The following is a 225,486-nucleotide window of genomic DNA, read 5'->3' on the forward strand; positions in this document are numbered from 1 at the left end:
AGAGCTCGCCTTCCACGGAGCCGGGCACTATTTGCACACGATATTTTGGTACGCGATGCATCCAAAAGGAAAAAGGCGGCCGACAGGCGAATTGCTGGAAATGATTAACCGTTCTTTCGGCAGCTATTCGGCCTTTAAAGAACAATTTTCCGAAGCGGCGAAAAAGGTGGAAGGCGTGGGCTGGGCGATCCTTGTCTGGGCGCCTCGCTCACACCGCTTGGAAATTCTGATCGCAGAAAAACATCAGCTGATGAGCCAATGGGATGTGATCCCCCTTCTCCCGCTCGACGTATGGGAACACGCATACTACCTTCAATATAAAAATGAAAGGGCAAAATACGTCGATAATTGGTGGAATGTCGTTGACTGGAGAGAACCTGAAAGGCGGTTTGCGACAGCAAAGCGCGTTCTATGGGAGCCCTTCTGATTCAAATTCAATGGCGGGACTTCAACTATTGAAGTCCTCTTTTGTTTCGGTAGTTGCGCCGGACATCGGCCTCCCCGTCAAAGCCTTGCCTCAAAAAGCGGACGAGTCTTTCCTCTCGCACCTTTCTCTTCTCTGCACCAGGCAGCCGTCGACACTAGCCGAATCGAGCGAAAGTGCCGATACCTTATCACTCTCAATACCGTATCTATATCCCTTAAACCCTCTATCGTCTGTAATAAGATAACAAATAAAAGTTTAAATATCCCAGTTTCTCTTGAGGATTGTTAAGACCGCTACACGAAGATTGGCGAGGCGGAGTCGGAAGAGAATCCCCACAACCATACATCCTTCTGAATCTGCTATTTTGATCATCCCTTTATGAAATACTGAATCTCAACAGTCTATCAATATATCCCAAATTTGTGCCTTAAGTATGGAATGTGAACATTTTTTGATTTATTTGGAAAATAGTCGTTTTTTCTCATTCTTCTAATTCCAAAAATCGTTAAGCTATTCTACAAGAAGGGAGGGAATAAATGAACAAACTGTCGATGTTTGTCTGATTCAGCCGGTCAGTTTTTCGAAAATGGCAAATTTATTTTAGGAGGGTAAATCATGAAAAAAATGTTTGCTTTCTTTACAGCCTTAATGCTCGGTTTGACTTGTTTGCCGTACTTATCAGAAGCGAAAGAATCAAAGCATACGGACAGTTCTGTTACAACCTTGCCTTCTATGTCTATACCCACATCTCTCAATCAGTCATTGGACCAGGAAAAACAACAGTTTAAAACTTCCGCTATTAATCTCAACATCAACCTCGATCTTTTAGGAATCGGAAACTCGATTAGAGATGCTATCGTTCAAAGCTCCAACCGCAGCGGTTTCGTCAAAAACTGCATGGAAACCGCTTTTTATTCTGCTGGGCAAAGATACAATGTCATGGTATTTAACTTAAGTCAAGGCTATCAAAATGGTTTAAGAGGAGTAAAATTTTATGGATCTGCCAACTATCATGGCGTGATTTACGGCATTTGGGTATTTGAAAGCGGACAATTTACAAACCAGGGAGACGGCGGCTGGATTAACTGGGCCTTTAAAGGCTGGTTTGATCGAAACGGCCAAACTGTAACATTCCGCATGCCTTAATCAAAGTCAAAGTATCCCCCTCTTCTGCCTGCCGGTAAAATCGTCAAAAACGAATTCACCGGCAGGCCTTTTTAATATGTCTGCGCAGAAAAAAGCCGATTAATCAAACACTTCCCTTGCCGGTCATACCGCTGCCATTTCACAGAGAGAAAAGAAAGTACCGTTGACAAACTGTCTGCATGAAAAAAAGGCCGGACAAATCCGGCCTTATAAACAATTCAATTTTAAAATACGCCAATGACGTCCAAAAAGACGACAATAATAACGATCGGAGCGGCGTAGCGGATCAGCAAAAGCCATGCTGCAAACCATTTTCTGCTGATTTTAGAGCCCTCCCTCAATTCGGCAAAAAGCTCTTCTTTCGGGATTTTGAGCGGCACAAAAACGGCGATGAGCAAAGCGCCGAGCGGCATTAAAATATTGCTGACAAGGTAATCCGCCGCATCAAAAATAGATAGATTAAAAATCGATACATCCTGAAGCACGCCATATGATAATGCTGAAGGAATTCCGAATAGGAAAATCGCAATTCCCCCGGCCCAAGCGAAAGCCTGTCTTTTTTTAGGATCCCCTTTTGATAAGGAAGAAACAAGGATCTCAAGCATTGAAAATGCGGACGTCAGTGTAGCAAATAAAAATAAGAGCAGAAACGCCAATAAAAAGACGATTCCCAAAGGCATCTTGTGAAAGACTGACGGCAGCACATTAAATAACAGCATCGGGCCGGCATCAGGAGATAATCCGAATGAAAAAACGGCCGGAAAAATCGCAAACCCGGCAAGAATCGCTACAGATACATTGAGCAATGTCACTGAAACGGCCGACTGTACAAGGTTTTCTTTTTTCGATAAATAAGAGCTGTACGTTACCATAACGGAAACACCGACACTCAGCGAGAAAAAGGATTGTCCAAGCGCAAACAGCACCGTTTTGGCTGTGATATGGGAAAGATCAGGTTTTAAGAAAAATTCCAAGCCTTCCATTGAACCGGGAAGTGTAAGCGAACGGATGATCAAAAGCAGAAAAATAACGAACAGAGCAGGCATCATAAACTTGCTCGCTTTTTCAATTCCGCTTCTGACCCCTTTTGCAACAACAAGAATCGTGATCATGATAAATGCAAACTGGCTCGCAAGAACGAGATACGGATTTGCAATTGTCTCTCCGAAAAGACCTGCATAATCCGTGCTTCTTGACAGTTCGCCGGTCAGTCCTTTGATAATATAAATGATGATCCAGCCGCCGACAACACTATAGAAAGACAGCAGAATAAAACACGTGATAATGCCGAGCCGGCCGATCCAATGCCAAAGCGAGCCGGGCGCCAGCTCCTTATAGGATTCAACGGCATCTTTTTGAGTCTTTCTGCCGATAATGAACTCCGCCATTAATAACGGAAGCCCAATCAATAAAGTAAAAAGAATAAACATAAGTAAAAATGCTCCGCCGCCGCTTGTTCCGGCGACATAAGGAAACTTCCATATCGCGCCGAGCCCGATTGCCGAGCCGGCCGAAGCTAAGATAAATCCAAGCTTTGATGACCATATATTTTGTTGATTTTCCACTTAAGCACCTCTTCTTCTCGGTCTAATTGCATATGGCTACAAACTATCATTTTAAAAAGCATAAATGAATTCGTCAAGGTTTTCAAACATTTCTTTCAGTTTACATAATAATATTATTTAAAACAAATTCGAATTTTACAAGTATTGAATTATTCAGAATATTAATTATAATAAGAGGATGTTATATTTTCTACAGATGTGAGGAGCTGGACTTATGAGTTATTTGATCAAAATCAGTCAATTTGCAGGAAAAACGTTCGCCATTTGGGTGATTCTGTTTGCGGTTCTCGGCTTTGCCTTTCCGACGCAATTCACCTGGATCACCCCTTATATTACCATCCTGCTTGGCGTGATTATGTTTGGCATGGGATTGACATTGTCAGCGGACGATTTTAAAGAGCTGCTGAGACGTCCCCTGCATGTGCTGATCGGTGTGCTGGTTCAATATACGGTCATGCCGCTGCTCGCTTTTGGACTGGCCTATGGACTCGGGCTTCCCTCCGAAATAGCGGTTGGGGTCATTTTAGTGGGATGCTGTCCCGGGGGAACGGCATCAAACGTCATGACATTTTTGGCGAAGGGGAATATCGCCCTGTCAGTGGCGATTACAACGGTTTCCACATTGCTTGCCCCTTTTTTAACGCCGTTTCTCATTTTATTTTTCGCAAAAGAATGGCTTCCGGTATCTCCGGGCTCACTGTTCTTGTCGATTTTACAGGCGGTGCTGCTCCCGATTATCGCCGGGCTGATCGTTCAATTTTTCTTTACAAAACAAGTGAAAAAAGCGGTGCAGGTGCTTCCGCTCGTCTCTGTTCTCGGCATCGTCGCCATCGTCACCGCGGTCGTCGGAGGCAACCGGGAAAACATTATTCAATCAGGGCTGTTGATTTTTGCGGTCGTCGTTCTTCATAATGGCCTCGGCCTTTTCCTTGGCTTTGTTTTGGCAAAGTGCTTTAAAATGGATTATGCATCACAAAAAGCCGTGTCCATTGAGGTCGGCATGCAGAATTCGGGTCTCGGTGCAGCATTGGCAACGGCGCACTTCTCTCCTCTTTCCGCTGTCCCGAGCGCTGTTTTCAGCGTCTGGCATAACCTTTCAGGCTCATGGCTTGCGACATACTGGAGCAAGAAAGCAAATAAGCAGAAGAATAACAATTATTCTCCTGCCCCGCAGATGATAAACAAAAAGCTTTGACCGTACATGCGGCCAAAGCTTTTTTCTTGATTTAACCTTCCAACAGAAGCTGTTCAGGATCTTCAAGCAGATTTTTAATCGTAACCAGGAAGCCGACTGCCTCTTTACCGTCGACGATCCGGTGGTCATACGATAATGCAATGTACATCATCGGGCGGTTTTCGAAACGCTCTTCATCAATTGCCACAGGGCGCAGCTGGATCTTATGCATGCCCAAAATACCAACTTGCGGACTGTTCAAAATCGGAGTCGACAACAGTGATCCGAACGTTCCTCCGTTTGTGATCGTAAAGGAGCCTCCTTGAAGCTCGTTGAGCGACAATTTGTTGTTTCTCGCTTTCTTCGCAAGCTCTCCGATATCCTTTTCAATATCAGCAAAGGTTTTGCGGTCTGCATCCCGAACGACCGGTACGACGAGGCCATCCGGCGCAGCAACAGCGATTCCGATGTCATAGAATTGTTTGATCACAAGCTCGTCGCCTTGAATTTCCGCGTTGAGGAGCGGATATTTTTTCAGCGCGGCGACCACAGCTTTTGTAAAGAATGACATGAATCCGAGCTTTACATCATGCTGCTCAAGGAATTGATCTTTTCGGCGTTTCCTTAGGTTCATGACCGCCGTCATGTCCACTTCGTTGAATGTCGTCAGCATAGCGGCGGTGTGCTGAACTTCAACGAGGCGTTTGGCGATCGTCTGTCTCCGGCGGGACATTCTTTGACGCTCAACCGGTTTACCTGCATTTTCGGTTTGTTTAGCAGCCGGCGCCTGTGTTTCGCGTTTTGGTTCAGGCTGAGCTTTTGGCGGCTGCTCGTTCTTCTGATAAGATTCAACATCTTGCTTTCTGACCCTTCCGAGCGGATCACCGGTAGGAATCTCCGATAAATCGATGCCTTTTTCACGGGCGAGCTTTCGGGCAGCCGGAGAAGCGATTGTCCTTGTTTTGGTTGTATCCGCCTCATCGTTCGCGCTTTCGCGAGGTTCGGCTGTCTTTTCAGACGTGGCTGGCTTCTCTTCCGAAGCGCCGGCGCTTTCTTGAGCGTCAGCTTGAGGAGCCGTTGATTGGCCTCCTTCTCCTTCGCCTTCTGAAATCGTTCCGATTATTTCGCCGACCTGAACCGTGTCACCGGAATCTTTCAGCACTTCCTGAAGAACGCCGGACTGTTCTGCCGTCAATTCAACGTTGACTTTATCAGTCTCCAGCTCAAGCAGGAATTCCCCTTGTTCTACATAATCTCCCGGTTGTTTCAGCCATTGGGCTATCGTTCCTTCTGAAATTGATTCCGCTAATTCAGGTACTTTAATTTCCGCCATTTTTTAGTTCCCCCTTAATTTTTGCGAGTCAAGCTATCAGATACAATGCGTTCCTGTTCCTTTTTATGAACCGTCGGATCCCCTTCTGCCGGACTTGAACGTCTTCTTCTGCCAATATAGCGGACCTTCACGTCCTTTGGAGCAATCTCTCTTAAATAAGGCTCGATATAGTTCCATGCACCCATATTTTGCGGTTCTTCCTGTACCCAGACAATCTCCTCCAAATTCGGGAGTTTGCTGAAGATCGCTTTAATATGCTTTGCAGGGAAAGGATACAGCTCTTCAACCCTTGCAATGTGCAGCCAATCTTTTTCACCTTCCATTTTATTGAAATGGCTGCTGATGTCAATCGAAACTTTACCGCTTGAAAGGACGAGGCGCGTCACTTTGTCATACTGATGGGAAAGTCCTGACATTTCATAGACCGGCTTAAAGTTGCTGTCGCTGAGCTCCTGCACTTCTGATACGGTATTCGGATTTCTCAGCAGGCTTTTCGGCGTCATGATGATCAGCGGGCGGATCTCCTCGCGAAGGAGCATCTTCGCCTGCCTTCTTAAAATATGGAAGTACTGGGCAGCGCTCGTCAAGTTGGCGACAGTCCAGTTGTTTTCCGCCGCCAGCTGAAGGAAGCGTTCCGTTCTTCCGCTTGAATGCTCAGGTCCCTGCCCTTCATAGCCGTGCGGCAAGAGAACAACGAGCCCTGATTTTTGTCCCCATTTCGCTCTTCCTGCAGAAATGAACTGATCAAAGTACACTTGCGCCGCGTTTGCAAAGTCTCCAAACTGCGCTTCCCAGATCACCATCGTTTCCGGCGAAGACACGTTATATCCATATTCAAAGCCAAGGACGGATCCTTCAGAAAGCGGGCTGTTGTGAACCGCAAATGACGCTTTCGTATCTGCAAGGTGATGCAGTGCGATGAATTCGTCCCCTGTCTTGCTGTCGTGAAGGACAAGGTTGCGGTGTGCGAATGTGCCACGTTCTGAATCCTGCCCGGTCAGCCTTAGAGGTGTGCCGTCTTTCAAAATGGATGCAAAAGCCATCGCCTCTGCAAGCGACCAGTCGACTTTTCGGTCATCGTCGAACGCTTTGGCGCGCCTTTCGAGGATTCGCTTTAGCTTATCGAAAACGTTGAAGTTTTCAGGCCATGAAACAAGCTCCTGATTAATTTTCCGCAAAGTTTCAACATCAACCGACGTGTCAACATCAGGAAAACCGTTGGAAACAGGTTCCGGAAGAACGATTTCATGCGTCATATCTTCCTTTTTGGCCGGCACTTTGCGATACGCTTCTTCTAAACGCTTCATGACAGCGTCCCCGATTTTGTCGACGGTTTCATTATCGACGATCCCGTTATGAATCAGCTTTTCAGCAAAGATGTTCTTGACGGTCGGGTGCTTTCTGACCGCATCATACAGCATCGGTTGCGTTGCAGACGGCTCATCCATTTCATTGTGGCCGAAACGGCGGTAGCCGATCAGATCGATCAAAAAGTCTTTGTTGAAAGTCATGCGGTATTCAACAGCGAGCTGAACCGCTGAAAGGCATGCTTCAGGATCATCCGCATTGACGTGGACGATCGGAATCTCAAAACCTTTTGCAAGGTCGCTTGCATATTTCGTTGATCTTGACTCATTGCTTTCCGTCGTAAAGCCGATCATGTTATTGGCGATAATGTGAATCGCTCCGCCCACCTGATAGCCTTTAAGCTGACTTAAATTCAGCGTTTCCGCGACAATGCCTTCCCCTGGGAATGCCGCATCGCCGTGAATCAGAATCGCCAGCGATTTTTTAACGTCTTGAAGCGGATAGCCGCTCTCCGTTCTCGTTTCCTGGGCGGCTCTTGTCGATCCCTCAACGATCGGATCGATGAACTCCAGGTGGCTCGGATTGTTCGCGAGCGCAATGCGCGCCGTTTTCGTATGCTCATCCTGAATCTGACGGTTGGCGCCGAGGTGATATTTTACGTCACCCGTCCAGCCGTAATTGATCCCTGTCGAACCTTCCGACGGAACGAGATCTTTGTTCGGCGCATGCTGGAATTCAGAAAAAATGATTTCATAAGGTTTTCCGAGCACATGCGCAAGAACGTTCAGGCGGCCCCTGTGCGCCATTCCGATATTAACGTTTGTCGTACCTGCCGAAACGGACTTGGCGATAATATCATCCAGCATGGGCACAAGCGCATCAAGTCCTTCTATTGAAAAGCGTTTTTGCCCGACAAAGGTTTTGTGGAGAAACTGTTCAAGGCTTTCAACTTCTGTCAGCCTTCTTAAAACTTCCACCAGCTTTTCTTTCGATTTCGGGGCGAATAATTCCCCGGATTCGATCTTTTTCATCAGCCAGTTGCGCTCTTCAAAAATGTGCACATGGTCAAATTCAAAAGAAATCGATTTTTTGTATGTGTTTTTCAAGTACTGGATGGCTTCTAAACCGTTCGTTACTTCTTGAGGGGCATCTTTGCATATGACAGACGCCGGAATTTTTTTTACATCCTGCTCAGTTAACCCGTACTCAGCAAGAGGAAAAAGCTCCTGTTTCTCTTGTGTTTTTCTCAGTGGATTGACGGAAGCGTTTAAATGGCCATAGGTTCTAATATCTTCTGCGAGTTTTATCACTGATGCGATTTTTTGAATAGATCCAGCCGTGAAATCTGCCTCTTCGTTTTTTAGAGAGGCGGCCCTTATATCGCCCGGGGGAGCTCCAAGTTCGTCAAACATCTCTTTTAAATCAGCATCCAAGCTTTCTGGATCCTTGACGTATTGATCGTAAAGCTCCAGCACATAGCCGAGGTTCGGACCGTGAAATTCTTCCCAAGTCATTCTTTGTTTCATACTATTTTGAAACATTTGAACATTACCCCCAACCTAATAATCAAGTGAATGATTCACTATCTTAATATATCTTCTGAACCTTACGCCCAGAAATATGTAATAAAAACGCTTCCACGTACATTTTACCACTGTTTCTCATTTGTTTCTACACAGATTGTTCAAATAAAATTAAAAAATCATCTTGAAAAATAAAAAATTTTATAATTTTGAACTTTCAGACCGAATTCTTTTAAACCGGCTCATTATTTATTCACATATTTCCCCTGACCGTCTATTTTTTAACATCCCGATGTGCTCCGCAAAAAATTAAGTTGATAAAAATAATAAAAATTTCAATATTTCACTGTGTTTCTACGATTAAAAACAGATGGCCGCGAGTATTGCTGCCATCTGTCATATCTAGCCTATACTTTTGTTCAACAGCTTTTTTAAAAGCGGGTACAGAACATCGGGAAGCTGATCGACGTCCGGGACGAAAAGGCTGTACTTTCCGTACATGTCCTGTATCGTCTTGATTTGCGATTCTTCGATTTCGCTGTTTGATAAAAATACATTGATGACTTCGATATTTCGTTTCCGCGCTTCCATAACGGCTTCATGTGTATCGACAATCCCGTTTTGTTCATAATCGAATGCGGCCGGCTCCCCATCTGAGAAGACAATCAGGAACTTCTGAACTTCGCTTCTTTGAACAAGCATCTTTGTCATCTGTCTGATCGCATATCCATCCCGGTTGTCTTCCTCCGGTTCAAGCTGCATGACATGCGGTCCGGCGCCTGCTTTTAAGGAATCCGCAAAAGAGACGACCGTATGAAAGTAATTGGGCTGGCTCGTCTCTGTCGCATCGTTCGTATCTTCCCAAAAACCGACGATTTGGTGAGGGACAGCAACAGATTTAAGCGCTTCGTGAAACAGGACAATGCCCCGTTTCGTCTCGGCCATTTTGTCATGCATGCTTGCTGAACAGTCGACGAGCAATGTAAAAACGGCGTCGATCTCTGTTGACGGTTCTTGCTTTTTATAGAAGAGGCGCGGATTGCGCTCTGTAAAGTAACGGAGCAGTTTATTGTTCAATCTGCCTGCATGCAAATCGGTTCTCGGGAGCGTTTTTTTATGCTCGAGCGTTTTTTGAATCATCTGCTTGAGCCGTTTTTGATACGATTCGATTGTTTTTGCTTGAGCCTGGTAGTCTAATATGTCTTCGTTAGAAGGTTTTTCCGGAGGCTTCATCACCGAAAACGCATAGCGGTTTTCTTTGCCGGCTGGTGCGGCGCCGCCGTTTGGCTCATCTTGAACAGATTCAAGCGATTCAAGTTTTGAATAGTCTTTTCTTTTCGTCTGCTTCGCCGTTCCCTGAACTGACCCGAGCGCTTGGTCGCCGTCTTCGCCTTCTCTTAAAGCCCCGCCGGAAATATCGGTTTTTGCACCGTGCTCCAAATCAAACTGGAGAAAGCTTTTCGCCGGAGCTTCCGTTTCTCTGTGCCAAGTCGGCATTTCTTCTTCATGAACTTCCTCATCACCCGCACTTTTCTCTTCAAGCGTCAGATCCTCGCTCAGCTTCGGTTTTGCTTTCAAATCTTGAAAAAGCGCTTCTTCGTCAACTTGTTCGTATTCCAATTCCGGAAAAAAGAAGTACGTATTAAGCATATCTTTTTCGAGCACCTCTTCAAAACCTTCCATCAGCCCGCTTACAATCGAGACGATGTCAGCAGTTGAACGCGCTTCGAATACTCGGGCGAGCTCGGCTTCTATAAATCCCTTCATCGGATCGACCGATTCATGGATAGCCGGTATCTCATCAAGCGGCGACTCCGCGGTCAGCTTAAGATATACAGCGCAAAACAAAGCATCTGTAAAAATGCTCCGCTCCAGATTCAGCGTCAACTGGGTCGCAAAATGTTTCCGGTACATTGATTTCCGGCTCGAAAATACCGGTTTTGTACCGGGCCGCTCCCTCTTGATGAACTCTTCGATTCTGATATCTTCAAAAAGCATAAACAACTGTTTTGCCAAACTCTTAAAATGATATTTCCGAGTCGCGTCAAGCATGCGGGAAAAGTCTTTCATCGAGCTGTAACGGGAGCCGATTGACCGCAAGTATACATCGCTTTTCAAACCGTCTACCATATCCCGGTGGTTCCGGTCTTTCCAAAAATGGCTCATGTAGATCTTTTTCTCAAAAGGATTGTAGTAAGACTGAACCCCGTACTCCACTTCAACCTGATCGCTTTTCGCGAGCGTTTTCGCGAGATCTGTCAGCTCCATAAAAAGCAGAGAGTCAATCTTGCTGTCATTGAATTTAATAAACTTCATAAAAAAACCCTCATTCGAACAAAGTCTGGGCAATATTTCGGACCGCCGCTTTTTCGCGTTCATCATCAAGCTTTTCAACGATGCCGCGTTCGATCGCTCGCAGCGGCGGAATATATGTCGACAGGTCGCAAGTATCGAGAAGCGCTCTGATGGAAGCGGCCTCTTCAGAAACCTGTCCATTATGAGCCTGCGTCATTAAGTCCGATGACAGGGTAACAAACCGGTTCAGCAGCTTCTGATTTTTTAGTTCGGATTGTGTTTCAAGCACCCGCTTCAGCAGGTCACCTTTAATGTAGGGCACGTCGATAATGACAAACCGGTTTTTCAGCGCTTCGTTCAACGGGACCGTTCCGACATAGCCTTCGTTTATCGCTGCAATCACGCCGAATCCCTCTTTCGCTTTGATGACGTCCCCCGTAAACGGATTGGTCATCATTTTCCGGTAATCGAGCACCCCGTTTAAGATCGGCAGCGTTTCCGGTTTCGCCATGTTGATTTCGTCAATATATAGGAAATGGCCGTTGTTCATCGCTTTTGTCACAGGACCTTCGATAAATTCAATAGAGGCGTTCCCGTTGGTGTTTTCAATCGTTTTGTAACCGACAAGCGCCTCTGCATCAAGATCCACAGAACAGTTGACACTGTGCATAGGTTTTTGAAAATAAGCGGAGAGCGTTTCGGCAAGTTTTGTTTTTCCGGAGCCTGTCGGGCCTTTTAACAAAACGTTTTTTCCGAGTGACAGCGCGATCATCGCGTCATAGAGAATGGCGCTGTCTTCCGCTTCATAACCGGGCGTTCCAATCAATGATTGGTATTCCGCGGCAACAGGTTTAGCGGCAGACTGAATCAGCCGCTCTTTTATTTTTTCAGGCAGCTCTAGTTCATGCAGATCATATTTCATGTGTTGTAAAATTCCTTTCTCAAAGCGTCTTCTGTATGTAAGTATACTAGAAAAGATGCACTGCCCTCAATATAAACGGCTTCCATGCGCCGATTCACTTTTTTCCGGTGTTCGTCAGCGCTCCGCAAACCATCCGGGCTCCGGAGTTTCCGGATGGATTTGTCAGATCATCATCCTGATGCTCATGAATGACGAAAGCACTTCCGTCATGATCAAGCAGACTGAACTTGCTTTTCTGATCGAGGGTGACGTCCGGCGCATTTACGATAACGTCGACTTTGCCGTCGGCTCCGACTTCAATATTCGGCAAATCACCGGCATGCGGTCCTTTCGGATTGTGAAAGCCGTGCTCCTTTTGGTCAGGATTGAAATGAGCACCCGCACTTTCAAAATCAGGCTTTTTACACACGCCCGTTTCATGAATATGAAAAGCAAGCATTCCCGGCGGCAGATTATGGGCGCTGACTCTGATATCAAGGCCTTCTGCAGCAGATTCAGACACTTCTATAAAACCGGTTTCCGTACCGTCGCGTTTGATCAGCGGTACTTTTAACGGCTGTGTCATCGCTTCAAAGGTTACTCTATGTTCCTGTTCGACATTTTTTTGCTGAATTTCTTTCTGCTGTGTACATGCAGCTGCCAAACAAACGGCCATACATGTGAGCAATATGTAATGTAATGTTCTCAAACGGCTCCCCCCTTCGCTTTTCTTTTCAGTTTAGACAACGAAGAGGGGCATTAAACCTGTCCTTCCTATCCTGAAAACACGCAAAAAAAAAGCCATATAAAATGGCTTTTTTAGAATGAATACCGTTTTGCACCGAGATAGCGCTGTTTCCAGTAGGAATTGTTCATGTCGCTGACAGTGACACCGGAATCGTTGGCATTGATAAACTTGTTGTTTCCTAAATAAATCCCGACGTGTGAAGGGCCCGCTTTATATGTTTGGAAGAAAACGAAGTCTCCTCTTGAAGGTTGGCTGACTGGTGACATGACGCTCCAGTATCCGGCTGCGCTCAGCCTTGAGACAGATGTGACTTTGTTCAACGTGTAATAGATGAATCCGCTGCAGTCAAAGCCTGAAGGGTTGTTGCCTCCCCATCTGTAAGGCACGCCGATATGCTTTTCTGCTTCTGCAATCATCCGTTCGACCTTTGCACTTGTCGAAGTGCCGGTTGAAACTGAAGAGTTCGGCGAGCTGGAAGACGGGCTGCCAGATGATCCGGAAGTCGATGCACCGGAGATTTTAAGCTTCTGGCCGACTTGCAGGACATCTGTTTTTAATCGATTAGCTTCTCTGATGCTTTGTACTGTCACATTCATCGAATTTGCAATTTTCCACAGAGAATCGCCTGGTTTAACCGTGTAAGTGGTCGTTTTTGAACTGCTGCTTGTGTTCGTTTTACTTGATGAAGAATTTGAAGACGAACCAGAAGATGTTTTGCTTCCGCTGGAAACCGTTCCTTTCACTTTAAGAACCTGGTTCGGGTAGATCGTGTCCGACTTCAAGTTGTTCAGCGTTTTAATTTCGGCGATTGTCATATTCAAATTATTGGCAATTTTCCATAAAGAATCGCCCAATTTGACTTTGTATGTGCTGCTTGAACTTTGCGAGCTTGAGGATGAGCTGGATGATTTCGAACTGGAACTCGAACTTGAGCCAGAGCTGGAACCGGTGTTTTTCGCGCTTCCTTTAATAACCAGCTTTTGTCCCGGGTAAATCATATCGCTGCTCAGACCGTTTAAGTTTTTAATCTCTTTTACGGTTGTTTTGTAGTCTTTGGCAATCAGCCACAAGGAATCTCCTAATTTCACTGTGTAAGTTGACTTTGCAGTGCTTGAGCTTGAGCTGGAACTTGCGGATTTTGTCTGTGAGCTGCTTTTTGACTTGCCGTCCGGTACTTTTAAAGTTTGTCCGACATAAATAACTGTAGATGAAAGATTGTTGGCTGATTGAAGTGCCGAAACACTGGTATTGTACTCAGCTGAAAGCTTCCACAGTGAGTCTCCGCTTTTCACCTTGATGGTTTGGGCTTCTACCGGTGACGCCGCCAATGAAGTTCCAACTACCGCAGAGGCCGCCAAACCTACTGCTATCTTCTTCTTCATAACCTCTTAACCTCCCGTTTCATTTTCGTTCTCTCTATGTATGCCATTACATTTGCCATTGCTTAAGACTTTATCCAGCCGGTCAGGCAGGTGATCTGATCACCGTATGGATGGCCTTTGGCTGAAAGCCCCCTTTTATATTCTTAAGCAAAAAATGCAATTCACGATTTGTATCGGTCTAATTTATATTTTTTTAATAGTCTTTTTGCCTTTTTACAAATTTCTTATTAAAAATACAGACTGATAGGCACATTGACAAAAATCAACACTTTTTTCAATGCTCGAGATATCGGGTGCTTTTTTTGCAAAGGTTTGAGTTTTAAGTTTTCGGAAATACGATGATCAGTTGTTTTAAAATCAGAGGTTCATGGTGAAAAACAGCGAGAAGGAGTTAACTGGATATGCTGCATGTGCCGAAACAGCCCGAATAGACGCCGTAACATGCGGATTTCTGTGCCGTTTTACAGCCGATTTTCTTTTTCGGATCAAACGGTCAAGCCCAGCGTTCAAGTTGAGGGTGTAAAAACTGCGTATTCTTATTCATTAGTTTACCGTAAATCGCCGATCAATCCTCATCTATTGCCTAATCGAAAAGCAAAGATCAGGATCACTTATACATTTCTACATTTCAGCACAAATTCCTCCACGAAACCATAAATTGACTATATCATACATTTTTTTTGCCAACATCCGGAATTGGGAGTATCTTTTTTTTAGATCGAACGGCGTTTTACTATTTCATCTATAGATTCTTATTTCCTATCTTAATATAAAGATAAATGTAAAATTAACACTTAATACTCATTCATTTTTGTATATCAATAGTCGTTATTTACTATTAGAAAACACATAAAAAAACTTCCGGTTTATTACCGCCGCTTTCATGCATGTTTCCTCCTTTTATGACGCATTTTAAGATATGGAGGTGAATCTTCTTGACCATTCAAAAAATATGTCAATATTTATGTACGTGTTTAGGAATTCTTTCTCTTTCCTTTATTTATGTGCAAATGTTTAAAAAAGCAAAACAGGCGAAAAAAGATTGAACAGACATTTATTGCATTTTATACATAACGTGTTATAATTTCTCTCGTTATCCAAAAGAAACGGGGAACTGATATGAGGGAAACAAAGGATTTGCGGGAGAAAACAAGGCAGTTTTTAACGATTTTAATTCCGATTTTGATTACGCAAGCGGGACTGTCGCTCATTACGGTTCTCGACACGGTGATGTCAGGCAAAGTCAGTGCCGCCGACCTCGCCGGCGTCGCAATCGGCTCGAGTTTGTGGACCCCGGTTTATACAGGGCTTGCCGGCATTTTGACGGCTGTAACACCGATGGTCGCCCAACTGATGGGGGCCAAGCGGCAAAAGGATGTCCCTTATACTGTTATTCAATCGATTTATGTGGCCGGAATCATCAGCATTGCCGTGATCGTCTCCGGGTACTTACTGATTGATCCGGTGCTTGAGAATCTCGATCTTGAACAGAAGGTAGCGGTCATCGCAAAGCAATATTTAATCTGCATCGGGCTCGGCATATTGCCGTTGTTTGTTTACAATGTGATGCGCTGCTTTATTGATTCACTCGGAAAAACGCGGGTGACGATGCTGGTTACGCTCTGTTCTCTGCCCATTAATTTTGTTTTGAATTATTTGTTCATTTTCGGGAACTTCGGCTTTCCAAAGCTTGGAGGAGCAGGAGCCGGTATGGCTTCCGCCATCACATATTGGTGCATTTGTCTGATCTCTTTATACATCGTCCACAAAAAGACGCCGTTTCACCAGTTTAGGATTTTTGGAACATTCTATTCATTTTCTTTTGCTGAAAGTATGAAACTGCTGAAAATCGGCATTCCGATCGGTTTCGCCATCTTCTTTGAGACGAGTATATTCGCAGCTGTCACTTTGCTGATGAGCCATTTTGACACGGTCACGATCGCTTCCCATCAGGCGGCAATGAATTTCGCTTCGCTTCTTTACATGCTTCCATTGAGCGTATCGATGACGCTGACAATTGTCGTCGGCTTTGAGGCCGGAGCAAAACGGTTTAAAGACTCGAGAACCTACAGCTATCTCGGCATTTCAATAGCGGTCGGTTTTTCATTATTCACCGCACTCATCATTTTACTGTTCAGAGAGCAAATTGCCGGTTTGTATGCGGCTGACCGGGATGTGCTGCTTCTGACAAAGGACTTCTTGCTGTTTGCGTTGTTTTTTCAGCTGTCAGATGCCATCGCGGCTCCGATTCAAGGAGCGCTCAGAGGATATAAAGATGTTAACTACACGCTTGTCACAGCTCTCGTCTCGTATTGGATTATCGGGCTTCCGGTCGGTTTTGTGATCGGAACGTATACTTCATTCGGAGCTTTCGGGTACTGGATCGGACTGATCACGGGGCTCGCAGCCGGTGCAGTCGGGCTGTTTTTCAGGCTCAAACGCATTCAAAACCGCTATATTCACACTCAAAGCGTGTAAAAAGGTGCCGGGCTCATATGCCCGACACCTTTTTTGATCATTTTAATCATTCCATTGATAGGTCCAAAATGTTTCTTTTTCAAACCATGTCTCAACAACCGGCTCGCCATTGGCGAGTTTTTTCTCTATTTCTTTCATAAAGCCGCCTGTTTGAGACTTATGCGCTTTGAGCGCGTTCATTTTAATATCTGCGGCTTCTTTGATATCAAGAACGACGTCAGGTTTGCCAAGAACCTCTTCCCTGTGGTGGGTGATGGCCATGCATAAGACGCGCGGCCGGTCTTCTTTCTTTTTCCGCGATAATGCCCTGATGACCGCAGCACCGCACGCATCATGGTCAGGATGAACGCCGTGTCCCGGATAAAACGTCACAACAAGGCTCGGGTTTACATCATCAATGACAGCCTCTATTCGATCGGCCAGTTTTTCTTCATCCTCGAATTCGAGCGTTTTATCGCGGTATCCGAGCATGCGCAAGTCCTGTACATCCATTTCCCTGCAGGCGTCGATCAGCTCTTGCTTTCTGAGCAGCGGAAGGGTTTCCCTGTTGGCAAAAAGCGGGTCTCCCATATTTCTTCCCATCTCGCCCAGCGTCAGGCACGCGTATGTTACAGGTATATCTTCTTTTCGGTTTAAGGCGATCAAGCCGGCGACTCCGAAAGATTCATCGTCAGGATGCGGCAAGATCACGAGTAAATGTTTTTTCATCTATAACACCTTCTTTTTAGACTGCAAATGGCTTTTTGCTGATTTGAAGCGAAATGGCGAGTTTGCCGCCCGGCAAATAGCCGGCGAGAAGCAACCTTCCTTCATCATCAACCGTATAATCCGTCAGGCCTTCGGCGTAGATCCAGCCGTCTTCGATTTTCAAACCGGCGCGAAATGGCCCCTCGCCCGTGATTTTGGCGCGGGAGCATGTCACCTTCGCGTTTCTGATATACGCCACCACGGTCATGTTCTGCTCATCTTTATGCGCGGAATACGATCCGGTTGTCGTCTCCAAATGAATGTAAACAGGCTGGTTTAAAAATGTTTCCAAAGAAGCCTGCACATCTTCTTTTATTATTGCTTTCATGTTACTCCCTGCTTTCTTCGTTTGTTAATAACTCCAATCGTTCCGTATGCCATTCAATCAGCTTGAGCTTCATATCTGGTTCCAATTGTGAATTCACAATGCGCCGGATTGATTGATAGTATTTTTCGTGCTTCGTCTTTCTGAGCCTTGGATGGGTGCGGAGGTCGTTCAACTCATCATCAATCGCCCGATGAAGCGCCTGCCTGCCTTCTCCGTCCATCGTCCGGTTTTTCCAAAGGGTTTTATACGCCCGGAAAAGCTCTAGTTCGTCTGCCATGACGGAATAACCTCCGAATTGCTTCAATAATGTTTAATTATACATAATCAGTGCTTATTGAAAAGAAAAAGGGCTTACGGATGAAAGGAATTTTTTCTTTTTAAAAATACCTTCTCCGGTTTCTTCCATTGAAATTGCGAAAGTGTAAACAAAATCAGCGCCGCCCATATGCAGGTAAACGTAAAGACCTTACTGCTGCTGAACGGTTCATGGTAGACGAACACGCCTAAGCATAATGTAATGGTCGGAGCGATATATTGCAAAATGCCGACTTGATAAAGCGGAAGTTTTTTCGCACCTTCCGCAAATAAAAGCAGCGGAATCGCAGTTAACACTCCTGCCAAAAACAGCAGTACCATCATGCCGATGCTCCCTGAAGCGGCTTGAGCCTTTTCCGGATGGCTGAAGAACAACAGATAGATCACTGCAACCGGAGCGATCATCATCGTTTCCAGGGTAAGTCCTATGGCGCTTGAGAGCGATGTCCGCTTTTTCGCCAGTCCGTAGAGCCCGAAACTGAATGCAAGTATCAGGGCGATGTACGGCACGGAACCGTACTGGAAGGCGGAAATAAGCACGCCGAAGGCAGCGAGAAGAACTGCCGCTCCCTGCATCCGCGTCAGCTTTTCCTTTAAAAAGACAATTCCGAGCACGATCGATACGAGCGGATTGATGTAATAGCCCAGGCTCGCTTCAAGAATATAACCGTTGCTGACAGCCCATATGTAGACATACCAATTGATCGAAATCAGAACGGACGACAAAATGAGCGGTACAAATTCCTTACGGTTTCCCGAAAGCGCGCGAAATGCTTTGACTCCGTTTTTCCACTGCCGCAAAACGAGAAGCACGCCGCACATGAAAACAAATGACCAGATAATCCGGTGCGCCAGTATATCGAGCGCAGCCGTCTGATCGAGCACTTTCCAATATAAAGGAAGGAGCCCCCACAGCAGATAAGAAAGCGCTGTGTAAATGATTCCTTTCGTTTGAGATGAATGATTCATGTCTGTTTCTTTCCTTTCTTCTCATCACTTTCCGCACTTTTTTGCATATACTGTACCGTCTATGTGAAAGGAAGTGTGATCGTGTTTGATTGGCAACGCTTTTTTCCATTTCAGCAGTTTTCCAAGGACGGATTAAAAAACGCTGACCCGAAAGATGTGGAGCAGTATATCCACCACATGATGAAAAGCGTTTTCGGCCCGGGGTATGCAGTTCAATTTCCTTTTCGTGACCCTCTCTCAAAAGAAACACAGGCGGCAGATGAATCTGATCCGATTGATATTTTTGAAACGACAAGCCATGTATTTGTTAAAATACCGCTCACCCAAGAACAGCTTAACCTTCTGAAAATTAAACATACTTCACAAACCCTGATCATAGAAAACTACCCTGAAAAAGGGCGGCAGGAAAAAGTCGTTCTCCCCTCTCTAGTGCGCAGAAAGGGTACGAAAGCAATATTTAAAGACGGCATTTTAGAAGTGATGTTCTTAAAAAATGAGGACTTTAACCTGTCTGAAATCGACATCACGTTTTGAAAACGGCCAGCTTGGCAAAGCAGGCTGTTTTTTTTCTTCCTGTACCATTTTAACACTAGTCCTCAAGGGTGATCACCTCATTTGCCTGACATGCGGCTGAACTTTTACATTTCAACGGTGGTAGTCATTATTCCTTAAAAAATCTCTGTAACTATTTGCTCTTTCGGCTGTTGTCAGTTAGTCCTTATAATGATAATGGTTCTCAATTTATAAAACAGGAGGATGGATATGAAAAAGAAAATCAGCTTATTGATCACAGCAATGTTTTTGACGATCCTTTGTTTTTCACCTCAAGCTTCTGCAGCATACAACTCACTGCATAAGGGCTACGCCACTTACACGGGGTCGGGTTACTCCGGCGGTGCATTGCTTTTGGATCCTATTCCGTCCAATATGAAGATCACCGCTTTAAATCCGACAGATATGAATTACCGCGGAGTGAAAGCAGCTCTTGCCGGCGCCTATCTGCGGGTTGAAGGGCCGAAAGGAAAAACGACCGTCTATGTGACCGATCTGTATCCTGAAGGCGCGCCGGGAGCTCTTGACCTTTCACCGAACGCTTTTCGCCAGATCGGCGATATGAAAGACGGCAAAATCAACATTAAATGGCGTGTAGTCAAAGCGCCGATTACCGGCAATTTCACTTACCGGATCAAAGAAGGCAGCAGCCAGTGGTGGGCGGCAATCCAAGTCAGAAATCACAAATATCCCGTCATGAAAATGGAATATTACAAAGGCGGAAAGTGGATCAACATGGAGAAAACGGACTACAACCATTTCGTCAGCACCAATCTTGGGACAAGTCCGCTTAAAGTCAGAATTACAGATATCCGAGGAAAAGTCGTAAAAGACACGATCAAAAAACTGCCGGAAAACGGGACGTCAAGCGCATATACCGTACCTGGAAAAGTACAGTTCCCTGACTGATCGATCCGGAAAGAATGAGACGGCGGCCAAAGGCGAAAAGATTCGCAAGCTTTGGCCGCCGCTTCATATTGGACATCCGGCATTTAGATGCCAGCAACAATTGGCTTATTGATCAATAGCCCGGTCCCGCCCCTCTGAATGGAGCTGCGCCCGGAACACCTCCGTACGGAACGGCCCCAGGAGCTGACCCGTAGCCGTAATAAGGCGTGCCGCCGTAAGGTCCCGGGTATGGCGGCGGGTAAGCGTAAGGTCTTGGGTAGTTAAAAATCGCACTTCCGAGAAATCCGCCCAGCAATCCGCCGACAAGCGGCGCTCCAAAACCCCAGAATAACGGGAATCTGGCCGGGTATCCGGCAGGACCTGATCTCGAATAAAGCATATGAGGGTTCATTGGCTTTTATCCTCCTTTATGTCTGCCTATAGTAAAGGTATTCATAAAGTCGGGAAACGTTTGGGCTATTCTTCATAAATCATTTTTTTTGTCATTCCGCTGTCCACCGTCAAGTTTGTACCGGTGACAAAGCGATTGTCCGGATCGGTCAAGTAAAAGCATGCTTTGACGATATCCTGAGGGCGGCCGACCCTGTTTGACAAATGCTGTTCGTGGTCAATAGGCCGCAGGGCAGTATCATCACCGGTTTCGATCCATCCCGGGGAAATGCTGTTGACGACGATTGAATCTTTGCTTAAAGACGCGGCCAATGCGTGAGTCAAAGCGATTAAGCCCCCTTTTGACGCGGCATAGGCTTCCGAGTCAGGCTCGGACATAAACGCCCTTGTCGAAGCGATATTGACGATGGCTCCGCCTGTTTTCGCTTCTTTCATTTTTTTGGCGGCTTCTTTTGCGCAAAGAAACGCGCCTTTCAAATTGGTATTCAGAACATCGTCCCATTCTTCCGCCGTCAAATCATAAGGGGACTTCCAAACTGATCTGCCCGCGTTATTAATGAGCGCAGATATCGAACGGCCGTTTCGGGAAGCTTCCTGCATCAGCTGTTTCACATCTTCTTCAGATCCCACATCACAAGCTGCAAACTGAACCCGCGCTCCGGAAGCGGTCAGCTCTTTTTCAAGCTGTTCACCCTCTTCCTTCAGTACATCGGCGAATACGACGATAAAACCTTTTTGAGCATAGGCGGTCACAAGGTCTCTTCCGATGCCTTTGGCCCCGCCTGTAATGACGACTGTTTCTTTACTAGTCAATCCGGTCAGCTCCCTTCCGGATCGCAATGATGCTCGGCCCAGGTTTGTATCTCTCTGAGGACAGGCTCTAGCGCCGTTCCCTTGTCTGTCAATTGATAGATGACTTTTACCGGCGTTTCCGGCAGCACTTGGCGCTCGATTATTTTGCAGTGTTCGAGCTCTTTTAAACGTTCAGCCAGCATTTTTTGGCTAATCATCGGTATCATTTCGGTCAAGTCTTTAAACCGTTTAGGTCCATCCAACAATACATGGATGATCAATCCATTCCATCGTTTGCCGAGTAAAGAAAAGGCGGCTTCCATTCTAGGACACATTGTAAACCCCAATTCTCTCACCCCTCCATATCCAGTTGACAAATATAATGTGTGCCATTAAAATACTCAATAAAGTTACAAAAAGTAAGTTTCTAACTTTTTGTCTGACTCTATCATAACATGTTTAGCCCAAAGGAGGAAGTCACATGTCTTCACAAGAAAACACCGCTCTCAACATTCTGGAAGAGCGTACTTCGATTAAAGAATATGACACAAGCGTTTCCATTTCCAAAGAGGAGCTGACAAAGCTGCTGAGCGTCACAACAAAGGCTCCGTCAGCCTGGAATCTGCAGCACTGGCATTTTACAGTCTTCCACAGCCAAGAATCAAAAGATAAACTCCTTCCGATCGCGTTCAACCAAAAACAAGTCAGCCAGGCATCTGCGGTTGTAGCCGTGCTTGGAGACTTACAAGCGAACCTGAACGGTGAAGCCGTATACGGCCCTCTGACAGAAGCAGGTTATATGACCGAAGACATTAAAAACACGCTGCTCGGACAAATCAACGGCGCTTATCAAAACAGCGGATTTGCAAGAGACGCCGCCTTTACTAACGCATCGCTCGCGGCCATGCAGCTGATGATTGCGGCTAAAGCTATGGGCTATGACACATGCGCGATGGGCGGCTTTGACAAGCAAGCGTTCGTTAAAGAATTCAACATCAATGAACGTTATGTACCGGTCATGCTGATTTCGATCGGAAAACCGGTCAAACCTGCGCACAAAAGCAATCGTTTTGATGTGTCTGACGTATCTACATGGCTGTAAACACGCTAAAAACCTTAGTCCCCAAAAAGGACTAAGGTTTATTTTTATGCTTTTATATGCTTTTCATACCAGATTTTCGCCTGGTCGATCTCGCTGTGTGTCAGCTGATGACCGCCGCTTTCCCAGTGAAGGAGCACTTGGGCGCCGGCGTTTGTGAAATAGCCGGCAAGCTCGCTTGATTCCTGCGGCGGGCAGAGGGGGTCTGTTTTGCCGGCTCCAATGAACACGGGCAGGCCTGTCATATCAGGGAGCTTGCGATTTCTAAACGGAACCATCGGATGATGCAAAATCGCCCCTTTCAGTACACGTTCATGACGGAACAGCAGACTTCCAGCGATATTGGCGCCGTTTGAATAACCGATTGCGACCACCCGGCTCCTGTCAAAGTGAAATTCATTTGCTGCCTCATCTAAAAACGCTTTTAATTCATCCGTCCGGTCGATCAAATCTTTCTCGTCAAACACCCCTTCTCTCAAGCGCCTGAAAAACCGGGGCATTCCGTTTTCCAGCACATTTCCCCTGACTCCGAGTAAATTTGCATCGGAATCAATCATCCTGCCGATCGGCAGAAGATCGTGTTCGTTTCCCCCTGTTCCATGCAATAACAACAGGGTGGTATCAGAATTCCCTTTCTCATATATATGATTCATTTCCTTTCACTCCTTTTCCCATTTTGTTTCAGCGATGTCATTGCGCCGGTGCTTTCCAGCGGTTCATCAATCAAAAAGCCCCCGTTCGCCCGTCTCTTTCCCATTCTTTTACTCAGCAGTCTCCTGCATGGTGATCCTCTTCATTCTGTTTTATCTCGAATTCAAGATATTAATTATTGTAAAGTTATACTTTCGAATATGCAAGCCAGAACGCCTGTTTAAATAATTTAAAAAATCACTTTTTTCTAATAATTATCTTGTGATTAAATCTGACAACTGCTATGATTATGAACATTAAAATCGCTAAAGGAGGAAAAAAGGTGAATCAACAGCTTTTTAAATGGGTTTTGTTCATCATCCCTTTTATCGGGCAGCTTGCCTTGCTACCATTTGTAAACCGGATTGATCCGATCGTTTTCGGACTTCCATTTTTTCATTTTTGGCTGGTGCTGTGGATTGTGCTGACACCGATGATCACATTTGCGATTTACAGATTTGAGAAAAGAAACGGAGGTTATGAGTGATGCAGGGAAATTTAACAGCGCTCCTCATCACCGCCGGCATTATTTTGACCGTGGTCTGTATCGGGTTTATCGCCGGTAGCAATAAGCAGTCGCGGAAATCGGTTGAAGAGTGGTCTGTCGGCGGAAGGCGGTTCGGAGGGCTGCTCGTCTGGTTTCTTGTGGGTGCCGACTTGTATACGGCCTACACGTTTTTAGGATTGACAAGCACCGCTTTTACAAGCGGAAGCGTCGCTTTTTTCGCGATTCCTTATTCGGTTTTGGCCTATTTCATCGCCTATTTTTTTCTGCCGAAGATTTGGAAGGTTGCGAAAGTGCACCAGCTCACAACGCTGGCCGATTATGCAAGGGAGCGCTTCAGCAGCAAGCTCCTGTCTTCGCTTGTTGCGATTGTCGGCGTCTTAATGCTGATCCCGTATATCTGCCTGCAGCTCAGCGGAATTCAGGATACGCTTCAAGTCGCGGGTACAGGGTTTATTAACGTCAATGTCGTCGTAATCATTTCGTTCGTCCTTGTCGCGCTTTATACGTTTTTCAGCGGCATCAAAGGTCCTACATACACTGCCATTATTAAAGACATTTTAGTTTGGGTGATGATGCTGTTTATGGTCGTTTCGTTGCCGCTCATCCATTTTAACGGCTGGACGCCGATGATTGACAAGCTGGCAAATGAAGCGCCGCATATGCTGACAATCCCTTCTGACGGACCTCGCGGAATCGCCTGGTTCATCACGGCATCGATCGTTTCCGCGTTTGCTCTGTTCATGTGGGCCCATGCGGCGACAGGCGTTTTCACGGCGAACAGCGCGGATGCACTCAGAAAGAACAGTATGTTTCTGCCGTTGTACAATATTGTATTGATTTTAGTCATTTTCTTAGGCTTTATCGCATTTCTCGTACTTCCTGATGACATTAACCCGAGATTTGCATTGCTGTATTTAATTCAAAGTTCCTACGGCGGCGTCACGCAAGGATTCGCCTATTCAACGATTGCCCTGGCAAGTCTGATCCCGTGTTCGATTATGGCGATAGGGGCATCCAACCTATTCGCTAACAATTTATACCGCGATTTGATCAACCCCCGCGTTTCGGGACAAAAGCTGACGATCATCACCCGCTCGATGGTATTCGTCGTCATCGGTCTGGCCCTTTTATTCGGAATGCTGTTCCCGGCAGCGCTTGTAACGCTTCAGCTGCTCGGTGTATCAGGCATGGTGCAGATATTCCCTGCCATCGTCATCAGCCTGTTCTGGAAAAACCAGACGAAGGAAGCGACGATCATCGGTCTTCTCATCGGCCTGGCCGTTACATTTACCGTTTATTTAACAGGTGCCACTTTCGGCATTTACGAAGGATTCTGGGGGCTTACCGCCAACCTTTTGACCGTTGTCTTGTTGAATCCGTTTTTTGTGAAAAATGTAAAACACAATTCTGTGATCAGCTTTTTGTTCCATGCTAAGAAGGATGTGCAAAAAAGCGCTTGATCACTAAAAAACCCTTGCGCTTCGTGTGAGCGCAAGGGTTTCTTTTATTTTTCTTTTTTTAAGATCTCAATCGCTTTATCCAGCTGCGTATCATTGTCAGCAAGCTTAGCCTGCAGCTTACTTGTCATGCTGATCGTCGTCTCGCCCGTTAGGATGCCTGTCGTTTTCAGCTTTTGGTCTTTTTGAAAAGCCTTAACGGCAGCCTCTGTCTGTGCGTCGAATGCCCCCGTCGCATTCAGCTTATAGCCGAGCGCTTGGAGCATTTGCTGGGCAGCTTTCACTTCGTCTCCGGTGCTGCCTGCCTTATACTCTTTTTTGGAATCCAGGTACGGCAGTTTAGCATAGCTTGGGAGCTCCGCTTTATATTGAGGTTTGATTCCTTTTTCGTGAATCCAGTCACCATTTGGCGTCAGCCACTTGGCAATCGTCAGCTTGACGGTCGATCCGTCAGAGAAGCTCTCCGCATTTTGAACCGTTCCTTTTCCAAACGTATTTTCACCCACAATCGGGATGCCTGAAGACTGGTGAAGTGCTGCGGCCATGATCTCAGCGGCGCTTGCCGTTCCTCCGTTGACGAGAACGACGGTCGGCTTGTTCACTTTTCGCTCCTTCTCAGCTTTGTACACTTCTTTTTTCCCGTTTTTGGATTCAACCTGCATAATGGTTTTGCCTTTATCGACAAACATGTTGCTCATCATAATCGCTTGGTCCATCAGGCCGCCGGGATTTCCTCTGAGGTCAAGCACGAATCGTTCCGCACCTTTTTCAGACAAGTCATCAATGGCTTTCGTCAGTTCCTTAGCGGTATTTTCAGAGAAAGACGTAATTTGGATTTCACCGATGTTGCCGCCGATCATTTTAGAGTACACCGTTTCGATTGGAATCGTATCGCGCTTAATCGTAACATCGATTTGGCCGACGCCTCCCCTGTTGAGAACAAGCTTGACATTCGTGCCTTTTTTGCCGCGGATCATTGCTGTCGCTTCGTTGACGGTCTTGCCTTTTACGCTTTTGCCGTCCACTTTCTGAATTTCATCATGCGGCTTTAAGCCGGCTTTTTCTGCGGGAGATCCTTTAATAGGCGCGACGATTAGAATTTGTCCATTTTTTTCTTCTACTTGGGCGCCGATTCCTTCAAAAGAAGAGGTAATGCTTTCTTCAAAGCTTTTAGCTTCTTTCTTATCCATGTATGTTGAATATGGATCGTCCAAAGCTCCAAGCATCCCTTTAATTGCCCCGTCAGTCAGCTTTTCATCGTCTGCATTTTGATAATAGTCGCTCTTGATTTTGTCGTACGCCGCCATCAGCTTTTCGAATTTCTCGGAGTCTGAAGCGGAATATACTGAACCGCCGCTGCCTTTGCCCACCAGATAAAGCGTCAGTGCGGAGGCGGCGACAGCCGTAATCAATACAGCCAAAAAGAGTTTTAACTGCTGTTTCAAACGAACACCACCTTTTCTTCTTACCATATTATCATGGACGAATCTTTATTCGTCAACTCGAATTACTCAGGATCCGATTTTCCGGTCTGCTGGGATTCGATCGTTTTTCAACCATTATTCCTTTTTTGCATATGCATACAAAAAAGGAGGGATCTCAATTTGAGCGATTATTTAGACATGCTTGCCAGCTTCGGCGTCTCATCCGCTCATCCTGGCGGGATGTCCCTGTCAAAGGCAGTGCTCGCCAAAGCCGGCATCGACCCTGAGCAGCCGATTCTTGATGCAGGCTGCGGAACTGGCCAGACCGCCGCTTATTTGGGGCAGATGCTGTTTCCTGTCACTGCCCTTGATGCCGACCCGGTCATGATCGATAAAGCCCGACAGCGTTTCAAAAAAGAACAGCTATCCATTCCGATTGTCCACTCTCCACTCGAGGAAATGCCGTTTCAGTCTGAAAGCTTTGCCTGTGTATTATCTGAATCTGTACTGAGCTTCACAGATATCCGGTCCGCTTTACAGGAAATCCGGCGGATTTTAAAACCCGGAGGGATGTTAATCGCGATCGAAGTGTGCCTTAAGGAAGGCAACGCTCTGACAGACGAAGCAAAAAAGGAAATCACGGACTTTTACGGATTCACCGCTTTATATACTGAGGATGAGTGGGTCAATGTCCTTCGAGAAGAAGAATTTCCAAAGATTGACATCATCCCTGTCGTATTGGAAGATGCAGCAGCCCCTGATGACGCCGTTGAAATGGATCTGTCGCCTGCGATTTCCGACAAAGACTATGAAACGATGGAAAAACACCTGCATTACCTGGAAAAATACCGGGATTCTCTTGATCATATTATTTTTATATCACATCTATAAACCATCATTTGTCCTCCTTCTTTCGTCCAACCTTTTCTATTGAAACTATCATAAGCTGACTAGGAATAGATTAGATGATGGAAGGAGCATTCAAGTGGACCGATATTATAGGTTTTGCCACCAAAATGTTGGCAGAGTTGCGAGAATCACCGACAAAGGAGGCCGCGTCCATGTCGGAAGAATCGTCCGTGTATCACCAAGCAAAGTGTATATCGCCCCGATGATCAGACGGGGAGGCCGCGGGTTCGCCTACGGATATTACGGCGGCGGATGGGGTTGGGGCCCTGTATACGGACTTGGCCTCGGTTTAATTGCAGGTGTGGCCCTTGCAGGTTTGTTTTTTTGGTAACATGAAAAGGCCGATATCTATCGGCCTTTCCCTTTTATATCTTTTTCACCTGTTTAAAATACTCTTCAAGCGTCAAGCCGCGCTCTTGGATGACTTTAGCCGCTTTTTTGCCTACATAGCGCAGGTGCCATGGTTCATACTTATATTTCGTAATGTCTTCTTTGTTTTTCGGATAACGGATGATATAGCCGTATTTGTAGGCGTTCTTCTCGACCCATTGTCCGTCTTTCGTATTGCCGAAGTCCTCTGATAAGGCGAAGCCGTTGCTTTTGCTGGAAATATCCATCGCAAGTCCTGTCTGATGCTCGCTTTGACCCGGATATGCCACAGCTTCTTTCGCCTTTTCTTCTCCCTTTTGGCTCACTTCGTTGTTATAGATCGCTTTTTGTCTGTCATAGGATCTGTAGCCGGACACCGCAGCCAGTTCATAGCCTTCTTTTTTCGCGGCACTGAACATCTCTTCAAGCGCTTTGGCGGCTTCTTTTCTGATATACCGCTTGTCGATATCCTCGGTAAAAGAAAACGCGACATCAGGCACTGTCAAGTCGCTCGGTGCATAGTTGCCGGGAAGCGCGTACTCTTTATTGACAAGCGCCAGTATGTTTTCCGGATTTTGAATCGTCGGCAGCCCGTCTACATCTTTAATTTGATTAAAATACTTGCTCTCAAGTATGAACTCCTGATCTTCCAGGCTGCTGTCGTCCTTTTGGTCTTTCGCATCTTTGCTTGCATTTGCAGTGTTCTGTGTTTTAGCCGTGTCATTTTGCTTCTGTTCAGTCATGGTACATCCTGTGCCAAGCAGAACCGCTGCACTCAGCAATGAAGCAATCGTCACGTATTTGTACTTTCCGTTCATTCGAATCCATCCTTTTTCAGTGCATGTATCTGGTTACAATGCGGTATCCAGAGCCAGCAGAATCATATCATTAAAGGTCGTCTGTCTTTCTTCTGCTGTTGTTTCCTCGCCGGTAATAACGTGATCGCTGACCGTTAAAATGGAGAGGGCTTTTCGGCCGAATTTCGCAGCTAATGTATAAAGCGCCGTCGTTTCCATCTCGACCGCAAGCACTCCATGTTTGGCAAGCTTCTCAATTTGGCTGTCGTCATTATAGAATTGATCCGCCGTAAACACGTTCCCTGCCGTAACCGGGATGTTCCGCTCACTTGCAGCGTCATAAGCAGCTTTTAACAGGCCGAAGTCTGCGCAGGGCGCAAAGTCGATCGATCCGAATGCCACTCTGTTGATTTGCGAATCGGTTGATGAAGTCATTGCCAGAATGACATCTCTTACATTGACGTCTTTTCTGATCGCACCGCACGATCCGACGCGGATCAGGTTTTTCACATCATAGCTTCTGATCAGTTCATTGACATAAATTGAAATAGACGGCACACCCATGCCTGTCCCCTGTACGGAAACGCGCTTTCCTTTATAAGTGCCCGTAAAGCCGTACATTCCCCGTACTTCGTTATAACATTCAACGTTTTCCAAATATGTATCAGCGATATATTTTGCACGCAGCGGGTCTCCCGGCAGCAGCACCGTTTCTGCAATTTGTCCTTTTTCTGCGCCAATATGTACGCTCATGAATATTCCTCCTGCCTTTTTAAAGCTGATTGGTGATGATGATTGCAGCATCCACTCGCATATGTATTATAAACCAACATCGCGGAAAAAGAAAATAAAGCCCTGCAACGCTTCGGCATCATTCTTTTGTTGTCATGTTTAAAAAAGGACAGGCATACCTTTAAAAAAGAATCATTACGATTAGCTATTTCAGGATGGAGGAAAAGTGATGTTTCGTTCACTTAATAGTTATTTAATCGACTTTACCGGGCTTGTTGTCATCGGTGTTTTGCTATGCCTTGTGTCAGCCGGCGGATCGCTCGCCGCAGGCCTCCCCTTCCAGATTCCGGCTTCCGTTCAGCAGCTGAATACGATTTTCATCAGCATTTTAATCGAAGCTCTTCCCTTTGTATTAATCGGGGTATTGATCGCCGGTTTCATCCAGATTTTTGTAACTGAAGAGCACATCCGCTCGCTTTTTCCAAAAAACAGGTTTTCAGGAGTAATTGTCAGCTGTTTGCTCGGCGCTTGTTTTCCGGCTTGCGAATGCGGAATTGTCCCGATCGTGAGAAGGCTCGTCTCAAAAGGCGTTCCCATCTACGCCGGCGTCGGCTTTCTGTTGACAGGTCCGCTGATCAATCCGATTGTCATCTTATCCACTTTTATGGCATTTGGCAATGATTTGCGAATGGCCGTTTTAAGGGTTGCTGTCGGTTTTGCCGCAGCGGTCATCATCGCTTTTGCGATCAGCATGATGTTCCGCTCCAGCCAGCTGAAAACGGAAAGCAGCATAACAGCTGCACACTGCGCCCATTCCGGCAGACAATCCCCTTTTTCGGAAAAGCTATTTGATATGCTGAAACACGCTGTTGACGAATTCTTTGATATGGGAAGGTTTCTGATTATCGGCGCTTTAATTGCCGCACTTGTGCAAACCTACCTCCCGTTAAAATCGCTGTTTTTGTTCGGAGGGGGCATGCTCGACTCGGCATTGGTCATGATGGGACTGGCTTACTTTTTATCACTGTGCTCTGAAGCGGATGCATTTATCGGCGCCTCCTTCTCCAATTTGTTTCCTTCTTCGTCCATCCTTGCTTTTCTCGTATACGGACCAATGCTCGATTTAAAAAATACGGTCATGATGCTGCATGCGTTTAAGCCGAAGTTCGTCATTTGTTTGTCTATTCTGATCACATTTGTTGTCTATGTTTGTATCAAATTTGTCAGTTTGCTTTAGAAAGGAGGTTTCACCAATGGTTTTTCAGCCTCGGCAATTTTTGCGCGCACTCGTGTTGGCGGCTTTTTCCGTCTTTATTTTCAAGCTCCATTACACAGGGGAAATTAATAAGCTGATCAATCCGAAATACGATTACACAAGCCTCATCGCCGCAGGTGTGTTTGCGTTTCTGTTTATCATTCAGCTGACAAGGGTCTGGACGGTGAAGGATGACCACTCTGGAGATTGCGGCTGCGGACATGATCATGACGAATCAAAGCCTTTTTTCATCAGGCTGATGCATTATGGCGTAATCACGCTTCCCCTTATCACCGGATTCACCCTTTCCCCGGCTGTACTGAATTCGTCTGTCGCCGCCAATAAAGGGACGATGCTCACCAAAACGGAGATCGCCCCTCAAACCGAAGGCGAAAAGGAACATGTCATGACACCGGAGATTCAGCAGGGGCTCGCCGATTCAGCGATGCCGAAGTCGGCGTATGACCGGAAGATGGAGCAATTTAAGCATGAAAAGCGAATTGTCATGAATGACGATATGTTTGCAGACTATTATGATGAAGTGACAAGCCGTCTTGATCATTACATTGGAAAAGAAATCACGGTCAAAGGCTTCGTCCATAAGGAAGCGGGGCTGAGCGCACGCCAGCTCGTGCTGTCCCGATTTATGATCACACACTGCATCGCAGACGCCAGCCTGATCGGGTTTCTCGCCGAATGGAGCGGCGCTGAGCAATTGCAGCCTGATACATGGATTGAATTGGAAGGAACGCTCGGCAAAGCATCTTATAACGGCGCTGTCATCCCGATCATCCGCACGAAGCGATGGAAGGAGATCAGCGAGCCGAAGCAGCCGTATGTCTACCCGGCCGCGATCAATATGACAGAATAAAGACGACTTTCTCTTGGATAAATAGCGGGGCGTTTAGTCATCCTATTTTTTAGGAAGGAGGTCATAAATGATGGGCAAAAAACAGCGAAACAGAGTCACCGGTCAGAAAAAGAACAACCACATCCCGACAAAGGACGTCATCGCGGCAGAGGATGCACACGAAAAGGAATTCAGCGCCAGAAAACGAAAGAATACAACATAAAAAAACTGCGGACAGCGCTTCCGCAGTTTTTTCAGCTTTACGATGACTGCAGCAAAATGCGGTTGATTTTGCTCCATCCCGTAGACAGCAGTTTATAATAGGTTTTTCCCTTTCTTCCTTCATCGATTAAAACGATGTCGCCTGTTGCAAGGAATCTCGCCTTATAATCATTCGGCACCGTGTCATAAACATTGAAAGTGGAAAATGTCCGTTCCAGCACATCTTCATGGGTTCTGCCGTTTATTTCCGTTCTGTAAACCATTTCATATCCCTTATCTTCACCAAAGCAAGGCGTTTGAAAAATCGTCACATCATAAGGTGTCAGCTTCTTTTTAAACAGTTGAAACATTAACGGCAATACAGATCCCTCCTTTTTTTATACAATTGGCGCTTCGCGGCTCAATCCCTTTGACTACTTTTGTCGAACAAGCGGGTACTTTTCGCCAATTTTTTTGAAGATGAAAAACAGCGCCAGACCGAGAGAAAATCCTGAGATGACATCTGTCATATAATGAACGCCGAGATACATGCGGCTGATGCCGATAAGTCCGACGATAAGGCCTGTCCACATGTAAAGTGCGCGGCTGCGTTGTTGAAAAAAAGGAATGCAGAGCAAAAAGAGATATGCGATAAACGGATATATGCTCGCCGCATTCATTGAATGGCCGCTCGGAAAGCTGTGTGACGGTTCGTGCACGAGCGGGTTTATCGAAGGGCGCTCTCTGGCAACCCAGCCTTTTAAAGCTTCATTGGCCGTTCTTTCAACAAAAAACAGCAAATAAAGATACAGTGATGCCGCTGCTTTTTTATAGACGGCAAGTACCAAGGTTAAAGCAAGCATCAGCGGCAGCATGAAGCCGCTTGACCCAAGCTCTGTCACCGCTTTAAAAAACGCTGTGAGAACCGGGTGTCTGACAGATTCGAGAGCCTGTATCACGCTCACATCAAACGATTGAACCGCCGGGATGCGGATAAGAATGGCCATCATTGCAAAGACAGCGGCTGAAAATAGTGCTTTATACATTGAAAAAATCAGTGCCTCCTTGTCATTGTTTTTAAACATTTTACACCCGGCTCCCCCGCCGGGCAAATTTATAAGAAAAACCGGAGCAGGTGCGCCCCGGTCCCTTTTTTCAATCCTCTATATGCTCATCTATCATACATTTTGCAATCAGATAATCAAAGGTGATATCGGCAATTTCGAATAGTTCGTCCTCGCTCGGTATGTAGCCTCTTCTTGTCAGCTCTAGATAAAAAAAATCAGCGATTTCTTCTGTATCTATCATCAGTTCAATTTCTTTCATTGTGATCGCCTCCTTATTCTGATGTATGAGCTGGCATCCGGTTTTATAACCGGTTTGTCATAATGTTTGTCCTCTGTCATATACATGTCGTAACAAGACAAAAGCCGGAAGGGGAAAAGAAAATGATCCAAAAAACGCTTGAAGCACTTGACGGAGAAGGGTTTGACCTGGTATTGGGGAAGGTCTTGAAAGCCATGTTCGGCCTGATTGTGTTCGGCTGTTTTCCTTACTTTTTATATTTGTTGTTTATCATTTGAAATATTCCTTCAGGCTGCTTAACACAAACTCCATCATTTCTTTATATTCCGCATCCTGAAACATTTCATACAATACTTTATAGTCATTGTAAATATCAAGCAGCTCATCCACGACAGCAACAGCCATGTTGCGCTCATGCTCATGCTCCTCGGGATCCCCCGCGAATGGCAGAAACACCTTTTCAGATATCGGTTCATCAAGCTCTTGTCCGGCTTCGCCGACATAATGAACAAACAGAAGCTGATGGACGAACTGGTCCATTTCGTAAGTTCTGAGAACGAGCGTTAAATCTTCTTCTTCGGTTTCAAGCCATTCCCCGTCTTTCAAACGGGTCAGCTCGTAAATGATGTCTTCCCAGCCATCCTCCACATATCTCCAAATTTCCGTTCTGTGCCCGGTGATTTTAAACAATTCTTTGCCGTAATCTTTTACATAGACGACATCCCCGATTAAAAATTCATATTCGATATCAAGCTTTTCCGTATCGACAATGACCCCGTCATAATCTTTGTAGAGCTGAAGAGAAGTTTCAAAATAAAGCACTTCATTATGATTGACTTCATACAAAAAATGCTTATCGATTTTATGAACTTTTGTAATCGTTCCGACCGTCCCGTACATCACGACAACGACAACATCCCCGACTTTGAATTTAGGCGCGTTTGACTTCATATTTGGATTCCCCCTTGCCTTGAAGCTTCCGTGTTACGCTTATCGTATGCTGAGTGCTGTTAATTCGCATGGGCTAAGGTTACAAAGCCCGATGAGTTTTCCGAAAAGCCCAGCCGGCTTTAGGCGAACGTAAAAAATCCGCAGTTATTCAGAACTGCGGATTTTTTATCGCTTTGTTTCCGAAATATATTGCTCCCAAGCCTCATCAAATGTCGTCATTGACGATAAATAATCCCCATTAAGCTCAAGGTAAGAGCTGATTTCATCGTAATGAGTTGATGTCTTGGGAAATCCGTGATCAAGATAAGCGTGGTTCGCAAATTCGCTGATCGCGTCCTTCGGTTTCGGATGGCGGTATTTCATTAAATAATGGTAAAAAGACTTCACGGTCTCCCCTCCTGTCCTCTTTTGATGTTCTATTATACAGGGCGTCTGAAAAAATACAAACAAAAAAAACCGGCAAAAAGCCGGCTTCATGAAGAAAAATCAAAGTAATTGCGCTTCAATATGCGCTCTGTTTTCATCAGCGCATCATACGAAACGGACGAAGGCAGTTTTTTTGTATCGATCAAGAGCAGCTGATTTTCAATTTCCCAAGTGACATTGTCCTCCTGATAGACCATGCCGCAGCCTTCGCATTCCACCGCAGGTGTATCGGTGATTTCGATCGCTTTCGTCCCGTCAGGAAGCTCCCAATAAACCGCCGTGCGGGCTTCCCCGGCTTTTTCTTCACTGCACCATTCACACCTCTTCATTGCACACGCCCCTCAGCTTCGCCTTCTTTTTTTTGCTGAGCAAGGAATTTCTTTTCTTTCAATTCATCGCGCTTTGCCCGGCGGCTTTTCAATGTTTCATGATCGGGCCTTGTGGAATAGCTCTCCCTTCTTTCAAGCCGTTTTAAGCCGTCCGGTGTGTATGAAAGAGCTTGATCCGCATAGATTGCCGATATGCCGATCTCCTCTTTTTCCTTCATTACATCAGGGAAAATTTTGGCAAAATAGTCGTCCGCTCTTCCCGGAATATAGTTCTCAGGCTCAGGATAAGACGTAATGACGCCTTCAAAATTGCGGAGCACGACTTTATCGGGGCTTTGCGAAATCAAGTAATTCGGCTGTATGGCGATTTTTCCGCCCCCGCCCGGCGCGTCAACGACAAAGGTAGGGACTGCATAACCGCTTGTGTGTCCGCGCAAGCCTTCAATGATTTCAAGACCTTTGGAGACAGGCGCTCTGAAATGGCCGATTCCTTCAGACAAATCGCATTGATAGATATAATACGGACGGACTCTGATTTTTACTAAATCATGCATCAGCTTTTTCATAATGGAAACGCTGTCATTTATCCCCGCCAAAATAACGGCCTGATTGCCGACCGGCACCCCGGCATTGACCAGCTTTTCACAGGCTTCCTTCGCTTCCTTCGTGATTTCGATGCTCGTGTTGAAATGCGTATTCAGCCAGACGGGATGATACTTTTTCAAAATGCTGCAAAGCTTGTCGGTGATCCGCTGCGGGAAGACGACCGGGGCTCTCGTGCCGATCCGGATGATTTCCACGTGCGGGATCGCACGGAGGTTTTTCAAAATATATTCAAGAATTTGATCGTTAATGAGAAGGCCGTCCCCTCCTGAAATCAGGACATCCCTGACATCGGGCGTATCCCGGATATATGCGATCGCCTGATCGAGCTGCTTTTTCGGCACGCCCATGCCGATTTGTCCGGAAAAACGCCGCCTTGTACAGTATCTGCAGTACATCGAGCATTGATTAGTGACGAGAAACAAAACCCGGTCCGGATAGCGGTGGGTTAAGCCGGGGACAGGCGAATCTTCATCCTCATGAAGGGGATCTTCAAGGTCGTATTTTGTTTTGTGCATTTCTTCTGCCAGGGGCACCGACTGCATTCTGATCGGACAGCGCGGATCATCCGGATCCATCAGTGAAGCGTAATACGGCGTAATATTTAAAGGGATCGTCTTTGTGGAGATTCTCACCCCTTCTTCTTCCTCTTTCGTAAGATTGACGACTTTTTTCAAATCGTCAAGCGTTCTGACGGTGTTGGTCAGCTGCCAGATCCAGTCGTTCCATTTTTCCTCGGGAACATCTTTCCAAAGCTCAATATCCTTCCAGTGCCTTTTCGGCTGAAACAGACCGTTTTCCATCTTTCATCCCCCTATCAGCATTTTCCCTATACTTTTCAGGTTATGTGACCGGTGTGAAAAGTGTCTCTTCAAATATAAAACCCGCGGAAGACCGCTTTTTAAGACCGGCTTAAATTTTTGCACCAGATGTTCATGTTCTCGATGGTTTTATAAATGAGGCAGTTGTTCAAAAGCCGGCCCCTATATGAGTATGATAAATGATAAAGACTGGCGTTCATCCCGAAAGAAGCTGCTCTTGCGATTGAATAAACGTAAAAGATACCCGCTTGTTTCAAATCGGTTTCGAGTGCGGCAATCAGCCGCCTCGTCAATGAAAAGCCCCTGTATTCCGGCAGGACGGCGCAGTCTGTTATTTCCGCATTCCCCAAAACGGGATTCACGTCTGCACCTGCTGATGCAATCACTTTTTCCCCGTCAAAAGCGAGGTAGTAAACAGCCCCTTTCCCCATCGCTTCCTTAAGATATGCCGGATCTGAAACAGGCGCGGGGTATACAGGAAAGACGCAGTTGTAGAGATCGGCGAGACCAGGCGCATCACTGGAGGCGGCCCGCCTGATTTGAAAGGAAGCGTTTTGGGCCTCCGCGATGCGGGGAGTGCTGAACAGCTCTGTCAGCATTTGATCCTGCGCAAGCCAGTCAGCGGTTTTTCGCCTGTCTTCTTTCACATATTTTACGAACACGTCAGCATCATGCCCGTTAAAGTATCCGTCAATTTTCCCTTCCGGTTCAAACGTCCGCTCAAGCAAAGCGTTTCTGTCATTCGTTTTGGTGAAAACGATCATTTTCCCTATGCCGTGTTTTTTTGCTTCTTTCAATATGGTGGGAAAAAATGAACACACATCGCCTTCATAATTGATGATTCTGATTCTTTTACTGAACAAGTCGACATCCGCTTCAAGCGTACAGCTGTCATTGCTCCATTTTTCCACCATATTTAACCTCCAAAACAGCTGATCTTTTCACCGTTCATAATCACACCAATTCATAATAAACAGGCTGATGATTTTGGCTGACTGAATCAGGGCGTCTTTTTCAATGTATTCATTTGCCTGGTGAGCCATTTTCGTTTCTCCCGGACCGAAGACGATGACAGGGGTGCCTCCGGCGTGCGACAATATTCCGCCGTCTGTCGCCCACGGGGAAGCTTCGATTAGGGGATCGTTTGCCGTGATGGTTTGATAGGCGGATTTCAGCACTTTCGTCAGTTCATGGTCTTCAGCCAAATCGTTTGGGAGCCACATGGCGCCGAACCATTCTATGTCAACAGGGTAGTGTTTAAACCATTCATCATGGTATTGAAGATCATTGAGCCAGTTTTCAAACTCGGACTGGACGGCTTCAGGAGATTCGTTCGGAGCGATTCCGCACCTTCCTTCCAGTGTCACCGTGTCAGCGACCGATGAAGGCCATGCGCCTCCTTTGATCGTGCCGATGTTAATCGGAACCGGAATCGGGATATTGTCATACAAAGAATCTGTTATTCTCTTATTCCTGACCTGTTCAAGCTGGCGAAGCGACTGGATGACAAGCATGCTTTTTTCAATGGCGCTGACACCTTCATATCTTGTGCCGCCGTGTGCAGAAAGCCCTTTGACCGTGATTCTGAACCACATCGACCCCTGCTGCTTAATAAACATTTTCATATTTGTCGGCTCGGGAATCAAAGCGCCGTCCGCCTTGTAGCCCCTCATGACGGCCGCCAGCGTCCCGGCTCCGCCACACTCCTCGTCTACGACACTTTGAAAAATCAGGTCTCCTTTTAAGTGAACCCCGCATTGCTCCAGCGCTTCCATCGCCATTAAAAGAGCCGTATTGCCGCCTTTCATGTCAGTTGTGCCCCGGCCGTATATCCGTCCTTGCTTCATGACCGGCTGAAAAGGCTCCGTCTCCCAGTCTTTTCTGTTTCCTTCAGGCACGACATCGATGTGTCCGTTTAAGATCAGCGATTTCCCGCCGCCCTTTCCTCTTTTGACAGCCGTAATATTCGGGCTTTCTTTAAAGCTTGTTCTGTCTGATTTAAACAGCGGGTGCTGTTCCAATTGCTTCATGCTCGGCTCCCAGACATCGATTTCAGCTTCGAATTGCCTCAGTTTCTCCAGGACGACAGCTTGGGCGGTAAATTCACTGCCCATTGTGCTTTTTTCTCCGACGAGTTTTTTCAAAAGGCGAACCGCTTTTTTCTCGTGCGAATCGATCCAATCGCACACCTTTCTCTCTATGTTCTCCATCCAATTCCTCCTCTTACGAAAGCGGCAGTTCGATCCGGACCTTTCCATCCGTCAGCCGCAGCACATCATCAAGATCCTCTTCATTCATCAGCTCTTTTAATACAAAGCCGCCGCTGTCAATGGTGATCACGGCTTTTTCTGTAATCACCATGTCAACGCAGCCTTTTGCAGTCAGTGGCAGAGTGCAGTCGGCGACAAGTTTGGGGGCGCCGTTTTTATCGGTATGGCTCATCACGACAATGACTTTTTTCGCCTTTTGGGCAAGCTCCATCGCCCCTCCCATTCCAGGAACCTTTTTGCCGGGGACGATCCAGTTGGCCAGATCCCCTGACTGGCTGACCTGCAGAGAACCAAGAATCGTGACATCAATCGCGCCCTTTCTGATCATGCCGAACGACAGAGCCGAATCAAAATAAGAAGCGCCTTTTACTACGGTGACAGGCCAGCCTGCCGCATTGCAAAGATTCTCATCTTCCCTTCCTTTTTCAGGCGACTCGCCGATGCCGAGAAGCCCGTTTTCAGATTGGATCATAACGGAAGTGCCCGGATCTAAAAAATTGGGAACTAAAGACGGAATGCCGATGCCCAGATTGACAATCATTCCGCTTTTGATTTCGCGGGCCGCCCGTTTTGCAATTCTCTCCCGCTCTATGACTCCCAAACCCATTTCCAGTTCACCCCTTCCGTTTCAGCGACACCTTCGACAAAAACACCGGGTGTTACAATTTCTTCTTCATCCAGCTCTCCCAGGGGAACGATCCGCTCCACTTCGGCAAATGTCCGATCAGCAGCCATCGCCATAAGCGGGTTCATGTTACGCGCCGTTTTGTCGTAGATGATATTGCCGAATTCATCGGCGGTTTTCCCATAAATAAAAGCGTATTCCGCACTCAGCGCTTCTTCGGCAAGGTATGCACGACCATTCAAAGAAACGATCTTCTTTCCTTGACGCACCATGTCATTATCGATCCCAATATCGGTCAAAATGCCGCCAAGACCTGTGCCGCCCGCACGGATTCTTTCCGCGAGCGTCCCTTGCGGTGAAAATTCAACGGCGAGAAAACCGTCAGTCATTTGTTTTCCCGCAACGGGATTTGATCCGATATGGGAAGCGATCAGCCGCCTTACGCGGTTATTGACGATTAATGGCCCGATGCCGATGCCGGGAAAGCCTGCGTCATTGCATATGACCGTTAAATTTTTTACGCCTTTTTTCAAAATCGCACTGATGAAAGAAGGCGGTGAACCGACTCCCCCAAATCCGCCAAACATGACGGTCGCTTCGTCTTTCAAATCGGCAATCGCATCTTCAACAGCAATTCGTTTGTTCAGGACCGTCATCTTTCGCGTATCACCTTTTCTGCTTGTTTTTCAATCTCGTGTACGGCATGTTTAAATATATGAATAAGTTCTTCCAGCTCTTGATCCGATATCGTAAGGGGCGGCGCAATGATGACCGCATCTCCCCCGCCGCCGTCAATGCCCGCCTGGGACGGATAAAGAAGCAGGCCTCTTTTTTTCGCTTCGGAAATGACGAGAGCCGACACCGGCATTGATGAAGGAAATGTCTTTTTGCTTTTTCGATCGGCGACAAATTCAATCCCGATAAGAAGCCCCTTGCCCCGAACGTCGCCAATGATGCTCGACTGTTTCATGATTTCTTTCAGCATCTTTTTCAGCTTTTCCCCTTTTATCCTGGCTTGTTTGACAAGATCGTGCTTCAGAATGTAGCGGAGAACGGCGAGCGCCGCACGGGTTGAAAAAGGGTTTGCGCTGTACGTATGTCCGCTCATGATGACTCCTGAGCCGTTTTTGACCGTTTCCATGATGTCATCGGATATGACAGCTGCGGCAATCGGTGAATACCCTGCGCTCATCCCCTTGCCGAGTACGGCAATATCCGGGGTCACACCCCAATGTTCAATCGCCAGCAACCGGCCGGTTCTTCCCATCCCACTCATGACTTCATCCGCAATAAAAAGAATTTCATTTTCTTCGCAAATCTTTTTTACTTTTTTGTAATAACCATCGGGCGCTGTTATGGCTGCTCCAGCAGCCCCGATGACGGGTTCGGCCACGAAGCCCGCGATAAATTGCTTGCCGATCCTTTTAATGGCGAGCTCGATTTCTTTCACGCACGCTTCCTGGCAGTCGGGATGAGAAAGCCGGCATCTGTAGCAGTTTGGCGCGGAAGCGGCGGGATACTTGTGCAGCATGTGCGTAAACCTGTAGCGGCGCTCATAAAATCCCGACAGCGACAGGGCTCCGTTTGTAATTCCGTGATAGCTGTTCCATCTTGAAAGGAAAATCGTTTTGTCGTTTTGTCCTTTTTCCTGCCAGTATTGAACGGCGATTTTCATGGCGGTTTCAACAGCTTCCGACCCGCTGTTGACAAAAAAAGACCAATTCAGATCACCCGGCAGCCATTCAGCAAGGAGTTCGGCAAGCTGTTCAGCTGGTTCACTCGTAAACTGTGAACGGTAGACAAATGAAACGAAATCAAGCTGCTCTTTGAGAGAATCAATCACTTCTTGTACACCGTGCCCGAGATTGCAGGTAACAGCCCCCGAACAGCCGTCAAGGTACCGTTTTCCGGAATTGTCGACAATCCAGCTTCCTTTTGCATACTGAACGACCGGATAGCTTGCGTGCAAATCCGGCTTAATCAAAAATGACATGAAAACATCCCCCCTTCCCCAATGAGAGGTTTTTCTTTACATTATATGAATGGGGAAAAGGCGGCATTCTCTTTTCAAGTGAAATGGTTGATTTCGGAGCGATCGCCGTTAGTGTAAACAAAAAAATAAAAGGACATGTCCTTTTATTTTTCCAAGCGCGCTTATTCACATTGACGTTTTGTCCTGCAAAGCAACGGTTTCCTTCGTCTGTTTTTCCCATAAATAAAATGATCTCATCATCGAAAACGCAGCAAACGGCGCGGGCAGTGCGACGATGAGGAATAAATATTCGGGACTGACAGCATCCGACAACATTCCCGCGGCCGCATAGCCGAGCGGCATAAAAGCGCTGTTGACCGCAAAAAAAGCGCCCAGCGATCTGCCTCTGTTTTCACCTTCCGTTACCCTTTGCAAGTAACCTTCAATATAGATGTTGACTACGCCGCTGATCATTCCGATGACGATCAAAATCGCGGCGCCGAGCACGACATGATTAATCCAGCCTAGAGGCGACAAAAGCAGGCCGAAAATCAGCATTAAAGCGGGCACAGCAGCTTTTGCGTGCTCCGGTTTTGCGATAAAAGACAAGAAAAGCGCCGCAGACAGCGTCCCGCACGCCCAAAATGATTGAAAAGCGCCGCCCAGCCAAGCCTGATCTTTTAATAATAGCGAGGTCCAAATGACGATATATATTGGAAAACCGCTGAATACAAGCTGCTGTATGCTCGTCCCATACAACAAATACTTGAGCGGCTTATTTTGAAGCAAGCTTGTAAAACCGCTGAACAATTGTTTGTTTGTAAAAGGAATACGCTTTTGGCTGCCCCTTTTATCTTTGATTCTCCACTCCAAAAAGATGGATAGGAAGGAGAGGCTTCCGCACAGCACCCATAACCAGCCGAAATGCAGAAAGGAAAACAGAACCCCTGTGACAAGCGGAACGATCACTTGGATAAGCTGTGTGATCACTTCTTGAAATGCGATTCCTTTTTCAATTTGTTCTTTCCTCAGTGTATCCGGCAAGAGCGATCTTGCAGCAGGTTCGATTGCGGTCAAACATGCCGATACAATCACCCTTGCAACCGCCAGTAACATAACTGAACTCATGCCTGACAGCGCCAAAAATCCGATTATTAAAAATACAGTTGAAATGATCATATCTGAAGCCGCAATCAATTTCCCCCTGTGAAACCTGTCGGAAAGCCAGCCTGTAAACGGCGATATCAAAATCGAGACAGTCAGCCCGATGCCGATCACGACGCTTCCCGAAAGGGCGCTTCCGGTTTCAGCTAAAGACCACCATACCAATGAATAATAGAAAAGAACCGAACTAAAGAGCGATAAAAACGTTCCAGACCACAGTCTGAAAAAGTCCCCTTTAATGACCCAAGCATATTTCAAAGTTTCTCCCCCGTTTGTCCGATATTTTCACCTTATGATTATATTACATATATATGTAAAATTTTACAACAAAAACAAAAAAACCTTCCGGATGGAAGGCTTTGTGAGCATGTCAAGCGACCGGGCGTTGGGCTTTTAGCTAGCAAATGAAAGCCGCACCGACAATGATGAGCAAAATAAAGAGGACAACGATGAGCACAAATGTGTTTCTGCCGTGAAACCCGTAGCCGTATCCTCCAGTAGGACAGCAATAATGGGAGTAATGCACAGGCTTATCATCCTTTCGTATAAAGTCTACACCCCAGCCTATGCAGGCCAAGTCCCAATTGGTATGTGCACCTGCCTACTTTATTCAAACAAATATTTAAATATCGTCGTAAGCTTTCCCTTCTGCTGAAAACCCAGCTTTTCATAAAACGTTTTCACCTGATCGCTTCCCGAAGTCACAAGATAGCACGATTCCATGCCCGATTGTTTGGCAGCGACGAGCATCTGCTTGATAAGGCCCGATCCATAGCCTTTCCGCTGATAAGGCTCCAAAATGGCGACTTCCTCGATTTTAGCAACGTTTTCGTCCTGATCGAGATAAAGCTCGGCACATCCAATCGGTTCTCCTTCTTCCGAGTAGCAGACACACAGCTGAATGATGCCTTCCTCGTAAAAACGATACTTGCGCAGCAGCTTTTCCTTCGCAAACGCTTCATTGATCGACAACGAATCATAAGCCTGCATGATGCGGCAGCCGTCAATGAGAGATTTCTTCGTCCCCCATTCTGCCCGCACAGGGGAAACTCCTTTCCAATCTGCAAGCCGGATCGAATAAAACAATTCTTCATCAAGAATGTATCCAAGATCAAAGAGCGACTTTTTCATTGTGAAAGGGAGATCGCGGTTAAAAGAGCTTTTCACATGAATATAATTTCGGTTTAAAATATCGGGTACCCGAACGAGCAGGGAGTACAGCTCTCTCAGCGGAAATTCGTCCTGCAGCTGCAGAAAATGAGATGAAAACATTTGCGGGATCTGGTCATCTGTGTATATATGATAATGCGACTCAACTTTTTTGCTGCATGTCAGCATTAAATAACGGTCTTCTGTGTTTGAAATGGATGTCACAACGGCTGCCTCTTTTCTAAGATGTTCTATTATATTGTTTTTCGCTTTCAGAGCAGAAAATCCTCTAAAAAAGATGGCCCTTTTGAAAAAAGTCATCTGAACATGCCGTTTTTCTCAGCTTTCTTCGTTTGTATTTCGTGGGATGTTAACAGATTTTTCTATATGCTGGGTATCCTCACGGCAGTCTTAATGCCGCTTTACTTTAGCAATAGAGAAACTACTCGACTTTCTAGCTCGGAGTATTCAATTCCAAATTCGGAGATGAAAAAGCCCTCTCTGCTTTGTGAGAGCAAAGAGGGCAAACCATTGGTTATTTATCATACTAAGGTACACGACGAGCGCCTTTAAGATCTATTTTTCCCCTTCAAACAGCTTGGCATATTCGCCGTACCCTTCTTTCTCAAGGTCATCCTTCGGCACGAAACGGAGGGCTGCTGAATTGATGCAATACCGCAGGCCGTCCGGTCCGGGGCCGTCCGGGAACACGTGTCCAAGATGGGAATCGGCAGACTTGCTTCTCACCTCAGTCCGAACCATGCCGTGTGAAGTGTCAAGTTTTTCTTCGATCTCCCCGGTATCGACCGGTTTTGTGAAGCTTGGCCAGCCGCAGTGTGCGTCAAATTTGTCAAGCGATGAAAACAGCGGTTTTCCCGACACGATATCGACATAGATTCCGTCTTCGTGCAGATCCCAGTATTCGTTTTGGAATGGAGGCTCCGTCCCGTTTTTCTGCGTCACTTCATACTGCATCCGGGTCAGCTGCTTCAGCCGTTCTTCTTTATTGTTCGCCATGCTTACGCCCCCAATGTTGTTGTATAAATCCTTCTCTTCCGCTTCCGATCCGATACTGTGTGTAGCGTTCAGGATGCTTTTTATGATAATCCTGATGATATTCTTCAGCCGGATAAAATGGCGCGGCTTCCAGAATGTCGGTCGCGATTGGATCTTTAAAGATGCCGCTTTCTTCAAGCTTTTTCTTCGATTCCTCAGCGAGTTTCCGCTGCTTGTTATTATGGAAAAAAATCGCTGTCCGGTAAGACTCGCCGCGGTCTGCGAATTGTCCTCCGCTGTCAGTAGGATCGATTTGCTGCCAGTAGAGTTCCAGCAGTTTTTCGTATGGAAAGACATCGGGATCAAACGTGATTTGCACCGCTTCCCTATGTCCCGTTGTATTGCTGCAAACCTCTTCATAGGTCGGATTTTCCGTATGGCCGCCGGTATAGCCGGATTCGACTTTGATAATGCCCGGCTGTTCGTCAAAAGGCTTGACCATACACCAAAAGCAGCCTCCGGCAAATGTGGCGAGTTCTCGTTTTTCAGCCATCTGTTCTGCCTCCTTCTTTTCAACATTTGTTGGGAACCATTATATCACAGCATGCTCATTTTTAAGCCTGCTCCCGCTCATCGCAAAATCAGCCGCTGCCTAAAAAGAAAAAATGACAATAATATGTCATTGCCATCGCCAAATTCTAAGAAACAGCAGTATTCATCTATCATTGTCATGGATCGTTGTTCAATTGATGGTCAAATGAACTAAAAATCTTCTGAAACATACACTTGAAAAACGAAAATTATGGTATCATAGTGATATCATGTTCATGAAAAATAATATTCATGCTGATTCGGTCATTCCTTTTTAAAAAAAGCTGAAATTTGCTACTTATATGGAGGGGCGAAATTTTGAAAGTTAGAGAACAAATGATGTATGATATGGAAGCACTGCTTCGCACAGTATTTAAACAGATACGTGATGAGATAAATGAGCTGCTCGAAAAAGAGATGTCCCGCAATGAATTCATGATTCTCCGCCTGCTGAGTGAGCAAGGTCCGAAGAAAGTCACGGAGTTTGCAACGATTTTAGGCGTTTCTGCGAGCCATATCACAGCTGTAACCGATGCGTTGGTTGAAAAAGGATGGATCACGAGAGTCCGGTCAAAAGAAGACAGACGGATCATCAAAATCCATCTGACAGACGCGGGAAAAGAAATTATCAGATATTTTGAAGAAAAGAAAACGGAATATTATTTCAAGCGGTTCAGCAGCTTCAGTGATGAAGAGCTGAAAACGCTGATTGAACTGTTCAGCAAATTGGACAAAAAACGGGAACAGCGCTAATCGGGTTTTCATAAATTGGCCCGAATCTGTGCACCTTAATTAAAAAAGAGGTGTATTGACATATGACAGCTCCTTATCTTTGTCCAAACTGCAAAACAAACCGAACACGGTTCAACTTAATCGAACAGTCTCCGACATCCGTTAAGATTGATCCGGCAACAGGGGAGATCATGGAAACGTATTCAGATGACGAGCTTTCTCCATTTCACCTGCCCTACAGCGGTCCCGCCATAAAAGTGCAGTGCGGCGCGTGCGGATTAATTGAAGACGAAAAGACTTTCATCAAACTTGCGGAATTCGATAAACGAACATAATAAAGACAGGATAGATGGACATCGTTTCATCTATCCTTTTTCGTGCAGCTTAACGTGAATTCAAACGGAGGCGCACACCCGGTTTCTCCCAAGGTGCTTAGCCCTGTACAAACATTGGTCGGCTTTTTCAATCAACTCGTCCGTACTGCGAATGACCTCCGGAAATGCCGCAACCCCAATCGAAACGGTAATATGAATCTTTTTAGAATGAGAAATTGAAAAAGTGTGTGTCTCCACTTCCTTGCGTATCCTTTCAGCAATCTCTGCAGCCTGCGAATGAGAACTGTTCGGCAATATGACCGAAAACTCTTCTCCGCCGTTTCTTGATACGATACCTTCCGCACGTGTTGACTTTTTTAAAATCGTTCCCAGTTCTTTTAAAATCACGTCTCCATTTGAATGTCCGTATGTATCATTAATCGTTTTGAAATAATCGATATCGATCATAAGCAAAGACAGTTTCTCGTTCTTCTCCCTTGCGTTTGAAATATGAGCATTCCATATCGCATCAAAATGGCGGACATTATTCAATCCCGTTAAATAATCAAGCGACGATTCCTCTTCATACTTTTTCAACAGAAAATGAGATTTTTTTAAATATGAGACGACATATACTGACGTAAAGCCGCCGATAGTAGATAAAATCCAGAACCATATCATTAAAATTTTCACTAAATGGAAATCATGGAGGAGCATCAAGATCACAATTGAAATCGCCACATTAGCAAAAATAACCAAAGCAAATGTCTTTCGATAAGTGTCAGCGTCTTTATCCATGACCCTGAGGATGAGATAATATCCTATGAATATAACGATCATTCCTGTAAGCGCTGCAATCGAAGATATATTCCCCCCGTAAACAAATCTTCCTCCTATAATCAGCAGAGAACAAATAAAGGCCGGAAAGACGCCCGTAAATAGAAACAAAATCATAACGGGCACATAACGCAAATCAACGATCGTTTCATCGGTTGCCTGGATCGAAAAGAACATGAGCACATTCCCGAGCAATCCTCCCATGACGCCGTCAATCCAATTAAGTTGTTTGTTTGTAGCTTTTCGGGAAAAAATATTCCACTTTAGCTGAGTGTAGATAAAGAGTGAAGTAATTAAAATGCACAAATTCAAAAATAAATCGATTAAAAACATGACAAGCCCCCAACACCAAACTCATTTTATATTGTATATATCGTCAATTATTAAGACGTTAACAGCAATTTTGTTTCTTTGCTTCAGATGCCCGGCGGGAATCGCTTCCGGGGCTTGCCGCAGGAGCTTGTTCTTTCATTTTTCAAATAAAACGAGGTCCTTCCACTTCCCGTAGCGGTAATATAAAAACGCGGTCAGGCTGCTCAGCATAAAGCTCATTCCAATGCCAAGTGCTATGCCGTTTTCGCCAAGCCACTTTGAAAATAAGTATGTAAACGGATAGCGCAAAACCCAAAAAGAAATCACGTTCAGCACCAAAATTTGAAACATCGCGCCCGCTGCCCTTACAACACCGTTTAACACAAAGTTAATCCCGATAAACGGATAGAAAAAAGCAATCGTTTTTAAATATTCTTCCCCGAATGCAGCTGAATCGGCTTCCGAAATAAACAGCCTGACCGCATGATAGCCTGTCAGAAATATCGCGGTGCTGACGGCAGCCATAAACAGCAGAACATAAATGACGCCGTAGTGAGCAATTTTTTTCGTACGCTCCATATCGCCGCTGCCGACGGTTTGGCCAGCCATACTGTTGACAGCCGTGCCGATGGCCATCGCCGGGAGTATCAGCAGGCTGTCAAGCCTCTGTACCGCGCCAAACCCTGACACGACACGTTCTCCAAATGAATTGACAACGCTCATAATCGCCATCGAGCCGCCTGAAATCACCATCATTTGCAAGCCGGCAGGCACTCCGAGCTTCAAAATGACGGACGTCTCTTCCAGAGACGGAAGCGCGGGCTTTGAAAATGGAACAAGCCGCTTTCTCACCGTATAGACCACACCGTAAATGAAAGCAATCCCTTGGGAAACGACGGTTGCATAGGCCGCTCCGGCAATTCCGAGGTTGAATACCGAGATAAACAGCGGATCCATGAACAGGTTCAGGATGACGGCCAAGAGGACGAAACGCAAAGGTGTTTGACTGTCGCCGACCGCCCTTAACACTGTACTGATGAAATTATAGCCGAATAAGAATATAATCCCGATAAAATGAATGCTTAAATAGCTTGCAGCCAAATCCATCATATTGCCGGGCGTTTGAAGAAGCGAAAGCAGAGGCTCTGTGAAAAAATAGCCGATAACCCCGAGCAATACGCTCATCGCTGTCATCAGAACAACAAACGCGTTGACATATGAAGCAAGTCCCTTCTTATCCCCTTTTCCTTTCTGCTGCGCAAGAATCGTCAGCGCCGCATTGTTGACGCCCAATACGAACGACAGCACCGTAAAGAAAACCGTCCCTGAGACGGCCGCAGCACCGAGTGCTTTTGCTCCGAGCAGATTTCCGACCCACAAGCTATCGACGAATTGAAATGAAATCTGCAAAAGATTGGCTAAAATGATCGGGCCGGAAAAAAAGACCAGCTGTTTAAACACATTTCCGTATGTAAAATCCGTTTTCATTGTTTACTCCTTTTCATCTGTCGTCTTGATCGCGATGTGACCGATGGCTTCGCAGCCTCATATAATGTCAGAAAGCATGCAAAGGGGCGTGACAAAATGTTCTCTACAGATCATGATGCCCGTCAAATGGCGGAGGGTTTTCGGAGGAACTGCTACCATCTTCCGCCTGTAGAGGCGCCCTTTTATTTTCGAAACGGCGGAAAAGCAGCGATGATCAGACTGCTCCACGCGGCTCCTCACACCGACAATCTCGACGTATTCGTAAACGGCATATCCGTTTTTCAAAACATCTCCTATACAGATTTATCTTCTTATGTCCGGTTTCCTGCCGGCCGTATTCAAATCGATGTTTTCCAAAGAGGCAGGGCGCACGGTCCCTTGCTGTCGGTACAGTATCACCTGATCCACGGCGGGTACTGCACGGTTGCCGTTACAGGCACAGCTGCAAAGCTCATTCCCGTCGGAATGTATGACCGGCCTGCGGCTGATCCGGAAAGCCGCAGCATCCGTTTCGTTCATTTATCACCGGACTCTCCGGCTCTTGACTTTGCAGTGCAAAACGGACCTGTCCTGTTTTCAGGTGTCCCCTTTCAAACGGTCACGCGGTACATCCAGGTGCGTTCACAGAAAATCGACATGGAGGTAAAGGCCGCCGGTTCAACAGCGGTCCTGCTGAAGGTTCCGAAAATCACGCTTCACGCCGGGGAATCCACAACTTTGTATGGCCTCGGTTTCGTCAACGGCTCCCCTTCTCTCACAATAAAAGCGGCGCCGTTTCCTGCCAAAGCTCCGCCTTCATAGCGAAAAAAAAGAGACCTGATGTCTCTTTTACAGTCTGCTGAAGCATGGACAACAAAATCCTAAAACGGTCTCATGTTTTAGGATTTTGCCGGCAATTATTGATTGTGATGGTCAGTTTTTTTATGTTTTTTCGCATCTAGGGTAAAGATCATAATGCTTAAAAACAACGCACAATACCCGATGTTCAAATACATCTTGTCCATGTTTTCATCGATGAAACTGAAGGCGGCGAGGCCGCCGAAGTACAGTGAAAACAACATAGACAGCAAGCTGAAATATGTGTAGATACGTTCCATATGTTCACCCCTGTAAATCCCGCCGCACGATCTATGAATCTGTTTGTGCAGGCTGATAATAAACAAATTCGATTTGATCTTTTTCTAAATCAATGTCTTTTGCTTTCACATACATTCCGTTTTTAAGCGGCATCTCTGACAGACGGACTTGAATTTCTTTAGCATCCGAACGAACGTGTACAAAATCAGGAAGATCATAAAATTGATCCATGTAGTTCAGCACCATCGATATCGGAACATTTAACTTGCCGATCGAAAATCTCGTCACGTCAAGAACCACATCTCCGTTTTTTTCCACTGTCGGCCGAAAGGACACCCTCGCATCGACTGTCGAGGAAAAGGCGCGGATCGCACCGACGATGTGGAATTCATCGTCGATTTCGATTTGATAGTCAAGATCCGGCGAAGACTCCTTCTCCAAATATGTGTTGATGAATGCGGCCAATGATTCTTTCGTGCTCGTCACGTTCAATTGGTATTCGCTCGGAGTCGGCCGCGACGGTTCCTTTTGACCGCCGGGCATGAATACGAGAATGAAAATCCCGGCAAGTATGATGACGTTGACTGCTGCTAAAATTAAAAATAAGTTCTTCCATTTCTTCATTTTTTCACCTTATTCTGCTTGGGGGTCTTCGTTTTTAATTTGTTCGTAAACGCGTTTCGCTATTAAAAAATATCCGTATTGATTAGGATGAAACTCATCTTTTGCAATCTTCTTTTCATCGCTGTATTCCTCAAAAATATCAGCGATATTCGCTATTTTCGTGTTGGAGACCTTTTTCAGGCTTTTTTCTGCTCCTTCATTCCATTCGTCTACGACTTGGTCAATTTCCCTCAGTTCAGACAGCGTAAACTTAAACGGATTATACATGCTGACATAAATCAACTCAGCGCTGGCGTTTTGCTCTCTAATTTCCGCTAAAATATTCGAAAACCGCTTTTCAAACAGTTTTTGTTCAACGCGGAAAGGTGTAAGCGTTAAGTGCGCGAAGTTTTGGCGGACGACTTTCATCAGGTCGTTACCCCCGATTGTAAACAAAATGTAGTCTGCATCTTTCAGGCCCTCTTGTACTTCTTTTTCTTTTAATCTTTCAAGCAGCTGATCAGTCCGGGAGCCTTTAACGGCATAATTTTTGACCGTTACGGACTTCACATCGCTCCGGCTTTCAAGCTCGTCGGCCACCATGCCGACATAGCCTTTCTTCTCTTGATCGCCTACCCCCTCTGTCAGAGAATCGCCCACTGCTGCAATCACGATATCGCGCTTAGGGGAGACCGATGTTTTTTCAACGCCCGCATTCCATTCCGTACAGGCTGAAAGCAGACAGACGAGGGCCATCATGACTGTTATAAACCGTATGTTCAAAAATGATGCCCCTTCCTTCTAGATACCTAAAAAAAAGTGTACCATGTTTTGATTCTTTTGAAAATGATTTGACAGGTGTAAAAAAAAGCCTGTTTCCGGTGGTCAGGAAGCAGGCTTCAGCGGCAGGCGCCCGTTTTTATCAACGGTTTTCCAGCGTCTTAATATCGGCGATGATTTCATCGTACGGCGTATTTTTTGCACCGTCATAATCCTTGACGACTTTGCCGTTTTGATCGACTAGATAAAATGACGATTGGTGAATCACCTGATCCTCATCTTCAGGTTTTTTCACGATTGCTTTAAAGCTTTTCAGCGCAAATTTTTCAATTTCCTCCTGCGAGTATCCAGTTAAAAAATCCCAGTTTTGAAAATTGAGCGGATAGTTGGCCGCAAATTTTTTCAACTTTTCCGGCGTGTCATTTTCGGGGTCAACGCTGAAAGAGACGATGCGGGCCTGCAGGTTTTCCTCTTCCATTTGTTTTTGCAGTTCAGCCATATGTGAAGTCATCGGCGGACAGATCGTTTTACAGTTCGTAAATATAAAGTCGGCCACCCACACCTGGCCTTTTAAACTTTCAAGAGACACGGTTTTCCCGTCTTGATTTTGAAAAGAAAAAGATTGTACGTCATAGTTTAAAGAATTTTCAATCTTGCTAGTTCCGCAGGACGAAAGAAACACTGTGAGAATCCCTGCAAGGAAAATGCCAAAAACGTTTTTCAATCCTTCCATCCCCTTTTTCAATCGGTGTAAAAAGTAAAACCGATCGCTCCTTTTCCGGTATGAACAGAGATAATCGGCGTTGTGTACGCAATATCAATATCGATTCCCGGGATATGTTCAAGCAAAGAGTCTTTCAGCCTATGAGCAAGGTCGAGTGCATCGGCATGGGCGATTCCGATCGCTTGCACCGTCCTTCCCTTCACCGCGGAAAGAAATTGACCCGTTAAATAACGGATAAGCTGACTGGTGCTCCTGACATTTTTTTCAGGCGTATAGATTCCGTCCTCAAGCCTCGCGATCGGCTTAACCTTGAGCAATGAGCCGATCAGCGCTTTTCCTTTCCCGATGCGGCCGCCTTTGATCAAGTTATCAAAATGATCAATTGTCACATAGAGGGATGTCCGGTCGCGCAAGTTCTCCAGGTCTTTTACAATCGCTTCGGCCGTCATTCCCTCTTCGGCCAGCAAGGCGGCTCGTACGACCTGAAAGCCGAGGCCTTTTGAAATATACATGGAATCAATCACCGTAATATTCCCGTCGACCATGTTTGAAGCGCTTACAGCCGTCTGGTATGTCCCGCTCAATTGGCTTGAGAGATGGATGCTGATCACTTCGCTTCCGTCAGCGGTCAGCTCTTCGTACAGTTTGATAAAAGCGCCTAAAGGCGGCTGTGAACTTTTCGGGAGTTCTGCGGCGCTCTCCATTTTCTCAATAAATTCGTCCGGCTGAATATCGAACCTGTCTCTGTAAACAATGCCGTCGATTGATATCGAGAGCGGGAGAACGGAAATATGATATTCTCTGAGCAGTTCTTCGCTCAAGTCAGCTGTTGAGTCCGTTACAATTTTAATGCTTGGCAATTCCCTTCACATCCTGTCGGTTCAAATGGTGAATTTCCTAGTGAGGCCAAATTCGGCATGAAAAATTCTTTGCCGGCCGAATGCCGTCTTCCGCCCTTTTCCAAGCGGATTTGGCTGTCTTCATGGGCCGGCAAAGAATGCTATCAATTCTTATGCATTATGCTTCAATTCTTCCTCTTGATAAATGGCGAGGTAATCCTGCCATTTCAATGCTCTCTTTAAGTAGTCCCTAAAGGAGTAGACGTTTTTTTTCCGCTTTGAGCAATAGAGTGTCTTTAAAAAGATTTCGAGCCTCAGACTGGCCATAAAAAAATGCGGGTCGTCCTCCTTCAGCAGGGGTATTTCCGTCACCTTCACCTTCTGTCCATCCGAACGTTTGAACTCCAGGCTTTTAAGTAACAAGCTATCAATCCTCATTTATGAGATATTTTCTTTATTATACATAATCTCAGGAGCCGTTGTCTTTGATTTATGCGTGTTTTCAAAAAAATTTCTTAAATCAGCAAATGAAAGAGGCCTTCATCTTTATTCACTTCGACATAGCGGAAGCCTTTGCGGTCCATTCTCGCAATCAGCGGCTCGTAGTCTTCGCGCTGCTTCAATTCGATGCCGACGAGCGCAGGGCCGCTGCTTTTATTATTTTTCTTCGTATATTCAAACCGGGTGATATCATCGGTCGGCCCGAGCACTTCATCTAGAAATTCGCGCAAAGCTCCCGCCCTTTGCGGGAAGTTCACGATGAAATAATGCTGGAGTCCTTCATACATCATCGATCTGTCTTTGATTTCCTGCATTCTGCCGATATCGTTGTTTCCTCCGCTCACAATGCATACGACATTCTTTCCTTTGATTTCATCCCTGTAAAGTTCTAAAGCGGCGATCGGCAGCGCTCCCGCAGGCTCGGCGACAATCGCGCATTGGTTGTACAGCTCAAGAATCGCGGTGCATACCTTTCCTTCGGGAACGAGCAAAATATCATCTACAACGGTTTCAAGCGTTTTAAATGTCTCTTCGCCGATTTTTTGCACGGCGGCTCCGTCTACAAATTTATCGATTTTCTCGAGGGTCACGACTTCGCCTTTTTTGTTTGATTCAAATAGAGCCGGCGCGCCTTTGGGCTCAACCGCGATCAGCTTTGTATCCGGGGACACGTTTTTCATGTAGGTTCCCACTCCTGAAAGCAGGCCGCCGCCGCCTACACTTGCAAATAAATAATGGGGTTCTGTTTCGATATCGTTTAAGATTTCGACCGCAACCGTTCCCTGTCCGGCCATGACGGCAGGATCGTCAAACGGGTGGATAAATGCCCGTTTTTCTTCCTCGCAGCAAGCGACTGCGCTTTGATATGCATCATCGAACGTGTCGCCTGTCAGGATGATCTCGATGTATTCCTTGCCGAACAATTCGACTTGAGAAATTTTTTGCCTCGGAGTCGTCGACGGCATAAAAATCTTTCCGTGAATACCGAGATGTTTACAGGAAAAAGCGACCCCCTGCGCATGGTTTCCTGCACTGGCGCAGACGACCCCGTTTTTCGTCGTTTCTTTTGAAAGCTGCTTCATTTTATAATAGGCGCCTCTCAGTTTAAAAGAGCGGACAACCTGCAGGTCTTCTCTTTTTAAATATACGTTGCAATCGTACCTCTCGGAGAGCCTCTCATTTTTTTGGAGGGGGGTATGAATGACAACATCTTTTACATTTTGATGGGCTTTTAAAATGTCTTTGACTTGGATGAGAGAGTTTTCTTTAAGCAACGGTTTCATGTATAAGATCCTTTCTGTATAAAGCTTTATTTAATACGCCATTATATCATGAATATTCAAAATTTAAAGGGCAATTCTTTGTTATTTACAGAATATTATACACTTTCTCAATATATACGGAGTTCTTTTCGATTCTTAATGTGCAGCCAAATATACTTTTTTTCAAAAAACTCTTTATTTGTTCTAATTGGGTGTTATAATAGAACCAATTAGAACCAAAAGGAGATCCGCCATGATTAAACACACGTACCCATCCATAGGGTTCTCCGAGCTGATCGGGGAATGCGATTCCTTTTTGCAAACGAAAAACAGAGCGATACAATTTGCAGCCTCTTCCCATCCGATTCTGATTCATGGAGAAACAGGCACAGGCAAAGAGCTGTTCGCCAAAGCCATTCATTCCGGATCATCTTTCAACCATGATCCCTTCACACACGTAAGCTGCAGCACGCTGAATGAAGATGAAGCGGCTGAAGACTTTTTTCTTTCAGAGATGAATGAATCCGGAACCTTGTTTCTCGACGAAGTGTGGGGGCTTTCCTTGCCTCTCCAGGGCAAGCTTTTGGCAGCCATTGAAAAAGGGATGCCAAAAAGACTGATTGTCACCTCAAGCGTGCCGCTCGGTGAACGGATTGAAAGCAGCGAATTCCGCAAGGATTTGTACTACAGGCTCAATGTGCTCGACCTTCCGCTTCCCCCCCTTGCTGAACGGCGAAGCGACATCCCCCTTCTCGTGCATCATTTTTTAAAAAGCGGGGATCATGACATATATGTCGAACCGGTCGTTTGGAAGGCTTTAGAGCAGCATGAGTTTGAGGGGAACGTCAGAGAACTCAAAAACATGACGGATTATATGAAAACCGTCTCGGACGGGAAAACGATTCAGCTTTACGACACTCCGCCGGCGTTAAGAGAACAAATCGAAAAGAAGAAGCCAAAAGATAAAAAAACGGCTTCAACATCACTGACTTTAATGGAAAAAGAGGAGTTTGCGTTTTTGCTCGATGCAGTCAAGCAATTAAATGAAAAAGGAGAGCCTGCCAGCCGCAGAGTTCTGTCTGAACTGAGCAAAAACGGCAAGTCGGAGCTTACCCCCCAGCAAGTGCGCAGCAGATTGGATTATTTGGAAAAAAGAGAGTTTATTACAAAGGGCCGCGGAAGAGCCGGGACAAAAATCACGCTTGAAGGCCTCCGCTTTTTAAGCTCTTTAAAGCATCACATTATTCAAGAATAGAAAGGGTGTCTTGGTATGTACACGATTAAAGAAGAAATTGCGAATGCAATTACCCATGGGCTCGGCGTTCTCCTCTCCATACCCGCCATCGTATTTTTGGTGATATTTGCGATTCGCTACGGAAGTCCGGTGGATGTTGTCAGCTTTTCGATTTTCGGCGCTTCCATGCTGTTCCTGTATTTAAGTTCGACCCTTCTGCACAGCATTCAGCACCAAAAAACAAAAGATATTCTTGAGATCATCGATCACTCAGCCATCTACGTACTGATTGCGGGTACATACACACCGCTGCTCCTCGGACCTTTGAAAGGCACGCTCGGCTATACAATGCTTGCGGTCGTCTGGGGACTTGCGATTGGCGGAGTTGTATTTAAAATCTTTTTTGTGAAACGATTTATCGTGGTCAGCACGCTGGTGTATCTTGTGATGGGCTGGATGGCGATTATTGCGATCAAGCCGCTTTATACGGCCTTGACCGGAGAAGGATTCGCCCTGCTGCTCTTAGGGGGAATATTGTATTCTGTCGGAACGATCTTTTATTTATGGAGAAAGATCCCGTATCATCATGCGATTTGGCACACCTTCGTACTCGGCGGCAGCGCCTCCATGTTTTTCTGCGTGCTTTTCTACGTGGCAAAGGTGCCGTTTATATCATAAACGGCGAAAACCAGGCTCCCATAAAGGAAGCCTGGTTTTTTTATGCCCGAAGCTGTTTGTTTTCGGTCAGGACGTATGCCGGGTGGATCGTCAAGTCGATATCAGCAGGTCTCAGCCTCTTGAACAACTTGCCTTTCTTCATGTCTTCCGTACCGGCTGTTTCGACTGCAACGATCGGAATGCCGAGCTTTTTGGATAAAGATTTGTAATCGAGCCCGTCATCTTCAGACAGAATAAAGCTTTGGCCTTTCCTGACGATCTCTTCCACTTTTTCAAGTGATGCTTCCTTGTCGGCGCTTTTTTTGACCGCGGCCATTTTATTGAGCCAGCCGCTGAGCAGCGGATAACGAAAGGCGCGCGGATCAGCAAAAAACGAAGCCGTTTTATCAAGGTGTCCGAGCAGCACGGCGAGCTCTGACAGGCCGAGCTTTGGATGCACGTAAAGGACGGGGCCAGCCGGGGATCTTCCATTCTGATGGATGGAAACGGTCGAACCGGTTAAGCCGATGCACCCCCGTAAAAAAGCTTTCGGCTTATCAAAGACAGCTTCCATCTGATTGGCGTACGAAAGGCGCGGGTCAAGTGTCTGTAGCGCCTGCAGGAGCTTGATATGCTTGATGAACATATAGGCCGAATACATCCATAAAAAACAATAGCGAAACATGAAAATCCTCTCCTCTATCCTTTTCTTTGATAAACGAGGAATTCGTAGTCATATGGATTTTTGTCATCTTTCAGGCCTTTCCGCCTCGAAACGATTTCCCACTCAGCTTCGCTGAATTCAGGAAAATACCGGTCCCCTTCAAAGGTTTCATCGATTTTTGTCACATACAGCTTGTCCGCAAAAGGCAGAATCTCCGCGTACAGTGTTGAACCGCCGATGACAAAACATTCTTCGTTTTTGTTTTTCGCAAACCGCACCGCTTCTTCTGCCGAGTGCATCACCTGACAATTCGGAATATCCAGTTCTTTATTGGATGTAACGATGATGTTCTCCCGGTGAGGCAAAGGTTTGCCGATGGATTCAAACGTCTTTCTCCCCATGATCACGGCGTGTCCTTTCGTCACCTCTTTAAAATACTTCAAATCCTGCGGCAGATGCCATGGCAGATCATTATCTTTGCCGATCAGGCGGTTTCTGTCCATGGCGGTAATCAATGAAATCATTAATTTAAAGCCCCCTTATGATGTTTGTAGCGAAATAATGCCGGATGATGCTCATCTCTTTGTGTGATCATCTGTGAACATGATGCATGAAGATGGAGGTTAAAGCTGTGATGAGAGGAAACCTTTCTTCGAGGTTTTCATTCTGATCAGGCCGCCCGAATGCATTGGTGTCATTCCCCGTTTTGTTCAATTCCGGTTCTCTAACATATGACGGCATATATCCGCATGATGTTTCATTTTTTTCATCCTTTTGTAGTGTATCTTGTTTAACCTTTCGAAAACAAGACATTTTTCGGGAAAAGACATAAAATATCGGCATAAAAAAACCCCGCCTGATGGCGGGAAGGGCGAGGTCTTTCAACGGCTTTTCGCAACGCTCTGTCCGTCTGTTCTCTCTTCATCCTCAAGATCCTGATGCGAATGGGCAATTCGGCTTGCAGCAGCTGCCGCCAAGGCAGCGACGATATCATCAAGGAACGTGTGAACCTCATCGTCCGGACAGTCGTCCAGTTCTTTAATGATGCCGAACTTTTCTTTATCCAGATAGCCGAAGTTCGTCAAGCCGATCGAACCGTAGACGTTTACGATGGAAAGCGGAATAATCTCGTCGATCCCGTAAAGGGGTTCATCCGTTTCGACCAAATATTGAAGCGGTTCAGGCAATAGCTTTTTCTCGGCAAGCTGGTCAAGCGCTATCCCCGTTAACACGGCATGAACGATTTCCCTTTTGTTTAAGACCTTTTCGACATTCTCAACGCATACAGCAAGCGACAGATCAGGATGGTATTTTTCCTGCAGCTTTTGTACGATCAGTGCAATATCCTCAATCGTAACCCCGCGCTCATTCAGCATATTTTTCGTTAAGTGCACCATTTCATTCATCGTATACTTCTTCATCTGCATCAATCTCCTTTAGTGGCTCATCCAGTTAGGCGGTGTATTGCGGTCCCAGTATATGCTTCCGAGATCGTGATGTTTTTGAAAGCCGTCTTCGGCAGTATGATAATGAAAGTTAAACCAGTACCCTTTATGCGGCGGCTTGTCCCTGCGCACATGGAACCTCAGCACATCCTCCCCCGTTTTCCGGTTGTAAACGTGGAAGATTCTCTCCGACTTCCCCGCCGTCGGCGTTTTGGAAATGACAAGATCCTGGTAAGCGTCATTGTCCTGCATTGTCATGAGATGGCTGACGATGATCTCCTCGACCTTTGGAAGCACTTCTTCCCTGTACTCGTCTTCGATGACCGGCGATATCCTGCTGCCGAATTTTACGAATGACAGATCTTCTGCTTCATTGAGCAGTTCATCCTTGTAGCTGTCAAATGAAGATTTGGATTCGCCGTCTTCTTCAAGTTCGGGCTCTTCCTGCTTTTGATAAACAGCTGTATACCCGGATTCTTTCATGCTCTGATGCTCCTGCGGCTTGTCCGCCATTAATGCCGCAGGAGGAGATACAAGGCCGAACGTTGCAATTGTAAATAATGTGACAAGCGCTTTTCTCATCCACATCTTCATGACTGGTTAGTCCCCTTTTGGATCGCTTTCTCGTTTTCTCTTATTCTATCATAGGTTGAATTTTCAGTCATTCATAAAGTGACGGTGCAAATAAACAAAACGCCTTTTCTTTTGGCGATAAAACGTTTACAATCAAAGATGAAAATTCCAAAATTGGGAGTGATCGTTCATGATTGAAGGTCTTTTTATAACCGCTTCATTGATTACCCTCGCTTATTTTATCGTCATGGAAATCGCAGATTAAAAAATCCCAAGGTATATGCCTTGGGATTTCATTTTTCGAGAACACCGTAATGAAACAGGGCCGTTTTGCGTTTTTTTACGCGAAATCCGTATTTTTCGAAGCGCGGACTTTTCCAGTGGTCTTTCAGGACCACTCTTTTTCTGGCGACCCGAAGGGCTTCATTTAAAGCACCGTCAAGCGTAAACTCGGAATGCGCCCACTTTCTTAAAGGGGCGATGCCGTTTGATTCTTCGATTCCATCATCAAACATCGGGTCAAAGTAGACGATATCTGCTGAATCATCATCAAGCTCCAGCAGATATTCAAAGCTGTCGCCGGAATGAACCCGAATCCTTTTCATCGCCTGATCCAAAGCGTCAAGGCCTGTCTCCCACGATTGAAGCCCCGCCTCGACAAGAAAAGCGAGGAGCGGGCTTTTTTCAATTCCGCACACCTCGCCTTGTTCGCCAGCGGCAAGGCTTGCAATGATGGCGTCTGATCCAAGGCCGAGCGTACAATCGAGCAGCTTGTCTCCCGGTTCAACTTGTGCAGCTTCGACAAAAGGATCCGGTTCGCCTCTTAACATGCGCTTCGCCCGGAACATCGCAGAGTTCGGGTGGAAAAAGAACTTTTCGCCTTCTGAATGATACAGCTCGAAGCGCTCTTTTCCAACCACGAGAACATCTTCCTGCTCTGTCTCCCGGATTTGGCGAATCGGCCGTTTTCTCCGTTCGGAAAAGCGGGCGCCGAGCGTCCAGCTGATTTTTTCCGCCGTTAAAACCGTGTTTTCAGTCGGTCTGTAGCTTGTTGTGACAATCATGTTCTTCTCCGTAAAAAATGCCCTTCAAAGGGCATTTTAGCAATGTTTTTCAAAAGCGTCCGTGATGTTTTTCATAATCTCCGTCATTTCACGGCCTTCAATCTGTTCACGAGGAATTAAATGAACGACTTTTTTGCCTTTCAGCAGTGCCATTGAAGGTGAAGACGGTTCATATCCTTCGAAGTATTCCCTCATTTTCGCCGTTGCTTCGCGGTCCTGTCCGGCAAAGACTGTAACGGTCTCATCAGGCCCGTTTTCGCTTCCGGAGACGGCCTGAACGGCTGCCGGTCTCGCCAGCCCTGCGGCACATCCGCAGACTGAATTGACGACGACGAAAGTCGTGCCTTCTGCACCTTCCATGAATGTCTCAACTTCTTCCGCGGTCGATAACTCTTTAAAGCCGGCCTGCACCAATTCCTGACGCATCGGAAGAACGAGCTGGCGCATGTATTCTTCATAAGCTGTTGACATATTAAAAAGCCCCCTCTATAAACCTTGCTACTGATGTCAAGGATACTACAGCGGGGGCTGAATTTCAAACACCGGGCGAAAAAACCGCTAGATTTTCATAATGCCGCCGGTATTGGCAGATGTCACCAGCTTTGAATACCGGGCGAGATAGCCCGTTTTCACTTTCGGTTCAAATCCGGGCCAGTTTGCTTTTCTTTTTTCCCACTCTTCATCGGAGATTTCGATGTTTAAAATCCGCTTTTCGATATCAACAATGATATGGTCGCCGTTTTCTACGAAAGCAAGCGGGCCGCCTTCGGCTGCTTCTGGCGAAACGTGGCCGATCGAAAGACCGCGGGAGGCTCCGGAAAAGCGGCCGTCGGTAATTAAAGCAACTTTCGGACCGAGGCCCATTCCGACGATCTGCGAAGTCGGTGCAAGCATTTCAGGCATTCCCGGTCCGCCTTTAGGACCTTCATAGCGGATGATGACGACATCTCCCGCTTTTACTTTACGGTTGATGATGCCGTCAAGCGCTTCTTCCTGTGAGTCAAAGACAACCGCAGGTCCTTCATGGCGGGTAATCCCGTCTTGGACGCCGCCGGTTTTAATGATCGCACCGTCAGGCGCCAGGTTGCCGAACAGGACGGCGAGTCCGCCTTGCTCTGAAAACGGCTGATCGATCGGATGAATGACCTCGTAATCTTTCACTTCGCGCCCGGCAATATTTTCGCCAAGCGTTTTTCCCGTTACGGTCAGCGTATCCAAGTGAAGCGCGCCTTCTTTTTTCGACAGCTCGTTTAAGACTGCTGATACGCCTCCAGCTTCATGCAAATCTTCAATAAACACATCGGAAGCCGGCGCAAGCTTTGATAAATGCGGAACCCTTGCCGCTACCTCATTGATCCGTTCAAGCGAGTAGTCGACCCCCGCTTCATTGGCGATCGCAAGCGTATGAAGGATCGTATTCGTTGATCCACCGAGCGCCATGTCTAAAGCGAACGCGTTGTCGATCGCTTTTTCGGTCACGATGTCGCGCGGTTTAATATCCGACTTGATCAACTCCATCAGCTGGCGGGCCGACTGTTTGGCAAATTCCCTGCGGTCGGGCGATGTCGCCAAAATGGTGCCGTTGCCCGGCATGGCGATGCCAAGAGCTTCAGAAAGGCAGTTCATCGAGTTGGCCGTGAACATGCCCGAGCATGATCCGCATGTCGGACAGCCGAACTGTTCAAGCTCCTCAAGCCCTTTCTCATCGATTTTGCCTGATTGATAAGCGCCAACGCCTTCAAATACAGAGGAAAGCGAGATTTTCCGTCCGTCGCTCGTTCTTCCCGCTTCCATCGGCCCCCCGCTGACAAACACGGTCGGAATATTGATCCGCATTGCTGCCATGATCATACCCGGCGTGATTTTATCGCAGTTTGGAATACATACCATTCCGTCAAACCAGTGCGCTGATACAACCGTTTCCACTGAATCGGCGATGATTTCGCGGCTCGGAAGAGAATATCTCATTCCGATGTGCCCCATCGCAATTCCGTCGTCGACCCCGATTGTATTAAATTCAAACGGAACACCGCCGGCCTCTCTGATCGCCTCTTTGACGATTTTTCCAAACTCCTGCAAATGGACATGACCCGGTACGATATCGATATATGAGTTGCAAACGGCAATAAACGGTTTGCCGAAGTCCTCTTCTTTTACCCCAGCCGCGCGCAGCAAACTGCGGTGCGGCGCTCTGTCGATCCCTTTTGTAATCATGTCACTGCGTAAACCTGTCATCGTGATCCTCCTAAACATCTTCGTATTTACATTCTATATTTTCTGAATATTCAGTTTTAAAAAACTGTCTGCTAACCGCTTGCCGGACTGATCCGCAAGATGACGGCTGTTTTGATCTTCATCTGTAAATCATTCCCCATGAATCAGAACCTCCACATTCCATATGATTGCTAACTACTATATATATTTTCAGCGTGTTTTTCAACAATATTCGAAATATTTTTATAGAAAAAGTGATATTTTATAACAAGACGCGTGACTTTTTTCAAAATTCCCGGATGGATCGCCGCTTCAGAGCGAAGAGCTTAAGGCATAAAAAAAGACGCTGTTTCCAGCGTCCTTGTCAGCCGTCTTTTTTGCGGCTTTCCGTCATTTGCTTCCATACGGAGCCTTTCGCTTCTTCACCGTATTCGATCCGTTCGACCGCCATTTTGACTTGAAGGCTGACTTCAAATTCGGGATCGTTTTCAGCTTCTTTTAAAGCGGGAAGCGCGCTCTCATCGCCGACTTCGTACAGAAACATGGCGGCTCTCCAGCGCACAAGCTTGCTCGGGTCCTTGAGCGCTTTGATCATTGCCGGAATCGCTTCCGGGTTTCCGATGTCTGACAGACAATCACCGGCTGTTCTTCTGACCGTGATCGTTTTGTCTTCGAGTGCTTGATATAAAAGAGGAAGCACCGCAGGCGTTTCGATCATGCCCAAATAAACGACAGCAAGTCTTCTGATCGATGTTTTCGGGTCATTGAGCGCTTTTTCGAGTACTGGAATGTCCTTTTCATCCGGATCCATTTGTTCAAGATGGGCATAGCGTTTTTGCCAATCTTCCTCATCCATCATTTCAAGCGTTACCCGGTAAGACTTTCGCTGCACAGCCGCGCGTTTATCCTCAGCATCGCTTGATGCGGCTGATTCCGTCAGCTTCCGCAGGCGCTCCTCATCGTAAGCCGCCTCAAGCTCTTCCGTTACTTCACGGCCGATTTCTGAAAAATCGCCGAATCTGACGCCTTGCTCTTTCCAAGACCGTTCGAGCACGACGTTGGAAGACGCGGTTTTAAGCTTCAAGATCGCTTCTTGGAAACGTTCCGGAAGGCCGAAGCGCTCCTCGCGCTCGCCGTCGGTCAATTTCACCTGCATCGGTATCCCGCTGAACATTTGCACGAAGACTTTAACTTCGCCAAACGATTCTTTTTCTTCGGAACGGCCCCCCGCCTCTTCGGCTTCGTCCATTCCGAAAGCAGCACGCACGGCAGGGAGGATGTCTTTCCAGTCAAATCTCGCATTGCGCTCGACAGCGATAAAATCGGCCACATGGTAGACGCCTTTTACTCCCTCTATGTTTAAAACCTCTTGGATGACGGGAGGCGCGCCTTCCGCATGGTCCTTTTTATAATTATTGCTTTTTCCGCCCGGCAGTTCTTCGGTCAAAATCACCTTCATTGTATTCGGGCTCGGTGTCGGTTCTATCGATTTAATTTTCATCATTGTCCCCCTCTGTTAAAAGATCCGGTCTTATTCTACCATAACCCCCGGTCCTGATCTATCAAGGCGGCTTTCTCCGGAGAAGGCGCATTCATTTTCCAGTTCGCCGAGAAATTCGAGCATCAGCTGATGCCTTTTTTCCGCGAGCATCCGTCCCGTCTTTGTATTCATCAAATCTTTTAAAAGGAGAAGCTTCTCGTAAAAGTGGCCGACAGCAGTAGGCGCATTGGCGCTCCCGTAGAGGAGATGACCCTTTGCCCCTGCAAACATCAAAGCCCTGGCGATCCCGACGGCGCCGATCGCATCAAGCCGATCGGCATCCTGAACTGCCATACCTTCTTTTGAAAGGCGTTCGTCTTTATATTTTTCTCTGTCTCTGAATGACATTCTTGTGATGATGGCAAGAATCCCGTCAACCGTTCCAGGATCGACCTTCCAGTCTTCTGACAGGCGCCTTTTCAACTCATCTAGCGGAACCCGGTGTTCATCGTCCAGCTTTACATCAATCATATCGTGGAGAAGGGCGGAAGCTTCGGTCACAAACAGGTCTGCACCCTCTTCTTTTGCAATCTGAAGGCTTATGTTCCGAACCCTTTCGATATGCAGCCAGTCATGTCCTGTCCCTTCGGCTGCGAGCTTTTTTCTTACCCATTCGGACATCAAGCGGATCTGTTCTGTTTGTTCCTGATTCAGCCCAGCCATTTCTGAATGGCCTCCTCCATCTCCTTTGGATTGGTTTGCGGTGAAAAACGCTCAACGTTCTCCCCGGTTTGATCAACGAGAAATTTTGTAAAATTCCATTTGACCGCTTTTGTTCCAAGCATGCCCTTCGCCTTGTTCGTCAAGTGGCGGAACAGCGGGTGGATTTGATCTCCTTTTACATTCACCTTCGAAAACATCGGAAACGTGACCCCGTAGTTTACGCTGCAAAATTCTTCTATGCTTTTTTCATCGCCAGGCTCCTGATTCATGAATTGGTTGCTGGGAAAGCCCAGAATCTCCAGCCCCCGGTCTTTATATGTTTCATACAAGCCTTGAAGCTGTTGATATTGGGGTGTAAATCCGCACTTTGAGGCCGTGTTGACGATGAGAAGCACTTTGCCTTTATACGGCCGCAGTGTCGTGTCCTCGCCTTTAATCGTCTTGACGCTGATATCGTAAATGGACATGACGGTCCCTCCTTTTTAGAATAAACCTTTGGCCCTGCCGTCTTCACCGACATCCATTTTAAGTGCAGCAGGATGTTTCGGCAGCCCGGGCATTGTTAAAATGCTGCCAGTTAAAGCGACGATAAATCCCGCGCCCCTCGATGGTTTTAATTCACGGACGGTGATGCTGAAACCTTTCGGCCTGCCAATTTTCCCCGGATCATCTGATAAAGAATACTGAGTTTTGGCCACGCATACTGGCAGCCCGTCCAATCCGTTCTTTTTCAATTCCAGCAGCTGCTTTTTCGCCTTTTCGGTAAACTCTACCCCCTCGGCTCCATAAACGGTGCGGGAAATTTTGGCTAATTTGTCTTCGATCGAGTCGGTTAATTCGTATAAATAGGAAAAATGATTGTCCTTTTGCTCCATAACATGAATGACTTCACTTGCCAGGTCAATCCCGCCTTTTCCGCCTTCTTCCCAAACATTGCACAGTGCAGCCGGATGCCCGTTGTCCCTGCACCAGCCAAGAACCGTCTCAAGCTCATCCTCCGCATCGTGTACGAACCTGTTGACGGCCACAACGTACGGAAGACCGAAGGCGTCTATCGTTTCGATATGCTTGGTAAGGTTTGCGATTCCGCTTTTTAATGCGTTTACGTCTTTTTGCTTCAAATCGGCGAGAGGCATTCCGCCGTGCATTTTCAGCGCTCTTACGGTGGCGACGATCACGACCGCTCCTGGGGTGAACCCGCCGGCTCTCGTTTTGATGTGCATGAATTTTTCCGCACCCAAATCCGCGCCAAATCCCGCTTCAGTCACGACATAATCAGCCAGTTTCGCCGCCGTTTTAGTCGCGATCAAACTGTTCGCCCCGTGTGCGATGTTTGCAAACGGGCCTCCGTGGACGAGCGCCGGTGTTCCTTCAACAGTCTGAACAAGGTTTGGTTTGATGGCATCTTTTAATAGGAGAGCGAGCGCTCCTTGAACACCGAGCATGCCGGCCGTCACCGGCTGTCCGTCAACAGTGTAGGCAACGATCATTGCTGCCAGACGTCTTTTTAAATCGGCCAAGTCTCCGGCCAGGCATAAAACGGCCATGATTTCCGATGCGACAGTAATGTCAAAGCCGTCTTCCCGGGGAAATCCGTTCGCTTTTCCGCCTAAGCCGACAACGGTTTCGCGCAGCGCCCTGTCATTGAGGTCAAGCGTCCTTTTCCAGACGATTTTTCTAATATCGATGTTTAATTCGTTTCCCTGATGAATATGATTGTCTATAAAAGCCGCCAAAGCGTTGTTCGCAGCTGTGATCGCATGCATATCTCCTGTAAAGTGAAGATTGATATCCTCCATCGGAAGAACCTGGGAATATCCTCCTCCGGCAGCCCCGCCTTTCAGTCCCATTGTCGGACCGAGTGAAGGTTCCCTCAGTGCAACGATCGATTTTTTGCCAATCTGCCAGAGCGCCTGGCTCAATCCGACGGTGACAGTCGACTTCCCTTCGCCGGCCGGGGTCGGGTTGATGGAGGTTACCAAAATCACCTGTCCATCGTTTTTTTCTTTTAAACGCTCAAAAATTTTTAAAGAAATTTTCGCTTTTGTGCAACCAAAACACTCTATTTCATCGTCATTTATATTGAGCTTCCGTGCAATTTCGGCAATCGGTTTTAATTCCGTACTTTGGGCGATTTCTATGTCTGATAGATGGGATTTCATTTGCAAGAGGATCCTCCTTTTGGTTCATCACACGATGATTTTCCATATTTTTCACACACTTCTTTCATTGTAACACAATTCACACATTGAAATATCGCCAAAAAGTTCCTATAATGAAGAAAAATCAGCGGAGAAAACCGGAGGTGGCGTGTTGCCTATCAACATACCTATCAATTTGCCAGCGAAGCAGATTCTTGAAAGTGAAAATATTTTTGTCATGGATGAAAAACGGGCTTTTCATCAGGACATCAGACCTTTAAATATTGTGATTCTTAATCTGATGCCGCAGAAAATCAGGACCGAGACACAGCTGCTCAGAATGCTCGGAAATTCTCCTTTACAGGTATATTTCACTTTTTTAATACCGTCTACACACACGCCAAAACATACACCAAGGCAGCATTTGGAACAGTTTTATACAACTTTTTCTTCGATCAGGGACAGAAAATTTGACGGCATGATCATTACCGGCGCGCCGATCGAGCACCTGGAGTATGAGGAAGTGTCCTATTGGAAAGAACTTCAGGAGATTTTAGAGTGGAGCAAAACGCATGTCACATCAACGCTTCACATCTGCTGGGGAGCGCAGGCGGGGCTTTATCATCATTACGGAATTCGCAAAGTCAAACTGCCGAAAAAAACATTTGGCGTTTTCGAACACAGAATAATGGAGAAAAATGAAAGACTGGTCAGAGGCTTTGAAGAGTTCTACTATGTCCCGCATTCAAGGCATACAGATATAAATATGGATGACCTAAAAGCCGTTTCTCATTTAAAAGTGCTCAGCGTATCCGATGAAGCGGGCGTCTGTTTAATTGCTTCAAAAGATGAAAAACAAGTTTTTTTAACTGGACATCCTGAGTATGATACAGATACTCTTAAAGAAGAGTATGAAAGGGATTTGGCCGGAAACATGGACATTGATCCGCCGGTGAATTATTTTAAAGATGGGCCGGACGGTGCGGCGCCTGTAAACCGTTGGAAAGCCCACGCGACTCTTTTGTTCATGAACTGGCTGAATTATTACGTTTACCAGGAAACACCGTACGAGTGGAAATGAAATTCTCATGCCCTGGTCTGATGCAAGACATTCAAAATGTGTTAAAATACAGTTGGGTTAGTCTTCCATAAGGGGGTTCGGCTTGGCCGCGAAAGCAGGAATAATAAGGAACCCAGTGCTTTCCTGCCGATCCATACTTTAAAAATACCTTAATTTTTGTTCTTCATTTATAATTAAAATAATATTTATGGTATGGTATGTGTGGACATTGACTCCTGTTTTTTTACCATTTTAGCTCTTGCTGTTTGAATTAATTGAGGTGAATATGCTTGAATACCAATAAAAATATATTAATTTTGACTGCAAATTACGGAAATGGCCATGTTCAAGTAGCCAAAACGCTCTACCAAGAGTGCGAACGGCTCGGTTTTAAGAATGTAACTGTTTCGAATTTGTATCAAGAATCAAACCCGATTGTGTCAGAGATCACACAGTATCTCTACCTGAAAAGCTTTTCAATCGGTAAACAGTTTTATCGCCTTTTCTACTATGGGGTCGATAAAATTTACAATAAAAGAAAGTTTAATATTTATTTCAAAATGGGAAATAAACGGCTGGACCAACTGGTTAAAAAACATCAGCCAGACATCATTATCAATACGTTTCCAATGATTGTCGTACCCGAATACAGACGGAGAATGGGAAAAGTCATTCCGACCTTTAACGTCATGACGGATTTCTGCCTTCACAAAATTTGGGTCCACGAACACATTGACAAATATTACGTAGCCACTGATTATGTGAAGGAAAAACTGCTCGAAATCGGCACTCACCCGAGCAATGTCAAGATCACGGGTATTCCGATCCGCAGGCAGTTTGAAGAAGAAATGGACAAAGATAAAATCTACGAGAAGTATCAGCTGTCTCCCGACAAGAAGATATTGCTGATCATGGCAGGCGCACACGGGGTTCTTAAAAACGTAAAGGAACTGTGTGAATCTCTGGTGACGAAAGAGGATGTTCAAGTCGTCGTCGTGTGCGGAAAAAATACGATGCTGAAATCTTCACTGGAAGACATTGAAGCCCTTTATCCAAACAAGCTGAAATCACTCGGTTATATCGAAAGAATTGACGAGCTGTTCAGGGTGGCTGACTGCATGATCACAAAGCCGGGCGGAATTACCCTGACGGAGGCCACGGCAATCGGCGTTCCCGTCATCCTTTACAAGCCTGTTCCCGGGCAGGAAAAGGAAAATGCCCTGTTCTTCGAAGACAGAGGAGCTGCCATCGTCGTCAACAGGCATGAGGAAATTCTTGAATCAGTCTCCTCCCTTTTGGCTGATGAGAAAAAGTTAAACGAAATGAAGAAAAACATTAAAAACTTGCATTTATCCAATTCATCAGAAGTCATCCTGACGGACATTATCGAGCAGTCTGAAATCATCATGAACAAAAAACAGACTGTCCGGGCGCTGTCCTAAAAAAGCCTGAGTCAAAAAAACACTTGCCCTGCAAGTGTTTTTTTCGTTTAATATTAAGATTCCGAGTAATAAACTTCTTCAAACGGCTGCACAACGACAAACCCGTTCCCTGAAAACTTCATTTGGATCGATTCCCCGCTTCCCCTGCCGATGAACGTCTTAAAAGATACATCTGTCACAAATTCAGGCTGAAGGCTTCCAGACCAGGCAACCGTTGCGTTTGGATCGGTATAGACTGGGCTTTCCGGGGTTACGATTAAAGTGAGCGGTTCGTAATGGCTTGTGATTGCAGCCATTCCAGTTCCCTCAAGCTTAATGTTAAACAATCCGCCGGCCAGCATGCCGGAAATTCTTTTCATCAGTTTGATGTCCCAGTGGATCGACGGCTCAAATGCGAGCAGATCGTGCCCGTTCACAAATATGGAGTCCCCCTTCAAGTTTAAGATGGAGATCTTCTTTCCTTGATCAGCGAGGTACACCTTTCCGTTTCCTTCCGCTTTCATCAGTGCAGCCCCTTCTCCGCTGAACACTTTTTTCACCATCCGTCCAATTCCGTGTTCAAATACCCCTTCACGCTTAAATTTGACTCTTCCCCTGTAGGAAACCATCGAACCGGCCTTTGCCCACACTTTTCCATCGAGATTAACTTCCAAGAGACGGGGTGTTTCCATTTCAAACAGCCCCTCCCCTTTGTCTTCCTGCTGGGTTTTGGATACAAACTCATCAACCGAATAACGGTTCATCTATAAACACTCCTCTTCGCATTCCTGATATTGGTTTTATTATATACGGGCTGACGCTTAAAATGTTTCGTCCACTTTGCGAAAAATAATGATCAATAACCAGAAACTGAAAACGATTTCAAAGAAATTCCTTAAAAAAGCATTAAAGTTCATTTTTTTCTCTTGACAGCTTGACGAAGCCTCCATAGATAGTGTATAGTGAAACCATCATTTAGCAGAACACCGTTAGATGATGAAAATTTTTTTTAGCACATTGTGCTACAGTACTAGGAGGATTAAGCAATATGCAAAACGGTAAAGTAAAATGGTTTAACAATGAAAAAGGCTTCGGCTTCATCGAAGTTGAAGGCGGAGACGATGTATTCGTCCATTTCACTGCAATCGAAGGTGACGGATACAAATCTCTAGAAGAAGGACAAGAAGTTTCTTTCGAGATTGTTGAAGGTAATCGTGGACCTCAAGCATCTAACGTTGTAAAGCTTTAACAAAATCAAGACAATTGAGACTTCAAATAAGAGGAGAGGCATTTTTTGCCTCTCCTATTTAATTTTCAGCTGAATTTCGATTGCCAGTATATTTTGCTTCAACCTTTGCTCGATTTCCTCAATGTTCTTCTCGAGAGATGGACGCCCCTTTTTCGCGATATCAACGAGCTGTTCAAGATCTTTATATACCTCCACAAATGTCTTGTGAAGAACGGTTTGCAGTTCATTGCTTTCCACTGTTCCTCAGACTCCTTTTTTTCATGATTACCTAAATTAGTAATAAAGACTTATATTTTTTAGGTTCAATAGTTATATCGGATTAATTTTACTTTATTTTTTCTATTTCACACATAAAAATGCCTTTTTTAGAAAAAATACTTGTCGGAGGTGTATGATCATGAACTCAGAACATCGCGATGATCTTGTAACGGGATTTAATCAGCGCAAGCAGCTTGAAATAGCCGTAGAAACCGCCCAAAAGACGACGGGAATGGCGACGAGGCAAAAGAGCTCCACTTTGCTGAAATCGGCGTATCAATCCATCGAAGACGCCAGACAGCTGTCACAGGCTGAGGAACTATCCGCACTGGATGAAGACTTCTTAAACGAACAGCTCAACATCTTAAATGATTGCCAGCACCAGCTTGACGAATCACAGCATTAAAAAAACCGCGTTCAGCGGTTTTTTTAGCGCGGCCCAAGGATGATGGTTTATTGGGGGGATCAATTTTTGTTTGTCAGCACGTCTCCATAGGTTCGGAGCTTTTCTCCGACCGTGCATTTTGAAATGCAAAATGCGTGGGCATACGTTTTTCCGTATTCTTTTCTGAAGTGTTTTTTAATGAAGCACCCTTCACAGTAGGTGTCCTGCAAATGTGTGAGTTCCTTAAAGATCTCTTTCTTATCCAAAACGTTCATCTCCGTTATTCATCTAGTTTGATTTGGCTTTCCACAATGGTATGCTCAAGCATTTTTTTTGCGAGCTGATCCGCTTCCTTGTTGTCTTTACGGCTGATTTGAATATAGGTGGGCGTTAGCTTTAATTTTTGAAGCTGGCTCTCGATTCTGTCCAGCCATTTCGAATGAACGGGGTCATAGCATGGCCAGTTACCTTCAAGCTGGTTCAGCACGACGAGCGAATCCCCTTTAATGACGATGGAGTTCCTGCTTGCCCCAAGGTCTCTAAGCTCTTTAACGGCTTCGGAGAGAGCCGCATATTCCGCCTCGTTATTCGTTGTCAGCCGAAAGCTCTTGTTCTTTCTCAATCGGTACCGGTCCCCGCCGAGGGAGTAATATATCACAATGCCTAAACCAGCGAGCTGACTTTCTTTATCATAGCTGCCGTCAAAATAGACGGTGATCTCATCCGGTTCAGCCGCAAGTTCTTCTTTCAGCTTTTCCAGCTCTTTCAGAGTCCAAAAGCTGCCCTTCTCATCTTCAAACTCAAGTTCAGTGACATACGGACTTTGAGAAAGCTGACGCCCGGCCGCCACTGCCTCTTTCATCTCGATCCATTCATCAGCTGTAAAAGGAATGGGTGAAGACCCTTTAATCTTGATTTTCATACCTGCTCTCAGTTTCACAAAATCACCTTTATTCAAATTATGGCTTGTTATGCTATAATCAAAACAGTTTATTCAGAAAGGAAGTACCCGTTCTTGTTTAACGAAATATTATGGATTAGTTTTGCGATCATTAATTTTATCATTGTTCTCTTCTTTTTTAAACGATTTGGCAAAACCGGTTTATTTGTCTGGATCGGTTTTGCGACAGCCGCCGCCAATATCGAGGTGGTCAAAACGGTCGAGCTGTTCGGGTTGACCGCGACACTCGGCAACATCCTGTACGGAAGCGTATTTTTTGCGACCGACGTCATCAATGAAAGATACGGAAAGGAAGAAGCGAAAAAAGCCGTTTCAATCGGTTTTTTCATTCTGATTGCTTTGACGCTCGTCATGCAGGGAGCGCTTCTGTTCAAGCCGCATCCGGAAGACATTGCACAGCCTGCGCTGGAGACGATATTCGGCTTCTTGCCCCGTGTGGCGCTCGGCAGCCTGCTCGCCTATATCATCAGCCAAACGCTTGATGTTTATGTATATTCGGGAATCAGAAGGTTATTTCCTTCCGATCGGGCACTGTGGCTTCGCAACAGCGGCAGCACAGCCCTAAGCCAGCTGCTCGATACATTGATTTTTACAAGCGTCGCATTTATGGGCGCTTATCCGCTGAATGTCTGGATTCAGATTTTCATCACGACATATGTCTTGAAATTCGTTGTCGCCGTTTTCGCAGCGCCGTACGCTTATGCCGCTAAAAGAATCACCCCTTTGGATGAAAGGAGCGGAAACAATGCCGATTGAGGTCTATATCGACGGAGCAAGCGCGGGTGATCCCGGACCGTCCGGACTTGGCATTTTCATCAAAGACGGTCAGAAGACCGAGTCCTTCTCCCTTCCCGCCGGCTTACTGAGCAATCATGAAGCGGAATTCAAGGCGCTGATCGAAGGAATGAAGCTGTGCGCCGAACGAAACTACCGGATCGTTTCGTTTCGGACCGATTCGCAGATCGTCGAGCGCACGGCGGATTTGGAGTTTGTCAAAAATCAGGCATTTAAGCCTTATCTGGATGAAATCATCCGCTTAAAAAACGATTTTGATTTATTTTTTATCAAGTGGATTCCTTCGAAGTCTAACCAGGCGGCTGACAAGCTTGCGAAAAAGGCGATATTGCTGAATCACCCCGAGTAAAATCCATTCCCGCTGCACATCATAACGAGTGAGGTGGTTCATGTGGAAAAACAGCATTCAGCAGGAAGAGGCCGCCTGACAGGCGGTGTCACGCCCCAGGGAGATATTGTATTAAACCGGGATAACCGGCATACAGACCCAAAAACCGAGCTTGAAAACCGGGCGAAAAAAAGCAATACAAAACATTAGAGAGATCGGTTATCCGATCTCTCTTTTTTCGAATTTTACCAGCAGCGGTTCGATTCCCCGTATTTGATGAAGTCTCAGCATCGCTTTCGCCCTGTCATGCATCAAGGTGAAGTCTGCGTCGTCCAATGAGCAGGAAAGCGGTACATCGCATTTGATTTCTGCAAGGATTCTGGACAGCTTCAGGTCTTCAAGACATTCGGTTATTTTCGTCTGCTGACCCTTTGTCAGCTGTCCGATGTTTTCCAGCAGCCGGTCAACAGTCGAATATTCCTTAATCAGTTTGTAGGCCGTCTTTTCGCCGATGCCTTTTACACCCGGGTAGTTATCGCTTGTATCACCCATCAGCGCTTTGATGTCAATCAAAGCCTTCGGCTCGACACCGGTCTCTTCACTGAATGATTCTTCCGTGTATACTTTATAATTGCCGATTCCCTTTTGTAGCAGGGCGACTTTAACATTGACTGTTAAAAGCTGAAGCAAATCTTTATCACCGGTGACGATCGTGATCTCCGCTTCTTCGCTGAACATCGCTGACAGCGTGCCGATGCAGTCATCGGCTTCATAGCCCGCAATGCCGATATTTAAAATCCCGAGCTCTTCCGCCGCTTCCTTTGCCATGTCAAATTGCGGTATCAATTCTAGAGGCGGCTCGCCGCGATTCGCTTTATAGTCCTTAAATAAATCGTTGCGGTACGTTTTGCTTCCCATGTCCCAGCAGCAGACGACATGACTCGGTTCAAACGCAGACACCGCGGTTAACAGATGCTTTAAAAAGCCGTGAACCCCGTTTGTCGGCACCCCTTTGTCATTCAGCATAAAATTGCGGTGCACCGCAGTCGCAAAAAAAGACCGGAATAATAAAGCCATCCCGTCTACAAGCAGCAGCTTCTTGTTCATTATGGAAACTTCCTTTCATCATACAATGCACTTATTGTACCACAGGAGCAAAAATGATGAAAACAGCGTCAATCGACGCTGTTTCTATTTTTGGTGCTGTTTTTTGCTAGAAATTAATTTGGCGGCTTCCATTTGCGAATAGGATTCAGTCGCAAATTCAGTATTAAAGCCGTTCTTCTTTTTAGCGTTGTTGTTTCGCTGTGCATTCGCGTTGCCAAGCTTTGTTCTTCCCATTACACTTCACCTCCAGCGGGCGTGACATGATTTATGTTTTGCAAAAAAACATGACGCCACACGCGGAAGGATTCACCAGCTAGGCCTGCGGATATTTTCGGCTGACGTATTCGGCGACCATTTCTTTCGAGACGAGCCGTCTCGTGGGAACGATGCCTTTTTTGGCCAATTCGTTCATTTGCATGGTAATTTGGTTGATGAGGCCGGTTGAAAATGCTTCATTTCGCCGGCACTTATCAACCGCTTCATCGATCGCTTTTTCCCTCTCCTGTTCGAGACGCACGAACTGCTTGATGTGCTGGTGCTGTTTTTTGGAATGTGCTGTAATGGCTTCATGAACGTTTGTCATCATCTAATTCCCTTCTTTTTTTATTCAGTCTATCATGTCTGCCGGCCAGATATCCATACCAATATCAATCTGATTCAACTTGAGCGGAGCCATTCGCCTGCCAAGTTATGCGCTTTTTCAATGTTTTCACGCTCTGCGCTTTCCAACGGCTCATGAAAGTACGCTTCTTTTTGTTCTTCGAGTTGAGCTTTTGCGGACAGAACAGCCGCTTTCTGTAATTGTCCGGCGCTCGTTTTGCAGCGCTTTAAACATGTCCGCTTTTCACGTTGAATCCATTCGTCCGTGATAGCCGAAAGCTTTGCAGTAAACGCCTCGACAAGCCGGGCTTTGCCATTTTGCTGAAAAAACGCTTTAGGCGTTTTGAACATTTTCAGTTCATCTGCAAATTCCCCTTCATCCGCTGACGCTGCAGCTGTTTCCCAGCTGCCGGTCTCAGGGCGGTCAGCTGTGATATGAACCGCAAAATAAGGATTATCGGCAAGCCGCTCTTTTACGGCATTTGCCCACTGTTCGCCGGCATACTTGAGCATGATGTTTTCCATTCTGATATCAAGCGCTTTTAGTTCCTGCAAAAATTCGAATTCATACTCCTTTAAGCAGCTTTTCAAAGCGGTTTGCAGATTGGCGCGCCAATCTCCGTTCTGAAGCCCTGGATGGATTGCAGCTTTAAATAAATCGTGTGCATAAAAGGCCAGGCGCTGCCTCATGTGGTAAAATTGCTCTTCCACATCCTTTTCGGTCATTTGAAGGATTGATGATCCCTTTTCTGCTTCTTCAATGACAGCTAAAGCCGCTTGATAAGCTTTGGCGATCCGCTTTTGCTCCGCTTCCTTTTCTTCAGCGGAACGGTGCAGTGAACGGCGGAGCTGAAAGACGGTTTCACACAGTTTTTTGCCTTCATCAAGCAGCTCTTCGACAGCTGTTCTGGCTAGACCATTTTCGATAAAATCGTCGAGCTCCCGCTTTAATCTGCTGAAATCGTTATTCGGCGAAGCTTTTTTGCTGAGCTCCTGTTTGCTCGATACGTGATACAGATGCGGGTTTTGAATGCCTTCTTTCAAGAGCTCTCCCCTAACATAGTCTTCAACCGTCTGTAATTCGGCCGGGTTTTCCGCGAGGTCTGCCGCATTTAAAATAAAAAACATTTTATCCATGCTGAAAGCGTCTTTAATGAGTCCGAGCTTGCGCAAAAACGACCGGTCCGCTTTGGAAAATGCATGCTGGTAGTATGTTAAGTAAAGCAGAGCATCGGCATCTTTCATGTATTGAAACGCAAGCTCAGTATGCCGCTTATTCATGCTGCTGGCACCCGGTGTATCGACGATCGTAATTCCTTTCTCCGTGACCGGTGTGCTCAAATAAACGGTGACTTCACGGACGGCGCAGGCCGTTTGTTCTTCAGCGACATACGGATGCAGATCTTCAGCGGAAATCGTCAGGATTTCCCGATCGTTGATATATGAACCATAACGCTCATAAGCTTTGAGGAAGTTCTTGATCAGCAGCCGTTCATCATCATCCAGGTCTCCTTTTTTCAAAAGGTTTCCAAGTTTTTCGCCAAAAGCGGAGCCTTTTGCCGCAGCCATTTTCCCCTCCAATAGCTGATCCAGTTCCGCTCTGATTTCCTCTTCCGTTTTAAAAACGACTTCAGCCGTCCCGTTCCTTTTGGTTCCCGACGGTTTTGTTATTTTATTAATCGTTGCCGTTGTCGGCGTCGGAGATGACGGCAGCACTTTCCGCCCGCAGAGCGCATTTGCAAAAGACGATTTGCCGGAACTGAATGCGCCGAAGAGCGCCAGGGTAAACTGCTTTGTATGAAGGCGTTCCGTTTTGTCCAAGAATGCTTTTCGCTGCTTTTCCAAAGCAGGAATATCCGCCAAAAACCGGGCCAAGTCGAAAAAGTGCTCAATGTACTCAGAAACGCCCTTTTTCGGATGGAGCACATCGTCTTTACGGCTGCTGTTTTCCCCTTGCACACGGACCGGTTCCGCTCGTCGGGCATCAAGCGGTTTTTCAAGGGGCTTTTTTTCTTCGGCATACCAATTCGCTGGCAGCTCGCTCTGATCGCCGTGTTCCCATTGATCCCAGAGACGGTTTGCTTTTTCATATGACTTCTGCTGTTCGATCAACCGGCTTTCGAGCTCGGCGAGCTTCGCCTGTTCCGCTTCATATTCGACTTTCATCGCTTCCGCCTGCAGGCCGCTTCTTTCTTTGATGAATGTTTTGAGCTGATCGATAAGCGGCTGCGCTTGTCTTTTTGCCTTTCTTCTGATGTTTTCAGCCAGTTCTTTCGTATAGTTCAGCACGTATTCCGGTGTAAGCTCAGCCCCTTTTTTCTGGGAACGAAGCAGTTCATTTTCATCTACCTCTGTCCGAAATTGAAGAACGTCCCGAAGCAGTTCATCACTCTGGACGTTAAAGCGGTTCATGAAAGCCTTGATTGCTTCAATGACATGCCAGTCGATTTCGGCTTGAACCCTTTTTTGAACGTCGGCAAGAAACACTTCTTTTCGTTTTTGTTTTTCTTCAAGCGTTTTGGCCTTGCTGAAAAGAAAGCCTTTTTTAAAGCCTTTTTCGATAGATTCCAAATACGATTTGGCCAGTTCTCTCATCTCAAACGGCGTTAAGTTTGCGTTTTGGGCAATTGTATGAATGTCTTTTTTGATTTGTTCCTCCGCCCGTTTTTCCTGTTCTATCAAATCGGCAAGCCGTGCTTTTACAGACTCGACTTTTTCTCTTAAGGAAGCGGTTTCTTCAGACAGAGCTATGTCTTCGTCACTGATCAGCATTTTGATATGTTCATGAATCAGGCTGCTGATTTTTTGCTCCGTATATGCCTTTAGCTGCTGTTCGGATTGATGCTGCAACCTTTCCAGCACAGCGTGAAGCCGGGTGAATTCGTTCAGTGGATGACCGGCTTCGGTGACCGATGTAAAAAAGAGATGATCTTCATCGATCCCTTCTTTCTGCAGCATATCAAGCACTTGCTTTTTATAGGCATGGAAGCCTGTTTCTGCTTCGTCATGACGGTCAATCTGGTTCACGATGAAAAAAATATTGGGTATCTGATCTTTTATTGATCGAAGAAATTTCACATTTTCTTCGGAATGGACATGATTGTAATGCACGACATAAAACAAGGCATCCGCCTGGTGAAGTATCGAAGACGCCGATAAAAAATGGGCATCGTCCGTCGAATCAATTCCGGGCGTGTCAATTAAGACGGCCTGAGGCGCGATTCCTGAAAATGGCCCCTCGATTTCCACCATTTCAATCTGGCTGCCGTCCCTGCAGTACGCCTGCACTTTTTCTTTATCATAAGAGCCATCCATCCGGGCGTATCTTCCATCGATCGTATGGAGTGTTGTTTTCATTTCCCCCCGGCGGACCAGCACAAGATTGGCGCTCGTCGGTATCGGACTTGTCGGCAGGACGTCTTCCTGAAGCAGCGCGTTCAATAGCGATGATTTTCCTGCTGAATAATGTCCGGTTAACGCAATGTACACTTCTTTTCTTAGCCATTTTCGGATGATTCCCGCAAGCTGCGCAGACCGCTTGTCATCCCCGTTCTTCCTGAGCTCCCCGAAAACCGCTCCGGCTCTTTTCAACAGGTCGTCTTTCGTGTTTATTTGTGCCATGTTTCCTACCCCTTTTTGCGTTGTTGTTTGCCATCTTAGCCCTTTCTCCCATTTTACACAACCTTGCTGTATTTTTCTTCACAATCTGAAAGAAAAAACGAGAAAAAGCTGCCTGTTTCGGCAGCTTCAGCACGTGTATTTATTTATTTTTGCGGATTCGCTCCTGCGATACCTTTTAAGACATAACCAATCAATAAACTGTATGTACTGACCGCCGCCAGCAAAAAAAACATCGTCATACGCGACTCACCATCCTATAATGAGAATGTTTATCATCATTATAAATAAAATGATAATCATTTTCAATGGTGTAATTTTTCTAATGCCTGTTCTTCCGTGCGGATGCGGATGTACATGACAGCAGCGTTGAGCACCGTAAATAAAAGTGCGGTGGCGTATGCCTGGAAAAGCAGGGGCAAAAGCAGAAATTCAAGAGCCACCGCCACATAGTTCGGGTGTTTGAACCATTGATAAGGCCCTTTTCGGACAAGGTTCGTTCCAGGGATGACAAGGATTTTCGTGTTCCAGCATCTCCCCAGAGAAAAGAGCGCCCAATACCGGAGGGCCTGAGTGAAGATGAGGCCTGTTAATACGACAAGCGCCATCGGAAGAGGTCCGCGTTGAAAAGCGATCGTTTCCCAAATCAAAGATATGAAAAACAAAACATGCATCGCGACGATATAAGGGTAATGACGTCTCCCGTATTCGACCGCTCCCTCTTTCAGAGCGTTTTTTTCATTGAACTTCGCGACTGCCAGCTCAAGCAGGCGCTGGGCGGCAAAAATGCTTAAAATTGTCCAAAACATGTGTCAGTCACTCTCTTTTTGTCCATTTCAAAAGCAGCAGCTCCGATGAAAAGCCCGGGCCGAGCGCCCCTAAGAGACCATATTTTCCCGGTATGGGACTGCCATGCAGGCAATATTCTTTTAAAACATGCATCACAGTGGCTGATGACATATTGCCGTGCCTGGCCAAAATTTTTCGTGAACAGTCGATGTGCGCTTCGGAAAAGCCGAGGCTTGCTATATAAGCGTCGAGAACTTTTTTTCCGCCAGGATGGGCAAGAAATACTTGAATGTTCTCCAAAGCGAGTTGTTCCCTATTGAGAAATGCTTCGACATCATTCTTTAAATGTGTTTTGATCAATGTCGGAATGTCCCTGGAAAAAACGACACGGAAACCGTTGTCATTGATTTCCCAGCCCATGACATCTTCCGAATCTTCCAAGGTGGCTGATTGTGAGCTCACTACTTCCGGAAGAACCTCCAATCCGGCTGATGAGATATCCGCTTCCTTGCCGCACATTAAGAGTGCGGCGATTCCATCGCCAAATAAAGATGTGCCGATAAGGTTGCTTTTCGATTGATCATCCTTTTGAAACGTTAAGCTGCACAGCTCCGCCGCAATCACAAGGACATGGGCTTTTGGAAACGCTTTGCAGTATTCGAATGCCCGCGCTATACCTGATGCTCCTCCTGCACAGCCGAGCCCCCAAATCGGAATCCGCTTCGTCTGTTTTGAAAAAGGCAGAATGTTCATGAGCTTCGCTTCAATGCCGGGAGTCGAGATGCCTGTAGAAGATATAAAAAAAATCGCTTCAATTTTTTCGAAAGGGATTTCTTTTTTCAAAAACCGTTCGTCTGACAGGCAATTCGAAACGGCTTCTGCACTGTGTCTGACAGCCATTTCAATGTACGCCTGATTTTTTTCCTTGAAGCTCCTGGATTCTTTATACCAATCCAAAGGCATGACAAATTGTCTTGAAGCGATTTCTCCATTTTGAAAAGCTGACAGCAGCCGGTCAATGTCTTTAAATGAATCTTTGAACATCTCCCTCGCAAAAACGGCCGCTTCCTTCTGGTCAACATGGCAGCGGGGAAGGCTTGTCCCCGCCGAAATGACGTAGGCCATAACACCACCTCTATTTACAGCGTCTCCCGAATCGCCAGGCCTTATGTGGACCTCTCGAAAAAATAGGCCATCAGCACTTCATTTTCATATTTCCCGTCCGCAAAAACCTGCTCCTTTTGAACCCCTTCAATGATAAAGCCGCTTTTCTCATAGAGCGACAGCGCTGCTTTATTTGCAGAAAATACGGTCAGGCAGAGCTTATGCAGACGATGCAACCTGCACCAGTTGAGGGTGTAGGACATGATTTCCCTGCCGATTCCAAGCCCTTGCGCTTTGCTGTGAAGCCATGTTCTGAACAGCCCCGTGTGCCGCTTCATTTTGAGGTCGCCGCGAATGACCCGGGCAATTCCGTACACCGCACCATCGATTTCAACCGCCGCATACATGTTATCCTTTTCCATCATATCGCTGATGAATGCCCGCTCTTCCTCAAGTGTGCGCGGCCGTTCTTTTTGGATGTACACACCGGTTTGAATCACATCTTTTACTGCTTCAATGATGTCGGGGGCATCCGCCATTTTGACGGGACGGATGACAGCTTCACCGCCGTCTTTCGTGCTGATTCGTTCGACAAGCTCATTCACAGTTTCCATTCGTTACGCCTCCTCTTCATACCGGTAGTATGGCTTATCCGCAATGCAAAAAAACCTCACAATCTGTGAGGTTTTAAACGGCTGATTTTTCAGTTGGAACTGCTTCAGGCTGTTCAGCATGACGAGAAAACGGATGGATATGAAAGATCGCATTCAAGAGAATGGCTGTAAAGCTTCCCGCGACAATTCCGTTCTCTGTCAAAAGCTTGACGGCATCAGGAAGGTTTTGAAACATTTGCGGTACAACCGTCACGCCTAGGCCGAGTCCGATGGAACACGCTACGATCAATAAGTTCTCCTGCTTTCCGAAATCAACCCGGCTCAGCATTTTGATCCCGTAGGCGATCACCATGCCGAACATCGCGACCATAGCGCCGCCGAGCACAGGTTTAGGAATGATCGTCGTTAAAGCAGCGGCTTTCGGAAACAGCCCCAACAGAATAAGAAAAGCTCCAGCGAGCGCAATCACGCTGTTTTTCTTAACTCCTGTCAGCTGGACGAGACCGACGTTTTGCGAATAGGCCGTATAAGGGAAGGCGTTGAAAACCCCGCCCAGCAGCACGGCAATCCCTTCGGCACGGTAGCCTTTTGCTAAATCTTTTTCTGTCAGCCGGCGGTCCGTCAAATCACCCAATGCAAAGTAGACGCCTGTAGACTCGACAAGGCTGACGATCAGCACGAGGGACATCGTCAAGATCGGTGTGATCTCAAAAACGGGAGTGCCGAAGTAAAACGGATGGATCATCTGCACCCAGCCTGCGTTTGCCACTTCTGTAAAATCAACTTTTCCTATCAGAGCGGCGCCGGCTGTTCCTGCAATTAAACCGATTAAAATGGAAATGGATTTGATAAATCCTGTTGTAAAACGATATAAAAGGACGATGACCAGTAAAACGGAAAAAGCTAAAGCAAGATTGGACAGCTCGCCGAAATCGCTGCTGCCTTCACCGCCGGCCATGTTGTTCATCGCAACGGGAATCAAGGTGATACCGATCACCGTGACGACCGATCCTGTGACCACGGGAGGGAAAAACTTAACAAGCTTTCCGAAGAAAAAAGAAACGATAACGACAATCACACCGCCTGCTATGATGCTTCCATAGATCGCTGGAATACCGTATTTTGAAGCGATCGCAATCATCGGTGAAACGGCTGTGAACGTACACCCCAATACAACAGGCAAACCGATTCCGAAAAAGCGGTTTTTCCAAACTTGCAGTAGTGTCGCCACACCGCACATCAAAATGTCGGCAGACACAAGGTATGTCAGTTCAGCCGGCGTCAAGCCGAGAGCGCCGCCGACGATCAGCGGCACGACAACGGCTCCTGCATACATGGCCAGGACGTGCTGAATGCTTAATGAAACGGTTTTACCGGCCGTAAGTTTCATGACCCAACCTCCTGTAAAAAGGTAACTTTTCCATCGGCAAGAGATGCAATACGCGCAAGGGATTCGACTCTGATTCCAAGATTGTCAAGCTCCTCCCTGCCCGTCTGGAATGATTTTTCGATGACAATCCCGATTCCGCACACCTTTGCGCCGGCCTGTTCAATGATGGAAACGAGCCCTTTCGCCGCTTGTCCGTTTGCCAAAAAATCGTCGATGATCAGAACTTTGTCATCCTTTGAAAGATGGCTGGCTGATACGGCAATCGTACTTTCCGTTTTTTTTGTAAATGAATAGACAGAAGCCGTCAACAGATTTTCCGTTAAGGTAAGCGATTGACGCTTTCTTGCAAATACTACCGGCACGCCCAGTTTCAAGCCTGCCATCACGGCAGGTGCGATGCCTGAGGATTCGATCGTCACAATCTTCGTGACGCCTTCCTCCCGGAAAAGCGAGGCAAACTCTTCGCCCACAGCAAGCATTAATTCCGGATCGATTTGATGATTTAAAAATGAATCAACTTTCAGCACTTCGTCAGACAACACCGTGCCATGCTCTGCAATTTTTCGTTTTAGCTTTTCCATTAAACCCCTCCGTTCATCAATTGCCCTTCATAAAAAAAAGCATTGTCCGCTCGGATTTTGAATGCGAGCGGGCAATGCTTAAAAAGACGAATTCCGTCTGTTTCACTAAAAGACGTTCGTTTTCTTAGCGCCCACTCATAGTCGGACATTTACGGTGTCCGGTAGAAACTTGCGTGCCATATCCACGCGATTATATGAGTGATATAATGTATCAAATTATATCAACTTTCGATCCGGTTGAAAAGGGATAAAACAAAAAAGACGAACCTGCACACATTTTTTTCAGTTTAATGTTCGTATTTAACAGAAAATTCTGATCCAAAAATCCCTCCCGGGCTCACGGGAGGGATTTCTTTTTTACAAATAGAGTGTTGTATATTTTTCTTTCAGGTAGCGGATTAAATGACGGACGTTTAATTCTTCGCCTGTCGCAGACTTGATGATGTCCAACGGTTTTTTTCTTTTGCCGTGGATGTGAACGTGCTCTGTCAGCCACTTTCTGATCGGTTCAAATTCGCCGTTTTCAATCATGCGGTCAAACTCCGGAAAATCTTTCAGCATGCTTGATTTCAGTTGAGCCGCATACATATATCCGAGCGCATATGAAGGGAAATAACCGAAATCGCCGCCGGACCAATGGACATCCTGCAGAATTCCTTTAGCATCGTCAGGAGGCGTAATGCCCAGATATGCTTCATATTTGTCATTCCATAGTTTCGGAAGGTCTCCGACCGATACTTCGCCGCTGAAAATCGCTTTTTCAATTTCGTAGCGAATCATAATATGCAGCGGATATGTCAGCTCATCAGCCTCAATCCGAATCAGCGACGGCTTTGATTCATTAACGGCCCTGTAGAACCCTTCGGCAGTAACGCCTGCAAACTGGTCAGGACTTGCTTCTTTTATTTTCTCAAAATACCGCTTCCAAAAACCTTGATGTCTGCCGATAAAGTTCTCATAGAAAAGGGATTGGGATTCATGTATCCCCATTGATGCGCCGTCTGCTAAATTGGTTCCGCCCAGCGCTTCATCAATGTTCTGTTCATAAATGGCATGGCCGCATTCATGAATCGTTCCGAAAACGGCCGAGCGAAAATCGTTTTCATTATATGCTGTGGTCACCCGGGCATCCCCTTGACTGATCGTCACCTGGAAAGGATGAACCGTCTCATCCAGGCGCCCCGCCTCAAAATCATAGCCCAGTTCTTTTAAGAAAAAGTGGCATACATCGCGCTGCCGCTCTTTTGGAAAACGTTCGTGCACAAAGCCCGTATCAGGCTTTTGATCACTGGCGGCAATCTTTTGTACAAGCGGAACGATCGCCTCCCGCAATTCAGAAAAAAGGCCGTCGAGCTTTTCGACTGTAACGCCTGGTTCGTATTGGTCCAGAAGGGTGTTATAGGGGTGGCCTTCATATCCCCAGTACGAGATAAACCGTTTTTTATAGTCGATGATTTTTTCTAAATACGGAGCAAAGAGAGAAAAATCGGACGCCTTTTTCGCTTTTTCCCAGACGGATTCCGCTTTGGATGTCAGCGTCGTATATTCTTTGAACTCCTCTTCCGGAATCTTGCTGTTTAAATCGTATTCTTTTTTCGCTTCCTCAACCGCTTTCTGTGTATCGGCAGGCAGATCCTGTTTTTGCTCGGCAAGGGCATCCAAAAGCTCCTTCATCCGCGGGGACGTTCTCATTTGAAAGACGTCTGCCGACAATTGTCCGATCGCTTCGGCGCGGCTTTCTTCGCCTTTTCTCGGCGCGCCCGTCCTCATATCCCAATACATCACGTTAATCGCCTGCTCATACCGGCTGATTTTCTTTAATGTTTCTAAAAACTCTTTTTCATATGTATTGATCGACATCATTCATCCTCCTCTTCCCTTATATGATGCGAATTGTAATCAGACTAATGGAAATATTTACGAAAGTCAACTTTTATGCAACCAAAAAAAAGAAAAGCGGGATGTCCGCTTTTCTTTATACATAAACCGGCTGAACAGGAAGCACAGATTCGACTTCTTTTATCACATTCCATTCTTGTTCATCGCCCGCAAAAATGCTGATCGTGCCGCGGTCGCTGTTTGATCTGATCAGACGGCCGATGCCTTGGCGCAGCCTTAGCAGCATGTAAGGAAGGTCTACTTCGCGAAAGGCGTTTTCCAAACCGCTCCGCTTCGCTTCAAACACAGGATCATGCGGCGGAAAAGGAAGCGACCAGATGATGACATGTTGCAGCGGATCTCCGGGAATATCGAGCCCTTCCCATAGATGCACAGAGCACAAAACGGATTCTTCAACCGTTTGAAACTTTTCAACAATTGTACTGATTTCTTCATCCCCCTCAAAGTAAACAGGAAACGAAAATGATTCCTGTGCAGTCCGGCGCTTGAAGGACAGAAGCTCCTCAAAAGACGGAAACAGAATCAGCGTTTTCCCGCCGGATTCTTTGATTGCACGGATTGCCGCTTTTTCTTTTGCTTCTTTTTCCTCAATTCGATGGATGTACACTTTCATCTGCTCTTCATAGTCGTACGGCGAATCAACGGTAAATGATAAGTAGTCGCGGATCCCAAGGCTTGTCGCTAAATAATCGAACGATCCGTTTTCCGATAATGTCGCCGATGAGAAAATAAATGGAATCTGCTTGGAGAACACTTTTTCTCCGAGAACTTCGGAGACGGTTCTCGGCATGACGACGAATGTTGACTCAAGCTCTTTTTGCTCAAGCCAGCTGATCGCATTTTTCCTGTAGAGCGAAAGGGAGTAAGCCATCTGTTCGAGATACTCTTCAACAACGGTTAAAGCGTATTGGTCGATCGTGTACAGCTCGCCTTCAAAAACGAGCGCCTCCCCGATCTTTTCAAGCAAATCATACAGCTCGGCGGCCGCTTTTTTCAGATTGGCATGATCTTTGATGCGCATGCGCTCAGAGCCTTCTGCTTTTTCGGCGTTTTCTGAAAGCAAACCGAAAAATTCGTCGTTGGCGCGAAGCGCTTCTTCGACAAGCTCTGCAAATTCTTCTCTGATGTCATTGCCGAGCAGGCGCTCGAGAAACATTTCGAGCGTCGATTGCTTCACCCTGTACGTCAGCGCCTTTTGCGCCGCAAACTCGAGCAGATGCCCTTCATCGAAAACCACAGCGCTGTGTTCCGGCAAAAGCGGAAGCTGGCCTTCCCGTTTTCTCGCCTCTTCTGTCCAAACGTGCTCCATATAGAAATCATGGGAACAGATGATGAAATCGGTTGATTTTCGATAATGGTCTCTTGACAGTGTAAGTCCGCATCGGTGCCTCATGTCGCACGTGAGACAGTCTTGAAAAGAATCGTAACCGATTTCAGACCATTCATCATTTGATAAAGACGAATACTCTTTGCGGTCGCCGTACGGATAAAAAGACTGCATGCCCTGCGATTCATGAACGAAAGACGGCAGACTTTCGTAGAGGTCAAGCCATTTCTCATCATCAGATCGCTGCATCGTTTTCTCCAGTTTTTTCAAACATAAATATTGATCATGCGATTTGCTGAGCCTTGCGTCAATCGTCAAGCCCAAATGCTCGGAAATTTTGTAAATATCGCCTTCTTTTTTGACGAGCTGTTCGATCAGCGTCTCATCCGCACAAGCGATGACCGCCGGCTTGCCCGTATACCTAGCATAGCTCAAGGCAAACAGAAGATAGACGAGCGTTTTTCCGGTTCCGACTCCGGCTTCTGCAAACATGACCTTCTTTTCCTTAAATGCCCGTTCTAATTGAAAAGCCATGAATATTTGCTCATCGCGCAAATCAAAGCCTTTTTCAGGAAGAATATCGTAAAATACATCACCGATCCAATTGTTCAGTTCTTCATAAAAGTTTTTTGTTTTTGTTAATGAAAAAGGCAGACGAGATGCTGTCACCCTGCTCCAACCCCCAACTATCGAGTTTTCAGAACTTCTATCCTATCACTATGATTCGGGAAATTCAACAAGAAAGATTTGAGAAAAGGAGCAGGAAGCCTCTCTTAACTATTTCCGGTAAATCGAATGCGTCAAAAACGGATGATCCGTCGATTCCATATGGCTGATCGCGTTTTTCAATTCTTCCTTCGCATATGTAAGGCGCTCTTCGCCAATGTCCTCGAGCTGGTTTTCTGACGTCTCCAGCGCTTTTTGAATCATATGAATGTGATCGCTGTTCAACATGAAATCACCCCTTTTCAAAATCAATAATCCCGAGTATATGCAGGATGAATCGTTTTTATACAGGCTGATTTTATGTTTTTTCTTTGCTCTTGATAAATACGCAAAAATAAAGGGAATCCATAGTATATATGGTTTCCTTCAATCTTGTTATGTAACTCACCCAATTCCGGAACAATTAAAAACTTTAAGAACCGTCTTATATAAGACGGTTCTCCAAAGATTCGATTGCCAGTTTTAGTGCAGTCAAGCGACGCTCATTTAATGTTTTTTGAGGACTGCCTTCTTTTGCTTTGGCTATTTGTTTTTCAATAGATGGAATGATACCTTGTAAAACTTCTTTAGAAGTCAATATGATTTCTTCGTTATAGCCAAAATCTTCTCCATTCCAAATACCTTTTAGGCTTTCTAAACCAATTTTTACTGCGTTTAGTCTCTTTTTGACAAGAGTTGTGTTTGAACCTTTTTCTTTCGTGCTTTTATAAGCATTTGTTAGTTTATTAAAAGTTGACTCCAACGATTGAATGGACAAATCTTGGATTTCTTGGCTGACAGAATTCATATACAAACCTCATTTTTCTTTTTTAATGATTCAACATTTTTTAACAATCTGCTTAATGGTTGAATTAGGACTGCACATTCATTTTTGCGAGTCGTAAACTGTCATTTCGACTATCGACAAATAAAAATCAAGATATTTCGCAGCGACACCTTGATTAATCGACCACCCACAGTGGAAGAAGGTTCAACATAGCGTTTAACCCATCTTGTTCTTTTTGGGTGTGTGGTAATCTGCTGATATCCTTTAACAAGTTGCTAAACGCTTTGCTCACCTTGATAACTTACCATCGAATATTTATTCTGATTTTGATTGTATCAAAATTTCGGGGAAGTTATCAAATATCAACATTTACGTTTAACCGTTTTCACAGCGGTCAAACACCCTTTTTCCAGTCAAACAACAGCTTAACATCAGATAGTAAGGACTGTGTTAGACAATGTGCGCTTTATCCACAATAAAAACCCAGTCTATTCTGTTTTTCTATCATATCCTGTAGGGACTTAAAAATTTATAGACTAAAGGTGGAGAGTTTATGTACTATTATGAACCGGCAAAGAAAGATTATTGGGATTATGATTATGATCCTTACAAGAAAGATCACGATTATTGCAAAAAGGACTACTACTACCATGAGCCTTGCAAAAAAGACTTCTATTACCATGAACCTTGCAAGAAGGATTACGACTATTGCAAAAAGGATTATTACTACCATGAGGATTACAAAAAAGACTACGATTACCACAAGCCTTGCAAGAAGGATTACGATTATTGCAAAAAGGATTATTACTACCATGAGGATTACAAAAAAGACTACGATTACCATAAGCCTTGCAAGAAGGATTACGATTATTGCAAAAAGGATTATTACTACCATGAGCCTTGTAAAAAAGACTACGATTACCACAAACCTTGCAAGAAAGACTGCTACTATGAGCCGCGCAAAAAATGCTATGATTCGTCTTATAAAAAGAAAAATGATTCATGGATTTACTAGTGAATCGATGTTTTGCCATGCGCTTTTAAGGGGATAATCCCGCGGGCGCGCAAATTTAAAAACGCCGTTCGGCGGCTTTCCAGCTATGGAAAGAAAAAAGGCTGCCGTTTCATGGCAGCCTTTTAGCTTCACTTCTCTTTATTCGGTTTTGGCGGCCTTTTCCCCCAATACTGGTAATAGTCCGTCTTAATAAAACCGTTAAAGAGTTTCCGTTTTTTTGTCGCTTTTTTCCCGTAGCACTCTTCAAAACGCTCGTTTGATGTCAGCATGTAAACAGACCACGTATCAAGTCCGGCAAATGCTTCGCCCATATCTTTATACATGGCTTCGACTGCTTTCTTTTCACCGAGGCGTTCCCCGTACGGCGGATTTCCGACAATCACGCCGTATTCCTCTTTCGTCCGAAAATCCTTTACCTGCATTTGCTTAAATTCGATGAAATCGGCGAGTCCCGCTTCCTCGGCATTCGCTTTGGCGATCTCGATCATACGATGATCCAGGTCATACCCCGAAATTGACAGCGGCTGATCATAATTCGCTTTGTCTTCGACTTCAAGCCTTGCTTGATCCCACACTTCTTTGCCGATCCATTCCCATCTTTCGGATGCAAAATCCCTGTTGAAACCCGGCGCAATATTTTGGCCGATCAAAGCCGCTTCGATCGGTATCGTGCCCGAACCGCAAAACGGATCGACGAAAGGTCTGTCAGGCGTCCAATTTGTCAATTGAATCAATGCTGCAGCGAGGGTTTCTTTCAGCGGCGCTTCCCCTTGACCGGTTCGGTATCCCCGTTTATGAAGCCCGGCTCCGGATGAATCAAGCGTAATGACCGCTTTGTCTTTTAAAAGGGAGACTTCGATTTTATATTCCGGGCCTGTTTCCTCAAGCCACCCGCCTTGTGTCTGATACGCTGATTTCAGCTTCTCGGCGATCGCCTTTTTGACGATGCGCTGGCAGTCCGGCACGCTTGCAAGCACTGATTTAACAGACTTTCCCGTCACGGGGAATGAGGCGTGTTCAGGAAGATAGGCGCTCCAGTCGATCGCTTTTGTCTTCTCGAATAACTCGTCAAAGGTCTTGGCCGTAAATTCGGCAACCTGCACTTTCACCCTGTCAGCAGTTCTCAGCCACAGATTGGCTCTGCAGATGGCGAGGGCATCACCTTCAAACACGACTTTGCCGTTGTCAACCGTACAATCATATCCTAGATCTCGCACCTCTTTGGCAACGATCGCTTCAATTCCCATAGGCGCTGTTGCAATTAATGTATAGGTTTTCATCATATCACCTGTTTTTATGTATGTTTTTTACATGATAAAAGCTCTCCTACCTGCGGAGAGCTTATACATTGTCATCATCATAATAGTGTGTAACGTTCTGTAAGCCATGTTTTGTTCCGTCGTACTGCTGTCGGCTGCTAAGCCTCGTACTCGGGTGGTAATCATCTATCTACAGAGTCAACTCTGTCCTTCTTTCCGTTCATTTCCGTCCAGAAGGTTCCCCTACCAAAATTTGGGTTTCTCGCTCGAGGGGTTTACCGCGTTCCACTCTCACCATTTCTAGTGAGACTTCGTCACTGTGGCACTTTCAAGGATACTCAGCCATATCCATAAAGGACGTAGGCTTTTTTCCTGCCGTCAGCCTTCTGCAAGGCTGCCCTAGCTTATGACTTCGCTAGGCACGAACACTACGGGCATCTCAGCACCGTGCGAGCATGGACTTTCCTCTACAGATGTAAAATCTGCAGCGATTACCCGAACGTTAAGACATCAACTATTATAGCTTAGTTTGTTCTAAAGGGCAAGCGGTTTTCATCAATCGTATAATTTGCTTCCAAACACATGTTTTTCCAAATTGGAAAGCCGTTTTAGAATATCAAAATTGGTCGTATTTGATTGAGCCGGCTGTCTCTTGTTCGCTTCTTCAAGCTGTTTTTTCAACTGCAGGTTTTCCTGCTGCAATTCTTCGATTTCCTGATGGAAGGCTTCATAGTCTTTAATGACCATGTCTAAGAATTTGTCAACATCTTCCTGCTTGTAGCCTCTGACTCCTGTTTTGAATTCTTTTTCCAAAATTTCTTTAGCAGAAAGCTTCACTTTATCAGCAAGCATCTTTTTCACCTCATATCGTGAATCATCATCTTATATTTTTTCAGAAAACGTGTGCAATGTCAAATTTTCTCTTGCACTTTTTACTCTTCGTAAAAGCTGCTTTCTTCAACGGTGACTCTCAGGTCATCCATCGTAATCGTGTAAATCGGAAAATCGCGTTTTTCTTGAGCTTTTTTTGCTTCATTCAGCATATACACAGGCGAGCCTTCTCTTTCCTCGTCGTACAGAATCAATAAGCCATCCGCCTTTTCGATGAAAAACCGGTTTTTTTGTTTAAATTGGACCGGGCTTTCGTACGGCCTGTGTGTCAAGCTTTCAGTGAAATCGCTGGCTGCGAGCACAGCTTCATACTGCTCTTGATTTTTCTCGTTCCACTTCTTTTCCTGTTCCAAAAACGGAGTGATAACCGCCACTTTCAAGTCGGGATATTCTTCCTGCAGCGAAAACGCAACTTCCGCCGCCCATAGTTCCGTGCCGAGCTGGCCTGAGATAAGGATCCATTCCAGCCCTTCCTCAAGCAGGGCGGTCAATCGGTTTTCAAGCGCTTTTTTTATGTAGAACAGGGCCTTGTCATCCTGTTTGAAAATCCCCAGTTCAAACGGCTTGTACCCTGTAACGGCCAATACTTTCATTATGATCACCTGCTAAAAAATGGGGCCGTATTCCGCCCCATTTTTTTAAAAGATATTCTGTTGCTCACGTTCAATCCGGCGCTCGTTCATCCTGACAAAACTTCCGAAAATCCTTTTTAGTAAGGACCCATACCCATTCCAGGTCCTGGCATCGCTCCAGGCCCGGGCATCATTCCTGCGCCAGGGCTCACGAAGTGCTGATGTGATGCCTGGTTGACAGCTGATTGAGTTTGCGGGAAGTAATGAACATGCTGAAAATGCTGATGGTTGACATTCGTTGTGTGCTGCGGGTGAATGTGCGGTACGACGGTTTTGCTTTGCGTATGGTTGTAGCAGCATTGAGTAGGATGAACAATCGGCGCCATTACATGCGGTTTACAGTGCATGAAAATTCCCCTTTCTTTAAGCTTCTATATACACTATTAAACTATGAAGCAAGGGGTAAACATGTACTAATATAAAAACCTATTTTAAAAGTAAGCCATAAAGCTTTCCTTGAAATTCGTCATGATTAATACGATAAACAGTACGACGACAAAAAACAGATAAAACAGCCCCTTATACATATCGACGCTCCCTTCAAACCATTCTAACGCTATTTTACAAGAAGCGATCGGTTTCTACAATTCATAACATGCTTGAAATGTTTGGCTTTCGAAGATCGTCGTTTTCTGCGCTTGCCCGGGGAATATTTCGTCCGAATTTCCTTTCCAGCCGCTCGCGCCGTTTCAAAAGGCCGGCTACTTCTTTTTCGGTCAGCTCAAACTTTTGTGAACCGTGCTGCAGCATCAGGTTATCCGTTACCTCGAGGGCGGCCCGAATGTCCCGCTTTCGATGTTCAAAGTATTTGGCGAGTTCGATGCCTGCGCGCCAGGCGGTTTTTCCGTCTGTTCCATTTTGGAGCTTCAGCCAAAGGGATGCGGCTTCTTTTAGCATGCCCTGCTTTTTATACTGCATGGATAAATCGAATGATGCGCGTTCAGACTGCTCGAAAGGCTTTTTTTCAAGCTCCTGCAATTGCGCTGTCGCAAGCTCTGTCTCCCGGTTGGCGAGAAGCCATTTGGCCATCGCGTACTTTTCGTTTGCTTCCGCTGTCTGCTCCGGAGTGAGGATTTTCTTCGATAAATGGATGTAAAGAGAAATTAAAGAAAGCACATCAAGCTCATTGTGGCGCAAAACGCCTTCAATGATTTCCGGACGCTCCTCCTTTAAAAAATGAAAATACATCATCGGCGCCAGGTAGCCCGGCGTATCTTCAGTTCTTACAACACCCAGCTCTTCCTTTTCCACCGTCCCCAAAGAGACGCGGTCAAACTTATGCTTCCAAAGGCGGCGGGATCCGTGGAGCAGATCAAAATGGCCGAAATCCGGCAGCTTCGGAACCCTGTCGCGGATCAGCGTATGCCTCGTTTTCACCTGAGGCCAGTCGAACGCTTTCCCGTTATAGGTGACAAGAGACTGAATATCGACTTCACTCAGGAAACTGTGATAGAGGGCGGCTTCGTGCCCCGGCTTTGGCAGCAGATGCTGTTTGACGACTACGCGGTCATCATACACCCGTGCATGGCCGAGCAAAAAGATCGTATTGCCGGCTCCTCCCCCGAGACCGGTCGTTTCCGTATCAAAGAAGAAAAGCTGGCTCGGTGTATACCCTTTGCTTGAAAGCGAATGGGAAACGTCGCTGTTGTTCCAGCGCCTAACCGTCTCATGCAGCTCAGAAAATGCGTAATGGCCATGAACATGTGTCAACGGATAAACGACTTCCCTGATCAGGCAATAGCAGTTCTCAAACACATACGGTTTAACACCGAGTTCGGCCCATTCTTTCTCAAAACCGACGGACACGGAAGTCCGCTTTTCTGCCGGAGAATCCGTTTTTTCTTCTTTCGCTTGATTTCCCAGGTGATGCTTATAGCGGTTAAGTTTTCGTTTTAAAGACATTCCGCTCAACCTTTCCAGCCTTTTAAAAGGCGCAGCGCATTGTTTTTTGTCTGATCGCCGCTGCCGCCCACTCCTATGCAGGAAGGGCATCCTGACTCACACGGACATCTTGAAATCAGCCGATGCGCTTCACTGATGATCTCAGGCATTTGTTCATACACTTTCTGAGACAGCCCCACTCCGCCGGGATAGCGATCATACAAAAAGATCGTCGGCTTTTCGTTATGAACGGCTTTAATTTGCGGAAAAACGTGCAGATCAGACGGATCGCACATCACTTTTAAGGCGGCGACATGTCCCAGTACGTTTGCAGTCCCAAGCAAAGCTTCTTCCAATTTGATGTCGTTCCAATTTTGCCGCTCCTCATCGTTCACCTGCACCCAAGCCGCATTGGTATGCAGTTCCTCTTCAGGCAGATGAATCGGGCCTGAGCCGATATTTTCATGCGTCTCAAATTTTATTTTCTTAAAAATCGTCGCTTTCGCCTGAACGGTCACATCCCCAAAACCGAACGCTGCGGTTTCTGTCTTTTTCTCCTTGTCAACTTCGAGAACTCTCAATAGGACGGCAAGATTGGCATCCGTATAGTAATCAACTTGAACCTCGCGGACAAACGCCTTTTTCTCCTCCCAGTCAAGCTTTTCCACCTGGTATTGGATGCCTTGATGCAAATAAATGGCTTCATCATGCAGAAGCGTCATGGCGCTGAACCTGTCCATTTCCCCGATCACTTTCGCCTTCTCGCGCTTTGACTGATCAATAATGACAACATTTTCCTGAGAAGCCGACCTCAAGCTGATGCCGTGCGCCGGAAAAGCGTCATTCATCCAGTGATACGTGTTCCCGGTTAAGTGGAGGACTCTTTCTTCTGCCAAGTAGTCAAGAATATCCTCGATTTCGGCACCGCCGAATGTGTCCGTTCTTTTGAAAGGCAGTTCAAAGGCTGCGCATTTAATATGATCGACAAGAATGACCAGGTTATCCGGATTAATGACGGCAGTCTCGGGATTTTGTTTAAAGAAATAGTCCGGATTCTGTACAATGTACTGATCGAGCGGGGCGGAACTTGCCACCATGACAATCAGCGCTTCGTTGTGCCTTCTTCCAGCACGGCCGGCCTGCTGCCAGGCGCTCGAGATCGTTCCCGGATATCCGGTCATGATGCATGTCTGCAGCTGTCCGATATCAACGCCCAGCTCAAGCGCATTCGTGCTGACAACGCCTTTAATGTCCCCGCTGCGAAGGCCTTTTTCAATGACGCGCCGCTCGTTCGGCAGATAGCCGCCCCTGTACCCCTGAATCGAATGAGGGCCGACAATCGGTTTCATCACTTCCTGCAAGTATGTCAATATAATTTCAACCCGGACTCTGCTTCTTGCAAACACAATCGTTTGAATGCCGTTTTTCAGAAATTCGGATGCGAGCTTTCTCACTTCAAGGGTCGCGCTTTTCCTGATGTTAAGCGAACGGTTGACCATCGGCGGGTTGTAAAATAAAAAGTGCTTTCTACCCGACGGGGCGCCGTTGTTTGAAATCAGATGCATCGGCTGCCCTGTGAGCGTCTCAGCGAGCTCCAATGGATTGGCGATCGTCGCGGATGTACAGATAAACTGCGGCTTGCTTCCGTAAAATTCAGCGATCCGCATCAGCCGTCTGATGACATTGGCTACATGGCTGCCAAAGACTCCCCTGTATACGTGAAGCTCATCGATGACGATATATTTCAGATTTTCAAACAATGACACCCATTTTGTATGGTGGGGCAAGATCGCCGAATGCAGCATATCCGGGTTTGTAATGACGATATGTCCTGCTTTTCTGACTTTCTGCCTGATCGAAGGCGACGTATCTCCGTCATATGTATAACAGTTGATCGACGCACCGATTTCATCGATTAATTCGTTCAGTTCGCTTTTTTGGTCCTGTGACAATGCCTTTGTCGGAAAAAGATATAAGCTGCGCGCATCCTGGTCTTCTGTGATCCGCTGAATGACGGGCAGATTGTAGCAAAGCGTCTTCCCGGATGCCGTCGGCGTCACAAGCGTCACGTTTTTGCCGGCGGCGCTGTGCAGAAACGCGTCAGCCTGATGGGAATACAGCTTTTCTATCCCTCTCTGCTGTAAAGCATGCACGATTCTTTTATCTAAACCTTCAGGAAAATCGCGGTAATCCGCTTCTTTTTCCTCAATTGTATGCCAATGAACAATTTGCTTGCTGAAAGCTTGGTCTTCTTTCAGAAGCTGAATCATATCTGTCAAATTTCGTTTTTGAAACAACTCTGTCACCTCTCCCTTCTATTTTAGCGAATGTCCGTTCGTTCTGAAAGAGGTGATTTCCTGAGAAAATGAAAAAGCAGAGAATCGCTCTCTGCTTTTTTGCTGTTACTTAACTTTAAGCTCCATGAGCTTTGTCTCGCTTTTTTTCGCCTTTGCCTCTTCATGTTTTGTGACGCGCTCCAACACATCGCCGTTCATAATGACGATCGGCGTAATGGTGCTGCTCGCTTTTTCCTTGATCAGTTCCAAATCGCACGTTATCAAAGGATCGCCGACTTTTACTTTGTCTCCTTCTTTGACATGGGCTGTGAAACCTTCGCCTTCCATCGCTACGGTTTCCAGACCGATATGAATCAAGAGTTCCACGCCGGACAGTGAACGGATGCCGATGGCATGTTTTGTGTGGAACAGCTGGATCACTTCCCCGTCGACAGGTGAGACGATCTCGCCTGCGGAAGGCTCGACAGCCATTCCGTCACCCATCATCTTTTGGGAGAAAACGGGATCAGGGACTTTTGAAAGTTCCAAAACTTGTCCGTCTACCGGTGAAAAAACGGTTTCTTCTTTCATTTCATTTTGTTTCTGACCAATACCGAATAATTTTTTCAACAATACAGTTGGGCTCCTTTCAAAACGCCTCTTTATGATGGCTATTAAAAGAGGAACAGGTTAAATAAATCTTTGGATTCCCCACTATTTAACCACACTTTCAAATTCCCATCAATGAATAACCATACCAAGAGCCCCTGCATAAGCTGAAAATAAAAAACCGGGGTGATGAAGAATGGATTTCAAGGAAAACGACAATCACTCGCTCAGCAAGAAAGACGAAATTCAAGAAGCGGTTGAACAGTTATTTTACAATTCACCTTTCCACGATATTTTAAATTCATTCCAAAAACTGATATCAGACCAGCTTCAGAATTCCACCATTTCCATGAACATCAGAGAGGAGAATGAGGCGCTTCACGTCGACATTGCCGTTCCTGAATCGTTTCAAAACGGAGATATCATGATTGAAGCGAAATCAAGATATCTTCATGTCGCCTTGAAGGAGAAAAAAGAAAGCGGCGGTTCTTCATCGTTTACAAGCCTGTCCAGAACCGTTTTGCTCCCATATCCCGTCCGCGAAGAAACAATGAAGACGTCGTGGAACCGAAATATCCTCACGGTCTCATTTCCGGAGCAAAAAAAGCATGAATGACCTTCATCCATGCTTTTTTTATTTAAAGAATCCCATAAACCCTTTGGCCAGCGCTCCGACCTGGTTGACCGTGCTCACCATCTGGCCAGCGGTGTCCATCATTTTGCTGAAATCAAACTGCCCGTTCTTTTTTTTGAATTGCGACAGAAAGCTTTGAAACTGAGATGGCTGGTGGAGATTCGGCCGCGGCGAGGGATATGGATGCTGATAAGGAAATGCCTGAAACGGCGGAAGCGGCGGCTGTATTTGTTGCTGAACAGGCTGATGATAGACTGAAAACGGGTCCACATTCTGCTCGATCGGCTGCTGATAGGCCTGCGGCCGCTGAGCTGGATGAGCGTACGGGACGGTTTCCTGGCTGTAGTACGGCTGAACGGGATGATAGGCATGATGGTTTTGCTGATCGGCTTGAACATATGCACCGGGGCCGGAATAAGGATATACGGCGGTTCTCCTCTCTTCCATCTTTCCTCTCCTCCTAAAGCCCTTTTTTATATGTGTATGATATAAAGGCATTTCCTGTTCCAAAGGTTCTGTCACAAGTTTGTCAAAAAGTGTCGAAAATTTTAATATTTGAAAAACAGAAAAAAGTCGAATTGTTATGGTACGATATTATTAATATAAAGGAGAGGGGATGCACCATATGAACGTATCATACTTAAGAAATTGTTTTGCCGAGATGAAACAGTATGAGACAGACTGCATGAACAAACTGATGGATTTTGCCAAGTTTTTGTATATCCAGGGACATCTGACATTAAACGAATTTCGCACAAGTATGAAAGTTCTTGAAGCGAATGGCGCACAGCACCCTGCTTATGATATGAATACGGACGCCAGCTAAACAAACAAAAAGAAGACCGGGTTCTAATCCCGGTCTTCTTTTAATATATCGTCTTCTACGTTTTTCAGCGTATAGAGGACGGACTCCGTCAGATCTTTAAAGCGTTTTTTATGGATTTTGCAGAAATAGGACTGCATGAAAATTTCATTTGCATTTTCCTCAACCGAGCTGAGCTGCTCTTCATAAATGTATTTTGGCCGATTCGCCTTGATATAAGGCAGGCTTTCCGCCAGCCAGCTTTTCACTGTTTGTTCGAATCTCTCGACAGAAGGTTTGACAACCTCGAAAAAATCGTATTCCGTCCCTTCCTCTTTTCCCTTACTGTATCGTTCTTCCGCTTCTTTTACGAGGCGGATTAATTCCCGTGTCTGTACAAGAAGAGATTGTGTATCCAATTTTTTCACCTCGGGTTTATCGTACCAAAGGAAGACGACCGTTACAACGAATCCGGCTTATGCCGTCTCTCCTCTTGGCTCCACTCCCATTAACGTGCTGTTTAAACAAGCTGAGAGCTCTGCCAGTTCTTTTTCAATCAGATCGAGCCGTTCGTTCCAGCTAGCCCGCTTTTCATGCTCCGCCCGGCGTACGGCTTCTGTCAAAGCTTTCTCAGCAGACGACATGTGTGATTCCGTTTCCAAAAGCATTTGAAGGACCGAGTCTTTGCTTGCAAATCCGTTCATTTGCTTCCCTCCTTTTTGATCGCCTTCTATGCATTCTTCCCTATGCGCCCCCTCTCCTCCGCAGCTGACAAAACTAGAAGCAAACCGCCAAAGAAACTCATTTTCCAGCCAAACGCCCGCTTTCGACAAGTGATCTTGCGAAAAATGGTATGATCAGCGCTTTTTTGCAAAATCTAAAAAGGTAAGGAGGTGCCCGCTGTGGAAAACAACAAAAAGAAATCACCTGCGAAAACAAAACCTGATGCTAAACAAACAGACACACTGGATAAGAAATTAGGCGGACCTAACCGCCCGTCCACTTAAAAAGCAAGGAGAACCCTTGCTTTTTTCTGTTTTACCTCTTATTCAGCCAATGCTCCAGTGAAAACAATGCCTGCAGCTGCCTTCTTTTTTGAAAATACCAATCGGTGATTTCGATCGTTTTCGGCAGTTTTTCATCTTTGAACATTGCCTCTCTCTTTCCTCCGCGAAACCAATCGGATTTTAATCCGTCTAATGAATGGGCAACAACGGGATAACACGTTCTCAAAAATGGCGAGGTTCTGATTTTAACCCCTGCCCAGCGTTCCATATCAAAGCGCGACCCGGTATGCGGAACACATGATGTAAAGTGAAAAAAACCGGGGAAAAGCTCAGGCGAAAACAGCAGCTCGCTTAATTGCTTGCCGAGCTTGATCCTTTCCTTTAAACTAGTGAAGCGTTTGACAGACACGCCGTAAAAAACGCCTTCTACCGTCGGAAAAATGACTGTGTTGAAGTGAAACCATTCACATAGCTGAAAAGGAATCGTCTGAAAAACATTCTTTTTAAACAAAGGATTTTGTATAATAGGAGTTTGGATAGTGTTTTGTTCATTTATAATGAGAGCGTACATGAGCCGCTTTTGATCGCGCTCATGCCAGAACCGCTCCCACTCCGTTTTCATAAATGAAGACACACCAAATGAGGGGAGCAAATGAAACAGCGGCTGGCCAAGCTGCTTGGACCAATGGTATAACAGGAGCTGCGGATAGGCGTCCGAAAAAATCAGCCAGTTCGCTCTTTCATACGTTAAAAACAGCCAGTTCTGCTGAAAAGCCGTAAGTCCGAGCTCGAATAAACGCCCTTTTAAATCGGTCATCGACCAGCCGGCATTCCTGGAAACAAATGAAGCCAAAAGCGACCACTTGATTTCAGGATGGCGGTCAAAGTAGCGTTTGTAGGCATTTGTCCGTGAGATATTGTCCTTGTTCAGTTTTGCGGTCAGCTCTTGAATGCGGCTCGTCAGCTCCGCCGCGGAAAAAGTGTTGTGCAAGATCAGCCACTTCCGTTAGTATCCAGATTTTTGTAAAAGGAGGATGAAGAAAGTGATTCGTTACCCGAACGGCAAATCGTATCAGCCGAAAACAGCTGCCTCATCCTTGCAAAAGAAGCCGTCGTATTCCAATCGCGGCATGACCCTCGAAGATGACCTGAATGAAACGAATATGTATTATCAATCTCATTCGATTGCGGTCATCCATAAAAAACCGACTCCTGTACAGATTGTTCAGGTCGATTATCCGAAGCGAAGCGCTGCGGTGATCAAGGAAGCATATTTCAAGCAGTCGTCAACTACTGATTATAATGGGGTTTATAAAGGCCGCTACATCGATTTTGAAGCGAAAGAAACGAAGAGCCGGACCTCTTTCCCGCTTCAGAATTTCCACGATCATCAGATCGAGCATATGAAGCAGGTTGTGGCGCAAGACGGCATTTGTTTTGTTATCATATCCGCTTTTGAAGAAATTTATTTTTTGGAAGCAGAAAAATTATTTTATTTCTGGGAGCGGAAAAAGCAAAACGGCAGAAAATCGATCCGAAAAGACGAGCTTCAGGAAGCCGCTCACCCTATTTCACTTGGATACTCGCCAAGAATTGATTATATTAAGATTATTGATCAGTTGTATTTTTCGCCATCATAAATTATGATTTTAAAGTCATGTGAGCGGAAAGGTTTAACTACGAAAGGTTGAGATGTTATGTCAGATCAATTTAACAGCCGCCAGGAACGGCGAAAAGCCCAGCAGGGCAATAGCAGGTCTAATACTCATTCTAAACCCAAGAAAAAGAAAAAAGCAGGATTGTTTAAGAAAATTCTTTTATCCATTTTAATCATTGGTGTTATCGGCTTGATTGCCGGGGGCGTCACTTTTGCGGTGATGGTAGCGGACTCGCCGTCCCTTGATGACGCAAAACTGAAAACACCGTACTCTTCCACCGTCTATGACAAAAACGGAAAAGAAATCGCCGAAATTGGTTCAGAAAAGCGGACGTACGTGTCGATTAAAGACATCCCTGATTCCGTCAAAAACGCATTTCTTGCAACGGAAGACGCGCGTTTCTATGACCACCACGGCGTCGACCCGATCCGGATCGGAGGAGCGCTTCTGGCAAACTTCGAAGGCGGATTCGGTTCTGAAGGCGGAAGTACGATCACACAGCAGGTCGTCAAAAACTCCCTTCTGTCACATGAAAAAACGCTGAAACGGAAAGTCCAGGAAGTCTGGCTGTCGTTCCAGCTCGAAAGAAAATATTCAAAAGACGAAATTCTGGAAATGTATTTAAACCGGATTTACTTCTCGCCGCAAGCCTATGGTGTCGGAAAAGCGGCTGAACAGTTCTACGGGGTGACAGATCTAAACGACTTAACGGTCGAGCAGGCCGCAACGCTTGCCGGCATGCCGCAAAGCCCGAATAACTACAACCCGATTAAACATCCGGAAAAAGCCGAGAAACGGCGCAATGTCGTGCTGAGTCTGATGAATAAACACGGCTTTATCTCTGACGCAGAGTACAACAAAGCGAAAAAAGTAGCCGTCACAAAAGGCCTTGTCTCTCCGAAGGAGTACGCAAAAACAACGTCCAACAAATACAGCGCGTTTGTCGAGCAGGCCGTCGCCGAAGTAAAAGAAAAAGCGAACGTCACTCCGGGAACGGACGGACTGAAGATTTACACGACGATTGATACAGACGCCCAGGATTATGTGGATGAGCTGATGGACGGCGATTCGATCCAGTATACCGAAAAAATGCAGGCCGGCCTCACCTTGCTTGATACAAAAACCGGAGAAATCCGCGCGATCGGCGGCGGGCGAAATCGAAATACGGGCGACTGGAATTATGCAGTTGATGAAAAACGCCAACCGGGTTCAACAATCAAACCGATCCTTGACTACGGACCTGTTATTGAGAACAAAAAATGGTCGACATATGAACAGATTAAAGATGAGCCGTACAAATATTCAACTGGCCAGGAAATTCATAACTATGACCGGAATTACAAACGCTGGATGTCAATGAGAGAGGCACTCGCCGATTCAAGAAACATCCCTGCTTTAAAAGCGTTTCAGGCTGCCGGTAAAGATAACGTGTTAAATTTTGCAAAAGGCCTTGGCCTTTCGATTGATAAGGATGAGTTACACGAATCCTATGCGATCGGTGGGTTCGGAAACGGTGTATCGACACTGCAAATGGCCGGAGCGTACAGCGCATTCGGCAACAACGGCTACTACAATGAGCCGCACACCGTCACAGCGGTGGAATTCAATGACGGCACAAAACTTGACTTGACGCCTGAATCAAAGGCTGCCATGAGCGACTACACGGCATTCATGATGACGGATATGCTACAAACAGCCGTCCAGACGGGAACAGGTAGAGCCGCACAAGTTCCTAATGTTACTGTAGCTGGTAAAACAGGTACAACCAACTTTGAAGAAGCCGATATCAAAAAATATGGCATAAATCCTAATGGAGCAAGAGATTCTTGGTTTGTCGGCTATACACCGCAATACACAGCTGCCGTCTGGACCGGAAAATCTGGCCATAATTCGCTGAGCGCGAACGAACAGCAAGTCGCCAAACTTCTGTTCAAAAAACTGATTGCCAAGGTGGACAACGGCAGCGGCTCATTTGAAAAGCCTGACAGCGTCGTTGAAGCGACAGTTCTAAAAGGCTCGAACCCGCCGGTGCTCGCCAGCAGCAACACGCCTAGCGATAAAAAAGTCACTGAGTACTTTGTAAAAGGCACACAGCCGACGACTGTTTCGAAAAAATATGAGGAAAAAGAAGATGCCGACAAGCCGACAGGTTTGAGCGCAGAATATGATGAAGCATCAAAGAGCATCAAGCTTTCATGGTCATATTCCAGAGACGGTGATGTATCCTTTAAAGTCAAACAATCTGTTGACGGAGGCGGATACAGCGAAATTCAAAGCAGCAGTGCGAAAGAAGCCGTCATACCGAATGCAAAAGAAGGATCCGTCTACAAATTCCAAGTCACGGCCGTTACTGAAGATGGCGAAAGCGACCCTGCTTCTGTGACGCTTAAAGTCAACGCGGCTGAAGATGATGAGTCAAAAGCGGACGATGAAAAGAAAGACGAGGATGACGAGAAGAAGCAGGATGCTGATGATGATCAGGACAAAGACAAACAAAATAACGGCAACTCTAATCAGCCGGATGATCAAAATTCAGGCAATCCAGATCAAAACAATCAAAATCCGGGAAATACAGACGGCAGAAAAGATGATGACGCCGATGATCAAAACAAAGATCAGAATAAAGACAAAAACAAAAACCCGGATCAAGACAGCAACACAGATGATCAACAAACAAATTCCAATGGTCAATCAACCGGCACCCATTAATCTAAAAAGCCACTCACAGTTTAGTGAGTGGCTTTTTTATGATTGATGGCAACATATTTATAAAATTGCTTTTTCATTTCCGTAAACAATTCGTCAAGCTGAATAAAACAATGATACTGCGTTGGTTTCTGGAGGATAAACTCGAGGCGTTCCGTCCAGTTCATCGGCTTGGCTCCAAAATCCTTACGGGTGATGGCCTCCCAGTTGAGACTTGTGACAGGCTCCCCCATCGTCCAGTGGAGGCTTGCGATCAAGCAGCACACCCCGTTCAGCATATCATCCTGGCTGCACCTTGACTTTCTCGTTTTAAAGACGGGCAGAAGCTTTTCTTTTGTACGCTCCCAAGCCGCAAACAGAAGCGGAACCCATTCTTCCGCATGCTCCCACGGCTTGTCCTCTTCTATGTCCAGAAAAAAATCGCAGCAGAGCGGATTTTCCAAAAGAACGTCAAGCTTTTCGCCGGATTCCGGTCTTCTCTTACGCAGCGTTTTTTCGTATTCGTCCAACAGAGAAACGCTTGTCACGGCAGCTTCACCAGCCCTTTTTTATATCGTTTTTGCCCTTCCCTGCACAGAGAAAACAACGGGCATTCTTCACATTTCGGCCTTTGCGCCTTGCAGTGATAGCGTCCGAAAAAGATCAGGCGGTGATGAGTAACGGACCACTCTGATTCAGGCACTTTTTTCATCAGCGTCTTTTCGACTTCCGTGACCGAATCCTTCCATCTGCAAATGCCGAGCCTTTTTGAGACCCTTTCCACGTGGGTGTCGACGGCAATGGCGGGAACACCGAATGCAACCGAAACGACGACATTGGCGGTTTTTCTCCCGACGCCCGGAAGTTTCACCAGCTCATCCCGGTCTTTCGGCACTTCACCGCCGTATTCTTCCAGCAGCATTTTGCAGAGCTTTTGAATATTTTTTGCTTTATTCCGGTATAAGCCGATCGATTTGATGTCCTGCTGCAGCTCTTCAAGCGGAACAGCAAGATAATCTTCAGGCTTTTTATATTTTTTGAAAAGCGTTTTCGTCACTTTATTGACAAGCGCATCTGTGCATTGGGCCGATAAAGCGACGGCGATGACAAGTTCAAACGGATTGTCATGGACTAATTCGCATTCAGCATCCGGAAACATTTCACCGATTGTTTCTAAACAAAACTCGATCTGTTTTTTTGTCAGCATGTCTTCACCTTTCACTTTATTGTTCAAGCCAATTGTAAAAAGGAACCTGTCTTGTATACTCCTTTTGCTCACTCTGCCGCGGTGCGGTCTTCCGCCTGAATCTTTGGCTGTAGTTTGCGGCTTGTTCGACTGTTGAAATGCCGTTTTTCTTCCACTCAAACAAAATCCGGTCAATGTAGCGGAAATTGAGTTTTCCTGATATGACGGCTTCTTTGAGAGCTTGTTTGATCAGCTGTGCATCGTGATGATCCTGGTCAAGCCAGATGCTGAGCGTCTCGCATTCAAGCGGAGACAGCGGCCGCGCAAATTCCTCTTCAAAGATCGTATAAAGGCTCTTCTCTTCGCCTTCATTCTGTTCAGCGAGTTTCTTCTGCTCGTCCATTTCAAGATGCTCAAACAGCTTGCCCCAGAGAGGTTCGAGCGAATACTTTTCAAACTTAATGCCGTTCTGGTCTTCGCATTCTTCTATATAGATGAAGCCTTTTTGAATGAACATTCTCAGCATGTTCATACATTGTTCGGTTTCAATCGACATCGTCTTGCTTAATTCCTCCGGCGTCGGAAAAAATGAACCTCTTTCAACATGCATTTTAATGTTTAAGAGCAGCATGAATTCTGTCTCATTTAAGCCAAGCTCCCGATAGTTCAAAAAAAGCAGATTCGGAATGGTGACAGATCCCATCTCCTGCATCTTAATAAAGTGCTGTTTTTTCATTCGATACACCTCTTACCTTCCAGTATATCATGGATGACTGTGAAAAAGTCTCCTGCAATCAGGAGACTTTTTTCTTAAGGATATAAGCGATTTAATAGTCTTGGGAACGGAATCGTTTCGCGGACGTGCGGAGAACCGCAGATCCAGGCAACCGTCCGTTCGAGTCCGAGTCCGAATCCTGAATGCGGAACTGAGCCGTATTTTCTCAGCTCTGCATACCATTGATAAGCATCCGATTCTAAACCATGCTCTTTCAGGCGCGCTTCGAGAAGCTCAAGATCATGGATCCGTTCAGATCCGCCGATAATCTCACCGTAGCCTTCAGGCGCAATCAAGTCAGCGCACAGTACGACATCGTCCCTGTCAGGTGCAGGCTGCATATAAAACGGCTTTAATGATGTCGGATAGTGTGTAATAAATACCGGCTTGTCATAGCTTTCGGCAATCGCCGTTTCGTGAGGAGCGCCGAAGTCATCGCCCCATTCAATATCGTCAAAGCCTTTCTCTTTTAAGAACTGAATCGCTTCATCATACGTGATTCTTGGAAAAGGCGCTTTGATAAGCTCCAGTTTGGAAGTGTCTCTGCCGAGCGTATTCAGTTCAATTTTGCAGTTTTCAAGTACGCTTTGAATGATGAAAGAGACATAGTTCTCTTGAACTTCAAGGTTTTCATTGAATTCGACAAACGCCATTTCCGGTTCGATCATCCAGAATTCAATCAGATGGCGCTTCGTTTTTGATTTCTCAGCTCTGAAAGTCGGCCCGAATGAAAAGACTTTTCCTAAAGCCATTGCAGCAGCTTCCATGTAAAGCTGGCCGCTTTGCGAAAGGTAGGCATCTTCGTCAAAATACTTTGTCGCAAAAAGCTCTGTCGTTCCTTCAGGTGCGCTTCCCGTCAAAATCGGAGGATCGACTTTAACAAAGCCTTCCTTATTGAAAAATTCGTATGTAGCGCGAATGATTTCATTGCGGATTTTCATCGTTGCGTGCTGCCGTTTTGAACGGAGCCACAAATGTCTGTGATCCATCAAAAATTCTGTTCCGTGTTCTTTTGGCGTAATCGGATAATCTGTCGCTTCATGGATGACTTCAAGCGATGTGACTGCAAGCTCGTAGCCGAGTGGCGAACGCTCGTCTTTTTTGACGACGCCTTTTACATATAAAGATGTTTCCTGTGTGACAGATTTAGCGGCTTGAAATGTTTCTTCGTCCACTTCCGCTTTGACGACGACTCCTTGGATAAAGCCTGTCCCGTCTCTAAGCTGCAAAAACGCAATTTTGCCGCTTGAGCGTTTGTTGGCGATCCAAGCGCCGATTGTTACTTCTTCACCAACATGCTTGTACACTTGGTTTATTGTTGTTTTCACTATCGTTTCCCTCCAAAACACGAAAGAATTCGGTCAAGCCCTCATTCTTTCTGACGTCCATAACGTATATTATACCTTTTTTGATTCGATCAGGTCAATGCAGCTTGCGTGCATGCAAAAAGCGTCCAGCTGCGGACGCTTTCTGCTTCTAGCGGCTGCGATTCACGACAAAGCGGCGAATCCGTGCGACCGCTTCTTCCAAAAGTGACAGGGATGTCGCATACGACAGACGGATGTTGTCCGGTGCGCCGAACCCTGAACCGGGAACAATCGCAACTTTTTCTTCTTCCAAAAGCGCTTCGGCGAATTCATCAACGCTTGAAAAGCCGCACGATTCTGCCGCTTTTTTTGCATTCGGGAACAAGTAGAAGGCCCCTTCAGGCTTCAGGCATGTCAATCCCGGAATGTCAACAAGCAGTTCATACACCTTGTTCAGCCGGTCTTCAAAAGCTTTTCTCATCTCTTCAACAGGCTCGTTTGGTCCATTGTAAGCAGCAATGGCTCCGTATTGTGCGACAGATGTCGGATTTGACGTGCTGTGGCTGGCAAGGTTCGTCATCGCTTTAATGATCGGTTCGCTGCCTGCCGCATACCCGATTCTCCAGCCGGTCATGCTGTGTGACTTGGAAACCCCGTTGATGATTACGGTTTGATTTTTAAGTTCTGGAGAAAGCTGTGCGATGGATACATGTTTTTTTCCGCCGTAAATCAGCTTTTCATATATTTCATCAGATACGATTAGAATGTTGCGGCGAAGGCATACTTCACCGAGCGCTTTCAGCTCTTCTTCCGTATACATCATGCCTGTCGGATTGCTTGGGGAATTGATGATCACAGCCTTCGTTTTTTCCGTGACGGCTTTTTCAAGCTGCTCCGGAGAAATTTTGAAGCTGTTTTCCTCAAGGCCTTCCACAAATACCGGTTTGCCGCCTGCAAGCTTGACTTGTTCAGGATAGCTGACCCAGTACGGAGTCGGAATAATCACTTCGTCCCCTTCGTCGAGGAGCACTTGAAATAGGGTGTAAAGAGCATGCTTTGCACCTGTGCACACGATAACTTCAGATTGGCGGTACTCGATTCCCTGATCGCGCTTGAATTTTTCGCGGATGCTGTCTTTCAGCGCCGCAAGACCTCCGGAAGGCGTGTATTTGGTATGTCCTTCATTCATCGAACGGACAGCCGCCTCAATGATGTGCTCAGGCGTATTAAAATCCGGTTCACCCGCCCCAAGACCGATGACGTCGTGCCCTGCCGCTTTTAAATCTTTTGCTTTTGCAGTGATTGCCAGTGTTGCAGATGGTGTTAACGCTGATACTCTTTTAGCTAGATTCAACTCGATTTCCCCCTGTTTCGTCTAAGGCGTAATACTTTTGTGAATTTTTCCGTTTATAAAGTCCACATAGCTTAAACTGTACTGCCCATCTTTATTTAAGTATGTAACTTCCCACAATAGAACATTGCCTTCCCTTGCAAGGTGCACCTCTTTAAGCTCAGACACAAGGCCTTCATCCTGAACCGCTTTTGAAGCCTGGCGGCCGGTAATGCCGTCTGCCGCTTTTTTGTAAATCGTTTTCTGCTTTTTGTCAGCAGGCACCCAAACATACATTTTGCCGCCTTTTTTGTCCGTCCCTGTGACAATGTACTGCTTTTCTTTGCCGACAAACGTCTCCACGCTGTCAACTTGTTTTAAGCCTGCTTCCTGCTTGGCTGTTTCGGCAGCCTGCTCGTGGCCGCTTTCTTTCTGATCCATAGCCGTACGGTAGACATTCGCTCCCGCAAGAAGTGCTGTTAAAAAGATAATACCAAATATCAGTATGAAAATTAATGTTTTTTTGCCCATTTTCTGCTCCTAAGTACGATAAATCGTAAAAATGGCCTGTTTTTGATCTTCTTCATCGAGAGCGAGGCCGAACATGAGATCATCGCGTTTGAGCGTGCGGTTCAAAAGGTCGACGATTTTATACAGGTCTTCTGAATGCTCAACGCTTACGGTAGATAAAATTTCGATTTTGTTTTCCATTTTTCAAATACCTCCGAACGAAACAATAATTGTAATTCATACTCTCTGTGCCTAAAGCCATACTAGTTGTTACAACGGGATAACCGTTTAAATAAACAGCCTAAAAAATAAAACCTTAATCCACACCATTTAAGAGCCGCTTTATGCGGCTTTTAGCCGTTTTTCCCGGCTATGTACGCTTCAAGCTCAAGGAATGTAGGCTCCATGACTTTTGCAGGGGGCAGAGCCTTCATAAACACCGTACCGTAGGAAGAGGTTCGGATGCGGCGGTCGAGAATCACGACCGTTCCGCTGTCTTTCTCCGAGCGAAGCAGCCTGCCGATGCCCTGCCTGAATGCCAGGACAGCTTCCGGCAGAGATACCGCTTGAAACGGGCTTTCTCCCCTTCTCTTTGCCCGGTCACACTTGGCTGATTCAACGGGGTGGTCTGGCGGCCTGAACGGCAGCCTTGCGATGACCAGCGTCGTCAGCTCGTCACCCGGAAAGTCAACGCCCTCCCAAAAATGGTTCGTTCCGAGAAGAACCGCATGGGGATACGATCTAAACAATTTCATAACCTTGACGGGGCTTCCGCCGGAAATCCCCTGCGCAAGGAGCTGACAAGGAAAGTCTTCCTCTTGTTTTATTGCATGGTAGACATCTCGCAGCATATCATGAGACGTAAACAGGACGAGCACTTTGGCGTTTTTCTGTTTTGCAAGCGCCTTGACATAACGCGTGACATCTCGAATATAGTCTTCAGGATCGTTTTGAATCGGGCTGACATCCGTCGGAATCATGATGTTCATATGCTTATCATAAGAAAAAGGCGCCTCGATTTGCAAGGTCCTCGGATAGAAATCGCTTAAACCGAGCTTTTTGATCATATAGTCAAATGAGTTCTCGACGACAAGCGTCCCCGATGTGAGCACAACGCTTTTTTTCTCGGTGAAAAACCGGTCGGCCAGAATTTCGCTTGTATCAAGCGGCTGAGCGTAAATGGCCGCGGCGTTTTTTGCGCCCTTCGCGTCAATTTCAATCCAGACGACCTCATCTTCGACAGGGTCAAACATCAAGCGGGCGAGCGTCTTTCGATATTCTTCAAGGTCGTCCATGCATGAATCGTATTCCTCTAACAAAAACGCCTGGCGGCTGGTGAAGGAAGCCTGTTTTTCAGCGAGGCTTTTCTTTTGATCCGAAAACAGCCGGTGCATGTCATACAGCAAGGAACACAGTCTTCTCGCGCTTTCTTCAAGCCTGTTCCATGCCCTGCTTTCACCGATTTCGCCGATCTTATATAAGAGACGGTTGAGATCGTTTCTTGGTTTCCTCCGCTTGACAAAAGAATGAACAGCCGTAAAGAACAGATCGCTTTCTTCAAGAAGCTGAGCGAGCCATTCGTCCATTTGGAAAAAAGATTCTGGTGAAATGCCTGCTGACCGGTAGAGGCGTTCGGCTTTTTTTAAAATCCCCCTTTGTTTGAGGGTGCCGAGCCGCATCAACCTTTTATGGAGAAAGACATAGTCTGCTCTTGCCCCATACTGCTCGCCCGCTGCGCGTTCAAAGTGATGGGCTTCATCAATAACAAACGTATCGGCATCACCGGTATGAATTCGCTGATTGGCTTCGTCAGTCAACAGAAGCGCATGATTGGTAATGATCATATCAGCCTTCTGCGCCCGCGCTTTGGCTCTCTCATAAAAACACAGTTTCCTTAGGGTGCTGTTTTCTGCATATGAATGCGAATCATATGCCAGTCTGTCCCACAGAAGCTTTCCGCCTGACGGAAGATTAATTTCCGATAAATCGCCCGTTTCTGTATCTGTCAGCCAGACGAGAATTTGCGCTTTTGCAAGGACGCTATCATAATTGTCATCATCTTCCTGTAAAATATGCTTGAACTTGCGAATGGATAAATAATGAGAGCGGCCCTTTAAAACCGCGGCTTTGACCGGGAAAGGAAAAATCTTTTCCAAAAGCGGGATATCACGGTTGATCATCTGTTGCTGAAGCAATGTCGTATATGTGCTGATCACGACCGGCTTGCCTGTTTGCTTGGCGCGGATTGCAGCCGGCACGAGATATCCGAGCGTTTTTCCGATTCCAGTGGCAGCTTCGATCAGAGCATGCTCATGATTTTGAAAAGCGGTCCAGACCTCCCGCATCATTTTCGTCTGTCCTTCTCTCTTGTCAAACCGGTCGTCCAATGAAGAAAGTCCGCCGTCTTTTTCCCAAATAAGCGGCTCTGTCTGCGGGACCCGGCTCTTATGACCGGCCTCTTCATCCTCGTCTTCAGGGGTCCTGATCACAAAGGAACCAACCTTCATAAAGCCGGCATCAAGTTCGGCATCGGCGCCTTTTTCAGCGATCAAGCCGTCAAAAAGCTCCTGCGCGTCACTGATCAAATGCCAGGATAAACGTCTGATTGATTTCAAAACCGAAATCGGCAGCCTTTTCAGTCTGTCCATCATATGTAAAAAGATCAAAGCGGTCACTTCCGCATCGCTGTCAGCCCTGTGCGGGTTTTCATGGCGAATCTGAAGCTCTTCGCTCAGCTCAGTCAATTTATAGCCGTCAAAACCCGGAAAAACGATTCTCGAAAGCTCCACCGTATCGAGAACGCTGCATTCAAGCTCGCCAAAACCGGCCTGCTGCAGCTCATACTTTACAAAAGCAAGATCAAAATGAATGTTATGAGCGATAAAACAGCTGTCTTGAAGCAGCTCAAAAATATCTTCGGCAATCGCCGAAAATGGCTCTTCATTTTCAACCATTTCATTCGAAATTCCCGTCAGCTGCTCGATAAAAGCGGGAATCGGCTGATTGGGATTCACATATTTGGAGAAACGTTCGGTCATTTGTCCATTTTCAATCACAACCGCTGCAATTTGAATGATTCTGTCGCCTTTTTTTGGCGAATTCCCTGTCGTTTCCACATCAATGACCACATATCGTTGATTGTTCATTCAATGGACACCTCAATTTCGATACCTTCGACAAAAGTGTAACACGTTTTAGAAAGATGCGGGGAAAAAGCTTCGCCTTCTACTCTTTCTAAACGATATGAAAGCCCCCTAAAGGCAAGGGGGCTACAGAATGGTACGGGCGGGCTCCTGACCCAGCATTTCCTCGATTTCGTTTCTCTCGTTCAAAACGGCAACCTTCGGCTTATGGGTCTTTGCTTCCTCTTCAGACATCATGGCATAAGAAACGATGATGACGACATCTCCCACTTGAACAAGGCGGGCGGCAGCTCCGTTTAAACAAACGACGCCGCTCCCCCTTTCACCGGGAATGATGTACGTTTCCAGCCGGGCCCCGTTATTATTATTCACAATTTGCACTTTTTCATTTGCCATCATTCCGACGGCATCCAGCAAATCTTCATCAATTGTCACGCTGCCGACGTAGTTCAAATTGGCTTCCGTCACTCTCGCTCTGTGAAGTTTTGCGCTCATTAACGTACGGTACATCATAAATCCTCCTTTTGATCTGCCGGGATATCGACGATGATATTATCAATTAAGCGGGCTTTGGAAAACTGAACGGCAACCGCTATGATGACTTTTCCAGTCAATGGCTCCCTGATCTCCAGATCGGGATATGAATAAATTTCCGCATAATCGATGACACCGCTCGTTTTTTCAAGAATGCTCCGAACCTCTCGCTTAACAGCTTCCGCATCCCTCTCTCCATCACGGATCAGCTCGGCGCCGCGCTGAAGGGCTTGATAGAGAGCGGGTGCTTCCTGCCGTTCTTCTGCTCGCAGGTTGACATTTCTTGAGCTTTTGGCAAGCCCGTCTTCTTCCCGTTTTGTTTCAACCGGGATCAGCTCAATATCCATGAAAAAGTCGTTGATCAGCCCGTCGACAACGGCAACCTGCTGCGCATCTTTCATGCCAAAATAAACCCTTGTCGGAAAGGTGAGATTGAACAGCTTTGTGAGCACTGTTGCGACACCGTCGAAATGACCTTCCCTTGAACGGCCGCAAAGGACGTCCGTCCGCTTTTTCACGCTTGCGGTAACCGTCGACTCCTGACCGTACATTTCTTCAGGCTCAGGAGTGAACAAGATGTCCACTCCTCCGTCAGCCGCAAGCTGCCGGTCCCTTTCGATATCTCTCGGGTACGCTTCATAGTCTTCACCCGGACCGAACTGCATAGGATTGACAAAAATGCTCATCACGACAATATCATTGTCTTTTCGCGCTTTTTCCACAAGCGACATATGGCCTTCATGAAGGAAGCCCATTGTCGGCACAAAACCGATCGTTTTGCCTTCTTTGCGATAATTTTTCGTTGCATTTTGTATATCTTTTGCTGTATGGATCTGAATCATGCTTATTTCCCTCCGTATAATCCTTCAAGAACTTGCTGATCGATACGGAATGAATGAGCATCTTCAGGAAACACGCGGCTTCTGACATCCTCAACATATCCTCGAAGCGCTTGTTCAAGTGGCTGATCGATTTGCACATACTGTTTTACAAATTTAGGCGTCCGGCTCACTCCGTGTCCGACAACATCGTGGTAAACGAGAACTTGTCCGTCTGTACCAGGGCCTGCTCCAATGCCGATGACAGGAATCGTGAGCTCCTTTGAAATCTGTTCAGCGAGCGCTGCCGGGACGCATTCGAGAACGAGCGCAATTGCGCCTGCTTCTTCACAGCGCCTGCTGTCTTCAATCAGCTTGCGGGCGCTTTCTTCATCTTTCCCCTGAACTTTATAGCCTCCCAAGACACCGACGGATTGAGGAGTCAAGCCTAAGTGGCTGACAACAGGTATTCCGCCGCGTGTTAAAGCCGTGATCGTCTCAAATACACCGTCGCCGCCTTCAAGCTTCAAAGCATCGGCTCCGCTTTCCTGAACGATCGCCGCGGCATTATTCAGAGCGCTTTCCAAAGAGCAGTGATAAGACATAAACGGCATATCCGTCACCACAAACGTATCTTTTGCCCCGCGTTTGACGGCTTTTGTATGGTGGATCATATCAGCGACCGTCACAGATACGGTCGAATCAAGGCCGAGCACAACCATGCCGAGCGAATCGCCGACAAGAATCATATCGACGCCGGCCTGTTCGGCAAGCTTTGCCGCCGGGTAATCGTAGGCCGTCAGCATGACGATCGGCTCTCCCTCTTGTTTCATTTTTAGAAAATCAATCTTTGTCTTCATGTTTTCTCCTCCTCTTTTTCAGAGGAGATGAGCTGCCGTGCTTGCATGAGCATCTTTTCGGACAGCAAAAAAACCTTCCGGCAAGAAGAAGGATTTCGAATCGTCCGTGTTCGGCAAGAATCATCCCTCTGTCCCAGTCCTTTTTGGATCAAGGCAGACTGTTTTTTATCAGTTGCATGTTTTCCAGGTGCAGTTCCTACAGGATACTGCCCATCCGAAGTATACCAAAAACGCATGGATCCTTCCAACTATGACGGATTTATATCGATATCGGCGGAGTATATTTTTTTGATGCCGTCACTCGTTTCCAGGATCAAGACGCCTTCTTCGTCTATTCCCAGCGCTTTGCCGTGAAACGTTCCGTTCAGCGTTCTGGCCGTCAATTCACGGTTCAGGCTCAAAGCGTAGCTCTCCCATAAAAGCTTGATCGGTTCGAAACCGTAGGCGAGATAGTCTTCATACCTTTTTTCAAATGTCGCCATTATCGTTTGAATCAAAGCGGCTCTGTCGATTTTTTCACCGCTTGCGAGACGAAGGCTTGTCGCTGTTTCTTTTAATTCTTCCGGAAAGTCGCCAGCAAGCTGATTGACGTTGATCCCCATTCCGACGATGACAGAATGGACCTGATCGGCTTCCGCCTGCAGTTCGGTTAAGATCCCGACGACTTTTTTGCGGTTGATCAAAATATCGTTCGGCCATTTGATTTCAGCTGCGATGCCGGTTTGCTCTTCGACTGCCTGAACGGTCGCGACTGCGGCTAAAAGCGTCAGCTGCGGCGTTTTTTGCACGGGCATTTCAGGTCTTAAAATGATGCTCATCCAAATGCCGTTTCCTTCTGGGGAATGCCATGCTCTCGCCATTCTTCCCCTTCCTTCAGTCTGCTTGTCGGCAACGATGATCGTTCCTTCCGGCGCACCGTTGTTTGCTAGCTCATGGGCGATTTTTTGAGTTGATGAGACGACATCCTGAAAATGGATGGTCTGTCCCATTTTTTTCGTTTTTAACCCGAGCCTGATTTCATCTTCGGTGATTTTGTCAGGTTTTTTTATCATTTTATAGCCGAGCTTTCGGACCGCTTCAAGTTCATATCCCGATTTTCTCAGATCTTCGATATGCTTCCAAACGGCGGTCCTTGAGCATCCGAGCTCTTCGCTGATTTTCTGGCCTGAAATGAATTCGCCGTCGGCCTCTGTAAACAATTGAATGAGTTTCTTTCTTAAATTTGACTGCATGAATCCAGCCACTCCTCTATGGCTTTTTTTTGATTGGCAAGCTCCCCGTTTAACACGGCCCGCTCAATCCGTTTCAAATCATCGGACACCCATTTCCCGGCCGGCTTCTTTCTGAAATTCAACAAATCGCTTCCAGACACCGCCAGGTCTTTCAGGCTTTTAATCGGAAGCGCGCGGTACGACTGTCTGATTTCAGCCAGCCGCTTTTCATCGATTGCCTGCTTGTCCCTTAAGCTGCGGATGGCGGAAGCGGACAGCAGCGTCTCTTCCCCCGCCTCATACATCGAGACGGCATCCCATTTTTGATCGATTCGTTCAGCCGTCAGGAGCGCCTGTTTTATGACTTTCCCCGGAAGCTTCCACCCTTTTAAAAACCGGTGAGCCTCAGCGGAATCGAGTGATATCATGTGAATGAAAGCCGCCCATATATCCGCTCTTTTTTGAAGTTGGTAAAAAGGAAAAGCACGGGCAGCCAGAACGCGCTCCTTTTTGCCGTCCAGCCCCGGAAGCTCTTTGTAAAGCCCTGTTTCAGCCGCCGCTTCCAAAGCCCTGTCCGCCGCTTTTCCTTTTAAAAGCTTTTCGAATTCAACCGTTTTCCGCTCTGTAGAAATATGAGCCAAGAGCAGACGGTTTTCGCAAATCGCTTTTTTTGTATTTGGAGAAAGCTCAAACTCGAGCTGACTCATAAAACGGAGCGCCCGCAGCATGCGTAGCGCATCTTCGTGAAAACGCTCCGCCGGGTCGCCGACCGTTTGAATCAATTTTTCCCGTATGTCGCGGAGTCCGCCGAAATAGTCGATCAGTCTCCCCTGTTCATCCATCGCCATGGCATTAATCGTCAAGTCCCGCCTCTTCAGGTCTTCTTTCAGCGATTTGATAAACTGAACGCCGCTCGGCCTTCTGTAATCCTCGTACTCAAGCTCTGCGCGAAAGGTCGTCACCTCATAGGATTCTCCTTCAAAGAGGACGATGATGGTTCCGTGTTCCTTTCCGACATCAACGGTTTTCGGAAAAATGGCTTCAATTTCTTCCGGGGATGCATCTGTAGCGATGTCAATATCACCGATATCCCGGTTCATTTGGGCATCCCTGACAGATCCGCCTACAAAGTAGGCCTGCCGGCCGTGTTTTTTCAGCTCACGAAGGAGAGGAAGAGCCTTCAAAAAGAGATCCTCCATTGTCACACTCCCCGTCTGTTAATTGTTGATAAATTTCTTCATATTGCGCGATGATTTTACTGGAAGAAAAGCGCTCCTTGATGCTTTCTAGCGCCGCTTCCGCAAACTGGCGCTGCAGGCTTTCATCAGTCAGCAAATGGAGCGCTTTACGAGCTGCGCCTTCAATATCTCCTACATCGACCAAGTAACCGGATTTACCGTTTTTGATCACCTCGGGAATCCCTCCGATATTGGTGCCGATGCACGGAACGCCGCAGGCCATCGCCTCCAGCAGCACTAAACCGAAGCTTTCCTTCTCGGACAAAAGCAGCTTTAAATCGCTGATGGCGTAAAGCTCTTCTACGCTGTCCTGTTTGCCCAGGAAAAGAACATCATCTTTTAGTCCGAGCTGTCTGACAAGCTGGCAGATCACGGTCATCTCCGGCCCGTCGCCGACGAGAATCAGCTTCGACTTCATTCGTTTGACAATGCTGCTGAAGACATGGATGACGTCCTGCACGCGCTTCACCTGTCTGAAATTGGATACGTGGATGATCACTTTTTCATCAGGGGCGATGCCGTACTGCTCTTTCAGCGAATGATGCTCCTGCTTTTTTAAATACACGCGCTCATCCACAAAATTATAGATCGTTTCGATTTTTTTGTTCGGTTTGATCAAATCGTACGTTTGCGCAGCAAGAGCTGAAGAAACCGCTGTTACGCGGTCAGACGACTCGATCGCAAACTTGATCAGATCTTTTAAAGACGGATCATAGCCGAGAACGGTTATATCTGTGCCGTGCAGCGTTGTGACCGTTTTAATGTTTCCGTTCAGCATTTGCTTCGCTAAAAAAGCGGAAATCGCGTGAGGCACCGCGTAGTGGGCATGCAGAACATCAAGCTGTTCCCGCTTCGCCACCTCCGCCATTTTGCTGGCCAAAGCCAAATCATACGGCGGGTGCTTAAACACGGCATATTGATTGACTTCGACTTCGTGAAAATAGATGTTGGAATACACTTTATTGAGCCTGTACGGAACACTTGATGTAATAAAATGAATTTCATGTCCTTTTTCCGCAAGGAGCTTGCCGAGTTCGGTAGCGATAATTCCTGATCCTCCGACACTCGGATAACATGTGATTCCGATTTTTAACTGTTTCATCATCCGCCCCCAAATAAATCGTTGTTTAACAGAAGAGTCCGCTTTGAAAAAAACCCTTCCGCGTATGCGACGCCGACCTCTTTTCCCAAAAGCTTTTCCCTTGCTTCGACCGTTTCAATATATCCGTTCGTCAGCGGTGTTTCAACCGACTGCCGGGAACGGGTGAACTGGCTCTGATAAGCAGCAAGGCTTTCCTTTTTTTGATTGATCGTTTCGGAAATGTCGATGACAAATTCAGGTTTGTGAAAACCGTTGATCATATAGTAGTACACGTTTTGGACTTTATGGGCCGGCTGTTTTTCTGCATCTTCGTATTTATGTATTCCAGCGGAAAAGACCGCTTCTTCGACGATTTCCGCTGCGTGCCCGTGATCGGGATGCCGGTCCTTCGGATAAGGGACAAAGACAAGCTTCGGCTTATGTTTTCGAATGACGGCAACCGCTTCCCTGATCGCCTCCTGGCTGGGAAACAGCCCCCTGTCCGGCAGCGTGAGGGAAATCCGCGCGCTGGCGCCGAGAATGTCGGCCGCCTGCGCCGCTTCGCTTTTTCTCGTTTCGACTGTTCCGTTTGAAGACAGTTCAGCCTGGGTTAAATCGCAGATGCCAATTTGAAAGCCTTTTTTAGTATATTTGGCAATGGTTCCTCCCATGCCGATTTCTACATCATCGCTGTGCGCGCCGAAAGCCAGTATATCAAGCATCTCGATCCCCGCCGTGGACAATGTTTCTGAATTCAAACGCGCCTTCCTCGACAGATCGGATCAAGATTTCCGCCGTTCCCATATTGGTGGCGAGCGGAATGGCATAAACATCAGACAAGCGGATAAGAGCTGACACATCAGGTTCGTGCGGCTGGGCCGTCAGCGGGTCTCTCAGAAAAATCACAAGGTCGATGTCATTTTTCGCGATTAAAGCACCGATCTGCTGGTCTCCGCCTAGCGGTCCCGATTGAAAACGCACGACGGGCAGCCCTGTCGCTTCGGTGATTTTTAAACCGGTCGTCCCTGTCGCAAACAGCTCGTGCTTTTTTAAAATATCTTTATAAGCGGTCGTCAGCTGAATCATGTCCTGTTTTTTTCGGTCATGGGCAATTAAGGCGATTTTCAAAGCGATTTCCCCCTTCTTGTTACTCTATGATATTTTCAAGGCCGTAGACAAGCTGATCGATTTTCATCACTTGTTCAACAGCCAGTTTCACACCAGACATAAAAGATGCGCGGTTGTATGAATCATGACGGATTTTCAAGGTTTGGCCGTCTCCGCCGAACATCACTTCCTGATGGGCGATCAATCCCGGCAGACGAACGCTGTGGAGACGGATTCCGTTTTGATCGGCTCCTCTTGCTCCCGGCAGAATTTCTTTTTCATCCGGATGCCCCTGCATTTTCGCTTCGCGAACAGCCGAAATCATTTCCGCCGTTTTCAAGGCCGTTCCGCTTGGTGCGTCAAGCTTTTGATCATGGTGCTGTTCAATGATTTCGACATCGGTAAAATAGTTGGCAGCCATTTGCGAAAACTTCATCATCAACACGGCTCCGAGCGCGAAGTTTGGCGCGATGATGGCTCCGATCCCCTTCTCGTCGGTCAGTTCCATAAGCTCGTTCAAGTCACTCTCAGAAAATCCTGTCGTTCCCACAACAGGACGGACGCCGTGCTCCAGCGCGATTTTTGTATGTAGCTTGCCGATTTCCGGCGTTGTCAAATCAATCAGAACGTCCGGAGCCGTTTCTGAAAAGCATTCGGTAATATCGGTGTAAATGACGGCTTCTGAACTTGATATCATCACGTCTGACAGCTTTTCACGGTTATATGTACGGTCGATTGCACCGACAAGCTCAAAATGTGCGGTATCTTCAACAAGTTTGACCGCTTCGCTTCCCATTCTTCCGCGCGGTCCTGCTATTGCGATTTTAATGGTCTCCTTTTGCATCTTGATTCTCCTCTACTTTCCTTCTTCTTTTCTTGTCCAGCGGTCTTTGTCACGGGTGTTGAACTTCTCCATGACCATATCATGCGCTTCATCCAATGATATATGAAGCGAATTCGCAAGACAAACTAAAACGAACAATACGTCGCCGATTTCTTCATCGATCTTTTTTTCCGATTCGGTTTTTTTCTTCGGCTTTTCACCGTAATGATGGTTGATTTCCCTCGCCAGTTCGCCAAGCTCTTCCGTCAGCCTGGCCATCATGGCAAGCGGACTGAAATAGCCTTCTTTAAACTGGCCGATATATTCGTCAACCTCACGCTGTATATCTTTCATCGTTTTTTCTTTCGTCATGCTGACAAAACCTCCTGTCATCTCTTACATGTTAGCGAATTCAAACAAGTTTGACAAATGTTTAAGACGGGTTTGCTGTTTTAAAACGGATACACTATAATATTAACGCCAGCTTATGGAAGGAAAGGAGTTTTTTTATGTTCGGAGACATCAGAATGAAGAACGTCCTGTTTATTTTAGCAGGCGCCGCTGTTTTTTCCTTTGGACTCGTTCATTTTAATATGCAGAACAACTTGTCGGAAGGCGGTTTTACCGGCATTACCCTGCTGCTTTATTTCCTGTTTAACATCGATCCTTCCATATCCAATCTGGTGCTGAACATCCCGGTCTTCTTCATCGGCTGGAAACTCCTCGGCAGAACGGTCTTCTCATATACCATTCTCGGCACAGTCAGTCTGTCGGTGTTTTTATGGATTTTTCAGCGCTTCCAGATTCATATGCCGCTACAAAACGATCTTGCGCTCGCGGCTCTTTTTGCAGGCGTTTTTATCGGTACCGGATTGGGCATTATTTTCAGATACGGCGGAACGACGGGCGGCGTCGATATTATTGTGCGGCTGATCAACAAATATTTTCAAGTGCCGATGGGCAAAGCCATGTTTGTGTTTGACGCCTGCGTCATTACATTATCCCTTATTTTTTACCTCTCCTATAAGGAAGCGATGTACACGCTTGTTGCCGTATTTGTCGCCTCAAAGGTCATCGATTTTATGCAGGAAGGCGGTTATGCTGCAAAAGGCGCCACCATCATCTCTGAAAAAAACGACCAGATCCAGCGCAAAATCATTGAAGAAATGGAAAGAGGCGTCACGGTTTTAAAAGGTCAGGGGTCATATACGAAAACAGAGCGGGACGTTCTCTACTGCGTCGTTCCGAAAAATGAGGTTTTCCAGCTGAAAAACGTGATTACCTCGGTCGACCCGCACGCTTTTGTAGCCGTAAGCGACGTACACGACGTTCTGGGAGAAGGGTTTACGCTTGATGAGAACAAAAATCCCATCACACGCTGATTGAAGGTCAGCAAAAAAAAGAAGCTCGCGATCAGCGGAGCTTCTTATTTCGGCCAATCTTTTTCTCTTTTTCTGCGCCTGTCCTCTTCAGCTTTATACTTTCTGAAACCGACATATGTCAGCGTCGAGAGGATAATGCTTCCTGTCGTCAGGATGACCCATAATAGTGAAGGGTCTGCATCATCTTCTTCTACTTGATCAAACACATCTTCCAAATCTTTTTCCAAAAGCGTCAGCCTTTCCAGCTTGCTGCTTTCCGTCATTTGCTGAAAGCCCCCGTTTTCCACGACCGCAATATGGTTGGAGACGCTTTTTAACTGCTTTGGCGAAACATCAATCGTTAAGCTTGGATAAATCGTATCATACAAGGATAAAAAATGATTCCACTTTTCCCTGAATGTCAGGTTGTCTTCTTTCTGAATCCCGGCCTTCAAAGCGCTGAAAGAATCCATGATCGGCTTTTTCAAACTGCTCCACAGCGGATCATGGTCAGATTCTATGGCGTCCATCAGCATTCTAAACTGGGCAGCGGCTTTAAATTTTTCCTGCTGTGCGACATCTTCGCTTTCCAGCCTTTTCAGCGTATCATGGTAGGCCAGACTGACCTGGCGGATTTCCGAGCCTGTCATAATACCCTCTGTTTCCCCATTCTCCGCTGCTTTCAGCCGTTTTTCAAAGTATTGAAGAATTTGTACCGCTTCCTCATATTGAGACTGCCTTGTTAGCTGGAATACCGTATCTGACAGTTCCGTCAATTCCTGCAAAGCCAATGATTCTTTCGCTTTTAAACCGGCCGCAGGAAAAACAAGCGCAAGCATCATGCAAAGGATCACCTTTCGTATCATTACGGTCCCTCCCACTCCTTCTATTAAAGCGTATGAAGAGAGGGACAAGGTTAGACCTAGATTGTGAATCCGTGTTACAGCTTAAAAGCTTTCCGGGACAAAACCAAGTAATAGGCCAAAGCGATCGAAGCGATACTGAGCCAAAATGTAAAATAGCCGATCTGCGGCATATATTGATCGAGCATTGAATAATTCGGCATCATGCCAAACAAGTAATCAATGACATCATTATGCAGCGTCCAAACAGCCGCAAGCGCCAAATGCCACCCTTTAAACCGGTAATGAGGGGCGTACAGCACGCCTTGCACAGCCATTGCGAAATGCGACGCGATCAGCATATAGCCCGTCCAATGGAGGCTTCCGGACACCGCAAGCACAAGAATATTCATCACAACCGCCCACAGCCCGTATTTGACGAGCGTAACAAGCGCAAGCGCCTCAAAGAGAGGAGCATTCCTTCCCAATAAAAGTCCGATGAGAACAAATAAAAAAAACAATGTCGCCGTCGGGCTGTCGGGAACGAAAATCAGAAATTTCGCAGGCGTATTCGTCAGTTGCGGAAGGTACCAGTAATACCCGTAAACCGTACCGAAGAAATTAATGATCAAAAGCAGCAGAAGCAGCGGCTTTTGAGCGAGCATGTAGGAAATCAGTTTCAAAGCAATCAACTCACAGTCTCTTTAAATAAAAAAAGCCGCCGCCGAGTCAGCTTCACAGACTGACCGCAGAAACGTGCGCCAAGAAGCAGCGGCCTTTCCGGCTTCCGTACGGTTCACGATCAGCAGCGGTCAAAATTGAAAAGGCCATCGACATCGTCGACAGCCCGAGAGGCTGACTTGGCGTCAGCTTCAGCTCTATCAAGAGTATAGCCTGCCTTCATCAACTTGACAACCGTTTTATTTCGCCGTTGTTTCGGAGATGAATTTAGACAGTTCTTTAAGCTCTTTATCAGATCCTTTAAAAACGCCAGCAGGCATTTCGCCTTTTCCTTCCTTGGCGATTTTCGCAATCTCTTCCGGAGACAAGCCGTTGTCAACGAGAGACGGGCCTGCCGCTCCTCCCTGCATGTTGTCTCCATGGCACGAAATACAGCCTTGCTCCTGATAAATCTTATACCCTGCTGCACTCGTATCTATATTGGCCTCTTCCTTGATCTTACCCTGCTCTTCAGCAGCGGCCCAGTCGTGGGTGACAACGGACTGCCATGTTAAGAAAATCGTCGCTGAAATTGCCAAAAGCATCAACCCTACGGCAACCGGGCGTTTAAACGGCCTTCTTTCAGGGCCTCTGTCAAGAAACGGTGCCAATAATAGCGCTCCGAATGCAATTGTCGGAATAATAATTGCGCCGACCACCGTATACGGCCCGGCAGCATATTCGTATTTCAGCAATTGGTAAAGAAATAGAAAATACCAGTCTGGCAAAGGTATGTAGCCGGTATCGGTCGGATCTGCCATCCGCTCGAGCGGAGGCTCATGCACGATGGTCAGCACGAGAAAACCGACAAGGAAAACCGCCCCGACCATCCATTCTTTCAACAGGAAATTCGGCCAGAACGCTTCCGTTTTCCCTGGAAATTCAGAATAATCTTTTGGAATATTCGGTTTTCTTTCCGCCGGGATCCGTGAATCACCGACAAACTTCATCCCTTTTCCCCTCTTCATGCCATCCCCTCCTTCTCAATTGAGTCGCTCGCTTACAGCGGCCCAGAAATTCCTTGCTTGCGAATCATGATAAAGTGTGCAGCCATCAGTCCGAACAGAGCGGCTGGCAGGAAAAAGACGTGTATGGCAAAAAAGCGCGTCAACGTCTGAGCGCCGACAATATCCGGATGACCGGCAAGCAGCGTTTTAATTTCCGAGCCGATCAGCGGCGTCGCCTCAGCAATCTGCAAACCTACTTTTGTCGCAAACAGAGCTTTCATATCCCAAGGCAAAAGGTAGCCTGTAAAACCTAAACCGAGCATGACAAAGAAGATCAAAACGCCGACAATCCAGTTCAGCTCTCTCGGCTTCTTATAGGCCCCCTGGAAGAAAACCCTGAGCGTATGAAGAAACATCATCACAATGACCAAGCTTGCCCCCCAGTGGTGCATTCCCCTTACAATCTGTCCGAACGCCACTTCATTCTGCAAATAATAAACAGATTCCCAGGCGTTTTTAATATCCGGAACGTAATACATCGTCAAAAACATGCCGGACAGCACCTGAATCACCGTAACGAAAAACGTCAATCCCCCGAAGCAGTACACGAAAGCTGAAAAATGGTGAGCCGGGTTCACGTGTTCAGGAACTTCATGGTCGGCGATGTCCCGCCAGAGCGGCGTAATGTCAAGTCTTTCGTCCACCCAGTCATAAATTTTGTTTAGCATGATCACCCATCCTTCCTCGGCTTGGCTTTCCCTAAGTAAAGGTAGCCGTCTTTAACCTCTTGCTCATAGCGGTCCAAAGGAGCAAGAGGCGGAGTTCCGGGCACGTTGGTACCATCCTTTTCATAAAGTCCGTAATGGCACGGACAAAAGAACTTATTCGGATTTTTAGGATCGCTGTTCCAGTTGACCGTACACCCCAAATGTTTACAAACCGGTGATAAAGCTACAATTTCGTCCCCACTTTTGAAAACCCACGCTGATCTCGATTCTTCCGATTCGTACCAGGCATCCACTTGTTTGATTTTAAAATCGAAGCGCTGCGGTTCATTTGTCAGTTCATCAACGCTGACAACCTGAACCATGTCCTGATCTTCAGTCGGCCTTAAAACCGGATCGAGCGCGAAGCGAACCATAGGCATGAGCATCCCCGCCGCCATAAAGCCGCCGACTCCGGTCAGCGTATAGTTTAAAAACTGACGTCTGGATACCCGATGTCTTTTTTCGCTCATCTTCATATCCCCCCTCAAGTCCCCAGCTACAATATAACTGAAATAGAAAAAAATTCATGAAACTAGGACACCCTCATAATATATCAATATTTTAGGAAGGTCAACATTCCCAAAATCATTATACAAAGGAAATGTAAGTGTTTTTATTAAGAGTTCCAATATTGTAACAAAATGTTCAATATTTGCTCAATTTGGTCTTCCAGCAGCTTCTGCTTTAACGAATCCTTCATATGTTCGAGAGGAATCGCCGGAACCCACAGCAGCTTTTGCTCGCTTTCGAGCACCTGCTTCCAGCGTTCATCCGTCGTTAAAAAAACGATGTGGCGAAAATGTTTTCCGGCCATTTCTTTTAAATCGGCGATATGCTGCGCCGATTTTTCATTCGCATCTAAATATGTACAGGGCGGAAACAAATAGATTCTGCCCTTCAGCTGCCTTTCAAGTTCTTCTGCAAGTATAGACGTAAATTCCCCTTTTGATACGGCCGATTTAAACTGATCTCCCAAATTAACCGATATTAAAGGGATGACAGCTGTATCGATGTATTCTTTCGCGTTCAAGTAAATATCCGCATCGTGCGTATTCCATTTCACGGCTCCCGGCCTCCTCGTTTTGACAGCGCTTTCTCCGGAGCTGAACAAGCCTTGCTCTCGGCAAGGCTTGATTGGCAGCGGATTATCGCAGCTGGCTCAGTTGTTTAGCTAGTTTTTCGAAGCTTTCTTTATCTTGGCGGTCAAGCGCTTCATCGATTTCCCGCAGCAGCTTTTGTCTCTGAAAAGTGGAAATGGAATGCTCCAAAATCTGTTCAGCGACAATTTTATCTTTTTCATTTTCATATAGGTCTTTCGGAATATGGGGATTGGCTTCGAGTACAGCCGCATATTCCGGAGAATTATAGGCTGAGCGGAAGTTCAGCTGGATAAAGAGATCCTGCTGCTTATTCAGCCTGATATCATGAAATGATTTTTCTGCATCGGTCGTCATGACATTTTCTTTATAAAAACGAAAAGGCACTTCCTCAACGCAGTGGGTAGACATGATAATGCCCCTCGGACAAAATTCGGCCTGCTCGACAAAATGCACTTTTTCCATCAGCGAGTCATGGCTCATTAAATAATTCAGAATCCATACACACTCTCTTCGTTTCAGCTGATAATGGTTGAGAAACCAGCGGATAAAATCTTTTTTTTCATTGACAGAAACAGGGGTCTGCATGTTATTCCCTCCTCTATCGCATCTTGTGTATTACTTTATAAATTCCACACAAACCGATCATATCCTGCTTATTCAAAGGAATTTTCATCTTCGATTCTGAAAATCGTCTCCTGGACTTCCTCGTTTGCCGGGTCGAGCTCTGCCAGTTTTTTCAGCAGAGGCAGCGCTTCTTTTCGCCGTCCTTCTTCTAGCAGAAACATTGAATATTCGTAAAGGAAATCGGCGTCATCCCGATAGTGCAAAAATGCGTTCTCATATTCCTCACGCGCCTTGTCGTACACCTCTGTCCGGGCGAACGCCGATGCCAGATGCCAGCTGAACTTCGGATCATCCTCTCCGTATTTGCGCACTTCCTGTACAAGTTCAATAATGCTCTCATCGTCGTCTTCTTCAAGAAACAGGGCAAGCAGGGTATGGACGGCTTCCAGAAATCCGGGGTCCAGCGCCAGCGCTTCACGAAGCAGCTCTTTCGCTTCCGAATGCCTTTTCGTTTTTAAGGCTGCTTTTGCAGCAGAAAGATAAAGCTCTTTGTTGAATTCATCGAAGCGGATTCCTTCTTTTGCCGTTTCAAATGCTTCTTCATAAAGCCCTTCTGCTTCAAAGCTGTTTGCCAGAGGCTTGTAAAGTGAAGAATAAGCAGGATCCATTTCCTTCAGCTCTGTCAGTTGTTTAATCGCAGTTTTAGGATACCCCGCTTTCAGCGCCGTAAAACCAAACCCGAACAGTGTGTTGGGCTCCGGGTTCTCCTTGACGGCTTTTTCATACCATTCAAGCGCTTCTTCAAACGCGCCGGATGAACTTAATGATTCCGCCAGCCTTTGGTACACATTGACGCCGCCGATGACGGCTTCTTCTTCGGCCGCTTTTTTGAATTGACGGACCGCTTTGCCGTAAGCTCCCTGAGTGAAATACAGCTCTCCCAAGGCAAAATCGATAATCGGCTCATCCGGCAAAATGGCTTGGGCCTTTAACAGCTTTTGCTCGCTGACTTCAAACAGACCCTGCATCTGATAGAGGTCAGCCATTAAAAGCAGGCACTGCGGGTACGCTTCATCTGTTTCCGGAATCGTTTCGAGCACGCTGAGCGCTTTTTCTTCCTGGTCGGTTTCGATGAGGAGTTCGGCATAAAAGCATGTCAGTTCCGTTTCATCCGGATACAGTTCATGGAGATCATTCGCGATGGCGATAGCCTTATCGACAATGCCCCATTCGTAATACAGCTGAGCTACTATGGCTTTGTCTTCATCATGAAGGTCAGACTCGATATCAGCAAGCTTTTTCAATCCGCTTTCCGGGTGGCCTGCTTCAACTAATTTTATGGCTTCTTGAATCGAAGTATTCAAATCTAAACGTCCCTTTCTTTCGTCAATTCATCGCCTGCCGTATCAGCCGGCATATCGCGGTGAGTTACTTACTATCATAATTCACGCGGCGGCTTCCGGCAAATATGTTGCCCGCACACCTGTATGAAGCAGATTGATTCTGTTAAGACAAGCTATGCGGGAGACATTCGTTTTATGATCAAACGCCCGGCTTTCATGATTTTCCGGGCTGAAAAAGCCTGAGCACAAGGCTTCAGGCTTTTTTTGCAAGCTTTTCAATATGTTCAAAAAACGAAGGATATGAGACGCTCACAGCTTCAGGCTGTAAAATGTCGATCGGCTGCTCGCAGATGCAGGCGGCGATTCCCAGCATCATTCCGATCCGGTGGTCCCCGTGGCTTGAGACTTTCGCGCCGCCTGTAAGAGGCGTCCTGCCGTGAATCTTCATCCCGTCTTCTGTCGGCTCGATGTTCGCACCGATTTTTTTCAGCTCTGAGGCGACGGTATCGATTCGGTTCGTTTCTTTTACTTTGAGCTCAGCCGCGTCTTTGATGACCGTCGTTCCTTCAGCCTGTGTAGCGAGAAGAGCGATGATCGGTATTTCATCGATGAGGCGCGGGATCAAATCGCCCGAAATCTCAGCGGCTTTCAAAGAGGACGTTTTGATTCTGAGATCGCCGTACGGCTCGGCGTTTCCGGCATTTTTTTCTTCGATTTCAAGATCGGCCCCCATTTCTTTCAAGACATCGATGATTCCCGTCCTGGTCGGATTGAGTCCGACATTGCGAAGCACGACTTCACTGTCAGGAACTAGGGAAGCCGCTGCCAGGAAAAACGCAGCTGATGAAATATCACCCGGCACGAAGACTTCGGCCGCTTTCAGCTGCTGCCCGCCCTCAATTGTTACGCTTGTTTCATCTTCCTGAAGGCTGACACCGAACATTGACAGCATCCGTTCCGTATGGTCTCTTGATTTATGAGGCTCCGTCACCGTTGTGGCGCCTTCGGCCTGCAGACCTGCAAGCAAAACGGCAGATTTGATTTGCGCACTTGCAACAGGCGACTGAAAATCGATCGCTGCCAGATGTCCGCCGCGGACAGAGAGCGGTGTATATTCCCCTCCGGCGCGGCCGTCGATTTTCGCTCCCATTTTTCGAAGCGGTTCTGTGACACGCTTCATCGGCCTTTTGGCGATGCTCTCATCGCCGGCGACTGTGCTGTGAAACGGGCGTCCCGCCAAAATGCCGAGCATCAGCCTGATCGTCGTTCCGGAATTCCCCACGTCAAGGAGTTCCGCAGGTTCAGCCAGCTGATCGAGCCCTTTGCCGAGGACGGTGACATCACTGCCATTCTGTTCGATTTCCACACCCATTTTCCGAAAGCAGGCGATCGTGCTCAAGCAGTCGGCTCCTGGCAAAAAGTTTTTGATGACCGTTTTCCCTTCTGCTATGGCTCCGAACATAACAGAGCGATGAGAGATGGATTTATCTCCCGGAATATGAAGCTCTCCTTTTAGTGAACTGATTTTTCCTCTTTTCATGTGTTCCACCTCAATCAGCATAAAATGTTTCATATTTTGCGCGGGTTTGAATGCATTTTTCGGCGCGTTTTCGATCTTCATCGGATTGAAAGCTGATTCTGAGAACACCGTTTATGTCTTCCCTTGTTTCAATAATCCGGATGTTCGTAATGCTGATTTTCTCGTCAGCGAGAATCGCCGTAATTTCCGAGATGACCCCGGGATGGTCGGGGACATCGACATAAAGATCGTAAAAGGAAGGAATCGCGCCTTTTTGCCGCAAAGGCAGACCGTCGCGGTATTCCTTGGCCTGCCGAAAAAATTCAAACAGCCCGTCTGCATCTTCATTTTCGATAAAAGACTGGATTCTGTCCAGCTCAAATTTCCATTCGTCAAACCGTTCCAATATTTTATCTTTATTGTGCAAAAGAATATCGCGCCACATCGCCGGGCTGCTTGAGGCAATTCTCGTAATATCGCGGAAGCCCCCTGCGGCAAAACGCTTGACGAGCGGATAATGATCTTCGAATTTGACGGTCTGGTGGACGAGACTGGCCGCTACGACGTGCGGAAAGTGGCTGATTACGCTTGTAACGGCGTCGTGTTCAGCCGGAGACATTTCCACAAACTTTGCATTTGTTCCTTTGAGCAGATCTTTTAAGGAAGCAACCGCTTCTTTGCCGGCGGAGCCGGAAGGCGTCAAAATGTAAAACGCGTTCTCGAAAAGGAAGTCTTTGGCGGCTGCGACGCCCGATTTATGCGATCCGGCCATCGGATGGCCCCCGATAAACCTGTATTCATCCGGCAGCACTTTCTCGGCATGGCTGACGACCTTTTGTTTCGTGCTGCCGACATCTGTAATGAGCAGCTTTTTTCTGATGCCTGAAGCGGCAAGTTCATCAAGCATGTGAAGCGTCTGTTCGACCGGCGCCGCTAAAAAAACGGTTGATGCTTCTTTCACCCCTTCTAAAAAAGAAACAGCCGGAGCATCAATAACGCCAAGCTTTTGTGCAGCTCTTGCCTGCTCTTCTGACACGTCAAACCCGATGATCCGTTTGCCGGGGTGTTCCTTTTTGATGGCAAGGGCGATCGAACCGCCGATTAAGCCCAAACCGGCCAATAAAATCGTTTCATTTGGTTGAGTCATTTTTTATCACCTAAGTTCATCAATAGACTAAAGAGGTGACTGAATCATCACCTCTTACAACATGCCGGCTAACGTTTTCAACAAGCCTTCGTTCTGTTCCTTCGTACCGACCGATATTCTAAGGAATGTCGGAAAGCCGAGCGCATTCCCCGATCTGACGATATAGCCTTTTTTCAGCAGCTCCATGAAAAGTTCGTCTGCATTCCGTTTAAAATCGATCAGCACAAAGTTCGTTTGTGAAGGATAGTAATTTAGCCCGTGCTCATCACAGAAATCGTAGTACTGTTTGAGCCCTTCATTGTTTTTTCTCACGCAATCGTCGATAAATGCCTGATCGCCCAGCGCGGCAAGCGCGGCAGCCTGGCCGAGCCGGTTTGTATTAAACGGCTGTCTCGCCGGCTCAACCGCCTGAATCAGCTGTTCAGAGGCAATCCCGTAGCCGACCCTCAAAGACGCTAAACCGTAAGCTTTTGAAAACGTCCTGAGAATCATCAAGTTCGAAAAGCGTTCCAAAAGCGGAATGGTCTCAGGGTAGTCTTGAGCCGTTACGTATTCGTAATAAGCTTCATCGACGACAGCAAGGACATGTTCCGGGACTTTTTCAAGAAAACGGATCAGGTTGCGGCTGGATTCATACGTTCCGGTCGGATTGTTCGGGCTGCAAACCCAGACAACCTTCGTCTGTTCATCGATCGCCTCCAGCATTGCATCCAGGTCGTGGCAGCCGTTGTCAAGCAGGCCGATTTCCCTGACTTCCGCTCCTTCGATGACAGCATTGTGCTTGTATTGTGAAAATGTCGGATTCGCCATTACAGTGTTTGATGCAGGATCCAACAAAGAGCGGGAAATAATTTGAATGACTTCGTCCGTTCCGTTTCCAAGGATGATGTTCGTTTCGTTTACGCCGAGATGGGAGGCAAGCTTTGTTCTTAATGCCGCACTATAGCCGTCAGGATAGAGAGCCATTTGCTGCACTTCGGTCTGGAGCGCTGCTTTTGCCGCTTCCGAACAGCCGTAAGGATTTTCATTTGAAGCGAGCTTGACGACCCGGTCGAGATTGAATTCTTTTTTGACCTCTTCAATCGGTTTGCCCGGCTTGTAAGGCGTTAATTGTTTTAACTGTTCTTTAATTTGCAACATTCTGTCACCTCATTTTACCATGTACGATCCGCTAAATGTCTTAGCGTATGCCTCAAACGCCTTTAAGGCTTGTTCCCTTGTCTCAGGGGCGATGAGTTCGTCTTTCAGCTCTTCGATCTTTCTGACAAGGGCGCTTCCCACGACAACGCCGTCCGCCAGTTCATTCATCATCTCCACTTGTTTGGAGCTGGAAATCCCAAACCCAACGGCAACCGGGACGGAGCTCATTCCTTTAACTGACCTGATAAATGAAGAAACAGAATCTTCGAATTCATTGCGCACACCTGTCACACCGAGCGAAGAAACGCAATACACAAAACCTTCCGCTTGCTGCGTTATTTTTTGAATGCGCGATTCGCTTGTCGGCGCGACCAGCGAAATATAGGTAATCCCGTGTTTTTTACACTGCTGCTGCAAATATACACTTTCCTCAAAAGGAAGGTCCGGTACAAGGAGTCCGTCTAGCCGATTTTGTCGCAGTAAAGCGAAAAAGTGATCTGTATCTAATTGTAACACAGGATTATAATACGTAAAGAGAATAATCGGAATATGGACGCCGTTTTTTTTCATTTCACCGCCAAGCCTGATCGCTTTTACGATGTTCATGTCGTTGTCAAGCGCCCTTTTGGACGCGCGCTGAATCACCGGGCCGTCAGCGAGCGGATCAGAATACGGAACCCCGAGTTCAAGGGCGGACGCCCCCGCCTCTTGAAGGGATTTCGCCAGCTCGATCGAGATTTCAGGCAGCGGGTCTCCCGCTGTAATAAACGGAACAAATAACTTATCGGACGGCTGTTTTTTCAGATTGAACATCTTGATTCACCTCTTCTTCCAACACCTTCATCAAGGTATGGACGTCTTTGTCTCCCCTGCCTGAAAGGCAGACGAGAACACTTTTCTCTCTCGGCAGTTCTTTAGCGATGTCAAATGCTTTTGCCAATGCATGGGCGGATTCAATAGCCGGCAAAATGCCCTCTGTCTCTGTCAGCAGCCTTAATGCCGAGACCGCTTCATCATCAGTGACAGATTCATACGTGACGCGCCCTGTTTGATGAAGATGAGCGTGCTCGGGGCCGACCCCCGGATAATCAAGTCCTGCTGAAATGGAATAAGGCTCAATGATCTGTCCGTACTCGTCTTGAATCAAGTAGGTCAAAGAACCGTGGATAACGCCTTTTGTACCCTTTGTGATCGTTGCCGCGTGAAGGGGGGTGTCGACACCTTTTCCCGCAGCTTCGACTCCGATCAGTTCAACAGTTTCTTCAATGAACGCGCTGAACATCCCGATCGCATTGCTTCCGCCTCCGACACAGGCGACAACTTTATCGGGGAGGCTTTGCTCCAATTGATAAAACTGCGCTTTCGCCTCTTCGCCGATCATCCGTTGAAATTCACGGACGATATAAGGATACGGGTGCGGCCCGACGACGGAACCGATCATGTAAAAATGATCCTGGCAATGCTGAACCCAGTAACGGATCGCCTCGTTTGTAGCATCTTTTAATGTCCCGTTTCCGCTTGACACCGGAACGACCTCCGCTCCCAAGAGCTTCATCCGGAACACGTTCAGCGATTGTCTGGCAACATCTTCTTCACCCATAAAGACAATGCATGACAAGCCGAACTTTGCAGCGACAGTCGCCGCAGCCACGCCGTGCTGCCCTGCGCCGGTTTCAGCGATGAGCTTTGTTTTCCCCATTTTCTTGGCCAACAGAGCCTGGCCGAGGGCATTGTTGATTTTGTGGGCGCCTGTATGGTTTAAATCTTCTCTTTTTAAATAAATCTTCGCTCCGCCCAGCTGCTTTGTGAGCCGGTCAGCGAACGTCAAAGCCGTCGGCCTGCCTGAGTAGTCTTTTAAAAGCTTTTGATAATCCTTTTGAAACGAGGGGGCGTCTTTCAGTTCAAGAAACGCTTTTTCGATTTCTTCCAAAGGCTGCATGAGTGTTTCCGGCACGAATTTCCCGCCAAAATCACCAAACCTGCCTTGTTCATTCGGATATGAATACATGTTCGAACATCCTTTCTTCTAAAAGGCCGATCAGCTTTTCGCTTTTCCTGCCTCTTTCTTCAATTCCGCTTGCCAGGTCGATTCCCGGCGGGCGCCGCTTTAAAAGATCCGCGATTGTGTACGGGTTCACGCCCCCGGCGATAAACAGTCGCTTTCTTTCTCTTTGCGCTGCATCTTTATACATCGGAACGCTGTCCCACGAAAACGAAACGCCCGTTCCTCCTCTGAGCCCTTTAACAGATGAGTCGATGACATACCCGTCGATGTAAGGTGCGAAAGATGCCATGCGCTGAACGGTATCATCCCCATGGTGGAGCGCCTTCCAAATCTCGCAGTCTGTCATGCTTTTCAGCCGCTTGATATCTGCCTCTGTTTCATCTCCGTGAAGCTGGATCACGTCCAAACCGGCATCTTTTACGATTTCTGCTATTCTGCAAATATTTTCATTAACAAAGACGCCGACAAGCTTTTTACCCGCTGTATCCGTTTTGCCACACCAGCGTTTCACATCCTCCGGGTCTGCCGACCGTCTGCTTTCGGCGAAAATAAATCCGAGGTAATCGGCTTTCGAGCGGGCTGTCACCTTTAAATCTTCCAATGAATGAATCCCGCAATATTTTAAGCCCGGTTTCTCCATCATCCGTTCTCTCCGAATAACGCATGGACAGCCTTCAGCTGTGACGGCTCTCTCATTAACGATTCGCCGACTAGCACAGCCCGGGCTCCGCACGCTTTTACAAAAGCGAGGTCTTCCGATTGTCCGATGCCGCTTTCGCTGATAAGAACGCTCCCTGACGGAACGAGTTTTGCCATACGCTCCGTTTGCCCGACGGATGTTTCAAAGGTTTTTAGATTTCGATTGTTTACGCCGATGATTTCGGGTGTAAAGACATTTAAAATACCTTCAAGCGTCTCTTCGCCATGAACTTCGACAAGCACATCCATGCCTTTTTCAGCAGCTTGCTGATAGAGGTCAAACAGCTTTTGCGGTTCAAGCGCTTCTCCGATCAGCAGGATCGCATCCGCTCCGATGCGGTCCGCTTCTTCAACCTGAATGGAATCAATGATAAAATCCTTGCGCAGTACTGGCAGCGAAACCGAGCGTTTCACATCTGACAAATAACTGTTCTTCCCTTGAAAAAAAGGTGTATCTGTCAGAACAGACAAACAGTCGGCTTTAGCCTGTTCGTACTGTTTAGCGATTTTTACGGGCTCAAAGTTTTCCTGAATCACACCTTTTGACGGTGAAGCTTTTTTCACCTCCGCAATTAAAGCGACAAACCGGTTAGGAGAAAGAAGCGCCTTTTTAAATGACCGCTTTGGCAGCTTCAAATCTTCCGGCAGTTCGATTTTCAGAATGTCTTCTCGTTTTCTATCAATAATTTGATTAAGCATACAACTCTTCCTCTTTCTGTTTTAATCGTTCCAGCTGATCAAGCGCCTCACCGCTTGCAACAGCTTCTAAAGCGAGTGCAACGCCTTCTTTTAAACCCGGAGCCTGTTCTGCGACGTATAAAGCGGCTCCGGCATTAAACGCTGCGATATGAACAGCCGAATCCGGAGCGCGGTTTTTCAAAATATCGACGATGAGACGGCCGCTTTCTTCAGGCGTCGCCACCTGAATGTCGCTTATCCTGCCGAACGGCAGACCGACATCGCCAGGCTCAACGGTGTATTCGTATGTTTTGCCGCCTTTCAGTTCAATCACATCTGTCGGCGATGTGATCGACAGTTCATCAAGACCGTCCCGGCTCGATACAAACAATACGTGTTCCGGTTCAAACGCTTCAAGTGCGCGGGCCATGAGCTTTGCTTTTTCAATCGAGTAGACGCCGATCACCTGGCGCTTGGCTTTCATTGGATTGCTGAGCGGGCCGAGCAGATTGAATACGGTTCTAAAAGCCAAATCCTTCCTTGCGCCGGCCACGTGCTTCATGGAAGAGTGATAGCTTGGCGCATAGAGGAATCCCATATTGCGGCGTTCAATGCTCTGAATCGTTTCTTCAGGCGACGTCTGAATTGAAACGCCGAGATATTCGAGAACATCAGCGCTCCCGCTTTTTGAAGAAACGGAACGATTACCGTGTTTGGCGATTTTTGCCCCGGCTGATGAAGCGATGATCGCCGCCGCTGTGGAAATGTTGAAGGTGGAGCTTCCGTCTCCTCCGGTTCCGCACGTATCAACAACATCTTCCGGCCCGTTTATTGTTTGCGCCTGCTCCCGCATGGCTCTGACAAATCCCGCAATCTCTTCAGCCGTTTCTCCCCTGTAGGCGAGAACGGACAGGAGGCCTCCAATTTCCGCGGCGCTCAGCGAGCCGGTCATCATGTCACGCATGATGCTGTGTGCCTCGGTTTCATTCATTGTTCCTCCATTAACGCATGATTTCAGCAGTTCGTTCATTGCCGTCCTCCCCCTTTTCGAGAAACATTTCTTCAGCGATTTGAATCGTTTTTAACAGAGCCCCCGCTTTATTGCAGGTCTCTTCCCACTCTTTTTCAGGCACGGAGTCGGCTACGATGCCTGCTCCGGCCTGGATGGACGCCACTCCGTTTTTCACGCTCATCGTCCGGATCGTGATGCATGAATCGATATTTCCGTCAAATCCGATATAAGCAATGCATCCCCCATATGTTTCCCTCGGTTCGGGCTCAAGTTCATTTAAAAGCTGAATCGCGCGGATTTTCGGAGCGCCGGTCAAAGTTCCGGCCGGAAATGCGCTCATTAAAGCGTCTACCGGATGAACGCCCGCTTTTAACGAGCCGGTTACGATCGAAATGATGTGCATGACGTGTGAAAAGGAAACGATTTTCGTAAACTCGGGCACTTGGACAGATCCGTACTCAGCTACTCTGCCGATATCATTTCTCGCCAAATCGACGAGCATGTAGTGCTCCGCTTTTTCTTTCTCATCAGCCAAAAGATCTTTTTCGAGCCGCTTATCTTCAGCCTGATCACCGCCTCTTTTCCTCGTGCCGGCAATCGGATGAATTTCAAGATGACCGTTTTGAACATGGATCAGGCGTTCAGGCGAGCTTCCGACGAGATCGCGGTCAGGAAGCTTCATGTAGTACATGTACGGGGACGGGTTGACCATTCTCAGCACTCTGTATAACTCAAAAGAACTGACCTTCACCGGAATATCGAACCTTTGCGAAAGGACGCCTTGAAAAATGTCTCCCGCTTTAATGTACTCTTTCAAGCGATTGACATCGGCCAAAAACCGGGATTTCTCATATGTTGATTGAACCCCTTTAAAGCTGGGGGCCGTGTGCCGTCCTTGCGGGAGAAACAGCTCTTTCGTCGTTTTCCGGCCTGACAGCCTGTGTGTAAGCTGTTTGAGCTCTTCTTTCCCCTTTTTAAAAATGCGCTGTTTCTCCTCCCTTGTTTCACTGCCTTCAAGCCTTGCATAGTGGATGAAATGCAGCTTTTTCAGCTCGTGATCATAGGCGATCATCGTCCGGCAGACAAACAGGAGGCATTTTTCCATCTCCGTTTCTTTGCTGTGCCCTTTGACGGACGGTTCAATGAGCGGCATTAAATCATAGCTTAAATAGCCGACCGCTCCCCCTGTAAACGGGATGTCGAGCTCAGGCGCTTTGATCGAATATGTCTCCGACATCCATTCGAGAATTTCTTTTAACTGTGAAGCTGAATAAAGCTTTTTCTGCTTTTGATCGCAGGCGTGAAACCGGCCGCATTCTTCTTTGATCGTCAAAAAGGGATCCAGACCAATGAAAGAATATCTTGACCATGCAGAGGTTTCATCCTGGCTTTCCAGCAAATACACGATGTTTTCCTGCAGCTTCTCGACCAATTGAACGGGCGTCAGCGTATCGACGGAAAAACTCTCAATTATCGGTATTGTTTTAAAGTGTGAAGTATCCTCTGAAAAAGAGGCAAAATCGGTTTGCAGACTCAACAATCTCTCACTCCTTATTCAGGCGGAGAGAATGAGAAGAAGGCCTTTAGAGGACAAATGATTGAATTGAAGAGGGGAAAACGAAACAAACCCAAAAGAACAGCGTCTTTTGGGTAGAATGAATAAACGTTTTGTCTCAACTCAGCTCATCTCAGCTCATTCTCAATCTACCCTAGTCTCATACTCAGCTTTTCTAAACTAAAACCCCATACACACTCCTGTGTATTTCAAGGTTTCTACAATCGTATTACAATTCAGTATTTTTTGTCAATGATAAATCAGGTCTGAGCGTTACGGCATTTTCTAAATAAACGTGGCGGACTTCATCCTGCCGCATATCCGTCTGAACCGTCATCATCACTCTGATGCATTTTTTAAGGGCGTGTTCAACATCCATTTCCTGCATGCACATGACGGGCACATGCTGCCAGCCGTCAAACGTTCTGACGACCTTTGCGGGAAAAGCAGCGTGAATATCGGAAGTGGCAGAAATGAAGATCTGCACGACTTGCTCAGGTTTGAGTTGATTTTCATCGATCATTTTTCCGATCAGCTGCTTCGTCCGCTCCGTAATGTCTTTTTCTGTATCCTGGTCAACTGTCGTCGCTCCCCGAATTCCGCGCATCATCATTTGCCTCCCTCCAATCTCCACATATTCAGCCATCGTTCAATTTCATCGGCTTTAAAGGAGTGCAGCCGCACACTGCCGATCTTATCCAGCAGAACAAACTGAATGATGCCTCTGCGTGTTTTTTTATCGTTCATCATTCGATTGATGAGAGCTTCTGTTGAAACTTCGCGTTTTACGCTTTCCGGATAGCCGAGATTTTTCAGCCAGGCGGCGATTTTTGTGCGGTCAACAGGACAATTCAACACCTTCTCGCTGACAAACAAAGCAAATTGCATGCCTAAAGCGACAGCGTCGCCATGGGTCATCTCTCCGTAGCCGTATTCGGCTTCAACGGCGTGGCCAAGCGTATGCCCAAAATTCAGATAGGCCCTGATTCCCTGTTCGTGCTCGTCTTGTGAGACAACTTCCGCTTTAATCGAAATGCCTTTGTACACCATTTCACTGAGCTGGCCGGTCGTAATCGCTTTAATTGAATCAATTTTAAGCAATTCGTTCAAGAAAGATTCATCACGGATAAATGCGTGCTTAATGACTTCCGCAAGACCTGAACGCATTTCTTTTTCAGAAAGCGTGCTCAAGCATTCGGTATCATAAACCACCGCCTTCGGCTGATGAAAAGCGCCGATTAAGTTTTTTCCGAGCGGATGATTAATGGCAACTTTCCCTCCGACCGCGCTATCATGAGACAGCAGAGTCGTTGGGAATTGCACATAATCGATGCCCCTCATAAAAGTTGAAGCGACGAACCCTGCAAGATCGCCGACAACGCCGCCGCCCAGCGCCACAATGCATGACGAACGGTCAAGGTGAAATTGAATGGCTTCCGTCTGGAGCTTCATAAACAGATCGATTGATTTGGCCTGTTCACCGCTTGGCACCGCAACCTTTTTGACGGGCCATTTGCTGCGGAGAAGGCCGAACAGTTCTTCTCCATAGTGTTTATCAACTTCTTCGTCGGTGATCAATAGCACTTTCGTCATCGGAAGGTTCAAGGATGACAAGAGCTCTGCCGCGTTTTTTCTAATGCCTCCCCCGATGAACACCGGGTAGGACAAAGAAGCGGTTTCGATTTGAAGTGATTTCATTAAAACTCCCTCGCAAGCTTTCTCATTTTCTCAACATTTTCAGCGATCCGGTCCATTTGGTCAACGCCAAACTGCTCGACGATCGCCTTGGCGATTTCCCATGCAACAACCGCTTCAGCCACTACGCTTGCGGCAGGGACAGCGCAGGAATCGGAACGCTCGATGCTTGCTGTAAACGGCTCTTTCGTCTCGATATCAACGCTTTTGAGCGGTTTGTATAACGTTGGAATCGGCTTCATCACGCCTCTGACGACAATCGGCATTCCCGTTGTCATCCCGCCTTCAAGGCCGCCGAGACGGTTTGTAGCGCGCGTATAGCCTTTTTCTTCGTCCCAAATGATTTCGTCATGGACTTCACTGCCGTTTTTGCGTGCAGCTTCAAAGCCGATGCCGAATTCAACACCTTTAAAAGCATTGATGCTCAGCACGGCGGCAGCCAGCTTGCTGTCGAGTTTGCGGTCGTAATGGACATAGCTGCCGACTCCTACCGGCACCCCTTCAACAATCACCTCGACGATTCCGCCGATCGAATCGCCATTTGCTTTTGCTTCATCGATCGCGTCCATCATTTTTCTGCCCGCTTCTTCGTCATAGCATCTGACAGGAGACTCTTCGGTTACTTTTTTCAAGTCTTCGATAGATTCATAATTTGTTTTTTCGGCTTTTACTCCGCCGATCTCCAGCACGTGGCCGGCCACTTGGATGCCGAGCTGGGAAAGGATCTTTTTGGCGACGGCTCCTGCCGCCACACGGACGGTCGTTTCTCTGGCAGATGAACGTTCAAGCACGTTGCGCATATCTCTGTGCCCGTATTTGATCGCGCCGTTCAAATCAGCGTGACCCGGTCTTGGCCTTGAAATCTGTCGTTTCATTTCGCTTTCTTCTTCAGCCGTGATCGGCTCTGATCCCATGATTTTCGTCCAGTGTTTCCAGTCGTTGTTTTCGACGACGAGAGCGATCGGCGATCCAAGAGAACGCCCGTGCCTTACACCGCTTGTGATCCGTGCCTGATCTTTTTCGATTTGCATCCGGCGTCCGCGGCCGTGGCCTTTTTGACGTCTTTGAAGCTCGTAATCAATGTCTTCTTTTGTGATATAAAGCCCTGCTGGGACTCCTTCGATAATTGTCGTAAGCTGCGGACCGTGAGATTCACCGGCTGTTAAATACCTCATGCTTTCGTTCTCCCTTCATCACATTAACGCTTTTAAGTAAAACTATAACATAACCTTTTATAAAAAGTCAGCTAACTTTTTTGATAGAAAAACGTATCTGTCGATTGAAAACCGTATTTTTCCGGATTGAAGATCTGTTCCGTGCTTCCGACAAACAAAACTCCATTATTCTTCAAACTGCCGCTGAACTTATGATAGATCTTCTCTTTTGCTTCCTCTGTAAAATATATGAGAACATTGCGGCATACGATGATATCAAAATCTTTCTCATATGCATCAGCCAGTAAATTGTGTTTTTGAAAGCGAATGTTTTTCTTGATCTCGTCTTTGACGGCAAATCGGTTTCCGTCTTGCGTAAAATAAAGTTCCTTTATCTCTTTCGGCACTTCCTGAAGAGATCTTTCCTGATACACGCCTTCTTTCGCTTTCGCAAGAACTTTGTCATCGATATCTGTTGCGATGATCTGATAGTCTGAGAGGCCTTTCTGTCTGCTTAAAATCATCGATAATGTATACGGCTCTTCACCGGTTGAACATGCCGCACTCCATACTTTCAATGTTTTCGCAGGCTTTAAGAGCGGGAGGATGGTTTTTTCGAGAACCTCCCACCTCTTATAGTTTCTGTAAAATTCTGAAACATTAATCGTCATCCTGTCCAGCGTTTCCTGCAGAAGAGCTTCATTCTTTTCTAAAGCGAGCGCAAATTCGCGGAAATCGCCGTACCCCTTTTTTTCATAAAGAGATGTTAGCCTTCTTTTCATTTGCGCCTCTTTGTACAATGCCAAATCCACACCAGTTATTTTTTTCCATTTATCAACAAAGAAACTGTAATTGTCCATGTTTTCTCTCCTAATCGTCGTGCTGATATGAGTACAATTATAGCTTGTTTTCTTTTAAATTTGTATCTTTAAAAAGAAAAAAGCCTGCCCGGCGGCAGCCATTCTGATCCATATAAAAAAATCAGCTTTTCAGCTGATTTTTAGTAAATCCATTGATTCATTAACTTCTCGTCTTCAACAAGTTCGTCTTCTTTAAAAAACAAGTTGATTTCGCGTGCTGCACTTTCAGGAGAATCTGAACCGTGAATGATATTTTTTCCGACAAACATGCCGAAGTCTCCGCGAATTGTTCCTGGGAGCGCTTCCTTAGGGTTCGTCTTCCCGATCAGCTGTCTGGCGACCGCGATTGCGTCTTCGCCTTCCCACACCATGGCGAATACCGGGCCTGAAGTAATAAAGTCGACAAGCTCGCCGAAAAACGGTTTGCCGTTATGTTCTTTATAATGCTCGCCTGCCGTCTCTTCTGAGACCTTCATCAGCTTGGCTCCGATTAATTGTAAGCCCTTACGTTCGAATCTTAACAAAATTTCGCCGATCAGCTGACGCTGAACGCCGTCAGGTTTTACCATCACAAAGGTTTTTTCCATAGTCGATTCTCCACCCCGCTAATATGTATAGGCTTTCAACACTACAACAGAAATATAGCATTTTTCAAACAATTAATCAATAAAGGGTGGAGAATATTCATACTTTCGACTCATTTGTCTTTTTTTAGAACTTTCGTTTGCCGATGTATTTCGCAATTTGGCCCAGTGCCGTCCGCGCCCGGTTTTTCGGGAGCGTTTCAAGCAGTGCGAAAGCCTTATTTAAATACATTTCGCTGACTCTGAACGATTGTTCAATAGCATCGGTTTTCTTCAGTTCTTCGATCACTGGTTTGATCTGTTCCGGAGTCGTTTCACTGTTGACCAGCATAAGCCGCGCTTTTAATTCAGGCGATTTCCGTGCATATAATACGGGAAGCGTGACATTCCCCTGAAGCAGATCACTGCCCACAGGCTTGCCAAGCTCTTTTTCGCTTGAGGTGAAATCGAGGATGTCATCAATAATTTGATAGGACATGCCGACATAATAGCCAAACCAGTACAACGTTTTATGAATGTTTTCACCCGCGCCGGCAGCAATGGCGCCTAGCTGGCAGCTCGATGCGATCAGAAGGGCTGTCTTGCGCCTGATTCTCCGCAAATAGGTTCTGAGGTTTTGCTCCATATTATATTTATCTTTGATTTGTTCAATTTCTCCAAGACAGACTTCGACAATCGCCTTGGACAAGATTTCATGGGCTTTCGGTTCGTTTATTTTCGTCATCGCTTCAAGTGAGCGAGCGAACAAATAATCACCTGTGTACATTGCAATCCGGTTATCCCACTTCGCTTTGATAGTCGGCTGTCCCCTTCTAAGCTCCGCATCATCGATGACATCGTCGTGTACGAGCGAAGCCATATGTATCAATTCCAATGAAACAGCGACATTTTTAATTTTGTTGATATCGTATTCACCGAACATGCCGGAAAGCAGGACAAACACAGGACGAATCCGCTTGCCTCCGGCCTGCAGCAAATGCAGGCTCGCTTCACTTAGCAATGGATAGTCGGAGTGCACGGTCTTTTCAAGCTCTTTTTCTATTAATTCAATATCGTCATTTAAAAAAGAATAAAACGTTGTCAATTTCATATCGATTCACCCGAGTATTTCAGTAGTCATCATCGCTTCAAGCCGACATGTGTAGCCGCTACGCCGCCTGTGAACGGATGATATTGAACATTTTCTAATCCAGCCTCTTCAAACAATGCAGCAAGCTCTTTCATACCAGGAAATTCCCTGGCCGATTCCTGAAGCCATGAATACTCCTTAAAGCTTTTGGCAAAGAGCTTTCCAAACATGGGCATAATAAAACGGAAGTACAGGAAGTACAGCTGTTTGAACCCGAACATTTCAGGCTGGGACGTCTCAAGGCATACAACCTGGCCGCCGGGTTTTACCACGCGCGCCATCTCTTTTAATACGGTTAAATAGTCGGGAACATTGCGAAGCCCGAAGCCGATGGTGACATAGTCGAACGTATTGTCCGGGAAGGGCAGTTCCATCGCGTTGCCGTGGATCAGTTCGATCTGGCTGTAGCTGTCGGTCTTTTGTTCGGCGATGCTCAGCATGTTTTTGCTGAAATCAAGGCCCTTGATTTCCCCTGTCTCTCCGGCCGCATCAGCGAGCGCGATTGTCCAGTCGCCCGTCCCGCAGCAGACGTCAAGCGCTTTGGCTCCTTTTGGTACGTTCATGAGCTGCATCGTTTTGTCGCGCCATTTTTTATGCTGTTTAAAGCTGATGACGGAGTTCATCTGGTCGTAATTTTTATAAATCTTTTCAAACACGCCGTGTACGCGCTGTTCTTTTGACTGCACCATGATTACCCTTCTTCCACTTTCTGATGATAAGTTCGTTTTTCAGGCCGAATTTCCTGCAGGCGTTTCAGAAGCCATTTTTGGACGGCGGGCTTTGCAGCAAGCGACTGGTTGATCGCAAGCTTGGCTTCTTCATAAGCCGCTGCAGCCAGCTGTCCGCATGAAGCCTGGTCTTCCGGAAACTCTTTCTGTATGATCGTCTCCAGCAGCCGGGAATCTGAAGCTTTTTCTTCGGCCGCAAACCTTTTAAACACAAGAAAGTCATTGGCGGCTGTTTTCCAGTGAGGCAGGTAAAAGTGGTCGGCGAGATGGTGAAAAAGTGCAGCTTCCACTATGCTGACGCTTTTTTTCAGGCTGTCCGCATCTTTTGCGGAATGGTCGTAAATCCTGATTTTATGTTCGTTTATTTCTTTGATGGCCGCAGCGAGCGTCCGAATCATATAAATATCCTTCATACCCGATAACAGCGAGTAGTACATGCCGCTGAAATAATCACCGGCCAATACGGTCAGCTGGCGGTTTTTATAGTCGTCCTGCTTAATTGAAGCTGCGGTCGTGACTTCATCATGGGTATCAAGGGCTGTTTGAACAAGCATCGCCGTTAAGATGTAACTTTCCTTGTCAGCTTCTTTTAAATCCGTTTCCTCAAACAGAGCGTAGAAAAGAAACAGCTTATCCTCATCAACTTTCGGCGCAGTCAAATGCTTCGCCAAATATGGATGTGAAAGCTTTTGATTCAGCTTGATTTTCAAATAAGATAATTGTCCGTAGATGTCTTGCAAAGATATCACCCTTGTCCCAAAATTCGCAGTTTTTCTTTTTGATTGATTATGTATCTTTTTTGAGCGGAGAAAGTTTAATTATACCATAATATGTTGAAAGATATTGTCTTATGCCACGCAAACGGCCATAAAAGGCCGGCTATCTATTTTTTCGACTCGCTTTTCATCTCGCCGTTTGCCGTCTGAATCAGGGCCTCGCCCCGGATCTTGATCGCAGAGGTGTGCTCGGTAAACTGGCAGATCATCACCTCTCCTTTATCAAGCTTTTCTGAATGATGAAATCTTGTGTCCGTGCCCCTCGTCAGGCCGATCACATTGACGCCGTCTTCAACGGCTTTGATAACGACAAAATCATTCGATTGATTATTGGTCATGTTCATCGCACACCTTCTCATTTTTAATCATGATGTTTTGATAAGCTCCAACACCTCAGAGCGAGCGGCTACATCTTGTCTAAACGTTCCTCTTACGGCTGAAGTGACAGTTTTTGAACCCGGCTTTTTCACGCCGCGCATCGTCATGCACATGTGCTCGGCTTCAACAACAACCATGACACCGTGCGGAGTCAGCGTTTCAACAATGCTGTCGGCGATTGTTGACGTAATCCGCTCCTGCAGCTGCGGGCGCTTTGCCACCGCTTCAACGGCTCTCGCCAATTTGCTGAGCCCTGTCACTTTTCCCCCTTTAGGGATATAAGCTACATGGGCTTTCCCGTAGAAAGGGACTAAATGGTGCTCACACATTGAATAAAAGGGAATATCTTTAACAAGAACAAGCTCTTCGTGATCCTCGCCGAAAATCGTTTTGAAATGCTCTTTCGGATCTTCGTTTAACCCTGCAAATACTTCGGCGTACATTTTCGCGACTCTTTTCGGTGTATCAAGAAGGCCTTCACGGTTCGGATCTTCTCCGATCGCCTCCAATATTTGCCGGACAGCTTGTTCAATTTGTTCTTTGTTGATTTCTCTCATTGTTTTATATCCTCCAGAAACGCATACATTTAATTCAGATTCTAGCACACTTCAGCTTATAAAAGCAAAATGAAAGGTTTTTTGCCGGCAAAATGTTTTCCATCTGAAAAAAAGCCTTAAAATTATGAAAAGCCCCTTTGAAAAGGGGCTTTCCTGTGAAGAAACAACATGGTATGTATTACGCGCGAAAACGGCATATATACATACAATTATTTTCCTGCTACAGCGTCTTTAAGCGCTTTACCTGGTTTGAAAGCAGGTACTTTGCTTGCAGGGATTTCGATTTCTTCACCTGTTTGAGGATTGCGTCCTTTACGAGCTGAGCGCTCTCGAACCTCAAAGTTACCAAAACCGATCAATTGAATTTTTTCACCGTTTTTAAGTGCATCTAAAATTGTATCAAAAACAGAATCAACTGCTTTAGTAGCGTCTTTTTTAGATAGTTCGCTTGCTTCTGCAACCGCATTGATTAGTTCTGTCTTGTTCATGCCTTTCACCTCCTCCCAAAAGGTATCAAACAATAGATTATCATCATTTCTTCACAGTTCAACCTGTTTCTATACCTGTTTGAACAGAAATTTCAAATAAATATAGAAAAGGCATTTCACGGCTTTCAGTGAAAATTTCACTTTGAGAGGAACGTTTGTCCAGTAAAGTGAAGATTTTCTGTATGTAGATTAACACATCTGAATAACCATATCAAGCATTTTAAAGCGATGATCCCTTATTCGTCAAGGTTTAAGCAGAATGAAACGAACAAATATTCCTGTTTTTCCTTTTTTAATCATAATCTTTCCTATATTTCCAGCCGCTTGCCCCTGCCGCCTCAATCCCTTTCACGGCGCCTGTTCATCCTGTTTCAGGCATGAAAAAAAGACCTCCCGTATGATAAGAGGCCTTCCCTTTTATAAGATGATCGCAATCAAGCCGCCTGATCCTTCATTAATGATGCGCTCGAGCGTCTCCTTCAGCTTATATCTTGCATTTTCAGGCATGAGGGACAGCTTCGCCTGAATCCCTTCTCTGACGATGGAGCTCAGGCTCCTTCCGAAAATGTCGGAATTCCAGATTGACAGCGGATCATCCTCAAAGTCCTGCATTAAATAGCGGACAAGCTCTTCGCTCTGCTTCTCTGTTCCGATGATTGGCGCAAACTCGCTCTCCACATCGACTTTGATCATATGAATCGACGGCGCCACCGCTTTCAGCCGGACTCCGAATCTTGACCCCTGCCTGATGATTTCCGGTTCATCAAGGCTCATATCGGTTAATGCGGGAGCAGCGATTCCATAACCGGTTTGTTTCACCATTTTCAACGCATCTGATACTTGATCATATTCGGTCTTGGCATGGGCAAAATCCTGCATGAGCTGAAGGAGGTGATCCTTTCCTCTGATTTCAACGCCGACGACTTCCCTCAAAATTTCATCGTACAGGTAATCCGGCGCGTACAAATCGATTTCGGCGATCCCCTGGCCCATTTCTATTCCGGCGAGGCTGGCGCGCTCGATAAAATCAAATTCGCTGAAGTGTCCGACGACGCGGTCGACATCTCTCAGTCTTTTAATATCTTTGACGGTTTCTTTAACGGAATCTTGATAGTTTTCCCTGAGCCAATGATTCTCTTTTAATACCATGACCCAGCTCGGAAGATTGACGTTGACTTCGAGTACAGGGAATTCGTAAAGCGCTTCTCTGAGAACGCTCAGAACGTCCGCTTCCCTCATGCTTTCAACGCTCATCGCCAGCACCGGAATGTCGTATTTCTCCATCAGCTCTTGCCTGAGCGCTTCCGTTTCCGGATGGTACGGCCTTACGGAATTGATGACCATGATAAATGGTTTTCCAACCTCTTTTAATTCATCGATCACCCGTTCTTCAGCCTCGATATAATCCTGTCTGGCGATTTCTCCAATCGTGCCGTCAGTCGTAATCACAACACCGATGGTGGAGTGTTCCTGGATGACTTTTCTCGTGCCGATTTCGGCAGCTTCGTGAAATGGAATCGGCTCTTCATACCAAGGAGTGTTGATCATTCTCGGCCCGTTTTCATCCTCGTATCCCTTTGCTCCGGGTACAGTATAGCCGACACAGTCGACAAGCCTTATATTCACATCGAGTCCGTCACTGACATGAACTGACATTGCCTGATTCGGAACAAACTTCGGTTCAGTTGTCATAATGGTTTTGCCAGCGGCACTTTGGGGGAGCTCATCTTGTGCGCGCGCCCGGTCTGCTTCATTGTTGATATTCGGGAGCACCACTAGCTCCATAAATTTTTTGATAAACGTAGATTTTCCTGTACGTACAGCTCCTACGACACCTAAGTATATATCGCCTCCTGTTCGTTCAGCGATATCCTTGAAAATATCGACCTTTTCCAAGTGATCCCCTCCCGGACTTCCAATCCTTTTCAATTTTTTACTTCTTCATCAATCAAAAACAGGACACTATAGTGTATGACGTTGTCCTATTTCAATATGACAGCTTAGGGAAATTTTTTCGGCATGCATGAAAAAACCTTTCTCCTCATTGTATGCTGAGGAGAAAGGTTCATGACTGATACTTGCATTTTGACCGATATTCTATTCGAGAAAAACAGGTTCCTGTTTGTCATTCACTGTATACTTTACCGAAAACGCTGGAACAAAAGGCGTCTCTTTCCACATCAAATCCTGAATTTCCTCACCCGGCTTTACCGTTTTTTTCGACCGCTTTATCAGGTTGGCCAAATCCACTCGGTAATCCACTTGAATGTCGCCTTTTTCATCGACGAGAAGCGGCAGAGAGGTGCCGGAAAGCGGACTCGTGACAGAAGGCGCCTCTTTCAGTCCGAGCTTTTCATGGTCAAGCATGAATAAGTGATTGGATACGACTTTTTTATACGGTGGATACTTGTGCTGATCTTTATACATTTCGACCCGAAGCTTTAGCTCTCTGATCATTTCCGACATTTTTATATCAATGAGCTTGACCGTCGGCTTTTTTTCTACATCGACAAGAACGTACAAGTACTCTCCGCCGCTTTCATAGGAAGTACCCGGCGGCTCAGCCATATACCGGGGGGACAGCCTGTTAAAATCGATAGGGTATTTTTGATAGATTGGAACGCTCATATCCCTTGTCTTAATCGGCAGAAGCCCTCCCGTCGCCTCCCTGAATTCATCAACGGCCGCCTGCACTTCTTTGAGCTGGTGCTGATACGGCACGCTGTTTTTCGCCTTTCTTTCTTCAGGGTACAAACAGCCGCTTAGCATGATTGCGGTCAATACAGTAACAAGTAGTGCGTTTACGATTTTCATATGAATCTTCCTTTTTTATGCTTTATTCGTTGACGGGACCGCTGAAGACGACAAAAAAGACGATCACGCCGGAGATGAGCATACATGTATAGGCGACGAACGACGTGAGCACTTTTAAAAAACGGTTTTTAAATTTATATCTGCTTATGTATATGGCAATCACCGCTAAGAACATCAGGCCCATTGATCCCAAGGCAAACCACATTTTTAACAGACCGACATTCACATTGAAGCCCTCCTTCTACCTTTTCTTGTGATGTAAGCGTTATATTTCATTTTATATAAGAAAAACCAGAAGTTCAACAGCTTTTCCAATATTTCAAAACGGAAAAAACCGCAAAAAAAACCTGAAGCAAAGAGGGGGGCTTTGCTTCAGGCATAACGATTGTGACTATATAACCCAATTGGTAAGATACAGCTCTTCCAGACTTCGATTCTATTTTATGCAAGTCTTCGGACAAATGTATCCTCTCTTGCCTAAGTCTCCAAAATGTTTCGGTTTTTTTAAAACGAACTTAGAGGAGAGTATAAAGCAGTTGGTGATGGAGTGGTCATTTCATTTGATTTTCAAATGTGTTCACAAGATCTTCCATCTCGTGTGTTTTGACTCTCGCCATCAATGATTCGACTGCCGTCTCAACTTTTTCGCCGTCAAACAATACTTTGTGCAATGCCTCGGTAATCGGCATTTTCACATCAAATTTCTTTGAAAGCTGATAAGCGGCTTTTGTCGTGCGGACCCCCTCAACGACCATCCCCATTTCTTCCAGAACTTCATCCAGTTTGAAGCCTTTACCCAGCATATTACCGGCTCGCCAATTTCGTGAATGGACGCTCGTGCAGGTGACGATCAAATCTCCGATTCCTGTAAGCCCCGAGAATGTCAGCGGGTTTCCGCCCATTTTCGTGCCGAGTCGGGCGATCTCTGCCAAGCCCCTTGTAATCAGCGCGGCTTTCGCATTATCTCCGTACCCCAAACCGTCTGTAATGCCCGCGGCAAGCGCAATGACGTTTTTCAGCGCGCCGCCGATCTCTACGCCGATCATATCCGGATTGGTATACACGCGGAAATTCTGATTCATAAACATATCCTGGATCGCCTGTGCCGATTCAATGCTGCTGTCGGCAGATACGGTTACCGTCGTCGGGTGTCTTAAACCGACTTCTTCCGCATGGCTCGGCCCGGAGAGAACGACGATGTCCTCCCTTAATTCAGCCGGAATTTCCTCTTTCATCATTTCAGAAATGCGGAGCAGTGTGTCAGGCTCAATTCCTTTTGAAACATGTACAAAAATCGCCTTTTGGTCGATGAAGGAAACAGCCTGTGCGAGAACTTCGCGGATCGCTTTTGTCGGAACGGCGACGATGATCGTCTTGACATCGGCCACTGCAGCTTCAAGATCTGTTGTGGCATGCACGTTTTCAGAAAGTTTGACACCCGGCAGATAATCTTTGTTTTCATGGTGTTCATTGATTTGCTGAATCAGTTCTTCACGATGGCCCCAAATGCACACATCGTACTGGTTGTCGGCCAAAACGAGCGCCAAGGCTGTTCCCCAGCTTCCGGCTCCCAAAATCGATACTTTTGTCATTTTTACTACACCTCTTTATTTTCTTGCTCTTGCGAAAATCTTGATTGGTGTTCCTTCAAATCCGAAGGCGTCGCGTATCCGGTTTTCCAAAAAGCGTTCGTAAGAAAAATGCATCAGCTCAGGATCATTGACAAATACGACAAATGTCGGCGGCTTCACAGCCACTTGTGTCGCATAATAAATTTTTAAGCGGTTGCCATTATGCGTCGGCGTCGGGTTCATAGCCACTGCATCCATAATGATATCATTAAGAATATTGGTCTGCACCCTCATCGAATGGTTTTCGCTTGCCGTCATGACTGCAGGCATCAGCGTATGGATGCGCTTTTTCGTCAAAGCGGACATAAACAAAACAGGCGCGTAGTCCAAAAATTGAAAGTGATCTCTAACCTTTTCTTCGAATTCTTTCATCGTCCGCTCGTCTTTTTCGACTGCATCCCATTTATTCACGACGATGACGACGGCTTTTCCCGCTTCATGCGCATAGCCGGCAATCCGCTTGTCCTGCTCGATGATGCCTTCTTCGCCGTCCAAGACGACGCAGACGACTTCTGAGCGGTCGATCGCCTTTAAAGCCCGGAGGACGCTGTATTTTTCAGTTGCCTCATACACTTTTCCCTTTTTTCTCATCCCGGCTGTATCAACGATGACAAAGTCTCTTTGATTGTATGTAAACCTCGTGTCAATGGCGTCGCGCGTTGTTCCCGCAATATTGCTGACGATCACGCGCTCTTCTCCAAGCATGGCGTTTACAAGAGAGGATTTTCCGACGTTCGGCCGGCCGATGAGGCAAAATTGAACGACCTCATCCTCATACTTCGTTTCGGGTATGTTTTTAAAATGTTCGCTGACCGCGTCAAGCAGATCGCCGAGACCGAGGCCGTGCGTCCCTGAAATCGGGTACGGCTCGCCAAAGCCGAGGGCATAAAAATCGTAAATGTTTGCTCTCATTTCAGGATTATCCACTTTATTAACCGCCAGAACGACAGGTTTTTTTGTACGGTATAAAATTTTTGCCACTTCTTCATCAGCAGCCGTGACGCCTTCGCGGCCGTTCGTCATGAAAATAATCACATCTGCTTCTTCCATGGCGATTTCGGCCTGATGGCGAATCTGCGCCAAAAACGGCTCATCGCCGACTTCGATTCCGCCTGTATCAATCAGGTTGAAGTCGTGATTCAGCCACTCGGCAGAGCTGTATATCCGATCCCGCGTCACGCCAGGTGTATCTTCCACAATCGAAATTCTTTCGCCAGCGATCCTGTTAAAGATCGTGGACTTCCCCACATTGGGCCTTCCAACTATGGCTACGACAGGTTTTCCCATAGTACCCTTCCTTTCAATTCAGTAAAGCTTTTCCATCTTTAAATGAATCATCATTTATTTCTCTTTTCAAAAAATCAGTTTGAAGAAAGAAACCCTTCTTATTCCATGAGAAGGGCTTAACTCATATATTATATCAATTTCTAAAAAGATCACAACTGTAATTAAAAATGTTTCACAATCAAATACAGGTCATCTCCTATTCCGTGGGCGATTCCGTCGAGAATGGCTTCAAGGTTTTTCGCGTACGTGTTCATTTCCTCGGGGGTGTCGCAGAAAAATGCAGCCGTCCCTCCGATCACTCGCTCTCGCCTTGTTGTGACGACGGCGAGGATGAATTTTTCGATTGATTCGCTCATTTTATCACCTTGCTGTGCTTTTCTTTAATAAATTCCATCGGTACGCGAATGGCGTTTTCCAGCGTCGGAACATCGCCGATGACCCTGATCGCCGTCTCCTTGTCCTTGATGACCGGAAGGACAAAAACCGCGACCCGCCCGTCATTCAAATCCCTTTTCGCCAGCGGCGAAAGAGAGGGTTCTCCGGAGTCTCGATACACGCCGAGCACATTGGAAACGTCGAATAAAATCGCTTGCCTTTGCCCGAGATTGGCAATGGTTACTGCGGAATTAAAATTTTTCGGTTTTAAAATAAAACCCATGCCGTGTTCCAAAATCAGCTTCTGTTTTTCAGGAAGCCCGATATTCATAATGTAAATATTGTCAACATAAAGGCCGGCTCCTTCAAAATGAGGCTTTTTATACTCTATATCGACGATGTCCTTAATAAAGCTTCCGGACATTAAGATCCTGCCCGAGATAAAACAGATGAAAGCTGCAGCAAGGCCTGCCCATACCGATGAAAACAGAATATATGCGAGGGTCGTCAGGAGCGATGTGAAAATGACAATGTAATTTCTGCTTTCAAAGGCGATCGCAATTCCTTCGATATATGTGCTGCCTCTTGAAACAAGTTCATAGCCGTCAAGCTGCGTCAATGTTTCGCGTTCCATATTCCGGACATCCCTGAATTGGGTTGCAGCCAGCGTTAAAAACGTAATCGCTGTATAATCCGATTTTAAGATCGACGGAATAATGATCGCTCCAATGCTGGCAGCGATCAAAGCCAGCGCAATATGTATCGTTTTCCCATGAAGATATGTAGGGTACTGGCGGTAGTCGGTTCGGAGCATGTACACTCTGACAACAATACCGGCGATAATTCCCAAGATGATCGGATAAGTATATTGGCTCATGACATTTTTGCTGCTCCTTTATTCAATCGCTTCCATTTGTGATAGAACTGATGCATCAGCCGTTCATACTGGGAGATTCCGTAAACGAGAACGATCCCCGCAGCGCACATTGACAGCCATGAATAACCGCCGGCTGCAATGTCTCCATAAAGCTTTCTGATGACGAATGTATACAAGAGCTCCCCCTGGCACGCACCGAGCACAAACATCCCGAGACGGGCGGCGAAGCTTCTTTCAAAAGCCGTCGTCATGATGACAAACAGAATGATGGTCAGCCATTCAGGCTTTAGGATAAACCAAACAGGGTCATATAATGCAAACAGAAACAAAAAACCGTAGGCGGACACCATCGACAAATGAAGCAGGAGCCGCTTGACGCTTTTATGAAGCCTTAAATAACCGCACAGCATGAAAGCTCCTATATAAAACGACAAATAGGCGGCATTAAAATGCAGAAAGAGCTGAATCTGATACATACTTAACATGATGTTGAGCAGAATAAATGCTGACGCATAAAAGCGAAAGCTGTTTTTCTCAAGAATAAAAGTCGTTAACACCCATAAAAACCACATTGACCAATAATAATAGAATTCTTCCATATGTTTTCGTCCTCCATTTTCAGTATGGAGTGACTTGAGATTTTTTAAACGTGCGATAAGGAGGGAACAGCGTTGGGAAAAGACAGGCAGGAAAAGAAGCTGAAACAGCAGAAGCGAACCGAATCCGACCGTGACCAGTCCATCAGCTACAATGGGGCCGCCTCTCTCGAAAGTGCGGAGGACGCACGGAAGCGAAACCCGTAAAAAAACCGGCTCATGAGAAGCCGGTTTTTTTAGCGCTTGCTGTAAACAAAGGGGTCAACACCCCTCGCTTTCAGCCAATGATATGTATCGCCCTTGATGACGAGCGGTGCTTTTTTCAACTGTTCAATCGTCCGGCACCCCAAGACGGTCATGATCCTTTTTAAATCTTCGATCAGGCTCTCGATTTCGGCGGCTAACGCCTCTTCTCCCGAAGCTGTCAGCACTTGGAGAAAATAGCCCGCCATCCCCGCCGCAGACGCACCCAGCGCTATCGATTTGGCCAGATCAAGGGCATCTTGAATGCCTCCGGATGCGATAATCGGCTGATCGCCGAACAGAGAGCTGACTTCGGCCAGGCTGGCTGCTGTCGATATGCCCCATTGATCGAAAAACTGAACCGCTTTATCCCTGCGCAAATTTTCGATTTTCGAAAAATTCGTTCCTCCGAAACCGCCAACATCGACCGCCTGGACCCCGGCGTTAAAAAGCCGGGCCGCGGTGTCCCTACTCATGCCAAAGCCCACTTCTTTTACAGCGATCGGTACGCTGACATTTCGGCAGATGTCTTCAATCCGGTGCAGGCGACCTGTAAAGCTGCGGTCGCCTTCAGGCATGACAATTTCCTGAATCACATTGAGGTGAATTTGAAGCATGTCGGCTTCAATCATGTCGACCGCCCGTTTGGCCTGATCCACAGTCGCTTCGCTCCCCAAATTGGCGAATACAAGACCCTTCTGATTTTCTTTTCTGACGATCTCGTATGAAGGACGTTCATCAGGGTCTTTCAAAGCGGACATTTGCGAGCCGACAGCGACCGGTATGCCCGTTTGTGCAGCCGCCCTCGCCAAAGCCCTGTTGATCTCAAACGTCGCCTTCCCGCCCCCGCCTGTCATCGCATTGATAAAAATAGGCGAACTTAAAAACAGTTCGCCTATTTTGGTTGAAGTATCAACTTGTGACAATTCCGTTTCCGGAAGGCTGACGTGAACAAACGTAATATCATCAAGCCCGGTCTGACGTTTCTGTCCGGTGGACAAGGCATGATCAATGTGTTCTTTTTTTCTTTTTGCTCGCGTCACCATCATCACCAAATTTTACTTTAATTTATTCAGTTTGTCTCCGATCATTTCACCAAGCTGGAATCCTGAAGACTCTTCCTTCGCCTGGTATTGACGGTAATCTTCCTGCTCTGCTTTATCGGTGTTTTCTTCAAGCTCTTTCATGCTTAAAGAAATGCGCTCTTCCTCTTCGTTGACGTCAAGAACTTTCACTTTAACGTCCTGGCCTTCCTCAAGGACTTCATGAGGTGTTCCGATGTGTTTGTTCGAGATTTGCGAAATGTGGACGAGGCCTTCAACTCCAGGCAGCACTTCGACAAACGCACCGAAGCTCACCAAGCGCTGGACTTTTCCGTCCAATACGTCTCCAGGCTTCACTTTTTCGCCGATGTTGGACCAAGGCCCAGGAAGCGTTTCTTTGATTGATAGCGAAATTCGCTCATTGTCGCGGTCGACGGACAGCACTTTGACTTTGACATCCTGGCCTTCTTCGACTACGTCTGACGGTTTTTCAACGTGTGAATGCGACAGCTGGGAGATGTGAACAAGACCATCAATGCCGCCGATGTCAACGAAAGCACCGAAATCTGTCAGGCGCTGCACTTTTCCTTCAAGTACCTGTCCCGCTTCCAGCGTTTGAAGAAAATCCTGTTTTCTTTCCGACTGCTCTTTTTCAACAACCGCACGGTGTGATAAAATCACGCGGTTTTTATCTCTGTCAAGCTCAACGACGATTAAAGTAAGCGTCTTTCCTTTATAATCTGTAAAATCTTCAACAAAATGCGCCTCTACAAGCGATGCGGGAATGAATCCGCGCACGCCGATATCGACGACCAGACCGCCTTTGACGACGTCTTTTACTTCGGCTTCAAACACTTCTTTTGACTCAAACTTTTTCTCTAGGTCTTCCCAAGCGCGGTCTGCATCAACAGCACGTTTTGATAAAATCAATGCATCGTCTTCCACTTTTGTCACTTTTAATTCAAGCTCATCGTCTACATTGACGACATCTGATGCTTTTTCAACATGAAGACTTGATAATTCACTGATTGGGATAATTCCGGTTTGCTTGCAGTTGGGGATGTCAACATCGACATGCTTGTCCTCAACTTTCGTTACAATACCTTTCACCACATCTCCAACCTCTGGTACTTGAACATCAATTTGATTCATTTCCTCTGTCATTTCAATAACCTCCTTGGTCCAAACCTACACAGCTTTTGTAAAAACGGTTATTCCGGACGAATTGATATCCGATCCGGACAGCCGATATGTATTAAAGAACCATTCAAAAATGGATATTTGAATGTTCTAAAACATGATTTATTATTACTAACTTCTAATAAAAGCCTGTGTTTGTCAAGTCAAAACATGCAGACAATAAGTAATTTGCCCGGATTTTTTATTTTTGAGCCTTTTTGTCTACAACCTGCAGGATTTTTTCGGCCACCTCATCGATCGTCAGTGAAGTCGTATCGATTTCAAGCGCATCGTCCGCTTTTTTCAACGGCGAAATCTCGCGCTCTGAATCGAGTTTGTCACGGCGCCTGATTTCTTCTGCAAGCGTTTCATAGTTTACATTGTACCCTTTTTTGACGTTTTCTTCAAAGCGGCGTTTTGCCCGCTCTTCAACGGACGCCAAAAGAAATATTTTCACTTCCGCATTCGGGAGAACGTGGGTACCAATGTCGCGGCCGTCCATGACGACGCCGCCTTTTTCAGCCAGCTGCTGCTGCCTTTTCGTCATTTCTTCGCGGATCCCGGCGTATTTGGCGACGATTGAAACCTGGTTGCTCACGTCATCCGTGCGGATCGCCTCTGTTACATCTTCGCCTGCGATATAAACCTTCTGCTCCCCTTCAGGCGAAACCGTGAGATCGATGGCAGATTCTTTTAACAAGGCCGTCAACGCCGCTTCGTCGTTTAAATCGACGCCCTTTTTCAGCGCTAAATACGTAATCGCCCTGTACATGGCACCCGTATCGATATAAATATACGACTTTTTTCCGGCCACGATTTTAGCCACGGTGCTTTTTCCGGCTGCCGCAGGGCCGTCTATTGCAATGCATAATTTCTTTTCCATAATTCCTCTCCTTGCTATCTGGTACTCCTTATAGGATTGTATCATGTATCAGGCGAAAAAGGGGAGATTTTAGCGTGAATTTACGGCTTAAATGTCTCGATCCATTCGCCGATTTTCATGTTGTTCACGCCTTCATACTGCACAACTTTTGACAGATAAGGCTCAGCCTTGGAGAAATGAAAAAGAAGCTGCACGCTGATTAATATGACCGCCTGTACGACAAGAATCTTAAATAATAACCGTTCAATTGTTTTCATAACATTCCTCCGCTGCCCGGAAAGTTTATGGCACCGGGCATGTTCAATTTTCACCGGCGGACGTTCCGCCCATACGTTCAGTATGGAAATGTTTAGGACGAATTATTCCAAATGCTAAAAAGGAAAAGGCATGTATCCGCCTTTTCCCTCTGATCTATCGTTTTACAAATCGTTATATATCGGTTCTGCACTTTTCATTTTTTGGACCTTCTCTTCCGTGCCGTCTTCGGTATTGATAAACATGCGGAATGTATCGTTTTCAATCGTGCCGAGAATTTCGTAGCAGAGCACTTCTTGTGAAAGCTCGTTTGTGACTAAAGCAAGGCGCGTCTCCTGAACCTTTACGTTGGGATTCAGGCTTGCTTTCGCTTTTTCAAGCGTTAATTTCGGCTTCGGCAAGTCTCTTTTTTTATGGGAGATTAAGAAATCCTTTGCATTAAATCCGGTAATTTCGCCGTCGTCAAGCGCGACCTTGATGCGGATGCTGTCCGGATAGAGCCAGACGCCGTCCTGGACCGGAACAAACGAAAATACGCCGACGCCGTCGTATTGCGAGCTTTCATCCATCTTCAGGTCTTCGGTTTTATAGCCGTTTTTTTTCAAAAATTGAAGGGCTTTGTTCGACGCGTCGTTCAGGCTGATTTTTTCATCTTTAATTTTTTTGTTTTGGATCAGATAAACTGGATATCCGCCTTTTTCGGTAATGTCCATATAAATATCCGCTTTTTGATCAGGGTCCTGCATGCTGATGCTGTATACATCCCTGTTCGTTTTCTTGCCGCTTTTCGACACTTTGATATTGTAATTTTTGTCCTGAGCGAATTTTTGGGCAATCTTGCGCGCTTCTTTTTCGGTTATTCTCTTGCCTTTTAAATGGTCGTACCCTTGCTGCTCTTTTTTCGTGTTCGTCATCTCTGTCGCGCTTAAATCCGTATCAGAAAACGCACTTGCGCTTTTTTCAACGGTTTTAAATCCATTAATGATCGTATTGTCGCTTTGTTTTTGGCCGGACGCGAGCGCAAGCTCTACATCCATCCATCTCAGATTTTTGTCTATAATCAAATGCTGGACATTACGCAATTCATTTTGTATATCCTTTGAATTTTCATATAGCTGATTTAAAGAAGCGTACTCTTTTTTATTAAGCGGCTCTTTGTCAAGGTCGCGCACGGCTGCTTTGTAGCTGAAATCTCCGACCTTTGCCAAAAATTCTTCTGTCTTGTTAAACGGCATTAAGGTCAGCGGCAGCTGGCTGACATTGTTATGCGCTTCAGAAGTCGTTTTCCATACTTCCGCCAAGGCGGGAGACAGGGTTTTTTTGCTGTTCATCGCAAGTGTGCTCCCGATTTTGTCATGCAGCTGATCCACCTGATAAGTTAAATCGTGAAATGCCCTTTGATAGTTGTTTTCGGCATGAAGCAAAACGGCGTCTTTCTCCTGATGTTCCTTATAGCCCCAATAGCTTGTTCCGACGATGGCGACACCTAAAAGGGCGATTAAAATTCCTCTGATCATTTATAGCACCTCGCTTTTATTCACAGAAAATGTGTTTACCGATCCTTTTAATTTGTGGTCTGCCCCAAATCCATGAGCTAGTGGCCGTGTCAGGGTTAAAGTAGTAAGTCGCATTTTCTGACGGATCCCAGCCATTGATGGCGTCAAGAACGGCTTTTTTCGCCGTTTCATCCGGGGTCATGTAAATCTGTCCATCCGCGACAGCTGTAAATGCAAGCGGTTCAAAGATAACACCAGCCACCGTGTTCGGGAAGGTAGGGCTGTCGAGCCTGTTTAAAATAACGGCTGCAACAGCAACCTGGCCGTCATACGGTTCTCCGCGCGCTTCACCGTAAACCGCTTGGGCCAACAGATTAATGTCGTTGTTCGAGAAACCGCCCGGCATGTTGGCTGCAACGGCATCCTGTTTTTTAGGCGCCTGCTGTTTAGGTGCAGCCTTTGGCTGCGCTTGTTTTTTCGGCTGTGCAGGAGCGGCCTGCTGCTTTTGCTGCGGCTGCTTTTGGGCAGTGCCCTGCTGCTGTGCGCCCTGCTGCTGTCTTGCTTCCGCCTTTTTTCTCGCCTGCTGCTGCACTTCTTTTGAAGGCTTCGTCTGATACTTCAGCGGCATCCCGCCGTAATGTGTAAATTGGTTTCCTTTTCGAAGTTGTCTGTGCACGTAGTCGCTGTAATATTTAGTATGATTGATTAAAAATCGTTTTGTTTTCGGCCCGACCAGGCCGTCTGTATCCTTTAAGCCGAACTGATTTTGGAAATTGCGGACGGCCCAGTATGTCGCCCATCCGTATACTCCGTCAATTCTGCCATTGTAATAGCCGTTGTATTGAAGCCTTGCCTGCAGTTCAATCACATCATCCCCTGTCGCCCCCCGCTGTATCACCTGTTCAGAAAAGGCAGCGCTTTTTTGACTGAATGGAAGTGAAAGACTGGTTGCCATAATGGTACATAAAATGACATTCAAACAAAAAGAACCTTTCGACTTCATGTTTTAAGCCTCCTCCAGCATTTTTGTACCCATATCTTTTGTAGAGAGGCAGATTTTATACACGCTTTCCTTTCTGTTTCAACTTTAGGTAAATATGCCGGACAGAAAATGAAAAAAACCGCCTATGCTCGAGGCGGCTATTGCTGAAGAGACTGCCCGCCGGCTTTGACGGAACGGGCTTTTTTTGCTTTGCGCAAGCCGAACCACCAAAGAAACGCCATAAAGGGCAGCATAAAATAAATCCAGTTTTTTAAGGCAAGCAGAATATAATCGTAGAGACCGTGAAGCAAAGCCGGAATAAAAAGCGAGCAGAACAGCCATTTCATCTTTGTTTTACTTGAGGAAAAACGGGCTTTGCCGATGTAAAAGCCCATGATCACTCCGAATAAGGCATGGCTGGAAACCGGAAGCAAAGCGCGCATAAAAGCGTACTCCACCCCGTTCCCGATGAGATACAATATATTTTCAAGCGTCGCAAACCCCAATGAAAGGCTTGTCCCGTATACGATCCCGTCATAGTGTTCATCAAAATCGATATGCTGAAAAGCGCTGACCATCAGCAAAAACCATTTTAAAAATTCTTCCAAAAAGCCGGAAGTTAAAAATGAAACGACAAAACTGCCCTCAGAAATGTGTTCTTTTTCCAATACATACTGGATAAACATCGTCGGAAAAACGAGCAAGACCCCCAGTATAAAAAGGCGGATGACCATATGAATGGGCTCGGATTCATATTTTTCCTTTAAGTAAAAATACATTAACAGTGCGATTCCGGGAGCTAAGCCTGCTGAGATAATTCCGAACATGAGGAAACCTCTTTCCTTTTCATCTCATTCTATCCTACCATGATTCTGATTGTTTTGAAATTGAAAAAGAACGGGGCCGCCTAGTAGAAGAATTTGTCTTTTATACCTTCTTCATAGCTTGCAAGAAGGACGGCCAGTTTCATTCTCGCTTTTTTGCTGTCATAATCCTTGCCTAAGATGACACCTTTTTTCGCGAGGTCATAGCTGCTGCCCGCATAGTCATAGGTCGTATACACTTCGCCTTCCTCTGCACTCGTCGTGATGACGATATAAACGCCCTGATGTAAAGCTTGCTCAATATCGCCCACCATATTCGGCGGTACCTGTCCCCTTCCGACTCCTTCAAGGACGATCCCTGCTGCACCCTCGCGGACAGCGGCTCTGATAAACTTGCCGTCTCCATCCAGATAGCATTTGACGATATCCACTTCAGGAAGCGGTCTTTGCAGCTGATGAACATCCCGCTTTAAGGGCTTTTGATAAACGTATACTTTATCATTGTCAATAATCCCTAAGTAACCGAAGCCGAATACGTCAAAACCCTGCAGATTCGAAGCGTGCACTTTTTTAACGTAGCGCGCGTTAAAGATCCTCTCGTTAAAAACAACGACCGTGCCGGCTCCTTTTATATCTGGGCTGCACGCTGTATAAACGGCGTGTCTGATATTTGTATATGCATCTGTTCCTTGCTGCTCGGGGGCTCGTTGTGAGCCTGTGACAACGACCGGCCTCTCATCCTGCAAGGTTAAATCTAAAAAATAAGCGGTTTCTTCAAGCGTGTCCGTACCATGCGTCACAACCACGCCGTCATAGCTGCCGTCCTGAAAAACGCGTTCGACGGTTTGTTTGAGTTCTAGTAAATGCTGAAATGTAATATGCATACTCGGAAGCTGAAACGCCGGATAGACATCGATCTGGACATCTTCCGGCAGGCTGCACATTTCGGCTAATTCAGGACCGCTGATCGCCCCTGCCGCAAGCCTGCCGCTTTCGGTTTTCCGGCTGGCGATCGTTCCTCCTGTTGTAATAAGAGCTACTTTCTTTTTCATGTCAGGCTGCCCCTTTTCATGTTGATCTGTGTGCCGATAAAAAAAGAGAGCACATCTATATATAGAATATGCTCTCTTTTGCCTGATACAAATCATAAAATATTGGTTTTATATTCGTTTAGCAATTTCAGCTGCAATTAAGCCGCCGTGAAAACGTCCGTTTTCAATGAAGATTTCATTTGCGTTGTTCCCGGCCGCAATAACGCCGGCGATGAAGATGCCTTCTTCGTTCGTCTCCATCGTTTCTTCATTAAAGGAAGGACGGCCCGACTCCGCGTCAATTTCGACTCCCATTTTTTGAAGGAAGCCGTGATCAGGGTGATAGCCTGTCATCGCGAATACAAAATCATTTTTGATCTTGGTCTCTTTTCCGTCGACAGAAAAAATCAGCTCTTCTTCCGTAATTTCTTTGACGACCGCCCGGAATTCCATTCTGATTTTTCCGTGCTTGACAAGCGAAAGGAATTCGGGAAGGATCCATGGTTTGATGCTGGAGGAATATTCGTTCCCTCTGTACAGAACGGTCACTCTTGCGCCCGCTTTAACGAGCTCCATCGCCGCGTCGACGCTTGAGTTTTTCCCGCCGATAACCGCAACATCTTTATCAAAATACGGATGAGCCTCTTTAAAATAATGGAACACTTTCGGAAGGTCTTCTCCCGGGACGTTCATATAGTTCGGGTTGTCATAATATCCCGTTGCGATCACGCAAAATGACGACAAATACGTATCCTTTGATGTTTCCACGACAAATTGGTTATTTTCTGTTTTTGTGACGGATTGAACTTTCTCAAACGCGTTGATCCGCAAATTTTTCCGCTTGGCGACTTCCCTGTAATAAGAAAGCGCCTGATTTCTGACCGGCTTGTGATTTTCAGTAATAAAAGCGACATCGCCAATTTCAAGTTTTTCGCTTGAGCTGAAAAAGGTTTGGTGTGTAGGATATTGATAAATGCTGTTGACGATGTTTCCTTTTTCAATGACGAGTGCATCTATTCCGATCTCTTGCATGTGAATAGCTGCTGAAAGCCCGCAGGGGCCACCGCCGATAATGATCACTTTTTCTTCTTTCATGTTCCGTTCATCTCCTGTCATATCGGGCAAATCAAAAAATCTCCTATTTTATGATAGGAGATTTTTTGGGTTGTTGCAAATGTTTGAACCTATATCCAGCCTCTGAAGCGGGATGCTTCCGCCATCTTGCGGACGCCCACCATATAGGCTGCAAGCCGCATGTCGATTCTGCGGTTGTGCGCCATTTCGTAAATATTGTTGAACGACTTGACCATCATTTTTTCCAAACGTTCTTCAACTTCTTCTTCAGTCCAGTAGAATCCCTGGTTGTTTTGCACCCACTCAAAATACGATACGGTTACACCGCCGGCGCTTGCCAGCACGTCCGGTACAAGAAGAATGCCGCGGTCGGAAAGAATTTTCGTCGCTTCGAGCGTCGTCGGGCCGTTGGCTGCTTCGACAACGATTTTCGCCTTGATGTTATGGGCGTTTTCCGCGGTAATTTGATTTTCTATTGCAGCCGGCACCAGAATGTCGCATTCCAGTTCCAGCAGTTCTTTGTTTGTAATGGTGTCATTAAACAGCTTTGTGACCGTCCCAAAGCTGTCCCGGCGGTCAAGCAGGTAATCGATGTCAAGCCCTTCAGGATCATACAGGCCGCCGTATGCATCAGAAATGCCGACAACTTTTGCACCCGCGTCATACATGAATTTCGCAAGGTAGCTTCCCGCATTTCCGAACCCCTGCACGACGACAGAAGCTCCCTCAATGTCGATGTCTTTCTTTTTCGCCGCCTCTTTAATGCAGATTGTAACCCCTTTTGCTGTCGCAGATTCTCTGCCGTGAGAACCACCTAAAACGAGCGGTTTGCCGGTAATGAAGCCCGGCGAGTTGAATTCGTCGATTCTTGAATATTCGTCCATCATCCATGCCATGATTTGAGAATTGGTAAATACATCGGGAGCCGGCACGTCTTTTGTCGGTCCGACAATTTGGCTGATCGCCCGGACGTACCCTCTGCTTAAACGTTCCAGTTCAGGAAAGGACATATCCCGCGGATCACAGATGATCCCGCCCTTTCCGCCTCCATATGGAAGGTCGATGATGCCACATTTCAGACTCATCCAAATAGAAAGCGCTTTAACTTCTTTTTCTGTAACTCCCGGATGAAAACGGATGCCGCCTTTTGTCGGCCCTACTGCATCATTGTGCTGGGCTCGGTAGCCCGTGAAAATCTTAACAGATCCATCGTCCATGCGAACCGGAATTTTCACCGTTAAAAAACGGATCGGTTCTTTTAGTAATTCATACACCTCTTCAGGATACCCCAATTTTTCAAGCGCCTTATGTATCACCGTTTGCGTTGATTTCAAAACGTCATGTGTGTTTTCTTCAGTATGACCGGTGTTTTGATCGGCTACCATTATAAGTTAACCTCCTAAAGTCTTTCTGGCATGTTGTCCTTTCAGAGAATAGTATACACCCTTGCACTAATCATGCAAAGAACAATCAACCATTTTTCGTGAAAATATTCGAGAAAAATCTTTTTTGTTATATTCTTATTTTCGGCAGAAAAAAACTGCTGTTTAACACAGCAGAATATCTTTTTTGAATGCGGGCTATTTGAAATATGTCTGAATGGTCTGAACGGCATTGTTTTCCATGATTTTCTTTCCGTATTCCTGAAGCCTGTAAATCGTTAAAGTCGTCGGATTCCCATATTCGGCTAAAATCGAAATCACGCCGTCAGCCTCATGGGAGTCAAAATCGTCGAGACTTAAGAAATACCTGTCTTCATAGTGGTAGACTGTCCCGCCTTGAATACCGATGCGGTCCAGGTTTTTGGAAAGTTCAATCAGATGCTCAAACGTTTGAAATTCATATATAATGTCAACACTTTCGCCAAGTTTGACTTGCATTTCAATATAGTCCTCATCATACTCATTATCGTCTTCATCTGTTTCTTGATTTTTTGTGACAATGATGACCATTCCTTGTGCTTGAAGAGAATACACTTCAACAGCGATTGGGCCATTCGCTTCGAACCCGAGCTCTGTATTCGCTTCGTTCATCATGTCTTTAAACAGCTGCTGAACTTTAAATGAGTCTTTCCAAAGGTCTTCTTTCGTCAGCCCCCGGTCTGTCAGATCGTCAAGTGTCAGAAAGATTTTGATCTTATTATAATTTAGACGCTCAAGCCGCATAACGTTCCCTCCTGCCTCTTCTTGCACACATCATATATCTTATTATATGGAGATGATGAGTCATAGGTTCTTAATTTTGATACCAGTTTACACTGTGTTTGGGCGGAAGACAAGCACAATGCCGCCTTTTCGTTCCTTTTCAGTGAAAAAGCATCAGTTTCCTTCCATGCAGGGTCCCGGGACCAGCTTAATCAGATGGGTTTCCGGCCTCGCTCCCAGCCGCAGCGGAAACTTCGATGTGCCATAGCCGTTGCTGATCAAGTACGGCGCCTGATGAACGGTTCCGGTTCCTCCGATTTCACAGAGCCCGAATCTGCCGAGGCGAATCTGTCCTCCGTGGGTATGACCGCTCAATATGAGATCAATACCGTCCGTCTCCTGTATTTGATGATGAATCTCCGGATTATGTGACACAAGGATGGTCGGAAAATCCTGCTGCACGCCTCTGAGCGCTGCCGGGTAATCATCCAATTCGAGCCTGATGTCATCCACTCCGCAAATATTGACGGCTTGCCCTTGATGGTCATACAAAACCGAAGCATTGCGCAAAGGCGTTACGCCGTGTGCCCTGAATATTTCCTGCAGCCTTTCCTGATCAACTTCATAATCGTTATTTCCCCATACAAAATACGTTTTTCCCAAACTTGAAAGCCTTTTGATATTTTCTTCAATTCTCGAATAAGGAACGCCGCCCTCCGCTAAGTCGCCGCCGATCAAGACGAGCTGAACCCCGTGTTCTTTCACTTCACGAATAATGTCTTCACTGACTGTCCGCCTATGAATATCCGAAATAAAAAAGACGGTCAATTCGTTATTTAGGCGCCTGAGCGAAAACTCGGCTTTCAATACCCGGTTTTCTCGCGCGATACCTGACATTTTCCACACTAAAGCAGCAAAACCGATGAAAACGGCCGAAGCCAGACTGAGCCAATAGATCATGTGCATTCTCCAATCTGTTTTGTTTATCATAAGACGGCTTTATGCAAAAAGACGTTTCTTTTAATAAGAAAACGTCTTTTTTATTTGCTTTCGAAATAAAGATTAATGTCATACTGCTGTTTCATGATCTTAAAAACCGTTTCCCTTGATTTCCACTCTTCAGGCTGGGGCCATAAATCCGTGCTTTTCTGAATAATCTCGCATCTCAGCTTATGAAATTCCCCTTCTGCTTTTTCTTCCTTCTTTTTAAAATAGTAAGCGGTGCTGTATGCAAAAGCGGCCGACAAAATCCAAAGCAGGTAGACGGAGTCATTCAGCAAGCCGGAAAGGAAGCCGTTTTGCCCGAGCCCTTTTGACGCTGCAAACAAACAAAACGAAACCGCGCATATCGCCGCCAGCGCCTGCCACCTGAATGTCTGTCTGGCATAGTTTTCGTACTTTTTCTTCCTTTTAATTAAGGCGCGGAGCATTTGTTTCGTCGGTTCGTCCGTAAAACGGTTCAGCTCTTCAAGCTCGCTTCCCACAGTCCTCACACCTTGTCCTATTTGATAGTACAATGTATATGTATTCGCGGGCAAAATGATGCCATTGTTAATAAATCGGGATATTCAGAATCTGGCCGGTGTAGACATTGTTGCCTGATAATTGATTATAATTGCGGATTTTTTCCTCTCCTGACCGGTTCTTATAATATTTCATCGAAATCCGATAAAGCGTCTCTTTTTCGCCAACCGTGTGCTTCAGCACCTTTTTGGGCTGCGGCGCTTGCTGAACGGGCGGCGTTTGAGCTGCGCTTGCCGTTTTCTTCTCTTGTTCCGCAGGCTGCTTCGGTGCGGTAGGCTTCTTTGCAGCGACAGGCTTCTCCTCAGCTTTTTTTGCCTCTTTAGGCTGCTCTTTTTCCTTTTGCTCGTCTTTTTTTGACGGTTCATCCTCTTTATTTTCCGATTGTTTGTTCTCTTTCAGCTTTTCTTCTTGAAGGGCGGCGGCTGTATGCTGCGAAGCCGCCTTTTGATCCGCTTCTTGTTCACCGTTTTGATTTTCATTCGTCATTCCCGTCTCACCGGATTTGTTTTCATAAAACACATTATCATACTGATCAGAGTTGGAATCGCCGCCTTTGTCTTGGTTCAGCATGTACATAAACACCACGAAGACGATGATCGGAATGAAAACAAACATGACTGCAAGTGACGTGAATAGCGGATTTCTGTCTTTATTCTTTTTTTTGCTGTGCTTCTTTTTTTTGTGATACGTCTGCCTGGAAGGAATGTCATCATCAGGTGTCTTCAGTTCAACAGCCGCGGCCGCCTCCCGGCTCATTTCAGCACGGGTCTTCTCCTGCTCCTTCTTCTTCCTCTCTATCCTTGACATCTCCGTCATGCGAACTCCTCCTTACGTGTTGAAAACGAATCTGGCACGCAAATACAACATCGATCAAAAAGTGTGCCGTCACAGGAACGAATAAATTCCCTGTCCATTCAAAGCTCAATCCGAGCAAAAAGCTGATGGACACAACCATTACAAACAGCAGCCATTTTTTCAAATAACGAAAATGCAAAATCGCGAAAATAATGCTCGCTGCCCAGAGACCGAAATGCGTCTGGATAACGCCTCTGAACAATATTTCCTCTGCAAATGCAATGAAAAGGGTAAGAATCACGATATGCGGGTACGAGCGTTCACGAAAAAGCTTTTCATTTATCCCTTCATCGTCATACATATGCTTCGGAGCCCATTTCATCACCATCAGGTCGGCGATAATCACGAGAGCCGCGAGCGGCGCCCCGTATTTCAAGATGCTCAAGTCCGATGGATTCCAAAGCGACAAAAAATCGTCTGCATCATCAAATAAAAAGATGCCCATCAATAATGCGGTAAAAAGCATCAGCATCTGGGAAAAATAGAGCTGTTTCAGCATTTCCCTGTCTGACAGGCGACGTATGATTTCCGACTGCTTTTTCAGCATACACGATCACAGCTGGCGGCAAATATGGCATCTAATTCTTCTTCCCACGCTGTCAATTTGTTCATAGACGGACGGTCTCCTTTGGCTTCGTATGCTTCAAGACTTAAACCGCAGGATGTACAGCACACTGTGTCATCCGTTTCCAGCGGTTCTTTTTGTTCTTTAAAATAAGCGAGCAAGCTTTCCCTGAAACACCCTTCGCTTTCGGTGACGGCGGCGAATCCAGCCGCTTTTTTCAACTTGAGCTCCCTGCGGCTGTCCATCTCCCTCTGAATGACCGCCCGGCCGTCGTCGCCAAGGTGATGCACCTTCTGATAAAGATGTAGAAAATGGCGGGCTTGCGTTTCAGATAAACCGGCCTGCTGTAGAACTTCCCGCCGGTTTCGCTCATCTTTCACTCCGGCAAGCTTTTCGTATAAAAAGCCGATATCACTTTGAGAGAGAGCTTCCATTTGAATGAGCTGTTCCTGGATTTCCTCGTCTCCCGGAGCTTTCAGCAAAATGCTGACGCTCTGCTTTCCATCCCTGCCCGCACGTCCGATTTCCTGCAGATACGCCTCTGTCGTCTGCGGGAGGCTGAAATGGATCACATATCTGACATCAGGCTTGTCAACTCCCATACCGAAGGCGTTCGTGCAGCAGACTACATCAAGCTGGTTGCGAATGAACTGCTGCTGAATCAGCATCCTGTCGCTTGCCTCCATCCCGCCATGATAAAATCCCGTTCTCAATTTTGTCTCATCACCAAGCTTGTCAGCCAGTTCTTCAGCCCATTTTCTTGTCGGGCAATAGACAAGACCGGGACCTTGCAGCTTTTGAACCAGCCCTGTCAGTCGCTCCGTCTTCTCAGCGGTATCCCGCAACTTTTCAATATGAAGCGCAATGTTCGGGCGATCAACGGAATGGATCAAATAATTGGCGCCTTTAAGCCCCAGCATATTGGAAATGTCCTTCAATGTCGCTTCGGTTGCCGTCGCTGTAAGCGCCAGGGTGACGGGATGACCGAGGAGCGCCTTGATATCTCCAAGCTTCGAATAATCAGGCCTGAAATCATGCCCCCATTGTGAAATGCAGTGAGCTTCATCAACGACAAAAAGGCTGACATTGAGCAATTGAAGCTTTTTCAGCACTTGGCCGGATTGGAGGGCTTCTGGTGAAATATACAGATATTTGAGGCTGTGAAGCCGACTTAATACGTCATTTTTTTCCTGGTGTGTCAAAGCGCTGTTCAAGGCCGCGGCCCGCTTCTCTCCGCGCATTTTTAATTGCTGCACCTGGTCTTCCATTAAAGACAAAAGCGGTGAGACGATCAGGACGGTTCCGTCTTTCAACAATCCGGGAAGCTGGTAGCACAGCGATTTCCCGCCTCCTGTCGGAAGCATCGCCACCGTGTCCCGCCCCTCCAGCACGCTTTTGATGATCGTTTCCTGGCCGTTTTTAAAAGTATGATAACCAAAGTACCGGCGGAGCGCCTGATGAAGTTTATCCATTCCTGATCACCGTTTTCGACAAGGCCAGGCGGATTTTAAAATAGCTGTATCGGCCGCCGAGTCCCTCTTTAATTTGTCTGATTTTATTGGTTTGGTTCGCTTTCGCATAATCGGCAATGATTTTCTGCTCCTCTTTCGACACGTACTGATTGATGGAAAAAGACGGATCATGAATGGCAATTTCCACAATGTGATCCTCGATCGTCGCCGCTTTCAGCTTTCGAATGTCTGCGATCCGGTCTATTGTATGCCCTTCTTTTATAAGAAAAAGCGTTTTTCTCGTCGATTGTGTCAAGCCATCATTCAAAGGAATGTCCTGAATAAGCGTTTGAAAAAGCGGACTTTCACCATTTTGGGCGGATTGAATAAAATGATGCAGAACATCCCAAAACAGTGCATATATGTACCACTCATCAAGGTCCATTTTTTCGGAAAGCTGTCTAAATGTATAGCCCGCTTTTGCCCCGGAAGTCAGGGAGTGGACAAAAATAGCGGCCTGTTCATCATCGTTCAAAACAGACAGCTTCTCTTTCAGCTCATGGTGAAACTGGGCTGCTGTTTCAGCGGCATTCCGGCTTCTTAAATATTGTTTAACCCAGTTCTGAATCTGATAATCTTTTACGATCGGTAAATACACGCGTTCGCGGTAAAGTTTGTTGGAGAGCACCTGAATCAAAAGCGACATCCTTGCCCACATGATTTTGGCTGCCGCCTGATAATAGCCGCCGTGAAAATGGCGGGGCCACGGGTAAAGGGCAAAAAAGCCGGCAAGTTCCGCTTCTCCTTTTTCGGTGACGATGTAAGCGCCGCTTTCCGCTTTTTCTCTGACCAAAGACTCCTGTTTCAATTGTTGAACGCTGACTGTCACCTGCTCTCTGGACAGAGCCGAGCAAAAGCCAAAGTATTTTGAAACGGCAAATAAACCGGCGTCCTGTATCGTCTGTGACGACCTTTTTCCTTTTAATAAATGATAGACCGCGCTTGAAGAACGCTCACCCTTCATGGATGACAGAATGTCGAGCACAATGGCGTCAAAAAAATGAACCGGCATATCATCACCTACAATCTTCCGGCAACATTCGATCTTTTCTTCTTTTTATTTTAACAGATTTTGCGGAGAAATCGACGTTTAAACTCATATAAAAGGGGTATGTTAGCAGTAGAACCCTTGTGTGATAAGCATTCTCAATATTTTTGAGTTGAAATGTAAGATTAACACCATTACAATAAGGAATGGGAATAGGTTTCATATCGGATAGATAGAGGGTTAAACCATTTGTTCCAACGAAGAACAATCTGGGAGGTTTTTTATTCATGCCAAAATATACAATTGTAGACAAAGATACGTGCATCGCATGCGGAGCTTGTGGTGCTGCGGCTCCTGATATTTATGATTACGACGATGAGGGAATCGCGTTTGTCACCCTTGACGACAATCAGGGTGTCGTCGAAGTCCCTGACGTCTTGGAAGAAGACATGATGGACGCATTTGAAGGCTGTCCTACAGATTCGATCAAAGTTGCGGATGAGCCGTTCGAAGGCGACCCGCTTAAACACGAATAAAGCAAAAAAACATCCGGTGCACAAAGTGCCGGATGTTTTTTTATCAGATAAGCACTGCTTCGCCAACAAGCAAAAAGAAGCCGGCTCCTTAATGCAGCTGAAAATGCCCGGCACTGTGCCGGGCATTTTTCATGTCTATTTATTTGGCGGCCATGCGGACGTTTTCCTTCAGCCGCGGCTTCAACGAAAGGAAAATCGGCGTGGACACGAGAGCCACAGCGATGCCTTTGATGAAATTAAATGGCAGGATTCCGGCCAAAACTGTGGTTTTGAGCGCTTCTCCCGATAGCACTGGAGCATTTAAAAACCAAGTGTAGGCAGGCAGAAATAATAGATAATTTAAAATGCTCATCGAAACGGCCATCACAAGCGTCCCTGCGAAAAGAGCTGTGACAAACCCTTTGGCAGAACTTGATTTTTTAAGCAGCACAGCCGCCGGCAGGATAAACAATGTTCCGGCAATGAAGTTAGCCGCCTGATCAATCGGAACGCCTGAGGCGCTTCCGGCAATAAAGTAATTCAGCACGTTTTTGATCGCTTCAACAGCAATTCCGGCTCCCGGACCATACAAAATAACAGCGAGCAGTGCCGGGATATCACTAAAATCGATTTTCAAATACGGGAATGCCCCCAAGATCGGAAAACTCAGCATCATTAAAATAAATGCGATGCTGCTCAGCATGCTGATTGAGACGAGACGTCTCACCTTGTTGTGTTTCATTTTGTCACTCTCTCCTTTTCGATCACATCTCACGAAAAGAGGAATGGTTCTTTCCCCCTGCCCTAAACAAAAAACCCGCTTTATTGAAAAAGCGGGGCTGTTTTACAGACAGGTCAAATAAACGTTTGAAAATATCATTTCAAAACGCACGGAACCTCCATCTTCTCCCATCCAGACTATACTGTCGGCTTCGGAATCGCACCGAATCCTGCCCCTAAAGAGGCTCGCGGGCTTAGAGCGCTTGCTCATCACCGCCGGTAGGGAATTTCACCCTGCCCCGAAGATTGATCTTATTTATTTTTGATACTGATATTATTATAAATGAATTGTGAAAAAATGTACAGATTCAAAGCTTATTGAGCTGTTTTGGGGCGTCCTTCAGGATATTTCGGCAAACTCACTTTTTCCACACACTAAAAACCGCACATTCACAGTTATTTCATTTTTAATTTTCGTCTTTCCGCACGAAACTCATTGACACCCTTTATGGAATATGGTAAATTATCAGATATTTATGACGCTTATTTAGGAGGAAATCTTACATGTTTCGAGTATTGGTCTCAGATAAAATGTCCAGCGACGGCCTCAAACCATTAATGGAAGCAGATTTTATTGAAATTGTAGAAAAGAATGTTGCGGAAGCGGAAGACGAGCTTCATACGTTTGACGCTCTCTTGGTGCGGAGCGCCACGAAGGTGACCGAAGAATTGTTTAAAAAGATGACTTCGCTAAAAATCGTTGCCAGAGCAGGTGTCGGCGTCGACAATATCGATATTGACGAGGCGACAAAGCACGGTGTCATCGTCGTAAACGCGCCAAACGGAAATACAATTTCAACTGCTGAACATACTTTTGCAATGTTTTCAGCGTTAATGAGACATATTCCGCAGGCAAACATCTCCGTTAAATCCAGGGAGTGGAATCGTTCGGCTTACGTCGGTTCAGAGCTTTACGGAAAAACGCTCGGCATCATCGGAATGGGCCGCATTGGAAGCGAAATCGCGAGCCGCGCAAAAGCGTTCGGCATGACCGTTCATGTATTTGACCCGTTCCTGACGCAAGAAAGGGCAAGCAAGCTCGGCGTTAACGCGAACAGCTTTGAAGAAGTTCTGGCATGCGCTGACATTATTACAGTTCATACCCCGCTCACAAAAGAAACGAAGGGACTTTTGAACAAAGAAACCATCGCAAAGACGAAAAAAGGCGTTCGTCTCGTGAACTGTGCAAGAGGCGGGATCATCGATGAAGCGGCGCTTTTGGAAGCTTTGGAAAGCGGACATGTCGCAGGCGCTGCCCTCGATGTGTTTGAAGTCGAGCCTCCGGTCGATTCAAAACTGATCGATCATCCGCTTGTGGTCGCGACTCCTCACTTGGGCGCTTCAACGAAAGAAGCTCAGCTGAATGTCGCTGCACAAGTTTCCGAAGAAGTCCTTCAATATGCGCAAGGAAATCCTGTGATGTCCGCGATCAACCTTCCGGCCATGACAAAGGATTCATTCGAAAAAATCCAGCCTTATCATCAGTTTGCCAATACGATCGGAAACCTTGTGTCTCAGTGTATGAATGAGCCTGTTCAAGATGTAGCCATTCAATATGAAGGCTCTATCGCCAAGCTTGAAACGTCATTTATTACGAAAAGCCTTTTGGCCGGATTCCTGAAGCCGAGGGTCGCGGCTACCGTCAACGAAGTGAATGCCGGCACTGTCGCGAAAGAGCGCGGCATCAGCTTCAGCGAAAAAATTTCTTCCAATGAGTCAGGCTATGAAAACTGCATTTCTGTGACTGTCACCGGAGATGTGACGACATTCTCTTTAAGAGCGACGTACATTCCGCACTTCGGCGGTCGCATCGTTGCCTTAAACGGCTTTGATATCGATTTTTATCCGGCTGGACACCTTGTGTATATTCACCACCAGGATAAACCGGGGGCTATCGGCCATGTCGGACGAATTTTAGGAGACCATGACATCAACATCGCCACTATGCAGGTGGGCCGAAAAGAAAAAGGCGGAGAAGCGATCATGATGCTTTCATTTGACCGCCACCTTGAGGACGATATTTTAAATGAGCTGAAAAACATCCCGGATATCGTGTCTGTTAAAGTCATCGACCTTCCTTAATAAAAAGCCCCGGAACCTGAAAGAAATTCCTTTCGGGTTCCGTTTTTTTTAGGAACTCTCCCTGATCTCAAGCAGCTGGCGGGGATAAATCTGCTCGCCTTTCAAATCGTTCCATTCTTTGAGGTGCCGGACAGTAACGCCCATTTTTTCGGCGATATGATGAAGCGTATCCCCTTTCTGGACCACATATGTGCCGGTCTTCGGTTCATCGTCATGAAGGCGGAGTGTTTGGCCGGCCTTAAGCTTCGAATGTTTCAACCCGTTTATTCTCATGATCTCCTCGATAGATATACCGCTATCCTTGCTGATTTTCCAGAGCGTGTCCCCTTTTTGAACAGTTACGGCACCGCTCATTGTCCCGGTGTTTTGATGAACGTGGACCGAATTTTGCTGGAACGCTTCTTCACGAAGCACCGTCAGCGGATTGATTGCATATCTTTTATCTTCAGTCCATGAACCGTGATGCATTTCAAAATGCAGGTGGGTTCCGGTCGATATTCCCGTATTGCCGATGATTCCGATTTGCTCGCCTTTTTTCACCCGTTCTTTTTCCTTTTTCAGGCGTTTGCTTAAGTGGGCATAAACGGTTTCATATCCGTTGTCATGTTTGATAAATATCACGTGGCCGTAGGAGTCCGATTGATACGATTTGCTTACCGTTCCGTCTGCGGCTGCCGCTACAGCTTCCCCTTCAGGAGCGGCAATGTCAAGCCCCTTATGTTTTCCGTCTCTCGTCCCGAATTGATCTGTGATCTCCCCTTTAATCGGTTCAATCCACTCTGAAGCTGCCGCTCCCGGCGTAGTGACGAGAAACGCAAGCCCCGAAAGCCATGCGATCGCGAACAGGAAGTTTTGATGTCTGAGTATCTTCAAGGGTTTCCATATCCTCCTATTACAAGCATCTGCGGTAAAATTCCCCCGATTCGGAGACAGCTTAGTATACTTCCAAATCAATACATTTTATACATCAAAAAAAGACTCCGCGCGGGGAGTCTTTTAGCTTTCTATCGTTATCGGATTCGGTGCGTAAGGAACCTGTACAGATTTCGACAAGTCATAGGCGCCGACCTTGGTTGTGGATGCATTTTTAAATTTCACTTTTGTGAACCCGAAATCTTTGGCGGTCAATAGAAGGCCTTCCACCATCAAAACGTCTTCAGGTTTATTTTCAATATTCGCGGAGGAAGAAAATTGAATGATCAGTTCTTTTCCATTCTTTTGAATATCTTCAATCTTTGTATCATCGGATAGAATGGGTTGTAAATGAGTGCCGCTTTCTTTAACTTTCATCATCTTTATCGCTTCCTGCACCGTTTCGTAAGATTCGCTTGAAGGTGCAAGGAACCGGCGTCCGTCAGAGCTTTCATATAAATAGTAGCCTTTTTGCGTCTGATGCATAATCGCCATATCAGCGAGCATTCCGAATGATTCAAATTCAACGCCAGATTCATCATCGGAAATAAACAAAACAGAATCATATGAACCCCATTTAAAGGTTTCGTTGATCACATTTTTCAGCCGTTCGAAATCTTCCACTGAAAGCTCCGGTATTTTTTCATTTACTTGAATCGTCAGTTTTTTACCGTTTTTCTGTTCTTTGAACTTCACCTGATCAAGATAAGATGTATCAAATGATGTAAATTGGTCCACTTTAAGCCGGCTGTATGCGTGAAGTGCATCTTCAAGATTCGTCATGCTTATGCTTTTCTCAAGACTTATCGGGACAACGACAGACTTGGACTTGTCAAGGAAAGCGAAGGTGATATAGTCGTCTTTTTGATTCTGGGAGACGACAAACGTATTTGCAGGTTCAGACTTGGCAGCATCAGCCTCCGTCTGCACCAATTTTCCGTCAGATGAAATGTTGGCGTCGGCGCTGTTTTGAGATCTGATCTGTTCGATTAATTGAGGAGTGATCAGCATCAGAAGAAAGAGAACCAAAACTGTAGCAGCAAATGCGCCGACCCGTTTTTTCGGTGATTTACGCTTTGGTGCGAAAATCAGCTTTTGATAGATCTGATTTGCCGAACGATTATCCTTAACCGTTGGAAGTTGGCTTAGTAACGCCTTCAGCCGTTCTTCGTTCCATTCTGACTTCTTCATTCTTTGGATCCTCCTTCAAAAGCTCCATCTGTTTACGAAGCACTTTCAGACCGCGGTGCTGAGTGGTTTTCACCTTGCTTTCGGAAAAATTTAAGGCTTTTGCCGTTTCACTGATCGAATACCCTTGGATAAACCGCAATACGATAACGGATCTTTGATCAAGCGTACACCTGTCAAGGGCCTCGAAAATTTCCTTCAGGTTTTCATTCTGCATCACGATGTCCTCAGGCAGAGGCTTGCGGTCTTTTACATCTTGCTTCTCCCAGTCAAACGTCCCCAAAATCCGCTGGCGGATCGTCTGCTGCTTTCTGAACCAGTCGATCGCAACGTGCCGCGCAATCGAAAGAAGCCAGGTTTTTTCGCTGCTTCTGCCTTCAAATGTTTCATAAGAATGCAGGACGCGGATGTATACTTCCTGAACTAAGTCTTCTGCCTGGTTTTTGTCTTTTACCATATAAAATAAAAACTGAAATAAATCCTGATGATACTGATCATATATTTTCTGAAAGGTTTCTTCCACCTGAAACCCCTCCGTTCAATTTATTGTCGTTTGTCAATCTTAAAAGGTTACATTACAACTATTACAACTATATTACGAACATATGAAAATGGAAAGGGGGTTTAACTAAAGTTAAGCTTAATTTTAACTTAACAAGCATAAAAGCACCCGTTCTAAATGAACAGGTGCCAAGCTTACAGGAACTTCCGCTTTCTCACTAAGCTGCGTCCGTATACTCATAATCGGAACGTTCCTTAAGGCGGATCCTTTGAAATGGACTGATTTTCATCAGTTTATGACTTTAAGTCCAATTGTTGGCGAAGCTTTTTGGAAATCTCCTTTCTCTTTTCGTCAGTCACCAGGTGATACCATAAGCCGTCAACTTTTTTATCTTCACCCTCAATTTCTATCTGTTTAATATCCTTGGCAGCTTCTTTATAAGAATGTTGAATATCGATCATCTTGTCCAGTGTTAAGTTTGTTTTGATGTTTTTTTCTAATGCTGTCAAAATTTCTTGATAGTTTGTTAATGATTTTAATCGGGCACCTTCATGAATGATTTCATTGATGATCTCACGCTGACGCTCTTGACGTCCAAAATCACCGCGAGGATCGTCTTTTCTCATCCTAGCATATGTCAAAGCAGTTTTGCCATTAAGATGCTGCTTTCCTTTTGACAGATGCACGCCTTCAAGGGTGAAATCAATCCGATTATCCACCGTAATGCCGCCAATTGCATCGACAATATCTTTAAACCCATCCATATTGATTTTAATATAATAATTGATGGGAATGTTCAAAAATTGTTCTACAGTTTCAACGGTCCCTTCAATTCCGCCATAGGTGTAGGCCGAATTCATTTTCGAAAATTTATTCTTCGATTTGATAAACACCCTTGTATCACGCGGAATACTTGTCATTGTCGTTTTCTTTGTCTCCGGGTTAATCGTCATCACAATCATAGAATCCGGTCGTCCTTTATCACCAGGGCGCTCATCTATCCCTAATAAGAGAATGGATATAGGATCGTGCGGAGCAGTATCCTTCTGCTCGGTATCCCTGTGAAGAGGCTCGTACATTCCATTTATTGATTTTGCGACGGTACGGTAAATCCCGTATGAAACCACACTGCCAATCGTTATCACTAGCGCGAGGGCGAACAATATCACATTTTTCATCTTTAGTTTTCTTTTTCTCATTTTCACCATAGTATCCCTTCCTTGTTGATCCAGGTCATATTTTTTAATTCCATCTGAAATGAACCGGTTTTATCGAATCATGAATAGGCTTCATTTCATATCCGTTTTCCTGAAAGTATTTCAATAGTTTCTCCAAATGGGCCGCAGTTGTCGGTTTTTCATGCATTAATACGACAAGCGGCTCAACACCGGAAAGGTTATTGACTTGCTGAATCACATTATTGACGAATTGACCGTTTGTATTTGCAGATTTCCAGTCCTCTGAATCAACAGTCCAGTCCCAAAGATTAAAGTGGTCGCGCTTAATGACTTCTTGAAATGGACCGGTAATATAAGGCTTTGATCCGTAAGGCGATCTGATCAAATGTGTGTCAACGTTGGTCGTTTCTTTGATCGTTTTCAACGTATCGTTCATTTCTGCTGCAAAGCTTTCAGGAGATTTATAGATTTTTGATACTTGGTGCGTCACTCCGTGAGAGCCGACAGAGTGGCCGCTTTCAACCATTTTTCTCACAATATCGGGATTTTGTTCGATATTCGGTTTTAACATGAAAAAAGTAGCTTTTGCATGATACTTATCGAGCAAACTTAAGATCTTATCTGAAGCCGCAGGATTCGGCCCGTCGTCAAATGACAAATAGACGACCTTTCCGATTTCCGGCGCTGTTTGCTTATTTTCTTTTTTCTCTGCTTTATGTTTGCCTCCCGTCACAGGTGCTGAAGCGGAGGAATTTTCTTTTAGCGGTTCCTGCTTTGGACCAGCGAGTGTATTCCACGAAATGCATAACAAAGTCACCCCCAGTACAATCAACATACCCAGCACTAATTTTCCTAGTGCGCTCAATTTACGATCTTCTTTTGGTGAATTTAACACTTTTTCCAACTCCTTAAGCTGTAATTATCAATCACTAGGTTTCTTTTAATCTCGTCACATACAAATGACAATTTTTAAGCTGCTATTTGAAGACAACGTTCTATAAGAAGGATGCTCTTTAAATATAAAGGGAAGATATCGCAGAAGTTCGGCCAACTTGTAAACAAAATGTCACAAAAAGAGGAAAAACATCATTTTTTGAGGGATGTTAATCAGTAAATAATAAGACTTATTACCTTGAAGGGGATAGTGAGAAAGGAATGGATAAAAAAACCTTATTTCGGTATTTAACTGAAATAAGGTTTTTTTTCCTGATATTAAAGTATAAAACGATCGGTTATTTAAATGTGATGATATAAGCTTGTTCTTCTAAAAATCGCGCCGATGCACTCTCCATAGAAGGGTACTGGTATTGTGCGCTAACGAGCAGGCTGTTGCCGTCCGGGCTCCAATATATTTCCGAAGGGATGGTGCCGTGGTATATCGGTTCTTCATACAGGATATTTTTCCCTTGAAGCTTGCCTGCATAGATATTGTCTTCATCCTTCAAAGAGTAAGCGATTTTCTTTAAGTCGTTTGAGAATTTAAAAACAGTTACTTTTTCGAGCAGAGCAGAAAGCTCGCCGTTTCTGCGATCATATTCGTACAGGGTTTCCCCTGTGTCCAGGAATACAAATTGATCATTGTTTAACCAAACAGGCCCGCCGCGGCTGTCCAGACGCTTGTCCTGGATTTTGATGCGGTTGCCGTCAATCGTTCCCATTCTAATCCCGTACTCGTCGGAACGCTGCAACACGGTAAGCAGCAAATCTCGTCCATTATCAGAGATGTTAACTCCCGTAAGCGAATCTTTCTCCGCAAAATCATTCAATGTATACGTTTTGAGCGTTCCGGAATCCGTATCATAAACACGAAGGCTTGTCTGATTCCCCTGCCCAACATCTAAAACGAGATAACAAACGTATCTGCTATTATTTGACCATGAAACATCTTGGACATAGACCTCATTGCTGGCGGAGATGCTGGCGATTTCTGTGTTTTTTCCGTTCGCCGGCGAAAACAGCTGCATTGATGTCTTACTTAATGACAAAGTGACTCCGGCGATACGCTTTCCGTCTGGAGACATTTTCAGGTTGGACATGTTGCTTTCAATGCCTTTTACGATTTCAGCTTTTTCATAGGGGGAGGAAAGGCGCTGAAGACTGCGCGCTGTACGTTCGGATGTCCCATCTCCCTTGAAAAAACCGACAACGGAATCCGGTGAAGACCACCCAAGCAGCTGCCCTGCTTTTGGAAGGCGATAAATCGTATTGACTTGAAAAGGGCGGGTCTTCTGGTCATCGCTATGATTTTCTTCCCCGCTCGGGATAATAATCGTTTCAGATCTTTTTCCGACATTATAACTGGACACGATAATGGCCAGAAACAACAGCACTCCTGCCCAAATGATAAACGGTTTGTTTTTCATCATTTCTCAACCTTTGCGTAAGCTAATTCAACATGAATCACTGTTTGGTTTTCCTTGTAGTACATCTCGATTGTTCCTCCGTGTTCGTCAACAATTGTTTTCACAATGCTTAATCCCAAGCCTACACTTCCTTCTTCCTTAATCTTCTGATTGACTGAATAAAAGGGCTGGAACATTTTGGAGTGTTGGTCATTTTTCAATGGAGCACTTGGATTCTTGAATGTAAAAAGAATGTTTTCTCCAACGATTTCGGCCTTAATGATGATTTCCGAATGAGATAAGCTGTATTTGATGGCGTTGTCCAGCAGATTGATGAAAAGCTGGCGCAGCCTGCTCACCTGACTGTGAACGTACAGGCCATCTTCAATGTCACAGGTAATCCTTTTCTTATACCGTTCTGCCCGAAACTTCATCGATTCGCAAACATCTTTTAAAATTTCCCCTGCCTCGACCCTGTCAAATTGAGCGCCCTTGGCAGGTTCCCGGGATACTTCAAGAAGCTTGATCACCAAATGATGCAGGCGCCTGCTTTCTTCAACAATGTGGTTCATTCCTTTATCAAAAAACACCCGATCCGATTCCCCTTTATCTTTTATGATCTCTGCATATCCTTGGATGGAAGTCAGAGGTGTTTTCAGCTCATGCGTCATATTGTCAAAAAATCGTTTTTCTTGTTCGTTCAATTCCTTTAAACGGTCACGATCCCTTTCGATAGTTAAAATTTGTTCTCGAATTCTGCTGATCATATCGTTAAAGTTGATGGCAAGCTGGCCAATTTCATCTTTTCTATTAAAGTGGATATCCATATCCAGTTTACCCTTCTTGACTTGCGAGGTGGCATCTGTCAGCTTGACGAGCGGAATCGTGATATGTCTGGACAGGATATAGGAGAAAAGAAACGCCGCCAAAAATATGGCAAGTGCGATGTAAAAAACAATATCCAGGATCTCTCCGCTTTGCTTATACTGCAGGTCGAAATTTTTCGAAAAGCGTAATATGCCTACTTTTGTGCCTTCAACGACAACCGGGTATGAAAAAAACACTTCTGCTTTATTGCGGTTATAGGTGATATGATAGGCAGTCTTTCCTTTGATCGCCTGTTTAAGATCTTCATTACTTCCACGGGAAAACGCCTTCTGATCAGAAGCAGACAACAATGCGCCATTCACGGTATAAACACCGACATTGCTTCCTGTGGAGTGATTCAAATTATCTACCATTTCATCGGCCATATCACCGAAATAAAGTTCATTGTTTTTATAATGATTGATTAAAAATGCCTGGTTTACATAGACGGTACTGTTTTTTTTCAGTTCGACTAAATCCGATGTTACAATTTTTTCATTACTCGACCAAATCACGTTCTTAACCGTATGATTGAGCACAAGGAAAGAGAGAGAAAAAATCAGAAAAAAGCCAACAATAAACTTGCCCTTGATGGTCCGTAACACTCTCTACTCCTCCTGCTTCTCGAATTTATATCCGATACCGAACACCGTTTTAATCAAGTCGCTTGCATCGAGCTTTTTGCGGAGTCTTTGAATATGGGTATCAACTGTACGGGTGTCACCGAAAAAATCGTATCCCCAAATGAATTCTAAAAGCTCTGAACGCGTAAAAACTTTTCCCCGATGATCAACCAAAGTCATCAGCAGATCATATTCTTTAGGAGTCAATTCGACGGCTGCCCCGTCTTTTTTCACCAGTCTTTCACCCGGGATGATCACAATATTTTTAAACCGGATCTCATCCTCTTTTTCCGTTTCCCGTTCGTTCACATGATAGGCTTGTTCCAGACGCCGAAGGATCGTGCGGATTCTCGCGACAACTTCGCGCAGATCAAACGGCTTTGTAATATAGTCATCGGCCCCGAATTCCAACCCGAGTATTTTATCCGTTACATCTGATTTTGCGGTGATCATCAGTATCGGAATATTATAGCTTTCAGTCACTGTTTTGCAAATATCCAATCCGCTGCAGTCAGGCAGCATCCAATCGAGCAGCAGAAGATCAGGTTTGAATTGATCTAATTTCCTCATGCCTGAAGAGCCGTTATTGACCGTGCACGTTTCAAAACCTTCGGACGTCAGCCCGTAAGCAAGCAAATCAGCAATTGCTTCATCATCTTCTATAATCAGTATTTTGGTTTTATCCATAAAGTCATCACTCATTCCCTGTTTCAAGTTTATTTTGTCTAGAAACCTCTTTTGCTTCTCGCATCCTCTAAACAGATTATACATAAATCCAAACCAAACTCTTCCTTTGACGGTCCGCAATTGGAGCGCTGGCGGACTTTTAAGGGCAGAAAAAATAAACGGCCTTTTATAGATGATCAGAACGGGAGCAATTATGTCCATATGTGATTTTCACTAGTCCATTTGTCCAAATCCTTCATCCATTTCCTCTGATGTTCATCTGTCTTTTGGAATCCCCACTCTTTTAACGGCAACAAAGGCAAAAACGTTTCAGGATAAGCAGAAATTTTACAACTTGGATACAAGTTGCCCTCAAATAACGGAGCACCTGTTCTTCATGAACAGGTGCTCTTTGTTTCTTATGGAACAAGATTCTTCGTCAAATTTGGCCAACATCCTGCTTATTTCTTGGAATGTAAAACGTGAAGGAAGTACCTTCGTTCAGCATGCTGTGGACGGTGATCGATCCGTTGTGTGCATCGACGATGTTTTTAACGATCGCAAGTCCGAGGCCCGTCCCGCCTTTTCCTCTCGTCCTTGCTTTATCCGCCTTGTAAAAGCGTTCAAAAATAAACGGCAGGTCCTCTTCTGGGATGCCGCTGCCCGAGTCTTTCACGGCGATTTTCAGCCCGCTTTGCGCTGACTGCACATCGACATGTACGGTGCCGCCGGCATTTGTATGGCGGATCGCGTTGTCAATCAGGTTCGTTAATACCTGCTCCATTTTGTCCGGATCAAACACAAATTTGGCTTCGTGCAGATCAAGATTGTGAGAAAGCGTAATTTCTTTGTCACCGGCCACTCCGTAAAACTTTCTGAACACCCTCTCGAAAAATTCGCGGAGCTCCACCTGTTCTACGTTTAAGGAAATATGGCCCGCCTCCATTCTGGCAAGGTCCAGCAAATCATTCACAAGCCTTCCCATTCGTAAAGACTCGTCATAGATGACCTGCGCGATTTCCTTTTTTTCTTCCTCAGAGCTTGCAATGTCGTCAACGATTGCTTCACTGTACCCTTGAAGCATCGAAATCGGTGTTCTCAGCTCATGGCTGACATTGGCGATAAAATCTTTTCTCAGCTTATCAAGCCGTCTTTCCTCCGTCATATCCCTCAAAACGGCGACCGCTCCGCGCACATGTGACTGATTGTACAGCGGACTCATGAGCAGCACCCACGTTCTGCCTTGCAGGGTCATTTCAATCATCTGCTCCTTCTCCGTGCCGACGGTGTTTTGAAAAAGCTCACGCGCTTCAGGAGGCAGTTCATGGCCTTCTTTTACATTCATGTTCTGCTCATAATACCAGGCCTGTAAAAAGCGTTCAGCCGGAGGGTTAGTCACAAGGATCGTCCCGTCGATATTGATGGTGATCACGCCGTCTGCCATACTGCTTAAGATATTCGACAAATGCTCCTTTTCCTGATTGAGCGCTGTAATATGGAACTTCAGCTGGCGCCCCATTTGGTTAAAGGCAATCGCCAGCTCGCCGATTTCATCCTGGGTCAGGATCGGAATCTTCGTATCAAACTTCCCTTTTGCAAGATCCTGTGCACCCTGCCGCATTTTTCTGAGCGGGTAGGTAATCCGGCTTGACAGGAAGAAAGCGAAAATCGTCGTTAACACAATCGCAATCGCAGCGGCAAAGAGAATATACCTTGTCGTATGCTGTGTCGTATCTTTCACGGCAAGAAGCGATTGAGAAAGAAACACCATGCCTTCATCTTCGCCTTTCCCGTACGGTACACCGACAATCAGCTGATCGTTCTTTTGATCGGAGATGACCGTCCGCTTCTGCACTTTTTGATGCTTCTGAAGCGCTTCGTTCAGATCGGAATCATTTTTAATATCTTTTAATGTAATGGAAGCCACTTTTTGATTTTCCCGCGGTGAATACCAATATTCATTCTCATTTTTGATAACGGTGATGCTCGTCAGTTCATCGGCAAGCTCCCATGTGATCGATCTGGCCGTCTCCTGGTCTTTATGGTTTTCCATGATGACGGCCACCTTGCTGGCGAGCTTTGTCAAATCAGCTTCCGCTTCATCGACATGGTAGTTTTCAATAAACTCAAGCAGAAAGAACGTAAGGATAAATAAGACAAATGAAACCAAAAGCAGTATGGTAAACCACAGTTTACCGACTACGCTCTTCCAAAACTTCATTCGTTTCCGACCTCAAATTTATACCCGACACCCCATACTGTTACGATTTTTTTCGCAGCTTTCGGCGAGACTTTGTTCAATTTTTCACGTAGACGTTTAACATGGGTGTCGACCGTTCTCAAATCGCCGAAAAACTCGTATTGCCATACTTCCTTCAGCAGCTTTTCACGATCGTATACTTTATCAGGAGTTTTGGCCAGGAAGTAAAGCAGTTCATATTCTTTCGGCGTCAGGCTGACTTCGGTTCCGTCCGCCATAACTCTGTGAGCATCGTGATCAATGGATAAGTGAGAAAAAACAAGAACATTTTTTGCCGTTGTATCTGTATTCAGATAAGAGGTTTGCGATGATCTTCTCAAGAGCGCTTTGACTCTCAGCACCACTTCCCTCGGACTGAAAGGTTTTACAATATAGTCATCGGTTCCGACTTCAAAGCCCTGCACCCGGTTCGCTTCTTCGCCTTTCGCCGTCAGCATGATGATCGGAGTGGCTTTTTTGTCGCGTACTTGGCGGCATACTTCAATGCCGTCGGTTCCTGGCATCATCAAATCGAGCAGGATTAAATCGTATTCGTTGCCCAGGGCTTTATCGATGGCTTCGTCGCCATTCTCGGCTTCCTCGATCTTATAATTTTCCCTTTCCAGGTACATTTTTAAAAGTCGTCTGATTCTTGCCTCATCGTCTACTACTAATATTTTTGTCTCTTTCGTCTGTTCCATCGTAAACCTCCTGATTTGAATCTTCTTACATTCATTTTATTAGAAAAGCGATCGTAAGCCAAGCTAAGAATGGCCTTTCCCAATTTAAAACGATAAGCTGCGGAAGGCCCGGCGAAAAGCCCGGACCTTCCTGCACCGCACGGATCATGCATAAGAGTGAAGTCCAGCGATGACAAGGTTTACAAAAATAAGATTAAACATAATAATGGCAAAACCGATAACGGCAAGCCACGCCGATTTTTCGCCGTGCCAGCCTCTTGAAAGCCTGAGATGCAGATAAGCTGCATAAAACAAAAATGTAATCAGCGCCCAGACTTCTTTCGGATCCCAGCCCCAGAATCTGCTCCATGCCAGCTGTGCCCATATCATCGCGAAAATAAGCGCGCCAAGCGTAAAAACCGGAAAGCCGATCGAAACGGATCGATAGCCGATTTCATCGACAAGGTCAAGGTTCACATTTTTCACGAGCGGCTGAAGAAGCTGACTGATGCGTTTTCTGATGATCAGCCTGATGACACCGTAAAGCAATGCGCCGGTTCCAAACGACCAGAGAACCGTATTCAGCTTCCGTCCTGAAAAAATAGGCGGCACATTGACAAGCGGCTCCATTCTCTCCTCTGTTAAAAGTTCGCCTTTGTTCGGCCCGATCAGAGCGGGAAGCTCGTAAATCATGACGTCTTCCTGGTTGTCTTTATCAATCCACTTGAACTGCGCTTCATAGCCCCCAATGCGGAATGAGGTCGTGACAAGGATAAACGCGAGCGTTGTCACAAGCATAAACATGACAAATTCGAGCCAGAACGTTTTTTTGCCAGGCTGTGACTGATCCACATGCTTGAGTAGAAAGATCACGCCGGCGACAAAGCTGATGGCGAGAATCGCCTGTCCGAGAGCTGCAGTCGTAACATGAATATAAAGCCAGTTGCTTTGAAGCGACGGAATCAGCGGTGTGATATCGGTCGGAAACATGCTGGCATATGCGATTAACAGCAGGACAACGGGCAGTGTAAACAGCCCCAAAGCAGACAGCTTGTAAATAAAGTAGATGATGATGAACGCCAGAACGAGCATCATGCTGAAAGCAGTTGTAAATTCGAAAAGATTGCTGACCGGTGCGTGTCCGGAAACGATCCATCTCGCAATAAAATATCCAAACTGGCATACAAATCCGATGATCGTGATCAACACTGCGATCGACGCCCAGCGGTTCTTCTTCTTCCGGTCTGAAGCCTTGCTCCTGATGGAGCCGCCAAAAAAGAAGACCGCTGAGAGATACAAGAGAAATGCCGCGTACAATAAATTGCCGCTTAACTCTGCCATGAAAACCCCTCCCTATGCTGGCCGTTTATTTTTTTCCTTTGACAGTTCTTTTTGATCGGCCGGTTCGGATATCCCCGTATCCTCAAGTACGGCCTTCAAGTCCTGTTTCAGCCCGTACCAGTTTTTATTCGTATGTCCGGCGACGAGCACATGCCCGTCCAGCGTTCTGAGCCAGATCCTTCTGTGGTGCCAGTACATCCCCTGGATGACGCCGATCATAAAGATGGCGCCGCCGACCATGAGCACCCACAAAGTCAAATCTTTTCTAATGGTGAGGCCTGAGAGATTTTTCGTTTCGACGTGGTCAAACTTCATTTTGTATTTATTGTCGTCAGAACCTTCGATTGTTTCCTGAATCGCAACGAAACTCTTTTCTCCTTTAGGCTTATCCGGGGCGGTGATCTGGAATACAAAAGCCGGATTGTTCGGATTCCTCGTTTTCGTGCTCGGCTCCCCGTCTTTGTTAAAATAAAAGTCCGGCAGGTAGCTTGCAATATGAACTTTGTAACCGTTGCCAAGATCATATTCCGGCTTCGGCTCCAAGAGGTTGATTGCCACTTTGCCGAAAGATTTCCCGCTGTCTTTTTCAATCAGCTGAAAGACCATTTTGTCGAGCTCGCCTTCCTTGTAAGTCAGCTGATAGAGTGCATATGAACCGAATTTCAGCGGGTCATTGACCCTGATCTTGCCGCTTTTCACTTTCTTCAATTCAGGCGCTTCACCCGGGAGACTGTCATTTTTTCTTTCATATAGTTCAACATCGGTTTGATATGTTTTTGCGACAGTACCGTCACCTGCTTTAGTAATCGCCTCTGAAAATACTTCTTTTTCTTTTTCACTGTCGTACATTTCTTTTGTAAACCGGTTGTTTTTCAAGTAGTAATGGCCGTCAGTTCCCGGGATGGGCACGGTCTCCCCTTCCCTGATCCAAAGGGTTTCGTCGACATACATGCCCGGAACAAATCTGAGCATGACACCGATGAGGAATATGATCAGCCCGATATGGTTCACATATGGGCCCCATCTTGAAAAACGGCCTTTTTCCGCAAACAGGTTTCCGTTTTCTTCTTTGACTCGGTATCGTTTTTTCTTCAGTTTACCGACGATTTGTGATCTGGTGTCTTCAGACATGTCCGCTTCCGTCCGGCTGAAAAGGCGCTGCCTCTCCATAAAGTTCGGATTTCTCGTGACGCCCTGATTTTTCAGCGCCCTGTACAAAGGAACGACCCTGTCAAGGCTGCAGATCACAAGCGATATGCCGATTGAAGCAACCAGAACAATAAACCACCATGAACCGTAAAGATTGTGGAAACCGAGAGTATAATAGATTTGTCCGAGAAGCCCGTATTGTTCGCTGTAGTATGTATCAGCCTGCGCACCCGGCGGCAGGAACATTTCCTGCGGGAAAATCGTTCCAAAAGCAGATGCTGTCAGCGTAATGACGATCAGCCAGACGCCGACCTTTACAGACGAAAAGAAATTCCATATTTTATCTACGATTGTTTTGTTATATGTTTGAGAGCGTCTCGCACTTCCGTCATACCGCATGTCAAGGAGTTTGGCATCCTGTTTGACGAGCGGCTTTCCGCACGATTCACACAAAACGGTGCCCGTCGGATTCACATGGCCGCATTCGCATTTGATTTCTTTCATCATGACGATCCCTCTGGTTTGATCATATTCATATAATCATGGATCATTCGTTCTGTCATCGTGCCAGACACGACTTTGACAATCTCTCCGTCAGGATTGATCAAAAACGTGGTCGGCAGCGGTGTGACATCGTATGCGTTCAGAACCTGCCTGTCTTTATCAAGCACAACCGGAAAATTGACGCCGTAGTCTTTCATAAAGTTTCGGACGGCAAGGTTTGATTCGCCGACATTGACGGCGACGATTTCAACCCCTTGATCCTTAAACACTTTATATTGATTCGCCATGTAAGGAAATTCTCTTTTGCATGGTTCGCACCATGTTCCCCAAAAGTTTAAAAATACCCCTTTGCCTTTTAGATCGTCCAGTTTGAGACGGTTGCCGTCAACATCCTCCAGCGAAAAATTGGGAGCTTTTTCCCCCACCGCCACACTCTCCGTCTTTTGAAACACGGCGCTGTACAGCGTGTAGCCAAGCGCTGCAAGCAGCACAAGGAGGATGCCTGTCCGAATGTAAAAACGCTTTTTTTTCATAATCCGCCCCCTCATTTAGACATTCAGTATCATTATATCATCTCATGACTGCCTGCCATTTGCCTTTTTTGAAGGTTGTGTGAAAATTTAGAAAGCCGCTTTACCGTGTTCAGCCAATGCCCTGAGCCTTTTCACTTCATGAGGCGTGAGCTCTCTTTTTTCCCCGGTTTTCAAGCCCGCCAGGTTCAAAAAAGCGTACTCTTCCCTTTTCAGCTTGAGCACTTCGTGTCCGATGGCTTCAAACATTCTCCTGACCTGACGGTTTCGCCCTTCATGGATTGTGATTTGGACGATGCTGGTCTGCTTTTTCTTATCGAGTGACAAAAGCTTCACTTTTGCCGGAGCTGTCTTTCCTTCCTCAAGGCGTACGCCCCGCTCAAGTTTTTTTAAATTCTCCTTTAAAGGAATGCCTTTCAGCTTTGCCACATACGTTTTATTAATTTCGTATTTCGGGTGCATCAATTTATTGGCGAAGTCCCCGTCATTCGTTAACAATAAGAGGCCGCTTGTATCATAATCAAGCCTTCCGATCGGATAAATCCGCTCCTCCACCTCTGTGAAAAAGTCGGTCACAACTTTCCGGCCTTTATCGTCTTTAACCGCTGATATAACCCCTCTCGGTTTATACAGGAGAAAATAAACGGGTTCTTCGCTTTCAAGCTGGACGCCGTTTACCTCGATCCGGTCTGAGCTTGATACTTTAACGCCGAGCTCTCTGACGGTTTTGCCGTTGACCGTGACTTTCCCTTCTTTTATAAGTTCCTCCGCCTTTCGCCTTGATGCAATACCGGCGTGGGCGATTACTTTTTGAAGTCGTTCCATATCTTTCACCTCATGTATTATCTTACTTTTTTCCAGACCAACAAACAAGTTTGCGGGCGCCTTCTTCCTTAGGAAAGAAGCACTCCGCCCTTAAATGTATCCTTTCTCACGTCAAAAGTAAAACAGTTTTGGCTAAAAAAGCAAAAAAGCGCCTGTTGATCAGGCGCTTCCAAACAGCAATGTTACAATAATCACAGACGCGATAATCCCCGCTAAATCAGCAAGCAGTCCCACTTTTAAAGCATCCCCCATTTTCTTGATTCCGACCGCGCCGAAATAGACAGTCAAAACATACAGCGTCGTGTCTGTCGATCCCTGCATGACAGAGGCCAGCCGGCCGATGAACGAATCGGGTCCGTAAACTGCGATTAAATCGGTCGTCATGCCGAGCGCCGCCGTTCCCGAAATCGGCCGGATCAGAGCCAGCGGAACCACTTCCGTCGGAATTCCCACGGCGGAAAATACCGGCTTTAAAAGATTCATAAAAAAATCGAGCGCCCCTGAAGCACGGAAAACGGTGATCGCTACAAGCATACCGACCAAATAAGGGATAATGGAAAACGCAATTTGGATTCCTTCCTTCCCTCCCTCAACAAACGCTTCATAAGTCGGGACTTTTTTGAATGTACCATACAGCAGAATCGTGGCGATGATAAACGGGATAAGGGCCAGAGAAAGCCAATTGATGAATTCCAAATGCTCACCCCTTCTTTTTTCTTCTATAATAAAAGTATCGGTCGATGAAGATCGCAAAGATTCCCGATATTAAAGTCGCCAAAATGGTCGGCCCGACGATGTCTGTCGGCGCCTTTGCATCATATGTCATCCTGACCGCGATGACGGTCGTCGGAATCAAGGTAATGCTTGACGTATTGACCGCCAGAAAGGTGATCATTGAGCGGCTCGCTTCCCTGCGGTTCCGGTTGAGCGCCTTCATCTGTTCCATTGCTTTAATGCCGAGCGGTGTCGCCGCATTGCCCAATCCGAAAAAGTTGGCCATTAAATTGGATAAAATATACCCCATCGCCGGATGATCCGGAGGGATCTCGGGAAACAGCTTTGAAATGAACGGCCGGCACAACCTGCTGAATTTTTCGAGAAGCCCGGATTGTTCGGCGATTTTCATCAGCCCCAGCCAAAAAACAAGGACGCTCATCAGGCCGATCGAAATCGTGACAGCTTCCTTCGAACCTTTAAATACGGCCTCATTGACTTCCTGAACCGTTCCGTTGAAAAGCGCAAACACCAGACCGATCACCGTTAAGCCGACCCAGATTATATTGACCATGATGAACCGCCTGCCGCTTTTTGGAATACGGATTGAAAGGTCTCGAAAAACGATTTTTTCGGCTTTTTGTTGCGTTCGTTTTCATAATAGATCGGTACACTTGCAATCGTTTTTCCGTTGAACATGACGTTCATTTCCCCGATGATGTCCGGGATTTCTTTTTTGTTTTTACGCCACGATTTTTTCGGTTTAAGAAGCTCGATGTCAACCTTCACGTCTTCTTTTTCATCTTCGTTTAACAAATATGTGACATCCCGTTTAATAAAAGCTTTATTCCCGTAAAAAGAGTCTTTTAATTTCGGAACCTCGCCTTTTTTGGCGATGATATATGTTTTGTAGTGGCCGTATACATAGTTGAACATGTTCATATGATCATTCCAGTCGTCAGGGGCATTGATGGTGACGGCGATCAAATCGGTTCCGTCTTTCGATGAAGTGGAGACGAGCGTGCGCTTCGCCAGCTTGGTATATCCCGTCTTCCCGCCTGTACTGTATTCGTAAAGCCCTGTTAAAAGCTTGTTTTTATTTCTCCAGATGCCTTGCATCGTTTCTGCCTTATAGCGCTTCGTTCCGGCGATTTTTTGGTACGTTTCGTTTGTCATCGCATATTTCGTCAAAAGCGCCATATCATAGGCCGAGGAATAGTGGTCAGGGTGATCATCGAGTCCGTGCGGATTGCGGAACAGGGTGTTTTCCATGCCGAGGTCGGCCGCTTTTTGATTCATCATGTAGACAAACCCTTCCAGGCTTCCGCCCACATGCTCAGCAATCGCAACGGCTGCGTCATTTCCCGATCTCAGCATCAAACCGTAAACAAGGTCCTTCAGCTTCACCTTTTGCCCGCTTGTCAAATAGATTGATGATCCCTCCGTTTTGACCGCCCTGTCGCTGACCGTGACTGTCTCATCCAATTTGCCCGATTCCACGGCCAAAATGGCTGTCATAATCTTCGTAATGCTTGCAATGCGCCGTTTTTCATGCTCATCCTTCGCAAACAATACCCGTCCGGATTGCCCGTCCATGACAATCGCGCTTCTTGCGCTGACATGAAGGGAAGGCTGTGCTTCAGCGATTTGGTATGAAGAGCATAAAAGAGAGCATATGATGATGGCTGCTGCAGCCTGTTTTAGAAAAAAGCGCATTTTTTCTCACGTCCTTGTGGTTGTTTGTACAAGTTTATGCGCTTGTCTTTCCGTTATGAACACCAATTGGATGATTCCCCGAGAAAAATCTCAAGCAACATTAAAACTCCCCCTTTCATGAAAGGGGGAGTTCCGGCACACGGTTCATTTAAGCTATGATCTCGGCTGAACCATCTTCATCCGATAGTCAGTCGCATAGTATTCCAATTCTTCTCTCATCGATTGATATTCTGTTTCAAGCGAAGCCATCAAATTTTTTAATGAGGCCGGCGCTGGTTCGTGAAAGCAAATGGCGTTTTTTCCCGTGTAGGCCGCTCTGCTGTCTTCGTACCAAGTATCTTTTTTCGGTGTAAAAAATTCTTCTATGCATCGATGATAGATCTGATAGAGCGTCCTTTCGGCGGCAGCGTCCTGAAAAGGAACCTGCTTCAGCCTGATTCGGCAAGCCAGAAGCCCTTCTTCACAGTAAACCGCCAGTTTTCTCAAGTTACTGAGGACATCGCGATAATAATCTCTGCTCCCGGGCTCTTCGGCTTCAAGGGATGAGAGCGTCGTTTCGTTTAAATAATCGCTCAGCGTCTGAACGGTCTGTGCTAAAAATTCGCCTGCCTGCTCGGTTTGGGCTCTTGCCATAGATTTTCCCATTGGTGTCGGCACCCTCTCCTCATCGCTTTGTTACAATCGTATTCTTTCATGCATGAAATTAAACATAAAAAATACGATAATATATATTATCATACTTCGGTCCTTAAGGTGAGTCTATTTTAAATCTTCGAACGTCTGGTTAAAGTTCTCAAAGAACAGATCGGCTTCTTCCTGAACCCCGTCTTCTTCTACATTTTCGGGCAGCGGCGGAAGCTCTTCAAGCGTTTTTAAGCCGAATTGTTCAAGAAATGTTTCGGTTGTACCGTACAAGATTGCCCTGCCCGGTCCGTCCGCCCGGCCTACTTCGCACAACAGCGCTTTTGCGACAAGGCTCTGGAGAATCCGTTCAGATTTGACCCCTCTGATCTCCTCGACTTCCGCTCTCGTAATCGGCTGCTTATATGAAACGATGGCCAAAACTTCGAGGGCAGCCTGAGAAAGCCCTTTTGAAGGGGCTTCAATCAGCTTTTTCAAATAGACGGCGAATTCTTTTTTGGTCGAAAGCATGTACGTATCCGCGTACTCGACAAGCTCGATGCCCCTGTCTTCTTTTTCATAGGTTTCTTTGACATCAAGCATAATATCCTGAAGCTCGGCTTCATCGATCTCCAAAACGGATAATAGCTGTTTTTTTGTCAGGCCCTCGTCGCCGGCGGCATACAAAAGCGCTTCGACAATGGCTTTCCAATTCACGATATCAAGCGTCATGAATCGCTTCACTCCCTGTTATGTAAATGTCTGAAAAGTTGTGTTCCTGCTCAATGATGATCAGCTGGTTTTTCATCAGCTCCAAAATCGCCAAAAACGTCACAACAAGATGCTCTTTCTGTTCGTATGGGAACAGTTCCATAAAATGCATCCTTTGACGGGACGATTTCAAACAATCGACGATTTGCGTCATTCGTTCTTCTATCGGTATTTCCTGTCTTGAAATTCTAGTTTCAGACGGCCGGCTGATTTTTTTGCGGTTCAGCACCTTTTGAAACGCCCCGAGCATGTCGTAAACGGTGACGGACAGCTTTTGCTCGCTGAGTTTGATTTCCTTGGCATAGTCGCTTAAATCGCTCGGCGGCTTCGCGAATGCTTTTTGCCGCTCTTCCTCGCGCTCCTTCAAATTTTGCGCGGCACTTTTGTATTTTCTGTACTCTATTAATTTTTCAATCAATTCTTCTCTCGGGTCCTCTTCCTCCTCGAGAAACTCTTCGTCAAACAGCTCCTCTTCCTGCTTTGGAAGGAGCATTCGGCTTTTAATGCTGAGAAGGGTCGCAGCCATCACCAAATATTCACTGGCCACGTCGAGCTCAAGTTCGCGCATCGTATGCACATATAATAAATACTGCTCGGTTATCTTCGCAACAGGTATGTCATAAATGTCTATTTCAAGGCGGTTGATTAAGTGCAGCAGCAGATCCAGCGGCCCTTCAAACGCCTCGATTTTCACCTGATATTCCATGTTCATTTCTCACCATTTTCAAAATCGCTTCTAAGCCGGCTAAAACTGGCTACCCTTTAGTATAAATTACGCGTCTGCATGAAGTCCAATATAATTTAAGAAGCTTTGGCATTCGCCTATACGATTTGAGCGTATGCTGCATAGAATACTGTGTAAAATCTTAAACCTGAGGAGGGAACAACATGGGAGGTAAAGGCTTCGGCTACGGCGGAGGATTTGCTTTGATTGTCGTTCTGTTTATTTTGTTGATTATTGTAGGAGCGGCATGGATCTATTAACATAAAAATGAGAAGCGTCCGTTACCCGGGCGCTTTTTTCATAGCCTGGATATATCTCCATTTTTCCTCCGTTCCGTTCTTATGATACACTTTAACGGAAACTTAAAGGAGGATGTCAGATGTATCCCCAAGCTTATATCGATTACCTGGCCGAATTCCACGGGTCAAGGGATTATTTTGAATGCCACGAAATTTTAGAAGACCATTGGAAAAAGGACAATCCCGGCGAGCGGAAATTATACTGGGTTGGATTGATTCAGCTGGCAGTCGCACTCTATCATCAGCGGAGAAACAATTTTGCCGGTGCAGAGAGATTAATGGCGAACAGCATCCGCATCCTGGTGTCCGAAAAAGACGCAGTCGAATCGCTCGGATTAGATTACAGCCGCTTCATCAAGCTGTTAAGGAAGACTTACCAAAAAATCAAAGCCCATTCTCCTTATGAAAGCATCATGCTTCCGATCACAGATGAATCTTTGATCAAAGCATGCCGGAAACAATGTGAAAAAAAGTCGTATGAGTGGGGAGCAAACGATCCACCCGACACCTTCATCATTGATAAACACCTGCTGAGAGACCGGACTGAAGTGGTTGCCGAGAGGAAAAAACAAATCGAACGGCGAAAAAAGAGCAGAGGCTAGAAGCCTCTGCTCATTGGTTATATGTGATGTCTTCATTTTCGTGATCCTGACAGCGCTCAAAGAATCCTTTAGTTAATTCATTCGGAACCAGCGGTTTAGGTGCAAACATTTGCGAAATGGCCGACACCATTTTTTTGCCGATTCCTTGATGACGGTGAGACGGGTTTACACTGATATGCTTGATCTCGACTTCTTCTTCTCTTTTCTCTACTCCTACACAGCCGACAATATCCTCGCCTTCTTTCCATAGGAACAGCTGCCTTTCAGTGTCCGTTTCATAGTCTTTAATTGTCTGCTGAAGCTGCTTGACGTCCTTCTCATTCGGCATAAACGAAAGGAGCCCCATCGCAATCTTTTCGAATGACTTTTTATAACGAATTAACATAAATACCCCTCAATATATCAAAATGTGGATCTAACGAAGGCTAGTCGCTTCACATCACATTATAAACATTTTTATAACCTTTTTAAACTCTTTTTCGGTAATTATTGAAGCGACCGGGTCAGGTTCGCCATTTCAATCGCTGCCGCGGCAGCTTCTGCACCTTTATTTCCGGCTTTTGTTCCGGCGCGTTCTACCGCCTGCTCGATCGTGTCTGTCGTCAATACGCCGAAGATCACCGGAACGCCTGTTGACATGCTGCTCGCCGCAATCCCCTTTGCCGCTTCATTGCAGACATAGTCATAGTGGCTTGTCGCTCCTCTGATGACCGTGCCCAGTGTAATCACGGCGTCGTATTTTTTCGTTTCAGCCATTTTTTTGGCGATCAGCGGAATCTCGAATGCGCCGGGAACCCAGGCGACATCAATATCATCAGCTTTGACCCCATGTCTCAACAGCGTATCTTCTGCACCGCTTAGAAGTTTGCTTGTAATAAAATCGTTGAACCTTGACACAACGATCCCAATTTTCAAATCTGTTCCAATTACATGACCTTCTATTTTATTCATATGAATCCCGTCCTTTTTTGTGATTGATTTTAGTTTAAAAATGAAGCATATGCCCCAATTTTGATTTTTTCGTTTTTAAGTACTTTTCATTGTCTTTTTTTGTCTCCATCTGCAGCGGCACCCTGTCTGCGATCGTCAGTCCGTAGCCTTCGAGACCGGCAATCTTTCGCGGATTGTTCGTCAGCAGCTTCATTTGTTTCACGCCGAGGTCTCTTAAAATTTGGGCGCCGATCCCGTAGTTACGAAGATCTGGGAGAAAACCGAGCTTTTCATTAGCCTGCACGGTGTCATATCCTTCTTCCTGCAGTTTATAAGCTTTCAGTTTATTGATTAAGCCGATTCCTCTTCCTTCCTGTCTCAAATAAAGGAGCACGCCCCGGCCCGCTTGTTCGATTTGCGCGAGTGCGGCAGCAAGCTGCGGGCCGCAGTCGCAGCGGTAAGAGCCGAAAACATCGCCCGTCAGGCATTCTGAGTGTACGCGGACAAGGACAGGCTCGTCTCCGAAAGGTATATCGCCTTTGACGAGTGCTATATGTTCCTTGTCATCGATTTCGTTTGTATAGCCGTAAACCTTGAATGTGCCGAATTCGGAAGGCAGCGTAATCTTCACTTCTCGGTTGATCAGCGTTCCCTTGCTGTAGCGGTATTCGATCAAATCTTTAATCGTAATCATTTTCAAGTCGTGCTGGTCGGCTATTTTTTTGAGTTCAGGCACCCTTGCCATCGTGCCGTCTTCATTCATGATTTCGCAGATGACGCCGGCCGGCGCGGAACCGCACGCCTCCGCAAGGTCAACGGCCGCCTCCGTATGTCCGGCTCTTTTTAAAACGCCGCCTGTTTTCGCAATCAAGGGGAAAATGTGCCCCGGTCTTTTAAAATCGCCCGGAAGCGCGTGATCATCAATCAACGACATGACGGTCAACGACCGCTCTTGAGCGCTGATCCCCGTCTTTGTATCGCGGTGATCCACACTGACCGTAAATGCCGTGTGATGAGAATCGGTATTTTCGTCCACCATCGGATGGAGGTCGAGCCGTGAAGCGATCTCTTCATTAAGCGGCGCGCAGATCAAACCCCTTCCGTGCGAAGCCATAAAGTTGATCACTTCAGGTGTTGCGTATTCTGCCAGCGCAACGAAATCGCCTTCGTTTTCCCTGTCCTCGTCATCGACCACGATGATGACTTTTCCTTGCTTCAAATCGCGTATCGCTTCTTCAATTGTGTGAAACATAGGCGCGCAGCCTCCTTTCATTTAAAACCCGTTTTCTTTAAAAAACGATTCAGTCAATGGCTTTGCCTGTTTGTCTTGTTTTGCTTGGTGGAGAAACCGGTAAATGTATTTGCCGATCATATCGCACTCGATGTTGACGATGCTTCCGGGCTTTTTTTCCGAAAAAATCGTTTCATCCAATGTGTGCGGGATAAGCGAGACTGTTACTTGATCTTCCGTCAGTCCAAAAATGGTGAGGCTGACGCCGTCTACGGCGATCGAACCTTTTAACACAAGCATTTTGGCCAGTGAAGGGTCAAGTTTTAAATCATAGTATACGGCGTTAGCCGCTTTTTCTATGCGCACGATAGACGCGGTGCCGTCGACATGCCCCGACACCATATGCCCGCCGAAGCGGCCATTTGCCGCCATCGCCCGTTCAAGATTGACGCGGCTTCCTTTTTTTAATGTGCCGAGTGATGTTGCTTTCAGGGTTTCAAGCATGACATCCGCCGTGAAACTGCCGGAACCGAACTCATTTACGGTCAGGCAGACTCCGTTGACAGCAATGCTGTCGCCAAGCTTCACATCCTCGGTCACTTTGTTGGATTGGATGACTAAAGACATGGCGCTTCCCGCCTTTTTCATGTCCAAAATCATTCCGACTTCTTCAATGATGCCTGTAAACATATGCCACCGCCTTATTTTTTTATCGGTTTTGCCGCCAGCTTTATATCCTGGCCGATTTTGGTAATGGTTGTGAAATGCAGTAAGGGGACATCTTTCATCGATTGAAAGCCTTCACCGGAGAGGATGCTGGGAGATTGCAGCCCTCCGATTAATTTAGGGGCAAGATAGAAGATCATTTGCTGATAGAGTCCTTCTTTGACGAAGCTTGCGTGAACCGTCGCACCACCTTCGACAAAGACTGAAGCGATACCTCGGTCTGCAAGGTGCAGAAGCACGTCGCGCACCGGAAGTTCATCCGCATCCAGCACGGTTACCTGTACACCTTCTTTTTCCAGGTTCCGAACCTTTTCGGGATCTGCCTTGGACGTCGTGTAAATCCAGGTTGCCGCTGCTTTATCCTGAATGACTTTTGACTGAAGCGGGATTGACAGCGTCGTATCGAGAACGACACGCACCGGCTGATTCACTGCACCGGGGAGACGGCATGTCAAACTCGGGTCGTCTGCTTTTATTGTGCCCGATCCCACTAAAATACTCTGGTGGTTTTTTCGGTATTGGTGAGCGTCCATCCGCGCTTCTTCAGAAGTAATCCATTTGCTGTCGCCTGTTGCGGTAGCGGTTTTGCCGTCAAGGCTGGCAGCTGCTTTTAATGTCACATACGGAAGGCCTGTCCGCATAAAATGCATGAACTTTTCGTTCAGCTCTTCCGCCTGTTCTTTGAGAACGCCTGTTTCGACCTCGATCCCGGCACTTCTCAGCATCCCGATTCCTCTTCCGGAAACGAGCGGATTCGGATCTTCGGCCGCCACGACTACCCGCTTCAAACCGGAACGGATAATCAGTTCCGCGCAAGGAGGCGTTTTGCCGTAATGGCTGCACGGTTCAAGCGTCACATAAATGACGGCTCCTTCCGCATGGCGGCCTGCCATTTGAATGGCGTGCACTTCTGCATGCGCTTCGCCGTATTTTAAATGAGCCCCCATTCCGACCACTTCACCGTCTTTGACGACAACGGCTCCGACAAGCGGATTGGCTCCTGTCTGACCTTCACCCTGCTTCGCAAGCTCCAATGCAAGATTCATATAATGCGCATCTGTCATGAATTTCCCTCCCTTCTTCCAAAAAAATAACCCCGGATGTCGATCCGGGGGTTGTTTTTGTGTATGAGAAATAAAACTATGCATCATCATTATTTTTCACATAGTCTCTTCATCCTTCTCCCATCCAGACTTTCACTGTCGGCTTCAGCTTCTCACTGAATCCACCGCTTTGCACGAAGCACAGCGGGTCACGGGCTCTAAAGCTGTCTCTCGCTTTATTACCGCCGGTCGGGATTTTCACCCAGCCCCGAAGGATACAATCGATATTTACTTGTCCTTATGCGTAATTATAGCGGCCGCATATTAAAATTGCAATGAAAACTGCTTGCACAAAAAAACCCTCTGAGAAACAGAGGGTTTTTAATCTGCCACCTTGACGACTTTGATTAATCCGTCGATTCTGTTGGCATTAGAGAAGTAGGCCTTTACTTTGTCTCCTTCTTTAATGTCGGACAGATCCTGGTTGAGATTTTTCGCATTGAAAATGATCTTCGTTCCGTTATCTGATACCCCGTGGTATTCAGTGCCGTCAATTTTGGTGATCTTATATTGATAAATGGTATAGTTCTTTTCCTCAGATGAGACGGTTTGGCTGAGCGCCGTTGAGACATCTTGAACGCTTCCGTTTTTTAAATAATAAAAGCCTCCGGCCAGTACGGCAGCCAAAACGAGCAGAACCGTGAGCTTGAATCTTATTTTCCCCATGATCAAAACCTCCAGAACACGTTCTGAACTATCCTATGTTTATTTCCTGTGAATGATGAAATAAAACATGTTCGATTCAGACGGAAAATATGTGGTTTTTAAGTATAACGCAAAATGAAGGGAAATCGTTTCATATTCAGACGAAATACTACTTATAACCTACGAATGTACATTCTGGTTTAGGGGTGTGTGTGTGAAAACAAGCTTGAAAATTGAGTCTAAATAACTATGTTTCAAGAAACCGTTTGTTCTGTTTTCTTCGCTTTAGGTTTCGCTGTAAAAGTCGTTTCGGATGGTGATAACGGACTGGTTTTTAAGATACTCGCTGTCTTTCGTTTTGGCCCAGGCGAGAAACTTCACATGCTCGGAATGGAACAGGGCCTCGTGATGGGGCGAGCGACCAGCAGCCGCGCCGAGTCTGTGCTTGATACCGCGCACGAACTTCCAATATTGATAGAAAGGCAGTTTTAATTTTGTCATAAATCCTGCCGAGTCTTCAATCACATATCCTTCCTCCTCAATCGACGGGTCATTTGACACAGACAGGTACCATTTATAAAAATCGGTCCACTGGTCAAAAGAAATGACTTTTTGCTTACATTCTACGCGAAATGTCTCAGAAAAACAGAGGACATCTTCATACGGCAGCTTTTCATATTTCATCTGTCTTTTGACAATGTCGAGAAGGACAAGCTTATCCGATTTGTACTCGATAATGTGCGGATCTTTTTCTGGCAGCACGACTTCAAACACTAACGAAACATTGCGTGTTTTTACATATTCTTTTATATCCTCAATCTGAGATGCGTCAAACGTTTTGTGAAACAGCTCTTCCACCCATTTCGCATGGCCGTCTTTTTGTCCGCTTGCCGATGTATAAGATTTTGAGGTGAAGACGAGCTCATCGGTTTCAGAATTGTAGCCGACCGTTCCCAAAAATCCATTCGCCTTATCATAAACAGTGACCGGAAAGCGCAGCGTGTTAACGAGAACATGCATTTTCGTCGTCAGGCGTTCATCGATGTTGAAAAATTTGTTGTAGCTTCTGCTGACGATTTCCTTGGTGTTTCTGTTGATAAACAGCCCTCTTGCCTTCATGCTGACGCTGTCCCATTTTCTCTCCTGAAAAGCCTTCCTCGTAAAGTTAAAAGAGGAAATGCCTCCGGCTAATTTTTGCTCAGATACATAATCGTGTTCGTCCAAATGCTTTAGAAAATGGTCGACAGTCAGCTCCTCGTGTTCGTGATGAGAATCAAGCGAAGGAGAGGACGTTTTAAACACATCATTTTTTATCTCATGTGTTTGAATGCCAGACCGATCGATGGTGACAACCCTTAAATGCCCGCCGTGCTCCACCTGCCCTTCCAGGTTATATGATTTTGCGGCTGCATGCACTGGAAGCCGGAACATGTTTCTGTGCCCGTGGATTTGAATGATGTTCCGCCCTTCCATATTTTTCGTAAAGACATGGTCGATATCTGTCTCATATCCGCCGACACCGTTGATCAGCTGGCTGGTAGCTGTAAGCAGAAGGTTGTCAGGAAGCGCGGAAATACCTCCGTGCGTGATGATGTAAGTATCTTCTCCATACGTGAAGTAGACAATTTGGTGGAAGCGCCTGGCCAGTTCCCTGATATCTTTTTTGTCAAAGCCTGCTTCGTCTAATTCCGGTTTTGTCTTCTTGTTGAATACGCTGCTTCTTGTTTCTTCATCATGCCCGTATTGCTTCAAATATTTATCATGATTTCCTTCGAGCAAAATCACATTTTTACGATCTTTGATACTGAGCAGGAATTGAACGACTTTTGCGTTTTCTATTCCTCTATCAAGCATATCACCTGTAAAAATATATAACTCGTCATCTTCGAGTCTGCCTTTCAAATAAGAATCCAGCACCGTAAAACAGCCGTGCACATCCCCGATCACATGTATTTTTTCATAACTGTCGAGCCGCCTCGGCTTATACTGCATCACATCGTCAAATTCTTCCGGCTTGATGACCGTTGTCCAGGAAGGCGCCGGTTCGGTTAAAATCCGCTCGTGCATGGCGTGAACCACGCTGTCGGGCACCCGCTTATGCTCAGCCCTCTCCCGGTTTCTCAACAGAGCGGTCTCAAGCGGAATATCGGAAAAATCAACCACATACGCTCTGTAGCGATACTTTAAAACGAGAGCTTTATAGCTTGAAATCATGCTTGGTTTCGCATGTGTGGCATCAACAACGGTGAATTCCCCCCTTTCCATCCTTTCTTCAAGGAGGGTGAACAAAAGCTTCCATACTTTTCCGTCATTTTTTTGAGAAATGTCGTAATTCCCTTCCAAATTTAACACGGGTGACTGATGGATCAGCCTCAGCTGATCAGCAGACAGTGTATATTGATTCAATTGATGATCCCTGATCCAGGTTGATTTTCCGGTGCCAGGGCAGCCTCTAAGCAGTACCAAAGTCCTCATTATTGATCTCCTTATTTAGTTCTGATAAGTTTTATTATAAAAAAATTTAGCATTCCTTCCAAGGATATACGTCCTTATTTGCATTTTGTTTCAAAAAATATCCCCTAAAGGGGACTTTTTACGTGTTATTTCACACCTATCCTCTTTTTATCGGACATAAAAAAGGCAGTGCTCCTATAAGCGAGCACTGCCCTTTGACTGAATATTATGTTACATTTCGTTCTCCGATATGAATCGGTGACGTTTTGGCAGATGTTACGTTTCTCTCAGCAACATGTACCGGTGCGGATGTTACATTTCTCTCAGCGATTTGCACCGATGTGGACGTTACGTTTCTCTCGGCGATTTGCGTCGGTGCGGACGTTACATTTCTCTCGGCGATTTGCGTCGGTGCGGACGTTACATTTCTCTCGGCGACTTTCATACCATCTGTTTGCGTCATCAGCACAGCACTTGCCAGAGAAAGTCCTGCTACTGAAGCAGCGGCGGTTAACAACAGTTTAGATTTCATACGACCAGTCCCCTTTTTTCATTTGTTTTCGAGCACTGAATACCGTTTGATAGAAATAAACAGAGTCGCTCAAGCGCCCAATTTCATTATAGTATTCAGCAGCTTCCAATGCCAAGTCCTCAATATCGGGATACATCTTTTTTGAACCGAGCAGCTGAAAAGTTTCCAGCATTTGAGCTCTTCCGTCATCATCAAGATACAAGGCTTTCAAAAAATGAAATTTTGATAGATAGATCGAATCGTCTGATCGCCGGGCGATGTCAATCCCTTTGTTTAACGCGTCATCCGCCTGTTCCAGCTGCTTCAGCTTGAAATATGCATGTGCAAGACTAAAAAACGCTTTTGGGAGAATATCTGATGACTCTTCTTGATAAATCGCAGCAGCTCTGTTGAAGTATTCAGCCGCCCGATTAAAATCCCCCATCTTATAATAGCAGTTACCCAAATTGTAATAGGTGTGTCCTTCCAATATGAGCTGGCCTTTCTCCTGTGAAAGCTTCAGCGCCTTTTCAAGATGCGAAAGCGCTTTTTCATTCGAATCCAGATCGTCATAGTTGCCTGCGATGACGAACTCGCATTGGATTCTCCGAACCGTGTAAGTTTCATGCGCCTGGTAGGTTTCAATCGCTTGAAGCGCATAGTTCATCGACACGTGGCTCTGTTTCATATGATAAAACACTTCAGCCATTTTAAAATGAAACTCGGCTCTCTCTATTTCGTCCTCGACATGCAGCAGCTTTTTTTCGGCGCGCCTGTAAAAAGAGATCGCTTTAATATAATCATGGTTTTTATATTCATACATCCCTCTAAAAAAATTGAAATAATATTCAAGCAGGCCTGTCAGCTTTCCTTGTTCATCTTCGATATCTTTTAATATTTCAGAAAAGTCAGGCGGGGTTTCGCCTTCTTCCAATGGTTTTACGTAATCAAGCATAATTCTGTGTCTGAATTCCATTAAGGCGTAATACAATAATAAGTCTTGATCTTCTTCCATTTGAGAAATTTCGCGCTCAATTTCTGCCTTCAGCATTTCGGCGTCCGTAACATTGAATTTGCGTATCGCGTTATACCAGTCATTAATTTTTACGCCGACTGCAGTCGATGGGATTTTTACGCTCACCCCTTACGCCCCTTCCTTTTATACAGATTGCGTTCTCTTTCTAGCTCTTCACTTGAATATATTTTACATAAAGGGTCATTTTTTCACAATTATTTTATTTATTAGGATCATCATTTCCTAGCAAAACGCGGTCGAAGAATCGGTCCCTGGTCCTATTGCATCTGGAAAATGAACACCGTTTCAGACAAAAAAACAGCCCGGCTTAGCGGGCTGTTTCTTCGCTTTCTAATTATGCGTCAAATACTTCGACTTTTTCCATGCCTTGTCCCTGCTCCATTGAAGTGACAGCATCAAGACCTGATGTGACTTTTCCAAAAACAGTGTGTACGCCGTTCAAGTGCGGCTGAGGCTCATGGACGATAAAGAATTGGCTGCCTCCAGTATCTTTTCCTGCGTGAGCCATTGAGAGAGAACCGGCTTCGTGTTTATGCGGATTCCCTTCTGTCTCGCATTTAATCGTATATCCAGGACCGCCTGTTCCGGTGCCGTGCGGGCAGCCTCCTTGGCTGACGAAGCCCGGAATGACGCGGTGGAACTTCAACCCGTCATAGAACCCTTCGTTTGCAAGTTTTTCAAAGTTGGCGACAGTTCCCGGCGCCGCTTCCGGATATAGTTCAAACTCGATTTTTTTGCCGTTTGTCAGTTGTATGTATCCTTTTTTAGCCATCTTGATTCTCTCCTTTCATTTCACAAGGGTCATTATATCATATCAAAGAAGCACAGAGCCAATCTACCTGAAATAAACGGCGCTCTTGCATCACTTTTGTAAAAGATTTTAAAAAAAGGTTGAATCGCCTGTGAAAATCATGAATGATAAAAGAGCGTGTGATACGATACCCGGAGGGCATTTGACTTGAAGAAAAATGGATCTCTTTTTTTCTTTGAAACCTCTCTCATCTTTCATCCGTCTATATTTCGGAACGCATTATTTCCGTTCCGGCAGGCTTCTTTAAAAGTACAGCAATTCTGCCTGAAGCCTGCATTTTTAAGGAGGGCATTGAGCTTGAAAAAATCGATACTAGGAATCTTTACAGCATTGTGTCTGCTCATTTTCCCGCAGGTCAGCTTTGCTGACGCCGCAGTGGGTGATGTGATCGTCACGCTGGGGAAAGACTTGTCAAGCCAGGACAGACAAAAGGTATTAAAAGAAATGAATGCGCCTGAAAATGCGACCATCATCGAGGTGACAAATGATGAGGAGCATAAATATTTAGGGGATTATATACCGAAAGCACAAATCGGAACAAGAGCGATTTCTTCTTCTTCGATTACCGTAGCGAAAAAAGGCACCGGTTTGGAAGTGCAGACACACAATATCAGCAGAATTACGGATGAAATGTATTTAAACGCGCTGATGACAGCCGGTGTAAAAGACGCTAAAGTCTATATCACTGCACCATTTGAAGTATCAGGCACAGCCGCTTTGACCGGTTTAATGAAAGCCTATGAAACGACTTCGGGCGAAAAGATCTCCGAAGACGTGAAAAAAGTCGCGAATGAAGAGCTAGTCACCACTTCAGAGCTTGGCGAGAAAATCGGCAGTGAGAATGCATCAGCGCTGATGGCCAAAGTCAAGGAAGAAATCTCGAAAAACGGGGTTCCCGAATCAAAAGAGGAATTGGAAAAAACGATTGATTCCGCCGCTTCCGATCTGGGCGTGACGCTCACAGAGGATCAGAAAAAATCTCTCATGTCTTTATTTAATAACATGAAAAATATTAATATCGACTGGAACCAGGTTGGAGACCAGCTTGACAAAGCAAAAGATAAAATCACGAAATTCCTGGATTCTGAAGAAGGACAAAATTTCCTTCAAAAACTGATCGACTTCTTTGTGTCTCTGTGGAATGCCATCGTTTCCGTATTCACCGGCGGCGGCACCTCAGAGTCCAACGGTTAACACAACCGCCAAAACACCTCCTTTTTCAATTGAAGGGGGTGTTTTATTTTTGCAGAGGGGAAGTCCCCTCCGTCTTCTTCATAGTTTTCGTGAATAAAATCGGTCAGCAGTTTTGTAAATCGGTAAAACGTTTCGTTTTGCGTCGCTGCCCTGTCTTTTAGCGTGAACCGATCAAATAAAGATTGGCGGAATCCTGTGCTCATTTCAAGCTGAATGCTCAGCCCGGAAAGCGACTTGTTGGCGATGTTATTCGGATGGGTTCCGGCGTACTTGTCGTCCGTCGCCAGCATTTCAGCGGCAAACCCCGAGCGATTCAGCTCATCAACCAATATTCTGATTTTAACGCGGTCTGTCCCGCCCACTTTAATAGCGCGGTCTTCACTGTAATAGCCGTGAAGCGACATGACATACTGGTGACTCGCAGTGATGGCGAGCGCCGCCGGCTCGTCAAAACGGGTGCTTGTAATGTGAAGATCCCTATTGCCTGATGATTTCAGCCCTTCAAACAAGTACAAGGAATAATTTTTCGCCACTTCATTGGCGATTTCACTTGTTCCGGGTTCGATGCCGCCTCCATGGATCGCCATGATGAGCATCGGCACTTTTGCGTCCTTCTCCGTCATTCGGTAAGACGCCGGATCTTCATTCCGCTTCAATTCTTCAAAGCTTGAATATTTATCAGCGGACTGTGTTGCAGGATGAGCCGCAGCAGAATATGGGAATGAAATCACAGCAGAAATTAATAAAATATTCACAGAACTGTTTATTGCTGTAAAACACTTCGCTATGTTACAATCAACACATTGCTTCAGGCACTGGAGCATGCGGTGGAGTAGGGATACTTTGGCCGGTTTCATCTACTCCGCCTCTAAATCCGCAAAATCAGCAAATCTCATCCTTTTCACCTTGATCATTGCCTTTACCATCTCCTTTGTTAAATTTTTGTTAAATTCCCAATATTATATACAATCAGCCCGGTCGCTGTTCTATGCATGTCATGATCTTTTTTGCAAAAAACACCGCCCGATGGCCGGGAAATATTCTTCATGCGGCAAACGGGAAAAAATTCTTTTTGAATAAAAAAATGGAGACCCCCTTGAGGGAATCTCCATTTTTTTATTGTTTTACTTTCGATTTAAGCGGCAGATCCAGCTTGACGATATCCTCATACGTCTCTCTCTGAATGACGAGCTGCGCTTCTCCATCCTCGACAAAAACGACGGCCGGGCGCGGAATGCGGTTGTAGTTGTTGGCCATGCTGTAGCCGTATGCACCGGTGCAGAAAACGGCGAGCACATCTCCGTCACGAACTTCGGGGATTTCCAAATCCCAAATCAGCATATCTCCGCTTTCACAGCATTTTCCTGCGATTGATACGGTATCATGACAAGCATCGTTCATCCTGTTGGCGACGGCTGCTTCATATTTTGCCTCATAAAGCGCCGGCCTGATATTATCGCTCATGCCGCCGTCAACAGCCACATATTTGCGAATGCCCGGCACCTCTTTTTGCGAACCGGTCGTGTACAGCGTGGTTCCCGCATCTCCGACAAGAGACCTGCCCGGTTCGATCCAAATCTCAGGGATGTCAAAGCCGAAATGCTCGGCATTTGCTTTGACCGCCTCGATGATTTTTTCAACATAGACATCGGCAGCGAGCGGCTCGTCGTCTTTTGTATAGCGGATGCCGAAGCCCCCGCCGAGATTGAGCACTTCCGGAATGAATGAGTAAGTCTCCCTCCATTCAGCGAGCTTTTCAAAGATCTTGTCTGCCGCAAGAACAAATCCTGCCGTATCAAAAATTTGCGAACCGATGTGGCAGTGCACGCCGAGGAGCTTAAACGCAGATGAGCGAAGGACTTGTTCGATGGCTTGTTCGACCTGCCCATTGTGCAGATCAAAACCGAATTTCGAATCTTCCTGTCCCGTCGTAATATAATCATGCGTGTGCGCTTCAACTCCCGGTGTGATTCTGAGCAAAACGTCTACAGTTTGTCCTGATTGCTTGCAAAGCTTTTCTGTAATGGCGATCTCGTGAAAGTTATCGAGCACGATGCAGCCGATTTGATGCTCCAGAGCCATGGCTAGTTCTTCAGGGCTCTTATTGTTTCCGTGAAAATGAATCCGTTCAGCGGGGAACCCTGCTTTGATCGCAGTAAAAAGCTCTCCTCCCGATACCACATCCAGAGACAGCCCCTCTTGTTCGGCAAGCTGAATCATGGCGACCGCTGAAAACGCCTTGCTTGCATACGCTACCTGCGCTTTTAAACCGGCTTCCCTGAATGCCTTCTGGAATTTTCGGGCGCGCTCTCTTATCAGCGCGACATCGTATACATAAAGAGGTGTTCCATATCTTTCTGCCAATGATAGAACATCGACACCGCCGATTTCGAGGTGTCCACTTTCATTTCGTCTGCTAGTACCATGTAAAAACAATTGTCATTCCCTCTTTCTCTATCTACAAAGGTGCAAGGGGCGGTCCGATTGCTGCCCGATGCATCTTCCGGCTTCATGATAGTGCGATTCTTATGTTGTATTATAACATTTCGTTTTAAAAACTAAACCACCATTTGTCCAAATTTTCTTGATTTACAAAGGGAATAATCCCTTAAAAAACCAATCCATTCTATTGATTATAGAATAACAGAAAACAGCACTTGATAGAAATAGGCATACATAACGTCCATTCAGTTAAAAAAAGAGCTGAAAAATCGAGATTATCGCCCATACAAATAGGCATTTACCTGAATATAATCTTAAAGATGAAACCTAAAAAAACGAAGTGGGAAAGAGGTTATCATATGTATCCAAACCGTTACCCCTACACCCCGGCTCCAGGCTATACACCGGAAGATGTATACGGCTCTTATCAGCCGGCTGTACATCATGAACAGCGAATTTACGAGCCTTATGAAGGGCAGATTATTACAGCTCCGGCGAATACGAGATTTTGGCGGAGAGGAACCGAGGTTTTCCTTCATTCGTCAACGTTTGACCCGTCCGGCCGCGAAATGCTGTATGTCGTCTATCCGATCAGAAGACAGAACAACATCTGCAGCCTCCGGGCAGTCGCGATCTCTGCGAACGAATACAGAGGCATCGGGACCCAAAGACCTGAATTCGATTACTGAAAAAGAGGCTTTTCCCCGGGGAAAAGCCTCTTGGAATACCGTCTTCACGGCTGTCTGGAGCGGTTTCGCGGATGAACGATGCTCGGCCTGACTTTTCCCCCGGGAACGGAAGTGCGCACGAGAACATGCCAAAACGCTTTTCCGTTGAACGGGAGGAGAGGCCATAAGTAAGGCGTCCGCAATGATCTGATCGAAGTCATCACTATAGTTAAGATCGTTAATCCGATGACAAATCCCTCCACTTTAAAAAGCGCCACCAATATCAGCATAAACAGCTTCACCATTTTATTCGCCAGACTCAGCTCGTAGCTTGGTGTCGTGTACCCTCCGATTGCCGAGAGGGAAACGTATAAAATGACTTCGGGAGAAAACAAGCCGACATTGATCGCGATATCGCCGATCAATACGGCAGCGATCAGGCCCATTGCAGTCGAAAGCGCCGTCGGCGTATGAATGGCGGCCATTCTTAAAAATTCGACGCCGAGATCCGCCAGGAAAATCTGCATGATAATCGGGATATGAGTGTCTTTGTTTAAACCGATAAACGATAAATGATCAGGCAAGAGCGACGGCTGAATGACAAACAATAGCCAAAGCGGCAGCAAAAAGGTGGAGGCCAAAATACCGAAAAACCGCACCCACCTTAAAAACGTCCCAACAGCCGGTGTCTGTCTGTATTCCTCAGCATGCTGTACATGGTGAAACAAAGTCGTCGGCGTAATGATGACGCTTGGCGACGTATCGACGATCACGATGACATGCCCCTCTAAAATATGGCTTGCGGCTACGTCTGCCCTTTCCGTAAACCTGACAAGCGGAAACGGATTGAAGCCTTGGCCGACAATGAATTCCTCTACCGATTTATCCGACATCGGCAGTCCGTCGATCTTCACATTTTCAATTTCTTTTTTTAATACTTCAACAAGATCGGGATCTGCAACATCTTCCAAATAGCAAAGGCAGATGTCTGTTTTGGAGCGTTCACCGATATGAAGCATTTTATAGCGCAGGCGTTCATCTCTGATCCGGCGTCTGATCAGGGCTGTGTTGACGATGATGTTCTCGACGAGCCCGTCTCTTGCACCGCGTACGACTTTTTCTGTATCAGGCTCTTCCGGCGTTCTGCCCGGATAGCTTCTGACATCAATGATAAATGCAAATCCCGCATCTTCGACGATGATGGCAACCAGTCCCGACAGCACTTGGTCCACCGCTTCATCAAGCGTTTCTGCTTTTGAAACCTGCTGGTTCAAAAGCCTGTTTTCGACAATGTCTTCGACCTCGCCCGACTCTTTTTCTTTATCATTGAGATGCACCAGTTCCCTTAACAGGTGAATGATGTATTGGGTGTCACACAACCCGTTGACATAATAAAGCTGAACTTCATGGCCGAGGATAAAGACCTTGCGTACGCCAAGGTCAAAGCTTTCTCCCATGCCGACCCGCTTCTTGAAATACGCTTCATTCTTAGAAGGATCAAGGAATACGTTCGTCTTCTCTTGCTTTTGAGCACTCATGATACCCGCTCCTTTCTAAAATGAGCTCGACCGCTTTCATTGTAATCGGCGATCCTTTTTCCACATCGTCTTTTCTGTTCATTTTACCGATATCACCGATTCCGACGATGATCGGAACATCCAGCTGATCAAGGCAATAGACCGTGTCACCGTTCATTCGTTTGACATCGAGCTCTTTGACCCCGTGTTTATCGACGCCGAATTCCGTCAGTTCACCTTCCGCATCGATTGATACATCGACCCTTGTCCACTCTGCATAATGAGTTTTTGAAGCGACGGCGATGACCCCGAGCACCTCGATATCGGCATGCATCGCTACATATTTCATCGCTGTCTCTCCCGGCCCTTCGCCTTGAAGTCCGGAATCATCAAACATGACGAATACAGGATCATGAGGGGTTTCTAGGATCATGGATACAAGCTCCGGTCCCGTTTTAATGCTTGGATTCCCCGCCGATTGGGAAATACAGCGGCCGCCCGTTTTTCTTGCCGCATATTCGATTGCTTTTGCAGCGTATATATCGCCGTCTGTGACCAAAATGACCTTGCGTTTTGCTGGCATTATCCTTTATCCTTTCGGTTTAAAAATCACGGCAACAAGAAAAGCAAACAAGATAGCGGCAGATACACCGGCAGATGTCAGTTCGAATATCCCCATGCCGATTCCGATAAAGCCATGTTCCTCAGCCTGGTGCATCGCGCCGTGCAAAAGAGAATGGCCGAAGCTGACAATCGGGACTGTAGCCCCGGCACCGGCAAATTCGATAAAACGGTCGTAAAGGCCGAAACCGTCAAGGATCGCTCCTGATACGACAAAAGTTGACATGACATGAGCCGGCGTCATTTTAAAGATATCAAGCAAAAGCTGGCCGATGACGCAAATCAATCCTCCTGCAATAAAAGCAATGACATATTCCATCTTAAGCGTTCCCCCCTTCGGCCCGTTCAAATACGACGCCATGGGCAATGCATGGTATCGATTCTTTTTGCTGGACGATCGTCGGGCTTAAAAGGGCGCCTGTCGCTACAACAAGCACTCTGTTCAGCCTTCCCGCTTCAATTTCTTTAAAAATGTGGCCAAAGGTGACGACAGCGGAACAAGCACATCCGCTTCCGCCTGCAAAAACCTGCTGGTCAGGCGTATAGATCATCAGTCCGCAGTCATTATGTTTTGTCCCGACATTGATTCCTTCCTCTTTTAACAAATCCTTCAAAATCGGGCTGCCGACACCTGAAAGGTCGCCGGTTAAAATTAAATCGTAATCATCAGGGGTGCGTCCCAGATCCTCTAAATGCTGCTTGATCGTATCCGCCGCAGCGGGGGCCATCGCCGACCCCATATCCTGCGAATCGGTAATCCCCAAGTCGATAACTCTTCCGACGGTTGCACTGCTGATTTTGATGCCGCCGGGCTGCTGACTGAGGACGACTGCTCCGCTTCCGGTCACTGTGGATGTAGCGGTTCCCGGCTTTTGGCCGCCGTATTCCGTCGGGTAGCGAAACTGCCTTTCAGCAGTAGCATTATGACTGCTGGTTGCCGCTAGGGCACGCTTTGCGAAACCTCCGTCAATCAATGCCGAACTGATCGCGATCGATTCCATTGATGTCGAGCATGCTCCAAATAAGCAAAGAAAAGGAATTTTCAAATGCCTCGCCACATAGTTGGCTGTCACGTTTTGGTTGAGCAGATCGCCTGCCAAAAAGATATCGATGTCTTCCTTTTTAAGATTTTGTTTTGATAACGCAGTCTGAACCGCATCCTCCATCAGCTTGCGCTCTGCCATCTCCCAGTTTTTCTGGTTGCAGTGCATTTCATCATAGGTTTTGTCAAATAAGTGTCCAAGCGGACCTTCTTTTTCTTTAGGTCCAACCGCTGTTCCGCTCGAGTTAACAAACAGCGGGTTCTCGAACTCCCATGTTTGTTTTCCAGTTAATTTCATGATGTTTTCCTCCTAAAACAACTTGTCAAAGGCAAAGCGGATCATTCCCACAATATAAGCGGCCACAACGCCGAACACGATGACGTTTCCGGCAAGCTTGAACATGTTTGTCCCCACGCCGAGAACATAGCCTTCGCTTTTATGCTCAAGGGCTGCACTCGTCATACTGTTGGCGAACCCTGTAACCGGAACGGCGGAACCAGCACCGGCAAACTGGCCGATTCTGTCGTAGACGCCAAGGCCTGTTAACAGAGCGGAGATTAAGATGAGCGTAGCAACCGTCGGGTTTCCAGCTGTTTTTTCATCAAAGTGGAATACGGCCATATAAAAATTCTGGAGAGCCTGGCCGATCGTACAGATCAGACCGCCGACAAGAAAAGCCTTGATACAGTTCAGGACATAAGGCGGCGTAGGCTGATAAGCTTTGACTTTCGATTGGTAATTATCTTTCAAACTTGACATCATATTCCTCCTTTTATGACAAATGAACAAAAATGAGCCATTGAAACATCGAGCCAAGGATCTTCCCGAACACAATGGCCATTAAAAGAATCAAAATCCTGTCCCCCATACCGATGCGTTTCGCCAGTATCGGAAGCACGTTCAACACTTCTGTCAGCGCCGCTGCAAGCATTCCGATGAAAACGCCCGCCAAAAGGCCGATCGGAACAAGCAGCCATTTGGATAAAAAAAAGCGGGACATGTTCAGCGATTCCCATCCTCCGAACACCGCGCCCAGAATGACAGCCCATTCATACGCCTGGATAAACCCTTGCGTTTTCGTCAGCTGAGTCAGTCTCGGTATAATGCCAAGCACGGTAAGAAAAGCGACAAATCCAGATCCAACCGCAATCCCTCCTGCGAGTCCGAGAAAGATGATAAAGATCACGCTAATGATCATGAATATCCTTTGTCGTTTCTTTGTTTTCGTGCAATGCCACATAATGGTCCAAATCAAGCTGATATTTAAACATCTCGACCTCCAGAGGGCTCGGCTCCTCGTTAAACCGTTTTTTAAATAAATGATTAAAAAACAAAATCATGCCGAGACCGAGACCGATGCTGTACGGAATCTGCAAAAGGTATGGATAGCGGTTCTCCTTGCCCGTCACCATTTCGTAAAGCAAGATGTGTACGTCCCTCATGCTGACATCTTCATGAAAGTTCATGACAGCAAGGCCGGCACCGACGAACAGGAGCAGCCAGACGCCGACGAACAGTACGGGAGACAGCCCCCTTTTCGGATATTGGATCTCCACGATTGTTTCGGAACCGCCGACGGTTTGGACGTCAAGGTCAGGAAACGATTTATGTACAGCTTCGATCACCTTCATCACGTCCAACACCACCATGCTTTGATCCGCTTTGCTGACCTGATAAATAGGCAGCCGTTCAAGCTTTTCTTTGTATCGGCGGTCGCCCGCTACCTGTGCGATATGGCCGAGCAGAATCAATTCATCGGGATCGGCCTCAAGCCGGTGGCGGAGTCTGATAAAAACTTGACGTTCCATCTGGGTCACTTCCTATATGATGGTTATAGTTGTAGTATGAAGTACATCCCATTTATCATTCAGCAAGCGGCAAAAGACCATAAATTACCACAAAAAAACCGGAACGCTCTTTTTTGGAGCGTTCCGGTTTTTCATTAGACATCCGAGCAGCCTCAGCTTTCAAATTGATCCATCTGGTTTTTGATTTGCTTTAAAATCTTTTTTTCAAGCCTCGACACTTGCACCTGGGATATGCCGAGGCGGTCGGCAACTTCAGATTGCGTCTTGTCTTTGTAATACCTTAAATAAACAATCAGCTTTTCCCGTTCATCCAAATCCTTGATGGCTTCCTTCAAAGCGATTTTATCGAACCACTTCTCTTCCGACTGATCGGCGATTTGATCCAGAAGTGTAATCGGGTCTCCGTCGTTTTCGTAAACCGTTTCATGAATGGATGAGGGAGAGCGGACCGCTTCCTGGGCCATCACGACTTCTTCCGAACTGATTTCGAGATAATCGGCGATTTCCTGAACGGTCGGAATCCGGCCGTTTGACTTGGAAAGCTCGTCTTTTGCCCGCCGGATTTTGTTGCCGAGTTCTTTCAGCGAGCGGCTCACTTTGACGGTTCCGTCATCTCTGATAAACCGCTGAATCTCGCCGATAATCATCGGGACGGCGTAGGTGGAAAACCGAACGTCATAGGAAAGATCGAATTTGTCCACCGACTTCAAGAGGCCGATGCAGCCGATTTGAAAGAGGTCATCAGGCTCATAGCCTCTGTTCAAAAAACGCTGAACGACAGACCAAACAAGACGCATGTTTTTTTCTATGAGGAGGTCCCTTGCTTTTTGATCGCCGTTCTGGCTGTTTTTAATCAGTTCTTTCACTTCATGGTCTTTAAGCTGAGTGTTCTGGTTTTCTTTTTTAACCTCCACATCCATAACAAATCTCCCTTAATTGCAAAGCGCTTTGCTTTTTGATAAGTGCTTTGTTAAGTGTATTGTGGTTCCCATCTCAGGTGAGGAGTCGATCGAGATATCATCCATGAAATTTTCCATGATCGTAAAGCCCATTCCCGACCGCTCGAGTTCAGGCTTTGTCGTGAACAGGGGCTGGCGCGCTTCCTCAAGATCAGGGATGCCGACTCCTTCGTCACGAATCGTTAAGTAGACGATATGATCATGAAGGGTGACGGAAATGTATACGTCTCCCTGCCCTGAGTTTTCATAACCGTGTATGATCGCGTTTGTGACCGCTTCGGATACGACCGTTTTAATTTCGGTCAGTTCATCCATCGTCGGGTCGAGCTGAGCGATAAAAGCAGCGACTGTCACCCGTGCAAACGATTCGTTTTGGCTGAGTGCCGTGAACTGGATATTCATTTCATTTTTCATGACGCCACCCCCAACGTTTCAAGTGCACGCTGCTCTGATTGCTCAAGGCGAATGATTTTAAACAGCCCGGACATATCAAATAAACGTTTGACAGCAGGAGAAATGGCGCAGACGATCATTTCTCCGCCGAGCTGTTTAATCTCCTTATATCTGCCGAGCACGACGCCAAGTCCTGAACTGTCCATAAACGAAAGGTCTGCAAGATTCATGACAATATGGCGAATGCCGGATTGTTCCAGATGGTCACTGACTTGTTTTCTCAAGGTTTCTGCTGTATGGTGATCGAGTTCACCTGTCAACCGAATGCATAGTACGGATTCTTTGACGTGAATATCGATTCCGAGGCTCATCCTCATTCCTCCTTGGTTTAAATCGGATAATGAGTGTTTCGCTTCAGACTTTATAAATTCCTTCACCGTGACAAAACTAGTGACCGTTCGGCATTATTCACTCCACTTCGTCCAGTGGGTCATCGTCCGCTTGAACATCGTCCACATCCCTGCTTTATCCATGTCTTTTTCCGCGACAAGAGGGCTTTCAGCGAGAACCTTTCCGTCCTTTTTCAATACGAGCGTCCCAAGCTCTGTGCCTTTTTTGACAGGGGCCTGGATATCTTCCTTCTGTTTGATTTCTTTTTTAACAGCTTCGATATTTTCGCCTTTTTTCGTCAAAAGGGAAATCGGTTCCGATGTGACAAGGTTTATTTTTTGCTCATGGCCTTTATTGACCTTCAAATCGGAAATGATTTCATTGCGTTTATACATCGGATGCGTTTCATATTGGCTGAATGCAAAATCAAGCATTTTTGTGATTTGGGCATTTCGTTCTTTTGGCGTACTGGCACCAAAAACGACAGCGATGACGCGCATGTTTCCTTTTTTCGCTGAAGCTGTCAGGCAGTACTTTGCTTCATTTGTAAAGCCGGTCTTGACTCCGTCAACGCCGGGATAAAATTTGATGAGGCGGTTTGTGTTGACGAGCCAGAATTTTTTATCACTGTTTTCTCTCAGATAGTCTTCATATGTTCCCGTAAATTTCGTGATGTTTTCATATTTTAAAAGCTCTTTCGCCATGAGTGCCATGTCATAGGCTGTGCTGTAATGGCCTTCTTCAGGCAGACCTGTCGTATTTTGAAAAGATGTATCCTTGAGGCCGAGCTCAGCGGCTTTTTCATTCATTCTTTTGACAAATTCCTCTTCAGATCCGGCAATATGCTCTGCCATTGCCACAGAGGCATCATTACCCGATCCGATGGCGATCCCTTTCAGCATATCTTCAACCGTCATTTCTTCGCCGGGCTCAAGGAAAATTTGCGATCCCCCCATTGAAGCGGCATACTCGCTTGTTCTGACTTTGTCTTTCATTTTGATCTTGCCTTCATCAAGAGCTTCCATGATCAACAGCATGGTCATCACTTTTGTCATGCTGGCCGGGGGAAGCTTTTCACGGCTGTTCTTGTCATACATCACCTTACCGGTATCCCGCTCGATTAAAACGGCAGATTTTGCGTCATCAGCAAGCTCCGACGGTTTCTTTTCGCTCTCTTTTGCAAACGCCGGCGGCGCAGTCATCAGGATAATCGTAAAAATCAGCAATTTGGATAAATGACGTTTCATCACCCAGACCTCCATTTCGTAATCCTCTCTATTTTTTCCAATCCAGTTGGATTTATACGGATTGATTGGAAAAAATTTCTCATCAGGCAAAAAGAAAGAGCCAATGCAGGTTCTTATTTGAACTTGCATTGGCTCACATTTCAACTTCGCGGCGGTTTTAGCCGATTTTGGCGACGGCCGCTTTAACAAACCGCAAAAAGTCGGCTTTTACTTTTTCGGTGACTTCGATCACTTCGTCATGGGAGAGCGGCTGATCGAGGATTCCGGCTGCCGCGTTTGATATACACGAAATGCCGAGCACGCGAAGGCCCGCATGTTTTGCCACGATGACTTCCGGAACCGTCGACATGCCGACAGCATCCGATCCGATCGTTCTGAGGAAGCGCACTTCGGCAGGCGTTTCGTATGTAGGTCCTGTGACGGCTGTGTAAACCCCTTCTTGTACACTGATGTTCAATTCTTCGGCTGTTTTTTTCGCCAAGAGGCGCAGTTCCTTATCATATGCGGATGACATGTCAGGGAATCTGACACCCAGCGAGGAATCGTTCGGCCCGATCAGCGGATTCGTTCCCATATAATTGATATGATCGGATATGATCATCAAATCGCCGGGACGGAACGATTCATTGACGCCGCCTGCGGCATTGGTCACAATTAAAGTCTCGATCCCGAGTTCTTTCATGACACGTACCGGGAAGGTTACCTTGTCCATTGAATATCCTTCGTAAAAATGAAAACGCCCTTGCATCGCGACGACTTGCACATTTTCAAGTCTGCCGATGACAAGCTGTCCGGCATGCCCTTCAACAGTGGAAACAGGAAAATCCGGGATGTCTTCATATTTAATGCGAACGGCGTCTTTTATCTCATCAGCAAGCACGCCAAGGCCCGATCCCAAAATCAGGCCGACCGCCGGTTTGATTTCTGTTTTGCTTTTAATATAGTCTGCGGCATTTGCAATCATCTGTTTCACGTCGTTTCCTCCTATTTCAGCAGGGATAAAAAGCTTTTTCCGTACTTTGGCATATTCGTTTTAAAGTTGTCGGCAATCGTCGCGCCGATGTCCGCGAATGTATCTGCGAGCGGAAGCGCACCGGGCTTTTCGTGCTTTTTGCTGTATACAAGAAGCGGCACGTACTCCCTTGTATGGTCTGTGCCATGGTGAACCGGATCATTGCCGTGGTCGGCGGTAATGATGAGCAGATCGTCTTCACGCATCTTTTCAAATACTTCAGGAAGGCGCGCGTCGAATTCCTCGAGCGCTTTTCCGTATCCTTCAGGATCGCGGCGATGCCCGAACAGCGCGTCAAAGTCCACGAGGTTTACAAAGCTGATCCCTGTAAAATCTTTGTCAAGCGTTTGCACCAGCTTGTCCATCCCGTCCATATTTGATTTCGTTCTAAGCGATTCCGTAATGCCCTCGCCGTCGTAGATATCGGAGATTTTGCCGATCGCAATCACATCATAGCTGTCATCTTTCAATTCATTCATTACGGTTCTGTCAAACGGCTTCAGCGCATAATCATGCCGGTTCGGCGTCCGTTTAAATTCGCCCGGCTTGCCGACAAACGGCCTCGCAATGACGCGTCCGACCATATATTTCTCGTCAAGCGTAAGCTCGCGCGCGATCTCGCAGATTTTGTACAATTCCTCGAGAGGCACGACTTCTTCGTGTGCGGCAATCTGCAGAACGGAGTCCGCTGAGGTGTAGACGATCAGCGCGCCGGTTTCCATATGCTCCGCACCGAGCTCATCCAAAATCGCAGTGCCTGATGCAGGTTTGTTTCCAATCACTTTTCTTCCGGACTTCTGTTCAAGTTCATGGATCAATTCGTCCGGAAAACCTTCGGGAAACACCTGGAAAGGTTTGTCTATGTAAAGTCCCATTATCTCCCAATGACCAGTCATCGTATCTTTTCCGTTTGAGGCTTCTTTCATTTTGCCGTAATAGGCAAGCGGCTCTTCTGCCTTTTCGACACCTTTGATTTCTCGGATATTGCTGAGTCCGAGCTTCGACATGTTCGGCAGGCGGATGCCTCCCATGTGTTCGGCAATATGGCCCAATGTATCTGCGCCTTTGTCATTAAATTGATCGGCATCAGGCGCCTCGCCGATTCCAACGGAATCCATCACAATTAAAAATACGCGGTTGTAATCAAATGCAGGCATTTGTCGGCCTCCTTTTTTTCTTTCTGTCAGCTGTAGGCTGTCACGCTTGGCATAAAAAAACCAAAATACCGCTATTAGCCAAGTATAAACCGTTTACACAACAGTTGACAATACGAACGGGAATAGTGAGAAACTTCCCGCAATTTGCTGCACACTCAACATGAAAAACCGTGCTTTCGCCTGTTCTTTTAGGCTATGCACGGGGATGGTATTGCTTATATACGTCTTTCAGCCTTGTTTTCGTCACATGTGTATAAATTTGCGTCGTCGAAATGTCGGCGTGTCCGAGCATTTCCTGAACGGCCCGGAGATCGGCTCCGTTTTCGAGCAGGTGTGTGGCGAATGAGTGCCTCAGTGTGTGCGGCGTCAGCTCTTTATTAATTCCCGCTTCCAAGGCGATTTTCTTTAAATTTTTCCAAAACCCCTGCCGGCTCATCTGTCTGCCGTGGTGATTCAGAAACAGGGCGTCTTCGGAATTTTTTTTCAAAAGCTTTCCCCTCGCTTTTGACAGATATTCGCCGACCGCATGTGACGCCGCTTCGCCGAGCGGAACGATCCGCTCCTTTCTTCCTTTCCCGAAGCAGCGGATAAAGCCCATCGATAAATGGACATCGGACAGCTTTAATGCGATCATCTCGCTGACGCGGATTCCTGTCGCATACAGTAATTCCAGCATCGCTTTATCGCGGTAGCCGAACGGCCCCGTCAGCTTCGGCGTATCCAGAAGCGTTTCGACTTCCTGTAATGACAGCACCTTCGGGAGCGTCCGTTCCGTTTTTTGTGACTCAATATGGACGGACGGGTCCTGGGCTGTTACTTTTTCCCTCAGCAGAAACTGGTGAAAGCTGCGGATGGAAGCGAGATGCCTCGCAATCGTCTTACCGGATTTTCCGGCGTCTTTTAAATGCTTTAAAAACTGGATGATGGTAAGCCTTGTCACCTGGTCAAAAGAGCTCAGCTGCTCCTGTTCCTCTAAATAGGCGGCGTAGCTGTTCAAATCCCGTTCATAGCTCACAACCGTGTTGTGGGAAAGCCCCCGTTCAACAACGGCGTAGTGGATAAAGTCTTTAATATGAACTTTCACGCTATCCTACTCCCCGTTCAAATAAAAAAAGATTAACCGGTTAAACCAGCTGCCCTGCTCGTCCCCTTCCATCGAGGCGACCTTGAGGGCTGCTCCTTCAGGTTTATCATACCGATGATAGTTTTCATACTCTGAATTTATCCATATCATAGCATAATAAAACAAGACGGTAAAACCGGTAAACAGCACGAACACCTTGATCATATCGGCAGCCGTTTTCAGCATTTTCATACGGTTTCAGGTCCCTTCTTTTGATTCGATTACTAAAACTTATGCCAAATGAGACAAGTTTTATACGTCTGAATCAAAAAAGAACCCGCTCATGGCTGAAAGGGTTCTCTCCGGTTTAGACTATTCCGATTCCTTTTGCTGACAGTCATGACAGATGCCGTGGAACGTCAGCCTGTGGTCTTTTATTTTAAATTTCCAATCCTTTTCAATGATTTCTTCCACGTCTTCAAGCAAATCTTCTTCAATTTCAACAACCGAACCGCATTCCATGCAAACAAGGTGGTGATGGAAATGTGCGGCACCTTCTTTACGGAGGTCATATCTTGACACACCGTCGCCAAAATTGATTTTATCCACTACTTTTAATTCAGTTAACAATTCAAGAGTCCGATATACTGTCGCAAGACCAATCTCAGGAGATTTCTCTTTTACGAGGAGGTATACATCTTCTGCGCTTAAATGGTCTTCCTCATTCTCAAGCAGCACCCTTACAGTAGCCTCGCGCTGAGGGGTGAGTTTATAGCTGGAAGAATGCAGTTGCTTTTTAATCCGATCAATACGTGTTTCCATTGACTTTCCCTCCTACGCCGCATTACCTAGCTTATTATAACAAAACAAGCGCAGGGAGCCAACTATAATCATTATAAATTGAGAAACAAAATGAATATTTTTTAATAATCATTATAAATTAATGCTGTTTCGGCAAGACGTACTCCGTCAGCTTTTCCATCAACACCGGTGAAAGATATGCTTCAAAGGAAGAGGATATAAGAGACATCGCGAGAATCAGGACGAGCACAAAAGCGTACCGGCCAAACCAATGGACAGGCGCTTCTGCAAGGCTGCGTTTGACAAAAAGCTGGCGGATGAGCCTCATCGAAAAGGCGATGGCGCAAGTCCCCATGATCAAGTAAGCTGGGATCAGCAGCATATTTTGCGGGAGCACGGAGACAAAAGACAGGAAAAAGCCGTTGATTCCCATTTGATTGACGAGAAAGCCGACTGTAAATCCGACGACGATCCCTTTTAAGAAGACCATGATAAAAATGACGGGCAAGCCGATGATGGAAATCCCGAGAATCCACATTAAGCCTAAATATTTCATATTATGAAGAAAGCTCTGCAAAAACATTTCCTTTGAGCTGGCTGCTTTTCCTTCGGAAAGCTGTCCAAAAAATCGATTCAAATAGTAGAACAAATCTTCTTTTTGACCGATCGTCATGCTGTTGACGATGACCGCGCCGAAAATCACACCCATTAAAAACAGTACTGAAACAAATAAATAGATTGACAGATGATCCTTCATATGTTGAAAGATGAGCTCTTTGATTGTGGGCTTCCGCATGTATCTTCCTCCCAGACGTGCTTTTGATTTTAATAGATTGTATGAGAGAAAAGAGAGCCGCATGACTTTTTTTGAAAAAAGACAGGCGCCCGTAAAAGGCGCCCTGATCACGTTATGATTCCTCCCTGTTTTCCGAAGAATGCTCCCTGTCCGTATTCACAGTCTTGTTGGCAGCCATTACAAACGGCAGATAAATCACTGTTGAAATGGCGAGGCAAAGAAAGCCGACCCCGAGCGCAAGCCAGTTTCCTCCTGTCCCGAGAAACGGAATCAACGGCCCGGGCGTTGTCCACGGAACAGCGTATGCGATCGGCGGAATCAGCTGAAACTTGATGAACAAGTAGCCGATGACAGTGTTGACTGCCGGAACGATGATAAAGGGAATCATGAAGATTGGATTGAGCACGACCGGAAGTCCGAAAATAACAGGTTCATTAATGTTAAATATCCCCGGCCCGATCGAAAGCTTACCGATATCTTTATAATCCCGGCGCTTTGAAGCGATGAATATTGCGATCAAAAGCCCCAGCGTCATGCCCGATCCCCCGTAGTTTGCAAAGGCGTCATTCAGCGCCCATGTTTCAGGAAACGGAGCGTTCCAGGCAGAGCCTGTTTTGGCGGCAAAAGCGAGATTTTCAAGGTTTGCTTCGGCAAAGATCGTTTCTCTGATCGCCGCGATTGTATTCGGGCCGTGAATGCCGAACAGCCATAAAAAGTTGGCGACGATTCCAAGGAAAACAACAGTGAAAATATTCGTTCCCATCTCTCTCAACGGCGTCTGCAGCACGGTATACACCAATTCATGCAAACCGTTTTTCGACAGAGACAATAGCGCAAAGCTTAACATCGCAAAACCAATTGTAATGAAGATGATCGGAAACAGCACTTTAAATGTCCGGGCAACCGCAGGCGGCACCTGCGGAGGCATATGAATTTGCAGGCGCTTGGCATTTGAAAGCCTGCTGAACACTTCACCGACGAGGATCCCGATGATTAAGGCAACGAACAGCCCTTGCGCACCGAGCCACTTCGTCGTTAAAAAGCTCTCGTTTTCGATCAGGCGGTACGGTGAATAAATGATAAAATAACAGGATACGGCCGTTAATCCGGCAAGCAGTTCATCCGCTTTCATTGAGATGGCTAAATTGCGTGCGACGAGAAACACAACAAATATGGACATAATATCGAGCGATCCCCGCAGTACGGGGGTAAAGACCGACTGATAATCAGCCAAGTTCGGAAATATCTTTTCAAGGAACAAAATTTTGGCGATAAACCCGTCCGGAGATAAAATAGCGAAATTCAATAAAATGATAATCGACCCTGCCATAATAATCGGAAATGATAGAATAAAAGCATCTCTGATCGCACATATATGGCGCTGTGAGTTCAGTTTTGCAGCAACGGGAACCAAAAACCGTTCCACGTTCCGCTCAAACTTCTCCATAAACCCGCTCATCCCTGTCTCCCCTCCTTTTTATTTCATCAGCTGCAGCGCTTTTTGCAACACAGCTTCGCCGTTCATGGTGCCGTAGTCGCGCATGTCGATCACCTGAACCGGCGTGTCTCCCGCGCTCGCCTCAACCTGTGACTTTTGGTACCTGACTTGCGGCCCCAGCAGTACGACGTCCGCGCTTGACGCGGCAGTCCCGGCTTCGGATACAGGCAGTGCGATGATGTCGACCTCTTCGTTCAGCGCCTCGGCATGCTTTTTCATTCTGCTGACAAGCAGGCTCGTTGACATGCCGGCCGCGCAAACCAATAAAATTTTCTTCATTATTTGTTAACCCCCTTCAGTTTCACCTTTTTCCCCGCCGATCAGAAAACGCTTTCATTACAATGCGGAGTAATATTTCAACCTGGTCTTTTATCCTATGACCGAGATAGACAACTGTTTCATAAAAATCAATATTTTTATAACGGTTTTAAACGGCTCGTTTAGTCAACCTCAACAAACGCCTTGAAACATTTGTTTAGTTTATCTAATGAATTTTTCAGAATAATAAGTTATATTTTTCCTTAAAAATAAGCGGAGGGATTATATGAAATCTGTCCAATATGAAAAAGTTCAATCAGACCGTACACTCTCAAACAGCGACCTGCAGCCTCTAAAGCCTGAGGAACGCACATGGAAAGCGGTCAATTTCGCATCGATCTGGATGGGCTGCATCCATAACATCCCGACTTACGCAACGGTTGGCGGACTGATAGCGATCGGGCTTTCTCCGTGGCAGGTGCTTGGGATTATCGCTGTCGCTTCGGTCGTGCTCTATGCAGCCCTCGCATTGAATGGACATGCCGGCACAAAATACGGCGTGCCTTTTCCCGTGTTAATCAGGGCTTCTTTCGGGATATACGGGGCTAATATTCCGGCGCTTCTCAGAGGTTTTGTGGCGATTATGTGGTTCGGCATTCAAGCGTTTGCGGGAAGCATGGCGCTTAACATCCTGATCTTAAATGTGTGGAGCGGCTGGAAAGACATCGGCGGCGATTGGAACTTGTTTGGATTGCATTTATCAGGGCTTTTGTCATTTGCTTTCTTTTGGGGAATTCATCTGCTTGTCCTTCACCACGGAATGGAGTCGATCAGAAAGTTTGAAGTCTGGGCCGGCCCGCTCGTTTATCTCGTCTTTGGCGGAATGGTGTGGTGGGCAGTCGATATTGCGGGAGGACTCGGTCCGATTTATTCGCAGCCGGGAAAATTTCAGACATTCGGCGAATTGATTTGGCCGTTTCTTGCCGGTGTGACGGGAATTATCGGCATATGGGCGACACTCATTTTGAACATTCCCGATTTTACGAGGTTTGCAGCCTCTCAAAAAGAACAAATCAGAGGGCAGTTTTACGGTTTGCCGGGCACATTCGTTCTGTTTGCATTTGCAAGCATTACCGTCACCTCCGGCTCACAGGCTGCCTTCGGGGAGCCGATTTGGGATGTTGTCGATATTCTCGCCCATTTTGACAACCCGTATGTGATCGCGCTTTCGGTCATTACGCTTTGCATCGCCGCCATTTCGGTAAACGTTGCAGCGAATATTGTCTCGCCGGCCTATGACCTGGCCAATTTTTTGCCGAAATATATCGATTTTAAGCGAGGCAGCTATTTGACAGCTGTTTTGGCCCTGTTCACTTTCCCATGGAAGCTGATGGAGAATGAAGCGAGCGTGTTTTCGTTTCTCGGCACAATCGGCGGAATATTGGGGCCGGTCGCAGGCGTTATGCTTGCCGATTATTTTATCATCCGGAAGCGCACGCTTCACATCGAAGATCTCTACTCTCTAACCGGGAGGTATACGTACTATAAAGGCTACAATTACCGCGCATTTGCCGCAGTTGGACTTGGAGCGTTTATGTCTTTGATCGGGACATACTTGCCGGCCCTGAAACCCCTCTATGATATTTCATGGTTTTCAGGCGTGTTGCTCGCATTTGCCGCATACATCTTTTTGATGCGCATCCATCCACCCGGCGTCCTTAGAGTTAAAACCGCTGACTACGCTGCCGAAAGCAATGTATAAGCACGGGCTCAAGGTAACGGCCGAACCGGCTCAAGGACCGCGAAACGCCATTTGCGATCCATTTTTGTTATATTCAGTCATTTTAAACAAATTCGAGCTAAGGAATGTGATAGACTAATGGATATAAAAATGATTGGAGTATCTCATGAACAAACGCTTTGATGGTAAAGGGCTGAGCTACATCGTCAGGCCAGCTGTCCAACAAGATGCAAAGGAATTGTCTGCTGTAAGGGTACAGATCGATGGAGAAACCGAATATTTGGACAGGGAAAAGGGCGAAGGTTTTATTGATGAAGCGGGTTTTAGAGAGCTGATCAAAAGAGACAGCGAACATGACCGATGCTTGTTTTTAGTGGCGGTCGCTCGAAACAGGATCGTCGGCTTTTCAAGATGTGCCGGACAGGATTTAAAACGCTTCTCTCATCAAATCGAGTTTGGCGTATGCGTATTGAAAGAATTTTGGGGATACGGCATTGGAAAACGCCTTTTAAACGAATCGATTGTTTGGGCTGATGCCGCAGGCATTCAAAAAATGACCCTGCGCGTGTCGGAAACAAATGAGAGGGCTTCTGCCCTGTATCAAAAGCATGGCTTTAAAATAGAAGGGATTTTAAAAAAAGACAAGCGGCTTTCTGACGGAACATATAACAACACGATTGTGATGGGAAGATGGCACAATCGAAAATAGAAAGAATATCTGGAGGGAACCTGGATGAATCCGATACTGCTCGATTTTCCGGACAGTTTTGAAACCCCGCGCCTTTTTGTCAGAGCGCCAAGGGCAGGCGACGGCGAGGCCGTCCATGACGCCATTCGAAAATCGTTGCCTGAGCTCAAGCCGTGGATGCCGTTTGCAAGGGAAATGCCCGAGGAAGAACATGTAGAAATCAACGTCAGGCAGGCACAGGCCGATTTTATTTTGCGCAACGATTTACGGATGCATATTTTCCATAAAGAAACGGGGAAATTCGTCGGCAGCACAGGCCTTCACCGCATGAACTGGCAAGCGAAACGGTTTGAAATCGGCTATTGGCGCAGTTCTGAATTTGCCGGACAGGGGTACATGACCGAAGCGCTTAACGGACTGATTGATTTCGCGAGGGGATACATCAAAGCCAAGCGGCTTGAGATATGCTGTGACAGCATGAACACGAAAAGCAGAAAAATGGCGGAGCGCCTCGGCTTTCAGCTGGAAGCCGTTTTACAAAGCGATGACCTTTCGAATGATTTAAGCGAACATCGGGACACATGCATGTATTCGCGCATCTTCTAAAAAAAGAACCCTTATGATCTTCATGAAGCAAATCATAAGGGTTCTTTCGTTTATGTTTCATATGCAGCTTTGCAAGCTCTTCCCGCCTGCTTTTCGTTTTTCTGACGTGCGTGCTGAATTCAGGCGCCTTGCCTCTTGATGCGGCGGCATCTCTGCCTGTGTTTCTCAACATGTGCTCACGCTTTTTCCTTGCCTTGCTTTTGGCCATGTTCCCCACTCTCCTGTCAAATTTTTACCTTACTATTATAGAAAGGCGGGGTTCTGAACGCAAGTCATACGGTTTCTGCCGTTTTGATCATATCCACATGCGGAATGCCGTCCTCCATATAGACGTCTGATATTGCTTTAAATCCGAAGGAGCCGTAAAAGGAACGCAAATGATTCTGGGCGCTGATCTTGACCCTTTTCTCCCCCCGCTCGTCTTCCAAAAAGCGGAGCGCTTGATCAAGAAGCGTCTGCGCATATCCCTTTCCCCTGTCCTCTTTACGGACGATCACCCGGCCGATTGATGCCTCCGGGTAAGCCGTACCGCTCGGGAACAGCCTGCAATACGCAGCGATCTCTCCTTCTTGGCTTAGAAATAAATGGTGTGCCCGCTCATCCAAGTGATCAAGCTCATGATACGGACAGTTTTGTTCAACGATAAAGACGTCTATTCTAAGCTTGATGATGCGGTACAGCTCTTCCTTCGACAATTCCTCATACGATTTTAGTTTCCACTCCATCCCTTTTTCCAAAGCCCCCTTCAGCTCTGCACTTTTCCATAGGTTCCGCCGCCTCCGGCTTTCAGCTCTAAATCCCCGTTCCTTGCTTTGATCACGAGCTCAGCCGTCTGCGGACGAATGGTTTCTTTTAGTTCGCCTTCTTTTACCCGGTGAAGGATATTCATCTCAGTGCCGAAAGCATCTTTCAGCTTCTGAATCGTTTTCGGACCGATGCCGGGGATCAGCTGCAGCGGAACCTGGTGAACGTACGGCGGGCGCTTGACCGGACTTTTATCCTGATCGTAAAGCTCCATTAGACGTGTGCTGACGCCTTTTGTAAACTTTCGGCTTCCGCACGCTTTACACACCGTTTCACCTGCCTCCTGCAAACGGCCGCATGTTTCACAAGCGGTTTGAAAATATTTGCCCAACTGCGGATTCATTCCGTA

General features: G+C 46.2%; 254 protein-coding genes, 1 other RNA gene, 1 pseudogene and 3 riboswitches (2 of these 259 only partly in view). Of the genes and pseudogenes, 44 read left to right on the forward strand and 212 right to left on the reverse strand.

Annotated features, from left to right (window positions below):
- Window positions 1-427 carry the 3' portion of a superoxide dismutase gene (locus MHB72_RS12020; protein ID WP_224067368.1) on the forward strand. 359 nt of this gene lie to the left of the window's left edge, so only the last 427 of its 786 coding nucleotides appear in the window; its start codon lies off the left edge, out of view; its stop codon occupies window positions 425-427.
- A gap of 615 nt (window positions 428-1,042) precedes the next feature.
- A complete protein-coding gene (locus MHB72_RS12025; protein WP_079289258.1) occupies window positions 1,043-1,573 on the forward strand; it encodes a stress response protein YvgO in 531 nt (176 codons plus the stop codon).
- Window positions 1,574-1,797: 224 nt separating this feature from the next.
- Here the strand turns inward: MHB72_RS12025 and MHB72_RS12030 are convergent, their stop codons facing one another.
- Window positions 1,798-3,138: a sodium-dependent transporter gene (locus tag MHB72_RS12030; protein ID WP_216920230.1), complete on the reverse strand. Its 1,341-nt coding sequence runs from the start codon at window positions 3,136-3,138 to the stop codon at window positions 1,798-1,800.
- Window positions 3,139-3,352: 214 nt separating this feature from the next.
- On the opposite strand from MHB72_RS12030, the gene MHB72_RS12035 reads away from it, so the two are divergent.
- A complete protein-coding gene (locus MHB72_RS12035) occupies window positions 3,353-4,333 on the forward strand; it encodes a bile acid:sodium symporter family protein (RefSeq protein WP_023857353.1) in 981 nt (326 codons plus the stop codon).
- A 31-nt stretch (window positions 4,334-4,364) separates the two neighbouring features.
- On the opposite strand, the gene odhB is transcribed toward MHB72_RS12035, so the two are convergent.
- The 6 genes from odhB to MHB72_RS12065 form a co-directional block, all read right to left on the reverse strand.
- On the reverse strand, window positions 4,365-5,645 hold the full coding sequence (gene odhB / locus MHB72_RS12040) for a 2-oxoglutarate dehydrogenase complex dihydrolipoyllysine-residue succinyltransferase (protein WP_020451819.1): 1,281 nt from the start codon (window positions 5,643-5,645) through the stop codon (window positions 4,365-4,367).
- A gap of 14 nt (window positions 5,646-5,659) precedes the next feature.
- Window positions 5,660-8,494 carry a 2-oxoglutarate dehydrogenase E1 component gene (gene sucA, locus MHB72_RS12045; RefSeq protein WP_023857355.1) on the reverse strand — a complete coding sequence of 945 codons (2,835 nt, stop codon included), beginning with the start codon at window positions 8,492-8,494 and terminating at the stop codon, window positions 5,660-5,662.
- A 384-nt stretch (window positions 8,495-8,878) separates the two neighbouring features.
- Window positions 8,879-10,792, reverse strand: coding sequence for a nitric oxide reductase activation protein NorD (locus MHB72_RS12050; RefSeq protein ID WP_216920229.1), 1,914 nt, complete (start codon window positions 10,790-10,792; stop codon window positions 8,879-8,881).
- A 10-nt stretch (window positions 10,793-10,802) separates the two neighbouring features.
- The gene (locus MHB72_RS12055) at window positions 10,803-11,693 is read right to left on the reverse strand and encodes an ATP-binding protein (protein WP_023857357.1); all 891 of its coding nucleotides are present in this window, start codon (window positions 11,691-11,693) and stop codon (window positions 10,803-10,805) included.
- A gap of 94 nt (window positions 11,694-11,787) precedes the next feature.
- Window positions 11,788-12,348 carry a superoxide dismutase family protein gene (locus tag MHB72_RS12060; protein WP_407640594.1) on the reverse strand — a complete coding sequence of 187 codons (561 nt, stop codon included), beginning with the start codon at window positions 12,346-12,348 and terminating at the stop codon, window positions 11,788-11,790.
- A 143-nt stretch (window positions 12,349-12,491) separates the two neighbouring features.
- Window positions 12,492-13,802: a C40 family peptidase gene (locus MHB72_RS12065; RefSeq protein ID WP_023857359.1), complete on the reverse strand. Its 1,311-nt coding sequence runs from the start codon at window positions 13,800-13,802 to the stop codon at window positions 12,492-12,494.
- Window positions 13,803-14,921: 1,119 nt separating this feature from the next.
- On the opposite strand from MHB72_RS12065, the gene MHB72_RS12070 reads away from it, so the two are divergent.
- Entirely contained in the window at window positions 14,922-16,280 is a 1,359-nt protein-coding gene (locus tag MHB72_RS12070) for an MATE family efflux transporter (RefSeq protein ID WP_023857362.1), read from the forward strand.
- Between the two features lie 42 nt (window positions 16,281-16,322).
- Here the strand turns inward: MHB72_RS12070 and bshB2 are convergent, their stop codons facing one another.
- The 4 genes from bshB2 to rarD all read right to left on the reverse strand — a co-directional run bounded on the left by bshB2 (window position 16,323) and on the right by rarD (window position 18,639).
- Entirely contained in the window at window positions 16,323-16,988 is a 666-nt protein-coding gene (gene bshB2 / locus MHB72_RS12075) for a bacillithiol biosynthesis deacetylase BshB2 (RefSeq protein WP_025811289.1), read from the reverse strand.
- 16 nt (window positions 16,989-17,004) lie between these two features.
- Window positions 17,005-17,355 (reverse strand): YojF family protein, encoded by a 351-nt coding sequence (locus tag MHB72_RS12080; RefSeq protein ID WP_020451827.1) that lies wholly within the window; start codon window positions 17,353-17,355, stop codon window positions 17,005-17,007.
- A gap of 1 nt (window position 17,356) precedes the next feature.
- Window positions 17,357-17,632 carry a hypothetical protein gene (locus MHB72_RS12085; protein ID WP_023857365.1) on the reverse strand — a complete coding sequence of 92 codons (276 nt, stop codon included), beginning with the start codon at window positions 17,630-17,632 and terminating at the stop codon, window positions 17,357-17,359.
- Window positions 17,633-17,706: 74 nt separating this feature from the next.
- A complete protein-coding gene (gene rarD, locus MHB72_RS12090) occupies window positions 17,707-18,639 on the reverse strand; it encodes an EamA family transporter RarD (protein WP_020451828.1) in 933 nt (310 codons plus the stop codon).
- 81 nt (window positions 18,640-18,720) lie between these two features.
- On the opposite strand from rarD, the gene MHB72_RS12095 reads away from it, so the two are divergent.
- Entirely contained in the window at window positions 18,721-19,173 is a 453-nt protein-coding gene (locus tag MHB72_RS12095; RefSeq protein ID WP_101561003.1) for a spore gernimation protein GerT, read from the forward strand.
- 228 nt (window positions 19,174-19,401) lie between these two features.
- Window positions 19,402-20,100, forward strand: coding sequence for an expansin EXLX1 family cellulose-binding protein (locus MHB72_RS12100; RefSeq protein ID WP_020451830.1), 699 nt, complete (start codon window positions 19,402-19,404; stop codon window positions 20,098-20,100).
- A gap of 112 nt (window positions 20,101-20,212) precedes the next feature.
- Here MHB72_RS12100 and MHB72_RS12105 read toward each other — a convergent pair whose 3' ends face one another.
- The 3 genes from MHB72_RS12105 to MHB72_RS12115 all read right to left on the reverse strand — a co-directional run bounded on the left by MHB72_RS12105 (window position 20,213) and on the right by MHB72_RS12115 (window position 21,629).
- Complete coding sequence (locus MHB72_RS12105; RefSeq protein WP_023857367.1) at window positions 20,213-20,491, reverse strand: hypothetical protein; 279 nt, start codon at window positions 20,489-20,491, stop codon at window positions 20,213-20,215.
- A gap of 65 nt (window positions 20,492-20,556) precedes the next feature.
- A complete protein-coding gene (locus MHB72_RS12110; protein WP_216920227.1) occupies window positions 20,557-21,303 on the reverse strand; it encodes an SDR family oxidoreductase in 747 nt (248 codons plus the stop codon).
- 5 nt (window positions 21,304-21,308) lie between these two features.
- Complete coding sequence (locus tag MHB72_RS12115) at window positions 21,309-21,629, reverse strand: winged helix-turn-helix transcriptional regulator (RefSeq protein WP_023857369.1); 321 nt, start codon at window positions 21,627-21,629, stop codon at window positions 21,309-21,311.
- A 134-nt stretch (window positions 21,630-21,763) separates the two neighbouring features.
- Between MHB72_RS12115 and MHB72_RS12120 the strand changes: the two genes are divergently transcribed.
- Window positions 21,764-22,384 carry a nitroreductase family protein gene (locus MHB72_RS12120; RefSeq protein WP_020451833.1) on the forward strand — a complete coding sequence of 207 codons (621 nt, stop codon included), beginning with the start codon at window positions 21,764-21,766 and terminating at the stop codon, window positions 22,382-22,384.
- A gap of 44 nt (window positions 22,385-22,428) precedes the next feature.
- Here the strand turns inward: MHB72_RS12120 and MHB72_RS12125 are convergent, their stop codons facing one another.
- On the reverse strand, window positions 22,429-23,034 hold the full coding sequence (locus tag MHB72_RS12125; protein WP_020451834.1) for an alpha/beta hydrolase: 606 nt from the start codon (window positions 23,032-23,034) through the stop codon (window positions 22,429-22,431).
- A gap of 320 nt (window positions 23,035-23,354) precedes the next feature.
- Here MHB72_RS12125 and MHB72_RS12130 point away from each other — a divergent pair, with 320 nt between their 5' ends.
- A complete protein-coding gene (locus tag MHB72_RS12130; RefSeq protein WP_020451835.1) occupies window positions 23,355-23,558 on the forward strand; it encodes a DUF3311 domain-containing protein in 204 nt (67 codons plus the stop codon).
- Complete coding sequence (locus MHB72_RS12135) at window positions 23,558-25,039, forward strand: sodium:solute symporter family protein (RefSeq protein WP_023857371.1); 1,482 nt, start codon at window positions 23,558-23,560, stop codon at window positions 25,037-25,039. Before MHB72_RS12130 ends, MHB72_RS12135 begins: the two co-directional genes overlap by 1 nt.
- A gap of 44 nt (window positions 25,040-25,083) precedes the next feature.
- Here the strand turns inward: MHB72_RS12135 and MHB72_RS12140 are convergent, their stop codons facing one another.
- Window positions 25,084-26,481 carry a S41 family peptidase gene (locus MHB72_RS12140; protein WP_020451837.1) on the reverse strand — a complete coding sequence of 466 codons (1,398 nt, stop codon included), beginning with the start codon at window positions 26,479-26,481 and terminating at the stop codon, window positions 25,084-25,086.
- Between the two features lie 159 nt (window positions 26,482-26,640).
- Here MHB72_RS12140 and MHB72_RS12145 point away from each other — a divergent pair, with 159 nt between their 5' ends.
- Together MHB72_RS12145 and MHB72_RS12150 are read left to right on the forward strand one after the other, a co-directional pair.
- Window positions 26,641-27,351 carry a class I SAM-dependent methyltransferase gene (locus tag MHB72_RS12145; protein ID WP_340902830.1) on the forward strand — a complete coding sequence of 237 codons (711 nt, stop codon included), beginning with the start codon at window positions 26,641-26,643 and terminating at the stop codon, window positions 27,349-27,351.
- A gap of 94 nt (window positions 27,352-27,445) precedes the next feature.
- Window positions 27,446-27,700: a hypothetical protein gene (locus tag MHB72_RS12150; RefSeq protein WP_020451839.1), complete on the forward strand. Its 255-nt coding sequence runs from the start codon at window positions 27,446-27,448 to the stop codon at window positions 27,698-27,700.
- A 34-nt stretch (window positions 27,701-27,734) separates the two neighbouring features.
- On the opposite strand, the gene MHB72_RS12155 is transcribed toward MHB72_RS12150, so the two are convergent.
- Both MHB72_RS12155 and deoD read right to left on the reverse strand, forming a co-directional pair.
- On the reverse strand, window positions 27,735-28,556 hold the full coding sequence (locus tag MHB72_RS12155) for a M15 family metallopeptidase (RefSeq protein WP_025811280.1): 822 nt from the start codon (window positions 28,554-28,556) through the stop codon (window positions 27,735-27,737).
- A gap of 33 nt (window positions 28,557-28,589) precedes the next feature.
- Window positions 28,590-29,288, reverse strand: a complete 699-nt coding sequence (gene deoD, locus MHB72_RS12160; RefSeq protein WP_003182742.1) for a purine-nucleoside phosphorylase — start codon at window positions 29,286-29,288, stop codon at window positions 28,590-28,592.
- 208 nt (window positions 29,289-29,496) lie between these two features.
- On the opposite strand from deoD, the gene MHB72_RS12165 reads away from it, so the two are divergent.
- The 3 genes from MHB72_RS12165 (at window position 29,497) to MHB72_RS12175 (ending at window position 31,595) form a co-directional block, all read left to right on the forward strand.
- Entirely contained in the window at window positions 29,497-30,504 is a 1,008-nt protein-coding gene (locus MHB72_RS12165; protein WP_216920221.1) for a permease, read from the forward strand.
- A gap of 16 nt (window positions 30,505-30,520) precedes the next feature.
- Window positions 30,521-31,393 (forward strand): TIGR03943 family putative permease subunit, encoded by an 873-nt coding sequence (locus MHB72_RS12170; protein WP_020451842.1) that lies wholly within the window; start codon window positions 30,521-30,523, stop codon window positions 31,391-31,393.
- A 70-nt stretch (window positions 31,394-31,463) separates the two neighbouring features.
- Window positions 31,464-31,595 (forward strand): hypothetical protein, encoded by a 132-nt coding sequence (locus MHB72_RS12175; protein WP_020451843.1) that lies wholly within the window; start codon window positions 31,464-31,466, stop codon window positions 31,593-31,595.
- 37 nt (window positions 31,596-31,632) lie between these two features.
- Here the strand turns inward: MHB72_RS12175 and MHB72_RS12180 are convergent, their stop codons facing one another.
- The 3 genes from MHB72_RS12180 to MHB72_RS12190 all read right to left on the reverse strand — a co-directional run bounded on the left by MHB72_RS12180 (window position 31,633) and on the right by MHB72_RS12190 (window position 32,899).
- Entirely contained in the window at window positions 31,633-31,944 is a 312-nt protein-coding gene (locus MHB72_RS12180) for a YodL domain-containing protein (protein WP_173636688.1), read from the reverse strand.
- Window positions 31,945-32,007: 63 nt separating this feature from the next.
- Window positions 32,008-32,619 (reverse strand): phosphatase PAP2 family protein, encoded by a 612-nt coding sequence (locus MHB72_RS12185; protein WP_041817450.1) that lies wholly within the window; start codon window positions 32,617-32,619, stop codon window positions 32,008-32,010.
- Window positions 32,620-32,728: 109 nt separating this feature from the next.
- Window positions 32,729-32,899 (reverse strand): YozD family protein, encoded by a 171-nt coding sequence (locus MHB72_RS12190; protein ID WP_020451846.1) that lies wholly within the window; start codon window positions 32,897-32,899, stop codon window positions 32,729-32,731.
- 122 nt (window positions 32,900-33,021) lie between these two features.
- Between MHB72_RS12190 and MHB72_RS12195 the strand changes: the two genes are divergently transcribed.
- Window positions 33,022-33,156, forward strand: coding sequence for a hypothetical protein (locus tag MHB72_RS12195; protein WP_020451847.1), 135 nt, complete (start codon window positions 33,022-33,024; stop codon window positions 33,154-33,156).
- Here the strand turns inward: MHB72_RS12195 and MHB72_RS12200 are convergent.
- The 14 genes from MHB72_RS12200 to msrA all read right to left on the reverse strand — a co-directional run bounded on the left by MHB72_RS12200 (window position 33,149) and on the right by msrA (window position 44,737).
- Complete coding sequence (locus MHB72_RS12200; RefSeq protein ID WP_020451848.1) at window positions 33,149-33,829, reverse strand: hypothetical protein; 681 nt, start codon at window positions 33,827-33,829, stop codon at window positions 33,149-33,151. The two genes, MHB72_RS12195 and MHB72_RS12200, sit on opposite strands and share 8 nt — an antisense overlap.
- Before the next feature lie 165 nt (window positions 33,830-33,994).
- The gene (locus tag MHB72_RS12205; RefSeq protein WP_020451849.1) at window positions 33,995-34,216 is read right to left on the reverse strand and encodes a YozE family protein; all 222 of its coding nucleotides are present in this window, start codon (window positions 34,214-34,216) and stop codon (window positions 33,995-33,997) included.
- Window positions 34,217-34,302: 86 nt separating this feature from the next.
- Window positions 34,303-34,584: a YokU family protein gene (locus MHB72_RS12210; protein ID WP_020451850.1), complete on the reverse strand. Its 282-nt coding sequence runs from the start codon at window positions 34,582-34,584 to the stop codon at window positions 34,303-34,305.
- Window positions 34,581-35,990, reverse strand: a complete 1,410-nt coding sequence (gene ablA / locus MHB72_RS12215) for a lysine 2,3-aminomutase (RefSeq protein ID WP_020451851.1) — start codon at window positions 35,988-35,990, stop codon at window positions 34,581-34,583. Before ablA ends, MHB72_RS12210 begins: the two co-directional genes overlap by 4 nt.
- 98 nt (window positions 35,991-36,088) lie before the next feature.
- Window positions 36,089-36,922, reverse strand: coding sequence for a putative beta-lysine N-acetyltransferase (gene ablB, locus MHB72_RS12220; RefSeq protein WP_216920219.1), 834 nt, complete (start codon window positions 36,920-36,922; stop codon window positions 36,089-36,091).
- Window positions 36,923-36,949: 27 nt separating this feature from the next.
- Entirely contained in the window at window positions 36,950-38,218 is a 1,269-nt protein-coding gene (locus MHB72_RS12225) for a peptidase (RefSeq protein WP_020451853.1), read from the reverse strand.
- A 13-nt stretch (window positions 38,219-38,231) separates the two neighbouring features.
- Complete coding sequence (locus MHB72_RS12230) at window positions 38,232-38,885, reverse strand: 3-oxoacid CoA-transferase subunit B (protein WP_020451854.1); 654 nt, start codon at window positions 38,883-38,885, stop codon at window positions 38,232-38,234.
- Complete coding sequence (locus tag MHB72_RS12235; RefSeq protein ID WP_020451855.1) at window positions 38,867-39,559, reverse strand: CoA transferase subunit A; 693 nt, start codon at window positions 39,557-39,559, stop codon at window positions 38,867-38,869. The genes MHB72_RS12230 and MHB72_RS12235 overlap by 19 nt, the downstream gene beginning before the upstream one ends.
- Window positions 39,556-40,896 carry an aspartate aminotransferase family protein gene (locus tag MHB72_RS12240; protein ID WP_020451856.1) on the reverse strand — a complete coding sequence of 447 codons (1,341 nt, stop codon included), beginning with the start codon at window positions 40,894-40,896 and terminating at the stop codon, window positions 39,556-39,558. Before MHB72_RS12240 ends, MHB72_RS12235 begins: the two co-directional genes overlap by 4 nt.
- Before the next feature lie 165 nt (window positions 40,897-41,061).
- Window positions 41,062-42,297: an MFS transporter gene (locus MHB72_RS12245; protein WP_020451857.1), complete on the reverse strand. Its 1,236-nt coding sequence runs from the start codon at window positions 42,295-42,297 to the stop codon at window positions 41,062-41,064.
- A gap of 139 nt (window positions 42,298-42,436) precedes the next feature.
- Window positions 42,437-42,565, reverse strand: coding sequence for a YjcZ family sporulation protein (locus MHB72_RS12250; protein WP_003182774.1), 129 nt, complete (start codon window positions 42,563-42,565; stop codon window positions 42,437-42,439).
- Window positions 42,566-42,645: 80 nt separating this feature from the next.
- Window positions 42,646-43,413 carry a GNAT family N-acetyltransferase gene (locus MHB72_RS12255; protein ID WP_096748193.1) on the reverse strand — a complete coding sequence of 256 codons (768 nt, stop codon included), beginning with the start codon at window positions 43,411-43,413 and terminating at the stop codon, window positions 42,646-42,648.
- A gap of 351 nt (window positions 43,414-43,764) precedes the next feature.
- Window positions 43,765-44,205, reverse strand: coding sequence for a peptide-methionine (R)-S-oxide reductase MsrB (gene msrB, locus MHB72_RS12260; RefSeq protein WP_020451861.1), 441 nt, complete (start codon window positions 44,203-44,205; stop codon window positions 43,765-43,767).
- Entirely contained in the window at window positions 44,192-44,737 is a 546-nt protein-coding gene (msrA, locus tag MHB72_RS12265; RefSeq protein ID WP_043054355.1) for a peptide-methionine (S)-S-oxide reductase MsrA, read from the reverse strand. Before msrA ends, msrB begins: the two co-directional genes overlap by 14 nt.
- A 356-nt stretch (window positions 44,738-45,093) precedes the next feature.
- Between msrA and MHB72_RS12270 the strand changes: the two genes are divergently transcribed.
- Window positions 45,094-45,528 carry a MarR family transcriptional regulator gene (locus MHB72_RS12270; protein WP_020451863.1) on the forward strand — a complete coding sequence of 145 codons (435 nt, stop codon included), beginning with the start codon at window positions 45,094-45,096 and terminating at the stop codon, window positions 45,526-45,528.
- A 62-nt stretch (window positions 45,529-45,590) separates the two neighbouring features.
- Complete coding sequence (locus tag MHB72_RS12275) at window positions 45,591-45,842, forward strand: hypothetical protein (RefSeq protein WP_020451864.1); 252 nt, start codon at window positions 45,591-45,593, stop codon at window positions 45,840-45,842.
- Between the two features lie 60 nt (window positions 45,843-45,902).
- On the opposite strand, the gene MHB72_RS12280 is transcribed toward MHB72_RS12275, so the two are convergent.
- Both MHB72_RS12280 and MHB72_RS12285 read right to left on the reverse strand, forming a co-directional pair.
- Window positions 45,903-46,991 carry a diguanylate cyclase gene (locus MHB72_RS12280; protein WP_020451865.1) on the reverse strand — a complete coding sequence of 363 codons (1,089 nt, stop codon included), beginning with the start codon at window positions 46,989-46,991 and terminating at the stop codon, window positions 45,903-45,905.
- 135 nt (window positions 46,992-47,126) lie between these two features.
- Window positions 47,127-48,458, reverse strand: coding sequence for an MATE family efflux transporter (locus MHB72_RS12285; protein WP_128823133.1), 1,332 nt, complete (start codon window positions 48,456-48,458; stop codon window positions 47,127-47,129).
- Window positions 48,459-48,554: 96 nt separating this feature from the next.
- Here MHB72_RS12285 and MHB72_RS12290 point away from each other — a divergent pair, with 96 nt between their 5' ends.
- Window positions 48,555-49,259, forward strand: a complete 705-nt coding sequence (locus MHB72_RS12290; protein WP_020451867.1) for a DUF4397 domain-containing protein — start codon at window positions 48,555-48,557, stop codon at window positions 49,257-49,259.
- Window positions 49,260-49,354: 95 nt separating this feature from the next.
- On the opposite strand, the gene ypmT is transcribed toward MHB72_RS12290, so the two are convergent.
- From ypmT to ilvA, 7 genes are all read right to left on the reverse strand, one after another.
- Window positions 49,355-49,555 carry a protein YpmT gene (gene ypmT, locus MHB72_RS12295; RefSeq protein ID WP_020451868.1) on the reverse strand — a complete coding sequence of 67 codons (201 nt, stop codon included), beginning with the start codon at window positions 49,553-49,555 and terminating at the stop codon, window positions 49,355-49,357.
- Between the two features lie 31 nt (window positions 49,556-49,586).
- Complete coding sequence (locus MHB72_RS12300) at window positions 49,587-50,159, reverse strand: YpmS family protein (protein ID WP_020451869.1); 573 nt, start codon at window positions 50,157-50,159, stop codon at window positions 49,587-49,589.
- 9 nt (window positions 50,160-50,168) lie between these two features.
- Window positions 50,169-50,921: an SGNH/GDSL hydrolase family protein gene (locus tag MHB72_RS12305; protein ID WP_216920217.1), complete on the reverse strand. Its 753-nt coding sequence runs from the start codon at window positions 50,919-50,921 to the stop codon at window positions 50,169-50,171.
- A gap of 139 nt (window positions 50,922-51,060) precedes the next feature.
- Window positions 51,061-51,651 (reverse strand): SCO family protein, encoded by a 591-nt coding sequence (locus MHB72_RS12310; protein ID WP_031305174.1) that lies wholly within the window; start codon window positions 51,649-51,651, stop codon window positions 51,061-51,063.
- Window positions 51,652-51,659: 8 nt separating this feature from the next.
- Window positions 51,660-52,502 carry a DegV family protein gene (locus tag MHB72_RS12315; protein WP_020451872.1) on the reverse strand — a complete coding sequence of 281 codons (843 nt, stop codon included), beginning with the start codon at window positions 52,500-52,502 and terminating at the stop codon, window positions 51,660-51,662.
- Between the two features lie 150 nt (window positions 52,503-52,652).
- A complete protein-coding gene (locus MHB72_RS12320; protein WP_020451873.1) occupies window positions 52,653-52,904 on the reverse strand; it encodes a YpmP family protein in 252 nt (83 codons plus the stop codon).
- Window positions 52,905-52,996: 92 nt separating this feature from the next.
- On the reverse strand, window positions 52,997-54,265 hold the full coding sequence (gene ilvA, locus MHB72_RS12325; RefSeq protein WP_216920215.1) for a threonine ammonia-lyase IlvA: 1,269 nt from the start codon (window positions 54,263-54,265) through the stop codon (window positions 52,997-52,999).
- 232 nt (window positions 54,266-54,497) lie between these two features.
- On the opposite strand from ilvA, the gene MHB72_RS12330 reads away from it, so the two are divergent.
- The gene (locus MHB72_RS12330) at window positions 54,498-55,499 is read left to right on the forward strand and encodes a sigma 54-interacting transcriptional regulator (RefSeq protein ID WP_023857390.1); all 1,002 of its coding nucleotides are present in this window, start codon (window positions 54,498-54,500) and stop codon (window positions 55,497-55,499) included.
- Between the two features lie 15 nt (window positions 55,500-55,514).
- A complete protein-coding gene (gene trhA / locus MHB72_RS12335; RefSeq protein WP_020451876.1) occupies window positions 55,515-56,156 on the forward strand; it encodes a PAQR family membrane homeostasis protein TrhA in 642 nt (213 codons plus the stop codon).
- 40 nt (window positions 56,157-56,196) lie between these two features.
- Here trhA and MHB72_RS12340 read toward each other — a convergent pair whose 3' ends face one another.
- The 11 genes from MHB72_RS12340 to MHB72_RS12390 all read right to left on the reverse strand — a co-directional run bounded on the left by MHB72_RS12340 (window position 56,197) and on the right by MHB72_RS12390 (window position 66,460).
- The gene (locus MHB72_RS12340; RefSeq protein ID WP_025811262.1) at window positions 56,197-56,820 is read right to left on the reverse strand and encodes a hypothetical protein; all 624 of its coding nucleotides are present in this window, start codon (window positions 56,818-56,820) and stop codon (window positions 56,197-56,199) included.
- 14 nt (window positions 56,821-56,834) lie between these two features.
- Window positions 56,835-57,323, reverse strand: a complete 489-nt coding sequence (locus MHB72_RS12345) for a dihydrofolate reductase (RefSeq protein WP_020451878.1) — start codon at window positions 57,321-57,323, stop codon at window positions 56,835-56,837.
- A 357-nt stretch (window positions 57,324-57,680) separates the two neighbouring features.
- Window positions 57,681-58,220, reverse strand: a complete 540-nt coding sequence (locus MHB72_RS12350) for a phosphatidylglycerophosphatase A family protein (RefSeq protein WP_025811261.1) — start codon at window positions 58,218-58,220, stop codon at window positions 57,681-57,683.
- Window positions 58,221-58,235: 15 nt separating this feature from the next.
- Window positions 58,236-58,838, reverse strand: a complete 603-nt coding sequence (locus MHB72_RS12355) for a YpjP family protein (protein ID WP_023857393.1) — start codon at window positions 58,836-58,838, stop codon at window positions 58,236-58,238.
- 272 nt (window positions 58,839-59,110) lie between these two features.
- Entirely contained in the window at window positions 59,111-59,881 is a 771-nt protein-coding gene (locus MHB72_RS12360; RefSeq protein WP_216920213.1) for a class I SAM-dependent methyltransferase, read from the reverse strand.
- A gap of 36 nt (window positions 59,882-59,917) precedes the next feature.
- Window positions 59,918-60,352: a BrxA/BrxB family bacilliredoxin gene (locus tag MHB72_RS12365; RefSeq protein ID WP_216920211.1), complete on the reverse strand. Its 435-nt coding sequence runs from the start codon at window positions 60,350-60,352 to the stop codon at window positions 59,918-59,920.
- A gap of 87 nt (window positions 60,353-60,439) precedes the next feature.
- The gene (gene ilvD / locus MHB72_RS12370; RefSeq protein WP_020451884.1) at window positions 60,440-62,116 is read right to left on the reverse strand and encodes a dihydroxy-acid dehydratase; all 1,677 of its coding nucleotides are present in this window, start codon (window positions 62,114-62,116) and stop codon (window positions 60,440-60,442) included.
- Window positions 62,117-62,459: 343 nt separating this feature from the next.
- Window positions 62,460-63,596: a conserved virulence factor C family protein gene (locus tag MHB72_RS12375; protein WP_026579412.1), complete on the reverse strand. Its 1,137-nt coding sequence runs from the start codon at window positions 63,594-63,596 to the stop codon at window positions 62,460-62,462.
- A 30-nt stretch (window positions 63,597-63,626) separates the two neighbouring features.
- A complete protein-coding gene (locus MHB72_RS12380) occupies window positions 63,627-64,298 on the reverse strand; it encodes an HD domain-containing protein (RefSeq protein WP_145930236.1) in 672 nt (223 codons plus the stop codon).
- Window positions 64,286-64,765 carry a glutathione peroxidase gene (locus tag MHB72_RS12385; RefSeq protein ID WP_216920207.1) on the reverse strand — a complete coding sequence of 160 codons (480 nt, stop codon included), beginning with the start codon at window positions 64,763-64,765 and terminating at the stop codon, window positions 64,286-64,288. Before MHB72_RS12385 ends, MHB72_RS12380 begins: the two co-directional genes overlap by 13 nt.
- A gap of 15 nt (window positions 64,766-64,780) precedes the next feature.
- On the reverse strand, window positions 64,781-66,460 hold the full coding sequence (locus MHB72_RS12390) for a formate--tetrahydrofolate ligase (protein ID WP_216920205.1): 1,680 nt from the start codon (window positions 66,458-66,460) through the stop codon (window positions 64,781-64,783).
- Between the two features lie 151 nt (window positions 66,461-66,611).
- Here MHB72_RS12390 and metA point away from each other — a divergent pair, with 151 nt between their 5' ends.
- Both metA and MHB72_RS12400 read left to right on the forward strand, forming a co-directional pair.
- Window positions 66,612-67,520: a homoserine O-acetyltransferase MetA gene (gene metA / locus MHB72_RS12395; protein ID WP_216920202.1), complete on the forward strand. Its 909-nt coding sequence runs from the start codon at window positions 66,612-66,614 to the stop codon at window positions 67,518-67,520.
- Window positions 67,521-67,789: 269 nt separating this feature from the next.
- Window positions 67,790-68,941, forward strand: coding sequence for a diglucosyl diacylglycerol synthase (locus MHB72_RS12400; protein WP_020451890.1), 1,152 nt, complete (start codon window positions 67,790-67,792; stop codon window positions 68,939-68,941).
- Between the two features lie 53 nt (window positions 68,942-68,994).
- Here the strand turns inward: MHB72_RS12400 and MHB72_RS12405 are convergent, their stop codons facing one another.
- Window positions 68,995-69,684 carry an AIM24 family protein gene (locus MHB72_RS12405; RefSeq protein ID WP_020451891.1) on the reverse strand — a complete coding sequence of 230 codons (690 nt, stop codon included), beginning with the start codon at window positions 69,682-69,684 and terminating at the stop codon, window positions 68,995-68,997.
- A 284-nt stretch (window positions 69,685-69,968) separates the two neighbouring features.
- Between MHB72_RS12405 and cspD the strand changes: the two genes are divergently transcribed.
- On the forward strand, window positions 69,969-70,169 hold the full coding sequence (gene cspD / locus MHB72_RS12410; RefSeq protein ID WP_003230776.1) for a cold-shock protein CspD: 201 nt from the start codon (window positions 69,969-69,971) through the stop codon (window positions 70,167-70,169).
- A 54-nt stretch (window positions 70,170-70,223) separates the two neighbouring features.
- Here cspD and MHB72_RS12415 read toward each other — a convergent pair whose 3' ends face one another.
- Window positions 70,224-70,406: a hypothetical protein gene (locus tag MHB72_RS12415; RefSeq protein WP_003182837.1), complete on the reverse strand. Its 183-nt coding sequence runs from the start codon at window positions 70,404-70,406 to the stop codon at window positions 70,224-70,226.
- A 160-nt stretch (window positions 70,407-70,566) separates the two neighbouring features.
- Between MHB72_RS12415 and MHB72_RS12420 the strand changes: the two genes are divergently transcribed.
- Entirely contained in the window at window positions 70,567-70,833 is a 267-nt protein-coding gene (locus tag MHB72_RS12420; RefSeq protein WP_020451892.1) for a DUF2564 family protein, read from the forward strand.
- Between the two features lie 59 nt (window positions 70,834-70,892).
- On the opposite strand, the gene MHB72_RS12425 is transcribed toward MHB72_RS12420, so the two are convergent.
- Both MHB72_RS12425 and MHB72_RS12430 read right to left on the reverse strand, forming a co-directional pair.
- Complete coding sequence (locus MHB72_RS12425) at window positions 70,893-71,078, reverse strand: zinc-finger domain-containing protein (RefSeq protein ID WP_003182841.1); 186 nt, start codon at window positions 71,076-71,078, stop codon at window positions 70,893-70,895.
- A gap of 14 nt (window positions 71,079-71,092) precedes the next feature.
- A complete protein-coding gene (locus MHB72_RS12430) occupies window positions 71,093-71,752 on the reverse strand; it encodes a reverse transcriptase-like protein (RefSeq protein WP_216920200.1) in 660 nt (219 codons plus the stop codon).
- 75 nt (window positions 71,753-71,827) lie between these two features.
- On the opposite strand from MHB72_RS12430, the gene MHB72_RS12435 reads away from it, so the two are divergent.
- From MHB72_RS12435 to sspL, 3 genes are read left to right on the forward strand one after another with little or no spacing between them, the layout of a single operon-like run.
- Window positions 71,828-72,529, forward strand: a complete 702-nt coding sequence (locus MHB72_RS12435; protein ID WP_023857402.1) for a queuosine precursor transporter — start codon at window positions 71,828-71,830, stop codon at window positions 72,527-72,529.
- Complete coding sequence (locus MHB72_RS12440) at window positions 72,519-72,917, forward strand: reverse transcriptase-like protein (RefSeq protein ID WP_020451895.1); 399 nt, start codon at window positions 72,519-72,521, stop codon at window positions 72,915-72,917. The genes MHB72_RS12435 and MHB72_RS12440 overlap by 11 nt, the downstream gene beginning before the upstream one ends.
- Before the next feature lie 42 nt (window positions 72,918-72,959).
- Window positions 72,960-73,106 (forward strand): small, acid-soluble spore protein L, encoded by a 147-nt coding sequence (sspL, locus tag MHB72_RS12445; protein WP_003182847.1) that lies wholly within the window; start codon window positions 72,960-72,962, stop codon window positions 73,104-73,106.
- 9 nt (window positions 73,107-73,115) lie between these two features.
- Here sspL and MHB72_RS12450 read toward each other — a convergent pair whose 3' ends face one another.
- The 15 genes and pseudogenes from MHB72_RS12450 to MHB72_RS12520 all read right to left on the reverse strand — a co-directional run.
- Window positions 73,116-74,003 (reverse strand): 5'-3' exonuclease, encoded by an 888-nt coding sequence (locus MHB72_RS12450; RefSeq protein ID WP_020451896.1) that lies wholly within the window; start codon window positions 74,001-74,003, stop codon window positions 73,116-73,118.
- 84 nt (window positions 74,004-74,087) lie between these two features.
- Window positions 74,088-74,237: a hypothetical protein gene (locus MHB72_RS12455; protein WP_003182852.1), complete on the reverse strand. Its 150-nt coding sequence runs from the start codon at window positions 74,235-74,237 to the stop codon at window positions 74,088-74,090.
- Window positions 74,238-74,316: 79 nt separating this feature from the next.
- Complete coding sequence (locus tag MHB72_RS12460; protein ID WP_023857403.1) at window positions 74,317-74,586, reverse strand: YpbS family protein; 270 nt, start codon at window positions 74,584-74,586, stop codon at window positions 74,317-74,319.
- A gap of 74 nt (window positions 74,587-74,660) precedes the next feature.
- Window positions 74,661-78,224 (reverse strand): dynamin family protein, encoded by a 3,564-nt coding sequence (locus MHB72_RS12465; protein ID WP_101561019.1) that lies wholly within the window; start codon window positions 78,222-78,224, stop codon window positions 74,661-74,663.
- Window positions 78,225-78,367: 143 nt separating this feature from the next.
- Window positions 78,368-78,463, reverse strand: coding sequence for a Fur-regulated basic protein FbpC (fbpC, locus tag MHB72_RS12470; RefSeq protein WP_003182857.1), 96 nt, complete (start codon window positions 78,461-78,463; stop codon window positions 78,368-78,370).
- A gap of 63 nt (window positions 78,464-78,526) precedes the next feature.
- On the reverse strand, window positions 78,527-79,030 hold the full coding sequence (locus MHB72_RS12475; RefSeq protein ID WP_039072797.1) for an isoprenylcysteine carboxyl methyltransferase family protein: 504 nt from the start codon (window positions 79,028-79,030) through the stop codon (window positions 78,527-78,529).
- 7 nt (window positions 79,031-79,037) lie between these two features.
- Complete coding sequence (locus MHB72_RS12480) at window positions 79,038-80,135, reverse strand: type III polyketide synthase (protein WP_035338545.1); 1,098 nt, start codon at window positions 80,133-80,135, stop codon at window positions 79,038-79,040.
- Window positions 80,136-80,176: 41 nt separating this feature from the next.
- A complete protein-coding gene (locus tag MHB72_RS12485) occupies window positions 80,177-80,728 on the reverse strand; it encodes a GNAT family N-acetyltransferase (RefSeq protein ID WP_075213138.1) in 552 nt (183 codons plus the stop codon).
- A 73-nt stretch (window positions 80,729-80,801) separates the two neighbouring features.
- Entirely contained in the window at window positions 80,802-82,118 is a 1,317-nt protein-coding gene (locus MHB72_RS12490; RefSeq protein WP_075213139.1) for a nucleobase:cation symporter-2 family protein, read from the reverse strand.
- Window positions 82,115-82,699 (reverse strand): xanthine phosphoribosyltransferase, encoded by a 585-nt coding sequence (gene xpt, locus MHB72_RS12495; protein WP_020451903.1) that lies wholly within the window; start codon window positions 82,697-82,699, stop codon window positions 82,115-82,117. The genes MHB72_RS12490 and xpt overlap by 4 nt, the downstream gene beginning before the upstream one ends.
- Window positions 82,700-82,817: 118 nt before the next feature.
- Window positions 82,818-82,917, reverse strand: a riboswitch (purine riboswitch).
- A gap of 139 nt (window positions 82,918-83,056) precedes the next feature.
- The gene (locus MHB72_RS12500) at window positions 83,057-84,559 is read right to left on the reverse strand and encodes a carboxypeptidase M32 (RefSeq protein WP_039072799.1); all 1,503 of its coding nucleotides are present in this window, start codon (window positions 84,557-84,559) and stop codon (window positions 83,057-83,059) included.
- 115 nt (window positions 84,560-84,674) lie between these two features.
- Window positions 84,675-86,594 carry an ATP-dependent DNA helicase gene (locus MHB72_RS12505; protein WP_075213141.1) on the reverse strand — a complete coding sequence of 640 codons (1,920 nt, stop codon included), beginning with the start codon at window positions 86,592-86,594 and terminating at the stop codon, window positions 84,675-84,677.
- A gap of 108 nt (window positions 86,595-86,702) precedes the next feature.
- A complete protein-coding gene (locus MHB72_RS12510; RefSeq protein WP_020451906.1) occupies window positions 86,703-86,879 on the reverse strand; it encodes a hypothetical protein in 177 nt (58 codons plus the stop codon).
- A 196-nt stretch (window positions 86,880-87,075) separates the two neighbouring features.
- Window positions 87,076-87,438, reverse strand: coding sequence for a hypothetical protein (locus MHB72_RS12515; RefSeq protein WP_020451907.1), 363 nt, complete (start codon window positions 87,436-87,438; stop codon window positions 87,076-87,078).
- A gap of 152 nt (window positions 87,439-87,590) precedes the next feature.
- Window positions 87,591-87,709 (reverse strand): annotated as a pseudogene (locus MHB72_RS12520) (IS1595 family transposase); the annotation flags it as partial.
- A gap of 261 nt (window positions 87,710-87,970) precedes the next feature.
- Here MHB72_RS12520 and MHB72_RS12525 point away from each other — a divergent pair.
- Window positions 87,971-88,432, forward strand: coding sequence for a hypothetical protein (locus MHB72_RS12525; protein WP_020451908.1), 462 nt, complete (start codon window positions 87,971-87,973; stop codon window positions 88,430-88,432).
- A gap of 128 nt (window positions 88,433-88,560) precedes the next feature.
- Here MHB72_RS12525 and MHB72_RS12530 read toward each other — a convergent pair whose 3' ends face one another.
- The 8 genes from MHB72_RS12530 to MHB72_RS12565 all read right to left on the reverse strand — a co-directional run bounded on the left by MHB72_RS12530 (window position 88,561) and on the right by MHB72_RS12565 (window position 96,004).
- Complete coding sequence (locus MHB72_RS12530; protein ID WP_026579403.1) at window positions 88,561-89,712, reverse strand: THUMP domain-containing class I SAM-dependent RNA methyltransferase; 1,152 nt, start codon at window positions 89,710-89,712, stop codon at window positions 88,561-88,563.
- A 95-nt stretch (window positions 89,713-89,807) separates the two neighbouring features.
- Window positions 89,808-90,194: RNase P RNA component class B (gene rnpB / locus MHB72_RS12535), an RNA gene on the reverse strand.
- A gap of 52 nt (window positions 90,195-90,246) precedes the next feature.
- Window positions 90,247-90,543, reverse strand: a complete 297-nt coding sequence (gene gpsB, locus MHB72_RS12540) for a cell division regulator GpsB (RefSeq protein WP_003182873.1) — start codon at window positions 90,541-90,543, stop codon at window positions 90,247-90,249.
- Window positions 90,544-90,623: 80 nt separating this feature from the next.
- On the reverse strand, window positions 90,624-91,175 hold the full coding sequence (locus tag MHB72_RS12545; protein WP_039072801.1) for a DUF1273 domain-containing protein: 552 nt from the start codon (window positions 91,173-91,175) through the stop codon (window positions 90,624-90,626).
- 116 nt (window positions 91,176-91,291) lie between these two features.
- A complete protein-coding gene (locus MHB72_RS12550; protein WP_020451911.1) occupies window positions 91,292-91,561 on the reverse strand; it encodes a CotD family spore coat protein in 270 nt (89 codons plus the stop codon).
- A gap of 241 nt (window positions 91,562-91,802) precedes the next feature.
- Complete coding sequence (locus tag MHB72_RS12555; RefSeq protein ID WP_216920198.1) at window positions 91,803-93,116, reverse strand: ribonuclease H-like domain-containing protein; 1,314 nt, start codon at window positions 93,114-93,116, stop codon at window positions 91,803-91,805.
- A gap of 5 nt (window positions 93,117-93,121) precedes the next feature.
- The gene (locus MHB72_RS12560) at window positions 93,122-95,365 is read right to left on the reverse strand and encodes a DEAD/DEAH box helicase (protein WP_043054590.1); all 2,244 of its coding nucleotides are present in this window, start codon (window positions 95,363-95,365) and stop codon (window positions 93,122-93,124) included.
- A gap of 132 nt (window positions 95,366-95,497) precedes the next feature.
- A complete protein-coding gene (locus MHB72_RS12565; RefSeq protein ID WP_020451914.1) occupies window positions 95,498-96,004 on the reverse strand; it encodes a PTS sugar transporter subunit IIA in 507 nt (168 codons plus the stop codon).
- Between the two features lie 172 nt (window positions 96,005-96,176).
- Between MHB72_RS12565 and MHB72_RS12570 the strand changes: the two genes are divergently transcribed.
- Window positions 96,177-96,596, forward strand: a complete 420-nt coding sequence (locus tag MHB72_RS12570) for a hypothetical protein (protein WP_020451915.1) — start codon at window positions 96,177-96,179, stop codon at window positions 96,594-96,596.
- An 18-nt stretch (window positions 96,597-96,614) separates the two neighbouring features.
- On the opposite strand, the gene MHB72_RS12575 is transcribed toward MHB72_RS12570, so the two are convergent.
- Window positions 96,615-97,061: a YppG family protein gene (locus MHB72_RS12575; RefSeq protein ID WP_101561025.1), complete on the reverse strand. Its 447-nt coding sequence runs from the start codon at window positions 97,059-97,061 to the stop codon at window positions 96,615-96,617.
- A gap of 178 nt (window positions 97,062-97,239) precedes the next feature.
- Here MHB72_RS12575 and MHB72_RS12580 point away from each other — a divergent pair, with 178 nt between their 5' ends.
- Window positions 97,240-97,440 carry a YppF family protein gene (locus MHB72_RS12580; protein ID WP_011198064.1) on the forward strand — a complete coding sequence of 67 codons (201 nt, stop codon included), beginning with the start codon at window positions 97,240-97,242 and terminating at the stop codon, window positions 97,438-97,440.
- A gap of 23 nt (window positions 97,441-97,463) precedes the next feature.
- On the opposite strand, the gene MHB72_RS12585 is transcribed toward MHB72_RS12580, so the two are convergent.
- Both MHB72_RS12585 and MHB72_RS12590 read right to left on the reverse strand, forming a co-directional pair.
- The gene (locus MHB72_RS12585; protein ID WP_026579400.1) at window positions 97,464-97,835 is read right to left on the reverse strand and encodes a YppE family protein; all 372 of its coding nucleotides are present in this window, start codon (window positions 97,833-97,835) and stop codon (window positions 97,464-97,466) included.
- 57 nt (window positions 97,836-97,892) lie between these two features.
- Window positions 97,893-98,120, reverse strand: coding sequence for a YppD family protein (locus MHB72_RS12590; RefSeq protein ID WP_023857416.1), 228 nt, complete (start codon window positions 98,118-98,120; stop codon window positions 97,893-97,895).
- Window positions 98,121-98,318: 198 nt separating this feature from the next.
- Here MHB72_RS12590 and sspM point away from each other — a divergent pair, with 198 nt between their 5' ends.
- A complete protein-coding gene (gene sspM, locus MHB72_RS12595; protein ID WP_009328007.1) occupies window positions 98,319-98,423 on the forward strand; it encodes an acid-soluble spore protein SspM in 105 nt (34 codons plus the stop codon).
- Between the two features lie 31 nt (window positions 98,424-98,454).
- Here the strand turns inward: sspM and MHB72_RS12600 are convergent, their stop codons facing one another.
- Window positions 98,455-99,414, reverse strand: coding sequence for a DUF2515 domain-containing protein (locus tag MHB72_RS12600; RefSeq protein WP_145930231.1), 960 nt, complete (start codon window positions 99,412-99,414; stop codon window positions 98,455-98,457).
- A gap of 52 nt (window positions 99,415-99,466) precedes the next feature.
- On the opposite strand from MHB72_RS12600, the gene recU reads away from it, so the two are divergent.
- Together recU and MHB72_RS12610 are read left to right on the forward strand one after the other, a co-directional pair.
- Entirely contained in the window at window positions 99,467-100,063 is a 597-nt protein-coding gene (recU, locus tag MHB72_RS12605) for a Holliday junction resolvase RecU (protein ID WP_003182896.1), read from the forward strand.
- Between the two features lie 57 nt (window positions 100,064-100,120).
- Entirely contained in the window at window positions 100,121-102,790 is a 2,670-nt protein-coding gene (locus MHB72_RS12610) for a PBP1A family penicillin-binding protein (protein ID WP_216920195.1), read from the forward strand.
- A gap of 20 nt (window positions 102,791-102,810) precedes the next feature.
- On the opposite strand, the gene MHB72_RS12615 is transcribed toward MHB72_RS12610, so the two are convergent.
- From MHB72_RS12615 to MHB72_RS12700, 18 genes are all read right to left on the reverse strand, one after another.
- Window positions 102,811-103,314: a YpoC family protein gene (locus tag MHB72_RS12615; protein WP_216920193.1), complete on the reverse strand. Its 504-nt coding sequence runs from the start codon at window positions 103,312-103,314 to the stop codon at window positions 102,811-102,813.
- Window positions 103,311-103,973, reverse strand: a complete 663-nt coding sequence (gene nth, locus MHB72_RS12620; RefSeq protein WP_023857420.1) for an endonuclease III — start codon at window positions 103,971-103,973, stop codon at window positions 103,311-103,313. Before nth ends, MHB72_RS12615 begins: the two co-directional genes overlap by 4 nt.
- A gap of 16 nt (window positions 103,974-103,989) precedes the next feature.
- On the reverse strand, window positions 103,990-104,688 hold the full coding sequence (locus MHB72_RS12625; protein WP_023857421.1) for a DnaD domain-containing protein: 699 nt from the start codon (window positions 104,686-104,688) through the stop codon (window positions 103,990-103,992).
- A gap of 74 nt (window positions 104,689-104,762) precedes the next feature.
- Window positions 104,763-106,055 carry an asparagine--tRNA ligase gene (asnS, locus tag MHB72_RS12630; protein WP_026579395.1) on the reverse strand — a complete coding sequence of 431 codons (1,293 nt, stop codon included), beginning with the start codon at window positions 106,053-106,055 and terminating at the stop codon, window positions 104,763-104,765.
- Window positions 106,056-106,203: 148 nt separating this feature from the next.
- Window positions 106,204-107,388, reverse strand: a complete 1,185-nt coding sequence (locus MHB72_RS12635) for a pyridoxal phosphate-dependent aminotransferase (RefSeq protein ID WP_023857423.1) — start codon at window positions 107,386-107,388, stop codon at window positions 106,204-106,206.
- 21 nt (window positions 107,389-107,409) lie between these two features.
- Window positions 107,410-107,895, reverse strand: coding sequence for a cell wall elongation/penicillin-binding protein regulator TseB (gene tseB / locus MHB72_RS12640; RefSeq protein WP_216920191.1), 486 nt, complete (start codon window positions 107,893-107,895; stop codon window positions 107,410-107,412).
- A 9-nt stretch (window positions 107,896-107,904) separates the two neighbouring features.
- Window positions 107,905-108,075, reverse strand: a complete 171-nt coding sequence (locus MHB72_RS12645) for a YpmA family protein (protein ID WP_003182913.1) — start codon at window positions 108,073-108,075, stop codon at window positions 107,905-107,907.
- 152 nt (window positions 108,076-108,227) lie between these two features.
- Complete coding sequence (gene dinG, locus MHB72_RS12650; protein ID WP_075213149.1) at window positions 108,228-111,020, reverse strand: ATP-dependent DNA helicase DinG; 2,793 nt, start codon at window positions 111,018-111,020, stop codon at window positions 108,228-108,230.
- A 123-nt stretch (window positions 111,021-111,143) separates the two neighbouring features.
- Window positions 111,144-111,527: an aspartate 1-decarboxylase gene (panD, locus tag MHB72_RS12655; protein ID WP_003182918.1), complete on the reverse strand. Its 384-nt coding sequence runs from the start codon at window positions 111,525-111,527 to the stop codon at window positions 111,144-111,146.
- Window positions 111,527-112,393, reverse strand: coding sequence for a pantoate--beta-alanine ligase (panC, locus tag MHB72_RS12660; RefSeq protein WP_020451929.1), 867 nt, complete (start codon window positions 112,391-112,393; stop codon window positions 111,527-111,529). Before panC ends, panD begins: the two co-directional genes overlap by 1 nt.
- A 2-nt stretch (window positions 112,394-112,395) precedes the next feature.
- Window positions 112,396-113,229 carry a 3-methyl-2-oxobutanoate hydroxymethyltransferase gene (panB, locus tag MHB72_RS12665; protein ID WP_020451930.1) on the reverse strand — a complete coding sequence of 278 codons (834 nt, stop codon included), beginning with the start codon at window positions 113,227-113,229 and terminating at the stop codon, window positions 112,396-112,398.
- Window positions 113,230-113,477: 248 nt separating this feature from the next.
- Entirely contained in the window at window positions 113,478-114,461 is a 984-nt protein-coding gene (locus MHB72_RS12670; RefSeq protein ID WP_216920186.1) for a biotin--[acetyl-CoA-carboxylase] ligase, read from the reverse strand.
- Window positions 114,446-115,639, reverse strand: a complete 1,194-nt coding sequence (locus tag MHB72_RS12675) for a CCA tRNA nucleotidyltransferase (RefSeq protein ID WP_050820864.1) — start codon at window positions 115,637-115,639, stop codon at window positions 114,446-114,448. Before MHB72_RS12675 ends, MHB72_RS12670 begins: the two co-directional genes overlap by 16 nt.
- Window positions 115,599-116,780, reverse strand: a complete 1,182-nt coding sequence (gene bshA, locus MHB72_RS12680) for an N-acetyl-alpha-D-glucosaminyl L-malate synthase BshA (RefSeq protein ID WP_023857430.1) — start codon at window positions 116,778-116,780, stop codon at window positions 115,599-115,601. The genes MHB72_RS12675 and bshA overlap by 41 nt, the downstream gene beginning before the upstream one ends.
- Window positions 116,780-117,481, reverse strand: a complete 702-nt coding sequence (gene bshB1, locus MHB72_RS12685) for a bacillithiol biosynthesis deacetylase BshB1 (protein ID WP_020451935.1) — start codon at window positions 117,479-117,481, stop codon at window positions 116,780-116,782. The genes bshA and bshB1 overlap by 1 nt, the downstream gene beginning before the upstream one ends.
- Complete coding sequence (mgsA, locus tag MHB72_RS12690) at window positions 117,474-117,887, reverse strand: methylglyoxal synthase (RefSeq protein WP_020451936.1); 414 nt, start codon at window positions 117,885-117,887, stop codon at window positions 117,474-117,476. Before mgsA ends, bshB1 begins: the two co-directional genes overlap by 8 nt.
- A 19-nt stretch (window positions 117,888-117,906) precedes the next feature.
- Complete coding sequence (gene dapB, locus MHB72_RS12695; protein ID WP_020451937.1) at window positions 117,907-118,710, reverse strand: 4-hydroxy-tetrahydrodipicolinate reductase; 804 nt, start codon at window positions 118,708-118,710, stop codon at window positions 117,907-117,909.
- A gap of 12 nt (window positions 118,711-118,722) precedes the next feature.
- Window positions 118,723-119,061 (reverse strand): nucleotide pyrophosphohydrolase, encoded by a 339-nt coding sequence (locus MHB72_RS12700; protein ID WP_023857432.1) that lies wholly within the window; start codon window positions 119,059-119,061, stop codon window positions 118,723-118,725.
- 137 nt (window positions 119,062-119,198) lie between these two features.
- Between MHB72_RS12700 and MHB72_RS12705 the strand changes: the two genes are divergently transcribed.
- Window positions 119,199-120,071, forward strand: a complete 873-nt coding sequence (locus MHB72_RS12705; protein WP_023857433.1) for a YitT family protein — start codon at window positions 119,199-119,201, stop codon at window positions 120,069-120,071.
- A gap of 44 nt (window positions 120,072-120,115) precedes the next feature.
- Here the strand turns inward: MHB72_RS12705 and ypjB are convergent, their stop codons facing one another.
- The 37 genes from ypjB to MHB72_RS12890 all read right to left on the reverse strand — a co-directional run bounded on the left by ypjB (window position 120,116) and on the right by MHB72_RS12890 (window position 152,020).
- Entirely contained in the window at window positions 120,116-120,916 is an 801-nt protein-coding gene (gene ypjB, locus MHB72_RS12710) for a sporulation protein YpjB (RefSeq protein ID WP_035338516.1), read from the reverse strand.
- 74 nt (window positions 120,917-120,990) lie between these two features.
- Window positions 120,991-121,557, reverse strand: a complete 567-nt coding sequence (locus MHB72_RS12715; RefSeq protein ID WP_371268734.1) for a DUF1405 domain-containing protein — start codon at window positions 121,555-121,557, stop codon at window positions 120,991-120,993.
- A gap of 70 nt (window positions 121,558-121,627) precedes the next feature.
- Entirely contained in the window at window positions 121,628-121,777 is a 150-nt protein-coding gene (locus MHB72_RS12720; RefSeq protein WP_164468298.1) for a hypothetical protein, read from the reverse strand.
- 35 nt (window positions 121,778-121,812) lie between these two features.
- Window positions 121,813-122,580 carry a menaquinol-cytochrome c reductase cytochrome b/c subunit gene (locus tag MHB72_RS12725; protein ID WP_020451942.1) on the reverse strand — a complete coding sequence of 256 codons (768 nt, stop codon included), beginning with the start codon at window positions 122,578-122,580 and terminating at the stop codon, window positions 121,813-121,815.
- Window positions 122,581-122,612: 32 nt separating this feature from the next.
- Window positions 122,613-123,287, reverse strand: coding sequence for a menaquinol-cytochrome c reductase cytochrome b subunit (gene qcrB, locus MHB72_RS12730; RefSeq protein ID WP_003182952.1), 675 nt, complete (start codon window positions 123,285-123,287; stop codon window positions 122,613-122,615).
- Window positions 123,288-123,289: 2 nt separating this feature from the next.
- Window positions 123,290-123,796: a QcrA and Rieske domain-containing protein gene (locus tag MHB72_RS12735; RefSeq protein WP_003182954.1), complete on the reverse strand. Its 507-nt coding sequence runs from the start codon at window positions 123,794-123,796 to the stop codon at window positions 123,290-123,292.
- Between the two features lie 146 nt (window positions 123,797-123,942).
- Window positions 123,943-124,389, reverse strand: coding sequence for a YpiF family protein (locus MHB72_RS12740; RefSeq protein ID WP_025811228.1), 447 nt, complete (start codon window positions 124,387-124,389; stop codon window positions 123,943-123,945).
- An 82-nt stretch (window positions 124,390-124,471) separates the two neighbouring features.
- Window positions 124,472-125,011, reverse strand: coding sequence for a ReoY family proteolytic degradation factor (locus tag MHB72_RS12745; RefSeq protein ID WP_020451944.1), 540 nt, complete (start codon window positions 125,009-125,011; stop codon window positions 124,472-124,474).
- Window positions 125,012-125,079: 68 nt separating this feature from the next.
- Window positions 125,080-126,354: a tetratricopeptide repeat protein gene (locus MHB72_RS12750; protein ID WP_023857438.1), complete on the reverse strand. Its 1,275-nt coding sequence runs from the start codon at window positions 126,352-126,354 to the stop codon at window positions 125,080-125,082.
- Window positions 126,355-126,586: 232 nt separating this feature from the next.
- Window positions 126,587-127,873 carry a 3-phosphoshikimate 1-carboxyvinyltransferase gene (gene aroA, locus MHB72_RS12755; RefSeq protein ID WP_023857440.1) on the reverse strand — a complete coding sequence of 429 codons (1,287 nt, stop codon included), beginning with the start codon at window positions 127,871-127,873 and terminating at the stop codon, window positions 126,587-126,589.
- A gap of 10 nt (window positions 127,874-127,883) precedes the next feature.
- The gene (locus tag MHB72_RS12760) at window positions 127,884-128,999 is read right to left on the reverse strand and encodes a prephenate dehydrogenase (protein WP_025811226.1); all 1,116 of its coding nucleotides are present in this window, start codon (window positions 128,997-128,999) and stop codon (window positions 127,884-127,886) included.
- 54 nt (window positions 129,000-129,053) lie between these two features.
- Window positions 129,054-130,139, reverse strand: coding sequence for a histidinol-phosphate transaminase (gene hisC / locus MHB72_RS12765; RefSeq protein ID WP_079289295.1), 1,086 nt, complete (start codon window positions 130,137-130,139; stop codon window positions 129,054-129,056).
- Window positions 130,140-130,148: 9 nt separating this feature from the next.
- Entirely contained in the window at window positions 130,149-130,952 is an 804-nt protein-coding gene (gene trpA, locus MHB72_RS12770; protein ID WP_026579384.1) for a tryptophan synthase subunit alpha, read from the reverse strand.
- Window positions 130,921-132,147: a tryptophan synthase subunit beta gene (gene trpB, locus MHB72_RS12775; RefSeq protein ID WP_216920184.1), complete on the reverse strand. Its 1,227-nt coding sequence runs from the start codon at window positions 132,145-132,147 to the stop codon at window positions 130,921-130,923. Before trpB ends, trpA begins: the two co-directional genes overlap by 32 nt.
- On the reverse strand, window positions 132,128-132,784 hold the full coding sequence (locus MHB72_RS12780; protein ID WP_095291598.1) for a phosphoribosylanthranilate isomerase: 657 nt from the start codon (window positions 132,782-132,784) through the stop codon (window positions 132,128-132,130). Before MHB72_RS12780 ends, trpB begins: the two co-directional genes overlap by 20 nt.
- Window positions 132,784-133,542 (reverse strand): indole-3-glycerol phosphate synthase TrpC, encoded by a 759-nt coding sequence (trpC, locus tag MHB72_RS12785; protein ID WP_023857446.1) that lies wholly within the window; start codon window positions 133,540-133,542, stop codon window positions 132,784-132,786. Before trpC ends, MHB72_RS12780 begins: the two co-directional genes overlap by 1 nt.
- Window positions 133,535-134,551, reverse strand: coding sequence for an anthranilate phosphoribosyltransferase (gene trpD, locus MHB72_RS12790; protein WP_023857447.1), 1,017 nt, complete (start codon window positions 134,549-134,551; stop codon window positions 133,535-133,537). Before trpD ends, trpC begins: the two co-directional genes overlap by 8 nt.
- Complete coding sequence (gene trpE, locus MHB72_RS12795; protein WP_023857448.1) at window positions 134,523-136,070, reverse strand: anthranilate synthase component I; 1,548 nt, start codon at window positions 136,068-136,070, stop codon at window positions 134,523-134,525. The genes trpD and trpE overlap by 29 nt, the downstream gene beginning before the upstream one ends.
- A 247-nt stretch (window positions 136,071-136,317) precedes the next feature.
- On the reverse strand, window positions 136,318-136,701 hold the full coding sequence (gene aroH / locus MHB72_RS12800; protein WP_023857449.1) for a chorismate mutase: 384 nt from the start codon (window positions 136,699-136,701) through the stop codon (window positions 136,318-136,320).
- Window positions 136,698-137,786 (reverse strand): 3-dehydroquinate synthase, encoded by a 1,089-nt coding sequence (gene aroB / locus MHB72_RS12805; protein WP_216920183.1) that lies wholly within the window; start codon window positions 137,784-137,786, stop codon window positions 136,698-136,700. The genes aroH and aroB overlap by 4 nt, the downstream gene beginning before the upstream one ends.
- Window positions 137,786-138,958 carry a chorismate synthase gene (gene aroC, locus MHB72_RS12810; protein WP_025811222.1) on the reverse strand — a complete coding sequence of 391 codons (1,173 nt, stop codon included), beginning with the start codon at window positions 138,956-138,958 and terminating at the stop codon, window positions 137,786-137,788. Before aroC ends, aroB begins: the two co-directional genes overlap by 1 nt.
- 71 nt (window positions 138,959-139,029) lie before the next feature.
- Window positions 139,030-139,797 carry a CheR family methyltransferase gene (locus MHB72_RS12815; protein ID WP_020451958.1) on the reverse strand — a complete coding sequence of 256 codons (768 nt, stop codon included), beginning with the start codon at window positions 139,795-139,797 and terminating at the stop codon, window positions 139,030-139,032.
- 140 nt (window positions 139,798-139,937) lie between these two features.
- Complete coding sequence (gene ndk, locus MHB72_RS12820; protein ID WP_003182994.1) at window positions 139,938-140,384, reverse strand: nucleoside-diphosphate kinase; 447 nt, start codon at window positions 140,382-140,384, stop codon at window positions 139,938-139,940.
- Between the two features lie 124 nt (window positions 140,385-140,508).
- Window positions 140,509-141,471, reverse strand: coding sequence for a heptaprenyl diphosphate synthase component II (gene hepT, locus MHB72_RS12825; protein ID WP_020451959.1), 963 nt, complete (start codon window positions 141,469-141,471; stop codon window positions 140,509-140,511).
- A gap of 29 nt (window positions 141,472-141,500) precedes the next feature.
- Window positions 141,501-142,199: a demethylmenaquinone methyltransferase gene (locus tag MHB72_RS12830; protein ID WP_020451960.1), complete on the reverse strand. Its 699-nt coding sequence runs from the start codon at window positions 142,197-142,199 to the stop codon at window positions 141,501-141,503.
- A 2-nt stretch (window positions 142,200-142,201) separates the two neighbouring features.
- Window positions 142,202-142,978 carry a heptaprenyl diphosphate synthase component 1 gene (locus MHB72_RS12835; RefSeq protein ID WP_023857454.1) on the reverse strand — a complete coding sequence of 259 codons (777 nt, stop codon included), beginning with the start codon at window positions 142,976-142,978 and terminating at the stop codon, window positions 142,202-142,204.
- A 143-nt stretch (window positions 142,979-143,121) separates the two neighbouring features.
- Window positions 143,122-143,352 (reverse strand): trp RNA-binding attenuation protein MtrB, encoded by a 231-nt coding sequence (mtrB, locus tag MHB72_RS12840; RefSeq protein WP_023857455.1) that lies wholly within the window; start codon window positions 143,350-143,352, stop codon window positions 143,122-143,124.
- Window positions 143,353-143,379: 27 nt separating this feature from the next.
- Window positions 143,380-143,949 carry a GTP cyclohydrolase I FolE gene (gene folE / locus MHB72_RS12845; protein ID WP_020451963.1) on the reverse strand — a complete coding sequence of 190 codons (570 nt, stop codon included), beginning with the start codon at window positions 143,947-143,949 and terminating at the stop codon, window positions 143,380-143,382.
- Window positions 143,950-144,158: 209 nt separating this feature from the next.
- Entirely contained in the window at window positions 144,159-144,437 is a 279-nt protein-coding gene (gene hbs / locus MHB72_RS12850; RefSeq protein ID WP_003183006.1) for a non-specific DNA-binding protein Hbs, read from the reverse strand.
- A gap of 417 nt (window positions 144,438-144,854) precedes the next feature.
- On the reverse strand, window positions 144,855-146,333 hold the full coding sequence (spoIVA, locus tag MHB72_RS12855) for a stage IV sporulation protein A (protein WP_020451964.1): 1,479 nt from the start codon (window positions 146,331-146,333) through the stop codon (window positions 144,855-144,857).
- Window positions 146,334-146,534: 201 nt separating this feature from the next.
- Window positions 146,535-147,251 (reverse strand): hypothetical protein, encoded by a 717-nt coding sequence (locus tag MHB72_RS12860; RefSeq protein ID WP_020451965.1) that lies wholly within the window; start codon window positions 147,249-147,251, stop codon window positions 146,535-146,537.
- Window positions 147,252-147,273: 22 nt separating this feature from the next.
- Complete coding sequence (locus tag MHB72_RS12865) at window positions 147,274-147,477, reverse strand: DUF2768 domain-containing protein (RefSeq protein ID WP_020451966.1); 204 nt, start codon at window positions 147,475-147,477, stop codon at window positions 147,274-147,276.
- A 325-nt stretch (window positions 147,478-147,802) separates the two neighbouring features.
- Entirely contained in the window at window positions 147,803-148,843 is a 1,041-nt protein-coding gene (locus MHB72_RS12870; protein WP_020451967.1) for an NAD(P)H-dependent glycerol-3-phosphate dehydrogenase, read from the reverse strand.
- A gap of 15 nt (window positions 148,844-148,858) precedes the next feature.
- Window positions 148,859-150,169, reverse strand: a complete 1,311-nt coding sequence (gene der, locus MHB72_RS12875; RefSeq protein ID WP_020451968.1) for a ribosome biogenesis GTPase Der — start codon at window positions 150,167-150,169, stop codon at window positions 148,859-148,861.
- A gap of 161 nt (window positions 150,170-150,330) precedes the next feature.
- Window positions 150,331-150,525, reverse strand: a complete 195-nt coding sequence (locus MHB72_RS12880; RefSeq protein WP_023857457.1) for a capping complex subunit for YIEGIA — start codon at window positions 150,523-150,525, stop codon at window positions 150,331-150,333.
- Window positions 150,522-151,421, reverse strand: coding sequence for a YIEGIA family protein (locus MHB72_RS12885; RefSeq protein WP_020451970.1), 900 nt, complete (start codon window positions 151,419-151,421; stop codon window positions 150,522-150,524). The genes MHB72_RS12880 and MHB72_RS12885 overlap by 4 nt, the downstream gene beginning before the upstream one ends.
- Complete coding sequence (locus tag MHB72_RS12890) at window positions 151,418-152,020, reverse strand: YphA family membrane protein (RefSeq protein WP_023857458.1); 603 nt, start codon at window positions 152,018-152,020, stop codon at window positions 151,418-151,420. Before MHB72_RS12890 ends, MHB72_RS12885 begins: the two co-directional genes overlap by 4 nt.
- A 72-nt stretch (window positions 152,021-152,092) precedes the next feature.
- On the opposite strand from MHB72_RS12890, the gene MHB72_RS12895 reads away from it, so the two are divergent.
- Window positions 152,093-152,224: a YpzI family protein gene (locus tag MHB72_RS12895; protein ID WP_003183025.1), complete on the forward strand. Its 132-nt coding sequence runs from the start codon at window positions 152,093-152,095 to the stop codon at window positions 152,222-152,224.
- A 29-nt stretch (window positions 152,225-152,253) separates the two neighbouring features.
- Here the strand turns inward: MHB72_RS12895 and fni are convergent, their stop codons facing one another.
- From fni to MHB72_RS12980, 17 genes are all read right to left on the reverse strand, one after another.
- Entirely contained in the window at window positions 152,254-153,303 is a 1,050-nt protein-coding gene (gene fni / locus MHB72_RS12900) for a type 2 isopentenyl-diphosphate Delta-isomerase (RefSeq protein ID WP_216920181.1), read from the reverse strand.
- A gap of 15 nt (window positions 153,304-153,318) precedes the next feature.
- Window positions 153,319-154,467: a 30S ribosomal protein S1 gene (rpsA, locus tag MHB72_RS12905; protein ID WP_023857460.1), complete on the reverse strand. Its 1,149-nt coding sequence runs from the start codon at window positions 154,465-154,467 to the stop codon at window positions 153,319-153,321.
- Window positions 154,468-154,684: 217 nt separating this feature from the next.
- The gene (gene cmk / locus MHB72_RS12910; RefSeq protein WP_025811219.1) at window positions 154,685-155,365 is read right to left on the reverse strand and encodes a (d)CMP kinase; all 681 of its coding nucleotides are present in this window, start codon (window positions 155,363-155,365) and stop codon (window positions 154,685-154,687) included.
- Between the two features lie 80 nt (window positions 155,366-155,445).
- A complete protein-coding gene (locus MHB72_RS12915; protein WP_023857462.1) occupies window positions 155,446-155,622 on the reverse strand; it encodes a YpfB family protein in 177 nt (58 codons plus the stop codon).
- 162 nt (window positions 155,623-155,784) lie between these two features.
- Window positions 155,785-157,137: a germination protein YpeB gene (ypeB, locus tag MHB72_RS12920; protein WP_023857463.1), complete on the reverse strand. Its 1,353-nt coding sequence runs from the start codon at window positions 157,135-157,137 to the stop codon at window positions 155,785-155,787.
- Between the two features lie 16 nt (window positions 157,138-157,153).
- Window positions 157,154-158,071, reverse strand: a complete 918-nt coding sequence (gene sleB / locus MHB72_RS12925; RefSeq protein ID WP_391509418.1) for a spore cortex-lytic enzyme — start codon at window positions 158,069-158,071, stop codon at window positions 157,154-157,156.
- Between the two features lie 185 nt (window positions 158,072-158,256).
- Window positions 158,257-158,925: a glutamic-type intramembrane protease PrsW gene (gene prsW / locus MHB72_RS12930; protein ID WP_023857465.1), complete on the reverse strand. Its 669-nt coding sequence runs from the start codon at window positions 158,923-158,925 to the stop codon at window positions 158,257-158,259.
- Window positions 158,926-159,005: 80 nt separating this feature from the next.
- Window positions 159,006-159,974, reverse strand: coding sequence for an asparaginase (locus tag MHB72_RS12935; RefSeq protein WP_216920172.1), 969 nt, complete (start codon window positions 159,972-159,974; stop codon window positions 159,006-159,008).
- A gap of 108 nt (window positions 159,975-160,082) precedes the next feature.
- Window positions 160,083-161,048: a YpdA family putative bacillithiol disulfide reductase gene (locus MHB72_RS12940; RefSeq protein WP_023857466.1), complete on the reverse strand. Its 966-nt coding sequence runs from the start codon at window positions 161,046-161,048 to the stop codon at window positions 160,083-160,085.
- An 89-nt stretch (window positions 161,049-161,137) separates the two neighbouring features.
- Complete coding sequence (locus MHB72_RS12945) at window positions 161,138-162,412, reverse strand: Glu/Leu/Phe/Val family dehydrogenase (protein WP_020451980.1); 1,275 nt, start codon at window positions 162,410-162,412, stop codon at window positions 161,138-161,140.
- A gap of 195 nt (window positions 162,413-162,607) precedes the next feature.
- Window positions 162,608-163,192, reverse strand: coding sequence for a genetic competence negative regulator (locus MHB72_RS12950; RefSeq protein ID WP_020451981.1), 585 nt, complete (start codon window positions 163,190-163,192; stop codon window positions 162,608-162,610).
- Window positions 163,193-163,345: 153 nt separating this feature from the next.
- Window positions 163,346-164,131: a metallophosphoesterase gene (locus MHB72_RS12955; RefSeq protein WP_216920170.1), complete on the reverse strand. Its 786-nt coding sequence runs from the start codon at window positions 164,129-164,131 to the stop codon at window positions 163,346-163,348.
- A gap of 80 nt (window positions 164,132-164,211) precedes the next feature.
- On the reverse strand, window positions 164,212-164,601 hold the full coding sequence (locus MHB72_RS12960) for a YpbF family protein (protein ID WP_229029999.1): 390 nt from the start codon (window positions 164,599-164,601) through the stop codon (window positions 164,212-164,214).
- 121 nt (window positions 164,602-164,722) lie between these two features.
- A complete protein-coding gene (locus tag MHB72_RS12965) occupies window positions 164,723-165,451 on the reverse strand; it encodes a LysM peptidoglycan-binding domain-containing protein (RefSeq protein ID WP_026579370.1) in 729 nt (242 codons plus the stop codon).
- Between the two features lies 1 nt (window position 165,452).
- Entirely contained in the window at window positions 165,453-166,097 is a 645-nt protein-coding gene (locus MHB72_RS12970) for a CPBP family intramembrane glutamic endopeptidase (RefSeq protein WP_020451986.1), read from the reverse strand.
- Window positions 166,091-167,587 (reverse strand): RecQ family ATP-dependent DNA helicase, encoded by a 1,497-nt coding sequence (locus tag MHB72_RS12975; RefSeq protein ID WP_216920168.1) that lies wholly within the window; start codon window positions 167,585-167,587, stop codon window positions 166,091-166,093. Before MHB72_RS12975 ends, MHB72_RS12970 begins: the two co-directional genes overlap by 7 nt.
- Entirely contained in the window at window positions 167,580-168,638 is a 1,059-nt protein-coding gene (locus MHB72_RS12980; protein WP_216920166.1) for a helix-turn-helix domain-containing protein, read from the reverse strand. Before MHB72_RS12980 ends, MHB72_RS12975 begins: the two co-directional genes overlap by 8 nt.
- Window positions 168,639-168,901: 263 nt before the next feature.
- On the opposite strand from MHB72_RS12980, the gene MHB72_RS12985 reads away from it, so the two are divergent.
- Window positions 168,902-169,150 carry a ferredoxin gene (locus MHB72_RS12985; RefSeq protein WP_003183064.1) on the forward strand — a complete coding sequence of 83 codons (249 nt, stop codon included), beginning with the start codon at window positions 168,902-168,904 and terminating at the stop codon, window positions 169,148-169,150.
- A 139-nt stretch (window positions 169,151-169,289) separates the two neighbouring features.
- Here MHB72_RS12985 and MHB72_RS12990 read toward each other — a convergent pair whose 3' ends face one another.
- A complete protein-coding gene (locus MHB72_RS12990) occupies window positions 169,290-169,871 on the reverse strand; it encodes an ECF transporter S component (RefSeq protein WP_035338506.1) in 582 nt (193 codons plus the stop codon).
- Window positions 169,872-170,026: 155 nt separating this feature from the next.
- Window positions 170,027-170,160, reverse strand: a riboswitch (FMN riboswitch).
- Window positions 170,161-170,413: 253 nt separating this feature from the next.
- On the opposite strand from MHB72_RS12990, the gene serA reads away from it, so the two are divergent.
- Window positions 170,414-171,991 (forward strand): phosphoglycerate dehydrogenase, encoded by a 1,578-nt coding sequence (gene serA, locus MHB72_RS12995; RefSeq protein WP_023857473.1) that lies wholly within the window; start codon window positions 170,414-170,416, stop codon window positions 171,989-171,991.
- 48 nt (window positions 171,992-172,039) lie between these two features.
- Here serA and MHB72_RS13000 read toward each other — a convergent pair whose 3' ends face one another.
- The 20 genes from MHB72_RS13000 to MHB72_RS13095 form a co-directional block, all read right to left on the reverse strand.
- On the reverse strand, window positions 172,040-172,864 hold the full coding sequence (locus MHB72_RS13000; protein ID WP_035338504.1) for a M23 family metallopeptidase: 825 nt from the start codon (window positions 172,862-172,864) through the stop codon (window positions 172,040-172,042).
- A 123-nt stretch (window positions 172,865-172,987) separates the two neighbouring features.
- Window positions 172,988-174,094, reverse strand: a complete 1,107-nt coding sequence (locus MHB72_RS13005; protein ID WP_023857475.1) for a GerMN domain-containing protein — start codon at window positions 174,092-174,094, stop codon at window positions 172,988-172,990.
- Complete coding sequence (gene sigX / locus MHB72_RS13010; protein WP_023857476.1) at window positions 174,030-174,614, reverse strand: RNA polymerase sigma factor SigX; 585 nt, start codon at window positions 174,612-174,614, stop codon at window positions 174,030-174,032. The genes MHB72_RS13005 and sigX overlap by 65 nt, the downstream gene beginning before the upstream one ends.
- Before the next feature lie 272 nt (window positions 174,615-174,886).
- Complete coding sequence (locus MHB72_RS13015; RefSeq protein WP_216920164.1) at window positions 174,887-175,801, reverse strand: LCP family glycopolymer transferase; 915 nt, start codon at window positions 175,799-175,801, stop codon at window positions 174,887-174,889.
- Window positions 175,802-175,835: 34 nt separating this feature from the next.
- Window positions 175,836-176,666 (reverse strand): polysaccharide deacetylase family protein, encoded by an 831-nt coding sequence (locus tag MHB72_RS13020; RefSeq protein ID WP_023857478.1) that lies wholly within the window; start codon window positions 176,664-176,666, stop codon window positions 175,836-175,838.
- A 337-nt stretch (window positions 176,667-177,003) separates the two neighbouring features.
- Window positions 177,004-178,137, reverse strand: a complete 1,134-nt coding sequence (locus MHB72_RS13025) for a WD40 repeat domain-containing protein (protein WP_216920162.1) — start codon at window positions 178,135-178,137, stop codon at window positions 177,004-177,006.
- Window positions 178,134-179,585 carry a HAMP domain-containing sensor histidine kinase gene (locus MHB72_RS13030; protein ID WP_216920160.1) on the reverse strand — a complete coding sequence of 484 codons (1,452 nt, stop codon included), beginning with the start codon at window positions 179,583-179,585 and terminating at the stop codon, window positions 178,134-178,136. The genes MHB72_RS13025 and MHB72_RS13030 overlap by 4 nt, the downstream gene beginning before the upstream one ends.
- A 3-nt stretch (window positions 179,586-179,588) precedes the next feature.
- Window positions 179,589-180,290: a response regulator transcription factor gene (locus tag MHB72_RS13035; RefSeq protein ID WP_023857481.1), complete on the reverse strand. Its 702-nt coding sequence runs from the start codon at window positions 180,288-180,290 to the stop codon at window positions 179,589-179,591.
- Window positions 180,291-180,708: 418 nt separating this feature from the next.
- Window positions 180,709-182,490, reverse strand: a complete 1,782-nt coding sequence (locus MHB72_RS13040) for an ATP-binding protein (protein WP_023857482.1) — start codon at window positions 182,488-182,490, stop codon at window positions 180,709-180,711.
- On the reverse strand, window positions 182,487-183,209 hold the full coding sequence (locus MHB72_RS13045; RefSeq protein ID WP_020451999.1) for a response regulator transcription factor: 723 nt from the start codon (window positions 183,207-183,209) through the stop codon (window positions 182,487-182,489). Before MHB72_RS13045 ends, MHB72_RS13040 begins: the two co-directional genes overlap by 4 nt.
- Before the next feature lie 144 nt (window positions 183,210-183,353).
- Window positions 183,354-184,529, reverse strand: a complete 1,176-nt coding sequence (ccsB, locus tag MHB72_RS13050) for a c-type cytochrome biogenesis protein CcsB (protein WP_020452000.1) — start codon at window positions 184,527-184,529, stop codon at window positions 183,354-183,356.
- Window positions 184,530-184,541: 12 nt separating this feature from the next.
- Window positions 184,542-186,182, reverse strand: coding sequence for a cytochrome c biogenesis protein ResB (resB, locus tag MHB72_RS13055; RefSeq protein ID WP_023857483.1), 1,641 nt, complete (start codon window positions 186,180-186,182; stop codon window positions 184,542-184,544).
- The gene (resA, locus tag MHB72_RS13060; RefSeq protein WP_023857484.1) at window positions 186,182-186,718 is read right to left on the reverse strand and encodes a thiol-disulfide oxidoreductase ResA; all 537 of its coding nucleotides are present in this window, start codon (window positions 186,716-186,718) and stop codon (window positions 186,182-186,184) included. Before resA ends, resB begins: the two co-directional genes overlap by 1 nt.
- 84 nt (window positions 186,719-186,802) lie before the next feature.
- Complete coding sequence (rluB, locus tag MHB72_RS13065; protein WP_020452003.1) at window positions 186,803-187,537, reverse strand: 23S rRNA pseudouridine(2605) synthase RluB; 735 nt, start codon at window positions 187,535-187,537, stop codon at window positions 186,803-186,805.
- Window positions 187,538-187,696: 159 nt separating this feature from the next.
- Window positions 187,697-188,233 carry a spore maturation protein gene (locus MHB72_RS13070; protein WP_023857485.1) on the reverse strand — a complete coding sequence of 179 codons (537 nt, stop codon included), beginning with the start codon at window positions 188,231-188,233 and terminating at the stop codon, window positions 187,697-187,699.
- A 4-nt stretch (window positions 188,234-188,237) separates the two neighbouring features.
- Window positions 188,238-188,825, reverse strand: coding sequence for a nucleoside recognition domain-containing protein (locus MHB72_RS13075; protein WP_020452005.1), 588 nt, complete (start codon window positions 188,823-188,825; stop codon window positions 188,238-188,240).
- Window positions 188,813-189,967, reverse strand: coding sequence for a D-alanyl-D-alanine carboxypeptidase family protein (locus MHB72_RS13080; protein ID WP_023857486.1), 1,155 nt, complete (start codon window positions 189,965-189,967; stop codon window positions 188,813-188,815). Before MHB72_RS13080 ends, MHB72_RS13075 begins: the two co-directional genes overlap by 13 nt.
- Window positions 189,968-190,120: 153 nt before the next feature.
- Window positions 190,121-190,612 carry a YpuI family protein gene (locus tag MHB72_RS13085; RefSeq protein WP_023857487.1) on the reverse strand — a complete coding sequence of 164 codons (492 nt, stop codon included), beginning with the start codon at window positions 190,610-190,612 and terminating at the stop codon, window positions 190,121-190,123.
- 114 nt (window positions 190,613-190,726) lie between these two features.
- Window positions 190,727-191,320, reverse strand: a complete 594-nt coding sequence (gene scpB / locus MHB72_RS13090) for an SMC-Scp complex subunit ScpB (protein WP_023857488.1) — start codon at window positions 191,318-191,320, stop codon at window positions 190,727-190,729.
- Window positions 191,310-192,065 (reverse strand): segregation/condensation protein A, encoded by a 756-nt coding sequence (locus MHB72_RS13095; protein ID WP_023857489.1) that lies wholly within the window; start codon window positions 192,063-192,065, stop codon window positions 191,310-191,312. The genes scpB and MHB72_RS13095 overlap by 11 nt, the downstream gene beginning before the upstream one ends.
- A 182-nt stretch (window positions 192,066-192,247) precedes the next feature.
- Here MHB72_RS13095 and MHB72_RS13100 point away from each other — a divergent pair, with 182 nt between their 5' ends.
- Together MHB72_RS13100 and MHB72_RS13105 are read left to right on the forward strand one after the other, a co-directional pair.
- Complete coding sequence (locus tag MHB72_RS13100) at window positions 192,248-192,343, forward strand: YjcZ family sporulation protein (RefSeq protein WP_003183108.1); 96 nt, start codon at window positions 192,248-192,250, stop codon at window positions 192,341-192,343.
- A 119-nt stretch (window positions 192,344-192,462) separates the two neighbouring features.
- Window positions 192,463-192,984 (forward strand): DUF309 domain-containing protein, encoded by a 522-nt coding sequence (locus tag MHB72_RS13105; RefSeq protein ID WP_145930208.1) that lies wholly within the window; start codon window positions 192,463-192,465, stop codon window positions 192,982-192,984.
- Window positions 192,985-192,994: 10 nt separating this feature from the next.
- On the opposite strand, the gene MHB72_RS13110 is transcribed toward MHB72_RS13105, so the two are convergent.
- The 10 genes from MHB72_RS13110 to MHB72_RS13155 all read right to left on the reverse strand — a co-directional run bounded on the left by MHB72_RS13110 (window position 192,995) and on the right by MHB72_RS13155 (window position 202,392).
- Entirely contained in the window at window positions 192,995-193,369 is a 375-nt protein-coding gene (locus tag MHB72_RS13110; RefSeq protein WP_020452011.1) for a GNAT family N-acetyltransferase, read from the reverse strand.
- 101 nt (window positions 193,370-193,470) lie between these two features.
- Window positions 193,471-193,935, reverse strand: a complete 465-nt coding sequence (gene ribH, locus MHB72_RS13115; protein ID WP_003183115.1) for a 6,7-dimethyl-8-ribityllumazine synthase — start codon at window positions 193,933-193,935, stop codon at window positions 193,471-193,473.
- Between the two features lie 34 nt (window positions 193,936-193,969).
- Complete coding sequence (locus MHB72_RS13120) at window positions 193,970-195,166, reverse strand: bifunctional 3,4-dihydroxy-2-butanone-4-phosphate synthase/GTP cyclohydrolase II (protein WP_020452012.1); 1,197 nt, start codon at window positions 195,164-195,166, stop codon at window positions 193,970-193,972.
- A gap of 21 nt (window positions 195,167-195,187) precedes the next feature.
- Window positions 195,188-195,835 carry a riboflavin synthase gene (gene ribE, locus MHB72_RS13125; protein WP_023857491.1) on the reverse strand — a complete coding sequence of 216 codons (648 nt, stop codon included), beginning with the start codon at window positions 195,833-195,835 and terminating at the stop codon, window positions 195,188-195,190.
- An 11-nt stretch (window positions 195,836-195,846) separates the two neighbouring features.
- Window positions 195,847-196,935 (reverse strand): bifunctional diaminohydroxyphosphoribosylaminopyrimidine deaminase/5-amino-6-(5-phosphoribosylamino)uracil reductase RibD, encoded by a 1,089-nt coding sequence (gene ribD / locus MHB72_RS13130; RefSeq protein WP_105981054.1) that lies wholly within the window; start codon window positions 196,933-196,935, stop codon window positions 195,847-195,849.
- Window positions 196,936-197,043: 108 nt separating this feature from the next.
- Window positions 197,044-197,194, reverse strand: a riboswitch (FMN riboswitch).
- A gap of 101 nt (window positions 197,195-197,295) precedes the next feature.
- Window positions 197,296-197,640, reverse strand: a complete 345-nt coding sequence (locus MHB72_RS13135; RefSeq protein WP_020452015.1) for a hypothetical protein — start codon at window positions 197,638-197,640, stop codon at window positions 197,296-197,298.
- Between the two features lie 264 nt (window positions 197,641-197,904).
- The gene (locus MHB72_RS13140; RefSeq protein ID WP_216920158.1) at window positions 197,905-200,094 is read right to left on the reverse strand and encodes an RNA ligase; all 2,190 of its coding nucleotides are present in this window, start codon (window positions 200,092-200,094) and stop codon (window positions 197,905-197,907) included.
- Window positions 200,095-200,299: 205 nt separating this feature from the next.
- A complete protein-coding gene (locus tag MHB72_RS13145) occupies window positions 200,300-200,605 on the reverse strand; it encodes a hypothetical protein (RefSeq protein ID WP_216920156.1) in 306 nt (101 codons plus the stop codon).
- Window positions 200,595-201,725: a Rap family tetratricopeptide repeat protein gene (locus MHB72_RS13150; RefSeq protein WP_043054368.1), complete on the reverse strand. Its 1,131-nt coding sequence runs from the start codon at window positions 201,723-201,725 to the stop codon at window positions 200,595-200,597. Before MHB72_RS13150 ends, MHB72_RS13145 begins: the two co-directional genes overlap by 11 nt.
- 229 nt (window positions 201,726-201,954) lie before the next feature.
- Complete coding sequence (locus MHB72_RS13155) at window positions 201,955-202,392, reverse strand: peptidylprolyl isomerase (protein ID WP_020452019.1); 438 nt, start codon at window positions 202,390-202,392, stop codon at window positions 201,955-201,957.
- 336 nt (window positions 202,393-202,728) lie between these two features.
- On the opposite strand from MHB72_RS13155, the gene MHB72_RS13160 reads away from it, so the two are divergent.
- Window positions 202,729-203,625 (forward strand): DUF1002 domain-containing protein, encoded by an 897-nt coding sequence (locus MHB72_RS13160; protein WP_020452020.1) that lies wholly within the window; start codon window positions 202,729-202,731, stop codon window positions 203,623-203,625.
- Here the strand turns inward: MHB72_RS13160 and MHB72_RS13165 are convergent.
- Both MHB72_RS13165 and lysA read right to left on the reverse strand, forming a co-directional pair.
- Window positions 203,622-204,482 carry a poly-gamma-glutamate hydrolase family protein gene (locus MHB72_RS13165; protein WP_023857497.1) on the reverse strand — a complete coding sequence of 287 codons (861 nt, stop codon included), beginning with the start codon at window positions 204,480-204,482 and terminating at the stop codon, window positions 203,622-203,624. The genes MHB72_RS13160 and MHB72_RS13165 overlap by 4 nt on opposite strands.
- A gap of 259 nt (window positions 204,483-204,741) precedes the next feature.
- Window positions 204,742-206,061: a diaminopimelate decarboxylase gene (lysA, locus tag MHB72_RS13170; protein WP_020452022.1), complete on the reverse strand. Its 1,320-nt coding sequence runs from the start codon at window positions 206,059-206,061 to the stop codon at window positions 204,742-204,744.
- 365 nt (window positions 206,062-206,426) lie between these two features.
- Between lysA and MHB72_RS13175 the strand changes: the two genes are divergently transcribed.
- Window positions 206,427-206,756: a hypothetical protein gene (locus MHB72_RS13175; RefSeq protein WP_023857499.1), complete on the forward strand. Its 330-nt coding sequence runs from the start codon at window positions 206,427-206,429 to the stop codon at window positions 206,754-206,756.
- Between the two features lie 44 nt (window positions 206,757-206,800).
- Here the strand turns inward: MHB72_RS13175 and MHB72_RS13180 are convergent, their stop codons facing one another.
- The 19 genes from MHB72_RS13180 to MHB72_RS13270 form a co-directional block, all read right to left on the reverse strand.
- On the reverse strand, window positions 206,801-208,273 hold the full coding sequence (locus tag MHB72_RS13180) for a spore germination protein (protein ID WP_340902926.1): 1,473 nt from the start codon (window positions 208,271-208,273) through the stop codon (window positions 206,801-206,803).
- Entirely contained in the window at window positions 208,233-208,835 is a 603-nt protein-coding gene (locus tag MHB72_RS13185; RefSeq protein WP_043054370.1) for a stage V sporulation protein AE, read from the reverse strand. The genes MHB72_RS13180 and MHB72_RS13185 overlap by 41 nt, the downstream gene beginning before the upstream one ends.
- Window positions 208,836-208,841: 6 nt before the next feature.
- Window positions 208,842-209,192, reverse strand: a complete 351-nt coding sequence (gene spoVAE, locus MHB72_RS13190) for a stage V sporulation protein AE (RefSeq protein ID WP_020452026.1) — start codon at window positions 209,190-209,192, stop codon at window positions 208,842-208,844.
- 1 nt (window position 209,193) lies between these two features.
- The gene (spoVAD, locus tag MHB72_RS13195; protein WP_020452027.1) at window positions 209,194-210,213 is read right to left on the reverse strand and encodes a stage V sporulation protein AD; all 1,020 of its coding nucleotides are present in this window, start codon (window positions 210,211-210,213) and stop codon (window positions 209,194-209,196) included.
- A 12-nt stretch (window positions 210,214-210,225) separates the two neighbouring features.
- Window positions 210,226-210,675: a stage V sporulation protein AC gene (spoVAC, locus tag MHB72_RS13200; protein ID WP_020452028.1), complete on the reverse strand. Its 450-nt coding sequence runs from the start codon at window positions 210,673-210,675 to the stop codon at window positions 210,226-210,228.
- A 13-nt stretch (window positions 210,676-210,688) separates the two neighbouring features.
- A complete protein-coding gene (locus tag MHB72_RS13205; RefSeq protein WP_023857502.1) occupies window positions 210,689-211,114 on the reverse strand; it encodes a stage V sporulation protein AB in 426 nt (141 codons plus the stop codon).
- A complete protein-coding gene (locus tag MHB72_RS13210; RefSeq protein ID WP_020452030.1) occupies window positions 211,104-211,724 on the reverse strand; it encodes a stage V sporulation protein AA in 621 nt (206 codons plus the stop codon). Before MHB72_RS13210 ends, MHB72_RS13205 begins: the two co-directional genes overlap by 11 nt.
- Window positions 211,725-211,876: 152 nt before the next feature.
- Window positions 211,877-212,644, reverse strand: coding sequence for an RNA polymerase sporulation sigma factor SigF (sigF, locus tag MHB72_RS13215; protein ID WP_020452031.1), 768 nt, complete (start codon window positions 212,642-212,644; stop codon window positions 211,877-211,879).
- Between the two features lie 12 nt (window positions 212,645-212,656).
- Entirely contained in the window at window positions 212,657-213,097 is a 441-nt protein-coding gene (gene spoIIAB / locus MHB72_RS13220) for an anti-sigma F factor (RefSeq protein ID WP_020452032.1), read from the reverse strand.
- Complete coding sequence (gene spoIIAA / locus MHB72_RS13225; protein ID WP_020452033.1) at window positions 213,094-213,447, reverse strand: anti-sigma F factor antagonist; 354 nt, start codon at window positions 213,445-213,447, stop codon at window positions 213,094-213,096. Before spoIIAA ends, spoIIAB begins: the two co-directional genes overlap by 4 nt.
- 93 nt (window positions 213,448-213,540) lie before the next feature.
- A complete protein-coding gene (locus MHB72_RS13230; protein ID WP_020452034.1) occupies window positions 213,541-214,713 on the reverse strand; it encodes a D-alanyl-D-alanine carboxypeptidase family protein in 1,173 nt (390 codons plus the stop codon).
- Window positions 214,714-214,870: 157 nt separating this feature from the next.
- Window positions 214,871-215,677, reverse strand: a complete 807-nt coding sequence (locus MHB72_RS13235; RefSeq protein ID WP_031304985.1) for a purine-nucleoside phosphorylase — start codon at window positions 215,675-215,677, stop codon at window positions 214,871-214,873.
- 20 nt (window positions 215,678-215,697) lie between these two features.
- On the reverse strand, window positions 215,698-216,882 hold the full coding sequence (gene deoB, locus MHB72_RS13240) for a phosphopentomutase (protein WP_020452036.1): 1,185 nt from the start codon (window positions 216,880-216,882) through the stop codon (window positions 215,698-215,700).
- 193 nt (window positions 216,883-217,075) lie between these two features.
- A complete protein-coding gene (xerD, locus tag MHB72_RS13245; RefSeq protein WP_023855928.1) occupies window positions 217,076-217,966 on the reverse strand; it encodes a site-specific tyrosine recombinase XerD in 891 nt (296 codons plus the stop codon).
- Window positions 217,967-217,972: 6 nt separating this feature from the next.
- A complete protein-coding gene (locus MHB72_RS13250; RefSeq protein WP_023855929.1) occupies window positions 217,973-218,197 on the reverse strand; it encodes a YqzK family protein in 225 nt (74 codons plus the stop codon).
- 120 nt (window positions 218,198-218,317) lie between these two features.
- Window positions 218,318-218,767, reverse strand: coding sequence for a ferric iron uptake transcriptional regulator (fur, locus tag MHB72_RS13255; RefSeq protein WP_003183178.1), 450 nt, complete (start codon window positions 218,765-218,767; stop codon window positions 218,318-218,320).
- A gap of 118 nt (window positions 218,768-218,885) precedes the next feature.
- On the reverse strand, window positions 218,886-219,542 hold the full coding sequence (spoIIM, locus tag MHB72_RS13260) for a stage II sporulation protein M (protein WP_026579353.1): 657 nt from the start codon (window positions 219,540-219,542) through the stop codon (window positions 218,886-218,888).
- Between the two features lie 112 nt (window positions 219,543-219,654).
- Window positions 219,655-221,001 carry a PTS sugar transporter subunit IIC gene (locus MHB72_RS13265; RefSeq protein ID WP_216920154.1) on the reverse strand — a complete coding sequence of 449 codons (1,347 nt, stop codon included), beginning with the start codon at window positions 220,999-221,001 and terminating at the stop codon, window positions 219,655-219,657.
- An 18-nt stretch (window positions 221,002-221,019) separates the two neighbouring features.
- Complete coding sequence (locus MHB72_RS13270; RefSeq protein ID WP_003183185.1) at window positions 221,020-221,319, reverse strand: PTS sugar transporter subunit IIB; 300 nt, start codon at window positions 221,317-221,319, stop codon at window positions 221,020-221,022.
- A 265-nt stretch (window positions 221,320-221,584) separates the two neighbouring features.
- Here MHB72_RS13270 and MHB72_RS13275 point away from each other — a divergent pair, with 265 nt between their 5' ends.
- The 3 genes from MHB72_RS13275 (at window position 221,585) to MHB72_RS13285 (ending at window position 224,333) form a co-directional block, all read left to right on the forward strand.
- Window positions 221,585-223,060, forward strand: coding sequence for an NCS1 family nucleobase:cation symporter-1 (locus MHB72_RS13275; RefSeq protein ID WP_216920152.1), 1,476 nt, complete (start codon window positions 221,585-221,587; stop codon window positions 223,058-223,060).
- Between the two features lie 145 nt (window positions 223,061-223,205).
- Window positions 223,206-223,748, forward strand: coding sequence for a GNAT family N-acetyltransferase (locus tag MHB72_RS13280; protein ID WP_216920145.1), 543 nt, complete (start codon window positions 223,206-223,208; stop codon window positions 223,746-223,748).
- Between the two features lie 24 nt (window positions 223,749-223,772).
- Window positions 223,773-224,333: a GNAT family N-acetyltransferase gene (locus MHB72_RS13285; RefSeq protein WP_216920143.1), complete on the forward strand. Its 561-nt coding sequence runs from the start codon at window positions 223,773-223,775 to the stop codon at window positions 224,331-224,333.
- 272 nt (window positions 224,334-224,605) lie between these two features.
- Here MHB72_RS13285 and MHB72_RS13290 read toward each other — a convergent pair whose 3' ends face one another.
- Complete coding sequence (locus MHB72_RS13290; protein ID WP_023855935.1) at window positions 224,606-225,058, reverse strand: GNAT family N-acetyltransferase; 453 nt, start codon at window positions 225,056-225,058, stop codon at window positions 224,606-224,608.
- Window positions 225,059-225,078: 20 nt separating this feature from the next.
- Window positions 225,079-225,486, reverse strand: partial view of a TIGR00375 family protein gene (locus tag MHB72_RS13295; RefSeq protein WP_216920141.1) — the 3' portion only. The gene runs 756 nt beyond the window's last position; the window shows 408 of its 1,164 coding nt (coding positions 757-1,164); the start codon falls outside the window, past its right edge; it ends in the stop codon at window positions 225,079-225,081.

It is taken from the genome of Bacillus sp. FSL K6-1284, assembly GCF_038002625.1.
Lineage (GTDB): Bacteria > Bacillota > Bacilli > Bacillales > Bacillaceae > Bacillus > Bacillus paralicheniformis.

Excerpts from the sequence above, each read along its gene's own strand:
- MHB72_RS12080 (WP_020451827.1), bottom strand. The coding sequence starts at position 17,355 with ATGAAAGCAATAATAAAAGAAGATGTGCAGGCTTCTTTGGAAACATTT.
- MHB72_RS12390 (WP_216920205.1), bottom strand. The coding sequence starts at position 66,460 with ATGAAATCCCATCTATCAGACATAGAAATCGCCCAAAGTACGGAATTA.
- MHB72_RS12285 (WP_128823133.1), bottom strand. The coding sequence starts at position 48,458 with ATGAAAACGGATTTTACATACGGAAATGTGTTTAAACAGCTGGTCTTT.
- MHB72_RS12830 (WP_020451960.1), bottom strand. The coding sequence starts at position 142,199 with ATGGTGCAGTCAAAAGAACAGCGCGTACACGGCGTGTTTGAAAAGATT.
- MHB72_RS12715 (WP_371268734.1), bottom strand. The coding sequence starts at position 121,557 with ATGCTCGCTCAAAAGCCGCTGCTTCTGCTGCTTTTGATCATTAATTTC.
- MHB72_RS13105 (WP_145930208.1), top strand. The coding sequence starts at position 192,463 with ATGTATCCCCAAGCTTATATCGATTACCTGGCCGAATTCCACGGGTCA.
- MHB72_RS12450 (WP_020451896.1), bottom strand. The coding sequence starts at position 74,003 with ATGAACAAGAAGCTGCTGCTTGTAGACGGGATGGCTTTATTATTCCGG.
- sigF (WP_020452031.1), bottom strand. The coding sequence starts at position 212,644 with ATGGATGTGGAGGTTAAAAAAGAAAACCAGAACACTCAGCTTAAAGAC.
- MHB72_RS12880 (WP_023857457.1), bottom strand. The coding sequence starts at position 150,525 with ATGAGCGAATCAATCGAAAAATTCATCCTCGCCGTCGTCACAACAAGG.
- MHB72_RS12705 (WP_023857433.1), top strand. The coding sequence starts at position 119,199 with ATGTTCGGAGACATCAGAATGAAGAACGTCCTGTTTATTTTAGCAGGC.
- der (WP_020451968.1), bottom strand. The coding sequence starts at position 150,169 with ATGGGAAAACCTGTCGTAGCCATAGTTGGAAGGCCCAATGTGGGGAAG.
- MHB72_RS12225 (WP_020451853.1), bottom strand. The coding sequence starts at position 38,218 with ATGGAGAACATAGAGAGAAAGGTGTGCGATTGGATCGATTCGCACGAG.
- MHB72_RS12025 (WP_079289258.1), top strand. The coding sequence starts at position 1,043 with ATGAAAAAAATGTTTGCTTTCTTTACAGCCTTAATGCTCGGTTTGACT.
- trpB (WP_216920184.1), bottom strand. The coding sequence starts at position 132,147 with ATGTATTCATATCCGAATGAACAAGGCAGGTTTGGTGATTTTGGCGGG.
- MHB72_RS12490 (WP_075213139.1), bottom strand. The coding sequence starts at position 82,118 with ATGAAACTTACGGCCGGTAAAACCGTTTCATTAAGCATTCAGCACGTC.
- MHB72_RS13075 (WP_020452005.1), bottom strand. The coding sequence starts at position 188,825 with ATGGTCAATATAATCTGGGTCGGCTTAACGGTGATCGGTCTGGTGTTT.
- fur (WP_003183178.1), bottom strand. The coding sequence starts at position 218,767 with ATGGAAACACGTATTGATCGGATTAAAAAGCAACTGCATTCTTCCAGC.
- ypeB (WP_023857463.1), bottom strand. The coding sequence starts at position 157,137 with ATGATCAGAGGAATTTTAATCGCCCTTTTAGGTGTCGCCATCGTCGGA.
- sucA (WP_023857355.1), bottom strand. The coding sequence starts at position 8,494 with ATGTTTCAAAATAGTATGAAACAAAGAATGACTTGGGAAGAATTTCAC.
- MHB72_RS12960 (WP_229029999.1), bottom strand. The coding sequence starts at position 164,601 with ATGCTCCGCGCCTTAATTAAAAGGAAGAAAAAGTACGAAAACTATGCC.
- MHB72_RS12125 (WP_020451834.1), bottom strand. The coding sequence starts at position 23,034 with ATGAATCATATATATGAGAAAGGGAATTCTGATACCACCCTGTTGTTA.
- MHB72_RS13280 (WP_216920145.1), top strand. The coding sequence starts at position 223,206 with ATGAACAAACGCTTTGATGGTAAAGGGCTGAGCTACATCGTCAGGCCA.
- MHB72_RS12675 (WP_050820864.1), bottom strand. The coding sequence starts at position 115,639 with ATGGAGGATCTCTTTTTGAAGGCTCTTCCTCTCCTTCGTGAGCTGAAA.
- MHB72_RS13145 (WP_216920156.1), bottom strand. The coding sequence starts at position 200,605 with ATGAAATCTAAACTGTTGTTAACCGCCGCTGCTTCAGTAGCAGGACTT.
- MHB72_RS12815 (WP_020451958.1), bottom strand. The coding sequence starts at position 139,797 with ATGGACAATTACAGTTTCTTTGTTGATAAATGGAAAAAAATAACTGGT.
- rluB (WP_020452003.1), bottom strand. The coding sequence starts at position 187,537 with ATGGAACGACTTCAAAAAGTAATCGCCCACGCCGGTATTGCATCAAGG.
- xpt (WP_020451903.1), bottom strand. The coding sequence starts at position 82,699 with ATGGAAAAGCTAAAACGAAAAATTGCAGAGCATGGCACGGTGTTGTCT.
- MHB72_RS13080 (WP_023857486.1), bottom strand. The coding sequence starts at position 189,967 with ATGCGCTTTTTTCTAAAACAGGCTGCAGCAGCCATCATCATATGCTCT.
- MHB72_RS12120 (WP_020451833.1), top strand. The coding sequence starts at position 21,764 with ATGTCTTCACAAGAAAACACCGCTCTCAACATTCTGGAAGAGCGTACT.
- ypjB (WP_035338516.1), bottom strand. The coding sequence starts at position 120,916 with ATGATACGAAAGGTGATCCTTTGCATGATGCTTGCGCTTGTTTTTCCT.
- folE (WP_020451963.1), bottom strand. The coding sequence starts at position 143,949 with ATGAGAGAAATCAACAAAGAACAAATTGAACAAGCTGTCCGGCAAATA.
- MHB72_RS12210 (WP_020451850.1), bottom strand. The coding sequence starts at position 34,584 with ATGAAGAGGTGTGAATGGTGCAGTGAAGAAAAAGCCGGGGAAGCCCGC.
- MHB72_RS12625 (WP_023857421.1), bottom strand. The coding sequence starts at position 104,688 with ATGAAAAAACAGCACTTTATTAAGATGCAGGAGATGGGATCTGTCACC.
- MHB72_RS12055 (WP_023857357.1), bottom strand. The coding sequence starts at position 11,693 with ATGAAATATGATCTGCATGAACTAGAGCTGCCTGAAAAAATAAAAGAG.
- MHB72_RS13045 (WP_020451999.1), bottom strand. The coding sequence starts at position 183,209 with ATGGAACAGACGAAAGAGACAAAAATATTAGTAGTAGACGATGAGGCA.
- panB (WP_020451930.1), bottom strand. The coding sequence starts at position 113,229 with ATGAAGACAAAGATTGATTTTCTAAAAATGAAACAAGAGGGAGAGCCG.
- trpC (WP_023857446.1), bottom strand. The coding sequence starts at position 133,542 with ATGCTTAATCAAATTATTGATAGAAAACGAGAAGACATTCTGAAAATC.
- odhB (WP_020451819.1), bottom strand. The coding sequence starts at position 5,645 with ATGGCGGAAATTAAAGTACCTGAATTAGCGGAATCAATTTCAGAAGGA.
- MHB72_RS12510 (WP_020451906.1), bottom strand. The coding sequence starts at position 86,879 with ATGTTGAACAGCGATCACATTCATATGATTCAAAAAGCGCTGGAGACG.
- dinG (WP_075213149.1), bottom strand. The coding sequence starts at position 111,020 with ATGAACAATCAACGATATGTGGTCATTGATGTGGAAACGACAGGGAAT.
- MHB72_RS13270 (WP_003183185.1), bottom strand. The coding sequence starts at position 221,319 with ATGAAGAAAATTTTATTGGTTTGCGCGGCCGGCATGTCAACGAGCCTG.
- MHB72_RS12550 (WP_020451911.1), bottom strand. The coding sequence starts at position 91,561 with ATGCACTGTAAACCGCATGTAATGGCGCCGATTGTTCATCCTACTCAA.
- cspD (WP_003230776.1), top strand. The coding sequence starts at position 69,969 with ATGCAAAACGGTAAAGTAAAATGGTTTAACAATGAAAAAGGCTTCGGC.
- spoIIM (WP_026579353.1), bottom strand. The coding sequence starts at position 219,542 with ATGCGGAAGCCCACAATCAAAGAGCTCATCTTTCAACATATGAAGGAT.
- MHB72_RS12280 (WP_020451865.1), bottom strand. The coding sequence starts at position 46,991 with ATGTTTTTAATCGATTTATTTTTGAATTTGTGCATTTTAATTACTTCA.
- MHB72_RS13275 (WP_216920152.1), top strand. The coding sequence starts at position 221,585 with ATGAAATCTGTCCAATATGAAAAAGTTCAATCAGACCGTACACTCTCA.
- trpD (WP_023857447.1), bottom strand. The coding sequence starts at position 134,551 with ATGAACGAACTGCTGAAATCATGCGTTAATGGAGGAACAATGAATGAA.
- ribE (WP_023857491.1), bottom strand. The coding sequence starts at position 195,835 with ATGTTTACAGGCATCATTGAAGAAGTCGGAATGATTTTGGACATGAAA.
- MHB72_RS12200 (WP_020451848.1), bottom strand. The coding sequence starts at position 33,829 with ATGAAGTCAAACGCGCCTAAATTCAAAGTCGGGGATGTTGTCGTTGTC.
- MHB72_RS12310 (WP_031305174.1), bottom strand. The coding sequence starts at position 51,651 with ATGGAAGGATTGAAAAACGTTTTTGGCATTTTCCTTGCAGGGATTCTC.
- spoVAD (WP_020452027.1), bottom strand. The coding sequence starts at position 210,213 with ATGAAATTAACTGGAAAACAAACATGGGAGTTCGAGAACCCGCTGTTT.
- MHB72_RS12555 (WP_216920198.1), bottom strand. The coding sequence starts at position 93,116 with ATGTCTTTAAAACGAAAACTTAACCGCTATAAGCATCACCTGGGAAAT.
- prsW (WP_023857465.1), bottom strand. The coding sequence starts at position 158,925 with ATGTTCGGAATTATCTCAGCAGGCTTAGCTCCCGGAATCGCACTGTTA.
- MHB72_RS12360 (WP_216920213.1), bottom strand. The coding sequence starts at position 59,881 with ATGATTGTCACAACAAGCTACAGACCGACTGAAAACACGGTTTTAACG.
- aroC (WP_025811222.1), bottom strand. The coding sequence starts at position 138,958 with ATGAGGTATTTAACAGCCGGTGAATCTCACGGTCCGCAGCTTACGACA.
- MHB72_RS12085 (WP_023857365.1), bottom strand. The coding sequence starts at position 17,632 with ATGGCAGACGAACTAGAGCTTTTCCGGGCGTATAAAACCCTTTGGAAA.
- MHB72_RS12185 (WP_041817450.1), bottom strand. The coding sequence starts at position 32,619 with ATGTATAAAGCACTATTTTCAGCCGCTGTCTTTGCAATGATGGCCATT.
- MHB72_RS13025 (WP_216920162.1), bottom strand. The coding sequence starts at position 178,137 with ATGATGAAAAACAAACCGTTTATCATTTGGGCAGGAGTGCTGTTGTTT.
- ribD (WP_105981054.1), bottom strand. The coding sequence starts at position 196,935 with ATGACAGATGCGCATTATATGAATCTTGCATTGGAGCTTGCGAAGCAG.
- MHB72_RS12475 (WP_039072797.1), bottom strand. The coding sequence starts at position 79,030 with ATGTTTTGGACAATTTTAAGCATTTTTGCCGCCCAGCGCCTGCTTGAG.
- MHB72_RS12385 (WP_216920207.1), bottom strand. The coding sequence starts at position 64,765 with ATGTCCATTTACGATATCAGCGTCAAGACGATTAAAGGCGAGGACACG.
- MHB72_RS12290 (WP_020451867.1), top strand. The coding sequence starts at position 48,555 with ATGTTCTCTACAGATCATGATGCCCGTCAAATGGCGGAGGGTTTTCGG.
- MHB72_RS12885 (WP_020451970.1), bottom strand. The coding sequence starts at position 151,421 with ATGAGCCAATATACTTATCCGATCATCTTGGGAATTATCGCCGGTATT.
- MHB72_RS12575 (WP_101561025.1), bottom strand. The coding sequence starts at position 97,061 with ATGGAAGAGAGGAGAACCGCCGTATATCCTTATTCCGGCCCCGGTGCA.
- MHB72_RS12355 (WP_023857393.1), bottom strand. The coding sequence starts at position 58,838 with ATGAAGATGTGGATGAGAAAAGCGCTTGTCACATTATTTACAATTGCA.
- hepT (WP_020451959.1), bottom strand. The coding sequence starts at position 141,471 with ATGAAATTGACAACGTTTTATTCTTTTTTAAATGACGATATTGAATTA.
- MHB72_RS12735 (WP_003182954.1), bottom strand. The coding sequence starts at position 123,796 with ATGAGCGAAAAAAGACATCGGGTATCCAGACGTCAGTTTTTAAACTAT.
- MHB72_RS12990 (WP_035338506.1), bottom strand. The coding sequence starts at position 169,871 with ATGAAACACAACAAGGTGAGACGTCTCGTCTCAATCAGCATGCTGAGC.
- aroB (WP_216920183.1), bottom strand. The coding sequence starts at position 137,786 with ATGAAATCACTTCAAATCGAAACCGCTTCTTTGTCCTACCCGGTGTTC.
- MHB72_RS12870 (WP_020451967.1), bottom strand. The coding sequence starts at position 148,843 with ATGACAAAAGTATCGATTTTGGGAGCCGGAAGCTGGGGAACAGCCTTG.
- MHB72_RS12065 (WP_023857359.1), bottom strand. The coding sequence starts at position 13,802 with ATGAAGAAGAAGATAGCAGTAGGTTTGGCGGCCTCTGCGGTAGTTGGA.
- MHB72_RS12560 (WP_043054590.1), bottom strand. The coding sequence starts at position 95,365 with ATGATTCAGCTTCTGAAAGAAGACCAAGCTTTCAGCAAGCAAATTGTT.
- MHB72_RS12350 (WP_025811261.1), bottom strand. The coding sequence starts at position 58,220 with ATGAAGAAGTATACGATGAATGAAATGGTGCACTTAACGAAAAATATG.
- MHB72_RS12760 (WP_025811226.1), bottom strand. The coding sequence starts at position 128,999 with ATGACTCAACCAAATGAAACGATTTTATTGGCCGGTTTGGGCTTAATC.
- MHB72_RS13110 (WP_020452011.1), bottom strand. The coding sequence starts at position 193,369 with ATGTTAATTCGTTATAAAAAGTCATTCGAAAAGATTGCGATGGGGCTC.
- deoD (WP_003182742.1), bottom strand. The coding sequence starts at position 29,288 with ATGAGCGTACATATTGGCGCAGAAAAAGGACAAATTGCAGAAACGGTG.
- MHB72_RS12235 (WP_020451855.1), bottom strand. The coding sequence starts at position 39,559 with ATGACGGTCCTGAACAAACGAATTGCTGTTGAAGATGCGATTGCCGAT.
- MHB72_RS12780 (WP_095291598.1), bottom strand. The coding sequence starts at position 132,784 with ATGGAGAAACCGGGCTTAAAATATTGCGGGATTCATTCATTGGAAGAT.
- MHB72_RS12545 (WP_039072801.1), bottom strand. The coding sequence starts at position 91,175 with ATGAAAGTATTGGCCGTTACAGGGTACAAGCCGTTTGAACTGGGGATT.
- MHB72_RS13205 (WP_023857502.1), bottom strand. The coding sequence starts at position 211,114 with ATGATCATTAGCGTGATCTTTATCATCTTTCTCGGACTCGCAGGAGGG.
- MHB72_RS12105 (WP_023857367.1), bottom strand. The coding sequence starts at position 20,491 with ATGAACCCTCATATGCTTTATTCGAGATCAGGTCCTGCCGGATACCCG.
- MHB72_RS12950 (WP_020451981.1), bottom strand. The coding sequence starts at position 163,192 with ATGCGGCTTGAGCGTCTAAATTATAATAAGATCAAAATCTTTCTGACA.
- MHB72_RS12340 (WP_025811262.1), bottom strand. The coding sequence starts at position 56,820 with ATGTTTCGCTATTGTTTTTTATGGATGTATTCGGCCTATATGTTCATC.
- bshB1 (WP_020451935.1), bottom strand. The coding sequence starts at position 117,481 with ATGCTTGATATACTGGCTTTCGGCGCGCACAGCGATGATGTAGAAATC.
- MHB72_RS13230 (WP_020452034.1), bottom strand. The coding sequence starts at position 214,713 with ATGAAACGTCATTTATCCAAATTGCTGATTTTTACGATTATCCTGATG.
- MHB72_RS12500 (WP_039072799.1), bottom strand. The coding sequence starts at position 84,559 with ATGTCGATCAATACATATGAAAAAGAGTTTTTAGAAACATTAAAGAAA.
- MHB72_RS12980 (WP_216920166.1), bottom strand. The coding sequence starts at position 168,638 with ATGCCGGTTCATTTTTTTGACGCCATTGTGCTCGACATTCTGTCATCC.
- MHB72_RS13095 (WP_023857489.1), bottom strand. The coding sequence starts at position 192,065 with ATGGAATATCAGGTGAAAATCGAGGCGTTTGAAGGGCCGCTGGATCTG.
- nth (WP_023857420.1), bottom strand. The coding sequence starts at position 103,973 with ATGCTGACAAAAAAACAGATCGAGTTTTGTTTAGAAACAATCGGTGAA.
- ndk (WP_003182994.1), bottom strand. The coding sequence starts at position 140,384 with ATGGAAAAAACCTTTGTGATGGTAAAACCTGACGGCGTTCAGCGTCAG.
- MHB72_RS12165 (WP_216920221.1), top strand. The coding sequence starts at position 29,497 with ATGTTTCGTTCACTTAATAGTTATTTAATCGACTTTACCGGGCTTGTT.
- panD (WP_003182918.1), bottom strand. The coding sequence starts at position 111,527 with ATGTACCGTACGTTAATGAGCGCAAAACTTCACAGAGCGAGAGTGACG.
- MHB72_RS13265 (WP_216920154.1), bottom strand. The coding sequence starts at position 221,001 with ATGAGCGGGTTTATGGAGAAGTTTGAGCGGAACGTGGAACGGTTTTTG.
- spoIIAA (WP_020452033.1), bottom strand. The coding sequence starts at position 213,447 with ATGAGCCTCGGAATCGATATTCACGTCAAAGAATCCGTACTATGCATT.
- MHB72_RS13180 (WP_340902926.1), bottom strand. The coding sequence starts at position 208,273 with ATGAGTGCTCAAAAGCAAGAGAAGACGAACGTATTCCTTGATCCTTCT.
- MHB72_RS12345 (WP_020451878.1), bottom strand. The coding sequence starts at position 57,323 with ATGATTTCATTGATTACCGCCATGGACAGAAACCGCCTGATCGGCAAA.
- MHB72_RS12230 (WP_020451854.1), bottom strand. The coding sequence starts at position 38,885 with ATGGGTTTGGGAGTCATAGAGCGGGAGAGAATTGCAAAACGGGCGGCC.
- MHB72_RS12455 (WP_003182852.1), bottom strand. The coding sequence starts at position 74,237 with ATGGGAAGAACAAAGCTTGGCAACGCGAATGCACAGCGAAACAACAAC.
- MHB72_RS12860 (WP_020451965.1), bottom strand. The coding sequence starts at position 147,251 with ATGAAAATCGTAAACGCACTACTTGTTACTGTATTGACCGCAATCATG.
- MHB72_RS13040 (WP_023857482.1), bottom strand. The coding sequence starts at position 182,490 with ATGAAGTTTTGGAAGAGCGTAGTCGGTAAACTGTGGTTTACCATACTG.
- MHB72_RS13285 (WP_216920143.1), top strand. The coding sequence starts at position 223,773 with ATGAATCCGATACTGCTCGATTTTCCGGACAGTTTTGAAACCCCGCGC.
- MHB72_RS12035 (WP_023857353.1), top strand. The coding sequence starts at position 3,353 with ATGAGTTATTTGATCAAAATCAGTCAATTTGCAGGAAAAACGTTCGCC.
- qcrB (WP_003182952.1), bottom strand. The coding sequence starts at position 123,287 with ATGCTAAACAAAATTTATGACTGGGTGGACGAAAGACTTGACATTACG.
- MHB72_RS12195 (WP_020451847.1), top strand. The coding sequence starts at position 33,022 with ATGATCCAAAAAACGCTTGAAGCACTTGACGGAGAAGGGTTTGACCTG.
- msrA (WP_043054355.1), bottom strand. The coding sequence starts at position 44,737 with ATGGCTGAAAAACGAGAACTCGCCACATTTGCCGGAGGCTGCTTTTGG.
- MHB72_RS12060 (WP_407640594.1), bottom strand. The coding sequence starts at position 12,348 with ATGGCCGTTTGTTTGGCAGCTGCATGTACACAGCAGAAAGAAATTCAG.
- MHB72_RS12240 (WP_020451856.1), bottom strand. The coding sequence starts at position 40,896 with ATGTCATTTTTGATTAAGCCGGATTTGCACGCAAGCTATCCGGTCGTT.
- MHB72_RS12670 (WP_216920186.1), bottom strand. The coding sequence starts at position 114,461 with ATGCAGTCAAATTTAAGAAAGAAACTCATTCAATTGTTTACAGAGGCC.
- panC (WP_020451929.1), bottom strand. The coding sequence starts at position 112,393 with ATGATTCAGATCCATACAGCAAAAGATATACAAAATGCAACGAAAAAT.
- MHB72_RS12940 (WP_023857466.1), bottom strand. The coding sequence starts at position 161,048 with ATGAAAGAAGAAAAAGTGATCATTATCGGCGGTGGCCCCTGCGGGCTT.
- resB (WP_023857483.1), bottom strand. The coding sequence starts at position 186,182 with ATGAAAGAAATCAAATGCGAATGCGGCCATGTGAATCCGACGGGCACC.
- MHB72_RS13035 (WP_023857481.1), bottom strand. The coding sequence starts at position 180,290 with ATGGATAAAACCAAAATACTGATTATAGAAGATGATGAAGCAATTGCT.
- MHB72_RS12945 (WP_020451980.1), bottom strand. The coding sequence starts at position 162,412 with ATGGTAGCCGATCAAAACACCGGTCATACTGAAGAAAACACACATGAC.
- deoB (WP_020452036.1), bottom strand. The coding sequence starts at position 216,882 with ATGCCTGCATTTGATTACAACCGCGTATTTTTAATTGTGATGGATTCC.
- trpA (WP_026579384.1), bottom strand. The coding sequence starts at position 130,952 with ATGTTCAATCTGAAAAAACAGCCGTCCGATAAGTTATTTGTTCCGTTT.
- mtrB (WP_023857455.1), bottom strand. The coding sequence starts at position 143,352 with ATGACCAATAATCAATCGAATGATTTTGTCGTTATCAAAGCCGTTGAA.
- MHB72_RS12955 (WP_216920170.1), bottom strand. The coding sequence starts at position 164,131 with ATGATCTATTGGCTCAGTCTGGCTTCGGCCGTTTTCATCGGTTTTGCT.
- MHB72_RS12365 (WP_216920211.1), bottom strand. The coding sequence starts at position 60,352 with ATGTCAACAGCTTATGAAGAATACATGCGCCAGCTCGTTCTTCCGATG.
- MHB72_RS12915 (WP_023857462.1), bottom strand. The coding sequence starts at position 155,622 with ATGAAAACAATTGAACGGTTATTATTTAAGATTCTTGTCGTACAGGCG.
- MHB72_RS12465 (WP_101561019.1), bottom strand. The coding sequence starts at position 78,224 with ATGGCACAAATAAACACGAAAGACGACCTGTTGAAAAGAGCCGGAGCG.
- dapB (WP_020451937.1), bottom strand. The coding sequence starts at position 118,710 with ATGCAAAAGGAGACCATTAAAATCGCAATAGCAGGACCGCGCGGAAGA.
- MHB72_RS12155 (WP_025811280.1), bottom strand. The coding sequence starts at position 28,556 with ATGAACGGAAAGTACAAATACGTGACGATTGCTTCATTGCTGAGTGCA.
- spoVAE (WP_020452026.1), bottom strand. The coding sequence starts at position 209,192 with ATGGAATATGTCATTGCTTTTATTGCAGGAGGATTGATTTGCGTCATC.
- MHB72_RS12070 (WP_023857362.1), top strand. The coding sequence starts at position 14,922 with ATGAGGGAAACAAAGGATTTGCGGGAGAAAACAAGGCAGTTTTTAACG.
- MHB72_RS12725 (WP_020451942.1), bottom strand. The coding sequence starts at position 122,580 with ATGAAGAGGGGAAAAGGGATGAAGTTTGTCGGTGATTCACGGATCCCG.
- MHB72_RS12135 (WP_023857371.1), top strand. The coding sequence starts at position 23,558 with ATGCAGGGAAATTTAACAGCGCTCCTCATCACCGCCGGCATTATTTTG.
- MHB72_RS12460 (WP_023857403.1), bottom strand. The coding sequence starts at position 74,586 with ATGACAAACGTTCATGAAGCCATTACAGCACATTCCAAAAAACAGCAC.
- MHB72_RS13210 (WP_020452030.1), bottom strand. The coding sequence starts at position 211,724 with ATGGAACGTCAAGTTTTTATCAGACTCCGCCACCGGCTTGAGGCCGAT.
- spoIIAB (WP_020452032.1), bottom strand. The coding sequence starts at position 213,097 with ATGAAAAATGAAATGAATATCCAGTTCACGGCACTCAGCCAAAACGAA.
- MHB72_RS12170 (WP_020451842.1), top strand. The coding sequence starts at position 30,521 with ATGGTTTTTCAGCCTCGGCAATTTTTGCGCGCACTCGTGTTGGCGGCT.
- MHB72_RS12190 (WP_020451846.1), bottom strand. The coding sequence starts at position 32,899 with ATGAAAGAAATTGAACTGATGATAGATACAGAAGAAATCGCTGATTTT.
- MHB72_RS12935 (WP_216920172.1), bottom strand. The coding sequence starts at position 159,974 with ATGAAAAAGAAAGTAGCTCTTATTACAACAGGAGGAACGATCGCCAGC.
- trhA (WP_020451876.1), top strand. The coding sequence starts at position 55,515 with ATGTACACGATTAAAGAAGAAATTGCGAATGCAATTACCCATGGGCTC.
- ypmT (WP_020451868.1), bottom strand. The coding sequence starts at position 49,555 with ATGGAACGTATCTACACATATTTCAGCTTGCTGTCTATGTTGTTTTCA.
- hisC (WP_079289295.1), bottom strand. The coding sequence starts at position 130,139 with ATGTTGCAAATTAAAGAACAGTTAAAACAATTAACGCCTTACAAGCCG.
- spoVAC (WP_020452028.1), bottom strand. The coding sequence starts at position 210,675 with ATGTCAAGTTTGAAAGATAATTACCAATCGAAAGTCAAAGCTTATCAG.
- rarD (WP_020451828.1), bottom strand. The coding sequence starts at position 18,639 with ATGAATCATTCATCTCAAACGAAAGGAATCATTTACACAGCGCTTTCT.
- ilvD (WP_020451884.1), bottom strand. The coding sequence starts at position 62,116 with ATGACAGGTTTACGCAGTGACATGATTACAAAAGGGATCGACAGAGCG.
- MHB72_RS12330 (WP_023857390.1), top strand. The coding sequence starts at position 54,498 with ATGATTAAACACACGTACCCATCCATAGGGTTCTCCGAGCTGATCGGG.
- MHB72_RS13100 (WP_003183108.1), top strand. The coding sequence starts at position 192,248 with ATGGGAGGTAAAGGCTTCGGCTACGGCGGAGGATTTGCTTTGATTGTC.
- cmk (WP_025811219.1), bottom strand. The coding sequence starts at position 155,365 with ATGGAAAAGAAATTATGCATTGCAATAGACGGCCCTGCGGCAGCCGGA.
- MHB72_RS12180 (WP_173636688.1), bottom strand. The coding sequence starts at position 31,944 with ATGTTTCAACTGTTTAAAAAGAAGCTGACACCTTATGATGTGACGATT.
- rpsA (WP_023857460.1), bottom strand. The coding sequence starts at position 154,467 with ATGACAGAGGAAATGAATCAAATTGATGTTCAAGTACCAGAGGTTGGA.
- MHB72_RS13135 (WP_020452015.1), bottom strand. The coding sequence starts at position 197,640 with ATGGGGAAAATAAGATTCAAGCTCACGGTTCTGCTCGTTTTGGCTGCC.
- ablA (WP_020451851.1), bottom strand. The coding sequence starts at position 35,990 with ATGGAAAACGGTCTGTTTCAGCCGAAAAGGCACTGGAAGGATATTGAG.
- MHB72_RS12480 (WP_035338545.1), bottom strand. The coding sequence starts at position 80,135 with ATGGCCTACGTCATTTCGGCGGGGACAAGCCTTCCCCGCTGCCATGTT.
- MHB72_RS12300 (WP_020451869.1), bottom strand. The coding sequence starts at position 50,159 with ATGAAGAAATGGAAGAACTTATTTTTAATTTTAGCAGCAGTCAACGTC.
- MHB72_RS12485 (WP_075213138.1), bottom strand. The coding sequence starts at position 80,728 with ATGGAAACTGTGAATGAGCTTGTCGAACGAATCAGCACGAAAGACGGC.
- MHB72_RS12515 (WP_020451907.1), bottom strand. The coding sequence starts at position 87,438 with ATGAATTCTGTCAGCCAAGAAATCCAAGATTTGTCCATTCAATCGTTG.
- serA (WP_023857473.1), top strand. The coding sequence starts at position 170,414 with ATGTTTCGAGTATTGGTCTCAGATAAAATGTCCAGCGACGGCCTCAAA.
- MHB72_RS12745 (WP_020451944.1), bottom strand. The coding sequence starts at position 125,011 with ATGCAGACCCCTGTTTCTGTCAATGAAAAAAAAGATTTTATCCGCTGG.
- MHB72_RS12050 (WP_216920229.1), bottom strand. The coding sequence starts at position 10,792 with ATGAAGTTTATTAAATTCAATGACAGCAAGATTGACTCTCTGCTTTTT.
- bshB2 (WP_025811289.1), bottom strand. The coding sequence starts at position 16,988 with ATGAAAAAACATTTACTCGTGATCTTGCCGCATCCTGACGATGAATCT.
- gpsB (WP_003182873.1), bottom strand. The coding sequence starts at position 90,543 with ATGCTTGCTGATAAAGTGAAGCTTTCTGCTAAAGAAATTTTGGAAAAA.
- fbpC (WP_003182857.1), bottom strand. The coding sequence starts at position 78,463 with ATGACGATGTTTTTTTTGCTGGCGGCGGTCAGTACATACAGTTTATTG.
- MHB72_RS12570 (WP_020451915.1), top strand. The coding sequence starts at position 96,177 with ATGGATTTCAAGGAAAACGACAATCACTCGCTCAGCAAGAAAGACGAA.
- MHB72_RS12525 (WP_020451908.1), top strand. The coding sequence starts at position 87,971 with ATGTACTATTATGAACCGGCAAAGAAAGATTATTGGGATTATGATTAT.
- MHB72_RS12175 (WP_020451843.1), top strand. The coding sequence starts at position 31,464 with ATGGGCAAAAAACAGCGAAACAGAGTCACCGGTCAGAAAAAGAACAAC.
- sleB (WP_391509418.1), bottom strand. The coding sequence starts at position 158,071 with ATGGCAACCAGTCTTTCACTTCCATTCAGTCAAAAAAGCGCTGCCTTT.
- MHB72_RS12375 (WP_026579412.1), bottom strand. The coding sequence starts at position 63,596 with ATGAAAATTAAATCGATAGAACCGACACCGAGCCCGAATACAATGAAG.
- MHB72_RS13015 (WP_216920164.1), bottom strand. The coding sequence starts at position 175,801 with ATGGTGAAAATGAGAAAAAGAAAACTAAAGATGAAAAATGTGATATTG.
- MHB72_RS13165 (WP_023857497.1), bottom strand. The coding sequence starts at position 204,482 with ATGAAACCGGCCAAAGTATCCCTACTCCACCGCATGCTCCAGTGCCTG.
- MHB72_RS12610 (WP_216920195.1), top strand. The coding sequence starts at position 100,121 with ATGTCAGATCAATTTAACAGCCGCCAGGAACGGCGAAAAGCCCAGCAG.
- MHB72_RS13250 (WP_023855929.1), bottom strand. The coding sequence starts at position 218,197 with ATGAAAATGCTGAAAACGGCTGCCGATATGATCAAGGTGTTCGTGCTG.
- ilvA (WP_216920215.1), bottom strand. The coding sequence starts at position 54,265 with ATGAAACCGTTGCTTAAAGAAAACTCTCTCATCCAAGTCAAAGACATT.
- MHB72_RS12405 (WP_020451891.1), bottom strand. The coding sequence starts at position 69,684 with ATGAACCGTTATTCGGTTGATGAGTTTGTATCCAAAACCCAGCAGGAA.
- bshA (WP_023857430.1), bottom strand. The coding sequence starts at position 116,780 with ATGAAACAGTTAAAAATCGGAATCACATGTTATCCGAGTGTCGGAGGA.
- msrB (WP_020451861.1), bottom strand. The coding sequence starts at position 44,205 with ATGGCGAACAATAAAGAAGAACGGCTGAAGCAGCTGACCCGGATGCAG.
- MHB72_RS13290 (WP_023855935.1), bottom strand. The coding sequence starts at position 225,058 with ATGGAGTGGAAACTAAAATCGTATGAGGAATTGTCGAAGGAAGAGCTG.
- aroH (WP_023857449.1), bottom strand. The coding sequence starts at position 136,701 with ATGATGATGCGCGGAATTCGGGGAGCGACGACAGTTGACCAGGATACA.
- MHB72_RS13140 (WP_216920158.1), bottom strand. The coding sequence starts at position 200,094 with ATGAGGACTTTGGTACTGCTTAGAGGCTGCCCTGGCACCGGAAAATCA.
- MHB72_RS12965 (WP_026579370.1), bottom strand. The coding sequence starts at position 165,451 with ATGAGCCGGGAGGCGGCCGCGGCTGTTGAACTGAAGACACCTGATGAT.
- MHB72_RS13155 (WP_020452019.1), bottom strand. The coding sequence starts at position 202,392 with ATGGCTAAAAAAGGATACATACAACTGACAAACGGCAAAAAAATCGAG.
- tseB (WP_216920191.1), bottom strand. The coding sequence starts at position 107,895 with ATGGGCAAAAAAACATTAATTTTCATACTGATATTTGGTATTATCTTT.
- MHB72_RS12590 (WP_023857416.1), bottom strand. The coding sequence starts at position 98,120 with ATGAACGGATTTGCAAGCAAAGACTCGGTCCTTCAAATGCTTTTGGAA.
- MHB72_RS13085 (WP_023857487.1), bottom strand. The coding sequence starts at position 190,612 with ATGGGAAAATCTATGGCAAGAGCCCAAACCGAGCAGGCAGGCGAATTT.
- MHB72_RS12890 (WP_023857458.1), bottom strand. The coding sequence starts at position 152,020 with ATGGAAGAATTCTATTATTATTGGTCAATGTGGTTTTTATGGGTGTTA.
- MHB72_RS12975 (WP_216920168.1), bottom strand. The coding sequence starts at position 167,587 with ATGGATAAACTTCATCAGGCGCTCCGCCGGTACTTTGGTTATCATACT.
- MHB72_RS12985 (WP_003183064.1), top strand. The coding sequence starts at position 168,902 with ATGCCAAAATATACAATTGTAGACAAAGATACGTGCATCGCATGCGGA.
- MHB72_RS13235 (WP_031304985.1), bottom strand. The coding sequence starts at position 215,677 with ATGATTGCAAATGCCGCAGACTATATTAAAAGCAAAACAGAAATCAAA.
- ribH (WP_003183115.1), bottom strand. The coding sequence starts at position 193,935 with ATGAATAAAATAGAAGGTCATGTAATTGGAACAGATTTGAAAATTGGG.
- ablB (WP_216920219.1), bottom strand. The coding sequence starts at position 36,922 with ATGGTGGAAAAATGGAGCAATGACAGCTGTACGCTTGAAGCGGATGTC.
- MHB72_RS12530 (WP_026579403.1), bottom strand. The coding sequence starts at position 89,712 with ATGAAAACCTATACATTAATTGCAACAGCGCCTATGGGAATTGAAGCG.
- MHB72_RS12420 (WP_020451892.1), top strand. The coding sequence starts at position 70,567 with ATGAACTCAGAACATCGCGATGATCTTGTAACGGGATTTAATCAGCGC.
- MHB72_RS12100 (WP_020451830.1), top strand. The coding sequence starts at position 19,402 with ATGAAAAAGAAAATCAGCTTATTGATCACAGCAATGTTTTTGACGATC.
- MHB72_RS13120 (WP_020452012.1), bottom strand. The coding sequence starts at position 195,166 with ATGTTTCACACAATTGAAGAAGCGATACGCGATTTGAAGCAAGGAAAA.
- MHB72_RS12700 (WP_023857432.1), bottom strand. The coding sequence starts at position 119,061 with ATGACGAAAGAAAAAACGATGAAAGATATACAGCGTGAGGTTGACGAA.
- MHB72_RS13175 (WP_023857499.1), top strand. The coding sequence starts at position 206,427 with ATGTATCCAAACCGTTACCCCTACACCCCGGCTCCAGGCTATACACCG.
- MHB72_RS12580 (WP_011198064.1), top strand. The coding sequence starts at position 97,240 with ATGAACGTATCATACTTAAGAAATTGTTTTGCCGAGATGAAACAGTAT.
- aroA (WP_023857440.1), bottom strand. The coding sequence starts at position 127,873 with ATGAAAAGAGGAAAAATCAGTTCACTAAAAGGAGAGCTTCATATTCCG.
- MHB72_RS13185 (WP_043054370.1), bottom strand. The coding sequence starts at position 208,835 with ATGCCAGCAAAACGCAAGGTCATTTTGGTCACAGACGGCGATATATAC.
- MHB72_RS12970 (WP_020451986.1), bottom strand. The coding sequence starts at position 166,097 with ATGCTGAAAAAGCAGTCGGAAATCATACGTCGCCTGTCAGACAGGGAA.
- MHB72_RS12645 (WP_003182913.1), bottom strand. The coding sequence starts at position 108,075 with ATGGAAAACAAAATCGAAATTTTATCTACCGTAAGCGTTGAGCATTCA.
- MHB72_RS12275 (WP_020451864.1), top strand. The coding sequence starts at position 45,591 with ATGACAGCTCCTTATCTTTGTCCAAACTGCAAAACAAACCGAACACGG.
- MHB72_RS12380 (WP_145930236.1), bottom strand. The coding sequence starts at position 64,298 with ATGGCTGGGCTGAATCAGGAACAAACAGAACAGATCCGCTTGATGTCC.
- hbs (WP_003183006.1), bottom strand. The coding sequence starts at position 144,437 with ATGAACAAGACAGAACTAATCAATGCGGTTGCAGAAGCAAGCGAACTA.
- MHB72_RS12440 (WP_020451895.1), top strand. The coding sequence starts at position 72,519 with ATGCCGATTGAGGTCTATATCGACGGAGCAAGCGCGGGTGATCCCGGA.
- scpB (WP_023857488.1), bottom strand. The coding sequence starts at position 191,320 with ATGACGCTTGATATCGTGAATTGGAAAGCCATTGTCGAAGCGCTTTTG.
- ccsB (WP_020452000.1), bottom strand. The coding sequence starts at position 184,529 with ATGGCAGAGTTAAGCGGCAATTTATTGTACGCGGCATTTCTCTTGTAT.
- MHB72_RS13005 (WP_023857475.1), bottom strand. The coding sequence starts at position 174,094 with ATGAAGAAGTCAGAATGGAACGAAGAACGGCTGAAGGCGTTACTAAGC.